This is a genomic window from Anaerocolumna sp. AGMB13025, assembly GCF_029689925.1.
Taxonomy (GTDB): domain Bacteria; phylum Bacillota; class Clostridia; order Lachnospirales; family Lachnospiraceae; genus Anaerocolumna.
In genome coordinates this window covers 4637300-4867985 of the sequence record NZ_CP121445.1, presented here as the reverse complement: position 1 = coordinate 4867985, position 230686 = coordinate 4637300, and the positions used below count along the sequence as shown (strand labels likewise).

The window sequence follows — 230686 nt, the reverse complement described above, 5'->3', positions numbered from 1 at the left end:
GGTTCCTTAAAGGATTCTATTATTGCGCTGAACGGGGAAGCGGGATACTCACCGGATTTGCTCCGTGGAGGTATACATTTTAAATCAGTTTTAATGTATAAAATCCATAAGTATCCCTTAATCACAATTCCTCAAGGTCAGATCGCCTATATATTTGCCAGAGACGGTAAGCCTTTGTCACCGGTTCAGACCCTTGGTAAAGTAGTTTTAGAAGCTAATAATTTTCAGGATGTCCGTGGATTTTTGCAAAATGGAGGACAGAGAGGTCCACAAAGAGGAATTCTTAGAGAAGGTACTTATGCTATCAATTTAGCACAGTTTATTGTTATAACACCAAGCGATATTAAGGCAATCAGCTCTGGTAACAAACAGGAACGGACCGAGTTAGTCAGCATGCAGCAGACCCTTGCAGCCAGAGGAGCATTTTCTCCCATTGTAATTATGGGTAACGGCAACGAATCCAGTGATATGATGGGAATTGTAACGGTTCATGACGGTCTTCCGCTGGAACAGGGTGAAATTATTGCAGAAGATGTGGGAGCTTTTCATTCCAACTTCCAGGATCCGGAGAAATTCCTGGAGCTTGGGGGCAGAAGGGGTAAACAGATTCAAGTATTAACCGATGGTACATACTATATAAACCGATTATTTGCGACGGTGGAATTCAGACCCAAGACAGTTGTACCAATTGGATTTGTCGGAGTTGTCGTATCCTTCTTTGGTAAGGAGGGAGTAGATACAACCGGAGCTGATTATAAACACGGGGAACTGGTAGGAGAAGGCTGTAAAGGTGTGCTTGAAAAGCCATTAATGCCCGGTAAATACGCATTCAATACCGATGCTGGTAAAGTGGTATTGGTTCCGACCACTAATATTATATTAAAATGGAATAAAACCGAAACCGGTGACCATAAATACGATGAAAACCTGACGGAAGTGGATATTATAACCAAGGATGCCTTTGAACCCTCCCTGCCGTTATCCGTTGTTATGCATATCGATTATAAACAGGCACCATGGGTAATCCAGAGGTTCGGGGATATTAATATGCTGGTAAACCAATCCTTAGATCCGTTAGTTAGCGCATACTTTAAAGATGTAGCCCAGACTAAGACCTTGATTGAATTGATTCAGGAACGTAGTGGGATTCGAGAAAAAGCAGTTATGGAAATGAAAGAAAAATTCCAGAAATATAACCTGCAGTTAGAGGAAGTCCTTATTGGTACACCAAAGACCACAGTCAATGATCTGCAAATCGAAAATATCCTGACCCAGTTACGGGAAAGACAGATTGCAGAAGAAAAGAAGATTACTTACCAGAAACAGCAGTCAGCAGCAGAAAGTGAGAAATCCTTGCGGGAGGCTCAGGCTATTGCCGAACAGCAAAGCTTCTTAACCAAGTCTAAGATCCAAATTGAAATAGAAGGAAACAGCGGTGCCGCTTTGGCAAGTAAAGCAGAGCAGGAGGCAAATCAGATTGTAGCCCTGGCGAAAGCAAATTCATCCAGAATCCGTCTGGAAGGTGAAGCGGAAGCCTCCAAAGAAACCAATGTTGGTCTTGCTAGAGCCCAGGCCATTGATGCTCAGGTTAAAGCTTATGGCGGCGCCCAGTACAGGGTTATTCAGGAAGTTGTTGATAAACTTGCAGATGCTATAAAGAATTCTCAGGTGGATATTGTGCCTAAGACCGTTGTTAATATGGGAAATGGTAGCAGCGGACAGGGAGATAACGGCAGCAGTACGGTGATGGATACTCTATTAAAATTCATAACCTTGGATAAATTGGGTGTTTCCCTGGAACCTACAAAAGGACCGGCGGTTACAGCTCAGTCAATAGGAGAAGTGGACAATAGCAACAAAGATGAGGATACAAAACTGGTTGAGGCAGCAGGAACAGATTCGAAAGAGTTTTCCTCGGGTGAAGCAAAATAATATTCGTACAAAACCGGCATAACTGATATAGTTTCAGTATGCCGGTTTTTTGAAACGGAATTACTTTGTTTTTGGTATAAGACATCATACAACAGGGTTGAATAAAAACATCATATATAGTAAGATGATATTATATAACAGAAGGGAATCGATACTATGCCAAAATCAAAGATGCTCTCAGAGCGAATTGCCGATGATATTCTATCCATGATTACAATAGAAAAGCGTTTTCTTCCCGGGGCTAAACTGCCCAATGAAAATGAATTATCGGCTGAATTAAAAATCAGCAGAACAACTCTCAGGGAAGCAATCCGGATTCTGGTTACCCATGAGATATTGGAGATTCAGCGGGGAAAAGGCACTTATGTGACAGATACAAGTAAAATAAGGGAAAATTCTGTCCTGGAGGAGTTTGCTACTGTTAAAGTAAATGCAAAGGATATCTATGAAATAAGACTTATATTCGAGCCGGAGGCAGCATATTATGCGACGGAACGTGCCACGGATAATGAATTAAAACGGATATTAAAATATGGCAGGAAAGTGGAAGAAAAAATAATTAACGGGGAAGACAGAAGAGAAGAGGAGCAGGCTTTTCATAAGTCCATAGCAAAAGCTACCCATAATGAGTTTATGAATAAATTAATGCCTATAATATATCAGGGAATCAACAAAGGGGTAACCCTTTCCATTAAAAATGAGCAGGCAGTTAAGGATACCTTAAATGACCACCGTATGATTATGGAGTTTCTGGAACAGAGAAATGCAGAAGGGGCAAAAACAGCTATGAAACTTCATATACTGCATGCCATGAAGGAACTTGATATCTAACAGTGTAGTAGAATAATAGTATTTTAAATAAACTTCACACTTACTTTTATCTAATGTTCTTTTCTTTTCAGACTGCAAAGTTTGGGTATATAAGTTTAATAGACGTATAGGAATTAAAGATGTAAAAAGTTTATGTTATGATTGTAAATAGATATATTATATGTAATCCCAGAGATTATTTCTGGGATTTATTTATTTCTGGGATTTGTTTTTTTCTGTGGTTTACTTATTTCTAGGATTTATTTAATTCTGGGATTTACTTATTTCTAGGATTAATTTAATTCTGTGGTTTACTTATTTCTAGGATTTATTTATTTCTGTGATTAACTTATTTCTAGGATTTATTTATTCTGGGATTTATTTATTCTGGGATTTATTTATTCTGGGATTTATTTATTCTGGGATTTATTTATTTCTAGGATTTATTTGGTTCTAGAATTTATATCCAGGGTGATTTTTTTGATAATTTCATGTTTGTAATAAATAGATAAATCATCCTAAAGAGTATTTGATGTATGATAATGTTATTGACATAAGACAACGTACAACGTATAATAAAAAATACAACACAAGACACAAAACACGTAGCAGACTTACGTAACAGACTTAATTGAAACAGACTTACATAGCAGACGATATAAAAGACGATATATGAGATAACGCAACAGATAATGCAAGGAACAATATCTTAAATAATTATAAAAATGCAATATTAAAGCACAGAAGATATCTTATTATCAATCGGAAAGGCGGTTATTTATGAGTAGTGAGAAGATAACAAAAGGTGTTACAGCGGCACCCCAGAGGGCTTTACTTAATGCTCTGGGACTAACAGAGGAAGAAATTAGCAGACCTTTAGTGGGGATCGTCAGTTCTTATAATGAGATAGTTCCCGGACATATGAATCTGGATAAGATTGTAGCAGCTGTGAAACAAGGGGTGGCTATGGCAGGAGGTACGCCTATTGTATTTCCAGCTATTGCAGTTTGCGATGGTATTGCAATGGGACATCAGGGGATGAAATATTCTCTGGTTACCAGAGAATTGATTGCAGATTCGACTGAGGCTATGGCAATTGCCCACGCTTTTGACGCTCTGGTCATGGTACCCAATTGCGATAAGAATGTACCCGGTCTTTTAATGGCAGCAGCAAGAGTTAATATTCCAACGGTATTTGTAAGCGGAGGTCCTATGCTTGCCGGTACTGTAAATGGGAAGAAGATTAGTTATTCTACTGTTTCAGAGGCAGTCAGCCGCTTTGGGGCGGGAGAAATTGATGAAACGGTTTTAAGTGAGTATGAGAGTAAAGCCTGTCCTACCTGTGGTTCCTGTTCGGGTATGTTTACTGCAAACAGCATGAACTGTTTAACGGAAGTACTTGGCATGGGGTTAAAAGGAAACGGAACAATACCAGCAGTATATTCAGAGCGGCTAAGACTGGCGAAACAGGCTGGCATGAAAGTAATGGAGCTGATTAAGAGAAATCTTTGTCCCAGGGATATTATGACCGAAGAAGCTTTTTATAATGCGCTTACCATTGATATGGCCTTGGGCTGCAGCACCAATAGCATGCTGCATCTTCCAGCTATAGCCCATGAATGCAATATTGAGCTTAATCTTGAGAAAGCCAACGAAATTTCTTCTAAAACCCCTACCTTGTGCCACCTTACACCGGCGGGAGAGCATTTTATTGAGGAATTAAATGAAGCAGGCGGCGTTTATGCAGTTATGAACGAAATCAATAAACTAGGTTTGTTACATACGAATTTGATTACCTGTACCGGAAAGACGGTAGAAGAAAACATTAAGGACTGTCCGGTTAAAAACTCAGAGATTATTAAATCCGTAGAAGCACCCTATAGTAAAACTGGCGGAATTGCTGTTTTAAAAGGAAATATAGCTCCCGATGGATGTGTTGTTAAGCGTTCTGCTGTAGCGGAAGAAATGTTAAGGCACACAGGGACCGCCAGAGTGTTTGATTGTGAAGAAGATGCTCTAACTGCAATAGGTAACGGAAGTATCGTTGCCGGAGATGTAGTAGTAATCCGTTATGAAGGTCCCAAAGGCGGTCCAGGAATGCGGGAAATGTTAAACCCTACTTCAGCTATTATGGGAAGAGGACTGGGAAGTTCGGTAGCGCTGATTACAGATGGAAGGTTCAGCGGAGCGACCAGAGGTGCCGCAATCGGGCATGTATCACCGGAAGCAGCGGACGGCGGTAATATAGCACTGCTTTTAGAGGGTGATTTGATAGAAATTAACATACCGGATAATACCATCAATGCTTTAATCAGTGAGGAAGAATTAGAAAAACGCAAACAGTTATGGCAGCCAGTACAGCCAAGAATTACTACCGGGTATTTAAAAAGATATGCGAAAAGCGTTACTTCCGGCTGTAAAGGTGCGGTATTAATCTAGAGCATATCAGCCATTTTTAAACTTTTGAGAATGCGAGACTTTGTCGGACAATCAAGCCTAAACATATAACGTTTCTATGCAAGGGGCAAACCATTTTTCTTTAACGGATTTATCCTTGGCCAGCCCATTTTAAACAAAGATTTTAGGGGAAGCAAATCAACTATTAATACGGAATACTGTTTACAAACAATTAACAGAAAATCCCTTGGGTTTTTTAACTACTACTTAAAAACCCAAGGGATTTTCTGTCCAGGAGATATACCATAACCAAAATCAAAACTTGTCTTAACTGCTTATAATAGGAGGAAAAGAGTATACTTTATCACTTAGAAAGTTGCTCTTTTCCTCCTGGTTACAATTCACCATGAATTAGTGCCACGAATAGACTTAGCAATTTAAATAATTTACAGTCCTACGAGGAGACTCCTTAGTTTTTGGATTAATCTTCCTTATGAGTTTGGGATATCAAATTACTCTTTACATATTGAAACATATGTTTGTATATGTTACTATTAATGATAACTAAGATAGTTCAAGAAATAGTTATGCTTAAAACGGCAATTGCGTTGCGGGAGGTATCAAAGTGGCAGATTCTATTATTAACGGATTAAATGAAGAACAAATACAAGCAGTAACATCCACAGAAGGATATATCAGGGTCATAGCTGGTGCAGGTTCCGGTAAAACCAGGGCACTGACCCACCGGTTCTCCTATCTTGTGAATGAATTAGGTATAGCGGCAGCCAATATTTTATGCGTTACCTTTACCAATAAGGCAGCCAATGAAATGAAACGAAGAATCCGCACTATGATAGGCGATGATGATACCGGTTATATCTGTACTTTCCATGGTTTTTGTGTACAGGTGTTAAAGGAGGATATCCACATACTTCATTATCCAAAGAATTTTCTTATCCTTGATACGGAGGATGTGACTTCCATACTTCATAAGATTTTTGAAGATATGGGGCTTAATTCTAAGAATTATACCTTTAGTACCATTACGGATATGATTGCGGCAAGGAAAGAAAGAGAACCTTATCTTTTTGATATATTAAATACGGATAATAATGATTTAAAAGATAAATTTAATGATGCAAACAGCAAAGAAGATGCTATCTTTTACCGCTATCTGTATGAACAGAAGAAGTGTTTTGCCCTGGATTTTGATGATTTGATTAACTATGTGCTTTACATATTTGAACACCATGAAGACATTAAGCTAAAATGGCAGAAAAAGTTAGAATATGTTATGGTAGATGAATTTCAGGATGTTAGCCCAAAGCAGTACAGCCTTTCAAAGATACTAAGTGGATATCACCACAATCTGTTTATTGTAGGTGACCCGGATCAGACCATTTACTCCTGGCGCGGGGCTAATGTGGAGTTTATTCTGAATTTTGATAAGACCTTTCCGGCGGTTAAAACCATTATCATGAATAAAAATTATCGCTCCACCCCTAATATTATCAATGCATCTAATTCTTTAATTGAGAAGAATAAGCGACGGATTGATAAAAGCCTGGTACCCGTAAAGCAGATTGATATACCGGTTATTTATAACCACATGAAAACCACGGAAATGGAAGCGGAGTGGATAGCTGCCCAGATTAAGCTGATTGCAGAGAGCGGTCGAAAACTTCGGGATATTGCTATATTATACCGGTCACATTTTGTATCCAGAAGTTTTGAAGAAGTTTTTATTAAGGAAGAGATTCAATATACCATTTATAGTGGGATTGAGTTTTATAAACGGAAGGAAATTAAGGATGTATTGTGTTATCTGAGAATGATAAGTTATTCCGATGACATTTCCTTTCACCGGATTGTCAATGTACCAAAGCGCAATATCGGGGAAAAACGCATGGCGTTTCTAAAGGAATACGCAGAACGTAAGGAGTGTTCTCTTTATCAGGCGTTATTTGACAATCAGGAGGATAGTCTGTTTAAGAAGACTGGAGCCGGGGATTTTATCTTTCTGGTGGAAAAATATAAACTGTTGTATGAAGATATGAAAATCTCAGAACTGCTGTCAGATATCCTAAACGACAGCGGTTACGAAGCACTCCTTCGGACGGACGGAGAACAGGAAAGGCTTGATAATCTGGCGGAACTAAAGCAGTCTATCTTTGAGTATGAAAATTCGGCGGGAGAGGAATGTTCCCTGGCAGATTATCTAGAGAAAATTTCTCTTTTCACTAATCTGGACCAGAAAGAAAATTCAGATTCTGTACAGCTGATGACAATCCATACGGCAAAAGGGCTGGAATTTCCTTATGTGTTCGTATGCGGCTTAAATGAAGGGATATTTCCCAGTAAGCACATTGATACGGCGGATAAGATGGAGGAAGAAAGACGCCTTGCTTATGTAGCCTTTACCAGAGCGGAGAATGCATTGTTTTTAAGTGATGCGGAGGGCGTTAATTATGATGGCTCTTACCGGTATCCCTCCCGATTTATTTTTAATGTGGAGAAGACCTATGTAAATTATATGGTGGAGTTAGAGGGCAGACTGGCAAGTGATGCGAGAAGTTATATTGAACTGAATGAGAAGAAGCTGGAGCTAAACGGCAAAAGTTTAACCATAAATGACCTGGTTATGCATCATGTTTTTGGTAAAGGAAAAATAGTTGAGGTTAATCGGGAAAATTCCTCTTATATCATAAAGTTTGATGCTATGGAAACTACCAGAAATATCAGTTTTAAAATTATATTGGAACATATCGGTCATGAAGAATGAGAGGTAGGCATGTATTATTTTAAAGAGGAGATAAACGGACAAAATTCCTGGGCAAAGGTTTTTCAGAGTACGAAAGCCTTTCAGGATTTGGCTCAGGCTATATTTAAAAAAGAAGGAATTACCTTAAGGGAGGAGATACAGAATCTGACTCCCGGAACCAACGCGGTTTTTAAAGCAGACCACTATGTAATCAAAATCTTCGCACCGGAGGAATCCGGTTTTGGTACTAAGTTTGATTATAATACCGAACTATCTGTTATGGAACACATAAAGGGGAAAGGAATAGCAGCCCCGGATCTGATAACTTATGGAACTATGAAGGATAAATACCTGTTCCATTATATCATAATGGAGTATATAGACGCAAAAGAGGCGGGAGATTGTCTCACGTCCTTTCACAGGGAGCAAAAAATCCGAATTGTAAAACAGTTACAAACTATATTGAAAGATCTAAATCAGACAGCGGACCACCTGTTAATAAAAAAAGATTTACAAAAGCAGGCAATTGACAATCCTCACTTAAAGGGATTGGCGGATACCTTAAAACTTGATTTGGCGGATTGTGTCAGAAATCAGGAGATGGATTTCTGCTGTCTGGTTCATGGGGACATTACCGGTGAGAATGTATTGATTACTACGGAAGGCAGAATCATTCTGATTGATTTTGCTGATTGCACCCTTGCACCTGCTTATTATGAACTTGGACCTATTGTATTTGAACTTTTTCGGGGAGACAGAGAATACATATCTGAATTTATGGGGGATATAAAGAAAGAAGAATTTCTGGAGCAGCTGATGAAAGGACTGGCTTTACATGAGTATTGCGGCAATTTGATTATAGATTATCTAACCAGACTTCGTATACCTTATGAAAATGTAAAGAGTTTAGAAGAATTAAAATGTATTATCAGTCAGAATATATTTTAGTGGTTAATTAAAACAAAACCATGGGCGAATGACTGCAAGAAAAGAAAGCAGCCATACGCCCTTTTACGGTGCAATTATTCCGGTTTTTTCAGAGCCTTCTTTTTAAAATGATCAATCGTGCTTAAACATATAATTGCAAAGACCAGCATAGCAAAAAATTCTATTATTCTGATGGCTTTTACGTCTGGTGTAAAATGTACAAGACCTAAAGCTAACAGGAAGAAAATTATTAAAAAAATAAATTTCATAACTAAAAACTTAACAAATATTTTTTCCATGTTCATTCTTTCATGCAGTTTAAAATCGGTATTTAATTGGTTTGCAGCTGCATTTATGTCCTTTCTTTATTCTATCTCAATTTAAACCCGGGAAAGTTCTTAAAATAAAAATAAGAATGCTACAAGTATAATAAGCTCTACCTGATTTCTATGTATTATATCATAACTCGATTTCAAAGACAAATGAGCAATCCATAAAGCTTCTGCCATATCATATAATTATATTCTAGTTCCTGATCTATTACAATGTCATAGCGCATTTTGTTACATGAATGGACCCTAAGACATCATAAAAGAGCTTAAGACATCATAAAAGAGCTTAAGACATCATAAAAGAGCTTAAGACATCATAAAGAGCGTAAGACCTCATAGAAGAGCTTAAGACCTCATAAAAGAACCTAAGGCCTCATAGAAGAACTTTAGATCTCATAGAAGAACCTAAGAACTCATAAAATATTATTCTATGACAAACAGCATATCGTATGTCACAACCAGAAAATATAATTAGACCCCTGTGTATTAGAAATTTAACCTTATGTGTTTAAACGTTAATAAATGACTTTTAAATGGTAGTAACTAGTAATTATACCATCAAATCATTGTAATAGGAAAATATAAATCACACTCACAGTATTGCTTATTACATTTTGAAAAATCAATATATTCAAACCGGAAATCTTCCTTTAAATCAAACCTAAGGGTAGGTTTCCAGGTATTAACGACATAGTTCCAGATATGTTTCAGTGTTTTTGAAGAAATTTCCTCCGGCCGGTGAAGACCCATGTAGGTAAAAACCCCGTATTTGTGAGGTTTAATATGTTTTATCTTCATGCCAGGAGGTATGATACTATTCCCATCAACCTGAATGGAGGGTTGATAAAGGGTATATGGGCAGGACTGTGAGAAAATCGATGTATATCCGATATAAATATCTTTATTCACCGGATTCGCAATGCGGTTACTGTGTTTCGTATAAAAGTCAACACCATGCAGATTGGAGGTCTGATTATTCAGATTATCTTCTATATTTACTTCATATTCCAACCCGGCAATGGTAAAAGCCGGTAATACAGTGATGCTGCGGAAGAATATCAATGCTTCTCCCGACTGATTCATAAAATCGGCATTAAAGTGGTCTAAAATCTGTAGGGGAGTAGGGTTTTTGCGCCATTTTGCAGGAGAGGTCTTAAATTCCTCTTTAAATACCCTGTTATAGGTGCGTTCGCAGCCAAAAGAGTATTTTGAGGAAATAAAGTTAATCGTATTCTGTTCTCTGATTAAATCACTTAAGGAAAGAGCAATTCTTCTTCTGCGTACATATTCCATCAGACCGGTTAAGGTTGCCCCTTTCCAGATCCGGAGCAGATGAAACTTTGTTATATTAACATTCTCAGAGATATTATCCAGATTCAGTTCTTCTAACAAATTAGCTTCAATGTATTCTGTTGTTTTCTTTATGATTTCCAACAAATAATTATCCATGATTTACCTGACCTCAGCAATTTTTGTCCGCTTTTTGTAAAATAGTATAGTATAATTATAGCACATGAACCGATAAAAGAACAAGTGTTTTGTTTTTTGGACGTTAAATTTGTAACAGTAAATGAAAAAGACTGGTTATGATACAAATATAGAATGGTCCCTGTATGGTCTTTAAGTCGCTGGCAGGTGAGACCAAAGTGAGAGTTAATGATAGGCTGAAAGGAATGAAGGACATGGATGAACTACAGCAAACCAAACTTAAGAAACGTTATATGGCTGCGGTTGACAGCTTTATTGAAAAAATTAAGATTGACCCTAATGTCATAGCCGTCATTGTGTGCGGCAGCCTTGCCTACGATGTGGTCTGGGAGCGCAGCGATATTGATATGAACGTAGTCGTCAGAGATCAGGTATTAAAAAATGATTCTTACTGTATCCTTGAAGATGACATTCTAATCAATGTAAGCCTTTCAACAAGAAGTGATTTTAAGCGGAGTATGGAAAAGATGAAAGGAGGTTCCTTTGGACAATCCTATTTTTCAAAAGGAATCATGCTGTATTCCGCCGATGACAGCCTGCTGGATTATTTTGAAGAAATGAAACAGATGGGTGCAGACGATATTGCAGATACCGTCTTTAACTTAGCATGTGAGCTGGTTCATACCATCGATAAAATTAAAAAGTGGCTGTATGTAAAAAAGGATACGGTCTACGCTCAGTACTACCTGCTAAGATCAGCCCAGGTCGCAGCCAGTATGGAAGTCTGTCTTCATCATGAACCTCCTACCAGGGAGGCGATACAAAGAGCCTTGACATTAAACCCAAAGTTGATAACTCCTTTATATCAGGACGCGATGTCACATATCCTGGATGAGTACGAAATAGAAAAAGATTTAAGCTTGTTAGAAGAGTTTTTAAAGAATCATCTGGAACTGCTGATGGAACCGGTGCTTGCATTTATGTCAGATCAGCAGATAAAAACAGTAACACTGATAACAAAGCATTTTCATCTGGAAAGCCATTATATCGTCGGTATCTTTGATTATCTGGCAGAGATGGGTCTGCTTGAGAAGGTATCACAAACCATAAGAATAACCCCAAAAAGCAGACTGGCAGTGGAAGAGCTGGGGTATTTATATATTCCGTAAGGTGCCTTAGAAAGGAGTTTCGCTATGTCTGTACGAACAAGTATTGAAATATCCGGAGCAAAGCAGAATAATTTAAAGAATATCTCGGTTGAGATTCCAAGGGATAAGATGACCGTAATTACCGGTGTATCCGGCTCCGGCAAATCCTCCCTGGCCTTTGATGTCATATATGGAGAAGGGCAGAGGCGCTTTTTAGATTCCATATCAACCTTTGCAAAAAGCCGTATCAGTCAGCTAAAGAAAGCCAATGTAGATTATGTAAGAGGATTGTCCCCTGTCATTGCCATTGAACAGAAAAAAGTGAATAACAACCCCCGGTCGACGGTAGGAACAGTAACGGATATCAGTGATTATTTAAGACTGTTATTCTCAACTGCCGGTAAAGGTAGCTGTCCTGAATGCGGCAAACCTTTAAAACAGTTATCCGCAGCTCAGATGGCGGAACATATATCAACTCTTCCTGTCGGAACGGTAGTAGAGCTTCGGGCACCGGTTTATAAAATCTATGGGGAAGATTATAGTTACACCTTTGAACAGTTAAGGAATAAAGGATATAAAAACCTTTTGGTAGACGGGGAACCGTTTTCCCTGGCTGAAAAAAAAGAACTGGATGAGACGAAAACCTATACTATGGAACTAGTCATCGACCGCTTTACCCTTAAGAATGATAACTATATCCAGATAGCGAAATCTATAGAAGCCGCCATGTTATCCCTTGAAGAAGATATTATGATTAAGATTGAGGTCATCGGTGGGATAGAAGAATCCTTTTATGAAGGGTTTGGCTGTACGGGGCATCACTTTTTCCTCTGCGAGATGCAGCCCTTTCACTTTTCCTTTAATTCACCAGCCAGTGCCTGTCATACCTGTCTGGGAGTGGGACTGTCTTATGTGGTAGAACCCCGGTTTTTAATTGTGGCACCGGAAAAAAGTATCAATAAAGGTGCCCTTAAGAATACGGTATATAATACGAATGGGAAAGACAGTTACCGTACGGTTATGATGTACAGCCTTTCCCAAAAGTATGATTTTAGTTTGGATACTCCTTTTCATGAGTTATCAAAAGATATCTACGATATGTTATTTTATGGGACAAAGGGAGAACCGGTAACTATGGTACAGCCTCCATTTTCCCAGAAGAGGAACTGGATAACCGGAAGAGAAAGACCTTTCTGGGGATTTGTCCATGAATTGGAAAGCTGGTATAAGCACTATATACGCAAAACCTCCACCACCGAAGCCTTTGAGCCAAGTTTTATCAAAGACTGTATGATTGAGAAAATCTGTCCGGAATGTAACGGGGCCAGATTAAAAAAGCAGAGGCTTAAGATAACAGTAGGCGGAAAGAATATTGATGAATTAAGCAGAATGCAGCTGCCGGAACTATTACAGTTTTTAAATTCCCTGACCTTTGAAGAAGATATTAGGGATATTGCTGGTTCCATTATAAGAGAAATCTCTGTGAGAGTGAAGCTCTTAATTGAAATCGGTCTTCATTATATAGCTTTAAGCAGACGCAGCGATACCATCTCCGGCGGAGAAATGCAGCGGATTAAAATGTCTACTCAGATTAGCAGTGAACTGATGGGAATGTTATATGTAATGGATGAACCCAGTATCGGACTGCACCCAAGAGATTCCCACAAAGTCATTGATACCATGAAGAAACTGAGGGATATCGGCAATACCATTATTGTGGTAGAACATGATCTGGATACGATAAAAAGTGCGGACCATATTATTGAAATCGGACCAGGACCGGGAATTCATGGCGGTAATGTCGTTGCACAAGGAAACCTTAAGGACATCAAGAAAGAGAAGGGGTCTATAACCGGTCAGTACTTATCCGGCAGGGCATCCATAGCGGTACCCTCAAAACGCAGGAATTTAGGGGATGATTTTTTATCCATTCAAGGAGCAAGAGAGAATAATTTAAAGAATGTGGATTTAGACATTCCTCTGGGTGTCTTCGTGTGCATAACTGGTGTGTCCGGTTCCGGAAAAAGTACTTTAATCAATGAAATACTGTATAAACAGCTAAAAATAGATAAAACCAGTGCCAGAATAGTAGCCGGTGAACATGACTTCCTATTCGGTGCCAGTCTGATTAATAATGTAATTAATATTGACCAGTCCGCCATTGGCAGGAATTCCAAATCAAACCCGGCCACCTATATTGGGATATATGATAAAATAAGAGATTTGTTTGCTGCCCAGCCGGAGGCTAAGACAAAGGGGTATAAGGCCATTGATTTTAGTCTTACCCATGCAAATGGTACCAGGTGTGAACATTGTTCCGGTGATGGGATTATAGTTACCAACTTACAGTTTATGGCGGATATAGAAACCATCTGTCCAATGTGTAAAGGAATGCGTTTTTCCGAAGAAGGGCTGGAGATTAAGTATCATGGAAAGAGTATTGCCGATGTCCTGAATATGACGGTGGAAGAAGCCCTGGAGTTTTTTAAGGATAACACTTATTTAAAGCACAAATTAGGTATTATGAATGAATTGGGCTTAGGATATATGTGTCTTGGGCAGAGCTCCACGACCCTCTCCGGCGGAGAAGCCCAAAGAGTGAAGTTAGCCTATGAGTTAGCAAAAATCAAAAAAGGCGCTCACAATCTGTATATTTTAGATGAACCTACGACAGGGCTTCACCTCTTTGATATACAAAAGCTGTTAGACAGTTTAAATAAACTGGTAGACCAGGGGCATTCTGTTATTGTGATTGAGCATCATCTGGATGTGATAAAGTCAGCTGACTATATCATAGATATGGGCCCGGAGGGCGGTAATGAAGGCGGTTACGTTGTTGCCGAGGGTACGCCGGAGCAGATTACAAAGATAAAGGCTTCCCATACCGGAAGGTTTCTGTCCGAAGTCTTAACTGCTGTATAAGAATAAGAAGGCGTTACAAATTAGTATGGTTTTATAAAACTACATGCGTATGAACAGGGGTGGGAGTAGGCATGCAAGTGTTATAAATATAAAATGGCTGCTGCAAAATCTAAGTAGGAATTACTTAAGGGCAGGAGGCTGTTGCAATGAAAGTGTAAATCACTTGGAAGAGAATGGGTAATATCCATTTAGCCCCGAGTATGAAAATTTATCATTGCTGCAGCTATCCTCCCTTAAGTGCAAATTTTTACCCTACGATTTTGCAGCAGCCTTTAAAAATACGATATTCCAGCCGCGGGTGTACCTGTAATAATCCTGTATTGTTATAATCATGTTAACTCCCATCTGTGTGCGAAAGCACACATTCAAATCAAGATGTTGAAAAATCGCTTTTGTTTTTTCAACCTAACTCCCATCTGTGTGCGAAAGCACACATTCAAATCAAGATGTTGAAAAATCGCTTTTGTTTTTTCAACCTAACTCCCATCTGTGTGCGAAAGCACACATTCAAATCAAGATGTTGAAAAATCGCTCTTGTTTTTTCAACCTAACTCCCATCTGTGTGCGAAAGCACACATGCAAATCAGGATGAACCGAATCACCTCAATATAGTATATGATAAAATCAGCCGATTCTATACAAAACATAAGCTGTAATATGGAAAAGAAATAAATCCATAGAGTAATTACGCTATAACTGATTTTAAGCCGATGTGCGAACAATAACCTGTAATAGTTTCAGAAAATCATTGGTATAATTAAGTAAAAAGGAAAGGAAACCCTATCCTATGAACTTTCTGAATGAGTTAACTATATTAGAGCTTGCAATCCTGTTAAGAAATAAAGAAATATCCGCAAAGGAACTAGTACAACATTACATAAACCGTATTAACCAACTAGATAAAGGGGAACGGGGGTTAAACAGTGTAGCAGAGATTAATCCCGATGCTTTAAGCATAGCAGAGGAAATGGACAAAAGGGGTTTTGGGGGTTTTGGTTTGTTAGCCGGTATCCCAATTTTGATTAAAGATAACATTAACACTGCTGACTGCATGCATACCTCTGCTGGCGCTTATGCCCTGTCAGAAGCTTATGCCCCTTATGACGCGGATATCGTTAAGCTGTTACGGGCAAAAGGAGCAATCCTGTTGGGAAAAACCAATATGACCGAGTTTGCGGATTATATGACAAAGGATATGCCAAGGGGCTACAGCTCCAAAGGAGGTCAGGTAAAATCCCCTTATCAACGGACAGAGAACCCCTCGGAGTTTAGTTCTGGTTCGGCAGCAGCCGTGTCTGCTAATCTGTGCACCGCGTCAATTGGAACCGATACCTGCAATTCTATAGTAGCACAGGGGTTAAGAAACGGATTGGTAGGCTTTCGACCAAGTATGGGTTCCCTTAGCAGCCGTGGTATTTTACCAATTAGTTTCACTCTTGATACACCAGGTACTATGACCAGAACGGTAACCGATGCCGCTATCCTTTACTCAGAACTAACCAATAACCAGCTAAAGCTTAGTAATGTTATAGATTTAAATGATGTAACGGTTGGAATTAATGAATGGCGTAAAGCTGATCTGACAGAGGAAGAAGTACGAAAGACTGAAAAAATAATAAAAGAACTGGAGTACGCAGGTGCCAATCTCAAGCGGTGCCAATTAGCGGCGTCAGAGAATGTCGGACTGTTAATGAAATATGAGTTTAAATATGGGCTGAACCGCTATTTATCCGAGCTTCCGGAAGAGTTTCCACTGCGCACGTTAAAGGATATTATCAATTTTAATAAGGAACACAAGGAAATCGCTCTTCGATATGGTCAGAACTATTTAATTGATGCCGAGGAAAATACCTCGGGAACTTTAGAGGAATGTGCTTATCAGGATATACTCTCAGACAGGGCGGCTGCATGTAAGGAAGTACGCAGCCAGCTTATGAATATTGACGTCTGTATCATGTTAGTGAGAAATAATATACCTCATTATACCGGACTTCCCAGTATCACAATACCCTGTGGGTTATATGAGAACGGCATGCCTTTTGGAATTGTGCTGACCGCAAAAACAGATGCACAACTTTTAGGATATGCGTATGCCATTGAGATGATAGCGGGTCAGAGGGTGGATCCCCTCCCAGGTGAAGAATAGGAAACTTTAGATATACAGTATATGCTAGTACAAATTAATAAATTCATAGAAGGTAAAAATGTATGGTAAAAGTTAAACTTCTATTTAAAAGAATATAAATGAAAGTTTAACAAAAGTATTCATAAGTTTTTACAAAAACCGTATTGACAACCAGATAATCGAATCATATAATAAAGTAAACTTATAGTTTACTTATATACACTCATGTGCAAGAAAGGGATGACAATGGGAGCGGAAGAACGCAAGGAAAAAGAAAAAATCATAAGAAGAAATGATATTATAGAAGCAGCGGAACGGGTTATTTTTACTAAGGGATATAACCAGGCTACCATGGATGATGTAGCAAAAGAAGCTGAATTCAGTAAAAGAACCATATACGTGTACTTTAACAGCAAGGAACAGATCTATTTTGAAATCATGATAAAAGGTTACAGGTTGTTACTCAACCGGCTGATAAAAGATTTGCAGCAAAAGGATTGTAAGAATGCCCTGGATAAGATAAAACAGATTGCGGATACCTTATACCGGTTTTATCTGGATTATCCCAAATATTTTAGTGCTATTATGGAATATGAGAATACGGACATAGATTTTCAGGATACCATACCGGACAAATCCAGAGAAGAGTGTTATGCCATAGGAGAAGAGATTCTTAAATTCTTTACCGATGCCTTACGGGAGGGAATAAAGGACGGTTCGTTAAAACAGGATTTGGACGTAATAAAAACTGCCCTGGTGCTGTGGTCTTATATGCTTGGTGTATTTGGCACTATAAAGAAGAAGGAGAAGTATATACTGAATTTTCACAAAATAACCTCAGAAGAATTGGTATCAGAGGCTTTTAAGCTAATTCTGCTAACCATATCGGCAGATTAGGAAATGGAGGGAAACCTATGAAGGGAAAAAGCAAATTATATAAAAAACTACTATATTTTTGTTCCGGTTTCGTGATTTTAATTGTTGCAGCTTTTGCTGCTTTGTTAGTAATAGGCGGAATATTTGTAAAACCTGCCTATTTAAAGCCTTGGGATAAGGAATATACGAAACGCTTTGAAGATCCCAGAATAACTTTATGTTCTTATGGGCTTTTAGCTGCTAACGGTCATAATATGCAGCCCTGGAAGATTTTACTGGATAAGGCGGATAAGAACGTATTTTATCTTTACGCAGACAGTGACCGGTTAACAAAAGAGGTAGACCCTTATTCCAGGCAAATGATGGTGACCCAGGGAACCTTTTTAGAATATGTGGCAATAGGCGGTGAGAAGGAAGGATATGATACGAAGATAGACTTATTTCCTGAGGGGGATTACGAGGAGGAAAATCTTTCAGACAGCTTAAAGAAACTTCCCGTAGCTAAAATTACTTTGACAAAATCGAATCCATCCAATAATCCACTTTTTGATACGATGTTTCTAGCCGACACAAATCGTTCGGCTTATGAGAAAACCTCTTTAACAGAAGAGGAAGTTAGTCAACTGAATGGAATTAATACAGACCCTTCTCTGTCTTTGCAGATCTATAAAGATGAAGAGAATCTGAATAATTTAGGCAGAATAGCAATGGAAGGACTTACTGTAGAAGCAGGTGTAGACAGGGTTATGGAAGAATCGAATGTGATCTTTCGTGCCAATGAAAAAGAAAAGAATAAATACCGGTATGGATTTTCTGTGGAAGGGCAGGGTACTGAGGGAATTATGAAATATTTGATGCAGGGCTTGGTGACTTTGTTCCCGTCCTTTAATCAGGGTAGTGCTGCCTCAGATTTATATATCAAGTCTGGTAAGACTTCTGTTGATAATACCCCTGCCTATATTATAATTAAATCTAAGGACAACAGCCGCAGCAGTCAGGTGAAAAGCGGTATGCTTTACAGCCGGCTGATTGCTAAAGCCCATACTCTGGGATTGGTTACGCAGCCTCTGAGCCAGGCATTGGAAGAATATCCAGAGATGTCGGAAGTTTATAAAGAAATTCATAAAGACTATGGAACAAACGGAGCAACCATACAGATGCTAGTCAGAATAGGTAAGCCCACAAAGGATTCTCCTTTAAGCATGAGACAGGATATAATGGATTTAATAATAAAAGAGTAAGTTATTTCTGAAATAACCGTTAAAAAAGCCGTTTAATCCCAGCATTTCAATAAATTTACTTTAACGATAGAAAAACTGGAGGAAAGGATTGCTATTATAGGCATACCTTTCTTCCAGTTTTTGATTATACAGAAACGATTTACTGACAGAGAGTATCTAAACATAATAAGTCATAATAATTTTCTTTGTAACTTACCTCCTATATTTTGGCAGGAAACCGAAAGTCTCTTGAAATATTAAATTCATATAGTAAGATATAATTATAACCAGATCAGGCATTATAACACTTCAAGGTAAGAAAACCATAGTACTTAAGATGGGGAAGGGCAGCATGGTTGATAGTTATTGCTCACAGCCTGTAACGATTGATATCAGGGAAGGGGAAAGTCTTGAAGATTCAGATAGAAAAATCCGTAGATGTAAGGGAACCAGAAATAATAATAAAATGTAAAGAGGTCAATGAAGATATTGAAAGACTAATATCAGGTATTCAACTTCACTGTCATACCATTACCGGGAAGGTAGATGGTAAAACTCATTTTTTAAAGACCGAAGATATTTTATATTTTGATACCGTAGATGAAAAAGTATTTATTTATTCCAGTGACAAAATCTATGAGACTAGTTTAAGACTTTATGAAATCGAAGAAAAGTTTACAGATACCAGTATTATCCGCGTCAGTAAATCAGCTATTTTAAATCTGCTGAAGGTGGAACAGGTAATCCCTTTGCTAAATGGCAGAATTAAAGCAGAGCTTTCCAACGGGGAAGCAATTATAATATCAAGGCAATATATCCGCAATTTTAAAAGAAAGTTAGGAATTTAAACAGGTCAACGATAGGCAGAAAGGAGCCGTAATGAAAAACAGGATATTGATTAATTTTTTTGCAGGTCTGGTTATTTCCTATACCATTGAAGTATTGGTTATATGCATTGCAGTTATTTTGGATGGTAAGCAAGTTATGCCTGTGGCTATACTACTTGAGGCATTTGGACTGGCAGCCTGCTGTTCCCTGATCGGAGCAGTCTTCTCTTCTGAAAAACTAAGTTTCCTGGTGCAGGTAAGTGTAAGCTATTTATTTGCCTTTCTTGTAATTGTTATTTTTCTCTTGGGTTTTAAATGGTATGACTTAGGGGAGGGTTTATTAAAGGGTAAGTCCATGTTTGCTCTTGTTATTGGTTTATTTACCTTTTTTTATCTGATCATAGTGTTGCTTCGATTGTACTTTCAAAAGAAAAAAATGAAACTCTTGAATGAAAAGCTAACGGAATATAAAGAAAATATTAACAGGGGAGAGGGGTAAACTATGGGTTCTATATTAGAAGTTGAGAAGCTGGTGAAAAGTTATGCCGGCAAAGAGGTGCTTCACGGCGTAACCTTTCAGGTGGAACCAGGTGAGATATTTGCTCTCCTTGGTACGAACGGAGCAGGGAAAACTACCACCTTAGAGTGTATAGAAGGTCTGAAACGTTATGATAAAGGAATGGTAAGCTTTCATAATCAAAGGGCTGTGGCAGGGGCAAAACTTCATGCTTATATCGGAATTCAATTGCAGTCCACTGCACTGCCTGGTAATATTACGGTTATAGAAGCCTTTCGGTTGTTCTGTCTGGCCAATAAAGTGAAGGCAGATAAGAATTTATTGAACCAGTTTGGCTTAAAAGAGCTGGTTCACAAGCAATACAGCTTTTTATCCACCGGCCAGAAGAGAAGACTGCACTTAGCCCTTGCCCTGGTGCATAATCCGGATATCATATTTCTGGATGAGCCTACTGCAGGACTTGATGTGGAGGGTCAGGCAGCACTTCACGAAGAAATATTCCGGTTAAAAGCCTTAGGTAAAACCATACTTATTGCCTCCCATGATATGGCAGAGGTTGAAAAATTATGTGACCGTATTGCAATTATAAAAGAAGGCAGGATAGGATTTATCGGAAGACCGGAAGAACTAATACCCTCTTTTACGGACACAAAAGAAATTGCCCTAAAGACGGATAATCCCTGTCAATCTACAGAATTTACCTTCAGTAAATTTATAAAACGAAATAATGGATATGATTATTTTGAAACAGAAACTCTTTCTGAGGCTTTACTGGAACTGTTAAAAAGTTATAAAGAGAAGGATAATCACATTTTGGATATAAAAATCAACCACACCACATTGGAAGAAAAATTTCTGGAATTTTCAAGGGAGGAGCTTGTCTGATGGAGGTTTTTGCATATTCGGTGCTTTTACAATGGAAGATGAATTTAAGAAATAAAAGCATTTTGCTGGTTTATTACATGATACCCCTTGGCTTCTGGGCTTTTATGGGAGCTATATTTTCTTCGATTAACCCTATGATAAAAAGTGAGCTGACTCAGGTATTAACGGTAATTGCCGTATCAACCGGCGGGCTCCTTGGTGTACCGGTAGCTTTAAGTGAAGCCTATACCGTTGATATTAAAAAAGCCTATATAGCAGGCAATATTAAGCTGTGGTTTGGTGTGGTCAGTAATTTTATATCGGCGTTTCTTCATCTTAGCGTGGTGTGCGCTATTATTTACCTGTTAACGCCAATGGTTTTCCGGTCAGGAAAAATATCTGACCGTGCGGTTTATATTCTGTCACTGGCACTTTTTATGCTTACGTCTATAGCAGTGGGCAGTGTCATAGGTCTTTATGTAAAAGACCAGGGAAAATTAACGATTTATTCCCAGATTGTATATATGCCTTCCCTTATGCTCTCAGGCGTTATGTTTGACCCGGGTTTGCTGCCAAAAGCCTTTGAACTAGTACGTAAAATACTGCCCGCTACCTGGGGATTTCAGGCTATGAAAAGCGGGGAGCTGACCGTGCAGGAGATTCTGCCATTAATATTTATTTTGGGGATTTCATTGACTTTGATTGTTATTCGGCTGTTTCGTATAATAAAAGAATAAGAGAAGAAGTCTAACATATTTATTCATGTTAATTATATGAAAACGGTCAGGTAATAGGGGGAAATAAAAGCCAATGGATTTAAGTAAAATCAAATTATATATGAAATGACAGAAAATATAGGAATTAAATAATTGAATAATATTCCATAAGCCACAGAATATAAAGCAGTAAGTAGGTTCAGCATTATATTCTGTGGCTTATTTTGGTACTTTAAATCTGGTTTACAAAGTACTTCCTTTATAATTGGTATACGAAAAAGAGAAACAGTATCCTTTAGCCCTCCTAACTTTAAGCTCTTACAACCTTACATAAATAATCTGTCTTAACAAAATCTTTATACCTCGATGTTTTTTCTGAACACTATATTTATACTTAATTTGATATAGTATCGCTATAAGAAATACAAGCGAGAAAAAAGTCATTTTGTATCAGTAAGCAGAAACAGAAACCAGATAAAAAGAACCCTTAAGTAAAAACAGGAGCCTGAGAAAGGAAGAGTTCTTTTGCAAGAAACAGGAGTCTGAGAAAGGAAGAACCCTTAAGTAAGAAACAGAAACCTGAGAAAGGAAGACCCTTAAGGAAGAAATAGAAATCTGAGAAAGGAAGAGCCCTTAAGTAAGAAACAGAAACCTGAGAAAGGAAGATCCCTTTTGTAAGAAACAGGAATCTGAGAAAGCAAAGTCCCTTAAGTTAGATACGGGGTCAGATATAATAAGAATGTTTAGACATGAACAGGAGGTTTTGCAATTGGGAATCGTATTAGCCATTACGGCATTCATTGGTTTCGCATTACTAATTTATCTATTTTACGTCTTATTCAGAGGTGAGAAATTATGAATTACATTATACTGCTAGATGTGTTTTACTTAATTTTACTAATAGGTTTATCTGTGCCTTTAGGCAATTACATCTACAAGGTTATGGCAGGGGAGAGAGTATTCTTAAGCCCGGTTCTATCCCCTTTAGAAAAAAGAATTTATAAATTTCTGGGAATACGTGGCGAGGAGGAAATGAATGCAAAGAAATATACCTTCAGCGTAATCGGGTTTAGTGTAATCGGGTTTATTTTTCTATGGATCTTGTTGATGTTACAGGGAATTCTCCCCTTAAATCCCGAAGGTTTTAAGGGTGTGAAATGGGATTTGGCCTTTAATACAGCTGCGAGCTTTGTGACCAATACTAACTGGCAGGCCTATTCCGGTGAAACAACCTTGTCCTACCTATCCCAGATGCTAGGGCTGACCGTCCAGAACTTCGTATCGGCGGCAGTGGGTATTGCAGTACTCTTTGCTTTCATCCGCGGGTTTATATTAAGAGATAATAAAACAATCGGTAACTTCTGGGTGGATTTAACCAGGGTAATCCTTTATGTTTTAATTCCGTTATCACTGGTACTGTCAATACTGATTGTCTCTCAGGGAGTAGTACAGACCTTCTCCCCATATAAGGAGGTAACTGGTCTTAACGGAGCAGCTCAGGTCGTGCCCTTAGGACCGGCGGCAAGTCAGATTGCAATAAAACAACTGGGTACCAACGGAGGAGGTTTTTTTGGAGCGAATTCCGCTTTTCCACTGGAGAATCCCACTGCCTTTTCAGATTTTATACAATTGTTATCCATACTTCTGATTCCGGCATCTCTTTGTGTTACCTTTGGCAAGGCAGTAAAGGACAGAAAGCAGGGCATCTCAATCTATGCCGTAATGATTGCATTATTTGCAGTTTCCCTTACGTTTGTAACCTTAAGCGAACAATATCTTGGTCCTGATTTTGCAGGTGTAACCGTTTCTGGAAGTATGGAAGGCAAAGAAGTCATCCACGGTGTCGGAGCGTCAGCCCTATGGGGAACTGCGACAACGGCGGCTTCCAATGGTTCCGTTAACGCCATGCATGATAGTTTTACACCGGTAGGCGGATTTGTTCTGATGTTTTTGATGCAGTTAGGTGAAATTATATTCGGAGGGGTAGGAAGCGGACTATATGGTATGCTGGCCTTTGTACTCCTAACCGTATTTATTGCAGGCTTGATGGTGGGACGGACACCGGAATACTTAGGGAAAAAGATTGAACCCTTTGATATGAAGATGGTATGTCTTATTGTCCTTACTCCCCCTTTATTGACTTTGCTTGGAACGGCAGCAGCGGTGCTACTACCGTCTGCCAGAGAATGGCTTACTAATACCGGGGCTCATGGTTTTTCGGAAATTCTGTACGCTTTCTCTTCTATGGGTAATAACAACGGCAGTGCTTTCGGTGGTTTTACAGCAAATACGGTATTTACCAATGTTACAGGTGGATTTATTATGTTGCTGGTTCGATTCCTTCCAATGGCCGCTGTCATTTTCCTTGGAGGGAATCTGTCTAAGAAAAAAGCGGTAGCCGTTAGCGAGGGAACCTTATCAACAAGTAATTTTACGTTTGTCGGATTAGTGATAGCAATTATTCTAATCATTGGGGCACTCAGTTTCCTGCCTGCACTGGCCCTTGGTCCGATTGCGGATTACTTTACAACACGTTAGTTGAGGTGAGTTGTTATGAAAGAAAGTGGATATAATAAAAATATTTTGATTGATGCAATTCGCCAGTCCTTTAAGAAACTGGCTCCTAAAATCCAGGTGAAAAATCCGGTTATGCTGGTAGTATATATTGGCGCGGTCTTAACAACTGGATTATATATTCTTTCCTTAGCCGGAATCAAAGATGAAAGTGCAGGATATACCCTGGTCATAGCACTTATTTTATGGTTTACCGTTTTATTCGCCAATTTTGCAGAAGCCATAGCAGAAGGCAGAGGACGTGCCCAGGCGGATAGTCTGAAAAGTGCAAGAAAAGATGTGAAGGCAAGAAAATTAAAAACAGTTTCGAATCCAGAGGATTACACCGAAGTAGTATCAAATACCCTGAAAAAAGGAGATATTGTCTATGTAAAAGCCGGAGAGCAGATCCCTATGGACGGAGAGGTAATTGATGGTGCAGCATCCGTGGATGAAAGTGCCATTACCGGTGAATCTGCACCGGTAATCAGAGAATCCGGAGGTGACCGCAGTGCTGTTACCGGAGGAACCAGTGTCTTATCCGACTGGCTGATTATTAAAATAACAGCAGAAGCCGGAGAAAGTTTTTTAGATAAAATGATAGCCATGGTAGAAGGGGCTGCCAGAAAAAAGACCCCGAATGAAATTGCACTGCAAATATTACTGGTAACCTTGACAATTATATTCCTTGTCGTAACAGGGACTCTTCTGCCTTTTTCAGCCTTTGTAAGCCGTCAGGCTGGGTCAGGCTCAGCGATTTCTATAACCAATGTAATAGCACTTCTAGTCTGCCTGGCGCCTACTACCATCGGTGCTCTGCTATCCTCCATCGGAATAGCCGGTATGAGCCGCTTGAATCAGGCCAATGTCCTTGCCATGAGCGGCCGTGCCATTGAAGCGGCCGGAGATGTGGATGTATTATTGCTTGATAAAACAGGTACAATTACCCTGGGAAACAGACAGGCAAGTGAATTTTTTCCGGTAAAAGGTATCTCAGAGGAAGAATTAGCAGATGCGGCACAGCTTTCCTCACTGGCAGACGAAACAGCAGAAGGCAGGAGTATCGTAGTATTGGCCAAGGAAAAATTTAATATAAGAAGCCGTGATATATCAAAATTAAAAGCAAACTTTATAGCCTTTACTGCAAAAACCAGAATGAGCGGAATCGATTATCAGGGAAATGAAATCAGAAAAGGTGCCGCAGAAGCTGTTAAAGCCTATGTTCTGGAAAAAGGCGGGGAGTATCCGAAGCAATGCGAAGAAATCGTTAAAAAAGTAGCCGTAGACGGAGGTACTCCTTTAGTAGTTGCTAAAAACGGCAGGGTAATGGGAGTGGTTTACTTAAAAGATATTGTAAAAAATGGGGTTAAGGAGCGGTTTGAAGATCTTCGGAAGATGGGTATTAAAACCATTATGATTACCGGGGATAACCCCATGACAGCGGCAGCTATTGCAGCAGAAGCCGGTGTGGATGATTTTCTGGCGGAAGCAACACCGGAAGCGAAGTTATCACTGATACGTGATTATCAGTCCAAAGGACATTTAGTAGCCATGACCGGTGACGGTACCAATGATGCACCGGCTTTAGCCCAGGCTGATGTTGCGGTAGCCATGAATACCGGTACCCAGGCTGCCAAAGAGGCAGGCAACATGGTGGATTTGGATTCCAGTCCTACTAAGCTGATTGATATCGTAAGAATCGGAAAACAGCTTTTAATGACCCGTGGTGCCCTTACTACCTTTAGTGTGGCAAATGATGTGGCCAAATATTTTGCCATCATTCCAGTGTTGTTCTTTGGAATTTTTCCACAACTTACCGCACTTAATATCATGGGTTTCACCAATTCTAAAAGTGCTATCCTTTCGGCAATTATCTATAACGCCCTGATTATTATAGCTCTGATTCCCTTGTCCTTAAAGGGGGTAAAATACAGGGAACTGCCGGCGGGTAAACTTTTGAAACGGAATATAATGATTTATGGCTTGGGTGGAATTATTGCTCCTTTTATCTTTATTAAGCTAATTGATATCCTTTTAACTGCCTTAAACCTGGTTTAATCGTTAGTGCAGGATTGCTTTGATTAGCTGAATATTGTAAAAACTAAAATTTTTAATTAAAATTCTGATCCGAAATATGTTTTACAAATACAAGACAGTGTTAATGTTTTATTTCATGTAAACAGACAGAAAGGAGCTAAAAATGTATAGTATAATGAAAATTTTAAAACCTGCACTATTGTCATTTATCATAATGACACTTTTATGCGGTGTGTTGTATACCGGAGTGGTAACGGGAATTGCACAGCTTATATTTCCCCATCAGGCCAACGGCAGCATCCTGAGTGTTACCTTAAAGGACGGGTCGAAGAAAAGCTATGGTTCTGAATTACTGGCGCAGGAATTTTCAACGAAGGAATATTTGATTGGAAGACCTATGGGAACCACCAACCTGTCTCCGGTAAGTGAGGAACAAAGACAGGTGGTACAGGAAAGAATTGATTGGTGGCATACGCTGGACCCAGATAATAAGTCAGATATCCCTATGGATTTAGTAACAGCCTCAGGAAGCGGAGTGGATCCTAATATTTCGCCGGAAGCAGCAGAATATCAGGTGGCACGTATTGCGAAAGAGAGAAAGACTACGGAGGACCAGGTAAGAAAGATAATTGAAAAATATACGACAAAGCGTTTTCTTGGCTTTATTGGCAATTCCGGAGTGAATGTGCTTAAAGTTAATTTGGCACTTGACGGATTATTATAAATAAATTATCGTTGGATTAGGGTGGTGATGTAAATGATGGATATGGAGAATCGTCCGGATCCGGACAGTATTTTAGAAGTAATAAAGGCAGTCAGACCTTCTCAGACCGGAAGACTGAAAATATTTTTCGGTTATGCGGCAGGAGTTGGCAAAACCTATGCTATGTTAGATGATGCACACCAACAGCAGAAATTTGGTGTGGACGTAGTAGTCGGATATGTGGAGCCCCATACCCGTCCGGATACGACAGCACTTCTAAACGGCTTACCGGTACTTCCTCCATTAAGCGTAAAGTATAAAAATATAGAACTGAAAGAATTCGATCTGGATGAAGCGTTAAAGCGAAAGCCCGAGCTAATCCTGGTGGATGAACTGGCCCATACCAATTCTGACGGTGTACGGAATAAAAAGAGATACCAGGATATCGAAGAGTTGTTAAATGCCGGTATTGATGTATACACTACGGTCAATGTCCAGCATATAGAAAGCCTGAAGGATGTAGTGGAGGATATTACTAAAATCACGGTAAGAGAAACAGTTCCTGATTATATCTTTGATTTGGCCAATAAGGTGGTATTAATCGATATTGACCCAGAGGAACTGCTAAAACGGTTAAAGGATGGAAAGATATACCGGACGGACCGGGCTCAGACTGCCCTGGAGAATTTTTTTTCCAGGGAAAACTTAAGGATCCTTCGTGAAATTGCCATGAGAAAAACGGCAGACCGCATCAGCTATGAGAATCGCAATGAACGGAGCCTGTCCGAGAAGATGGCTAATGCAAAGTTTTTAGTTTGCTTTGGTCCTTCGCCCTCCTCCGCAAAATGCATCCGGTGGACTGTCAGGGCAGCCGAAGCGTTCCATGCACCTTGGACAGCACTTTATGTGGAAAATCCCGAGGAGGACTTATCCGCTGACCAGCAGAAAACGATGAAAGCCAATATGGAGTTGATTGCAAAATTAGGCGGTGAAATCGTAACCTTTCAAGGTTATGATATTCCTCAGATGGTATCAGAGTACGCTAAAATCTCCGGAATCACTAATATTGTTATTGGAAAGAGCAGAAATAAAAAGACCATTAAAAGCTTATTTGAAATGGATTTTGAAGACCGGCTTATATCCTTGCTGCCCACAGTAGAAATCCATATTATTCCCGGAAGTATAAGTCATAGACCGTACTTAAGATTAAAAAAAACCTGGGGAAAGAACCTGTATTTATCCTGGGCGGATACATTTAAGACCCTTGGGATGTTAACAGCAGCTACTTTACTATCACTTGGACTAAGAAAGTTTGATATTGAAGATCAGAATGAAATAATGGTATATATCCTGTCGGTGCTAATTGTTTCCCGTATAACCAGAGGATTTATTTACGGAGTGGTTGCCTCCATTTTAAGCGTTCTGACCTTTAACTTCTTTTTCACAGTACCCTACTATACCTTATATACGATTCAGCCGGGTTATTATATTACATTTGTTATTATGCTGTTAGTTGCTCTTATCACCAGTACGCTGACGGTCAGAATCAAGACCGAAGTAATTCTCGCAGCAGCCAGGGAGCGGCGGACCCAAGTGCTGTATGAAATGAACAAAAAGCTTTTAGTAACCAGAGGACTTGAGAATATTATAGACTTGACCAATGAACACATTGTAAACTTGTACAATAAATCCGTGATATTTTATACAGAAGACCCAGCCTCTGGCGCTGCCGGAACCCTTTTACAAGCTGATAAAGATGAGGATGCTTCTTATATGCTGCTGGAGGATGAAAAAGCAGTGGTACACTGGGTTTTCACCAACAAAAAACGTGCCGGGTCAGGTACAGATACTTTAATGGGAGCCGGTGGGTTTTATATGCCTGTAACATCACAGGGCAGGGTCCTTGGAGTCCTTGGCATATCTTGTATGAAAGGTCAGTTAAACCATGGAAACCGGCAGTTTTTAAGAATGATAGCCTCTCAGGTTGCCATGGCTTTAGAACGGCAAAAATTATCAGATGAACAGCGAAGTATTCTGGTAGAATCTGAAAAAGAAAAGATGAGAAGTAATCTGTTACGGGCTATTTCCCATGACCTTCGTACCCCCCTAACCGGAATACTAGGAGCCAGCTCTGTTCTCCAAGAAAGCGGAGAGGAGTTAGACCTTAATACCCGCAATAAGCTGATAGCTAATATAAAGGAAGATTCCCAGTGGTTGATACGTATGGTAGAAAATCTTTTATCCATCACCAGAATTAATGAAGGCACGATGAATGTGGTTAAGTCTCCGGAAGCAGCGGAGGAAATCGTGGCGGAAGCCATCAGCCGTATCCGTAAAAGATTTCCGGGTAGAAATATATCGGTAAAAGTCCCGGAGGAATTGCTTATCGTACCAATGGATGGCACTTTAATCTCCCAGGTTCTTATTAATCTGTTGGAAAATGCGCTAAAACACACGAGGGCAGAGGCAGAAGTTTTTGTGACGGTAAAAAAGGAAGGCAGTGAAGCGGTTTTTGAAGTAGCCGATAATGGGGAAGGGATTCCCCCGGAGGAATTTCCTTATCTGTTTGAAAGTTATGTGCCAAATGGGAAACGCAGTGCTGATTCCTCAAGGGGTATGGGAATCGGTTTGTCCATCTGTATGTCAATTATAAAAGCCCATCAGGGGAAAATGGAAGCGAAAAATAAAACAACAGGGGGAGCAGTATTTTGGTTTACACTACCCCTTGAGATAAGTGAAGAAATAGGAATTGGGGGTAATCATGAATAGTAAAGTCCTGATTTTAATTGTAGAAGATGATGAATATATCAGCAATTTTATATCAGCCATATTAATAGCCAATAACTATGGAGTAATAAAAGCAGTGAACGGTACGGAAGCCATTACAATGACGGCTTCCCATGTACCGGATTTAATCCTTTTGGATTTAGGGCTTCCGGATATAGACGGCACGGAAGTCTTAAAAAGCCTGCGTACCTGGAATGGGATACCGGTCATTGTGGTTTCAGCCAGAGGTAATGAACGGGAGAAAGTGGAAGCTTTGGATTTGGGGGCAGATGATTACGTTACAAAGCCCTTTGGTCCATCGGAACTATTGGCCAGAATCCGTACGGCATTACGCCACAGCCAGAAGACAGTAAAGTCTCTGGATACAGAGAATCAAAAATTTACCCTTTCAGAACTGGCCATTGATTATTCCAAACGAATGATTACCCTGGCAGGTAAAGAGGTGCACTTAACCCCCATCGAATATAAAATTATTGTGCTGATGTCCAAACACGTAGGCAAGGTATTAACACATGATTTTATCATTAAGGAGATATGGGGACCCTATACCAATGAAAACCAGACTCTTCGGGTTAACATGGCTAACATCCGCAGAAAAATAGAAAAAAACCCGGCAGAACCCAGATATATTATCACGGAAGTTGGGGTTGGATACCGTATGGTGGAAGAAATTGATTCATAATATGTTATTGGACTATGATTCATAATATGTTATTGGACTATTGACAATAGTTTGATATAAAACTATAATAAGGATTATGAATCCAAACGATATTATATCACTCATTTCAAAAATAAGAGAAAAAGTCAACCGGAGAATCATATCCGAAATGGAAGCCCATGGGATTGAATATATTGTAACTTCCCATGGAGATATTATTCATGCCCTTTTTGGAAAATCCAAGATGACTATGGCTGAAATTGCCTCTAAGATTGGCAGGGATAAGTCTACGGTTACGGCATTGGTTGACAAATTAGTAAAACTGGGGTATGTGGTTAAAGAAAGAGATACTGCTGATACCAGGATTATTTATGTTACCTTAACGGATAAAGGATATGAATTAAAGCCGGTATTCGAGAAGATATCAAAAGAGGTACTGGCAGTTTTTTATGAGGGTATTTCTGAAAAAGAGAAGGAGGAACTGTTTGATTTGTTAAATCGGATTTATAGAAATTTTTAAGTGGTAAAAATTTTACCTAAATAGTTTGATATCAAACTATGTTGAAAAGAGATGGACTAATTTCAGTCGGTATTTTTTGTGAATTCATTAGTTATTATTAGGAGGATACAATATGAAGGACTATACGAAGATGTTACCAAAACACATGGAACGGTTTATTGGTAATAATGATCTTTTTCTGGAGATATACGAAGGAAAGAAAGATAAAAGTAAAGAACGCCCCCCGCTGCTATTTGTACATGGCGCTTATACCGGAAGCTGGATGTGGAGTAAATACATACCGCATTTTGAAGATGATGGCTGGAACTGTTATGTCATGAACCTGAGAAGTCACTATAGAAGCAGGGTTATGGATATGACCCGTATTACTTTTGAGGATTATTTAGAGGATATAAAAGAAGTAATAGCTGTGTGCAATGAACCACCGGTCTTAATCGGTTTTAGCATGGGTGGAATCTTGTGCCAGAAAATAGCTGAAACCCAAAAACTATCAGGTTTGATACTAATTGATTCCAGCATCAGTAAACAGGTGTATGAAAAAGTTCCTTATAAAGATTTGGAAATCCCTACTTGCGGTAATGTAGCACAGGCGCCGGAACGGGAAGAAATCAGCAGCATAGATGAATCACCGGAGGATATTGCATTTCAAAGAAAATATCTGTCCATGGAATCTTCACTCACTCTCTTAAAAAGTTCCATACCTTTTGGGGCAAAAGAGGGGATATCTATTAACAGCAGCCTTTTTACCTTCCCTTGCCTGGTTATTAAAGCTATAGGCTGTGAGGAGGATGAAGTCAGGGGTATGGCAGAAGCAGGGCACTTACATGCAGAATATATGGGATTCGAAAAGACTACTCATACGGGGCTTTTGATAGGACAGAGATATAATGAAGTTATTAAGCGGATAATAGGATGGCTGTCAAGATTTTAATAATTTGCTGATAAAACTAAGGACATTACTAGCCTCAAAAGCCAAGCAAGCCTCAAAAGCCAGGCTAGCCTTAAAGCAATGTATGCTTCTAAAGCTATGCAAGTCTCAAAAGCCTAGCAAGTCTCTAAAGCAATGTAAGCCACTAAAGTATCACCCCCTCTCCCCGGAGGAGATTTTCAATGTAGATAATGGTATTTTGTCGGACTTGTTTTTTTAGTAAAATACTTTTATGTTGACATTACACAATGCGTAATGTTATAATTTGTGTAATGATAATGAATCAAAGAAAGTCGAGACTAAAATTATGGAAAGAGTGAAACTTACCACCAAAAAAGAACTGGAAATCTACATGAATCCGGTGAGGCAGCAGTTAATAAGAGAGCTGGAATTATCAAAGATTCCCATGACACCTAAAATGCTGGCAGATAAACTTAATATCTCTGCTTCCGGAACCCAGCATCATATAAAGAAGCTGTTATCACTAGGAGTGATTGAACTGGATCACACAGAACTTATTAATGGGATTACTGCAAGTTTTTATAAACCGACCTATGTAGTTGTCCAGATTGGAATGGAACTGAATGATGATTCCATTTACTTAAGGGAAGCTTTAATGCAGGAGAAAATCTTCCAGATATTTAAAGGGTTTGTAGCGAAAAAAGAACGATTGCTTCAGAATGAGACATTAAAAGATATGGAAGCAGAGGATACGGATTTAACTAAGCTGCAAAAATGGGGAGATACCTTAACCGGTGTCCTCCATCTGACCGATGAGGAATCTGTAGAGCTTATGAAAATAATCATGGAATATATACAGAGTCATTCCAAACCATCGAAAGAACGCACGCCATATGAATATGCATTGATACTATACAATGCCAAGGAGGAAATAGATGGCTAAGATTTCCCAGATTATTATTCTGATGAACAATTTTTCTTTAGGAATAATCTTGCCTGTATTAAACCTGATTTTACTAGAGCGGGGAGCGAGCCTAAAGACACTTCCCATATTAATCGCTTTGTATGCGATAACGGTATTGTGCGTTGAACTGCCCAGCGGAATATGTGCAGATTTGTTCGGACGGAAAAATGTGTTCCTGATTTCCTGTATCTTTCAATTTTTGTCCATGGTACTGCTGTTATTGTCTAATAATATGATATGGCTGATATTTGTCATTATCTGCAACGGTTTGAGCCGTTCCTTTGCTTCCGGTAGTTTGGACGCATTAATCATAGACCAGGCACTGGTAAGTAAGGGAGAAGATTTCCTGTCAAAAGTAACTTCCCGCTTAGCAATACTGGAAGGAATTGGTCTGGCAGTTGGAGGAATTGCAGGTGGGGTAATCTCTTATCTGAGCGGCAATTATACGATGAATATCATACTTCGGGCAGGTTTAACAATTGTCGTGCTGGTACTTTGCGTTCTCTTTATAAAAGAGATACAAAAGGAAAAAGAAACAGAGCGGATACCACTTACGGAACATATAAGGCTGGGAAAAGAGATTGTATTTTCTACTCCCAATTTTAAACTAATATTTGCTGGTGTTTTCTTTTTAGGTTTCTTTTTAATCACCATAGAAACTTACTGGCAGCCTGCATTTACCCAGATAGCAGGTCTTACTGGCAGTGTCTGGCTCCTTGGGATAATTACCTTCTTCGGTTTCGTAGCCTCTGTTTCCGGCAATACGGCTGCCCATAAGTTATTACAGCAGTTTAATAATCATAAGTGGAAGGTCTATAATATAAACCGGATTGTATTAGGTATCTGTATTGTGATTTTTGCTCTTCAAAGCAGCAGTGCCGGCTATATCCTTGGATATGCAGTTATTTATTTTGTACTTGGCGTCGGTAATGTGGCAGAGAATACGTTGATTAACCAGTATACCCCGAGTAGTATGAGGGCAAGTGTGCTTTCACTAAGCTCCCTGATTACCCAGATTGGTGTTATGGTGTCTTCTCTGTTCAGCAGCATAATGATAAGTTATCTTCAGATAAAAGGAATATGGATTGTTACCGGTCTGCTTTTAGCCGGGTATGCGCTTTTTGTTACCGTAATTACTTATAAGAAAAGTGCCTTAGAGGCAGAAAGTTAAAAAGTGGAATAAGATTAGTGTTTTCTATTGATTCTTATTGATGAAGGGGAACTTTTGTATTATTATATAATAATGCATAAGATCCCTTTCTTTTTTCATTACTGGGATTTGTGGGAGAATGAAACGGAATAATGAGGTATTTTATTAAAGGAACGGTTTTAGTGTTATTCGAGGACTTAGAAGAAATCAACATGGAGAAATCAATTTGAAGAATTTAGAGAAATAAACTTGACAAAATAAGCTTGAAGAAATAGCTTTAAGAAATTAGCTTAGAGAAATCAGCTTGAAAAAATTAGCTCGAAGAAATCAGCCTGAAGAAATCAGCTTGAAGAAATCAGTTTGGAGAAATCAGCTTGAAAAAATTAGCTCGAAAAAATCAGCTTGGAAAACTCATTTTGATGAACTCATTTTGAAGAAAACATCTTTAGAAAATTATTCTGAGAAGAATTAAACAGAAAACATCAGTACGAAAGAAATGTTTAAAGATATTAGGAGAAAACCCATGAGTATAGTAGTAGCAGTAGCCAATATGTCAAGAGTAGTGGTAAAAAGTGACGGATTGGTAATCAATCGGGACATAGAATCAAAGACTAGCCAGGACCACGAACAGATGATAATTCTGAATGCCCAATGTATAGTTGGTTTTTACGGTAATATAGAGTATTGTGAATTAATAGTAAAGGAATATCTAAGATTAGCAAGTACAGCCCAGGTGGATGTTAATGCGCTGCGACCGACAACTGTCATCTATGATTTGTGTGAGGTTGCCAAAGCGATGAATGAGGATAAGAAAATGGTATCCTTCCTGGCAGCAGGAATTGAAAATGGAAGAATTATGCTATTGGGTTTTACAGACCAGGATAATTACGAAATCAGCAATTTTTCTCCTGAGGAGGAGGGACGTGTTACATTTATAATACTTGGCAGTGAAGCTATAAAAAGCGGACTTCCTTATTCGAAATTTCATACCGCAGATAAAAACATAGAGTCCTCCATGAATAAATACATCAGATATACCGCTACCCTTGATTCAGGCATAAATGACCATACCTTTACCAGAAAATTGAAGGTGTAAAGGGAGTAGACTAAAAATATTTTATCCTATCTATTGTAATATAATTATCCGGTGAAAATAGGTTAAAGTAAGAAATAGATTGTATCAATTTGTAAATTAAGATATATTTAAAATAACGAAAGATATAGTAATGAAAGATATAGTAACGTAAGGATTTTATAACTATAAAAAGCTTGGAGAATATTAGGGGGAATTACAATGGAGCTAATACCAATCAATGGCGAAAACAGACAGCAGGTAAATGATTTAATCAGATCCCTGTGGTATTCGACTGATATAATAGTACGGGGAGAAGTAGTGGATACCTCGGTATTGGAGGGATTTACGGCAATGGAACAAGAGGAAATAACCGGTTTCATAACCTACCGGATACAAGACGGTGAATGCGAAATCATGTCATTGGCAAGCATAAAGGAAAATCAGGGAACCGGAACCAGTCTGATTAATCTGGTAAAGGAGAATGCAAAACAGCAAAACTGTACTAAGTTGAAACTAATTACTACCAATGACAACATGAATGCCCTCAAGTTTTATCAAAAGAGAGGCTTTGACATGATCCGAGTATATCCAAATGCCATGGATATCTCAAGGAGCATTAAGCCTGCAATACCTTTAATCGGGGAGTATGGAATACCTTTAAAACATGAAATCGAATTTGAAATGATATTATAAAAAAGTAAATTAAAAAAATTTTACTATCAAAATACGTTTGCATTAAGATACTCGGTGTTAAAATACTGATGTATCGAAATTTGTTTGCATCAAAATAGTATGGCGCAAAATAGAGTTACTACCCAAAATAAGTATTAAAATAGATTAAGGAAAGAATAAGATGAATAAAAATATACTGGAAGACTGCACACTATGTCCAAGAGAGTGCCATGCCAACCGGACTCTGGGTCAAATAGGAATGTGCAGAGAGGCAGCAAAGGTCGTAGTAGCACGGGCGGCCTTACATATGTGGGAAGAACCCTGCATCTCAGGTGAGAAGGGCTCTGGAACGGTGTTCTTTTCCGGTTGTTCCTTGGGCTGTGTCTATTGCCAGAACCAAAAGATTGCAAAAGGTCTGGCAGGCAGGAAGATTACCACAGAGCGTCTGTCTGATATCTTTCTGGAACTTCAAGAAAAGGGTGCCAATAACATTAATCTGGTTACTCCAAGCCACTATGTGCCCCAGATTATTGAAGCGTTAATTACTGCTAAAAGAAAAGGCTTGTATCTGCCAATCGTATATAACACCAGTGGATATGAAAAAGTTGAGACCATAAAGCTGTTAAGCGGCTACGTAGATGTTTATCTGCCTGATTTAAAATATAAGTCAGGAGAAATCAGTAAACGTTATTCCAATGCACCTGACTATTTTAACTATGCCTCAGAAGCAATCCTTGAAATGGTGAATCAGGTAGGAGAACCTGACTTTAATGAAGAAGGAATCATGACTAAAGGGGTAATTGTAAGACACTTAACTCTACCCGGATATCTAATGGATTCAAAAGATATCCTGGAGTATTTATATGATACCTTTGGCGATAAAATATATATTAGTATCATGAACCAATATACCCCCCTCTCGCAGGTGAAAGCTTATACGGAGATAAATCGTAAAGTAACGCCCCAAGAATATGAGGAGCTGGTAGATTACGCACTGTACTTAGGCGTAGAAAATGGTTTTATCCAAGAGGGAGAAACAGCAGCAGAAAGTTTTATCCCGGAATTTAACGAAGAAGGAGTTTAACATGCCAGTAAATAGAAAGATAAATGGGGATAAGAAGATGCCGAAAGAAAGAAAAGCAGGTAGTAGGATAATGGGAAGTAAAAACGGATCAGATAATATTGAACGACTGGTTAATTATTCTGAAAATAGCAACAGAAATGAAAGCAAAAATAGATCGGAAATCAAAAATAGATCAGAAAACAAAAATAGACCAGATAGCAAAAATAGATCAGAAAACAAAAATAGACCAGATAGCAAAAATAGATCAGATAGTAAAAATAGACTAGATAGTAAATATAGATTAGAGAGTAAAAGTAGACCTGAGAGTAAAAACAGGTCAGACAGTAGGAACATAGCAGAAAGTAGTAGTAGAGTCGAAAGTAAAAATAAATCGGAAATGAATAACAAATATGAAGAAAACAACAGGCAGCAGGGTAAAAATAGAGCCGAGAAGTATAATAAATCGAATCAAAGAGGAAAAATCTCTGGGAAAAACAATGATATGAATAATAATGATACGAAGAACAATAAAAAATCCCTATGCCCTGTCCTGTATAAATGCGGAGGTTGTCAAATCCTTGATTTAAGTTATGAACAACAGCTTAAAACCAAACAGAAACAAGTAGAAGGTCTTCTTGGAAAATTTGCCAAAGTAGAGACTATTATTGGCATGGAGAATCCGTATCATTACAGGAATAAAGTACACGCAGTCTTTGACCATGACAAAAAAGGAAATCCCATATCAGGAGTCTATGAAGCCGGAACCCACAGAGTAGTGCCGGTAGAAAGCTGTATGATCGAAGACCAGCAGGCAGATGCCATAATCGGAACAATCAGAGGTATGCTTAAATCTTTTAAAATCAAGACTTATGATGAAGACACAGATTTTGGACTGCTTCGTCATGTCCTAATCCGTAAAGGCTTTCACAGCGGACAGATCATGGTAGTATTAGTACTTTCCTCACCAATACTTCCCTCCAAAAGCAATTTCATTAAAGCTCTGTTAAAGAAGCATCCTGAGATTACAACAATTGTTCTAAATGTGAATGATAAGCGAACCAGCATGGTTCTAGGTGAGAAAGAGCAGGTTATCTATGGAAAAGGCTATATCGAAGATACCTTATGCGGCAAAGTATTCCGTATCTCCCCTAAATCCTTCTACCAGGTAAATACGATCCAGACTGAAATCCTGTATGGAAAAGCAATCGAACTGGCAGACCTTACCGGTAAGGAGACTATTGTAGATGCTTACTGCGGGATTGGTACGATTGGTTTAATTGCAAGCGAGCATGTCAAAAAAGTAATTGGAGTTGAATTAAATTCCGATGCTGTCCGTGATGCCAAAACCAATGCAGGCAGAAATAAAATAACCAATGTGGATTTTTATAATAAAGATGCCGGTGAATTTATGAGCCAGATGGCAGCTCAGGATCAATCCGTTGAGGTAGTATTCATGGATCCCCCCAGAGCCGGAAGTGATGAGAAATTTCTTAATTCTTTGTGTACCCTGGCTCCTGGGAAAATTGTTTATATATCCTGTAATCCTGAAACTTTAGAAAGGGATATGGGGTATTTGGTTAAGAATAGATATAAGGTTGAAAGAATTATACCTGTGGATATGTTTCCTGGGACTTCACATGTGGAGACCGTGGTACTACTACACAAGAAAGATATGTAAAAATACTTGATTTTAGGCACTTTGAGAAGCATTTTGGGTTTTCTAGAAAAGGTCAAATTTCAAGAAAAAAGTCTATTTCGGACGGTGTAAATGTGTCGGTAGTTCTTGATATGGATTCTGGAAACAGACCGAAGTAGAGTTCATAATTTAGATTTATTAGACGTTATTTTTATCATTCAACAGAATATTTAAAAGTCGTAAAGACCGCTTATTTTCAAGCTTTTTGAAGATGGGCGGTCTTTTTCTGTGCTACATCAAACTGATGGAAAAGGTAACGAGGAAAGGATGTTAAGAAAAATGAGTAAAAATGAAGAAGGGTATTCTTTTTTGGCAAGGTGCTTACGGTGTACCTAGTGAAAAGGTCAAAAATGTGCAGGAAATTAAGGAAATTTCAGTCACAAAGGTTCTGTTTCAGATGAATATTGTCAAACTTTTTTATGGATTTTTTGCAAAAAATAGGGCCACGGTTGATTTGCAGTGACCCTATGGAGATATGAAATTCTTGTTGCTATGGCAAAACCGTTATCCAATCACCTTTTTTACGAAGTCATTAACAGCAGCAAGCTGTTTGTTGGTCAATTCGATAAAACCTTTATGGATAAAATAACCATGATTGCGCACACCGAGTTTCATAGGCAGGGTTTCGCCATGCACAGGTATCCCTTTCTCCTTAACAATAGAAGCTATTTTTATTGCTCCATCCATAGCTCCGGCAGTGGAAAAAGCAGCCACGACTTTGACTGTTGTCGCATCTAAATTTTCCAAAAAACTTTTTAGGGAATCGTCTAAACCATGCGCATATACGCCGCCACCGATAAATAAAAAGTCAACCGGCACATTAAGCGGAACAGTAATCGGCTCTGCTTTAACACCGACTTTATTGGCGATAGCTTCCGCTACTGATTTTGTATTGCCTCCTATGGACTGATACCTGACGGCTATTTTCATATTTATCCTCCTCACATCTTGACTATAAGACAACGTGTTGTATAATGAATTATACGACTTTGTTTCAAATTCATCAACCAACAGAATTATTTGGTTTGTTGGATGATATTTTGCTTGCGAAAGGGGCAAGAAATGAAAAAACAGCCTGAAATAACGAAAAAAACAAGACAATCATTTATCGGCGTTTTTTGTGAACTTTATTGCCAAAAACCGATTGAGAAAATCACAGTACAGGAAATTACAAACAAGTCTGGATATAACCGAAGTACCTTTTATCAGTATTTTACCGATGTTTACGATTTGCTTAGCTTCGTGGAAAACGATATATTGGATTATATCCGGGAGAAGATGAAAAACAAAGAGCAAGCTGATACACGGGATATACTCCTACTTTTCGAGGAAAAAGGAGCATGCCTAAATGCTTTATTAGGTGATTATGGTAATATCCGCTTTAGTGAAAAGTTGAAAGGTGAATTTTTTTCTGATGCACAGAAATATTGTTTCCCTAAAGATAATTCAGTAACACCATATTTATTAGAGTTTCAAGTCTCAACTGCATTTTCACTGCTTCGTCTCTGGCAACGCAGGCAAAAAGATTTGCCCCCAGATGAATTATATAACTTGATAGATATGCTATTTACTTCGGGAATATCGTCTGTTATATAAAACTGTATATAATGATGTTTCAATATGAAAATGGGGATGTGGTAACTTAAAAATGAAAGGTTTTTGATTGATCTTTAAGAAAAAGAGCCTTCCGCCAAGGAACCACCAGGTTCTGATGACATCATTATTGTCGCTTCAAGGCATGTGGAGACAGTTTGCTTGCTTAATAAAACAAAAATTTGATTCTGTGATATAATGTGCTAATCAAATGTTAGTATAAATTGTTAAATTCACCTATGGAGGTGATGACTATGGAAAATATTCTAATTATAGAAGATGATAAAGCCATTTCAGATTTAATTCTTTGGAATCTTGAATTGGCAGGATATAAAGGTCAGCAGGCGTATTCCGGTAAAGAAGCACAGGAAGTGCTTACTGGATTCAATCCTCAACTTGTGCTTCTGGATATATCGCTGCCAGATATGGAAGGTTTTGAACTTATGGAACTGCTGATGGAGAATGCACTGCCGGTAATTTTCCTTACAGCTAGAAACAGTCTATCAGATAAGTTGAAGGGATTGAAAATGGGTGCTGATGATTATATTGTCAAACCCTTTGAAGCACTGGAGTTGCTGGCAAGAATTGAAGTCGTACTTCGCCGAAATACCAGAGCCCCGGAGGTAACTCGTTTTGAGAATTTGGAAATTAATATGGAAGAACGTTCAGTACGAAAAGATGGCACACTTGTTGAGCTGACTATGAAGGAATATGAGCTAATGCTCCTTTTGATAAAGCACCGTAACAAAGCGCTCTCCAGAGAAAAAATTCTTGAATTAGTCTGGAGCTATGATTATGTAGGTGAAACACGTACGGTGGATATTCACATTCAGAAAATCCGCAAGAAACTGGGTTGGGAAGAACAGATTAAAACCGTTTACAAATATGGGTATCGCCTGGAGGACAAAGCATGAAGCTCTGGCAAAAAGTCTTCCTTGGCACTTTTTTTTTATTTGAAGCTTTATTTAACACTTCTTCTTTTTATCTGATTGAACATAATTTCAATAGCAATTTAAGTGCGGTAATAGAACGTGGACTATCCGAACAGATGATTATCCAATCGCAGATTCGGACTGATTGGACTTATCTCAGTTCATTGAACGGACAAATTCAATTAACCTCTAATGCTCAAGATTTTTTAGAAAATAACGCAGACAAATATACGCGCTTTTTTAATAGTAATGAGGTTTTCCTGGAAATAGCAGACAGTCAAGACAAGAAGGTCTTCACCAGTTTCCCAGGTAAGAATGGCAAGGATCGGCAAGAACTTAACCTGTCAGAAAGTGATGACAGAAAGTATATCATCTGTGACGTGGAAGAAAGAACATATTTATTTATAAGTGGTAATCTGTCGCTGGGTGCAAAGGCTTTCAAACTCACATACATTCGTGATATCTCCAAGACTTACCAAGATAAAAGCTCACAAATCAACCTATTCTTTAAAATAAATATTGCCATAACCATTATACTTGCCGGCGGTTTGTATTTATTAATTTGGTATCTGACAAGATCAATAAGATCACTTAATGAATCGGCAAGGGCAATTGCTGGAGGGGGTTATTCGCAGCGGGTCCCAATTTCTTCAAGTGACGAGATTGGCATCCTCGCAGATAATTTCAATCAGATGGCTGAAGCAGTAGAGAGCAAAGTGGTTGAATTGGAGGAAACAATAAAAAGCCGTCAGCTGTTTATCAACTATTTAACCCATGAACTCAAAACTCCCCTCACTTCAATTATTGGTTATGCCGACTTACTTCGGACAGCTAAATACAATGAAGAGGTATTTTTCAAGGCGCTGACTTATATCTATTCTGAAGGAAAGAGATTGGAGAGCCTTTCCTTTAAATTGATGGATTTGATTCTGATTGGAAATAAAAAGCCAGAGATGGAATATATGGATATTGCTGTTATATGCGGTGAAATAGAGGCTGCATTGAAACCACAGTTGGAAAATAAACAAATAACATTGTCGGTGAAAGTAGAATCCTATACAATGTTGATGGAGAGAGATTTGTTTCAACTGCTTTGTTCCAATTTGTTGGACAACGCAATGAAAGCCTCGGGTGTTGGTGGTCAAATTGCCTTAAGAGGAACTGTTATAAAAGATATAGGATATATATTGGATATCCAAGACCATGGAGTCGGGATTTCTGCGGAAAATATCCCAAGGATCTTTGAACCATTTTTTGTAGTAGACAGTGTTCAATCCAAGGCTAATCATGGATTTGGGCTGGGTCTTGCAATCTGTGCGGAAATCGTTCGTTTGCATGAGGGGCAGATTGAGGTTGAAAGTAAGCTTTGTGAAGGCACCACAGTTAAAATCAGATTTTTTAAATAATACAACTATTTTACAACAATGCGATACTTTTGAAATAACGATTTTTTATTATGTATTTGTAAGGTTGCTTTGGACAACATACAATAAAAAATGGAGGTTATTTTATATGATTGGAAAGAATGGAAACAAAGTGAAAATGGCAGGAATTACTATGGCTGTGACTCTAGTCATCGGCGGATTGGGAATGACAGCGGTATATGCATCAACTTTAAATGATGTTGTATCGAAAGGCAGCGTAGTCACGGTACCCAACACACAGGCGATGTCAGATACGAAGGCAATAACACAAGGTACGATCCAGTACAGTAAAGGGGTCTACACAAGGGCGGATGGTAGCCAGAACGTGACATATGAGCGTTGGTATAACCCTGAAACTAAGGAGAATAGATCTGATTTTCATGAATACTCATCAGATGGTCAACTTATAAAATTTCAGAGCACATATTTGACCAATGGCGGTAATGACCTGGTTATCATCAAACGGGATAACAATGGAGATCCATTAAGCGGTACAGTTATGAAGAAAGCTGATCAGCCAGCTGTATTTGAAAAATTAGAAATGAACCTCGACAATTTTGCTTCTGATAAGGAATATTTGAATAGTGATGCCTGGACTTCAATCGGTACTGAAACAACTTCAGAGGGAAAGACATTGAATAAGCTTCTAAATAGCTATCAGTCTTATATCAACGACACAACTCAGGCTGATATGCAGCTGATTGAATTTATTGATCCGGATACTGGTCTCTCAGCTAAGAGCGAACTCTATGAAAATTCGACTGGTGAAAATAAACTTTTTAGCTCAGAAACCGACGAGTATGGTTATGTTACGGATGACGGAGATCTTTTCAAAACTGATATTGTTACGCTGACACCGGCTCAGGGACCAAAAGAGACACTTGGTAAATAATAATCAAAAAAATCATAAGTTTTTAAAAAACAGGAATGGTAATTATTAGCCATTCCTGTTTTATTTATTTGTTAGCCGATATGATATTCTTTTCCTTAATTACATTAACCCCAAGATTAATTACAACAGCAGGTACTCCAGCCTGTCTCCCTTTCAAAACAGCATTTACTACAGTGTTGTCTCGAAATGCAGTGCAAAACAGCGATATAACTGAAATAATAATAAGCGGCGGCAATACTGTGCCTATAATTGTGATTAATGCTCCCAATATACCTGCGACTCTATACCCTAAAAGTATAGATGCATTGACAGCAACAGCTCCCGGAGAGGATTGTGCAATTGCTGCTAAATGCAGCATTTCATCTTCTTCAATCCAATGCAGATCGTCCACAAACTTTTTTTTCATTAGAGGAATTATAACAAAGTATTATGTTAATAATTGTAACAATTATTGGCTCGTTCTTTATTGATAATTTTTTCTGCAAATATATCTGCTTACAAGGCGCTGTCGCCGGAGTTGCAGGTCGGTTTAGCCCCAGTGGTATCGTCCGATGCGAATATAAGTGCATCAATTGCACGTTATGTACAAATTTATTTTCAAAACTTTGACTACTCAAAAAAGTCTGAGGATTGAATCTGATATACTGTATGTTATAAATATCGTTTAAAAGTACTCAGTTTCAGTGAAGGGATGAGCAATAGGAAAATGCTTGCATATTTTGCGGTATATTGTTATAATACAACCGAAAACTAATTTACACATTGCATTATTATGTTATGGGGGTATTTATGAAATCTATGAAGAAAATATTGATGGGGATAGCAATTATTTTGTTCGGGATAGCAATCAGTTTAGGACCAGATTCGTTTCTCTTTATAGGTTGGATAGTTTCATTAGTTGGATTAATTATGTCATTCATTGGATACTACTTTAAAGAAGATGAATAGTCATGTCGGTAATGCAGCGTATGTTGTATTACAACAAAGTTAAACAATTTCTTAAGTCGAAGTAAGAAAAATTCCTGCTAGTTATTACAGATGATAAACCATTGCTGATGACGACAGCATTTTGCCAGTGGAAAAGTGCTGATTTTTATGTAATAGGAAATTCCACCTTACGAAGGAACAAGAAATAACAGCCCGCTGGAAGCAGGCATGAAAAGCGGACAATAGATAGTAATGGTCTATGTAAAATACCTCTTTAAATTCACCATCTTCAAGATATAGTTATGCCATCCCATCCATTCTCTGTTTTTGCCTAAAATATGGTATAGTATATTATTATTCTTTGATTGTGGGAGAGCATCTTCAATATGTTGGTCATCTAGACTCAAATCAATTTTTCGGTAGTGTTTGGTTGACCACAGTAATGGTAATATTTATTTAACAGGAATAACAGGAGGTTTTACATGAGTGAATTTTTGAAGTTAGATGATTTCATTGAGCTTTCAGATATAGGTTATGAAGAAGCTATTGTTCAATTTTTACAAGATAACGGGATAACGATTGACGAATTTGAGTATGTTGGGAAATGTGATTCTGAATGTCCGCAATGTGATGCGGAAAGCTTTAGTGTCTGGAGAAAGGATATAGGATTCATTAAAGATGGAAAAATTTTTACTTACGATTTAGAAGCAGCTGATGAAACATTAGACTTCGCTATATACTTGTGTAATCAATGTGGTAAGTGGACTACATATATTGAGTAACACATGGAAAGTAACTGATATCATTGATCAGAATTCGATGTGATTTTACATCCTGCTATGTTTACCGCAGTTTTTTCGTTATAAGTTGACAGAAATCATAATATGGTCAATAATTAGAGAGTATGTAACATTAATGTTGCACGCCAGATTGTGGTCAAATTTAGACGCATTGATCTGAAATATAAATTGAAATTTATGAAAAAGTAAAAACACTTACACAGCTCTGGCAGTAGCCGGGCTGTGGTTTTTTAATTTTAGTAATTTTACTAACAAAATACATGTAGTAAATCATCTTATTAATGTAAAGCAAAGTTGGAGGATCTACCGATGACCATTAGGAGGTGAGTTGAATAAGAATATGAAAAGGAGGTTAGGACATAACTTTAATACATATATGGATTCTAGATGCTGAAAATCGAATTGTAGTCGAAATGGACAAATATAGCGGTGAACAGATCTTTGTCACAGTCTTTTAAACAGGCAGCACAACAGCTGTCGGAGAAAAGCGTTACATTGCGCAGCCATCTATTAGCCTTGCAATTTCTGAGCTTGAAGTTTATTATGGAATCAGGTTGTTTGACCGTATTGTAAAAAGTCTTTATATAACAGAAGGCGGTAAGCATTTTCTTCAGTATGCAACACACATAGTTATACTTTTTGAGGATATGGGAAACGAAGTAAAAAATCTTGATGACAGAGCAATATGGTTTGCTGAGGAGTATGATAAAATAGTTCAGTTAATTTACTAATAGGCTATCTGAATTCACATTTTTATAACTTGTTTTAAATTGTTAGAAGGCAGTTACGAGGAGGAGGACGATGCATAAAGAAAAGCAGACAGTGAAACACAGAATTTTTATTTCTAATACCAGAATGGTGCTTGTAACTTTAAGTCTATTTCTTTTCGTTAATATATTCGTAATAAATTTATATGAGAACACATATAAAAACAGCATGATTGGTTCGTCTGAGTTAGCAGATAATACCGAACAAATAAGAAATATCCTGGCAGATTGGAATACATCTCCAAAAGAAGAGGCAATAAACAATCTTGCAGCAAAACTGAATAGGTATGGATATTCTATTTGTGTTGAAATGGATGGTGAAGTGATTTACTCAAATACTGATTTTTCTGTGAGTGAGCTTATAAATTATCTTGGAGATTATTTGGAAACAGATGGAAAGATGCATGTTTATGTACAAGACTATATGACAGTGATAACACAATATGATATGAATGAGAAAATGAAAGTGTATGCAATCGCAGGAGAATATCATGAATTCTGGCCTCAAAAAAATAGTATGACTACTGTACTTATACTATTACTGATTGATGGTATATTTTGCATTGGTGCCTTACTCATTATTAGTCAGATTTTTACTAAGAGACTTATAGAACATATCACGAATCCTTTAGCTGTATTGTCAGAAGGAGCAAAAAGAATGAAAGAAGGAAATTATTCTGAACCTGTTAAATATAAGGGAGATATTGAATTTGAATATGTCTGTGAGGCATTTAATGAAATGCAGGAACATATAACGGAAGCTAATGCAAAAAAGGAGTCTTATGAAAAGATGAGAGTTGAAATGGTGGCGGGAATTTCTCATGACTTAAGGACTCCATTAACGGCAATCAGAGGAACAATAAAAGGTCTCAAGGATGGGGTTGCGACCACACCTGAATTAAGAGAAAAATTTCTTGATACAGCTTATAAACGAACGATAGAAATGGACCTGCTTTTGGAAAGGTTGTTTTATTTCTCAAAACTTGAAACAGGTAATATGCCACTGTTTTTTGAAAAGACAGAGTGGAGTGAGTATCTGGAAGCCTATGTGAAAAGATACGAATTATCGATAGAGAATGAATCTTTAAAAATTAATTTAAAAGATGTAAAAACAGGTTTGTTTTCAAAGATTGACCGAGAACAAATGGAACGAATACTTGATAATATACTGGAAAACAGTAAAAAATATGCAGAAACAGATAAGCTTGAAATTACCATTAATATTTTTGATGAACATGCCTATGTCGTACTTGAGATCTCTGATAATGGCGGTGGAGTTTCAGAAGATAAGATCCCCCATATTTTTGAACAGTTTTTTCGAGGTGATGAATCGAGGAATATAAAAGAAGGGAATGGTCTAGGTCTTTATATTGTAAAATATCTGGTAAATGCTATGGGAGGCTTAGTAGATGCAGAAAACAGCAACGGTCTTACCATTCGAATAAGACTACCAATTTTGGATGTAGGAGGTGATTTAGATGAATGCAAAATATAGAATACTAATTGTCGAAGACGATGATGATATCAGTATGATAGAACAGGCTTATCTGGAAGCTAGTGGGTTTGAAACATTCATTCTAAGTGATGGAGATAAAGTACTTCCACTTCTGCATGTGGAAAATTTTGATTTAATAATACTGGATATTATGCTTCCCGGAAAGAATGGTTATGAGATATGCAAAGAGATAAGAGATAAACTTAATATTCCAATTCTCATGGTAACGGCAAGGACGGAATCTGTTGATAAAATTCGTGGTCTGGGACTTGGTGCAGATGATTATATTGTTAAACCGTTTGATCCCGCTGAGCTTGTAGCAAGAGTAAATGCAAATATAAGGCAGTATAGCCGATTAACAGAAGCCAATCAGAATGAGCTGGATGAGAAGGGCGATGAGATACGAATCGGTAATATTCGAGTTCTTCTGCATGGCTGGAAGGTCTATAAGGGTGAGGAAGAAATTCGTTTTCCTAATAGAGAATTTGAATTATTAAAATTTATGGCTGAAAATCCTAATATTGTTTTCTCGAAGGAACAATTGTTTGAAAAAATATGGGGATATGATTATGCTGGGGATAGCGCGACGGTTATGGTGCATATTAATCGTATTCGTGAAAAAATTGAGGATGACCGTAAAACCCCAAAAATCTTAGAGACAGTATGGGGTGCGGGATACCGGTTGAATAGATAAGATAAAATCATATGATTATCAGGTTATTCGATGGAAGATAGAGACCTTTATAAGTATCCTCTAGAAAAAAATAAGGAAGATAGCAGTAAAAGTTCGAAAGGTTTGTTAGAGTAGCAGACTATAGTTACTGATTAAATGGAAAAAGAAAGAGTTTAGGATTTGTTTAATTTTATACCTCCTGTTTGTTTAATGTGATTTGATATGATTATCGCATAAACAAACAGGAGGTATTTTTGTGAAGATTATAATTCGGTAGATGTAAACCAAACCAAATATACGGAGGTCATGTAATGAATATTAATACTAAGAAATTAGCAAAAACGAGTATTCCTTTTTTTCTAATAATATTCCCGCTTGTTTTTAGTTCCCTGATTGAGGAGACTTTTGAGAATGCAGTTCAACATAGCATCATAGCAGCTCCAATAATATTTATTTTGTTTGCCATTATCTTTAAAAGAAGCTTTTGTGGTTTTTTGTGTCTGGTGGGAGCGCTGCAAAGGGGTGTTGGATATATAGGATTCAAGCTTATAAAAAAAAGGGTCACAGTTCCTGCAACACTCGATAAATATCTTAGAGCAGTGAAATACATCTTACTTACAGGTTTTGCAGCATTATCCATTGCAGGCGGCAAGTTTCTGCTACAAGTCAGTGTTGATGATGTATTTGAGCAGTATAACATAATATTGCCTGGATTAGCCTGGATAAGTATTGTATTGATTTTTGTAACAATTATTGGGTCATTTTTTATTGATAATTTCTTCTGCAAATATATCTGCATACAGGGTGCTATCGCCGGAGTTGCAGGTCGGTTTAGCCCCAGTGGTATCGTCCGATGCGAAGATAAGTGCATCAATTGCACGTTATGTACAAAGAAATGTCCCTCAAATCTAGAGGTACATAAAATGAAGAAGGTAATATCGGCTGAATGTTTTAACTGCCAAAACTGCATTGCTGTATGCCCAAAGAAAGGGGCATTAACTAATAGTTTTGCAGGCATAAAAATCCCGTTGGTTTTGTTTGTAGCTATGGCAGGAATGTTTTACATATTGTTAACCTTCTTAATACCGCTATTTTTATAGATGGTACTATGAGTTTTTTTCGTTATAAGTTGACAGAAATCATAATATGGTCAATAATTAGAGAGTATGTAACATTAATAACTCATTATAAAATACGGAAATGGTGATCCTATGTCAAATAGATACGAAGAAGATTTATTAAAACAGCAAGTACTTGAAATCATGAATGCCGAAAAAGCAGAGAAAATTACAACGGAACCAGAAAAAAGGAAAGGGCAAGCTCCGCAGACAAAGAAGTCTCCTTCCCGAAAAAAGAAAAAACCCCATAAGGCATTAAAAATAGCAGGCAGTATTGCTTTATTTCTACTGATTCTAATTGTCTTAATCATTGGAACAAAGCCGGGACGCAGCATTATCTATAAATCAGTAAGCACTTTTGCCTTTCAGAATATGAACAATGAAGATATTATCAAGGAATACGATGCAAAAGGTGGTGCAAAGCATGCTGATGGAGCAAGGCACGAAGACTATGTAACCAATTATCTAATCTTTGGTATCGAAGAATTCGGGGGAGCCAGAAATACCGATTCCATGATGATTGCCTCCATTAATACCAAAGATGATACCTTAAAGCTTACCTCGCTGCTTCGTGACAGCTATGTTGATATAAAAGGTTATAAAGCAAATAAATTAAATTCTGCTTATGCCAGGGGCGGAGCGAGATTATTGGTTGATACGATAGAAAAGAATTATAAGGTTCAAATCGACGGTTATGTATCCGTTGATTTTAAATCTTTTGAAAAAATAGTTGATCTATTAGGTGGCGTAACAATTGAGCTGGGGAAAGAAGAAGCACAATACCTTAACAAAACCAATTATATATCGCAAAAGAAAAATCGAAATGTAAAAAAAGGTGTTAATCATCTTAATGGCAATCAGGTTATGGGATATGTCCGTGTACGAAAAGTAAAAACCCTGGGTGGAGTTAATAATGATTATGGACGTATTGTCCGACAGCAAAGAGCCTTAAAAGCGATGTTTGAGAGCTATAAATCTCCGAAAAACCTGTTCAAAATAATATCCGTTACAAAAGAAAGTCTGGGTTATGTGACAACGAATTTAACACAGGATCAGATAGAAAAAGCAATGGAAGATGTGGTTGAGAATAAAATAACAACCTTGGATACCTTCCGAGTTCCGGTTGACGGAGCCTTTGATGCACCTAAAAAATACAATGGAATCACTTATCCAATTGTCTTAGATTGGGATAAGAATAGAGTTGAATTATATAAGTTTATATTTGATGATACAGAGAAAGAAGCGGTTGCCGCATTGAAGTAATCAGTTAAGATTGTAATGTAAAAAATATATATTTCTTAATACCTGCTCGAAGGAGCAGGTATTTTTAAAATCATTATTTGCCATGGAATAGAATCGTATTAAGTATCTGTGGCGGATAAAGCTTTAATTCCCCTCTGGGTAGGCTTGGGACTGGATGAGCTCAGCATGTCTCCCAGTTCCATACTCCGGATAAAAGGACAAAAATAGCATAAGAAGTAGAAGAAATCCACGTTAAGAACTGCAGACGTAGTTATAGAGGGTTATGGTGTCATTGCCCGGAAATTAGATTGTATCATTTTACTATTTCCGTCCATTTTCATGAGATATTTACTATTTGATAAATAAAAAAATAAATGGAAAAAATTTAAAATAATTGTTGAAAATAAACAGGAATTATTTTACAATGTAGTTATCTATTGAAAAAATTTAAGGAGGTATCGTTTAATGAATGCGATCTATTTTGTTATTATTGGGTCATTGTCAGCACTGGTTTTTGCTTTTCTTATGTACTTGCGTATTAAAAAGCAACCTCAAGGCTCCTCTGAAATGATCCGCATTTCTGATGCCATAAGAAAAGGTGCTAATGCTTATCTGAAACGTCAGTATTCAGGGGTGGCACTATTCTTTGGTATTATTTTTTGTATTTTATTAATTATGGCATCTGGTGGATACTTAAGCTTTTTTACACCATTTGCATTTTTAACGGGTGGTTTTTTCTCCGGTCTGTCAGGATTTATAGGTATGCGTACAGCGACAATGGCTAACAACAGAACGGCGGAAGGAGCCTCAAAAAGTTTAAATAAGGGACTTAGAGTGGCATTCTCAGCCGGTTCTGTTATGGGTTTTACAGTCGTAGGTCTTGGTCTTTTAGATCTCTCTATCTGGTATTTGATATTGAATGCGGCTTTTCATAATCTGCCAGAAAGTCAGCGTATTACTGAGGTAACATCGAATATGCTGACCTTTGGTATGGGTGCATCCAGTATGGCACTTTTCGCCAGAGTTGGTGGAGGTATTTTCACGAAGGCAGCTGACGTGGGTGCTGATCTTGTTGGTAAGGTTGAAGTCGGTATTCCGGAAGATGATCCTCGTAATCCGGCAGTTATTGCAGATAATGTGGGTGATAATGTAGGTGATGTAGCCGGTATGGGTGCCGATCTTTATGAATCTTATGTGGGTTCTATCGTGGCAACGGCAGCACTGGCAGTTGCTGCGGGATATGGATTAAAGGGAGTTTCTGTCCCATTGCTATTAGCAGCACTGGGGGTTATAGCATCAATTATTGGTACTTTTTTTGTAAAGACAAAGGAAGGTGCCTCTCAGAAGAATCTTCTTAAGGCACTTAGAACAGGCACCTATATCAGTGCCGGAATCATAGTTGTTGCATCATATTTTATTATTAAGTTACTGCTTCCGGAACAAATGGGTCTTTATATAGCAGTTTTGTCAGGATTGGTTGCCGGAGTTTTAATTGGAGCCATTACAGAGTATTTCACATCGGATACTTATAAGCCGACCAAAAGACTGGCTGATTCCAGTGAAACAGGACCGGCTACCATAATAATCAGCGGCTTATCCCTTGGAATGCTTTCAACGGTTGCACCTGTAGTAATTGTAGGAATTTCTATTCTAGTAAGTTTCTTCAGTACCGGAGGTGCTGATAACTTTAATGTTGGGCTTTATGGTATCGGCTTATCTGCGGTAGGAATGTTAGCCACTTTGGGTATTACCTTAGCTACGGATGCCTATGGACCGATTGCTGATAATGCCGGTGGTATTGCAGAGATGACACATATGGATTCTTCCGTAAGAGAAAGAACCGATGCACTGGATTCCCTTGGAAATACGACTGCGGCTACAGGAAAAGGATTTGCTATCGGTTCTGCCGCTTTGACCGCGCTTGCCTTAATTGCTTCTTATGTTGATAAAATACATCAGATCAATCCGGATCTGAAGCTGGATTTAACACTAACCAACCCTAAAGTTTTAGTAGGACTCTTAATTGGAGGAATGTTACCATTCTTATTTGCTGCGCTAACCATGGATGCAGTTGGCAGAGCGGCACAGTCAATTGTATTAGAAGTTAGGCGTCAGTTTAAGAATATTGTTGGAATTATGGAAGGAAAGGCGGAACCGGATTATGCTGCCTGTGTTGACATGTGCACAAGGTCAGCGCAAAAGCTGATGATTGCACCGGCATTAATTGCCGTAATTGTACCAATAGTCATTGGATTACTAATGGGTCCCGAAGGTGTTTCTGGTCTGCTTGCAGGAACTACGATAACTGGTTTTGTTCTTGCTGTTATGATGGCAAACGCAGGTGGAGCATGGGATAATGCTAAAAAGTATATCGAGCAGGGCGCACATAGCGGAAAAGGAAGCAGCCAACATAAAGCAGCAGTGGTAGGTGATACAGTAGGAGACCCCTTTAAAGATACCTCAGGACCATCTATTAACATTCTAATTAAGCTAACCTCAATGGTTTCCATTGTTTTTGCATCACTTGTTTTGGCTTATCATTTGTTGTAATAATGAGCATGGGACATGACTCCCTTTTTCATCAGTGATAGTTATCGCAACTAGTTAAGTGCCAAATATCAATGAACTTTTTGGATCTCTGGGGACAATTACATAATGAAGAATTTGAAGGGGTCGAATTCGACCCCTTTAAAAGTTAAATTGTATAAATGCGTTTACACAAGTTTATATTTGATGATACAGAAAAAGAAGCGGATGCCAAATTAGTATAGCAGACCGATCGCCTACTTATTCTCTATCCTGATCAGGGAATGCAGATGAACATGTAGCGCTCTTACCTAATAATAAAAGCCAGCATTTGATAGAAGGTTAATTAGAATCTCCAAGAAGAAGACCTTGTGGATAGGGAAAACAGAGATGTTCTTCATTGTTATTGAGAGTATAGGGAGGTGCACTTTATCCTTATGCTGATTTTTATGAGACATGTGATAGACTTGGATTGGTACTTTACCACGATTTTATGTTCGCATGCTATGCTTACCCAGTGCGCACGAAGAGTTTAATAAGAGTATTCTCCTATTCATATTACCTCCGGTTTTTTATAGTTGGCATTTATATTAGCTTTTTATTTTGTTAATCGAAGACAGCATTAATGATAAATAAATAAAAAGTACAGTCTGACCATCTTCATAATCAATATTGAACAATTCTTTAATCCTTTGTATACGGTAGTTCACAGTATTCTTATGCAGAAACATTTTTTTGCAGGTTTTTTGAATACTCCTTCCGCACTCCAGGTAGGTCAAAAGAGTATTAAAAAAATCAGTCTTATGCTCAACATCATAAAGCTCCAAGTCCGCAGTGACAGGATGGTAATATTTTTTACATTCTAGTGAATCGGCGCAATTAACCATAAAATCATAAAAACGATAATCGGAATACTTAAAAATAATATCGCTGTTATCTCCAAACTGACCGCCAAATAGAATTGCTTTTTTAGCCTGTTCATAATATAACTTAATATCGATTAGTGAATTGAAGGTATCACTTAAGCCGGATATCAAACTGTATTGCGTAATGTAGTCATAAATCTTTTTCAGATCGTCATTTACAAATAAAAATTTTTCAAGCAAAATGACTTCATATTCATCAAAGGTAATATGCTTAATTTTTCGTGAAATAGTATCTATCCCGTTTTTTACATATTGAACGTTTTTTTCGCCCTTCCCATGCAGATCAATCAGAAGTATCTGACAATATTCAGATTTTTTCCAGATTCGTGTCATCATACGGAAGGTCAGATCCTGTTCCGTTTTGATAATACCGGATAATAAATCATTTAATACATCTCTGTAGTCGCCTTTTCCTGAAATATCATTTATGCTTTGCAGCTTCAATGCCACAAGATCTGCTGCTGTGCTTATAATAGTAAGATCGTCCGGGGTCATAAGCTGTCTTGTAGTAATCAATGTAAAAAAGCCATACAAAGCTGTATCATTCTTGATGGTCCAGACATAGTAATCATATCCATATTCTTTCGTATGGAATGGTGGTTGGCTCCTAATAACGATGTCTACATAATGCTGAAAGGTGTCTTCTATCATATTAGGGTCATAATACCCATATTTTAATGTATTGTCCCATAAATCGATTCCCATGCTTTCGTGTTGTCTGTGTGAAATAACGTGATGTGAATAATCGACATAGGTTATGGGGTTTTGAAACTGCTCAAAAAGATAATCCATTAGATGTTCCATAAAGTTATCCGAAAGTAAAATCTGGTTTAAACGGGCCAGTCTATAGTGTGTTTCTGCTTTTTGGGCAATATATATATTGAGTTCTTTACATAGAATATGTTTATCAATGTGTTCGTTGATTGTTATATAATTGGAACCAGATATTTTATTGGTGATACCAGTACCAATGATAATATAGTTTCCATTTTCAGGAAGACCCTTTGCTGGAATATCGTCACAATACATTACATAAATTGCCTTTTGCAGCTCGCTTTGTTCACAGAATATATTCTCTGTGCAAATAACCTGTATGACAAAACATTCTGCATGAAAAAAGAATGTAATATCGTATTTTTCTTTTAGCCATGATCCTATTTCTGTTATATTCATGATAGCCCCCCAAATATTTTTTTTATTATATCATATATGTGATGATATCACAAATCAATTCTGATATCTTTGGGTTATTGACCTATTTATCTCCTGATAAATCTTGTATATACTATTAGGAATAGATTCGAAAACAATCTATTACACATACAAAAGGACAGGTATATTAATGAAAGAAGGTGCTAAAAAATAATGAACCCGAAGTATAAAAAATTGTTTGAAAAAAGTTACATTGGTAAAATGTCATTAAGCAACAAATTCATCATGTGTCCAATGTCGACTCATGCCTGGGATACCGGAAGCTTACTCTCGGATGACCAGATAGACTATTATGCTGAACGGGCTCGCGGTGGAGTTGGTATGGTTATTCTGGAAGGACAATTTATTTCCACCAAAGTTGATAAGGCATTCACCTCAATGCCAGCAGCTGGGACCGTGGATCAAGCCATAAGATGGGCTATGCTAGTCGATCGGTTCCGTGGTTATAATACGAGGTTGTGCAACCAGCTTGTTATCGGTGCAGGACGAAATACCTCGAAACAGCTTGATAATTTTCTTCCTGGACCTTCCGAGGTACCCCTTATTTCTAATCCAGATAAGAAGACCTATGCAATGACCAAAGAACAAATTCAAGTTATGATTGAGGAATTTGTAAAAGCTGCAGTTACTTCAAAAGCAGCAGGATTTGATTGTATTGAGATTCATGCACATTCAGGATACCTACTCGATACTTTTATGATGAAGTTATGGAACCGTCGTACGGACGAATATGGCGGAAGCAATGAGAATATGGCCAGGGTTCCGGCTGAAATTGTAAAAGCCATAAGAACTGCCGTAGGACCGGATTACCCTATTCTGTTCAGAATGGCCTCCAGACATCATTTTGAAGGTGGACGTACTTTAGAAGAAAGCTTGGAAATCATCAAGATATTGGACGAGGCAGGAGTTGATGCTTTTGATATCGACACTGGGAGCTATGAAACTCCAGATTGGATGGTTCCACCTGCCTATTATGGTGACGCGCCTTCCATGGAGGACGCAGCTGTGATTAAGAAAGTGACTAATAAACAAGTCCTTATAACCAATAGTATCACCCTGGACACTGCAGCAGAAGCTTTGGCAGAAGGCAAATCAGATTTTTTTATGGTTGGCAGACCTTTAATTGCCGATCCGCATCTGATACGCAAGGTCTTTGAAGGTAAAGAGGAAGATATTCGTCCATGTATCCGATGCAACGAATATTGCCTTGGCGGAATTACAAGGGGGCGTCGTGCTTCTTGCGCTGTGAATGCTCAAGCTTTACAGGAGCGAGTATTCAAATTTGAAATAGCCGATATCGCTAGAAAAGTTGTAGTAATCGGCGGAGGTCCCGGGGGTCTAGAAGCGGCAAGGGTAGCTGCTATAAAAGGACATGACGTAACACTATATGAAAAAACAGGCACACTGGGGGGACAGATTACGGCAGCTGCAACACCGGCCTTTAAGGGACAGCTTGCAAAATATCTTCAATATCTCATTCGCCAGAACAAAAAGCTGGGAGTAAAAATCCATATTAATACTGAGATTACTGAAAGTTCTCCCGAACTGGCCAATGCTGATAAAATCATTGTAGCTCTCGGTGCAAAATCATTTTTACCACCGATTAAAGGAATTAACGGGGATCATGTGATTGAGGTCATGGAAGCACACCTTCACCGCCATTTTGAAATCGGCAATAAAGTAGTAGTCGCAGGTGGCGGTTTATCCGGCTGTGATAGTGCTCTGGAATTGGCGATGGAAGGAAAAGACGTCACCATCGTCGAAATGCTTGACGAAGTTGCTGTTAATGCATTTATAAATAACCGTATAGCATTGCTCAAAAAACTGGCCGAATTCAAAGTAAAACTTTTAACCGGCAAAAAAATACTGGAATTTACAAAGGAAGGTGTAGTAATAGAAAGTAAGGATGGCAGCAATCAGGAGGTTAAAGCCGATACCATAATAGCATCTTTTGGTACCAGACCACGTAACACTCTCGCTGAAGCAATCTGCGATCAATATCCGACAGCAAAAGCAATTGGTGACTGTGTCTCCATTGGACAAGTCGGCGAAGCAGTCCGTTCCGGTTTCTTTACAGCTTGGGCAATTGATTAATTTTAATTTATTAAATTACTTTTCATAAAGCAAGTGTATCTGCAAATAAATATTATGACAATATTGTCAGCAAGGAGGGAATTTTATGATAGATATTAAAGGACGTACCGCATTCATTACTGGAGGGGCTAATGGTATTGGATTGGGCATTGCCAGAAGCTTAGCTCGCGAAGGAGCAAAATTGGCTTTGATAGATATTGACTCTGGTGCTCTTGCAACTGCGAAGGCAGAACTGCAGAGTATGACTCAAGTAGAGACATATGTACTAGATATCTGTGACCGTGAGGCTTTTGCTGCTACTGCTGATGAAGTGGAACGCGTATTGGGACCGGTAACACTTCTGTTCAATAATGCTGGTGTAGCTGCTGCTTCATCTATAGGGGGACTTACTTATGAACTTTGGGACTGGGCTCTTAGTATCAATCTTATCGGTGTTATCAACGGTATTCAGACTTTTCTGCCTAGAATGATTAAAAACGGTCAGGGCGGACATATCGTCAATACCTCCTCAGGTGCGGGTCTTGTAGCATTTGGAAACGGAGTTTTATATACTACAACCAAATTCGCGGTTGTCGGTCTGTCAGAGGAGTTGAAAGTCAGCCCGGAATTGAAAGCTGCTGGAATCGATGTAAGCGTACTTTGTCCTGCTCGCGTAGCAACTGATATTGTTAAGAGAACAGTGGAATCAACTCCAAAGGGTAATGCTTTAATTCCGGAGGAATTACAAAAGAAGATGGCTGAGAATGTAGAAAAAGCAGGAAAGGCGCTTCATCAGTATGGACTCAGCATTGATGTTGTTGGTGATATGGTTCTCAAGGGAATTCAGGAAAATGCTACATTCATTCTGACTGACCGCCAAATGGAGGGACCTTTAAAAGCTAGAGCAGAAGAACTTCTCAAATCACTGCCTCAATAGGTAGTTATAACGATTTCATCCCAGTTAAACCAATAAAAAAAGAGAAGTATATAAACCTCTGAGTTTAGTTAAAACTGATATGCTCCCCTTGTTGTAAACAGTTAAAAAATAATAACTGATTATTACAAGGAGGAGCAACAAGCTTTTATCATCACCGGACCTACATCCGGCATCGGCTATCGGGCTGCCCTCGAACTTGGATTATATACTATTTTCAAATGTACTAGTTACATAACTTTTTCTTGAAGATTTTATATCTTTATAGGGTGGCTGTCCAAAAAGCCTCTTATATTCCCTGGTAAATTGAGACGAGCTTTCATAACCAACTTCCATAGCTGCAGTGGTAACATCCATACACTCACTCAACATAAGCCTTCTTGCTTCGCGAAGGCGAAGTTCTTTCTGATATTGTAATGGTCCCATTGAAGTTACTAATTTAAACTTATGATGAAGCCCTGAGACACTCATATTGGATAACTTCGCCAGTTCTTCAACCATAAACGGTCTTCTAAAATTTTTTTTGATCCATTCTATCGCTTTACCAACTCCGTCTGACTCCTGGTTTACGAGAACCTGTTGAATAAACAAGTACCCATACTCTCCGGTCAGCAGATGATAAATCATTTCACGTTTAATAAGCTTCGCTAAATAATAGGCATCTTTAGGTCTATCAGTCAACATTAGAAGTTTGATAAATAAATTCAATAACTCCTCGTCCGTTTTCCCAACAAATACTCCTAAATAAAGTTTCTTATTATCTGTATTAAATTCAAGCTTAGCATCCATTACAACGGAAGCTATTTCACTTGCGGTGAAGTCAATCCTCAGACTTATAGCGGGTAACTCATTTGAGGCATCTTTTACTTGTACAGAAATAGGCATATCAATGATGGAAGCTGCGAAATCACCAGGATTAAAGTGAATCGTTTCTTTTCCTGCATGAAACATCTTTGTACCTTGTAGAATAATACTAAATGCAGGATTTATTATACCAGGACTTATTGGAATCTCACTACTATGTCTGGTAATAAATAAAAATGGAATTATAGTTTGAGTGTTTCCCTCAGATTTAGTAATTCTCTCTGACAATTCAATTATTGTATGCAATGCATGCTGCTTGATAGAATCATCACTTTCTTTTTGTTCTGACATTTATTCTTTACCTAACCTTTATATGCAGTTCTTAGTTAATAGGTCTCTGAAAGTCTTATTATAGCTTAAAAATTTAGTACTGGTAGTTATTAAAATTATAGTATGCATTGTGCCAAAAATCAATGTATTTTATTTTATATTGAAAAGAGTTTTGCAGGATTAGGCAAGTTTTATACATGATCATTATATATTGTTATCAATTTTTATGTAATAATATAGACATTTCAGTTTAAAGTCTAAACTTACTAAATATATAGAAAGAGGTATAATGAAATGAAAGAAAAAACTTGGTTTATAACAGGTATTAGCAGCGGATTTGGAAGACACATGGCTGAACAACTCCTTGAAAGAGGAGATAGAGTTGCTGGTACTGTACGCGATATGAATTCGGTAGATGATCTAAAGAAAAAATATGCAGATCGTCTATGGCTGGCTCGTCTTGATGTTACTGATATCCAATCTGTTTATGAAGTTGTTGACCTGGCCTTCAAACAGCTTGATAAGATCGATGTTATTGTTAGCAATGCTGGTTATGGTCTTATTGGTGCCGCTGAAGAATTAACGATTGATCAGATTACTCATCAAGTCAGCACTAATCTTCTTGGATCGATCCATTTGATTCGGGCCACATTGCCTCATCTACGAAGCCAGGGAGAGGGACGAATCATACAGATATCATCCTCAGGCGGTCAATCTGCATACCCTGGAGGATCACTATACCATGCAACTAAGTGGGGAATCGAAGGGTTTTGCGATGCTGTAGGACAAGAAGTTGCTCCTTTTAATATCGGTCTTACAATAGTAGAACCTGGTGGAGCACGTACGAATTTTAGACATCATGGTACAAAATTAGGTCCAAAGATAGAGGCTTATGCGATTTCTCCGGCTCATAAGGTAAGAGGCGGTTTTGAAGATAGCTCAAGTATTTCAATAGGTGATCCTGAGAAAATGGTCAAAATCATGATTGATAGTGTAGATCAGCAACCGGCGCCGAAAAGATTAGCTCTTGGAAGTGATGCCTATTATACAATCCATCAATCACTTTCAGACAGGCTTTCAGAACTTGAGTTGCAAAAAGAGCTTGCATTTTCCACGGACTTTTCCGTTAATGGATAATGATAGTCCGCCGCTGTTTCTTCGAGTAGGTCAAGCACACGGTAAAGAATTGGTATGAGGTTGCGGCAGCGCCTATTTAAAGATGATATAATAGAAAAAAGAAATGTAAAAATGTTAAGTAATAATAATCAAGGACAGTCTTCGAAACTTTGTAGTTTCTTAGACTGCTCCATTTTTTTAAACAATGTCATAAATACGTTTTTCTTTAAGGTGGTTCACCATTTTCTCATCGGCATCCCTCATAACCTTTTCTATGTGACAAGCGCGATTTTCGTCCATTTCACAAGTGAAAACGCTCCGCTGCCTTCAAGGGCTTGAATGACGATAAAAGCTTATTTCAATCTTAGGTTTCCTGAGACTATAACCTCCATTTACTCCAGGTGTAGACTGAATAAGGTCAGCCTTGATTAATTGAGTTAGTATCTTGGACAGGTAGGTAGTTGATATATTCATGTGTCCAGCTAAAGACTGAAAAATTGTCTTTCCCTTCTTGCTTAACGAAATAGGCCATTATATGCAAAGCATAGTTAAGTGTGATTTAGTTATCTGATTAATTGTAGGCTTAACAAATATTCTTTTTCATGGAATTATGCCTTTGCTTTCCAGCAATCTTATAGACATGAAAATCCGGCTTTTTTCGTCGCCATTATCTAGCATGATTCCCGTTATCTCTTTTATTTTTCCTATCCGGTAGAACAAGGTGTTTCGGTGGATATTCAGTGCTTTTGCGGCTTCAGCCGGTGCTGAAGTGTAATATATATATTGTTTCAATGTGTCAAGAAGAGAAGAGCAATTTTCGTTGTCATAATTTATTAGGGAAATAACAGCCGGATGGCAGATATCCATGGGATCATACCTGTCGGAAATCATATCGGAAATAATATACAAGGTACAATCGTCGAAAGAAGAACAATGAGAGTTCCTCTTCTGGTCTATTAAAAGAGCGTCAAGAGCATACTGATATTGCTTCTTTGCTTCCGTCAGAGCGGAAAATTTCTGGCTTATCCCTGCATATAAATTATTTTCTTCTAAAAATTTGTGAAAAGTGCTGCTTTGGGAATCAAATAACGCTGCATAGAGAATTTCGTCAACAAACGCAACAATAGCGGAGTGATAGATGATGCGCTGCTCGACTGGAATATAAGACTTTAAAGTTCGGAAAACAATGGATACTTTATTGTCGAATGCTTCCTCAATACTGTTGCAGATTACTATAATATATATGGAATTCGACCTGATCCAATTTGGGTTTGATTTCATACCATGGAGAACGGTGTTATCGTCCGTTCTGCCTTCAATAAGGTCGGAAAGAATATAAGCCGGGTGATGGTTGTTATCAAGGTTTAAGAGAATATTCCGTTGAAGCTGGGCAGCTAATAGAGGGCGAAGTTTTTCAAGCAGCATATAATCTGTTTCCTGAAATGCCATACCCCCTTCAAGGACAATAAAACGGGCCACCTCAATGATGTCTATTTTTATAGAAGCAATAAGCATTCCCTGGAACAAGGACTTATCCTTCGGGCTAAAGTACAAAATCGGTTTTTTATCTTCCGGTGAATGGTTTGAGAAAATGAAATCGTCTGAAGCTTTGCTGAGGTATTGAGTACTGTTTTCGTTATATTCAAACTGAAATACGCTGCTTGCATCAAATGATGCGGCAAGAACCTTGTAGCTTGAATCATACAGCATCAACGGGCGGTCTAGTATCTTTCTTGCTTTATCAATCAGCGTCTGCAAACTCTTATTTGCAAAAAATGCATCGGAGAGTTCTTGCATATCCAACGCAACTTTTATTTCAGGATTACGTATTTCCCTTGAATCATATTTGTTAAATTCCATAAAGACCTCCTAAACTGTGCAATAGTACAATCACATATGCACCTTATTCAAATATTTTAAATCTGTGTACATTGCAGTATCACCTATAGTGTAATATTATAGTTATTATCAGTCAAGCAATATATTTAGCTGAGACTGTACAGTTGCACAATCGAGCAAACAATTTAAGGAGGTATTATTATGGCATCAACTGCAATCATGAATGTAAATATTTTCAATGGAACAAATATTTTAAAAACCGGTACGGTAGTTTTTGAAGACGGCTTGATCACCAACAAAACAAATGGTGAAATTACCATTGACGGTACCGGCTGTACACTTCTCCCGGGCCTTATCGACTCCCACGTTCATCTTGACTCACTGCATGATTTAGAGGCAGCAGCGCATTGCGGAGTGACGACAATGCTTGATATGGCGACCAGGTCTGCAGCTGCTTTCGATGCATTAAGAAACCATCCCGGTTTACCAAGTATTAAGAGCTGCTATCTGCCGGCATTTCCACCAAACAGTGATGTCCGCACTAAGATGGGATATCCGGATAATGCAGAAATAAAGAGTAAACAAGAAGCCATTTGGTTTGTTAATGAACAGATTTCCTCAGGCGCAGCTTATATAAAGATCCTCTTAGAGGAGCAGGGAGTAAGCGGCGGTGCTGAATTTCCGCTCGAACTTATCACTGCCATTGTTGAAGAAGCCCACCGTCAGCATAAACATGTGATCGCTCATGCCGTTTCTCCAATATCCTATAAAGTCGCCATAGAGGCTGGCGTGGATGTTTTGACGCACATTCCTTTTGCAGTACTCTTGCCGCAACCAATTATAGATGCGATGTCCGCAAAGGGGTGCGTATCAGTGCCGACAATGGGTATGATGAAAGGCATTGTCGAATCGGTTAAAAGGCAGAATCCCCAGGTACCGTTTAACTACGAATTTGTACGGCAGTCGGTTGCGGCGATTCACAAATCGGGCATAAATATCATGGCCGGCACTGATTCCAACAATGACCAGACAGCTCCGTGCGCTATACCATACGGTTTTGGTCTGCAGGCTGAGCTTTCATACATGGTTGACGCTGGTCTGACGCCAGTTGAAGCACTGCAAAGTGCCACAAGCAAACCTGCGGATTATTTTGGACTTAAGGACAGAGGTGTTATTGCTGCCGGACGCAGAGCTGACTTACTGCTTGTGGAAGGTGATCCCACGACGGACATTCAGGCAATTAAGAATGTCAAAGGGGTCTGGATTAGTGGAAAAGCAGTGATATAAAAAATTAGAAAGTTGGTGTCATTATGCTATTTAGCAAACCGGAAACGAATACAGTCGAAGTCATTCTTGATAAGTTCGCTGTAAAGGAACTTATAGAATTTGAGCCGAAAGGACTTGTGGGTATGATTCTTAACCGTCCATTTATTTATGGTATCACTGCACAGAATGGCAGCTTGTTGCCTTAAGACTCTATTCCGGTCGATGTGTTTATGCAGCAGCTGCCATGTAAGCATTTATATTGGAGCAAAAAAGCCAGGTAAATGGGTATAATATAAAAATATAGTGGATTATATTGACAAATATTGATACAAATGTTACCATTTTTAAACTAATACTAGGGGGAAAAAAATGAAAACACATAAAAGACAATATTTTTCAATGATTTGTTTGATATTCGTACTAACATTGTTCAGTAAAATCACTAACGTTTTGGCGGAATCAAACAGTGATTACAAGTATACGGTTAAAAACGGTGAAGTCATAATCACGAAATATATAGGAACGTCGGTTTATGTAAATGTACCAACTTCTATAAAAGGCAAGCCTGTAACTAAAATCGATAAATTAGCATTTGCGTACACGGATATAAAAACTATTCGGATTCCCAATAGTGTAAAGAAGTTATCGGAAGATGTACTAGCCGGTTGCGATAATTTAACAGGTGTAATAATCGGTGATGGCTTAACAACATTGCCAGCAGGCACCTTTGAAGATTGTTCAAAACTAAAGTATGTTGTATTGGGTAAAAAGGTTACGAAAATTGATGATTCATTTGATATATTGACGGACTATTATGATTTAAAATATATAGCAATTCCAAATAAAAAATGCGAATTCGGCATGTGGCTTGAATCTAGTTATTATGAGCTGCTATGTGCACCGGATTCTGTTGAAGGGAAAAAGGCGCAGAAACGTGAGGAAGAATATCAAAAGTTGTATGAAAAAGAAAAGGATGACTATGAAGAACTATATTCCAATATGTATGACAATTATGATGCATATTTCAATGGAATGTTTGGAGATGAATTTGAAGAAAATTTCGATGTAGAAACAGAGGATTTTCAAAATATAACTTTTTATAATGCAGATAAAAAGTTGTGTACGATTCCAATGGTGCCAGACGATACCGTACTTAAAGACTTGTATTATTTGGGTAATACATCGGACAAAACATTCATAGGTTGGTATTCCAGCCCATCGTTTAAAGAAAAAGTTAATAAAATAGATGGAACTATAACAACTTTGTATGCAAGATTTGAAAATAACCCAGCTGGTCTGAGTGTTAAAGTAAGCAAAAAATCCGATACGCAGTACAAGATTTCCTGGAAAAAGAAAGCTGGTTATTATTATCAGGTAGAAATGAAAAATGCAGATTATATAGGTAGTAAGTATAAGATATTGCAATCTTATAAGAAAGACATGAGCTCCTATACGGCAAAAGTAAATAAAAACTATGATAAAATTTTCAGAGTTAGATATTATAAAATAATTGATGGTATTAAGGTCTTTAGTGATTACTCCAAAAGCTCTTATTCGTCTGAACCATCTTATCCAACCGTTTATCTACAGACTTATTCCTTAGGAATGGATTACTTTGGCGGAATAAACAATTATATTATTTACTATAACAATTCAAGCAAAAAAATAAAATATATTGTTTTTACTGCTCAAGCTTATAACCAGGTTAACGACCGGATTAAGAGTGAAATTGGAGGATATTCATCTTTTAGAATGAAAGATGTTGGTCCAATCGCCAAGGGTGAATACGGAGGCGGTGAATGGGATGGGGTATGGTATAATACCACTACCGCCTATGCAAAAATTACAAAAATCGAAATAGAGTATATGGATGGCTCGAAGAAGACTCTGAATGTAAACATAAAAAGTAAATAGTATTTTATGGTGTCTGGAAGCTCTTTAAATAAGAAAGTATTTAAGATTTTTAGACTTAAAAAGTGTATATGTTAGAGCGTATTATACTGAAAAAAACAGGCAAAACAATATATAGGTTATACAAAATAAAAACTAGCAAGAGTTTATGGGGGGCCTTATGTTTGATCAAATTAGTCATTTAAATGAAGAACTTGCAGGGCTCGTTGACCGCCATACGGATCGGGATGGTCCGCAGTCTACGGAGATTCCAGCGCTTAGCTTTTCTCGTTATACGGCCCCTCATCCTTACACTGGAACAGGTGCACCTTATAGAATAAACAAACCTTCAATCTATTTTGTCGTTCAAGGATTAAAGGATGTTGTATTTGGGGAAGAGCGATTTAGATATGGACCGTCAAATTGGAAAAGTAGCAGCAGAACGTGGAGTAAGCCGTGCACAAATCTCACTTGCCTGGCTGTATCGCAATCCAGTTGTTGCTGCGCCTATCATTGGAACGCTTAAAACCAGCCATATCGACGATGCGGTTGCAGCTCTTTCAATTAAGCTGACCAAAGAAGAAGCTGAGCAATTAGAGGCTGCCTACACTCCTCGTGTGGACGTGAATGTAAAAAACTCTGATCCGAAGGCCATAGCCCAAATGGCGGCAACCGTTGGTATCAAAATCGCTGTTCCGGCTACGTCCAAATAGGTTAATCATTGCAAAGCCCGCAGGGCAGTGTACGAAGTGTGGCTTATCGACTAGTATAACTAAAAATCGAAATCAGTCCATTTACTCGAATAATGATAGCAATATCCCATAACAAAACAGGACCTCCTGACGTAATTACAACTTTACGATAGGAGGTCTTTTCATCATTGTCTATTTTCGTAGATTGGTTCCTTATTTTGTTATCAGGCTTTCTACATCGTAAAGCCGTGGTGTCTTTATTCCGTACTTTCTGGCATCTGCAATAACTTCCTGCACTGCATAGCCAACTTTATAGTGGTTATGCGCCAAAAGTGCATAGGACATGCTATTCGGCGAAAAAACAATATGGCTCATAAGAAATCCAACAACTCTAGGGGGCAGGCCGCCCAACACTTTTGTCATGACATCAAGTTTTGAGCCCTTTGCTTTTAATACAGGGATCATTTCTTTTAAGTTCTGTCCTAATCCATCGAGGGCTTCCCGTGAGGTAGCTACCTCCTTAAAACTGCCGCTTTTTAATACTTCGGTTTCCATTGCAGCGTTGACTGCTAAGTGATTCCAAAGCCAACTTTTTACATCCTTTTGAACCATGATCTTAAAGCCGGTCTGAGTAAAAAGCTTACGGACCTCTAAATCCCTTTTGGTAGGCTCTGCTTCAAATGTTCCAAACTGAACCGTTTTGTATAGCCCGCCGTAAAGTGTGTTTCCTTCAAACCCGCCGCCAGCACCTGGGAAGCCATAAACAATTTGACTGGGCGGAATCGGCTGAACAGCCAATCTTGGGTCTTGCCAGATATTGCTGAAAAAAAGGACGGTTGCATTGTTAACGCGGGGTGCCAGGTACTTAACCGCACTTGATATCTGCTCGGGGTTGACGCTCATAAAAATGAGGTCATAGTCGTGATTTTCTTTTATCTCTTCGTGGATAACAATAGGCCATTTTTCTTTGATTATCCGGTCTTTTTTGCTTTGTCTTGCATCCCATAATTCCAAGTTTACATAGGAGCCATATTGTGCCTTCCTGCCTTCGCGAACATAGAATTCGACGGTGTGACCTGCATTTTCAAACGCCCAGGCATATTGCGTTCCAATGACACCACGCCCAAAGAAAAGTATTTTCATAAAGATTCCTCCATAATGAATGCGTGTTGACTTTTCAACACTTGTTTGATATTCTGAGTATACTGATTTGTAATGAGAATTTCAATGGTTACAATAGTTCCAACTGTTGATAACTCAACACATTGCTCTGATTTGTTGATTTCTGGAGGAGAACGCTGTGGATAGAAGAATAAAAAAAACAAGACAATTGATTATGGATACCTTCATCGACCTGTTGGACGAAAAAGGCTTTGAGAAAATAACCATCAATGACATAGCCGAACGGGCTGACATAAACCGTGGGACTGTTTATCTGCATTATGTGGATAAATTCGACTTACTTGACAAGTGTATAGAAAAACATATTGAACTGCTGCTAAATCACTGTGCCAATAGTACGGATACCACGCTAAACGCTAATGCATTTCAGAGTATCTTTGAATATCTGGAGGAAAATATCAAAATGTATCAGTTACTGCTTAACAATGAAAGATTTGGATTTTTCCGTAGCCGCTTATATTCCGTTATTGAGCAAACAGTAACTGAGGTTATCGGGGTAAAGTCAGAAAACAGCGCATTTTCCAATGGCGTTGCGACTCATTTTCTGACTTCTGGGTTTATTGGAGTATTGGAATGGTGGATTAATAATTCTATGCCTTGCAATGTTGAGGAAATTACGAAGCAGCTTATGTTTATGCTGGAACCATACACCAGGCATCTTGTATCACACTAACCTGATTTGCAGCAGGGTTATTATCTGTCAGAACAGAAAGGAACTGATTAATCATAAGTAATTAACATCAAAAACTCCATAGTATAGAGTATTGTGGAAAGCAGGAAGCCGTAGCTTTATATTAAATGCAGTGGTTCCAATATAAAGCAGTGTCCAAGATAAAACTTCTGACTTAATTTAAAACAACGAAACAATCGTTTGTTTAACTTCTGCTTTCCACAAATTTTTTTGTAAAATGATTGTGTTCCAGATTTTGATTCCCAATTCTTATACATTTGATTATTCTTTACGAAAGCTTTATACAGATTATTTTATTTGCTTAAGTACCTCTTTATTCTTCTCTAAATCAACCTCAAGAACACTCATACCCTCTACTACGGCTGCGGCATAAGAATCCTCTGCGGGAATTGTGAGGGATTCAGTTTTTATTTCTCCCTGCAAAACGATATTGAGATAGGTAAGGAATTGTCCTTGATTCAGATCGGTATCTATTCCAGGAATAATCTGGAGCAGAACGTTGGTCAGCTCCTCAATATTTTTTTTGCTGCATTCTTCCATAATACTGGATATCAGTCCTCTTAACCGTGCAGTCCTTCCTAAATCCCCTTTTTCACCTTTAAGTGTTGGAACCATACGTACTCTCAAATAGCCAAGTGCCTGATTTCCGTTCAGTTTCTGTTTTCCGGCAATTACATTGCGGTATTTCTTATTGCTGATAAAGTTTGTACTGTTCAAGTAGTCTGCTTCTTGCTCTGACAGCTCAATATCGACGCCGCCGATGGAATTGATTGTATTTTCAAAAGCATCCATATTGACCGTAACGACATGGTCTATGGTAAAGTTAAAGTTAGTTTCAAGTGTATCCTTGATAAGGTTAGAACCACCAAGCTTATAAACTGAACTTAACTTGTCTTTTCCGTGATTGGGTACATCTAAATACATGTCACGCAGGAAGGAAACTAAATCTATTTTTTTCATATCCGGCTTCATACTTACCACTAATATGCTATCCGCCCGCAAATAATCGGCATCCTTGTTACCATCAACTCCTACTACCAGTATATTATTTGTTTTATCAAGCTTTTCTTTGGTATTGCTTTTTGCAGTCTCAGTTTGGGTATTTTTTAAATCAGCTTGATTATCCGTTACCTTGCTCTCAATCGTTTTTGCAGGTACCAGCCATGGAGTCAGGCTTCCTGCTGCTATCATTAGACAAGCTAACCCTATAATAATATAAGTACCTTTTTTTGTGGGTTTTGCATTCATGATTTGATAAAACCGGTCCTTTAACTGCTTCTTTTTTGCTCCAAACCCAGTTGAAAGCAGGATATTGTTATTATTACTGCCACCTGTCAGCATATGAATTAAAAGATAGCTGTAATTTTCTCTATAGTTGAGTGTTTTGTTAGCTATTAAACTCTCATCACAGTATAATTCAATATCATTATTAGCCAGGTAAACCATATAATGAACAAAAGGATTAAACCAGTGCACGGCTGCTGCAAGGAGCAAGAGAAACTTATATACTAAATCATGATGCTTGTAATGGATGAGTTCATGCTTTAGTAAAAAGTGGTATTGTTCTGCTGTAAAATCCTTTGAAGGCAGTACAATACAAGGGTTAATAAATCCAATCAGCATGGGTGAAACTACCTGCTTGCAGGAAATGATACCGATTTTACATTTTAAGCCCAATTCACTGCAAAGGCGTTGTAACTGCTCAGTCATATTCTGATCTTTAACTGTTATACTCCATCTTGAGATTTTAGCTCGAAAGCTGTAGTAAGTGATTATGTGATATCCAAGATACAGTAACAGTCCTGCTAACCATATCATTGGCAGGAGAGTAAGACTGGTGTTGGAGATGTCTATATGTATTTGTGAGCCGATAACTCCTTTTACAGCTGATAAAAAGGGGGCTTTTGAGTTAAATGAAATCCTGCTGTTATTCTTTTCGTTTTCGTTTTGTAATTTATTATCCGCTAATACATTCCCTTCAGGTTGTGTATTTCCATTTTGCTGATTTTTAATGACTTGTTGTTCAGTATCTGCCGGTTGTTTGTTTTTAACTGATGAATTATAGGAGGATTTATCATACGTATCAACTGATTCCTTACTGGGTGAAGTAACAAATTCAATGGTGGTCCTGCCCGAATTAGTAATACTTGATACAGGTAGCAAGCTGATATTAACAGGTAGGATAAGACGAATTGCAATTACTGCCCAAACAATGTAAATCCATCGTCTTGAATAACTTTTACGTAATAATTTGTTCAGTATTATGACACATAGTATGACAAAAGCCCCTAAAGCAGATAAGCTTACAACCGTGAGAAATAGATTGAATATACTATTCATTCTTACCACCTTCTTTCGCCACTTTAATAATATCTATTATGTCTTCAATATCATTTTCTGTAATAGTCTGATCTTGAACCAGGGAGGCTATTAATTTTTTATAGGAACTGCTATAAAACTGTTCCAAAAAAGTTTTTGTTTCTTTTTTTAAATAGTCTTCTTCTAAAATTAAGGGAGCATAGTATTTTAATCTGCCCTGTTTCTTCGTTTCAATAAAACCCCGTTCTTCAAGACGCGTTAGTAACACCTGAACCGTAGACCGGGACCAGTTCTTTTGCTCACACACCTGCTTGACAACGTTACCCGTACCGATTGAGTCACCGGATTGCCAGATTATCTGCATAATAAGCAGCTCAGAATCAGGCAGTCTCTCATAATTATCTTTACTTTTCATGTGTTTTTTCCCTTTCTTAGTTATTAAATATGGAATTAAAAAAAATAGTTCTATGCATCGATACATGATTTACCATATATTCACTATAGCTCTTTCGTTGACAAATGTCAATACAATTTAATGACATTTGTCAACGAAGTTTTATATGAAGTATTTTTAGGGTAATTTAGATAAATTAGTAGGACATACGGATTCTTTACTACTTGACCGGGGGATATGCAATGCCGTATGCAGATATCATTACCGGTAACCCGGTATATTCCAGCGAGTATGACATGGAGATGCTTTAACCCCCTTTTATCAAAGTATTAAGTCAGGGTGTACAACATTGTACAGGGTAAATATGCAGGGAATACCCAATATTCCTATCTATATTCTGTTGGTTTTAATGCTTGGAAAGAGGAAAGGATAGCTATTGACATAACGATTTTCTAAGGATATTTTTTTTGACGATTCTAAGAAGAATATTGATACAGCATTGAAACTGGGATATGATGCTGTACATGTAAAAGATTTTTATGATAAGGATGAAAAAACAGACAAGATTTTTTCTGTAAAAGTTATATAAGGACAAACGAAGTTAGTATGCAGTGGTGGTTTGTCTTCTTCAACCTTCGTTGCAATTTTGGTATAAGTGTAAGTAAAGCCAGAAATGAGGTAAGACTAATTTTCTGGCTCTACTATACCTTAAGGAATGACTAGCTAATAGGACCATTTATAACACAAATAGTCACACAGGCAGCAAGCCCTTACGGTTTGCTTAATGAAATACTCAACTATTTTGTTGGCAATACTTCCTTTCCTTTGAAAAACTTTTTATTCAAACTATAAATTCCGAACCAGCCGAGCAATAATAACACTTCTGCCAGGACAACCAGCCATAATATCTGCGTGTATCCACCAATGATGCAAAATATAGTATTAGCCAGAGGAAAACCCAGGAAAGTAAACATGACTGGAAAATCTTTTTTGTAATTCAAAGAGCTGACAAACCGACGATCCCAGAATTTAACGAAGGCTAACACTAAAACTCCCACTGTGATTATAGAAAGTGCAATCAACATTACCCATTGCATATTAGAAGTTCTGGGGAAAAATGGTGCCATAAAATTAAAGAAATTGGATAAAGGTGAAACCAAACAAATTACAGAAAGAATGGAAGCCAATATCGGATATAAATAACCAACTAGAGTACTATAGCCTTTCTTTTTATGCCACCATTCACCGATTAAAATAAAGGCGGTCCAGTATCCGGCTATATAAATCCATCCTGTAAAATTCATAACAGGTTCCCCATATATTAAAGGTTCCCCTGGAATCGGGTAAAAACTCCACCTGCCAATGGTTCCTTCCGATGTTTCAAAAATCTGTTTTACTGCAACTGGATCAAGTGAAAAGTCAAAAACCATAGCACTAAGTCCAGTAATGAATGGTTTCGTCCATGCCGGTATATTTACCGTCTTCAAAACACGTAACGTTGAGTAAACGATAAGAAACTCGATAATTGGAACAGTTAATGGTGTATTGAATACCATTAGGATACTGTGCCCATATGCGTAAAAACCTTCATTCCCCATAAGTCCCATAGATACCGCAACATTTTCAAAGGCTGCGGCGTAGAAAAAGACAAAACTTATGAATTGCATTAATACAATCTTTGGTCGTTCTTCGTAATTAATTATATAAAAAACCATTAAAGTAGCGACTACTAAAACTAAAATATCTTGAATAAGCCATACAGGAACTATTGTTATATTTCCCATTGTTTGTACCTCCAGTTAAAATTAATGTTTGTGTCGAACGTTCAAATGTATTATACTAATATAGTGTTACTTAATCAACAGGCAGTTCGATAACAGTACGTTCGATATCTTACAAAACAGATGATTGTTGTTCGTTTGTAGGATTATTTATTAAGGAGGATATTATGGCATATGAAAAAGCAGACCATCGGGTGAGATATACAAAAATGGTTATAAAAGATAGTTTACTGGAACTTATGAAAGATCGTTCGATCAGTAAAATTACAGTAACAGACATATGTAAGAAAGCAAATATTAATCGGAATACTTTTTATTCCCATTATATCAATCAGTTTGAACTTTTATCAAATATTGAAGATGAGTTATATGAAGAAATCAGACAGGTTGTGGGACATGCAATGGACCTTGAAGCCTCCGGAAAACTATCATATGAACTTTGCAAGTATATAAAAGCAAACAGCAATATATGTGAAGTATTATTTTCAGAGAATGGGGATAAAGAATTATTAGAACGTATTCTTTATATCAGCCACGATTTCAATATTGAAAAATGGAAGAAGGAAGTAAAACATATTGATCAAAAGTTATTTGATAATTGGTATACTTTTACTGCATATGGCAGTATAGCCATAATAAAAAAGTGGGTCAATAGTGGTATGAAGGAGAGCCCTAGTAAAGTTGCTGCTTTTATTGATAAGGCGACAGAAGCAATATCGAAAGATTTTTATGATTGATCGTATAGAGCAAAATTGAGTTATTGAGGTTAGTATTGATTTTTAGAATTAGTAGATAGAAATTATTTTCAGATTTTTATTATTACCCTATTGACAACTAGATAAAATAAATATATAGTATACATAGTTAGTGCAAGAGGAGGTAATTATAATGGCATATTCTACAGAGTTCTCCCGAGCAATTACAATTTGTCTCTTGATAAATCAAAAAATGGACGAATATGGATTTGAGTTTGTATCAGCAAATACAATTTCTGAATTTCTTAAAATACCTGCGCCGACAGTAGTTAGAATTTTGAGAAGTCTGAATGCGGCAGGTCTTACAGCAACAAAAGAAGGGGCAAAGGGTGGAGTACTTTTGGCTAAACCAATCGAAGAAATAACTTTATTGGATATATTCTTATCGGTTGAACATGGTTCTTTATTTAAAACAGATATTGATTTTCTAATTGAAGATTCAAGAATAGATAAATTAAAATCTCTTATATCAGGTTATATGGAGAATGCGGAAAACGCAATGAAAAAATCTCTTAAAGTAACAACCTTAGCTGATATAGCTAAATCTCTATAAAAGCTTGTATTATCTTTCATAATAACTGACAGTTGTGCTGTCAGTTAAAATTATACATTAAACTATATAAAAAAGATATATAGTTTATATATATAATAATATTATATTAGTTGGAGGTAGACTTAATTGAGAAGTGTAGTTTATTATTTTACAGGAACAGGAAATAACTTACAGGTAGCGAAGCAAATTGCTGAGGCCTTACCAAATTGCGAGCTAATATCAATGGGGAAAGGAAGACATGACAGTACTAAGGTATATGATTATATAGGTTTTGTTTATCCGACCTATGCCTTTAATTTGCCTCGGAGAGTTACACAATTTATAAACGAAATGTCGACTGAAAAAAGTAAAAATGCATATTTTTTTGCTGTGACTGGCTGTGGTAATATTAGTGGTGTTGCGTTAACTGTCCCTGCCAAAATTTTAGCAAAAAAAGGTGTGACACTTAATTTTGCAGAAGAAATTATTATGGTTGGAAATTACGTAGCGATGTATAAAATGAATGAGAGAAACACAGAAAAATATCAGGCTGCTACTAACCAAATACCTGCTTTGGTACGAAAGATAGTTTCAAAAACACAGCAACCAGCAGGTAAAGTAAATGAAGCTCTGAATTTATCAACGGCTTTCGGACAAAAAGTAATATATGCCAGAAAAGACAAAGGCTTTCGTGTATCCGCTGATTGTATTGGATGCGGAATTTGTGAGAAAGTTTGTCCGGTTAGTAATATTAAAATGCAAAATAATAAACCAAGTTTTCATCACAATTGCGAACAATGTATGGCATGTGTGCAGTGGTGTCCAAAGGAGGCTATTAATTTTAAGAATAAGACACAAAACAGAGGGCGATATACGAATCCTAGTATTAGTGTGAAAGAATTAATAGAAGGCAATAAGAACAGTCGTCAGTAAAGAAAATTTATGGATTAAAGCCTAATTGTTAACATTTCTATAGTTCAGGCACATTTTATAACATTTTAGAGTTTTTTATTGTATAAAAACATTGATGGGGCTGTTGCAAATCAAAGACTGAATTGTCTGGGAGAGAATAGGAATTATATTTTTCAAATATTTAATTCCTATTCTATGACCAGGTTTGACATACTATATAATTTGCAACAGCAGGTTTTTAAATTTTTATTACTTAATAAGCATTTAATAAAAACCTCAACACATTATGCAAAAGTGACTTGACAAAAGCGTATAGCAACCATATACTGTTGTTATGGAAAAGATTAAAAACAAAAAACATGAAATTGCATATGAATCTTTAGATTTGGCTTTTGCTTTAATGGAACTAGATAAAAAGACGCGATACTACGGAACAGATGTACCAATTTTTCACTCTGAAATTCATGTAATAAACGCGATAGCCGAACATCCCTGCATCCATGTGGGTGGTCTAGCCGATATACTAGGAGTAACCAAGGGGGCCGTTTCCGAAATTCTCAAAAAGCTGGAGAGAAAGGCTCTGGTTAAAAAGGAAGTTGATGAACTGAATTTATCTAGATATTTACTGAGTCTAACGGAAAAAGGGGAAAAAGCCAATAAAAATCATATGCATTACCATGCTATTATAAACAGCATGGTGGAAAATGAGCTGCAAAATGCTACCGAGGTGGAATTAAACTTTTTGTCAGACTTTTTATCAGCCTTAATAAGCAGGATTCAAAATTTTGATGAAAACATTATATAATAAAAATTTTGCACAAGTGTATGGCTACCATACACATTTTTCAAATAATAGAGTTAGGAGGTGCTAACCGTGAAAAAGAAAATGAGTAACCATCAAACTTTTGATAATAGTGAGGCTAAAGAACGATGGTATCAACAAAAATTCAAAATTGACCAAAGAATACTTCAATCATTTTTAAATTCTTTTTCTCAATGCTTCTGTGTTCCATTTTATCTATATGACTATTCCGTATTTCTGCAAAATGATTCGTATATTAATGAGCCTGAGGATAACGAGAATAAAAGTGTTTAAATATCGAAAAGTAATTATATCAATGTGTATGGCAACTATACACATTGTAATATAGTTGCTATACACATTCAAGTATAGTGAAAATGCAGGACTAGCAGTGAATCATAATATACATCATCATTTGGAGAAAAAACTAGTCTGTTGCCAGAATCTTCAAGAGAGTAATAGTTAAAGACCACATATAGGTTTTCTTTAAGAATTCACATCGTTCATACTCCTTGTAAATAGTAACATCTCCAGGGTCTATATGGACAACGATAGACCCTAAAGATGTGTATTAGTCACTTATATTCTATCATCTTTACATAAAAGATTGGTTTAAACCTATTGCTGTTCAGCAAACCTCCAACATGCGACTGTTCCAGCAAACCCAATAATTCCCGTTATTGCAAGTATGGCGATGCTAGTCATACTAAGAGGAACCTTAGAAATAAATAATGCCGGAATTGTCCAAGGGAAATAAGCAGCAAGACCAGCCTGGGCAACGACATTGGAAATAACCACAATCAGGAACGCAAGACCAATGGGAGCTAAATAACCCCTACTGACATTTGCCAATAGGGCACTTATCGTACTGACAACCATAGTGAGCAGGGATGCTGCCATAAAAGAAAGAAAACTATTCATGATAAGCAACCATGTCCCGCCAGTCAGACCAATCAAATTACCCATAAGGAATACGACAACAAACATGAAAAAGGCTAACAAAACATCCCAAAGAAAAATTACGATGAACTTTGAAAGAACCACATAAAGTTTAGATACTGGTTTCACCAGCAATTCACTGATTGTTTTATCTGCGTATTCCCGTCCGAAGACCCAGCATGCGGTGAATGAGAATCCAATCACCAAAAGAGCAGTGCTGGTACCGAGCAAATCAGTTAAATAAGGTTCCCAGCCGGCATCTGGGGCATTAATATAGGTGACTAAACCAAGCATAATCGGCATCGTGGCAAACGCGACAACAACAATCCAAAAAACACTTGAACGCAATACTTTAAGGGCTTCGCAATATATAAATGATATGATTTTCATTCTTGTATCCTCCTTGCACTCTGAATAACACGTAAAAAATAACCTTCCAAATCCTCGGTAACGATGTTTAGCTGTGTTGGGGGCTGTCCAAAACGAACCAGCAATTCAGCTAATCTTTCAGGTTGTTCCGTTGCAGAAACCTCGAAAAGCAATAAGCGTCCATCTGTGTTTTCCTTAAAACGATATCCATGCTCTGTGAGTATATGTTTCATGGCATTGTTATCGCGGCTATTAAGAACCAGGTGTTTTTGTAAAGACTGCTCTAAATGTGTCATTTTGATTTCCTGAATTAACCGCCCTTCATGGACGATGCCAATCCGATCCACCAGCTTCGAAAGTTCTTCCAGTTGATGACTGGATATAAAAACAGTAACTCCAAAATTCTTTGATAAATCCAAAAGCATTTGTCGGATTTCTACAACACCGGCGGGATCAAGACCATTAATTGGTTCATCCAAAATTAATATTTTCGGATTGTGAATCATTGCTTTCGCTAACCCCAGCCTTTGTTTGTTTCCCAGAGAAAGATTTTTTGCTTTCTTATTCTTATGTGGTTCTAAACCTAGCTTTTGTATCACTTTGGTAATGGATTGGCGGTCAGAAATCATTTGCAGCCTTCGGGCAAGGTCTAAATTTTCTATTACGGTAAGTCCTGGATAATAAGTAGCATCCTCCAAATATCCAACTTGCTCCCACAGCTTGTGAGTTCCGGAATCAACTTTATTCCCCAGCATATAGATACTGCCGGACGAGGGTTTTAACAATGACAACATCATTTTAATTGTGGTTGATTTGCCAGCTCCATTCAAACCAAGAAACCCGAATATTTCACCACCATTTACTTCAAGTGATAGATCGCTGACCGCACGATAATCACCAAAATTTTTTGTGAGACCATCCAACTGTATTGCAGCAGAGCCGTCACTACGTAATTTTTCCATTTTAACCTCTATTCTTGCGCACGCTCTTTGCACATACCAAGTTTGTGGTGCGCAAGCACAAACTTGCGGTTGAATAATTTATTTTCAACCTATACACTCCTTTGTGAAGTTCTTTAAGCGTCGGTTACTTAAGTTAACGCTATATTGTACTTTAATTATAAAACATCAACTGAACCTCAATTTTCACTTAAAATTTCGTTGATGTTCAGTTTACTTTATAAGTGATATAATATATTTAGTAATTGCGAAACTTTTTAGTTTTCTGAATATACCATACAATTAATACGAATTTCATAGCTTCAGTTGCCCTCTGGGCAAGATTCAGCTCTGAAATTGTATTAATTGCATGGTACATAGATACAATAGTAGAGTTTCGCAATTACCAAATATATTAAATGTAACTGAGGTGACCTGTAGTGTTTGATATTTTAATTGTTGAAGATGATAGAAATACCCAGAAACTAATGTGCGCTGTTCTAAAGCGCGGCGGATATAACACATATATTGCAAAAGATGGTCTGGAAGCACTTGAGAGGATGGAAACACAGCGATTTGATTTGATTGTTTTGGATTTGATGATGCCTCGCATGGATGGAAATGAATTTTGCCAGCAACTGCGGGAGGTGGGAGAGAATATTCCAATACTGATGGTAACCGCCAATCAGGAGATGAAAGACAAGCATAAGGGTTTTCTCGCCGGAACGGATGATTATATGACAAAACCTTTTGATGAACAAGAAATGCTATTGCGGGTAAAGGCCCTTTTACGCCGGGCACAAATTGCCAGTGAACACAGAATTGTCATGGGTGAAACCACAGCGGATTACAATACACTTTCTGTTTCCTGGAAAAGGGAACAACATACTTTACCAAAGAAAGAATTCCAGCTTTTATTTAAGCTTATGAGTTATCCTAATATGATTTTCACCCGCAATCAACTAATGGATGAATTTTGGGGATTGGAGACTGAAACAGACGAGCATACTTTGAATGTTCATATAAATAGATTACGGGATAAATTTAGAGATAACCCCGATTTTGAGATAGTGACTGTGCGCGGTCTGGGGTATAAAATCAGGAGGCGCTTATGAAGCAAAGTAAAAAGGGGCATCCAAGGATTAGTCTTGCGGTTTCCCTGGTGGCCTTGGTTTTTCTCGTTATGCTCTTGTCCATTTTATCAGCTGGCTTGATTGCTTATTTGCTAATCAAACTAGGCATTCTGGATTTAGAAGGTACCGCAAGTCCAATCCGGGCAATCTCCATAATGGTATATATCAGTATTTTTTGTGGTGTAGTAATAGCAACCTTATTAAGCCGGCGCTCGGTTAAGCCAATACGGAACATGATGAAAGCCACGGAAAAGGTATCTCAGGGTAATTTCTCGGTTATGGTAAACGGCAGTTTTGTCTTTGAATTGGATGCCCTTGCAGGAAGTTTCAATAAGATGGTTCAGGAGTTAAAAGGTATCGAAACCCTGCGAAACGACTTTGTAAGAAACTTTTCTCACGAGTTCAAAACTCCCATTACTTCCATTAGTGGATTTGCCAAACTATTGCAGGCGGGTGATATCAGTGATGAGGAAAAGCAGGAGTACTTAAATATAATTGTCCAGGAATCCGAGCGGCTGGTTCATCTATCCACGAACGTTCTTAATCTTTCCAAAATAGAAAGCACGGAGATCGTTCGTGAAAAAACAATCTACTGTTTAGATGAACAAATCAGACTGGCGATTGTTATGTTAGAACCAAAGTGGAGTGATAAAAATCTTCACATTGACGTTAGTCTTGAAGATGGAATTGAAATACTTGGTGAAAAAAATCTAATCCAGCAGATTTGGATTAATCTTCTTGATAATTCCATTAAGTTTACGAAAGCAGGTGGAGTAATAAAAGTAGACTTATGGCAAAGCGGACATATGGCAATCTTTCGGCTTGAAGATAACGGATGCGGAATGAATGATGAAACCATACGTCATATATTTGACAAATTCTTTCAGGGAGACACCTCCCACTCAGTAGCCGGAAATGGATTGGGTTTGACTTTAGTTAAGAAAATTACTGAATTATGTGAAGGAACCATTGAAGTACAAAGCGAGCTTGGGAATGGTAGTGTTTTTATTGTGAAATTGCCTTTAGGTCTGGCTCCTAAAACCGATAATTATCGGTAATAAAAGACAATTTCACTGATATAAGACCATTTGTCTATTGAAAGCTTGGTTTTATGAGGTTACTCAGTATTGTTTGCAATATGAACTTGTTTTTTAGCAGAAGAATAAGCAATCGGCGATAACGCTGGTTGCTTTTCTTTGTTTATATTGACTAAATATAGTAATAGTTTAAAGAGTTAATGCAGAGAAAAAGGATTTATGTATTATAATTGTAAAACAAGTTAAATTATGGTAGCTTTATAAAGCAAATGTTATTATAATGATTATAAGTCACACAGGAGTATATAAGATTAGTGGCAATAATGAGAAAATATTTAGTAAATAGTAAAGTAACCTTTGAAAAAATATAAAAGAAGTATTGTTTTACAACCCTGCATTTTTAGGCATGGTTTGCAGGGCATATAATAAGTATCCTCTATATAATAATTTGTGAAAGGGAGAGGTATATGGATTGGCTTAGCAGATTTAATCTGGCAATAGATTATATTGAGGATAACCTTGATGGTAAAATTGAATATTCCGTAGTTGCACGGACAGCCTACTGTTCCGAGTTTCATTTTTCCAGGATGTTTTCCTCTTTAACAGGAATCTCATTGTCAGAGTACATTCGTCGCAGACGCCTTACAAAAGCAGCTTTTGATATTCAGACAAGTAATACCAAAATCATTGATATCGCCTTGAAATATGGTTATGACTCGTCTGATGCTTTTACAAGGGCATTTAAGAAATTACATGGTATCACACCGAATGCAGCCAGAGAGAATAGTGTACAGTTAAAGGCCTTCTCGCGTATCTCCCTTCAAATTAAAATAAAAGGAGATATTGAAATGGAGTATCGTATTGAAAAAATTGATTTTGTTCTACGTTTTGTTGGAGTTCGGCAGTGTGTAAAAACTTCTCGTGCCTTCAAAGAGATACCCGCATTGTGGAGCAAATCAAAAAAGGATGGTTACAAACAAGCACTGATTGACATGTCTTGGGTAAATCCAAAATGCAAGCTGGAAAGCCTTGTGGGTATTTGCGGTAAAGAAGCGGCTATTATGGAGGATGAATTTGATTACTTCATGGGAGTGCGATATGACAATGAGGTACCGGCTGGGATGGAAGAGCTAATCATACAACCTAGCTTATATGCTGTATTCCCTAATATTGTTGATGCCTGGAAAAGGCTATATTCTGAATGGCTTCCAGCATCAGGTTATGAACTGGCTAATCAGCCTTGTATTGAACACTTTCTAGGACCAGGTCATAAAATCAAACATGAGCTGTGGGTACCAATTATAGAAAAATAGATCAATGTGTATCGTAGACAAGACATGAGCTATGAGTGAAAAACAGACCTTTGAAGTATATTCTTAGGTCTGGATTTTTTTAAAAATTCTGGTATTTAGGAGGATTACGAAATGATAGAGGTGGTAGAAAGATTTTTAACTGGGTTAAAAGGAGCATTACGACCTGGTGAGAGACTGGAATTAGAAGTAGCGACAGGTGCTGCGATAGAGGATATTAACGAGTTGAAATTAAAATATCCCAAAATCCCTCAAGCACTGATTGACCTGCTTATAAATATTGACGGCACCTATTGGAGACAATATGGAGAGAAGAAAATTGCAGTTTGTATCTTAGGCTCGGATGTGGATGAAGGTAGATATCCTTATTATTTGATGTCGGCACAGCAGATACTGGAAAGTTCACAAGAAGATGAGGATGTTTCTTATGTTTTGTATGAAGATGAAGATGCGGTAGATCTAAAGATTATGCCTGAGGGGCTTCTTAAGGGAAACTATATCCATTTTGCTGACTGTATGAACAATGGTGGGTCATCAAGATTATATATCGATTTTAACCCATCGGAGGAAGGGGTTTGCGGTCAAATTATCCGATTTTTGCATGATCCGGATGAATTTAAAGTAATCGCGGATAGCTTTGATGAATATTTAAAGGATTTAATCGATCATGGATATGCTTATTTGTCGGATATGGATTGAAGATTGAGCTTGGCGATTCCAATCTGCATTCTGGCGATTTTGCTCTGCCATCAGTATTCTTGTGGTGTTGTGTATTGATATCGATAGGGAATTTTTAATAATTTGGAGGTAGAATTAGATGAGTACAAAATTTGATCCCAATAACAATGTTATAAAACTCTGTGTAATAGGAATGAGTTTAGAAGATAGTGGGAACGCAGAAGAAGCAGGTACGATGTTTCAGAAAGCCTGGAATGAAGCAACAGATGACTATGAAAAATTTATTGCAGCTTATCATTTAGCTCGTCAAGAAACGAATATTACAGACAAATTAAAATGGATGGAAACATCTTTACAATGCGCGCTGAATATAAATGATGATAATGTAAAGAGTGCGTACTCAACCTTATATGTAAACATTTCAAAGTGTTATGAGGAGTTGGGTGACTCCGATCATGCAAAAAGAAATTATGAATTATCGGAATCCTACAAAGGGGCACCTACTGATAAAGGACCGTTTTATCATGGGACTAAGGCAGATTTAAAAGTTGGTGATTTACTGACAGCGGGAGGAATTTCAAATTATAAACCGGAGCTCCAAATGAATCACATTTATTTCACAGCCAATACCAATGGTGCAGGACTTGCTGCTGCGTTAGCGAAGGGAGAAGGCAGAGAACGCGTTTATATAATAGAGCCAACAGGTGAATTTGAAAACGACCCTAATGTAACCGATAAAAAATTTCCAGGCAACTTAACACGTTCTTATCGCTCAAAAGAACCTTTAAGAATTGTTGGTGAGGAAACCGAGTGGGCGAAGCTGACAACTGCACAACGAAGCAAGTGGCGTGAAGATCTGGCAAAAAGCAAGGGTGAAATTATCAACTGAATCTGTTTCAATTAAGGAAGATTGAGTATGGCTATTATTAGCAAAAGAGGTTTCAATCAACTACTTAGGATATGGGAAGTTCAAGGAAAATGCTAAGTCCAGAGAAAGGATTGTTTTCAGCCCATATTCTGCCTTCATGAGATTCAATAATTTCTTTGCATATAGATAGACCTAAGCCTGCTACGTTCCGGCTATCATCAGAGGTGAAAAAGGGTTCAAAAATATAACTTAGAATATCTTTTGGAACGCCCATACCGTTATCCGAAATCTGAAACAGAACTTTCTTATTTATTTGCGAACATTTCACAGAAATTGCAGGATTTTCAGTGCCTCCAAAATGTTTCATACTGTTGCCGATGATATTACTGAAAACCCTGCGGATTTTTGAAAGATCCGCTAAGATATTTACCGGTCCGCACTCATTTATTATAAGAAAGTGTATTCCCGTACTTTCCATATCATCCTTATAATCCTCTCGAATCAATTGAATTAGTTTGTCCACGGACAATTTCTGCTTACTGAAAGAAGGCTGGAGATTGAAACTCAGATAATCATCAAACTCGCCTATCAGAGTTTTTATAACCTCTGCTTTTTCATATATTGTATCAATGTAGCTCATTTTACGGTCTTCAGACAGCTTTCCGCTCTTGAGTCGTTCGGTATAACCCATTACTGAGGTAAGGGGAGTTTTAATGTCGTGAGAAATAGAAGCGATGATACGGCTTTGTTTTTGCTTTTCCTCACTTAAATTGTTAGCTAATTGCACAAAACTATGCTGCAGCTTTCCAATTTCATCCACTCTTTTGATAGGCTCGGGTACGTTTCCCGTAGTATACTCTTTTATGGATTTCTGTAATTTTTCAATTGGTTTAACATACTGGAGATACAGTACAATCGTTACCGTCAATAGGATGCAAAATAGAATTACTATTTCTGCTTCTAATAGTATACGGATAAGAGGTATATCATATCCATTCTGAATAGACAAAGATTTAGTGACCCTCAGCAGGTAGATCTCTCCGGATAAATGAACGATTACCGTTGATCTGATAAAAAGCGAAGCGTCCTGAGAATTCTTTGTTTCAAAAACTACGTTATCATCTAAGGACTGTAGCTTGATGTCGTAGCCCTTTTTTTTAGAGAGCTGAGTTAAATAGTCCTGATAATCCCCAGAGGTACTTACTTCCTTTGATATTTTCTGCATATCTTGATCTAGTGCTGCTTGTCTTTCATCAAAATGAGTAGAAACCCTAGTTGAAATGAAAAGATTATAATACAGCATCAGTCCGAGTATATTGACGAGTAATGCAATCAGTACTGTGAAGGCCAATTTATAACGCATACTCATAAGCTCTGCCTCTGGGGCATTACCAATTTGTATCCGACCCCCCATACCGTTTTTAAATATTCATTATTTGGATCGAGCTTGGAACGTAAGTTTTTAATATTTACCGCGACGGTACCGATATCGCCGTAATCAGGACCCCATACTTCGTTAAAAATCTGCTCCTTGGAAAGAACCTGTCCAGAATTTTCAATAAAATAACATAGAATTTGAAACTCCCGGTGCGTAAGCTCAACAGGCTGCCGGTTTTTATATACTTCGTAACGTTCCTTATTAATCGTAATAGTATCAAATTCCAGGGTAGTTCCTTTTGCTTTTTCTGTTTCACGATGTTCTCGCCGGATATGAGCTTTCACTCGTGCAACCAGTTCTTCTACTTTAAATGGCTTTGAAATATAGTCATCAGCACCCATTTCTAATCCTATTAGTGTATCAACCATTCTGCTTTTAGCGGTCAAAAAGAGGAGTGGGCAGGAAACCTTATCGCGGATTTTTCGGCAGAGTGTTAGTCCATCCATCTTTGGCATCATAATATCTAAAATAATTAACTCAAACTCGGTATCGTTAATTAGTTTTAAAGCAGATTCGCCATTATATAAGAGGGTGGCATGAAAACCCTCATCCTCTAAAGCATCTGCTATCAGACGAGCAATAGCGGTGTCATCATCTACAATTAGTATATTCTTCATATTTGATACCTCACTTTAATTCTTTTCATGCAATTATAACACAGATAAATTATAGAGTAATACAAAATAAATTAAGAATTATTAAGATGCCTTTTCTTAATAATTCTTAATTTTAATCCCCTTACCACTTAATTTTTGAGTAATAGTATAGAATGCAACAAATAATAAAATTGGTAAAGGAGATAATACGATGAAGCAAAGAAATATTTTAAAGACGATTGGTTTTGCACTATTATTAGTGCTTTTGTTCGGTGTTATTCTAGTGCTGATGATCAGCAGCAGGGAGCGATGGTTTGCTTATCTGATTCTGGCGGTCTGTATTGGCTGGCTCATTTTCATAAGAAGTACGAAATTCTGGCGTGGCTTTAGAGTCCCCCTCTGTTGGTTATTAGCGCTAGCTGTTGCCTGGACCGGTCTCTTTGCCGGTCAGCCTTCAATGAATATTCAGCCTTATATCCCGCAGAAATTGGAACAGCCCAGCGCTTCCTATCAGCTCTTGCTGAATAACTTAACGATAGTGGATACGAGAACGGGTAATCTTACTTCTAATATGAGCATTCTGTGCGAAAATGGAAAAATCAAGGACATTGCAGCTGCTGGTACAATCAAAGCGGACAAAGATGCAAAAATCATTGACGCAACCGGAACGTATGTCGTTCCAGGGTATCTGAACATGCATATGCATGTGGTTGGGGAGGAGTATACGAAGGAATCGATGGCTCTTCTGCTTGCCAATGGTGTAACCGGATTCAGACAGATGAGCGGTTCCGTCGAACTTTTAAAGGAATGGAGATCCGGTGCCTTTACCAGCTCTTTGGAAGAACCGGCACTGCTTACCATGCCTGGCGATATCATGACACCCATGAATGCATTAACGCCGGAGATTGCTGCGGAATTAGTCCGCCAGCAGCAGGCTGCTGGGGCTGCTTTTATAAAAGTTGGTGGTGTTTCACCAGATGTGTTTCAGGCCATTCAGGCAGAGGCGAACAAACTCGGTATTCCGGTTGAGGGGCATGTGCTTCCCGATATGGACTTAAAAGAGGTTTCAAAAAATGGCTTTCACAGTGTAGAACACTTTGGCATCAACTTCGGCGCTCTGATATCCTGCTCAACAGATGAGAAAGCCTTAAGAGCCCAGACAACAGGGGTTCCTGCCAAATTATTTGAAAATCCAATCTTCGTACAGTTTATGAAGATCAGGGGGCTTCAGCATTTTGTGAACGAGCAATTCATAAAGTGGGGTACTAAGACTTCAGGAGGAGAAAAAGATGAAACACAGCTAAAGCATATCATTAACACTTATAGTGAAGAAAAGGCAAAAGAGCTTGCCGATGTCTATGTCCAATATAATACATGGCAATGCCCGACTATGGTGCGTATGTATACCGGTCTGTTTGGCGGGAGCAGCGAGGCCACAGCACAGCAGCTCTATGATTTATATTTAAGTCTTGTCAGGACCTACGATCTGGAAGGTGTTAAAATGATGGCTGGGACCGATGGAAGCGAAGGTGATGCTATTCACAAGGAATTTGACGAGCTTGAGAAGGCAGGCATCTCACCGCTTCATGTTCTTCAGATGACTACCCTTAATGGAGCTGAGTTTCTGGGGCGTCTTCAGGATATGGGTACGGTAGAAACTGGCAAGGCTGCTGATTTAGTACTACTGGATGCAAATCCCATCGAGAGTGTTGGGAATCTTCACAAGATTAATGCTGTTATCCGAGCAGGTTCCTATCACAGCAAGGAAGAACTAGACTCTATAAAAGAAAAATATTCAATTGAAAAATAGAGAAGTTAATGGGTAATACCACTCTACTAAATAGGTATATCGGTATAAAGAAAGGCTATTCTTCATGCGAAACTATAATTTCATAAAGAGATAGTGAGGATATTAAATAAATAATAGCATCAAGTTAGGACCCTTTTTAAATTCAAGGTAACACATAAGTGAAATACTTGACTATATGATGAGGATTGAGTATATTAAAACAAGGAGTAATATATGAAAATCTGAGATCTTTACCCAATATATAGCTTTTAAGCTGTGGGTTTCTAATTGAAAACCACAAATGAATTTTATTTGAAATAGGGCAGAGGCATGAAAGGTGGTTTAATAATGAAAATTCTTATAGTCGGTTATTTTACCCAGGTTTCTAAATCTAATATTACTAATCATTTCCCAAAAGACTGGGATATAGTAATTGTTCCTCCAGGAGAAGAAATGCGAAAGCATATTGAAGATTGCCAGGTAATCATTCCGGAACATATTAAAGTGGATGACAACCTGCTGTCAAAAGCAAAAAATTTAAGACTGGTACAGACAGGTGCAGGATATGATAATGTAGATATTAAGGCCTGCACGCAACAAGACATATGGGTGGCTAATGCGTCAGGAGTGAATGCACAGGCAGTAGCCGAGCACGTAATGGCATTGATCTTATCTTATTATAAAAACATACCCTTTCTTGATGCTTTCATGAAAAACCGGATAGATGAAAGTAAACTAGATTATATAGGAAGTGAGTTAGCAGGTAAAACAATTGGAATTGTAGGCTTTGGCGCTATCGGTAAAAAAGTAGCTGAGTTTTGCAGGGTTTTTGATATGAATGTGCTGGCTTATGCCAGAAAAGCTGTTGCACAATCTGACGGTTTTGTGAAAATGACGGATTTTGATAATCTTGTAAGTGAGTCAGACATAGTAACAGTACATGCATCCTTAAATCCACAAACCAAACAACTGATTGACAAAGAGGTATTCAAGAAAATGAAGAATACCGCACTTTTTATTAATACAGCCCGGGGTGGAATTGTCAATGAAAAAGACTTAATAGATGCTTTAAAAAATGGAGATATTTCAGGAGCATGCCTGGATGTGTTTGAATCTGAACCACTTTCAACCGACAGTGAACTTCGGAATCTGCGTAATGTGATACTTACTCCCCATACGGCAGGTATGCCTGACGGTCTAAAATTTCATAAAAAAAGATATGATTTCTTTGTAAATAATATAAGACGTGTAGAGAATGGCCAAGAGCCTGAAAACAAGCTCAATCAGGTAGTATAGTTATTAATTAAGCGGCTGCAAACTTAGGGGGGTACCTTTTTTGACCATTTTAATATTATTATTACCGGGCTGGTTTACAGGTGGTGGTATAGCCTGCTACATAAGAAATAAGATAAAATGTAATCTTACTATTTATAATTAGTATGGTATAATGGATCATAAAGTAAGTAAAAATTTGTTAGCAAACTACTACAACGCGAAATGAGGTGAAATCTTGGACTTTAACAGAATATTAGAAAAACAAAAAGTATATCAAAATGGAAAGAATACACTTCATGAAGTGACTGTTGAATCTTATAATGATGCGTTTGAAGTGGAATTTACACATAATTCTACTGCAATCGAAGGAAATACCCTTACACTCATGGAAACGAAAGTAGTATTGGAAGATGGCATTTCCATTGGTGGAAAAGCGATTAGAGAAATATATGAAGTTGTAAATCATAAAAAAGCCTTCCGATATGTGAAGCAATGCAGCAAAGAAGGACTTCTATTGAATGAACAAATAGTAAAAGATATTCATGCGATTGTCATGGAGAATATCATAGTCGGTGGGATATATCGAAATGAAGAAGTTGTTATTAGCGGTGCTAGTCATATACCACCTGCTAAAAATGAAATGTATGTTCAGATAAAGAACTTCTTCGCAGATTTAGTTTATAAAAAAGATATGAATCCAATTGAGTTGGCAGCCTGGACCCATGCGGAATTTGTTCGAATTCATCCCTTTCAAGATGGCAACGGCAGGACATCCAGACTGATTATGAATTATCAACTGCTAAGCTGTGGTTTCTTACCAATTTCTATAGCAAAAGAAAACAGACTGGATTATTACAATGCATTAGATAAATATGCAGCGGAGGGTATCTTGGAAGATTTTACTAATATGCTGATGGAATTAGAAGAGATACAGCTTGATAAATATATTTCTATTATATCAGAACAAAGTAAAGCGCAGCAAATCCAGCAAAAGTAAGTCAGACCTTACGGACGTACCTACAGGCGGAACAGGGCTTGGTCTTGACTTTGTGGTAAATAAATGGAAAGTCTTAATTTAAACTTGATGGAGAAGAGTATTTATTTGGACTTGTGCACCAGCCCCCATGATAAAAGCTGTTAATAGGTGTCGAAGGAAGCGAGAGAATATAGAATTATGTAACATAATGTTGACAGACGAATAATATATCAAGTACCATTTTATTTTTGAGTAAATCGAGAAGGTGACAATATGATATCTTATGACAGTCTTACCGGAACCCTGGTGACACCATGCAATCCTGCTTATAAAGAAGCAAGGCTGATGTGGAACAGGGCAATAGAAAAATTTCCGGGAGCCATAGTATTTTGTGGAACCATAGATGATATAATAAATGCAATTAAGTGGGCACGCCATAACTGTGTTCCATTTCGTGTACGCAATGGCAGGCATAATTATGAGGGGTATTCTACAGGCAACGGTGTGCTTGTAATTGATGTGAGCAAGCTGGTGGGTTTAGATATGGACAGTAGCAGTGTAGCTGCACAAGGTGGAGTGAACAACAGCATGATATATGATTTGGTATCGCCTCAGGGGTATCCTTTTCCAGGAGGCTCTTGCCCAACGGTAGGAGTAGCCGGCTATGCAATGGGAGGAGGTTCCGGACCGATGAGCCGTTTATTGGGTCTTGGGTGCGACAGTCTTGAAGCTGTTGAGCTGGTAAATGCGGACGGACAGTTAATTACGGCAAGCAGGGAAAAAAATCCTAAGTTATATTGGGCGCTGAAAGGTGCAGGAGATGGCAATTTTGGAGTAGCTGTGAGAACCATATTCCGATTGCCGAAAAAAGTTGAATGTGTAACGCTGGCAGCTCTGTACTATCCAAATACTGATGCATCAGCACAGATACGCTTCATCCGTACATGGCAGAGATGGCTCAGTCGTTCGGACGAACGTATCACTTTACAGGCACCTGTCTATCATGATCAGGCAGAAGGATATGCCATATTTGCCCGCGGCATTTATTTTGGTTCTAAACTTCAGGCGGAGCAAGCGTTGGAATTACTGACCAATTTACCTGGATGTGAAGCTAGCTTTAAAGAGATGACTATTTACGAGGCTATTAAAGCAATTGAAGATACGATTCCGGCTTCGGAGAAATTCAAGTCCTCAGGGCGGTTTATTGGAAGACCACTGAGAGTAGAGGAAATAGAGAGAATGGTAAATATGATGCGGAACTATCCGGAAGGATCCATATTTACCGGCTTAACCTTGTATGCATTAGGCGGTCAAGTGTCGAAAATTGCTCCCCAAGAGTCGGCGTTCTTCTATCGGTATTCCCCTTTTGTGGTGGGCTTGCAGTCAATCTGGGCAGAGGATAAGTATGCAAAGTTAAATACAGAATGGGTGCAGAGCCGTCTTAACTATATTAATAGAGTTACAGTTGGTTCCTATGTGAATTTTCCCAGTAGTGACCTGGTAGATTACGAACGGGCATATTGGGGGGATAATGCAGCAAAGCTGCGTAGTGTGAAACAGATGTATGACCCTTACAATATATTTAGATTTCCACAAAGCATACGTTAAATAAGGAAATTTTCTTAAGGTTCTATGGCAGTTACAATGTCTTTAATAATAGATACAAACCCATAGTAACTGTCATAATGAATCATTTCACTGATGTTTTTAGCAACACTTATATAGCATTTTTACGTTGAGAAAGTAGGAGCATTATATACCGGGAGGTGCCGCAGCGCCTCCTCAAAAAATGGTGGCTTGGTCTTGAATGCTATCCCTTCAATTATCTTTTAGAGGAATAAAGAGATTATGGTTTGTCAAATATTCCTTTGGACTACATGAGCAAATCTGATGGAACACCTTTGAAAAATAGGATAAACTGTTGTACCCCAGCATTTCTGAAATCTCTGAAATTGAATAATCGGTATCCCGAAGCAGATTTTTTGCCTCACTTATTTTTTTATCTCTGATATAATGAGACAGTGAAACACCGGTCTCTGTCTTAAATAATGCAGACAGATAGTTAGGATGTACCTTAAGAGCAAGTGAAACATCCTTAAGACTACAGGCTTCATAAATATGCTGGTTTATAAAGTTGATGGCTCTGCGAATAGTCAGGGAATATTTTCCTTCTCTTCCAAGACCGACCAGTTTTATATAATGATTTATTATCTCTGAAAATACCTCATTCCAATTATTTTTATCAACCCGGGTTTCAATCTCATTAATATAGTAATCACTGAGAGCATAGCAACGCTCATCATCTGCACCTAGATCAGCAGCATAACGGCATATAACAGCAACTAAGCAGATTAAACTATTCTTTATTCCCCGAAGGGGCTGTACTGCAAGGGGAAAGTCGTTCATGGCATCCACAGAAAATTGCAGGTCTTTCATTAGAACGTCGGTCGGCTGTATCTGGGATCCTTGCAAAAAGGCTGTAATCACCTTATGTTCATCTGCCCGGGAATAGTGGCCATAACCGGATATCAGCATGTGTTTGACTGCTTCTTCAGCCTGTTTCCTGCTCATAAAATCACCTCACAATAGTTATAAAAACCTTAAAATATTACAACTATAATAACACTAATTTGATACAATAACAATACAAGTAGTTTCACTACTAGCTGTAACTTATTGCTAAATTCATACAAATTAGAGAAGGAGATGGTATAGTGGGTGTATTTAAAAAAGATTTTATGTGGGGTGGTTCTGTATCCAGTATGCAGACAGAGGGTGCGTGGAATGAGGGAGGAAAAGGCCTTACCACTTATGATGCACAAGGTATAACAAAATACGGTTCAGATTGGAAGACAGCGATTGATTTTTATCATCGCTACAAGGAAGATATTGCGCTGTTTGCAGGGATGGGTTTTTCCGCGTATCGTTTCTCTCTTAGCTGGGCACGGATACTACCAGATGGAGAAGGTGAGGTTAATGAAGAAGGTCTGCTTTTTTATGAAAAGGTTATCGATGAGCTTTTAAAGTATAAGATCGAACCGGTGGTATGTCTTCATCATTTTGATTTGCCATTGGCTTTGTTTAATAAATACGGCGGCTGGAACGGCCGTCAGACCCTGGAAGGTTATAAAAAGTATGTAGAAACAGTTATAAAGCGCTTTGGAACAAAGGTAAAATACTATATCCCCTTTAACGAACAAAATGCTGCTTCTCTTGTAGCCTTGTTCCAACTTCCTCCTAATACTCCTGAGAAAGAAAAGAGATTGGTTCAGGCAGCTAGTATTCACCATATGTTTTTGGCATCCGCTTCTGTATATCACCTTGCACGTCAATATGCGCCACATGCGAAAGTAGGTGGAATGGTTAATTTTATGCCTATTTATCCGGCCACCTGCAGGCCAGAGGATATCTTGGCAGCACAGAAGGCCTGCCGCAGCTACAACTACCAGACGCTGGATGTGTTTGCGAACGGAGAATATCCAAGCGATTTACTGAATGAATGGGAAAGTGAAGGCATTACTCCGCAATTTTTAGAGGGAGACCTGGATTATCTTAAGGCAGCCAAGATGGATTTTCTGGCCCATAGCTACTATATGTCGTTAACGATAAAAGCAGAAGAAGATAGTAATGGCACATCAGTTTTAATGAGAGCTTTTCAGAATCCACCGAAAAACGAATATTTGGAACAGACCGAGTGGGGATGGACCATTGATCCGATTGGACTTAGACTGACTGTAAAGGAAATATATGAACGTTATCATCTGCCGGTATTCACAATTGAGTGCGGAATCGGAGTAGATGAAAAACTGAATGAAAATAATACGGTGGAAGACGATTATCGTATTAACTATTTCAAAGAGCATATCAATCAGTTAAAACTTGCTGTCACTGAGGATGGAGTTGATCTCATGGGCTTTTTAACCTGGGGACCAATTGATATACTTAGTTCACAGGGAGAAATGAAAAAACGCTATGGTTTTATCTATGTGAACCGCACAGACACGGATTTAAAAGATATGGCTAGATATAAAAAGAAAAGTTATGACTGGTTTAAAAAGGTAATCACAAGCAATGGTGGGGTATTGTAAGTAATCTGAGGAGGTAGCAAAATGGATAAGCTGATTTTTGATATTGGGGCTACAAATACAAAATTTGCATTAATGAGTGTGGAAGGAAAGATTATAGCAAAGGAAGTGATTCCGACAAATTATAGTTCTGTAGATACTTTCTTTGACAATATGGTAAAGCTTGTTGAAAAGTACCGTGCCCATGGAGATGAGATTGCTGTCAGCACCAATGGACGAATGTGCCCGGATGGTAACACTTATCGGGCTTATACGGTTAAAATAATGCAAGGGGTGAACTTAAAAGAAGAACTGGAAGCACGGACAGGTTTGCCGGTCACTGTTATAAACGATGGCTTTTCTGCCGCACTTGGTGAATGGTGGAAAGGGGCCGGTCAGAGTAGGAATAACCTGATGGTCATCGTCTTAGGAAGCGGTATGGGTGGTGGATTAATACTAAATGGAAAGTTATATCAGGGGACCAGGCTAAATGCAGCCATGCTTTTTGGTATGATGAGTACCTATGGTAGTGGAAGGTATGAAGTTTCCGGAGTTACAACCACCTTTGCCCTCCTTTTATATCAGTTGTCTGCAATAAAGCATATTCCTATGGATGAGATGACGGGTCAGCATTTCTTTGACTTGGTGGAACTAGGTGATCCCGTTGCGCTGGGAATGCTTGATACATATTGTGAGAGCATCGCAGGAATTATCTACAATTCAGCATTATTATTGGATCTTGATTGTACCATAGTAACAGGGGGGTTATCGGAACAGCCAATACTGATAAAAACCATTGACCTTAAATTAAAGGAAATACCGGAAAAAATGCTTCAGGGTCAAACAGCGAGTATTTTAGAAATGGCAGCCTTTGACAGAAAAGACTTCCAGGTTACATTAACAAAAGGCAGTCTCGCTCTTGATGCAAACATATATGGAGCATTGTATTATATGTTAAACAAAGAATAAAATAAGAAGCAAAAGCAGACAAACTACAAAGAACAGCCCAGCCATTAACGCTAAGATGTATGCTGAAAAAACGTAACTTATCTGTTCAGGCAAACGGATTAAAGGAAATTGAATGTCAGGTGCATCAAGATGAATAGTCTTGATGCATTTTTTTTACAGGATAGTTCTCTGAACTATTCTGTAAAATAGAAAGCACTCCGAGCTCAAAACCCCAACAGTAGTAAAAGGGACATATTAAAATCTATCTAGGCTCATTGGGAAAAGAAACAATATATAAAATCTTCATTCAATCTTCATATTAGTATACTATGATAGGAATCATCAACAGAATTAAATCATAGGAGGTAATAGAATGAATTTTATCAAAGATAGAAAAAAACATAACAATACAGGACATAGCCCCATGAAGCATATGCTTCATATGGTCCTTTGCTGCGGACTGCCAATTCTTATCGTGTTTTCATTACCGTTTGTAGCCAGATTCAGTCCGGCAGCAGCAGGTTTATTAGGGGTTATAGCTCCATTTATTTGTCCGATTATGATGGGCGGAATGATGTTTATGATGGCCAGGAGTGGTAAACGCAGCTGCTGTGAGGAATCAAAAACGGAGTCAAATCATAACTTACCCCAAAACAATGAATAGATTAGCTAACCCTGAAAAACTTCTGCCTTATATAGGCGGGAGTTTTTTTAGTTTGCCTTGTAAAAGTAATAATAATCAGACTTGACAAATGGGAGATTTGACAATATAATTTTCATATACCCCACGGGGGTGGGGAGATAACAGATTAAAGATGAATAAAGGAGGAAAACATGGAAAATAAGTCCATTCAAATACAGGGGATGACTTGTGCTTCCTGCGCGATGACCGTTGAAAAGGCAACAAAGAAGCTGGAAGGTGTCTTTGAAGCTAATGTTAATTTCGCAACTGAAAAATTGAATATCAGTTATGATGAAGCAAAGATATCTGTAGGAGATATTCAGTCTGCCGTTGAAAAAGCCGGATATAGGGCAGTGTCTGATTCTATAAGGAAAACGTTTAAGCTTCAGGGAATGACCTGTGCTTCCTGTGCTAAAACAATAGAAAGAGTAACCGGGAAGATAGAGGGGGTAGCAGAAGCGAATGTAAATTTTGCAACTGAAAAATTAAACATAAGCTATGATCCTGCTAAAGTGAAAATCTCCGATATTAAAAGTGCCATAGCGAAAGCTGGATATCAGGCAATCGATGATGAAGCTGTCGTTGATGCTGACAAGGAGAGAAAAGAAAGAGAAAGAAAAGTATTATGGAGAAGATTTGTTATCTCGGGCATATTTACTTTACCGCTTTTATATATGGCGATGGGTCATATGCTTATGTTTCCTCTTCCTGGCATTGTGCATCCGGAAATGAATCCTCTGAATTTTGCTATCGCACAGCTGATTTTAGTAATTCCTTCGATAATTGCCGGTTATAAATTCTATACAGTCGGCTTTTCTTCATTATTTAGAAGAAGCCCCAATATGGATTCCCTGATTGCAATCGGTACGTCGGCAGCATTTTTGTATGGAATATATGCAATCCTGCAGATTAGCGGCGGTAATAAAGAGTATGTTGATGATTTGTATTTTGAAGCAGCAGGTGTAATCATAACCCTTATAATGCTGGGAAAATATCTGGAAACAGTTACAAAAGGCAAAACCTCGGAAGCGATTAAAAAACTGATGGGTCTTGCACCTAAAACAGCAATTGTAATCAGGGACGGTAAAGAGGAAGAGATTCCTATCGAGGAAGTAGAAGCAGGAGATATTATAGTAGTAAAACCCGGAGAAAAAATGCCGGTAGACGGAGTAGTCGTTGAGGGAACCACATCTGTTGATGAATCCATGCTGACCGGCGAAAGTATCCCAGTAGAAAAAAATCCCGGTAATACTATCATTGGTGCAAGTATGAATAAAAACGGAAGTATAAAATACAGAGCTACCAAAGTTGGCAAAGATACAGCCCTGGCCCAAATTATTAAATTAGTTGAGGATGCCCAGGGTTCAAAAGCTCCCATAGCTAAGATGGCAGATATTATATCCGGTTATTTTGTACCGATTGTTATCTTACTCTCATTGATTTCATCCTTATCCTGGTATTTCTTTGGAGGAGAATCCGTAGTATTTGCTGTTACAATTTTTATTTCGGTTCTAGTAATTGCCTGCCCTTGTGCTCTGGGGCTTGCTACTCCTACGGCAATCATGGTTGGAACAGGAAAGGGTGCGGAACATGGTGTTTTGATTAAGAGTGGTGTTGCACTGGAGACTACCCATAAAATACAAACCATAGTTTTTGATAAGACTGGTACTATTACGGAGGGTAAACCTAAAGTAACAGATATTATTACTAATGACATTTCACAAGACGAATTACTGCAGTTGGCAGCTTCTGCGGAAAAGGGCTCAGAACATCCTCTGGGAGAAGCTATTGTAAAAGGAGCGGAGGAAAGAGATTTATCTTTTATAAAACCGGATTCTTTTAAGGCAATCCCTGGTCATGGTATAGAAGTAATGATTAATAATAAGAATGTATTGGCGGGAAACCAGAAACTTATGAAAGAACGTAATATTTCCTTAGAAAAACTGGAAGATACTTCAGATTTATTAGCCAGTGAAGGTAAAACGCCAATGTATATAGCAATTGATAATAAGATTGCCGGTATCATAGCGGTAGCGGATACTGTTAAAACGAATAGTAAAAAAGCCATTGACCGCTTGCATCGTATGGGTATTGAAGTCGCCATGATAACCGGTGATAATAAAAGGACTGCAGAAGCAATTGCAAGACAGGTAGGTATTGATCGTATATTGGCAGATGTTTTGCCTCAGGACAAAGCAAATGAAGTAAAAAAACTACAGGCGGAAGGTAAAAAAGTAGCTATGGTAGGCGACGGTATCAATGATGCACCGGCATTAGCACAGGCTGATATTGGTATCGCAATTGGTTCGGGAACTGATGTTGCCATGGAATCAGCAGATATTGTATTAATGAGAAGCGATTTAATGGATGTTCCGACAGCAATACAACTTTCTAAGAGTACCATTCGTAATATTAAGCAGAATTTATTCTGGGCTTTCGGCTATAATACGTTAGGAATACCGGTGGCCATGGGTCTTCTGCATTTATTTGGAGGACCACTGCTAAATCCCATGATTGCCGCTGCGGCAATGAGTCTTAGTTCCGTATCCGTTCTGATGAATGCTTTAAGGTTGAAAGGCTTTAAGCCAATTCAATAACTTTTCAGACCATGATAAAAGTTCAATTTGGGCACCAGCGCGCGGTTGGCTAGAAAATAGTTCAATCAAAGATAAGAATATTAAAGGCAGAAATTGCTATTTATTTTTAATAATGCGAATCAAGATTACAAGGTAATAAAAAATAATCCATATTCATTGTTCTATCAAGCCTTAAACGCAGGATATTGGTATTCCTAAGATTAAATAAGGGATTTTCTTGACATTTCCATAATCTGTCTTATAATACTAGGGTGAGCAAGAACTAAGGAATAATGACTTTGCCCATAAATATAAACTTAGGAGGTCATTATGAAACGCAACCCCTTTCCAGGAAAATCCCTTTATCTTTTACTATTATTCGTATTTTTGTTTACTCTAAATGCCTGCGGACAAAACAGCACCAGCACTGAGGCAACAGCAGATACCTCACCTGCACCAAGTGAGTCAGTTACTGAGAATTCTGTCAAACCAACGGAGCCTGTTTCGCCCCAGACATCGGAGGAATTGTCTTCTGCTAGTAACGATGAAGCTACTGCTGACAATGATGAATCAGCAGCATATAATGAGGCAATTGCAGCATACGATGATTTCTTAGCAGGTAGTGCAGATGCACAAGATCCCAAACAGGAGATAAGTGATGGAGTTGTTACCCTAAAGGATATCTCTTTGGAACCAGATTTTAAGACCTACTATGCCTTATTTGATATGAACGGGGATGGAATACCGGAACTTCATCTGCGTCCGATTGCAGGCGGCAGTTATGCTATTTTTACATATCAGGATGGTAAAATAGTATTATGGCACAATGGACCGGATTATGAATCACCGCTGAATAACGGAGCAATCTTGTACGAACGTGATGGTGCAGCACCGACTCACATAAATTATTATTATCTGGTTTTAGACTCCGAGGGTAATGAAGTCTCAAGAGTAAATTTCTCAAAATATCACAGTGTTGATGAAAGTGGTATGACGGAAAGTACGGATTATGATGTATTTATGCTTGAAGATAAAGAAGTATCCGAAGATGAATGGAATTCAGCGACCAAAGAATATCTATCGAATTCATCTGACTTAATTGAGTGGAAAGAATTATAAGGAAAAAACTAATGTTTACACAAAGACTAAATTACCTTGGAACTATAAGAATTATTTATTCTTCCCAGGTAATTTAGTCTTTGATTTGCATTAGTCCTTTTTTACCATACGAGAGCGAATGATGCTTCTCCTTTTCTCCTATTGCTTCTCAATTTTATTCTTTCTTATATAACTAATTATTTTACTCATATCTTCTGGTGCGAGCTTTTTCAAATTTTTCCCCTGTTGGTAAAAATAAAACCGCCCGCCATCCTGATATAGAAAAACACGTTCATCCAATGTCTGCTTTGGCAATGCATTATCATCAGTAGTCAATTCAGAGTAAGTACCATTGGATAGCGGAAAGTTTATAATATAGTATTGATTATATTTTCCCTCGTCAAAAGGCACCAATCATTGTTTGAAACCTCCTCAGTTTCATAACTAGTCTTTACTGGAATTAATATTTTTGTGGGGATACAGACCCTTGGTCTTTGAACATTTCTGTGTTATGATTAATAGCAGATCTTTAATACACAGGTGACAGGAATTTATTCTTAATTCATCTGCACATGAAACTACATTATATTGATGTAGGTGGAGGTTTTAAATCCTCAGAATTTGCCCTGTAAAGATAAAGAAACAGACTAAAAGGAGTTAACATGAAATCATTAGTAATTGCTGAAAAGCCCTCTGTGGGCAGAGATATAGCAAGAGTTCTAAAATGTAATAAAAACTTAAACGGTGCCTTAGAGGGGGATAAGTACATTGTTACCTGGGGGCTTGGACATCTGGTTACCTTAGCGGATCCGGAGATGTACGATGAAAAATATAAAGAATGGAAAATGGAACATCTTCCTATGCTGCCCCAGAAATTTGAATTGGTGGTAATAAAGCAGACCGGCAAGCAGTATCAGGTGGTAAAAACACAGCTTCATCGCAAGGATGTAGCTGATATTATCATAGCTACGGATGCCGGCCGTGAAGGCGAGCTGGTAGCAAGATGGATACTGGAAAAATCCAATAACAAAAAGCCGGTTAAGAGATTATGGATTTCTTCTGTTACCGATAAAGCAATTAGAGAAGGCTTTGCCCACTTAAAAGAAGGAAAAGAATATGAGAATCTATACCAGGCGGCAGTTGCCAGAGCAGAAGCAGACTGGATTGTGGGTATGAATGCCACCAGAGCTCTTACCTGCAAATACAATGCCAGCCTTTCCTGTGGACGTGTACAGACTCCTACCCTTGCAATGATAGCAAAAAGAGAAGAAGATATCAGAAAATTTAAGCCAGTTCCTTATTACGGATTAATTGGGAAAGTGAATGGGATGACCCTGACCTGGAAAGACCAAAAATCCCAGAATAGTACTATTTATGATAAATTAAAAGCAGAAGAACTGTTAAAAACTTTAAAAGGGAAGAAGGGACTGGTAACAGATTTTAGTTCTGCTATGAAAAAATCCTATTCACCTGGATTATATGATTTAACGGAGCTTCAAAGAGATGCCAATGTACGGTTTGATTTTTCGGCAAAAGAAACGCTGAATATCATGCAGCGTTTGTATGAAAACCATAAAGTCTTAACCTATCCCAGAACAGATTCCAGATACCTGACTACGGATATTGTAAGCACCTTAAAAGAGAGGGTGGAAGCAATCAGTACGGGCCCCTATAAAAAACTGGCTGGTATGTTATTAAGAAAACCAATTGTTACAAACTCATCCTTTGTAGATAATCAGAAGGTAAGTGACCATCACGCAATTATACCCACAGAACAATATGTATGCCTTGAGAATATGAGTACGGATGAGAGGAAAATTTATGATTTGGTGGTTAGAAGATTCCTTGCAGTTCTTTATCCGCCTTATGAATATGAGGAAGCTACAATAAAAGTACAGGTAGAAAAAGAAGAATTTGTTGTAAAGGGTAAAATCACAAAGGTCTTAGGATATAAGGAAGTATACGACAATTCCGGGGACGAAGAAAAAGAAATCGAAAGATTACCAAAAGTAAATAAAAATGAAGTCCTAAGTAATATTGAGTTTATCCTTACAGAAGGAAAAACAAAACCACCGGCTCCTTTTAACGAAGCAAGCCTTTTATCTGCCATGGAAAACCCAGTTAGCTTTCTGGAACAAAAAGATAAAGAAATGGTTAAAACCCTGGGAGAGACAGGCGGTTTGGGAACAGTTGCAACCAGGGCTGATATTATAGAGAAGCTTTTTAACTCTTTTCTTATGGAAAAGAGGGGAAAAGATATCTTTATCACCTCTAAGGGGAAGCAGTTACTGGAATTAGTACCGGAAGACCTTAAAAAACCTGAATTAACAGCATCCTTAGAGATGAAATTGGCCAAAATAGCCAAAGGAAATCTAAAGAAACAGGATCTGATGAATGAGATGATATCTTATACAAAAGAGATTGTAGCTGTAATTAAAGATAATGATGGCAAATTCAGGCATGATAATCTGACGAATAAGAAATGTCCGGTTTGTGGTAAAAATATGCTGGCAGTTAACGGTAAAAACAGTAAAATGTTAGTGTGCCAGGACCGTGAATGCGGACACCGGGAGACCATAGCCAGAACCAGTAATGCCAGATGTCCGGTATGCCATAAGAAGATGGAGTTAACCGGTCAGGGGGAGAATCAGGTGTTTTCCTGCTCCTGCGGACATAAGGAAAAGCTGGCAGCTTTCCAGGAAAGACGCAAAAAGGAAGGTGCCGGTGTCAGCAAAAAGGATGTTGCAAAGTATATGAGTCAGGTTAAGAATGAAGAAAAGGAACCCATTAATACTGCATTTGCAGATGCTTTTGCCAAGATAAAGCTGTAACCTAAAGTATAGGTAGAGCGATCTTTTGACACTTGACTCTAGATTAGTAATATAAATATATATAAGAGTACAATTGTCAAAATAATATTATGAATTTAAAGGGGAAATAATTTGAAAGAAATTATAACAGAGCGTTTAGTAATACGTAGGTTTTTAGAAAATGACGGCGAGGATTTATATGAGTACTTGTCCATTCCCAAAGTACTGGAATTTGAACCATATAAGCCATTCTCAAAAGAAGAATCTTATGAAGAAGCAAAAAGAAGGGTAAGTGACGAGAGATTTCTGGCTGTATGCTTAAAAGACGGAAAAGTCATAGGCAACTTTTATTTTGCATCGGGAAAATTTGAAACCTGGGAGGTTGGTTATGTTTTCAATGAGAAGTACTGGGGAAACGGGTATGCCTCCGAGGGTTTGCTTGCGCTTATAAAATATGGGTTTGATGAACTTGGTATCAGAAGGATTATTGCTAGGTGCGACCCTAAAAACCCTAATTCGTGGAAATTGCTTGAGCGAGTTGGAATGAGAAGGGAAGGAACATTACTTCAAAATGTATATTTCTTCACTGATGAGGAAGGGAATCCTATTTGGAAAGATACATATCAATATGCTATTCTGAAATCCGAGTTTATGAAACGTTACTAGTAAATAGGATATCTGGATAAAATAAGGATACCAGATACCCAAGTATTGCAAGTAATCTTAGCGCTGCTAATGCAGATTTTACGTATAGACAATATATGTGATACAGTGGTTCCATTCATATAAATGTCAGAATTTAATAAAGCTTTAACGGTCCAGACTGACTGGCAAACACGGACAAGCCTTAGAAACTAATAATTTCTAGGGCTTTTTTATTTTTCAGCAAAATTCTTTAACATCTAATAAAATAAAAAAAGAACCTGTAGGATGCGTATGCAAGAGTCTGGCGAGCCTCTTTGTTCTTGCCTAAATCCCTTAGAAGATTAAAGTAATAATAAATTTGATGCATCAACAATGTACGTTTTGGTTTCGTTACATTTGTCATATCGGAAAATGACGTTCTTCACTTACCATGAAAAGGAAAATGAAATACACTGTGAAAGAAATCATTGTTAGCCGTAGTTTTATAGGGAGGAGTTTATAGGGCTGATAAGTAAGAGGACAATTACTGTAACAATAACAAAAAGGAGAGATAGTAAAAGAATGGCAAATATTATTTTAAAGACCAATAAACTAAACAAAAGTTTTAAATCAGGGACCCAGGAACAGCAGGTATTAAAAAATCTGGATATTGAATTCTATGAAAGAGATTTTACAGTTATTATGGGTTCCTCCGGTGCGGGTAAATCCACCTTACTTTACGCTTTATCCGGTATGGACAGACCGACCAGCGGTGCTATACGCTTTTTTGACGCTGAAATAGCGAATCTGAATAATGACAAGCTAGCGGTATTTCGCAGGCAAAACTGCGGTTTTGTCTTTCAGCAAATGTTTTTGCTTGATAACATGAGCATTTTAGATAATATTTTAGCAAGCGGTCTTTTAGTAAGCGGGGATAAAAAGGCTATTGCTGCAAATGCGAAAGAATTACTGAAAAAGGTTGGTTTAACAGAAATGATCTGGAGAAAATTCCCCACTCAGCTCTCCGGTGGTGAAAATCAGCGTGCCGCTATTGTCCGTGCCTTAATCAACAAACCAAGGGTGGTTTTTGCTGATGAACCAACCGGAGCCTTAAATTCTGCTTCGGGAAATGCGGTACTGGATGTTTTGACGGATATCAATAGCGCTGGTCAAAGTATTATCATGGTTACCCATGATCTTCGTTCAGCCAGACGGGGTAACCGGATTATATATATAAAAGACGGTGTAATTGGTGGAGAATGTAACTTGGGTAACTATGTGAGCGGTGATAAAGTACGGCATGAAAAACTCCAGTCCTTCCTTACAGAAATGGGGTGGTAATGTGAATAAATTATGGATGCATGCAATTGCAAATATTCGAAAAACAAAATCAGCCTCCGCAACCTTGGTCATCATGTTTGTCATAGCAGCACTTTTACTAAATGCAGGTCTTTTAGTCGTTATTAACTACGGCAGCTTTTTTGAGAATCTGAAAAAAGAACTCAATCCCTCTAATGTGTATTTTGCCTTACCGGATAAAATATATAACGATGAAGTGAAAACTTATATGGATAATAATACTCATATAAAGGAAACCCAAACAAATGAAGGACTATTACTTAATTCCAATATTTTATCCAAAGGCAAAGAAAGATCCTATCAGATTATGTTTGGCAATATGGATGAAAAAAGAGAACTAAGTAAATGGAAATTTGTTGGTGAACATTTACCCGCTGACGACATGTCTGTTTATCTTCCTGATATTTTTAAGGCTGTAAGCGGCTATCAGTTAAATGATAAAATTGAACTTAAGTACACAGATGAAGTAACAAAAGAAGTAAAGTCCCTTCTCTTTACTGTAAAAGGGTATACCGAGGACATCTATTTTAGTTCCACCGACACGGGCTATATTAGCTTTTATCTGCCGGAAGACACCTACCAAAAGGTGAAAGCCATACTAAATAAACCGGAAAATCTAATTCATGTGGTATTTGCAAATGTTGATGATGTGAAAAATGTATCTGCAATAGAAAGCGGTATCCGTGAAATACTAAATCTAAATTCTGCTTCTTTAATGGCGGCAGACCCATCCACCATGATGGTGGTCATTGACCTTGAACTAATCCAATTATCAAGGTGCCTTATGGCAACCATGGTTTCTGCCATGATGGTTATGTTTGCTTTAATTATCGTGATTGTATGCTTATTGGTTGTTCGGTTTAGAATTGTTAACAGCATTGAAGAAGATATTATGAAGATTGGTTCCTTAAAGTCAATTGGTTATACCAGCAGGCAGATTATCCTATCAGTTATATTACAGTTTTCCTTGATAGCAGGCATTGGCAGCATAATAGGAATAGCTCTTTCTTACCCGACACTGCCGGCAGTCTCTGCGGTCTTTGAACAACAATCTGGTTTGAAGTGGGAACAAGGCTTTGATGCCAGCGTCAGTGGAGCAGCATTCTGCATATTGCTGTTGATTGTCATATTGATTGCATTTTTGGCTGCGCATCGTATCGGTAAGTTAAATCCGATTTATGCCTTACGTGGTGAAACCACTGTCCGCAAATATAAAAGAAACCATATGCAGCTTGAAAAAGCAGGCAGTAATCTACCCCTTGCCCTGGCATTTAAGTCTGTGTTACAAAGCATGAAGCAAAATGTGATGATTATTGTGATTCTTACCGCAGTAACCTTTAGCGGAGTATTCGGTGTGATAATGTATTATAATACAACGGTTGATACCAAAGCATTTGCAGAGGTTCCAGGTATGGAAATCTGTAACGCCATTGCTGTGTTAAATCCTGAAAAGGATCAAAGAGAAGCGGTAAAAACCATCGAGGGCATGGAACATGTTTGGAAAGTACAGTATTTAGATGAAGTGAAAGTAAATGTCGAGGGTATGGAAGTTATTACGTATGTAATGGACAATTATGATAAAAAAGAGACTAAGTTAGTCTACGAAGGGCGGTATCCTGAAAATAAAAATGAAATCTCTCTCGCCGGAATATTAGCCGAAAGACTGGATAAAACAATAGGCGATACCGTCACAGTACGTTTTGGCGAAAAGGAAGAACCCTTTAAAGTGGTGGGATTATCAAATGGTTCACAGATGGGAGGTCTTAACACCTCCATTCTAGCAAAAGATTATGAACGGCTTAATTCTAGTTATAAGCATCAGTCTTTATATATTTATTTAGAAAAAGGAACAGATGCCGAAAAATTTGTAAAAATGTTAGAGAGTAAATTTGATAAAAGTATGTTACTGACTGCTGTTAATTTTGATAAGGGAATGGCAGAGGGGATGGCATCATATCAAGGAATCGTTGCTGCTATGGGGATTGCAATGCTTGTCGTTACCTTATTTGTAGTATCCTTGGTCTTATATTTTGTCATCAGTTCCTCTGTAATTCGTAAAAAGAAGGAGCTTGGCATCCAAAAAGCGATTGGTTTTACTACGTATCAATTGATGAATCAGCTTTCCATCAGCTTTACAATTCCAATCATAATCGGAGTGGTAATCGGAACACTTCTAGGTGCATTTTATACAAATCCCATGATGTCTATTTCCATGAAAAGCGCAGGTATTATGAAGGCTGGATTCCTTGTGGATCAGTATTGGGTCATTGCTTTTGGCATTGGGGTTATTATATTCTCCTATCTTTTGTCCCTGCTGATTACCTGGAGAATCCGTAAAATTTCAGCTTATGCATTAGTTACAGAATAAAAATGATAAGCTTCTTCTGCTCACCTAAATAAAAGGGAACAAATGAAATTAAGTAACCGATTATTTTTGTGAGCAGCAGATTAATATCATTTTTCCATATTAAATCTTTTCCAGGGTTTCAACCGTTCTTTCATTTCTTACATTTCCGGTATTTAATGTTGATTTTGCTTCTATTAACATGACATGTACTTCCTCCCTGGCAACCGGCATATGTTCAACTCCTTTTGGAATTACAATAAATTCACCATCATTTATAATAGTTTCATGATCCCTGAATTTAATAATCAATTGTCCGTTAATAACAAAAAACATCTCATCTTCCTGTTCGTGCAGGTGCCATAGAAATTCACCTTTTAATTTTGCAACCTTTATGTAGGATTCATTTACTTCACCTAATATTTTAGGACTCCAATATTCATTAATAAGATTTAATTTCTCTTCTAAATTAACTTTATCCATCTTAAATTTCTCCTTTTAAATTTTCCTCACTTGTAAATATGCTTTTAATATATATCATCTTGCTGACTCTATCAAGTGTTTCATTTAAACCATGTTTTCGAAGGTGTGTTCCGAAGACATAGGAGTATGATAGATGGTAAGGCAGATATCCGTCATTTCATCAATTGTTTCGGTCATTTCAGACTGAATCCATTTTGAAAAAACATTATATAAAGCTCCGGCATTAAAATATATCCGGTAAATATTTTCATTGGACTTATCCTGTAGACGGGAGAGCATACTTTGATTTAAACGGTCTAAAATAATGTGATTAAAGTGTGCTTCATATAAGGTTTTATAGATATCCTTCCGTTGATAAAACACGTTTAGCATTACTTTTATAAATTCCCTCGGGTATTTTGCTTTCCCATTACTTTCGTCTGTGTAAGGCAACAGCTTTTCATTGATTTCAAGAATAAGGGAATCCACCAGGTCGTATAGAATTTCTTGTTTGGAGGAATAGTTACTATAGTATGCCGTACGGGATACCCCGGCACGTTTCACTAAATCAGTAATGCTGATTTTATCAAAGACCTGGTTCTTCATAAGCAGTACAAGTGCTGTACATATGGCTTCTCTTGTTAAGCGGTTGGTTTCTTTGTTGGAATGGCGTTTCGCTGTAGCTGACATTACATATCCTCCTGATTTGTACGTTACCAGTCTATATGTCGGTAGAACAGATTGCTTTGATGCATATTTTCTATTATACTACATAATAATGAGATTACAAATGTAATGTCAAATTTGTTTGTTAAAATCATCTGTATGTCAAATCCCAAAGCAGTATGTTATCCACAGCAAATAGCAGCAGATTAATAAGTTTTGTAATAAGAAAATAGCAATATGGAGGTTATTAAGGTGAAGATAGAAAAGAATAAATTGGTTTCTGAAGAAATCATACAAAAAGAAATAGAAATCATGAATTCCTTTGGCGAGCGTACAACTGGTTCAAAGGGACATCAGGAATTTATTGCATGGCTTAAAAATAAGTTAAATGATATGGGGCTTCAAGTCTATTCGGATTCCTACACGTTTAACCGCTGGGAGGAAAAGAATCGTGCTTTATTGATAGGAAAGGAAGAAATTCATGTATCCTCAGCCTATCCCTATTCGGGAGAGACAGATAAAAATGGTGTAACCGGTGAGCTGATGTATACGAAAAACGATAACTATAGCAGAGCAAAAGGAAAAATTGCCTTAATAGAAATAAAAACCATTAAAAAACTTCCCATCGGACTTATTATGAATAAGCGTGATTCTTTCCCGGATCACATAGAGCTTACAGCTGGAGAGGGTGAACTTGTGCTGACTTCAGTACTAAAAAAACCTGATTTAAAGAAAGCAAGAGAAAAGGGAGTGAAGGCAGTTATATTAGTCTGGAATGGAGTAAGCGATGAAAAAGTGGAAAATCAGTATTTACCATTTACAGATGAATATCTTGGAATTCCAGCTATATGGGTGAATGAGACCGAAGGGAAAAAAGTGATTGCCGCAGCAAAAAGACAGGAACAAGGGACTGTAATTTTAGAAGCCAAAAAGCAGAAAAATTCACTTACGGAAAGCTTTTATGTGACTTTAGAAGGAAAGCAGAAAGACGAAACTATCCTTATCAATACCCATACGGACGGAATGAATGCCATTGAAGAAAACGGGGCGATTGGAATATTATCTATGATTCGATATTTACAAAGCTGTCAGCGTGAACGTACCCTGGTATTTGCATTTATCACAGGACATTTCCGCCTGCCGGTATTTAAAGGGACTTCACAGGCAACTTCAACCTGGTTAACGAAGCATGGGGAAGTTTGGGATGGAAGGGCTGGAAACAGAAAGGCAGTTGCAGGAATTACAGTAGAGCATTTAGGCAGTATGGAGTGGAAAGAGTATCCCAAAGGACAATATAAGGCAACAGGTAAGATTCAAACGGAATATACTTATATCGGAAATAAAAAGATGGGTGAAATTTGGAAGAAAGCAATAAAGGGAAGATCACTAACCCGCACGGTTACTTTAAGGGGACACAACCGGTTTGAATTTGGAGAAAGTCAACCGCTGTTTGAAGCAGGAATACCTGTGATAGGATTGATTCAGATGCCGGACTACTTAATGGTAAACAGTAAGAACCGGGAGATGGACAAGCTTAATATAAGTTTAATGAAGGAACAGATAGAATCTCTTATAAAAGCAACGCTCATAGTGGATAAGACTCCGGGAAGGCTGCTTGGAAAATCGGATGGGTATTCTTATCTTTTGGGCAGAACTAAGTAATAATTTTCAAATATGAGTAGAAAAAGCAGATAATGAATTATTGATTAGACAGAATTATTGATTAAGCAGATTATTGAAATTATTGATTAAGCAGATTATTGATAATTGACAACTTAGCGTCAATGTGATATGCTACAAAAAGTTTATGTTTTTTAATTGGAGGCTATTATGGTAAACCGTGTTATTATAGATGAAATGAAAAGAAGAATCTGCTCTGTACAATTGATGCCGATGAAGCATTGTGCGGAGCATAAACTAAAAGCGTGAAGCTTTCCTTTATCGGTGAATAGGTTATGATAGCGTATTTTGTTACGCTTAATTATTGAACCTATTTTCCGAGAAGGTTTTAAGTGGTTTATTGGGTCGTAGGCAATGTTTTGTCTGCGGCCTTTTGTTTGCTCAGGATTAATCTGAGCGCTAGTGACGTTTGCAATCGTACATTTAGAAAACAGAAGGTCTGTGCTTATGCATAAGGCCTTCTTTTATTTTATCAGAAATGAGGATTTATTATGAGTTTATTAGAAATTACAAATTTGAGCCATACTTATGGAGAGAAAATATTATATCAAAACGAAGCCCTTGAGTTATTTAAGGGGGAACACATGGGTATTGTCGGACAGAATGGTGCGGGTAAAAGCACCTTAATTAAAATATTATCCGGAGAAATTATTCCGGATGGTGGCCATGTTGTTTGGCAGTCAAATATAAAACTCGGACATCTTGACCAGCATGGGGTTATTACAGGGGATTGTAGTATTACGGAGTATTTGAAAAGAGCGTTTTGTGAGTTATATACTCTTGAAGAAAAAATGAATGGACTCTACGAACAATATGCTAGTACCGGTGACGAAAAAGCTTTATTGCAAGCGGCAAAGTATCAAATCACCTTGGAAGCCAGAGAGTTCTATCATATCGAGTCCCATATAGAAAAGGTAATGAATGGACTTGGGTTATCCGTTATTGGCGGTAATAGGCTGATATCCGAGTTAAGCGGAGGGCAGCGGGCTAAAGTAATTCTTGCAATGCTGCTGTTAGAAGAACCGGAGGTTTTACTCCTTGATGAACCAACGAATTTTTTAGATAAGGAGCATGTACTGTGGCTTTCAGAATATTTATCGGCCTTCCCCAATGCCTTTATTGTAGTTTCTCATGATTATGATTTTCTTGAAAAGATTTCTGGCTGCATCTGTGATATAGATGCGGGAAAACTCAGAAAATATACGGGAAAATACTCTGATTTCCTAAAACAAAAACAGCACTTAAGTGAGGAACATATTCACAGATACCTTGCCCAACAGCAGCAAATTAAAAAGACCGAAGAATTTATCCGCAAGAATATAGCAGGCAATAACAGCAGAAACGCCAGGGGAAGACGCAAACAGCTTGAACGTATGGCTCGTATTGCGCCGCCTTCGGCCTCTGTCTCAAAGCCTGATTTCAGCTTTTTGGAAACTACGGGTTCATCCCAGGAAATGCTAAACGTAAAAAATCTAGAGATCGGCTATAATTATCCGTTGCTTTCTCTCCAAAACCTTACGATTAACAGAGGTCAGAAAATCGTGATTACCGGTTTTAATGGAATTGGTAAGTCAACTTTGCTGAAAACCTTAACCGGACAAATTAAAAAAATGTCAGGAGATTTTATATTTGCCGACACGGTGCGGCTTGGTTATTATGAACAGGATATAATATGGGAAAGTCCATGCCAGTCACCTCTTGAGATAATTACTGCCTACTACCCTTCCATGAGTACCAAGGAGGTACGCCGTCAGCTTTCAAGGTGCGGCATAAAAAGTGAACATGTAATGCAGGCAGTGTCAACATTAAGCGGCGGCGAACAGGCAAAAGTGAAGTTCTGCAAATTGCTGTTATCTCCTTGTAACTTTTTAATTCTTGATGAACCGACAAACCATCTGGATGCCCTTGCGAAAGAAGCCCTTCAGGATGCATTAAAAAGTTTTGGCGGTACAGTACTGTTAGTGTCTCACGAGGAAGCATTTTATCGTTCGTGGGCAAGCCAGGTAATCAGTATAGAAAAAATATAGGTGCTGCTACAGGGCATACGGCTTTTAGTAAATTGCATCTTCCTGTCCAATATCAAAGATAACCTGACATGAAGTTGTCAGATTATCTTTGATATTATGATACGGTAAAGTAATTTCATATAGAATGAATAAAGGAGGACTATTTATGGAAAATTTTAACCATATAACAATTGATCCTATGGAGCTTGCAGGAAAGCGTGTGTTAGTAACTGGTGGTACGAAGGGCGGAATGGGGGAGGCAATTGTAAAGCGCCTTACCAAAGCTGGGGCTACAGTCATTACAACAGCGCGAACCACTCCGGAGGAATTAAAAGAAACTGAATTATTTATACAGGCAGATATCAGCACTCCTGAGGGCACTGCAAAGATTGTGGAATATATATTGGAACGCTTTGGAGGAGTGGATATTCTTGTCAATAATGTCGGCGGATCATCAACACCCACAGGGGGTGTCCTAAAGCAGACAGATGAGGACTGGCAGCGTACCTTTGATACCAATTTATTTGCAGCGGTTCGGTTAGACCGCGGATTACTGCCTCCGATGCTAAAACAAAGCTATGGGGTTATCCTTCATATCACATCAATACAGCGGAGGTTTCCAGGTGAAAATACGATGGCATACTCGGCAGCGAAAGCGGCACTTGGAAATTACAGCAAAGCCCTTGCAACAGAACTTGCTCCAAAGGGAATTCGTGTTAACAGCATTGCGCCCGGGTTTACGGAAACGAAGGCAGCAGAACGGTTAATTGAGCGGATGGCGAACGAACGTGGCTGTGGTTATAACGATGCAAGGCAGTCATTAATGGATTCCTTAGGAGGTATCCCAATAGGACGTACTGCCCGTCCGGAGGAAGTAGCAGAACTTGCAGCTTTTCTTGTGTCAAATCGAGCGTCTTATATTGTCGGTGCGGAACATACAATTGATGGCGGAATTGTCCGTACTATATAAAACCTTTTGACACTCGAATTCATTAAGTGATTCTACGGCTTTAAGTGGTTACTCAAAAGAATACAGGGCAGAACTCCTTAAAAAAGTTTTAAAAGTCCTTGACTTCGTGTTACTCGAAGGGAGTATTTTAGACATATCATATGATACTAATTATGTGATAAGTTTAAATATATTTGTAAAGGAGAATCATGTATGAATACGAAAGTAGCAATTATAACAGGCGCAAGCAGCGGAATGGGGGCAGCTACGGCTAAGCTCCTTGCCCAACACGGAATCAAAGTCATGCTGGCGGCAAGAAGGGAAGAGCGGCTGCGGGAATTGTGTAAAGAAATTATGAAGGAAGGGGGCGAAGCCAGCTTCAAAGTTACCGATGTTACTTCATATGCAGATATGGAAGCCCTGGCTGATGCGACCCTAAAAACTTACGGGCAAATTGATATTATGATTAACAATGCCGGAGTTATGCCCCTTTCCTTCTTCAAAAGCTTAAAGGTCAACGAGTGGGAACAGATGATTGATGTGAATATAAAAGGTGTTCTTTATGGGATGGCGGTTGTGTATAAGCATATGGAAGAACGCAATGAGGGGCATATCATTAATTTCGGTTCAATTGCATCTCATGTCATTTTTCCATCCAGTTCCGTTTACAGTGCTACCAAATCTGCAGTACGGGTACTGACAGAGGGAATGAGAGCAGAAATTGGGTCAACTCAAAAAATCAGGACTACCCTCATCTGTCCCGGATCAGTGGCAACCGAATTAAGCAACACGATTACGGATACCTCTATATTTCCTGCTTTAGAGAAATTAGGTAATAAAGAATGGACTCCTTTGGAAGCCAACGATATAGCAAATACCATATTATTTGCAATCCAGCAGCCAGCTAATGTAGATATCAATGAAATGATAGTCCGTCCGACAGCTCAAAGTTTATAAAAGACTTTATATAATAAAGCCTGTAATAATTCGTATCAAATTTTTACCCCCAGCCATAAGCATCAGCAATTTCATATCAGCGTATAAAATAAAACAGATAGTCTTCGTTTCGTATAAAAGTACGTAGACTATCTGTTTTCTCAATATAGCATGAAGGAGTTACATTTTAATCTTTTATCGACATCGATTTTTCTCCCAATTTTCCGGATTTGTATCATCAGGAATCCCCTGCTGTATAATATCTGAATAGTGCTTTAATTTTCGTTCCATATATTTGGCTCGCTGTTTTGCTTCTTCTAATTGTGAAAAAGCATGTTTGCTCTGTTCTAATATAATCTCATACCGGTCAGGAACCGTTGAGTCGCCCTGCTGGCAAAGGTCAATATAGTTTTTGATGCTGTCTATGGACATGCCGCACTCCTTTAGACATTTGACGCATTCCAGCCAATCAACTGCGCTGTCATCAAACAGACGAATATTATTCTTATCACGCTGTAAACCTGGTACCAAACCCCTATCTGTATAAAAACGAATGGTATGTTCAGTAAAGTTTAATTTTTCAGCTACTTCTTTTACTGTATACATGTTTTCCTCCTGGTAAAAAAAATTTGGCTTCGTTTTGTACGGTCTTATTTAGCATGTCCTAATGCTTATAATACATTTTATCAAAACATAGTTTGTGTACTTAAATATTTATATGTTACTTAATATAATTTAGTAAGTCAAGAGTTAATTCGTCTAACAGAGTTGATTCGTCTAACAGAGTTAATTCGTCTAAATAAGAATTTTCACAGACGGATATGGATGGATTTTTGAGGATATTATTAATAAAATAGTTTACGTTTCATGCAGGTTGAGACTATCATTTTATTGGTATATAATAAGGACATATGCGGTATAGCTATAATTGCAGCTTGTTGGAATATGAACTCACAATGATAGAAAAAGGTGGTATATATGAAAAAGAAAATATGGAAAAGGATATGGATAGTACTTTTTATTGTTATAATGTCCATTTTATTTATAAGTGCTATACTATTTATTTTTATCATCAAACGACCAACTCAGATTGGTAATTTCAGTAAAACTGAATTAAACAAATGGAATAAAATTACGCTGGGCAGTTTGGTAAAATCAGGGGATGGTTCGGAATATTACTTGCTGACAAAAAGAGGTACCAGCAACAAATGGATTATATTCTTTTCGGGCGGCGGGATGAATTGGGATGAAGCATCTACTGCTGCACCTATAACCATTACGGGAATGTTAAAAGGAGATGCGCCTACCTATTTTGCAAATATTCCATTTTATAAGCTAAGTACAATGGGTGGAATATTAGAAGCCGACAATAATAGGAATCCATTCAATGACTGGAATTTTGTCTATATTCCTTATAGTACGGGTGATTTCCATATAGGGAATAATACGATAACCTACGAAAAAAATAATATAACCCACGTCTCGTATCATAACGGTAAAACCAATGTCCAGGCATGTTTGGACTGGTTTTTTAATAATGCAGCACAGCCGGAGAAAATACTCATATGCGGTGAAAGTGCGGGTGGCTTTGGCGCAGCATTCTGGACGCCATATATTGCCAGGCAGGAAGCGAATACTCAGATTTTTGAATATTGCGACAGCTCCTATATTCAGACCAAACGATGGGCTGATATTATTGATTCCTACTGGAAGGCTGATTTTAGAAACACCTTTGGCTATGCACCAGAATCAGATCTGATTACTGCGGCATTGTCTTATGATGCTGCCGTTTATCCTAATATAATATTTTTACAGTCCAATACTCTTTATGACAACCTGCTTATAAATTTTCAAAAGAGATTGAATGGCGTATTAACAGAAGATTCGGAATATAAGTATATTTGGTCGGAGCAAATGATTAATTCTGCCAAAGCACTAGCGTCAAGTCATAAGAATTATTATTATTTTATAACCGACTACGCTCTTGATGCTAAGAAAGGTACAACTCCACATACTTTAAGCGTTTCAGATAGCTTTTATGCTGCAAAAGAAGATATCAGTCTTTGTAATTGGTTATATCAATCTGTAGAACGTGGGTTGAGAAAGAGTAAAGGGACGGGCTTTATCCAATAAATGTAAGCAAACCTGTTGCTCAAAGTAATAATTATCCAGAAGCCTTTTGTTAGTAATGCTATTCTGTAGTTCTTTCTTCCCATCTTAATAGGTATATAGTCTGAACGTTATAATATTTATCTTAAGAATGACCGAAATGAATTAAAATATCAATAACCTAACAATAACCTAACAAGAGAGGAATAAGGATTATATGAGTGAACAGACAATCAATGACTTGCTTAACGTATTAAGTAATGTTGATTCTAGAATTGATAAAAGTACAGAAAATACAGAAGAGCTTCAATATTTAGTGTATCAAAAAATAAAAATATTACAGCTTATTGATGATTTCAATCAAAGAAAAGGATATTTTGTTAATCAATAATCCGAACACTTTAGGGATGGGGCAGACTAAAAGGAGATATTATTAGCTGTATGGATGTTAATTATATAAATGCGATTATGGAAGCTTTTACAGTAACATTAGGTCAATTTGGCGTTGCAAATATTAAAAGGAGTAATATTCAAAAGAAAAACAAGATGTACTTGAATTTAGATTTATCGACAATAGTATGTTTCCAAGGTGGAATTGAGGGAGATATTGCTCTTTCTATGCCTATTGATACTGCAAAAAAATTAGCTTCAATCATGATGATGGGGATGACTATTACTGCTTTTGATGATATGGCAAAAAGTGCAGTGGGAGAATTAACCAGTATGATGGCAGGTTCCTGTGCAACAAAATTTTCATCCTTTGGAGTATCAGTGAAGATTAATCCTCCCAGAGTTATTTTAGAAAGTGCGGAGATTAATAATTTCGAGACTTTAGCAATTGATTTTGATACTGATTTGGGGAAAATAGAACTTAATGTTGGAATCAACCTATAAGTTGCCATATTAAAGTGCAAAGATTTGCAGTAGTAACTGGATAATGGATTTTTAACAGGATATAAAAATAGAACCCAAAAACAAAATAACCAAGAGGCTGTTGCATAGTAAAGGCTAAATTACCTGGGAAGAATTCAATACCCTGGCTGGTAGTCAATATTTTGCAGCAGCCTTTTTTGATTTTATTTATAAGGTAATAACTGCATACCTGTTTTTAAGCCGTCCTTCTGGCAGGCTTTTTGTACGTATTCTATCAGCAGGGAGGATACTGTGACGGTTACCAGGGAATAGGCAATCCGCCTAATAGGAATATAGGATAAGGATATAAGCAATATGGTAAGATCGGTAGCAAGATACACCCGGGAAATACGGCAATGGGTAAGCTTTGAGAGAATTAAGGCAAGGGCATCGTCTCCTCCGCTGGAGGCACCTTGTCCGATAATAAGTCCAACTCCGGTACCTACAAAGAGACCTCCTCCTATGGCAGCTATCAGGGGATAAGCCGTAAGGTTTGGCAGAACCGGTGGAAACATCTCCCAAAGTTTAAAAAAGCCAGCCAGGCTTAAAGTTGAGATAAGTGATATCTTAATAAAATCCTTTCCCAAATACCGAAAGGCGAAGGCATAACAGATGAGATCCAGTAAAGGTGTTAAAATAGCGGGAGAAAGCCCGGTCCAATTGTTTAATAGGAGTATAAGACCTAATACACCGCCTTCCGTGATATTTGTCTGTCTGTGGATATTATATATACCAAAGGAAGAAATTCCGGTTCCAAGGATAATAAACAGGAGTCTTTTCGCATTTATGGATATTTTTTTGTCGTTTGAGTAAATCATAATTTACACCCATTGCATATCCCAGGCTGGCCTGGGATATTGCCACAATTAGAATGTGTGAAAGATGCTCAGTGTGGCAACCTTTCTCATATAAATTTCTTTCACACTTCTTATCTTTCTTGTTCTACCATTTTAGTTTAAACTCTGGTATAATACCAATGTCAAGTACTTAATTTTTTCCAAAAACAGGAGTATACTATAAGCAGGAAAGTAAATATAAAACTATATGCGGACTTGAGAGGTACGACGGTGTATCTAAAAGGAGGCTCAATCTATGAAGGATTATTACAAAATTAATGAGATCTCAAAGCTTTACGGTATCGGCGTGGATTCACTGCGCTACTATGAAAAGCTGGGGATTCTAAAACCGAAGCGGGATATTAATGATTATAGACTCTATAGTCTGAAAGATATTTATAAACTTAATATCATTTCGGATTTACGTAAATTGGATTTCTCCATGAAACAGATCAAAGATTATCTGGAACGCCAGAGCATAGATAATACACTTGCGCTGCTGAAGGAGGAAGAAGAGTATATCACCGAACAGTTAAAAGGCTTAAAACTGCGGAAACAACTGATTAAAGAACGAATGAATGCACTAAAGGAAGCGGATACAATAGCAGTAGATCTTTACAGGGTAAAGAATTTGGGAGTAAGACCCTGTGTCCGTTTAAATGAATATATAATCCGGGATGAGGAGATGGATTTTGCGGTAAAGAAGCTCCATAGAAAGCACGAAGGGAAGATTCGAGATTTTGGCAACCAGGCAATTGGAGCTACTGTGGATATAGAGGATATTGAACAGGGTATGGAAGGCGGCTACCACAATGTATTCTTTATACTGGAATCCAATGCAAAACAATATGACTTTCTCATTCCCCAGGGGTCTTATCTTTCCTGCTATTACCGGGGGGACTATCGTAAGAGCAGGGAGTGTATCAGGAATCTGCTCTGCTATGCCGGGGAAAAAGGGTATGAGATAGCTGGTAATCCTTTTGAACTCTACATTATTGATAACCGGGAATCGATGAAGACAGAAGAATTCCTAACAGAAATCCAGGTAAGGATCACTGGAGGATAAAGTGTGAATATCCCGGGTCAGCCTGGGATATGCAATGGGTGTAAAATATGAAAATCATCATAACATAAAAATCATCATAACATAAAAATTTATCTCGAATAATATAAACGAATAATAGGAATGAAGAGATATGATTTAGACTATATTGCTGGATAATGAGATTAACAGGACAATGAGTACGTGCTGGGCACGAAGATGGGAGTTTCGTATGAGCAGAAGAAAGCAATTAAAAATGAAGAAAGTAGGACTCGAGCACCTGGAGCAGTATAATCAACTGCTGCGGTATGTATTTCAGGTAACCGACAGAGAACTGCATCAAAGCGGTTGGGAGGAGGATGAAATTATCCGGGCAAAATCGCCGGTGCTGGAACAGGCAGATGTCCTTGGATGGTTTGATGGTGATAAATTAATCTCTCAGGTAGCAGTGTATCCTTTTAAGGTGCGTATCTTTGACCGGACCTTTGAGATGGGGGGATTGACAGGGGTTGGAACTTATCCGGAATATTCCGCGCAGGGATTAATGCATAAACTTTTATGCAAAACCCTTGAAAATATGAGGAAGCGAAAGCAGTCCATCTCATTTCTTTTCCCTTATTCCATTCCTTACTACCGCAGAAAGGGCTGGGAGATCATATCGGATGTAATAACCTTTGAGATTAACGACTACCAGCTGCCTAAGAATAAGCGGGTAACCGGTGAGATTGAGCGTGTTACAGTGGACAGTGACCAGGTAAAAGCAGCCTACGAACGTTTTGCCATGCAGACACACGGCGCTATGCTTCGTAATGAGCTTGCCTGGAATGAGTATTGGCTTTGGGATACGGATGATATCATGGCGGCTATTTATTACAACGAAGAGGGTCAGCCGGATGGATACGTGCTTTACTGGATATCGGATGAAGTTTTTCATATTAAGGATATGATATTTATTAATGAAGAAGCCCGCAGCGGACTCTGGAATTTTATCAGTGCTCACTTTTCCATGATTTCAAAGGTAGTAGGTAATATCCATACGGATGAACCACTGGCCTTTCTTCTTGAGGATGCGGATATTAAAGAAACGATATCTCCGTATTTTATGGCACGTATTGTGGATTTGGAAATGTTTGTTGCAGAGTATCCTTTTAAGCCGGATACCGCCGACAGGGAGTGGACCTTTACTTTGGAGGACCCGATGTTATCCTGGAACCAGGGAACTTTCACCCTGCGGATTACGGCTGCCGGAAAAGGAGAAGTTGTCCGTACTACTGAGAAAAGTGCAGATAAAATCGATATCCAGAGTATGACAACTATGCTGCTTGGATATAAGAGACCGGACTATCTTCAAAAGATCGGAAGGATATCCTGTAGTGCAGAAACAGTAGATATGTTAGAGGACGCCATCGAACAGCAGACCCCGTATTTCTCGGATTATTTTTAGAATACAGGGTCTCACAGCTTAAGTTTATTATGACATTTAACATATTAGGTGCTTTTAGGTGCTTTAAAATGAGGTAAGCAAATGCAGAATATATTAGTCGTAGAAGATGATGAACCAATCAATAATATGATAACAGAAGCTCTTGGTAAAAATGGTTTCTCATGTAAACAGGCATTTTCAGGTACGGAAGCAGGTCTTTGCGTTAAAAACGGCCAGTATGATTTAATTCTCTTGGATTTAATGCTGCCGGGTCTTACAGGCGAGAGTTTTCTGAAAGAATTCAGAGCCTTTTCTAAGGTTCCCGTAATAGTAATATCAGCCAAGGACGAACTTGACTCTAAGGTGGATCTGCTGACCCTTGGTGCTGACGATTATATCACAAAGCCTTTTGAACTTAGGGAATTGGTAGCCCGGGTAATGGTTCAGCTAAGGAGAAGGGAAGGTAATCAGACCGTTAACGTACTTACCTGTAAGGATTTAAAACTTGACCGGAATACGTTTGAGGTCAGTATCCGGGATAAGATAGTTAATATTACAAAGCAGGAATTCCTGATACTTGAGTTATTTCTAACCTACCCGAACAGGGTATTCAGTAAGCAGGACATCTATGATTATGCCTGGAAGGAATACTTTATCGGAGAAGACAAAACGGTTAATGTACATATCAGCAATATCAGGAATAAATTTAAAAAATTCTCTGAGGAAGAATACATAGAAACCGTTTGGGGAATCGGCTTTAAGCTAAACTCCCAATGACGGAACAAAGGGTATTTTAAACACCTTGTTTCATCAATCAAAGCTCCGCTTTCGATTGATGAATGGAGGAGTTAAGATACCCTTTTTGTTATTTTATGTACCCATATCTTCCTATACAGCCATTGCATATTGCAAGTTCCTGGCTGATAACCAAGGAATAGAATGTGAAACCAGCTTCACCGGTTTATGAAATCTAATATTAGTTTATCTTATTATTTCATCTTTAACAAATCTTAAACTTTTCTTAGCGATTTATTACAGAGTTGCTGTTAAACTTTACACATAGAAATCGATAAGGAGGTAACACAAAATCAATGGATAAGTTTCAAAAAAATATAACAGGTCTGGAGGTGGGAAAATGCTTAATGTTATAAGAATGGAGCTGTATCGGCTTTATAAAAATAAAAGCTGTTATATCATTTTATTTATGATAGCAATTATGGCCTTGGTTAATGTTTTTTACATAAGTAAAGGTTTAAATTCCAGCGACGGGCGGGGAAGGCTGGTAATTGAACCGAGACAAACATGGGATTTGCTTGATTTACCCAACTTACCCTTAGGGATAAATTATGATTCACGCTTATTGGTAAATGGAACCAATACGGTGACTGCCTTTGATGAGGCATCGGTTTTATTATCCAGTTCCTTGGTCCTTTTATCTACCGGAGTATTTGCTATTATATTTGTAATAGGTGGTACAACCTCCGGGTTTATGAAAAATATAGCGAGCTGCATAAAGAAAAGGCGTTATATTATTCTTTCAGATATAGTTGCCCTATCCGTATTCATATTAATGGAATTTGCCGTGCTGCTGCTTGTAACAGAACTTGCATCGCTGATTTTTATAAAGCAATTATTCCATGGGATATCCATAGAGCAATTAAGGTATATGGGCTTGCAGTTTCTACTATATATTGCCTATTCAGAGCTTGTTCTGTTTGTGGTGACTGCATTGAAAAATGCGCCGATCAGTATTATCCTGCATATCTTCTTCTGCTGGAATTTTGGTACTTTACTTAATTATTTTATCTTTCACTATTGCGCTTTATTCATAAATAGCAGCGTCCCCCTGAACTTACTGAATTATTACCTGATACCTAACATTGTACTTCTGTCTGGTAATGCACCTTACGGAATCGGTATCCGGGCTTTTGGGGTATCAATTGCAGCAATTTTATTATATGGCATGTTTGGCATTGCAGTAATAGAGAAAAGGGATATATAAAATGCTATAAAACTGATAAACATTTGGAGGTTAATAATGGGTGATTATTTACTTAGGACAATAAATCTGACAAAGCAATATAAAAAGCAAAAAGCAGTTGATAACATCAGCATACATATTGAGAGGGGAGCTATCTATGGATTAATCGGAAGAAATGGAGCAGGCAAGACTACCTTCATGAAGATGATTTCCAGATTGGCGGCACCAACGGACGGCACGATAGAATTATTTGGTTATCAGGGAAAGGCAATCGATACGATATATGACAGGATTGGAATGCTCATAGAGGAACCAGGTCTGTATCCTAATTATAACGCCTTTGATAATTTAAAGCTGAAAGCAATCTGTATGGGAGTATATAAAAAGGAAAATATCAATGACATTTTAAATATAGTGGGACTTAATAATACGGGGAATAAAAAGGTTAAAAACTTTTCCCTTGGTATGAAGCAAAGATTGGGTATTGGTATGGCATTAGTCGGAGAACCGGATTTACTGGTCCTGGATGAGCCCATTAACGGCCTTGACCCCCAGGGAATAGCCGAGGTAAGAGATATCATACATAAACTGAATCAGGAAAGGAATATAACGGTACTTATATCAAGCCATATATTAGAAGAACTTTCAAAACTTGCCACTCATTATGGAGTCATTCATCAGGGAAAGCTCCTTCAGGAGTTTTCAAAAGAGGAAATCATGCAAAAATGCCATGAAAGGATTGAAATTATAGTGGAGGAACCGGACCGGGCATGTACTATTCTTGACGGATTAGATATTCATGATTATAAAGTCGTTGATGAAAAAACAATTTATATTTATGAAAGGCTGGAAGAAATGGGGAATATCAACATGGAACTATCTGTAAATGGTATTAAGGTTAATTCTATTAATGTGATAAAGGAAAGTCTTGAAAAATATTTTATGGAACTTACCGGAGGGGATGAAAATGCTTAATATCATCAAAATGGAACTGTTCCGTTTATTAAAAAGTAAGAGTTTTTACTTTATAATAATAACTTTGGCTATAACGGGATTTTTCAGTGCCTATTTACTAAACGAGAGAATGCAGGAGGTAATGGAGAAAGGGGGTAAAATACAATTAAACAGGGTGGTTGTTTCCGTGCCTGAAGGCGGAAGATACTTTATAGGATTGAATTATAATGCGAATTATTTGATTAAGGAGAAGATAACGGTGTTCGAGGAGATGTCGGTTATGCTCTCTGGTGCAGTTGTCATGATTCTTACAGGAATTTTTACCGTTCTGTTTATTACTGTCCAGAAAAGCTGTGGATTTACAAGAAATATAATGAGCTGCATAAAGAAGAAGCGGCACCTCCTTTACGCCCAATTTATTACTATTTCAATTTTTGTATTAGTAGAATTTTTTGTATTGTTTCTATCCACGGAGCTTGGTTCTATTCTATTCCTCGATAATTTTTCCTACGGGATGCCTTTACCAGGATTACAGTGTGTTGGTCTGAAGTTTCTACTATATATAGCCTTTTCTATGTTACTGATATTGGTATCCGCTGTCTTTAAGAATAATATAATGCCGGTAATAATCAGCATCTTTCTAAGCTTAGGCATTATTACTGCATTCATAGGCTGCTTAGGTGATATCATCGCTAAAAAATCCGGATATAATGTATTTCATTATTTGGATCAATATCTGGTGGTGCGGAATATTCATGTATTAGCCATTCATTCTTTCGATGAAATCCATCTGACGGTACTGGTTACTGCTGTTGCAGCAATACTGGTTTATAGCAGCGTTGCTTCTGTGTTTATAGAAAAAAGAGATGTAAAATAATAAAAGGTTTGTTATACCAGTTGATAAACTTCAAAATGGAGACTTTTTATTGACGCTGCTAGTTGAAGAGAAAAGTGCAGTAATTTTTATTCGTTTGAGATTAAAAATGAAACAGACAGGAGAAATATTATGAGTAGGATTAGAAAAGTAGTAATTGTATTATCGGTTCTGTTATGTATCGTAACTGTCAATGCCTGTTCCGAGAAAGGAAGGGAGAATACGAAGCAGTCTGTAGACAGTCAGACAATAAACAGTCAGCCGGTAAATGACCAGCCGGTGCAGACAAAGCAGCTGACAATAGAAAGGCATCCTGCCGCCGCCGATTTTTCTTCCCTATATGGGTTTGGGAAACGTGAGGAACTTCCGGATTTATTTCATGATACTTATGATATACGAAGTACAGATCTGACCGCCTGTGATCTGACCAAGGAATACAGTAAACTGCTTAAGGCAAGCTTTGACAGTAAAACAGTATGGCCGGATAAGTTACCTGAAAACTTTGACCCGGATAAAATAATGGAATTATATAAGAACCCGGGCTTACATATCCGAAGTCTTCATGAACAGGGTATCACCGGGAAGGGAGTAGGAATTGCAATTATTGACCAGCCATTACTAGTGGACCATATAGAATACCGTGACCGGTTAAAATATTATTCCGAGCGCATTACAGTGAAGGATCAGGATGCTTCCATGCATGGAGCGGCTGTAGCCTCCATAGCAGTTGGAAATAGTGTGGGAGTAGCCCCGGAGGCCGAGCTTTATTATATCGCGGAGGACTTTGAATTAGTACTGGATGATTACGGACTTCTAGCAGAAGCCATCAATAAACTGCTGGATTTAAATGAAACACTTCCGGTAAAAAGAAGAATACGAGTGATATCAATATCCTGGGGAGTAGATTATAAGAAAGGCATTGGTTCAAAGCCCTTGAACGAAGCTTATCAAAGGGCAAAGGAGGAGGGGGTTTTAATAATAACTACATCCATATTCAAGCGTGAGAATATGGCCTTCTTTGGTCTTGATAAATACCCCTTATCTGATCCGGATGATTTTAATTCCTATACTAAAATTCCAAATCCAGTACAACCGGATATGATGAAAAAGATGAAAAGGGACTATAATATCAGTGTCCCGATGAATTACCGCTGTACCGCCTCGCCGACTGGTACAGAGGATTATGTGGTATACCGGGAGGGAGGACTTAGCTGGGCAGCACCCTATGTTGCCGGAGTTTATGCTCTGGCATGTCAGGTAAAGCCGGAGATTACCTACGAGGAATTCTGGAAGCTGGCAGCTTTAACGGCAAGAACCAGTCATGGCAGCTATGAAGGAGAGGAGTATGAAGCACCTTATATTATTGATCCGGCAGCAATAATAAAAGAACTTAAGAAGGAATAGGGTTCCAAATTATTCTTCCCAAATTATCATAAATCGTATAAGATAATAATATGTTCAGTATTTTATAGCTTTCTTGCTTTTATACAATGAATAAGAGAGAACAAACATAGTTGGATTTTATGGAGAAAATATGTGGATTATTATTATATCAGTAATGATTACGGTAATTAGCCTTGGAAATTTAATTCTATATAGGCGGCAGATTAAATCCTTCTGCCGCCAGCTTAAGTTTATTCAAAATAATGTAACCAATAAGAGGATTTCTCAGGATATAAACTATAAAGAAATTACAGAACTTTCCGATTGTCTTAATGATATCTTAAAAAAGCAGCACCAGTCAGAGCTTGAATATAAGAAAAAGGATAAGCAAATAAAAGAAACCATAATGAACCTGTCCCATGATATCAGGACTCCGATTACCTCTTTAAAGGGATATTTTGAGTTATTGCTGGAAGCAGAAGGGGAGAGTGAACAGGAACGGTATCATAAAATAATTAATTCCCGTATAAACAGCCTGAATGACATTCTCGAACAATTATTTACATATACGAAGCTGCAAAACGATACCTATCAATTCGTTTTCGAAGAATGCAATATGAATAAAATCTTATATGAAGCAGTTTTTTCCTTTTATGAGGATTTTAAAAGCAGGCGGCTTGAACCTGTGGTGTCAATTCCGGAGGATAACTGTATGGTATGGGCGAATAGCGCTGCAATGAAGAGGGCTATTCAAAATATTATTAAAAATGCGCTGGATCATGGAAAAGAACAAATTGTCATAGAAATGTTTATTGCTGATCAGGTAGAGATTATTGTGAAAAATAAATGCCATAACAGTGATTCTATTGACGCAGACAAAGTTTTCAACCGCTTTTATAAAGCAGATACTTTGGGAGACCATCAGTCGACGGGCTTAGGACTTTCCATCGCTTATGAATTAATTAAAGTTATGAATGGAACAATTGCGGCTTATATTGAGGAAACTTACTTTGTTATAAAGATTGAGCTTCCCATAATCAATGGATCCCGTTTCCTATAAACTTTTTTATCACACCATCACACATGAGTCTGTACAGAAGCTGAACCAAGTTTTCGATATCAAACGGAAGGATTAATAAATGAGGAACACTAGCATGGTTTGGTTGATAAAGCAGCCGTTTACTGATATACTGTCAGCAGAATGAGGTTTCAAACTACAATAGTATAGAAATATGAGGAGATGCATAAATGATAGAAATTTTATTTGGGGACAGTGAAGCAGCCTCAATGAAGGTTGCTAAGAGTAGTAATACCAAAATTATTGGTGGAAAGAATAATTCGGCTTTTGGTGTAGAGAATTTACATTTAGACGGAAAAAAGATGGAGTGGATTACAGGTAATTCCAGCGAAGTAATTTGCCTTGATTTTATGCTGGATATCGGCGATATTGATATACCTATTGTTAGTCAATACCGGCAGGATTTGATCATATCGATGCATAGTCAAAATGGGTGGGATAGTAACCCAGAGGTAATGGAAGAGCTAAGAATGACTGGGAAAAAATATATTAATGAATTAAATAGACTGGAAGGGTTTATAAAGAAGGGTGAACCCCTACGAATCTGGTATAGCAGGAGTCCATATTCTTTATGCGGACTTTACTATGTATGTAATTTATTAAGAAATTATTCAAATGATACCTTTGTTGTTAAGCTGCCTGAATACGTACAGACTGCGAAAGACACAATAACAGAATATAGTAATTGGGGTGAAGTATCAGAAGAAGAATTCAGTCAATTTCTTATATATGAGAAAAAATTGTCGGTGTCCGATATAAGATTGTATGGTGATAAATGGGTAGAATTAGTGAAAGATAATAGTCCTCTAAGAGCTGAAATTAATGGAAAACTAGTAAGCGTACCGGAAGATTTTTATGATTTTTTGATTAGAAAACGCCTTTCGGTAAAGCCTGTCAAGGAAGCTAGGATTATTGGCGATATCTTAGGGTTTTATCCGATAGGTATCGGTGATTGGTGGTATGCTTCCAGAATAGAACAGATGATAAAAGCTGGAAGTGTCAGGGTAGTAGAAGATTCAGAAAGAAAATATGCGCGAACAATCTGCCAGGGTTAACACCTGCGTATTGTAAGTAAAAAGCCAGTTGGAATAATCCCGATTGGCTTTTTATTTGCGCAATTTTTGATGCAAAGTAAGCAAAAAATGATAAGTCATATAAGGAAAAATATGGTAAATTATTTTTACAATATAGTTTTAATAAACGAAACAATCCAAACAGTCAATCGAGAAAATGGTGACATATATAATAAAAAAGATAGAAGATTTGCTGAACGGTCATTAAGTTAAAAAGGAGGAATTTGGCTGGATATTTAAGCCATGACTGAATTGTTAAGTCATGACTTGAAGTTTTAAGTCATATAACCGCAAATGGGAGAATACATCAATGATATAGCTATATTTGATGATATGAAAAAAAGTTATAATAATGATGATATCTATTGCAACTGCTATTTTATGTCATTGTTAAATATAGCAAAGACATTTGGCAAAAATGAGAACGAAATCATCCTGAATGCAGATTTAATCTATGATTTTTTTGAGAATAACGATAGTGGATATCCCGGCTTTCGGTTAAAAGTGGATACCTTTGATGAATTGTCTGAACTGCTTAAATCTATGGGTATTGGCTGCGCCTGGGATAAAATAAAAGCCTCAGATGTAATCGACTATGTGAAGGAGTACGTAAGACAAGGTAATCTAATACTATTATCAATTGATTTATATTACCAACGAGATAAGGTTTATTATTATCAGACGAAACATGGTGAACATGCTATATTGGTTTATGGCTATAATGACGAAAAGCAATGTTTGTATATCATAGACAATATAAATAAAGGATATCAAGAATATACCATAACCTACGAAGAAGCAGACGATTATATAAAGGGGTTATGCAATTACTGCGGTTATGATGAGTACTCTTACTATTATACACGTTTTTATATAGACGGAGAGAATAAAAAACATTCTGACTCGGTCATAACAGAAAAATTTCTTTCAAATATAACAAAGAATAAAGAGAATTATATAAAATCCTTAAATAGTATCCTGGAATATAAGACAAGACTAAGAGAAATCTGTACCTACCCTAATTTTGAAGAGAATCTTTTATCAGTAAAATATCGAAAAGCATCATTATGTTATAGAAACAAGCTGGTCTTAGATCAGAGATTTCGACATAGCGGCAAATATGAATCGCTGTTAGAAAACCAGAATGAAGTATACAGGTTATGGTCACAATTCAGAACCTATTACCTTTACATGAGAAGGAAGGAAATCGCAGAAGAAACTATTTGTACGAACTTATCTGAACTATTAGTAAAAATCCATCAAAAAGAGACTACCTTTTATGAAGATTTTTTGAGGCTGGCAGAGGGAGCAAAGAAGGAACCAGTTGATTTCTTAGAAAAGGAATTCATAGTATGATTGAGAAACAAGAAGCGCTTTTATTCAAAAAGAAGGGGTATTTTCCACAGCCCCATATTTTGCAGATTGAGATAACCAACCGGTGTTCTCTTTCCTGTCCTCAGTGCTACAAAGATAAAGTGAATGAAGGGGATATGGAGTTAACCCTCTTTCGGAAACTATTAGCAGAGGCAGAAAATCTGAAGGTTGGAACCCTTATGCTTAACGGCGGTGAGCCTTTTGAACATCATGATATTCTTGCATTACTTACTGAATTGGAGATATACCCTTTTCAAGTACATTGCATTTCCAGCGGACAAGGTTTGACCGATTCTATTTTACATTTCTTATCAGCAACAAACATCGACTTAAAACTATCCATATCACTTAATGGTTCTACGAAAGAAATCCATAGTTTATCACGAGACGGTTATGATATCTCCATGAATGCTATCAAAAAGCTTGTAAAGGCAGGAATACCCACCGGAATAAATTGGGTGTGCCGGCAGGATAATTTATATGATTTTCCAAGATTAGTGGACGTTGCAAAAGAAAACGGAGTAAAGTGGATAAGCATCGCAGCCAATAAGGTATCAGGTCTTAGTCTGATAAATTCCCCTCTGGACACAAAGGATTATGTGTTTTTACTTAATTATCTAGAACAGCAAGAGGCGATAGACCCAAGATACATACGAATTCAATATTGTTATAATTTACTGAACGGATTGCGTAAAAACGGAGTAAATCACCATCTGAACAGGTGTGGAGCCGGAATTTTCATGTGTAATGTTGATATTAGGGGGGACTTTAGACCCTGTACCCACCTATACACTACGGAACATTTTGATTCTATCATGGAATATTGGAATCAGTCAGAGGCACTTAAGGAATTGAGGAAAAGCAGTGAGGTAAAGAATAAGTGCAATTCCTGTTTAAAACCGTCTCCCTGTTATTTTTGCAAAGCAATGTTTGAAAATACGGTCAGGGATTTTTATCAGGAACCGGATTCCTGTCCCATTAAAGAGCTTTACCAGACTTAAGTTTAGGTCTGGATTTATAATATTATTTAGGAGGAAGGGTATAAATGAACACAGTTTACAAAGCTTCTCGTTATAATCTATTAAGTGATGACTTTAATGGTGACTTTTTAATAGCAAACTTACTTAAGACCAGGTTTTTAAAGGGGAGTAAAAAACAGGGTGAAGAAATCAGACAGCTTCTTAACAAAGAGGAGATTGCCGAAGAAGAAGCCAGGGAATATCCACAGCTTTTAGAAGCTGGAATGCTGGTACCCAAAACAAGAAATGAATATGAAATTGCTAATTTAAGATTTAATGACCTCGCTTTTTCAAAAGATATGCTGGATATTACGATTATCCCTACGGATGCCTGTAACTTCGACTGTGTTTACTGTTATCAGGAAAAGCGGCATAACCAGTTTATCACTAAAGAAAGCGAAGAAAAGATTCTCAAGTTTTTAGAAAGGAATGTAAAGAATTATAAAAAGGTGCAAATAGGCTGGTTTGGCGGGGAACCCTTGCTGCTAAAAGATAGAATGTGCCGCTTTCTGGAAAAGGCAAAGGAAATCTGTAATAAATATCATGTACCATTAATCGGTAAAGTTACCAGCAACGGTTATCTGTTGGATTTAGAGACTTTTCAGAAATTACTGCAATACAATGTAGTACATTATCAGATTACCATTGATGGAAACAGGGAGACTCATAACCAGCAGAGACCCCATAAAACGAATTCAGATTCCTTTGATCGGATTTTACAGAATTTGAAAAATATAGCCGAAAATGAAAAAAGGTATTACCGGATTGCCCTTCGTGTTAATATAACGAAAAACATTTTGAATAATATAAACGATTACCTTGATGAACTGGCTTTTTTTGCAGAGAACGATCATTTTCAGATTCATTGGCAATATGTGAAGGATTACGGCGGCGAGCAGGTCCATTCCATGACAGAAGAAAGGATATTTGAATCCAATGATTTTGTTGATTTTATTAATCTGGCAACAAAACGTGGCATAGGCAGCCTGTCCTATATGTTTTTTGGAGTAGGGAACGGACTGTGTGAGGCACCGAGAAAATACTCTTATTTTATAGATCACGAGGCAAAGCTTCATAAATGTACCATTGCTTTATATCAGGACGATTCCAGGGAGCTTAATAACATAGGTTATATCAATGATCAGGGAGTGGCGGTAATTGATGAGGAGAAAGAAGCAGTCTGGCTTGTACGCAACACCGTGGATGAAGAATGTGAGGAATGTGTTTATTTTCCCTTGTGTATGGCCCAGACCTGTCCTCATGAACGAAAAATAAGAAATCACAAAGTATGTATCAATGAAAAAGATGAATTAATTCATTATATGAGGTATCTGGCCAAAACGCCCATTTTTGAAGAATATAAGAAAACGGGGGAGGAAAATTATGCTTGTGTATAATAGAGAAGTTTTATATGAAGTATTGAATAATAATGGTATTTTTTTTGATGAAGGCAGCCTGGACCAGCCACTGGAAATGGATTCGCTGACCTTTGTAACTTTAATCGTAGATATCGAAAATACATTTGGTATTATTTATCCTCAGGAGTATATGGTTTATGACAAAGCTTTAACATTGCTTCGGTTAGAAGAGGTTATTTCGTCTCTTTTAATACAGGGTAGTGCTGTATAACAGGATAGGATATAGAATTACGGCACATCCATAAATTCGCCGGTGGTCAGGAACAGCAAAAGGAGGTGGAAGTATGAAGAAATTAAGTAAAAAAAGGGTTGATCAATTCAAAGTTGTTCTTTACGGTGAAACCGGAAACTGTGTATTTTGCTAATATTGTATCTGAAATATGATAATTTGCAGTCTGATACATGTAATAAGGCTGTTACTGTTTTAACAGATATATAAATTATAGTTATTGAATCACATATAACCAATCACTGGCGAATTTAGTAAAGAGGTAGGAATGATGATTGACATTGTTTTAATTGATAGCGGGGTCAACAGAGGACATCCTGCATTAAAAAACGAAGAAATAACCGGACTTAATCTGCTGGATCCGGAGAATCCAAAGGATATCGATGATAAAGTGGGACACGGAACAGCAATTTATTATCTTTTGCGAAGATATGCCCCTAAGGCACATATCTTTCCCATTAAAATATTTGATGACAGTTTTTCCACCACCTATGAATATTTAATTCAGGCCCTGGAGTTTGTATATGAACATTTGGAGTGTAAGGTGATCCATTTAAGTAATGGTGTAACCTATTGTGATGATATAGAGTACTTTCATTCTTTATGTATGAAGATAAAAGAAAAAGGAATTATCTTAATTTCTGCGTTTGATAATGGCGGCACAATCTCATATCCGGCAGCGTTTAAAGAAGTGATTGGTGTTGACTGGAGTCCTGATTGTAAACGCTTTAGTGATTATGAATATCTGGAAAACAGTCCGGTTAATATACGGGGAATTGGAACGGAAATACGGGTTCCCTGGCTTATGGACCAATATATCTTAGCAGGGGGTTCCAGTTTTGTGGCTCCTTACATAACTGGTCAGGTTTACGGTTTGATCGAAAAGGAAGTAACAACTCTAGAAGATATATGCAGCCAATTAAAGCAGAGGGCAAAAAAGCAATATCAATTTGAAGAAATCCAGGACATAAAAAAGAATTTTCCAATCAAACGTGCAGTTATATTCCCTTATAATAAGGAGATACACAGTCTCTTGCGTTATAGTGATATGCTAAGCTTTCAGATCCATAAGATTTATGATGTCAGATACCTTGGTAATACTGGAAAACGGATTGAGGAGTTAACAGACCAATCCATCCGCTGTGATTTAGTGATTCAGGATATGGATAAGCTAGACTGGGCAAGTGAAGAATTTGATTGTTTCATATTAGGACATTCCAAAATGCTTGGACAGACCCTGGACAGAGATTTTATATCAGAAATTATTGAAAAATGTCTTGAATATGGCAAAAACCTATATTGCTTTGATGATTTGAGTTCTTACGAAAGGGAATGCGCTAAATTTCTTGAAGCTGGGCTTAGTGTCTATTACCCGGCTGTAACAGAGAAAAACATTCCGAAAAGCCATTGCGGTAAATTGCGTCATATTGGTAAACCGGTAATTGGTATATTTGGTACCAGCTCAAGGCAGGGGAAATACACACTGCAGCTGGCTTTGCGACGACACCTGCTCCGTGATGGTTACCAGTTGGGTCAGCTGGGAACAGAACCTACTGCACCATTATTTGGGTTTGATGCCTGTTATCCGGTAGGGTATGCCTCCACAGTTAAGATTAGTGGTCTGGAGGGGATTAGTACCATAAATTATTTGATGGGTCAGATAGAGGATCGTAATCCTGATATCATTATGGTAGGAGGTCAATCACAAACCATATCCCCCACCACCGGCAATATAGGGTTATATACTCTTTATAATCAGGAACTGCTCCTTGGCAGCGAACCGGATCTTTGTATATTGTGTGTTAATATCTTTGATGAAATAGAATATATGAAACGGACCATCCGTTTCCTGGAAAGCTTCATTGAAACGAAAGTAATCGCTCTGGTATTATATCCTGTTGAACGTAATCTGCGCTGGTCGGTATTTGGCAATACCAGTAACAGCATATCAGAGGACAGATTGCTGTTAAAGCAAGAGGAACTAAAAGAAATGACAGGTTTACCGGTTTATCTATTAAACTCTGAAACAGATATGGAAGACTTGTATCATAAATGTATTGATTTTTTTGCAGAAGAGAACTAAGAGGAGAAAAAGCCTGTGAAGCTAAAAAAGCCCGTGAAGCTAAATAAGTCTGTGAAGCTAAAAAAGTCCATGAAGCTAAAAAAGTCCGAGAAGCAAAAATGGGGAGTATCTCATAAGTTAAAAAATGTCTTATACCTGTATCAGCTTGCCTGGCAGTATGATAAGAAATATTTATTTTATTTGTTCTTACAATTTCTGCTTTCCACGATAGAACCTTTTGTTATAATAATCTTTCCAAAGCTAATTCTTGATAAGATTTTAGGAGGCGAAGCTTTCTTTCGTGTAATCGTGTTAGTGGCTGTGGTAGTCGTTTCATTACTCTTAACCAGAAACGGTCTTACGGTATCAAAATCAAAAGGTGAGCTGGAAGGGGAATTTCTTATGATCCAGCTCCGGTTGTTATGCAATAAAATCAATATGACCACAGCTTATGAAGATATCGAAAATCCTGCCTACCTGGATATGCGGGACAGGGCCTGCCAGATTATCTGGAATAGCTCCTACTTTAATACCTTTGCCTTCTCATTCGCAAACCTGCTATCCGGTCTGTTACAGTTAGCGGGTATTTTGGCTGTTATTACCATCCTCGATGGAAGAATCATTGTTATCTTATTTATATTATTTGCAGGGAATATGGCTTACCAAATTACAGTTCAGAAGAAAAATCATGATATTGATAAAGATACTGCACAAATTAGAAGAAAGTGGGATTATTTAGACAGAGTAGCTACGGATTTCCAATACGGAAAAATGATACGACTGGAAGCTTTGTCTGGATGGTTAGGGGATAAAGCCAGACAAAACAGGGAGGATTTTTACGAGAAGCAAAAATCCATAATTAACAACAATAGGAAGGTAACAATTCTGGGGTCTGTTTTTTCCTGTCTTCAGGAATTTGGAATTTACATATATCTGATTTATAAAGTAATATATGATAACCTGACCATAGGTAGTTTTACCATGTATCTTGCAGCGGTGAACCGGTTTTCCGCCTCTTTAAGTTCCATACTTGATAATATCATACAATTAGATAAATATAATTTGTTTATGGAGGATTTTCGGAACTTTCTATCAACTCATCCGGTGTATGAACCAAGCAATGAATCAAGCAATAATACAAGTAATGAATCAAGCAATAATACAAGCAATAAATCAAGCTATAAAACAAGCAATAATAAAAGCCATAAATCAAACACAAACCATAAACCAAGCCATGAACGCAATCATGATTCAAGCTATATACCAAGCCATGAATCAAGCCATGAAAATAATATGAAATCAGTCTCTGCTGACAAACTGACAATCGAATTCAGGCATGTATCTTTCCGATACCCCAGAACCGACAAATGGGTTTTAAAAGATATTAATCTCATGATTTATCCTGGTGAAAAAATCTCTTTAGTGGGGGACAATGGGGCAGGAAAAACGACACTGATTAAATTAATGACCGGACTCTATACTCCAACGGAGGGCAGTATTTTACTAAATGGCAAAGACAGCCGTGAATATGAGTTTGGAAGTTATCAAAAATTTTTTGGAGCTGTTTTTCAGGATTATAAAATTTTTGCATTTACCATATGTGAAAATATTACTCTGGGAGAAAAAATTGAGGAAGAAAAAATTGAGAAGGCCCTGTCACAAAGCGGTCTGAAAGAGAAAGTGGAGGAGCTTTCGGACAAGGTCGATACCTATATGAGTAAAAAATTTGAGGAACAGGGAGTGGAGTTATCAGGGGGCGAACAGCAGAAACTATCGTTAGCAAGAGCGCTCTATCTGGATACACCGGTGCTTATATTAGATGAACCTACTGCCAATCTTTCCCCCCTTGCAGAATATGATATCTACAAGCAATATTATCAGATGACAGAGAAGAAAACGGCGGTTTTTGTGTCCCACAGGCTCTCAAGCTCATTGTTTTGCGATCGGGTAATACTTCTTAAGAACGGAACAATCACAGAGTGCGGCAGCCATGACAGCCTGATGGAACAGAAGGGGACTTATTATGATATGTTTCAACTGCAGGCTGGATATTATAATGACTGAAAGAAGGAAATCAGTATGAAGGAAAAGCAAAAGAGTATAGAGGATGTTTTTAGCCGTATTTTTTATTTGCTTGGGTTTATATGGTCTATTGATAAGAAATATATTTTACTCATTCCGGTTACCAGCCTTAGTAAATCGCTGTTATCCTTTGCGGTTATCCTATTCCCCAAATTTATTATAGATGAAATCACAGGTCAAAAACGAATGTCTGTCGCATTGCTCCTGACCGCAGGCATGGCTGTGGTTCTTATTGTGTTAAGAGTATTGGGTAACCAGATTGATGCCTTCAATAACAAAAGAATTGTACAAATTAAAAGCAGGATACAATTAGAACTACAAGAAAAGGTAACAAAATTGCCTTTCTGGAGACTTGAGTCACCGGAAGCGTTAGACAGATACCAAAAAGCAGCTGGAATTGTAAATGTATGGCAGGCGGATATACAGCGTCTGATTGGTGCAATCAATGGCATGATAACAGCATTTTTGACTCTTTTAGGAATTTCTTCGATCCTGTTTTCCCTAAACCTGCTTGTTTTTTTAATTATAATTTTTGTGGTGGTCTTTAATACCGTATTGAATAGTTCTGCTGTTAAAAAGCAGTTGGCCTTTTATAAATCCTGTGCGCCTCATGTGCGTAAAATCAATTACTTAATGAATGAACTGCAAGAAAATGAATATGCAAAGGAGATACGTGGTTACCAGATTCAGGAATGGATTACAACCAAAGCCTCCGTGTTATTAAACAGAGTCTACAAAAGCACAAGAGAAAACATGAATTATCAAACAATCACACAATGTGCAGGTGTGACCGCAGGGGTCTTGCAGGATGGAGCTTCTTACCTGTATGTTGGCTGGCTGCTGATGAGAGGTTTTATTACTATTGGTGATTTTTCTATGTATATCAGTGCAATTAATACCTTCTCCCTGTCACTGAAAGATATATTCGGTAATTTTTTAATCATCCAGGAAGCCGGCATGTATGTGGAGGAATTCCGATTATTTATGAAATTAGAGGAAACCGGTGATTATGCAGAAAAAGAAGAGGCGAAAGTTCTTTTGGAACCAGATGGCAGTTATGTGATCGAGGCGGTTGCTCTCTGGTTTAAGTACCCTGGCAGTGATGTCTATACCTTAAAAAACATTAACTTAAAGATAGAGTGGAACGAAATTATATCTATCGTTGGGGACAACGGTGCAGGCAAAACCACCTTTATAAAACTACTGATGCGTCTGTATGAGCCCACCAAAGGGGAAATAAGGTTAAATGGTAAGAATATTAAAGAGTATGAGTTCAGTGAATATGTGAAAAAGCTGGGAGTTGTATTTCAGGACTATAAGATACTTGCATTTAGAATGAATGAAAATATCGCACTCACTGACGTTAAGAATATATCAAAGGAGCGGTTGCAGATTGCCTTAAAAAAGGCAGGCTTGTCAGAAAAGGCACGATCCCTGCCAGATGGTGATAATACCTATATTACCCGCAAATTTGAAGAAGGAGGAGTGGAGCTTTCCGGTGGTGAACAGCAAAAACTGGCAATCTGTCATGCTATATACAAAGATAGTCCGATTATGATTTTAGATGAACCAACGGCTAATCTTTCACCTATGGCTGAATATGAAGTCTTTCTTAATTTCAAGGAAATCATGAAAGGAAAGACTGGGATTTATATTTCCCACCGGATGAGCAGCTGCCGGTTAAGTAACCGTATTTTGGTCTTTAAGAATGGAGAAATAATAGAGGACGGCAGTCACGAGGTTTTATTAAACGATGGCAGGGAATATGCAAAAATGTATGGTCTTCAGGCAGAATTCTATAGAAATAAGGAAACTTTCGGCTAATGGGTAGGAAGTGAAACTGGTATACGAATCTCTGTAAAAAATTAATATATATATTTATTCTTTGTCAGGGCTATGTTTTTTATGAATTAATAGAAAACATAGCTCTTTTTTATCTATTGGAGATTCCTTAATTGTATAAAATAGTGTATAATAGTAAGTATTGTCAGTAGTTTTATCTGTTAGGGGGAAACCTTAGCCTTTATGATTCTGTTAGGTTTACAAGGCATGTTTTCTTAGGTTAAAAGAAATTTGACCTGAGAAATTGAATGAACAGTTATAAATAAAGAAAAATCGTAGAATGGAGAAACCAGTGAACACAGTTAAGAAAATAAAAACGCTGCGAAAGCACCCATTAATTGAATTATTAGTACATAATAAGGGAAATCCAAGAACTTTAATTATGATGGAGCCACTTTGGGGGATTCCGTATAATCTAATCGCACCATATGCCACCCTGTACATGTATACCCAAGGCATAACCGATGTCCAAATCGGATTAATTCTGTCAATAGCTATGTTTGTTCAAGTATTTTTTTCTTTCTTTGGTGGAATAATCACCGATAAGCTGGGTCGTAAATTCACAACGATGATGGGTGATTTTTTTGGTTGGAGCATTGCCTGTTTGATATGGGCGATATCAGGGAATTTTTGGTTGTTTTTAATTGCGGTTTTGTTTAACAGTTTTGAGCAGATTAATCAGACTGCATGGTATTGTTTATTAATTGAAGATGCAGATTCCAAGGATTTGTTAGGAATCTATACCTGGGTGAATATTGGCGGTCTGGTTGCAATCTTCTTTGCTCCTATCTCAGGACTGCTTATTAGTTCCTTTACTGTAATTCCTGTAGTACGGGTTCTCTACTTGGTTTTTGCCGTGAATATGCTGATTAAGGTCATTATAACCTATCGGCATTGTGACGAAACCAGACAGGGAAAAATCCGTATGGCAGAAACGAAAGATACTACAGTTATTCAGATGTTATATGAGTACAAGGATCTGATACCAAAAGTGTTAAAGAATAAAGAGATTGTGAAAGTGCTTAGTGTCTCGGTAGTTTTGTATATAGCCAATCTTGTCAGTACTAATTTTTTCAGTTTGTACGTAACCCAGAGGCTGGGTATAGCTGACCGTTATCTGGCTTTTTTCCCAATTTTGAATGCTGCTGTTATGTTAATATTCATGATTGGGATACAGCACCGCTTAGAAGCTGTGAAATTTAGGATACCTATGTGGATTGGGCTTGTATTGTATGCCTCTTGTTCGCTATTACTGATATTAGCGCCAATTGGCAGTATACCGTTCATTATTATATATGTCTTTGCCACCGCAGTAGCCAGTGCGCTTGTAGTACCCCGTAAAGACGCCTTACTGCAGCTAAACATTAATCCGAAGGAAAGAGCACGCATTAATGCTTTGATTATGTCGTTTACTATTGCGTTTGCTTCCCCCTTTGGATATTTTGCCGGATGGTTATCAAGTATTGACCGTCGTTTACCATTTGTATTTACATTTACTATATTCTTTACAGCAATTATTATTGTAGGACGTATCCGTGATCCTGAATTTACGAGTACAAATCTGGAAGGCGGGGATACCTCGGAGACGGTTTCTGATTAAATAAAATCTTAGAGATGGATGAATAAAACCGATGAAAAATAAAACCGATAAAAAATAAAACCGATGAAAAATAAAACCGATAAAAAATAAAACCGATGAAGAATAAAACCGATGAAGAATAAAACTGATGAAGAATAAAACTGATGAAGAATAAAACTGATGAAGAATAAAACTGATGAAGAATAATAGGTATGAAGTCTGATGATACGAAGGTGACTGCGGGGATAATAGGTAAAATTTATAATTGTAAAACAACCTGCAGCCAATTTGAGTAAAAAAAATGACGTACAGGCAATTATATATATAATTGAGATAAATTAAGGAGTAATCAAGATGGGAATAAATTCAGGTGATAAATTTTTAGACGCATTACAAGTAGTAACGTCTACAATTAATAATTGTGAAAAAATACAGCCTAAATTTGCAGAAGGGACTTCTCAAGCAACCCTTCTTAAGAATAGAATAAAAGCAATGTATATCTCAAGAGCTCTAATTACGGAGGACAGTGAGATAAAACGATATTCAAAAGAAGAATTGTTGAGTGCACTTAAACCAGTGGAATCTGTGATCAGAAAATGCGAAACGGGGCAAAAAAAGCATGAAATGAATGCACCGCAATACAAGCGTTTTCAAAAGATAATTGACGCAATGAACCTTTCAAAATTATTGATATTAAGTGAAATTGATAAAAGAGGCTCAATTTGAGATTCTGAGGAGTAAGAGGTATGTGTTATTCTGTCGTTTAATCCCCTTACGAAAACCAGGAGGTCTAAGAACACAAAGAATAAGCAGGCCAAAACCCGAATATATTAATATGGAGGTGCTTATTCTATGTTGAAAAAAGTAAATTGGTTTCAATTATTTGCCATTGTACTTATTACTGAGCTGGCAGGGATTCTTAGCAGCTTATCGTCCGGTAACGTCGGGCAAATCTACACATCGTTAAACAAACCGCCATTGTCACCGCCCGGATGGCTTTTTGGTGTCATTTGGCCTATACTTTATCTGCTGATGGGAATTGCGGCATATATTATTTACCAAGCACCCCAGTCGCCTAAACGTGAAAAAGCGATTAATTTATACTGGGTACAGCTATTAATAAATTTTTTGTGGCCAATCGTATTTTTCCGTTTTGAATGGTTCTGGATTTCAGTTTTCGTAATTCTTTTATTAGATGTTTTGGTTTTCCTAACTACACTTTTATTTTATAGGATTAATAAAATAGCAGGTTATCTAATGATTCCATATCTTTTATGGATTTTATTCGCTACTTATTTAAATATTGGAATTGCAGTATTAAACTAAAGCTGTCTATTGCCAATTATAAATTGCTGTCAAGCGCTGCTGCATAGAAGTAAACCTTGGTCAGCAGTTTTAAAAATATGGCTTAATAGCATGGCTCGAAAGGTTCATAATCCCTTTTGACCGGTAATAAGGATATATCATCTACAAAGACATTGGAGGTACCCGCTTGTGGCACGGTTCCTATAAATACGATAGCCTGTACCGTACCCGGCGGAGCAGGCTCTGTCGTTGTACATATTTTAGTCCAAGCCTTATAACAGATATTTGACAGGGAATCATCCAGCATAATCATGGTGAGTCCTTGCCCAAGGTATACGAAGTTCCCGTTATAGAATGCAATGCTTATAGAGATACCAGGACTTGGGCAGGGATTACCTTTTGAAAGTGAGAGGAAGAACTCATATCGACGTCTGGGAACCACAGGTATTACCTGCATGATATTGGAGTTTGATTGTCCGCCTTCTAGTTCCGCGGCGAAGCTGCCGCTGTGGGAATGCAGTGAGGTAATGGTTGCTGCGTAAGGGGTCCAGGGAGGGAATGTCGATGTCTCAAAGCCTCCATTTACGATTGAATTTAGGGACATTATAACCATCCTTTCATATAGTCCTTCACCATCTGGAAAATTATCGTATTTCGTTCATGGTCCATCTTAATAGTATATTCGGTTTACCCATAAAACGTTCTTGGGTAAACAGTTGAGTTATTAAAATAAAACACCGAAGGACCTGAGTAATTCTAGGAGCAATTTTACAGGAGCAATTTTATTTCTTATTGACCTGTCTATCACTTCATAGTTTATTATTTTACCGAAAGGATTTAATAATAAATAGGAGGTCAATATGAAAATTATGAAAATCAATAAAAATCTTTATCTTTTATTATGCGGACAGTTCATATCACAAATTGGCGATAAATTCTATGCGCTTGCCCTTGCATACTGGGTGCTGCAGACTACCCACTCACCTTCAAGGATGGGTCTTGTACTGTTTTCCTCCATGGCTCCCGCAATCGTGGCAGGTTTTCTTTCGGGTGGGATTATTGATTTATTCAGTAGAAAAACATTAATGGTCTGCACCGATATTATCAGGGGGTTTGTTGTGACAGTAGTAGCAGCCGCCTATTATACAGGAGTATTGAATCTGTACATAATCATAGCAGCAGAAGTAGTACTATCACTATGTTCTGCATTTTTTGATCCTACCGTGCAGGCAGTAATCCCACAGATTGTAGAAGAGGAAGAGCTGACCAAAGCTAATGCAAAAAGCCAGTTTTTAGGCGGCATTGCTCTTATTGCTGGACCGTTACTGGGGGGGATTTGTGCAGCCTGGCTGGGGTATGGTTTTGTCTTCTCATTTAATGCCTTATCTTTTTTTGCAGCTTCCTTCCTCGCATCTATGCTGGTTATTAAACCTGCATTGTCAGAAACTTCTTCTAAGAAAAAAATAAAAGAAAATATTTATGATAGTTTCAAATATGTGTTCAGCAAAAGGAGTATAATTTCAATTGTGTCAGTAGTTGCAATTTTGCATTTTTTTGTGGGTTCAGTACAGGTGATAATGCCGGTATTTGCCGTAACGTTAAAGGGGAATGGTGCCAAGAACCTGGGATATATTGAATCCTTTTATGGGATGGGGGTTATTTTAACAGGTTTTTTACTAAGTTTGATAAGCATAAGAGGCAGGGAAAAGAAAGTCATGTATGGCGGCATCTGCTTTATCGGTTTGATCTATGGGGCTTTTGGTCTTCTCAGCTATTCGGATGTCCATGATATTTTTCCATACTTTTTTATATTCTTTTTCATCAGCGTAGGGGTTGTTGGCATCAGCACCTGCTATCACGCAATCCTGCAGATAAATGTTGAGAATGAAATGGCAGGAAGGGTTTTTGGGATAATAGGCTCGGTGGGTAATTTCACATATCCGGTTGCTATGCTTATATTCGGGGCATTGTTAGATTGGTTTCAATATGGACAATTGTTGATCATCTGCGGGATTATAATTATAGTTCTGGGGCTTGTTTTATTAAAGCTTAATAGCCAGGGTACTGTTGGATCAACATAATTATCAGAGGAACCGGCTGTTAATCGGCCAAAAGTTACAGACATATACGGAAAGAAAACAGGAGGCGTTCATGGAATTATCGGTAAGCAAAATGGCAGCTAACTTCGGCATTTCCAGAAGTACATTATTATATTATGACTCAATAAACCTTCTTAAGCCATCAAAAAGAACGAATGCAGGGTATCGGTTATATAATGATGCAGATATGGAACGGCTAAATAAAATTATGCTTTTCAGGGACGCCGGAGTACCCCTGGCCGAAATTTCAAATCTTTTAATTGCAGCAAATCTGGAGGTTACCGCGCAGCTTTTAAAGAGACTTGGAGAATTGAATAAAGAAATAGAAGCTGCAAAAAAGCGGCAAAATATAATAGTTAAATTATTAGAAACTAGTATTCTGTATAAAAACCTAAAGAATATGGATGAGAGCACATGGCTGGCAATCTTGGATTCGGCAGGCATAAAAAGAGAAACGACAGAGGAATGGCATTCCCAATTTGAAAAACATTCGCCTATGCAGCATCAGAATCTTTTAGAGTTACTCGGGTTTGATGCTGATGAAATACAAGATCAAAGAGAACATTACCGAAACCTGGACAAAAAGTAGGGTTGTTAGGAGTATCACTTAAAAGGCCGCAAAATTTCAGATTATCGAATACGGGCCTCCCTGTCCCTTTATAGATGGTATACAAACGGGTACTACGTCACTTATAAGTGCGTACTTGTTAAAATGGTTATTAAATTCTATTATAGCATTAAAGATAGTTTTAAACCAGAAACCAAAATAAATGGAGGGTAATCAAAATGGAGTTAATTAAAGTTCAGGAACCGTTATGTGTAAAATGTGGAATCTGTATTGATATATGTCCGCCGAAAATTCTATCCATGGGGACAACTGGCCCTGTGACAAGTAATCCGAACCAATGTATAGCTTGCGGACATTGCGTTGCCGCCTGTCCCCAAGGTGCAATCGATAATTTTAGGGCACCTCTGTCCGCACAGAATAGTCTGGAAAAGTTTCCTGTTATTAATGCAGAAGAGGCGGAACAATTTCTTAGGTCACGGAGGTCAATCCGCTGTTACAAAAATGAGAGAGTGCCACAAGAACTTTTGTTAAAGTTGGTGGATATTGGCCGGTTTGCTCAAACTGCCAGCAATAGGCAAGGGATTTCCTATATTGTTATAGAAGATAAAGAAACACGAAAGAAAATAACAGAAGTGACTGTCCAATGGATGGAGGAAAATGCCTCCAATTGGTGGAGCTTTCCTTTGCACATTAGGGCTTATCGAGATCAAGGAGTAGACGGAATCCTCCATGATGCGCCAAATCTCATTATAGCCACTGCACAAAAAGACTTTAAAAACGGCAGAGAAAATACCATTTTGTCACTTTCCTATATAGAACTGTTTGCAAATACTATAAAATTAGGCACTGCATGGGCTGGACTCATTGAAATGTGTGCGTTTTCAAATTATAGACCATTGCTTAACTTATTACAAATACCAAAGGAAAAAGTGTTTACAGGTGCGGTTATGGTGGGTTATCCGAAATATAGTTTTAAGAGGCTGGTAGACAGAAATCCAATTGAAGTTACTTTTATATGAATTTCAACATAACACATGGAAACATAACACATCCTATTTTCTTTAGGTTCAGAAAAAAATCTATAATTTTATACCATTTAGTACCAATGTATGGTAAAATATTGAAAGCTATAGTGTCCTTATAATTTCACTGTACTTATTTGTACTAATTATGTTTTGCTTACAGCAGTGAAGGACGCCATAGTATACCTAAGATAAGAGAAGGGAAATGGATACAATGGAAAAAACACAAAAACCTAGTGTACCTGATTATGTGTCACAATCACAGACAATACAGTCGTTATACCTATGTGAGAACCTCCACCCGTTAATTGGGATAAGGTATGTCTTAGGAATCCTTATGATGGCAGGAAGCTTAATATCGATACCAATTCTAGCAGAACAGATACCGGAAGAATTCACTTTGACCTATGTTTTGACTGCAACGGTTTTATTTTGGCTCGGAGTATTTATTTTAGTTGCCGCCAGAAATAAAAGCAGGCTGCAAAAGACAACGGGTTTTATTACCACAACGGAAGGTTATATGTATTATCTTAGTATAGAACCCAGTGTATATCAACAAGAGCGGACACCAATTACAAAGCTTGGAAAAATCATCTATTATAATCAGCAGATTCAAAAGCAAAGTAACGCTGAGAGTGCACAGGAGGAATTTTTAAATAGTAAAGAGGCAATAGAGGAAATTGAAAAATGCCTGAATGGAAAACAAACAAAACCTTTATTTTGTATAACCCGTATGGATGCCCCTCATATATCACGAAAGAATATAAGTAATTTTCAGATAAAATATTGGAACCAAAGAATCAGGAACATTGAGAAAATAACCTTATTCACGAATACCAAAGGATTTGAACAGATTTTAGACGCCATAAAGGATTTAGACCAGAAGATAGACTATAGAAAACTGAAACAGAGTATACGCCATTAAGAAATAAACTCAATAATAAAAATGGGCTGTCGCAAATACAGGATACCAACCTGTGGTAATTTAGTTTTTGATTTTGCGACAGCCCATTTTTATTTTGATACGGATGAATAACAGCAGCATCTGATTTTTCCAGAAATCGGTTAACCTCGAAATTCAATACGTTCGTCGTCCGGACCTTTAAAAACTACCCTTTTCCACCCTTTTTCCCGCGGGGTTCTGGGGCTTGGAATATGTGGTTTTGTTACTACCGGCACACCCAAACTTATGAGTCTGTCGTAATCGGCATCAAAATCATCACTGATTAGGCAGAAGTGGTATCCGGAATTTGCTTTTTCCTTAGTCCAGTGTTCAAGTTCCAGTATAGTCTCACCTAATTGAAGATAGACTACTTTTTCGATTCCGGGTACGTCCGGAACATCATGCTCAAAATATTGTTTAAAACCAAAGTTGTTTTCATAGAATGCAATCGATTTATCCCTGTCTTTTACCGAGATTGCGACGTGATCAATGTGTGTAAACATAATGAATACCTCCTTGTTTTTGGACTTGAATTTAGTCCTCTTTTGATAAAGTCATTTTAATTTGCAGTACTACCCAATTGGTGGAAGCTGTATTTTGGAATCCATGTGTTTCGCCATGAGGAGAAAAGATGATATCTTTTTCTTTTATAAGCATTGGTTCCTTGTTAATTGTAATTGTGCCTTGGCCAGAAATTATATAAAAGATTTCATCAATATCCGAATGTTTATGATCTGGTGTTACTTGTCCCGGGGCATAAAGTAATAGCCCTATATCTAAGAGTCCTTCTTTGAACAGTTCTTTTCTGCTGCTTTTTTCAACTGCAAAATCTATTATATTTTCAATATTAATTTTTTGCATACAAATTCTCCTTTATTAAGCTTTATTATATGCAGTAATTATGCATAATAAAATACAAGCGCTTGAATTTTAAAATGAATTACTGTAAAATCATCATAGTATAGTTACTTTAATTTCGCAAGAAGGCACTTTTTAGTTCAGTACGAACCAAATAGTAAGTATTGAATGAATATATTGGAGGAAGAATCATGCCGTGTGATAAATCATGTCCGATTGAACATACTGTAAATCTGATAGGACATAAATGGAAAGTCTTAATAATAAGAAATCTGCATAATAATGGAACCCAAAGATTCTCTGAGCTGAATAAAGGAATTAATGGAATTAGTCAGAAGATGTTAACACAGCAATTAAGACAGTTGGAGACTGACGGAATAATTGAAAGAAAAGTCTATCCGGAAGTTCCGCCAAGGGTAGAATATTCATTAACTGATCTTGGGTATTCATTGAAACCAATTTTGGAGGCTATGAACACATGGGGCATTGAGCATATTAAGCAAAATAAGAACCCAAAATAGTGTGATTACCGATGGCTGAATCATAACCAAAGTAGTATTATGTTCAGAACATTGATTCTATTTTAAGCCTAAAAATAGTACATCAAGAAAGAATTGAAAATACCAAGTTTCTTGACGTACCATTTTATCATAAATATAATAATGTTAAGCCTTTATTGCCCAACGTAATTTTGCACATTTCGCACGGCTATTGGAGATACATTCCTCCTTGGAGGGACGAATGGCTTCCGGTGCTATTTCTCTATAGATTCCATCGCGGTAAAAGCGCTGGAAGGATTTTTTAACAAGACGGTCTTCTCCGGAATGAAACGTAAGGATAGCCACCCGTCCGCTCTCAGCCATAGCGGCAGGGAGTTTTTCCAAGAATTCATATAACACTTCCAATTCATTATTGACATCAATCCGCAACGCTTGAAAGCATCTTTGACAGGATTTTTTAACTGCTTCGCTACGTTCTTTTTCTGGAATAAAGTTCAGTGCATCGTTGATAATTTGCTTTAATTCTCTTGTTGTTGTAATTGTTGTTCCTTTTTTTATAGCATAAATTATGGCACGGGATATTTCCGCAGAATAAGGCTCGTCCGCATTTTCTAATAACATACCGTTTAATTCATCCTGTGATATCGTTTTAAGACGCTCCGCCGCTGAGATGCCTTTGGATGGATTAAGACGTAAGTCTAAGGGTCCATCTGTCTTAAAAGAAAATCCTCTTTCCGGATTGTCTATCTGCATGGAAGAAACCCCTAAGTCTGCCAGTATAAAATCCAAAGGTCCAGATTCTAAGGCAATCTGGTCAATATTAGAAAAGTTTGTCTGTCTTATTGTTAAAATTTCAGGACCATACCCGAAACGTTCTAGCCGCTCTTTGGTTCGGGGTAATTCGACGGAATCTACATCTGTAGCATAAAGGTGACCCTTTGAATTTAAACACTTCAGCATCTCTAAGGTATGTCCGCCATACCCTAAGGTTGCATCTAAACCAGTTTGTCCAGGCTTGATTTGCAAAATGTCAAGAATTTCTTTGACGCAGATGGAACGATGCATTCCCGCAGGAGTATTTCCTTTTTGAATTACCTTTGCCACTGCATCGGCATATAACTCTGGCTGCAGTTCCTTATATTTCTCATTAAAAGCTTTTGGATGGGTACCTTTATATCTAATGCGGCGCTGGTGTTTTTGCTCTTGATTATCCATGTTAACTCCTCTTTTATATCCATGTAATAGACGTAAAAAATCGCTGTTGTAGCGGTCTGATTATTATTTTTCTATAAATTATATGATAACAAATGCAGGTCATAATAGCAAACCTATATTATAAGATTCTTAAAAATAAGGTTATATCAGGATACTGCTGAGCACTTACGGATGATTATTCATACTTTAGCCTTGATCTCAAAAACCGTTTTTATTGCAATGTAAGGTAGCTTCCTGTACAATAAGTTAGACTTAACCGAAAAAAATGATTAAGATTTATCTGATAGATACGGCGGTATTTATTGTTTAGGGTCATTTTAAAATAGAGGGTCATTTTAAATTGAAAGAGAGACTTAGCTATGGAGAATAGAAGTTTTCAGGAATTTGTAATTAGTGAGGATATCATAAAGGCACTGAAGGGGCTTAGTTTTGATATACCTACCGAAGTTCAGGCCAGAGTCATTCCCTCCGCCTTAGAAAAAAACGACCTTATCGTCCAAGCACAGACGGGCAGCGGCAAAACTGCCGCATATGCAATTCCAATCTGTGAAATGATTGATTGGCTTGAAAATAAGCCCCAAGCTCTTATTCTGACTCCAACAAGGGAGCTTGCAGTTCAGGTAAAAGAGGATTTTATCAATATAGGCAGATTTAAAAGAATAAAAGCAGCTGCAATCTATGGAGGTCATCCGTTTTCCAGCGAAAAAGCAGAGTTGAAGCAGAAAACACATATCGTTGCCGGGACACCGGGGCGTGTTATGGACCATATAAAGAAAGGCACCTTAGTTTTAAGTAATATTAACTATTTAGTAATAGATGAAGCCGATCGGATGTTTGATATGGGGTTTACCAGTCAGGTAGAAGCAATTATAAATGAACTGCCCGGGGAACGGATGACCATGTTGTTTTCTGCTACCATGTCCGAAGAAGTAAAACGTATCTCAGCAAAGTATATGAGAGATTTGGTAAATATAGATGTCAGTGTGAATAGTGTCGTGACTGCAGATATTCATCATTTTCTTTATAAGACCTATGAAGAAGATAAGTTTGAACTGCTTACCGGTATTATGATTATTGAAAACCCCGATAGCTGTATTATCTTTTGCAGTACCAAAGACAGGGTGGACCAGGTATATGAACGTCTGAAGTATTCCGGTTATGCCTGTAATAAAATACATGGCGGCATGGAACAGGAACACCGGTTATCTGCAATGAAACGATTTAAAAGAGGAGAGTACCGCTATTTAATCGCCACAGATGTTGCGGCAAGAGGTATCGATATAGAAAATGTCTCCCTGGTTATTAACTATGATATACCTTTGGATGAGGAAAATTATGTCCATCGGACCGGAAGAACAGGGCGTGCCGGACAAATAGGGAAAGCCATTACCTTTGTGGTTCCGGCACAAACCAGATATTTGCAGGACATCGAGAAGCTGGTTGGGTTTTCCATTCAGGAATTAACCAAACCTGGGAAAGAGGAAATATCCCTTCATAAACCTTCCTTTGAGGAAAAAATGGATATGGCACCGCAGCTTAAAAAAATGAAAAGTGACCGGTTAAATGCGGAGATAATGAAATTACGTTTCAATGGCGGTAAGAAAAAGAAGCTCAGAGCCACTAATTTTGTCGGAGTCATATCCAATCTGGAGGGTGTTATGGCAGAGGATATTGGAATAATAACCATACAGGATACTCTTACCTATGTTGAAATCCTAAACGGAAAAGGTTCCTTGGTACTGGAAGCAATGAAAGATACCAAAATCGGGGGCAGGTTGTTAAAGGTAACGAAGGTTGTGGAGTGAAAATAGTGGCAGAGCATGGGATAAAGCCGGCTTTCATTTAAAGCCAGCCTGATCCCATAGCACCTAACTGAAGACGACAGCCTGATGCAGCAATAAATAGACCCTGTAGGAAAGAACTCCTTTACCAGATCAACTGTGGTAATGTTATTTCTCAGATTTCTTGTTCGTTAAGAACAAAGTTGGAATAAGCATTACAAGGCTAAGGAATAAGGCTAACAGGAAACCATCGTGATAAGCCGTTGTCATAAGAGGTATTGTCGGTTCGTTACCGTGGATTGAAAGGCTGACAACCGTTGCAAGCACTGCTGAGCCAAAAGCACCGCCAATATTTTGGACGAGCCGGGTTCCGACGCTGGCTTGGGCTATTTCCTGTTTGACCATACCAGTGTATGCATCCGTCATCATTGGAACCGTGATACCACCAATACCGATACCGCGGATAAACAACACAGCACACATAACAGGAAGCGAAGACGCCTCATTGAAGAAGATAAATGGAATTGTGCCCAGGATGGCTAAAAGTAAACTTACCAAGACTACATTACGGGCTCCTGATTTATCTGTTAACTTACCAATCAATGGTCTGGCCAATAATATACCAAGACCTTGTGGAATCAGGATTAATCCCGCACTCAAAACGGAGAAGCCCTTAATATTTTGGAAAAACAAAGGCAATAATAACATTGGCCCATTGGTAGCAATTCCTGCAAGGAACAGGCCAATTAGGACAGCACTGAAATTTTTCAGCTTAAACAAGTGTAATGGGAGAATTGCGTGTTCCTTTCTAAGGGCAGCATAAATCACATAAATGACTAAAAATATAATCCCGGCAGTAACAGAACTAATAGTCGTAAGATTATTAAAGGCCGCATTCTTTGCCGCTTTCGTAATCCCATAAATCAAAGCCGCTGAACTGGTACCCAATAAAAGAATACCGATAAAGTCAAATTTTGCTTTTATATTTGAGGGCGTGAAGTCAGGCAGCATCACAATCATCAGTATGATTGCTAGAATACCAAGCGGAATATTCACAAAGAAAATATATCGCCAGGATAGGAATTGGACAATCACAGCTCCGATCACCGGACCAAGAATTGGACACAGGACCGTTGGAATACCAATCGTCGACATCATACGTCCCATTCGGTCCCTTCCCGCAATTTCAACACACAAAGTAGTCACCAGGGTCACGATAAACCCGGCACCAAAACCTTGGACAATACGGAAAATAATAAGGGAATTGATACTATGGCTGAGCCCCGAAGCTATGGAAGCAGCTAAGAATACTATATTTGCGCCAATCATTAACCATTTACCATTGAAACGCTGAACCAGCCAGCCAACAAGCGGTACGGAAATTGCCATGGATAATACATAACCTGTAATTACCCATTGAATTAAATCAAGTCCCACACGAAAATCCTTACTAAGGTGCTTGATTGCAATATTGACCATTGTTGAATCAAGCATAGGCATAACGGCTCCAAGTACTAGAATCCAGGCAATATTCATAATGTTCCTTGGAATCGGTTCTAAGTCCGGTGTTTTTTTATTGTTCTTCATCATACATAAATCCTCCTGCTATAATATATTTATGGTTATAGGACCTAACAACCGGTCGGGTCTTTATCCAGCCGGTCATACGGCATTTTAGTTACTGCTTACAGTCTGACTGCGCGATGTGATTTACGTGCAAATCGTGTTGGACGCTTATTTACTTTACAAAGTGCCGTTCTTTGTCTAAAATAGAATATAATCTATCACGTTACGTTCGAGTCAAGCGGGTTTCAATAAAAATAAAATAAAATTACGAAAAATTACTAATAAAATTTTTCAGGAGGAAATGGTAATGAAAAGCGTAAATGAAGTGAGTAAGCTTTCCGGTGTAAGCCGACGCACCCTGCAATATTATGATGAAATTGGATTACTGCCGCCAAGTGCGGTGAAGCCTTCCGGCTACCGCCAATATGATGATGAGAGCCTGCGCCGTTTATGGTGCATACTATTTTATAAAGAGCTTGGTATTTCCCTTGATGAAATCCGTTTGTTGCTGGAATATCCTAAAGAGATGAAAAAAGAGTTAATGCGGCAGCATAAACAAATACTTTTAGAAAAGCAGGATCGACTGCAAAAATTGTTACTGTCAGTTGACTGCATATTAAACGATAAATTTAATATTACAATGCTTAGGGATTTTGACAAAAATAAAATTGAACTAATGAGGAAAACATATGCAAATGAAATCCGAACCCTAATGGAAAGCGGTTTTTTTCTTCCAATAATAAAAAGCGGCATAGTACCTAGAGGTGTGTCCATAGAAAATGCCTCAAAATTTATGAATATGGATTTGGGTAAACTCATTGTTTTTGGAGAAGAAGTATTTGAAAAATTTTGTAATGCCATGAAAGATGGTCCTGACAGTTTAGCGGCCAAAGAGTCTGTTTCTGCTTTTAAAACTTTTATTAGTGAATTCATTTCATGGGAGGATACCTTTTATATTAAAATCGCACAGGCATATTTGGATGAGAAAGAAACCTTAGACAAAAAGACACCTGGTCTTGCAGAGTTTGTATATAAAGCAATTATACATGTGTATGAAACAAGGAAAGGGGGTATCTGTCAATGAAATTAACCTCCAGAAGTAAAAAAATAATCCTTCTGCTGTTGGAAGAAGAAAACTATACGGCAATCCATACAATAGCTGAAAGAGTAAACGTCAGTTCCAGGACAGTACTCCGGGAATTAAACAGTATAGAGAATTGGATGAATGACAATGGAATTTTGCTGGAGAAAAAGAAAGGAACCGGAATCCGGATCAATATACCAAAAAATAGGAGAGAAGGACTGAAAAACACAATACTTAGAGAAAAAGCAGATTTAACCTATTCTCCGGAACAACGGCTGGCTTTGCTGAAAGCAGAATTGTTAAAAAATACGGAAATAACCAAATTATTTACCTTAACTAAGTTGTTTGATGTTACAGAAGGTACAATCAGTGCGGATTTAGACAAGCTTGTTCCCTGGATGGAGAAATATAAATTAAGGATTATCAAAAAACCGGGGCTTGGAGTCTATGTAGAGGGAAATGAGATAGCTTTTCGGAGTGCTATGATTTCTTTGATTTATGAACAATTCCATGAAGCAGAAATAATTAACATTATTTTTAACAGGGAAAAAGAAGAACTGGACATTGAGGAGATAAAGAACCGAATAAGTTTGGAAATTCTGGATATTACAGACATAATCAATTTAGAACGTATCCAAAAGTTCCTTCACCTGGTTGAACGTCGGCTGAACCTCCAGTTTGCAGATAATTCCTTTATTGCGCTGGTAATCAGAATCAGCATAACTATTCAAAGGTGCTTAAAAGGAAAACTGATAAGTGGATTTGACAATATAAAAATGGATGTACCAAAGGATGACTTATTTTATCTGGTTAAGGAATGGTTTTTATCACCGGAAAATTCTTTTCCGGGGGTAATTACGCAAGAAGAAATAAAATATATGGTAATTCATATAAAAGGAGCTGAAATACAAGAAAGACACGGTAGTTTAAAGGATACGGATGAAATAAAAATATACGACCTGACGAAAGAAGTTATCTATATAGCGGAACGGGAAACCGGTATCTATCTGGAGGATAACGAGAGATTGTTAAGGGGGCTGGCGGGGCATCTTAAGATGGCAGTCTACCGGATCAGAATGCAGTTAGATATTATGAATCCTTTACTGGAAGATATTAAGGAAATGTATCCCGAACTATATAAAACCGCTGTAAAATGTGCAAAATTTATTGAAGAAAAAGAAAATATCATTCTTCCCGAGGATGAAATAGCATATCTGGCAACCCATATCGGCGCAGCAGTAAAAGAAGAAAAAAACAATGCCCTTTTCATATACCGGGCAGTGCTTGTCTGTACCAATGATATCGGAGTAGCTCAGCTGCTGGTATCAGAGATAGAACGGGTATTTACCAATATCAGGATTTCCTCCATCATTTCAGTTATGGATATGGATATTGTAAGGCTGGCACAAAAGCATATCGATTTTATTATTACTACCGTTGAACTTTTGGTTACGGAGCTGCCCACAATTCTGGTAAATCCTATCCTGAATGAAGCTGATATAAAACATATACAGTACGTTCTTGAGAACTTTCTGCCGGAAAACAAGAATTACAGCAGAGTCATTGCAGCACAATTAGAAGACAAAGTAACCAGGCTCAAGCTATACAGTGATTATGTGTTGCAACTCATTCATAATTATCTGTTTATTGAACAGGTTGCCGCCGATAGTATAATGGAATTAAATCATTTTATCAGCCGTTCTCTTGCTAAAGCAGGTGAAGACAGAAAGCAGATCGAAAAGGACTTAAATAACAAGCAGGAGAAAGGTTCCGCCATCCTGAAATATAAAGGAGTGGTTTTATATCATCTGCATTCAAAGGCAGTCAGGGAACTTGGCATGACAGTTATTAAATTAAAAGAACCGATGGACCGGTTTGATACTTTTATTTTTCTGTCAATGCCATTAAATCCAGACCGTTATGCTGCAGAATTAATAAACGAAGTTACCAGAAAAATTATTAGCAGTGACTTTGCCATGGAATTCAAACAAAGCAGCCAGGAAGAAATCATGTTTGAAATAAACCAGATTTTAGACAGTTTTATCCAGAATAAAGTAATGGAAACTACAATTAAATAAATCCTGTCACATTCAAATCGGACAGCACTGTTTTTCTTTTCCTTTACAGATTCTTTATTTCTTTTTATACTCTTCTTACAACTTATGGATGTAATTATTTATCGGTAATGCGAAACTATTACTACCTCGCACAAGTTTAAGCAAGGCAGTACTGGAAAGTTTTTAGAATATACGAATTTTATGGCTTCATGCCCTCTGGGTAAGATTTGCTCTGAAGTTCTGTTAATTGCATGGCATATGGATATAATACTTAAGTTTCGCAAATACCTAATGTAATTACCAATAAATAAAAGGAGTAAATTATCATGGAAAAAATTACAGTAACAGTGACCAATCCCGTAGGCTTACATGCGAGACCCGCAAGCCTGCTTACAAAACTTGTAAAAGGTTATGCATGTGATATTCAATTTTTTAAAAATGGTGATGAAACGAAGAAACATCAGCCTAAAAGTATTTTATCCGTAATGGCTTTAGGAGCGGTTAAAGGTGATAAACTGACTTTTGAGGCAAATGGAGCAGATGAAAAAGAAGCAATAAAAGCGATTGAAGAATTTGTTAATAGTGGTTGTGGAGAATAGGAGATTTTGGAATGAAGACCTTAAAAGGAACCCCAATATCATCAGGAATCGCAATTGGCAGCGTTTTTGTTAAGAAAATAGATACGAAAGCAATTGAATTTACGAAAGCAGATAATACGATAGAAGAGAAGCAACGATTTCATAATTCAAGAAATCTGGCTATAGAACAGGTAGAAGGAATTTATAAAGAAATGCTTCAAACAAAAGGTAAAGAGGAAGCAGCCATATTTGAAGCCCATATAGAAATGTTAAATGATGTGGAATTTATAAGCAGTGTTGAAAGCACCATAGAAACTTCTGCCTGTAATGCAGAATGGGCAATTAAAACGGTTAGGGATAGTTTTGTCGAATTGTTTGAAGCCTTAGACGATGAATATATGCGTGAAAGGGCAATGGACATTAAGGACATTAGTAACCGGATCCTAAAGATTCTAAGTGGTAATGACAGCAAGGACTCTTTCCGATTTAAGCAACCCGTGATTGTTGTGGCAGATGATCTTGCGCCTTCGGATACCGCACAGATGGACCCGGAGTTTGTATTAGGAATTATTAATGAGACCGGTGGTCCGACTTCTCATGCAGCTATTATAGCAAGAATGCTAGGTATACCCTTTGTTGTATGCCCGGATATTACTTCCAGGGTACAAATGGGTCAGATGCTTGCTTTTGACGGTGAAACGGGGAACATAGAATTAGAGGTAACTGAGCAGGTTCACAAAGAATATGAAGCCAGGCAGGACGCCTTCCGCTTTAAAAAAGGTCAGCTTGAGCAGCTAAGAGGTACAAAAGCCATTACTGTCGATGGGTATGAGGTAGCACTTGCCGGCAATATCGGAGCTCCCCAGGATGCGGATAAAGTATTGCAGCAGGATGGCAGCAGCATAGGACTCTTCCGTACGGAATTTTTATATATGAACCGGGATACTGCACCGGATGAAGAAGAACAGTTTAAGGCCTATAAAGAGGTAGCACTTAAAATGGAGGGAAATCCAGTCATCATCCGTACTTTGGATATCGGAGGGGATAAAGAAGTGAATTATCTGGAGATTAAAAAAGAAGATAATCCATTCCTAGGATACCGAGCCATCCGTCTCTGCCTGGACCGGATATCTTTTTGGAAAGTCCAGTTAAGAGCTCTTCTTCGTGCAAGTAAATTTGGGAATATCCATATTATGTATCCTATGATAGTATCTATGGAAGAATTGTATCAGGCAAAAAGGATATTAGAAGAGGTAAAGACAGAACTAAGAAATGAAGGGATAGAGTTTAAGGAAGCGATACCTGTTGGTATGATGATGGAAACCCCTGCGGCAGCCCTGATGGCAGATGTCTTTGCCCAGGAGGTGGACTTCTTTAGTATCGGTACCAATGACCTTATTCAGTATACAATGGCAGTTGACCGTATGAATGGGAAAGTTGCCCACCTGTATTCCCAATATGATCCGGCTGTTCTGCGGTTTGTTAAAAAGATAGTAGAAAGTGCTCATCAAAACGGCATCCCGGCAGGAATCTGCGGCGAAGCGGCAGCTGATGAGAAACTGCTGCCGGTTTGGGTCGGTTTAGGAGTGGATGAACTAAGTATGTCACCGGTTTCCATATTGAATACACGCGGAAGAATCCAGGGACTAATTAAGTCTGACTGTGAGGAGTTAGTAACAAAAATTTTAGCTTTAAAAACGTCAGCAGAAGTAGAAGAATATCTGAAAAGGGTATAGATTTTATAAAGTAATTGAAAAGTAAAATTGAATAAAAAAGTATCGAAAAACAGAAGAAAATACTATGACTGAGATATTAATTAAGATATCCATAATATTCCATTAGTCAAAATAGCCAAAAAAGATCATTGAAATTTGGTTAAAATAATCATTAGTTATAGGTTGACATATTGGCTGATTTAAGATATCATCATGACATAGGTTTGTTACTCCCTGGAGGCTTTCCCTAAAACATTTATTTGTTATGGGAAAGGTCCAGGGATTTTTTATTTAAGGAGGAATTTTATGTTTAAATTTTTAGGAAATAAGAGTGATATGAGAATATATTCCCCAGTGGTAGGGAAGATGGTTAAAATCGAAGAGGTTCCCGATAAAACCTTTGCAGATAAGTTATTAGGCGATGGAGTTGCATTCTATGCAGATACAGATACAATCAGCTCACCCTGTTCCGGCAAAGTAACCATGATAGCAAACACCAAGCATGCAATAGGGATTCTTTCGGATAATGGAGTTGAGTTACTGATTCACATTGGTCTTGAAACCGTGAATCTTCAGGGAGAAGGATTCGAAGTTTTAGTCCGGTCAAATGAGAAAGTAAAAGCTGGTACACCGCTTATCAAAGTCGATAGAAAATTAATGGAATCAAAAAACATTAATCTTGTAATACCAATGGTTATTACCAATGACATGGAAGTAACCAAAAACCTTCTAGAGACAGTTGATACAAGCAGTGTAGTTATGCAAGTACAATAGTAAGCATGATCGTTGTAAAGAATATTAATAATAATGTCTCCCTATGTTTAGACAGCAAAAATAATGAAGTGATTGTATTTGGAAAAGGTGTTGGTTTTATTAAGCCGCCTTATGAAATACCCTTAGAGAAGATAGAAAAAACGTTCTATAATGTGAAAGAAGAACAAATTAGTCTTATTAACCTTGTGCCGGTTGAGATTTTGGAAGTTTCATTCAATATTGTAGATTATGCCAATCAAAAGCTAGGTAATCAGTTTGAATCCAATGTGGTATTTACCTTGGCAGATCATATAAGTTTTGCAATCAAACGGCATGAACAGAACATTAAAATAAAAATGCCGTTACTGCAAGAAATCGAACAGACCTATGAGGAAGAATGTTATGTTGGTAAAAAAGCATTAAAAATGATTGAGAATAAGTTAGCTGTTAAACTTCCAAAGTCAGAAGCTGCATCCATTGCGATGCATTTGGTAAATTATGAAGCACTTCAAAAAAATACGGAAGATACGGATTATGGCAATATAGTAAACAACTGTATATCCAGTTTGGAAAAGATTTTAAATATTACGGTAAACAAAGATAGTTTCAGTTATTACCGTTTTGTAACACACCTTTATTATCTGATTAAAAGAATACGGAATAATCAGATGATAGAAAGCCAGAATGCCCAGTTATTCCATGCACTGAAAGAGGAATTCCCTGAAGTCTTAAAAAGTGCATTGGACATAAAAAAGATAATAAAAGAACAACTAGGCAGAGAACTCAGTGATGAGGAATTAATCTATCTGATGCTTCATATAAACAGATTATGCAGCAGAGAGGATTATGATTAAAGAGATAGGATTTGTTTGAGGAGAGTAACCAAAGGGGTTAAAGACGCTTTGGCAGCCACAGAAAATAAGCGCGCATTTTCTGTTTGCATATAATTATTTATACAAAAGGAGGATGTTTTTTCATGGCGAAAGAAAATAAATATGAAGCACTGGCCACGAATATACTAAGGCTTGTGGGGGAAAAAGACAATATTAGTTCATTTACACATTGTATGACACGATTAAGATTTAATGTTAAAGATAAAGGTCTGGTTAATGTACCAGAAATTGAAAAAATTTCAGGCGTTGTAGGAACCCAATGGGCAAATGATCAATTACAGATTATTATTGGACAGGCAGTAGGTGATGCCTATAATTTAATATGCGAAAAAGGTGGACTTAAAAAAGAAAGTACGATAGAAGAAAACCTTGATAAAGATAAGAAAAAGTTCAGTGTTTTAACAGTTTTTGAAGGAATCACAGGTTGTATCGTACCTTTGATACCAGTATTTCTTGCAAGTGGTTTACTTAAGGTTCTTATAGTATTGGCTAATTTAGCGGGAATCCTTCCGGCAGATTCATCGACCTATCAGGTATTAACCTATGCAAGTGATGCACCTCTTTACTTTATGCCTATTTTGGTTGGATATACTGCCGCTAAGAAGTTTGGAGCAGAGATCAGCCTTTCTATGGGACTGACAGCGTTGCTGGTATTTCCTAACTTAATGACTGCATTAGGCGGTGATAAGGCAGTAACACTGTTTGGACTTCCTGTTTATTCCGCAACTTATACGAATATGATTTTCCCTTCCATCATGGTTGTATTTGTTCTTAGATATGTGGAACGTTTCTTCAAAAAGATCATGCCGGAGATTATTCGTGTTATGATGGTTCCCTTATGTACGATGCTGGTTATGCTTCCGCTTACCCTTTGTCTGATTGCACCGGCAGGTATTGTTCTTGGTAATGGAATTACATGGGTAGTAGAAGCTGTTTATAATCACGCAGGCTTCCTTGGAGTTGGTTTACTATCTGCGCTTTATCCTTTATTAATTATTACAGGTATGCATTCAACGCTTGCACCTGTATGTATTGCATTTTTTACAAAGCTTGGATTTGATCCTCTGATTATCCCGGCATGCTATATTGCCAATTTCAATCAGGCAGCAGCGGCTTTTGGTGTGGCAATAAAAACAAAAGATAAAAATGCAAAAGGTATTGCAAGTTCCGCTGCCATTACAGCTTTTTTAGCAGGGGTTACAGAACCGGCATTATTCGGGGTTACCTTCCGTTATAAAACTCCACTGATTGCCTCTATAATAGGCGGTTTTGCAGGTGGCTGTTATGTTGGTATTATGGGTTCAAAACTTGTTGCTATGAGTGGTCTTGGTGTATTTGCACTGGCTGGTTTCTTAAGCAGTGATATTATGAATTTTGTACATTATATTATTGGTACTGTACTTGGTATGATTGTTACCTTTGTAATCACATTAGTTACGTTTAAAGAAGTAAAGAACAACTAGTAGAGGAAATATAGAGTTGTACTGTCTGTAATGCAACTTTTTGTCAAGAAATTTGTATCCATTGTAAGGTGCATTAGTTTACAATATCGGTTCGTTGGTTATCTATGCAATAAAAAATAAGAAAGGAAAGTATGTTATTTGATTATTTAAATAGCATGCAAGGAATAATTATGAGCTTTTCAAAAGGATTTCTATGGGGAGGTGCTACCGCCGCCAATCAATTTGAAGGAGGCTGGAACGAAGACGGACGTGGTCCAAGTGTAGCCGATATGATGAGTAACGGTTCTAAAACAGAACCCAGACGTATTACCAGAACCTTTGACGATAATTTATATTATCCCAATCATAAGGCAAGTGACTTTTATCATCATTACAAAGAAGATATTGCTTTGATGAAAGAAATGGGATTTAAAGTATTCCGTATGAGTATCTCCTGGAGCCGTATTTTTCCCACTGGAACGGAAGAAAGCCCCAATGAAGCTGGCCTTGCATTCTATGACAAAGTGTTTGATGAATTAAACAAAGCTGGTATTGAGCCACTGGTTACGATTTCCCATTATGAGTCGCCTTTTTATCTGACGGAAAAATATAATGGCTGGGCAGACCGTAAGCTGATTGAATTCTATCTTCGTTTTTGTGAGACTATATTTAATCGTTATAAAGATAAGGTAAAATATTGGCTTACTTTTAATGAAATTAATGCTGGTGTATATTCCTTCGGTGGATTTTCCGGTCTTGGCATTTTAAACGAGGGAACGACTAATATGAATGACCAGGTTGATATTCCCCAGCTTCGTTTTCAAGGGCTGCATCATCAGTTTGTAGCCAGTGCAAAAGCAGTTGCCCTCGGTCACAGCATTAACCCGGATTTCCAAATAGGCTGCATGGTGGCAATTACGGTAAATTATGCATATTCCAGCAATCCGGAAGATCAGCTGGCTAATCAGAGGTCCTGGGATTACTGTAATTATTATTGCGGTGACGTTCATGTAAGAGGTGAATACCCCTATTTTGCGAAACGAATCTGGGAGGAATATAATGTAAGTATTAAAATGGAGCCGGAAGATGAGGAAATCCTAAAGAAGGGAACTGTTGATTTCTTTGCTTTCTCCTATTACATGAGCAACTGCATCTCTACAGATAAAGAACTTGCTAAAACCCAGGGAAATCTTTTTGGCGGTGTAAAAAATCCTTACCTGACTGCCAATGACTGGGGCTGGCAAATCGATCCGGCCGGTTTACGTTATGCGTTGAATGAGCTTTACGGACGTTATCAGATTCCTTTGATGGTGGTAGAGAATGGAATAGGAGCCCTTGATACCCTGGAAGAGAATAATACTGTACACGATCCGTATCGTATCGAATACTTAAAAGAGCACATAAAATGCATGAAAGCTGCAATGGAAGAAGGCGTAGATCTGATGGGCTATACCCCTTGGGGATGCATTGATCTTATCAGCGTAGGTTCAGGAGAAATGAAAAAAAGGTACGGCTTTGTCTACGTTGATGCAGATGATCTCGGCAATGGTTCCTATAACAGATACCCAAAAGATTCTTTCTATTGGTATCAAAAAGTAATTGCCACTAATGGGGAAGAATTAGAATAAAGATTCCTTTAAAGTTTACTATATTTTTATTATAAAGCACTCTGTCGCTTAAAAGGCACAGAGTGCTTTACTTAGTGAAAGAAGTCCGTGGGCAAATCTTTGGTCTGACGAACAGAAATCTCATATAAGGCATACTTTTGTGGGTAAGGCTGCTAATCAAGTCAAAGCCCTATAACTACTCGAAAACAGAAGGTGTAAAGGTGGTCGGTAGTACTATTAATAAACAGTATTATCTACTTTATCGTAGACCGAAACAAGAATTGTGCTGATAGTTCCGGATTCTTTGGAGACTTTAAGTGATATACTTACATGATGTTGCCGGTACAAAATGCTGCTGGTTTCCTTATCAGAAACTTCTTCCTGTCTGGTAAACCCCTTTTCAAGGAGAATTGGTGTTACATCCTTAAGGGTTTGTCCTATGGTAATGCCATATACATGGTAGGGCTTTTCTTCTATGCTGATTTTTGCAAGCCGATTTTCAAGACTGCCATAAGGATAGGGAAAGAAAATCCCTTCAACGCCTTCTTTAGTGCCTTCGGCAAATTCAGGAAGAATATCAGAAGCCCCTTGGGATGGTTGGTCTTCTGCTGTTTTATCTGAATATTTTAACAGCTCTAATCCACCAAAGTCACTGTTTTGATTGATATCTTTTACAAGTTCCAAGGTGGTATTGTATTCTTTGATTTCCTTATCTTTCAGTTTCGCTTTATTATTCTCGGTGATAAGAATGCCGCCGGTCAGCCCTGCTATAACAACGGCTGCTATGATTACGGCTCTTAATAAGTGTGGTTTCATCCTATCTTCTCCTTTGTTAGTTGGTTGGATGCCTCATTAATTGGATAATAATAGAAATGGCATAGAGTTATTATAATATAATAGAATGACTTTATCAATGTTGTTTTGGGTTGTACCTGCAACATTGAATACAAAGTCAAACTGGTATGATATTTTTTAAAAGCATTTATACTTTTTTAAGCTTTAGGAATAAGAAATTAAATAGGATTGCGGCGGATACTGCGGCTACTACGTGACTGATTAAAATAGCCAGCCATATGCCGCTTAGTGCGAAAGAGGTATGGGATAAAAGATAGGCTAGAGGCATCCTGATAATAATATAGTAAAATATCATTAAGTACATCCCAACGCCTGGCTTTCCCAGTCCGTTGATCGCACCCATATAGCAGCTGGTAATGGTGTATAGAATGTAACCGATACTGACAATCAGAAAATAAGTCCCGACAATTGCAGCAATATCATTACTATTTAAAAATAGGTGAGAAAGCTTCCCTGCAAACGCGACTACAAGGGCGGAAAGCACAAGGAGTAGCCCGCATCCCCATAATAAGGCTGTTTTTAAATAGCTTCTTATAAGGTCCGGTCTTTTTGCTCCGATACACTGTCCCACAATTGTAGTAAGTGCCATATTAAGAGCCATAGCCGGATAAAATAATATTATTTCAAGTTTTCCTGTAACTCCATAGGCTGCAATTGAAGACACCCCAAAACTGCTGACAAGGGATGTTAAAACACTGGTGCTAAGGGGAGGAATACTTTGCTGTATGATGGAGGGGAAGGATTTACACAACAAGATTCTTAATTCCGCCCAGTCAAACAGCAGGAAGCTAAAATGGAACAGCTTTTTTTTCAAGATATAACCAGCCATGAAAAGCAAAGCAATGGACTGTGAGAGTATGGTTGCAATTGCTGCTCCGCTAAAACCTAAAATATGGATGAAAATAGGTTCTAGTATTATATTTAATACAGTACTGAAAAGAATAGCAAGGATTTGGAATAACGTGTTTCCATAGCTGCGAAGGACAGCCGTAAAGTATAAATATAGAAAAACCGGCAGGAAACCTAACAAGTACACGGCTAAATATTCTTTTGCCATTGAAAATATCTCAGAGGGTGTATGTAGAAGCGTCAATATCCAATTGATAGAACTTTCACAGATTAAAATAAGTACAATACATAAAATAACGGTGCCAATTAACGAGGTAGATAAGATACGCTTCGTTTTTGCATGGTCTTTCGCGCCGACAGCCTGTGACAGCAGAATAGCTACGCCACCACTTGCGCCCATGCCGATAGAAGTTAAAATTAATATAATAGGAGTAGAACTGGTAAGTGCCGCCATTGCATTTTCACCTAGTAAATTGCCAATCCATAAGCTATCTACCAAGTTATAAGACATATTAAGAATCATAGCAATAATGAGAGGGATGGTAATTTTAAACAATCCGTTTTTTGGTTTCTCGTTTACAAAATTAATTTGTGTTTTCATAAGTTAGTTCCTTTCGTGAATGAATATCATTCAATAAAATTGTATTTTTTATCCCTGACCTAAAAAGGACAGGGATTTTATTAAACTAACAGTTGCAAAAGAAAGGTCCGTATTCGGTTGAGTCTCTCTTCTCCAGACAGGTCATCACGTTGCAATATGCCTAACTGACCATATATACAGAAGCTGGCGGCAGTATCTGCGTCAGTCAAATGAAGCTCGCCTGAATCTATTTCATGCTGAATCTGTTCTTTTATTATGGGTACTAATTTGCGGCATATTTTCATAGATAACTGATCGTGGATTTTTTTGCTGTCTGTATCATGGAATACCTTATAATAAAAACTGTTATGCTGTTCAATATCCATAAAGGTTGGTGTTTCATAAAGCTTTTGTTTTAAGGTTTTACTGCGATCACATAGTACCGGCTGCATTTGACTTACCTGTTGTTCGGCATAATAGTCTAAAGCAGTATCGAACAATTCCTCCTTAGATTTAAAATATCGGTAGCATAGACCTTGTGCAATTCCGATTTTTTCAGCAATATCACTGATGGAAGTCTTATCATAACCCTTTTGATAAAACAATTCCATTGCAGTATCCAGGATTTCCTGTTTGCGGACTTCAGGTTCTTTTGTTACGCGGGTCATATTTTACCTCCTTGTGGTGAAACTATTTGTATTCTAGCATAAAGGTTATCAATTGTCAATGAATAATATTCATTCACGAATATTCTTCCCTTTTATGACCAATACATAAGTGATAACACGATGTAACAAGATTGTAAGATGTAGCAATTTTATATTATTTTCATATTATAGATATAAAAAATATTGGAGTTAGTTTTGAATTACTCAAATTATTATTTTCCTATAGCAGATCCATATATACAACCTTATATTAGACCTTTGGATATGGAAATCTCAGATGAAAAGGCTAATGTTTTTGTCTATCCCAATAACCTCGATAATGCTCTTGAGCTAATACAAAAAGCCGTTGCCGGTGAAAATGAAGATAAAATTTTTTATACCTATTTAATTGAAAATGCTCCCGATGATGAAGATAAACAGATAATAACCGGTATACGAAACAATGAGATGGACCATTATAATATGTTCCGTCAGATTTATTACGATATTACAGGTGCGGTTCTCCCAAAAGAAAGTGAAGAATCCTTTAAAACCCCGGACTCATATTGCGATGGCATCAAAAAAGCTTTGCTTGGTGAGCAAAATGCCGTACAGAGATACCGCCAGATTTTATATGCGATGCAGCCCAGAGTTCATATTAACATGTTAACTGAAATAATCACCGATGAAATCAGACATGGAATACTTTATAATTATATATATTCCAAGAATAATTGTAATGCATGACTTAATTATACCAAGAGGCTGTTGCAAAATTGCAGGATATAGAACCTGGGCATAGAATCCTTATTCTCACTCAGGTGACTTAGTCTTTGAATATTACAACAGCCTATTTATTGTGTAAGAGAGGGACAAACTGCCCTTTGCTGCGATTAGTTTTATAACTCTGTTTGAAAAGTTGGGCAAAGTTAGGATTGAAATAACAGCTTCAGTATGTTATAGTTTTGTTTGACTAGGAACAGAGGACAAGATATGAAGCAGAGGACAAGTTATTGCCGTAATTTTGCGGTTTTATTATGCATAGCAGCTTTGTGGGTAGGAATGTACACTCCATATGAGGGTGTAGATTCTTTCTTTGTGTTTTCTGATTCCATATATACTCTTCCTAATGCATTCCCTGGCTTTCAAAACCTGGATGCTGCAGAGAATATAATTGGTGAAATTTCAGAGGAGGACACAGCGGGTTTTTCAGCTGGGTCAAGTGTTACATCTTCATATTGGATTTTCCCCTTGACATTTTCACTATCAACGGCGGTTCTGCCATTAATTCCACTTTTATTTTGGGTCGTTTTAAAGATATTATTACAGAGCGAATTTTGTGTAAGAATGTATACCATTTTGTACATACATAATTCGGATGGCGGGAAAGGAGATTTATACAGGGTTTAATTTAATTCAAATGGTCCTGTTACCGGCAATAATTGCGCTTATTTCTTGCAGAAGTTAGCTGTGGTACTTTGCTGCCAAAATTGAAATGGCAGTATTGTATCCAAATATGTCCTTCCTCTACTATTTGAAATGCTGCTTTTACGGCAATCAGGCGTGGAGGCTGAAAGCAAATATAAGAAATGAAAGGTATGCAACTATACGATTTCTTCAAGTTGAAAAGCAAAAGTAAGAAATGATAGGGATGCCACTATACGATTCTTTCAAGTTGAAAGCAAATATAAAAAATGAAAGGATGTCACAGTATGATATACATCAACTGGGAAACTTGTTTCACATATTATTCTGTGGCAGTATCGCAAAGAAATTTGCGATATACAATGGGTATAATATGATTTTATTAATATTGATAATTATTTTGGCGTTAAGCTATGATTTTATTAATGGTTTTCACGATACTGCCAATGCAATAGCAACAGCAGTATCCACTAAGGCTTTAACCTTAAAAAGAGCGATAATTATGGCTGCTTGTATGAATTTTTTGGGAGCGATTGTATCTACCGGTGTTGCTGAAACTATCGCAAAAGATATTGTAGATTTAGATAAGATATCCAATGGCTCCATCGTTATGATAGTAGCCTTAATAGCTGCAATTTTATGGAATCTGATGACCTGGTACTTTGGAATTCCAAGCAGTTCGTCCCATGCACTCATTGGTTCTTTGGCGGGGGCAGCTTTTTCGGATGTAGGAATTCATGCTATAAAATATAAGGGGTTCGTAAAAGTGGTTTCTTCTCTTATTATATCACCCATTCTGGCCTTATCCGTAGGTTTCATCATGTTTACTTTAATCAAAGTTATTTTTAAGAAAGCCAATGCCGTAAAAGCAAATAGGGGGTTTCGAAGAGTTCAGGTTTTAACGGCTGCCTTACAGGCATTTTCTCATGGTACCAATGATGCACAGAAATCCATGGGTATTATTACAATGGCATTGGTAAGTTATGGCTATCAGACCCATGCGACAATTCCCCATTGGGTACAGTTACTCTGTGCTTTAGCCATGGCACTTGGAACCTCCATAGGCGGATCACGGATTATTAAAACAGTTGGTACTCAGATTATGAAATTAAAACCCGTTAATGCAGTAGCAGCGGACCTTTCTTCCGTTCTGATAATCCAAATTGCCACCAAATTTGGTCTTCCGGTAAGTACAACACATGTTGTTTCCTGTTCAATCATGGGTGTTGGTGCTTCCCAGCGTGTGAAAGGAGTCAATTGGAGTACCGCCCAGAAGATGGTATCGGCTTGGTTTACAACGATTCCGATTACATTTTTATTATCAGCGGCTATATGTGCGTTGTTTAAGCTCTTTTTATAGACTGCTAAGATATGCAGGATATCAAACTGGGCATGGAATAAGGATTATATTTTATTGAATTTTGTACTAAGTTACCACGAAGAAGCGGATATTTACAGCCATTCGCGCATACTTTCCAAGAAATTTTATGAAATATAATCCTTATTGTCTCACAGGTAATTTAGTCTTTGATTAGCAAAACAGACACATTCTATCCCAGGCAAGTAAGTCGCAGACACATTCTATCTCAGGTAAGTAAGTCTATGATTTGTTACAGCCTTATTTTCTCCCAGGTGATTTAGTCTTTGATTTCTAGTAACCTATTTAATCTCATTATTTAGTTTTAAAATTTGTATTAGCTCTCTGCTCTGACAGTAGAAAAATTTAGTTATATCGCTTGATTGACTGGGTCTAAACTTTCTTTGAAGTTTTGATAACTTCGATAATTCTTGCCATAGAATCCTCTTCTTCGGTCCTAAACTTCACAGTAACACAAGGACTGTCTTGATATAATTCCTTAGGAATCAGATAGGATCTCTCCGTTATATCACGCCAGGATTTACCTTCCATACTCTCATGGGAAAGCTCTGTGTTATTAATCTCTACATAGAATCCTTTTTTACAGTCACCGGGCATATAGCCAAATTGCAGATAAGTATCCTCAGAATCACAGACCTGCAAATCATAACCAAACCAACCGCCTGCTTTCGCTGTCCGGTAATGAAAGCCGTCCCGGTCGCCGGATTCTGTGTCCTTACCTTGTATATTATGAGAAAGTTCATACTGGTCGTTACCGATTTGTATACTATCGATTTCCGCTGCTTTTACAAGCTCTAAATGCCGCTTTTGTTTGATATAGTTGTTAAGGGTATCGGAATTTTCCTCTACCAGTATCCAGTAGATTCCATATCTTTCTTTATGCTGTTGATAGTGGGGTGTGAATATTAGCCGGTCATCTTCATCGGTGCTTTTTAAACGGAATTCCATTTTGCCTTCTGTTTTCACCAGATGTTCTGATAAATGTTCTTTAAAGCTTTTGATATCCGACTGTCTGATTACGATATAATCTTTGACAGCCATAGGTTTCTTCGGTATTTTAACCTGAACACCGGTAGTAGATTCTTCCAGTTCCTCTGTTCCAAGACCAGCACTTAAGACTACAGGACCATAAGTAAAGGCAACGGCATTTTTGTTATCCGGCAACTCGTGGTAACGAATTACTGTTTTAAAGGTCATATCGATTACATCGTTATCGTTCCAAGTCCTGGTGATACAGGCATAGCCATCTTTTAGCGTATAGGAGGCAGGTACATCATTAATCTGGATACTGGTTCCTTCTGACCAAGCCGGTATTCTAAGGCACAGGGTAAAAGAAGATTCCGCTTCTGTATTGATGCGAAAGACTGCTTTATCCATATTGAGGAGATTGGTATCCTGTGAAAGGCGTATCTTTTTTTCCTCCCAATTGACGGAGGAGGAAAAATACATATTTACATAAAGCTTGTCTTCCTCGTGAAAATAAAAGCTGTCATTTAATTTAGAGAAATTTTCCATGCCGGTGCCGGTACAACACCAGAAGTGTTCAAAGGGTTTACTGTATACTTTAAAATAACCCGTTGCCATAGGCTGGAAGTAGGTTGTCATTCCGGTCTGGGGATTTTGGGAGGATAAAATGGCGTTAATAAAAGTAGTCTCATAAAAATCAGAGTATTTTGAATCTCCTGTAATCTGAAATAATGTTCTGGTCATCTTTAACATGTTATAGGTGTTGCAGGTTTCACAATTGGCTTCGGTCCTCTCGGCATCCAAAATATCAGGTTCTCCAAAATGTTCCCATTCGCTGTTGCCGCCGGTGATATAACTGTGATTTTTCGTCACAATATCCCAGAACTGCTTGCAGACAGTCAAATAGTAAGCTTCCTTTTCACCATATACCACATAACGGTTAAGTGCCCCTAAGAATTTAGGAATAGTAGTATTCGCATGTCGGTTGTTCAGAATATCCTTACCATCATGGATCGGTTCAAATAACTTAATTTCATCAAAACGGTGGGCAGCAACGGCATGGTTTTCATTCTGGGTTATTTTATAAACCTCATACATGCAGTCATTCATACCGCCATATTCAACGGACAATACCCGGTCGTGGATTTGAGGTGTCCATTTGTCACTTCTGTTATAAACCCAGTCACCAATCCCTGATAGGATAGCCAGGGCAGAATCCAGTTTTGCATGGTTATAAACGTTAACCAGTCCGGATATAATTTTATGCATGGTGTACCAGGGTACCCATACCGGCTTACCGGTTTCCACCCGGTCAAAGAATTCCTCCGGGAATGCGGAAAGATAACCGCTTTGAAACTGGCAGAGGGATAACTCCTCCATTAGGTATTGTAGTCTTTTATAAATTGTATTATTATAATCAGTAGTAGTATATGCCTGGGCTAAAGCCGTCAGATAGTGCCCCAGGGAGTGTCCCCGTATTTCGGTATCTTCCCAGCCTTCATAGCATTTTGCCTTAGGGGTAAGGCCTCTGGTCAAACGGAAATTAGATAATAGCCGGTCACAGTCAAAGGACATTAAATAGTCAAGTTCTTTCTGAAAGGCATTATTTAAGTAAGGTTCCTTTAGTTTTACCTGAGATAATGAAAATGATTGAATCATTAGTAATACTCCTTTCCTTGTAATGAATTTAGTATAATAAACCCAGGAAGCCAAAGAAATAGTCTAAATACAGAATAGGTGGTAAAAAGTCATATGATATATTATGAACTGGTTCTTGACAAACCGCTAAAATACAATCTGACCGGTAAATTTCAGGCACCTTCTCCGGAATGGATGCATTTTGCAAGGTATATGCAGGATTATGAACTGATTGTAGTCACAGAAGGTACGGCCTACCTTATGGTGAATGAGAATAAGTTTGCTGTAGAAAAGGGAGAATATCTGCTTATTTCACCCACGGCCAGACAGGCTGGGTACAAAAAAAGCAATTGTGCCTTTTATTGGCTTCATTTTACCTATGAATATCCGGTAAACAGACGAAAGACTGAGGTAGACCCGAGTGAGGTTAAAGAAAATAGTATCGTTATACCTGAATATGGAAAGTTGTTGAAACCGGAAAAACTAATTGTAATGATGAAGCAGCTCCAGGACAATGTAAGAACCTATCAAAACCGCCTTCATAATGACTATGTCTGTACCACAATTATAAGTGAAATTTTCAGTCAGTTTTATGCAAAGGATACACAGAATACCACAGATATAAAAAAGAAACAGCTTTATAATGATATACAGGATTATATAAATTGGAATAAAAATAATGAAATCAAGGTATCTGAAATTGCAGATCATTTTGGTTATAACAAAAAGTATATTTCCAGTTTATTCAGTACGATTGCAGGGGTAACCCTAAAGCAGTATATTATCCGGGAAAAAATAGAACTTGCAAAATATCTGTTATGTGATACGAATTTAGATATCAATGAAGTGTCTTATCAAAGCGGCTTTTCTGACAGCCATAATTTTATGAAGACCTTTAAGCGGACTGCGGGACTTACTCCCACCCAGTACCGTAACGCTTATTCTTCCAGGCTGCTTTATTATAAATGAGATGCATCAAAATCAAAAGGAAAAATTCTGACGAAGGAGTTTTTTGCAGATTAAAAAAAACATAGTATTTTTATTTGTATGAGTCTGCAATAATCGGAGCCATATAGGAGGTAATTGGATATGAAACATGTTGATACAATTGTTTTAGTAGAAGATATAAAAGTTTCAAAGGAATTCTATGCCAATATAATGGGGCTTGAGATTTTATCTGATTGGGGTAATATGGTCATATTTAAAGAACGCTTTTCCATACATCAGGCGGATAAATTAATGCCGGAGCAGGAAATACAAAAACTCCTTCATAATGGAAAGCAAGGTTACAACAATGTAGATATTTATTTTGAAACAGAGAATATCGAAGAGGAATACCATAGGCTTATTCAAAAAGAAGTGAAGATAATTCACGGGATAATTGAATTACCCTGGCAGAAAATATTCCGGATTTATGATCCTGATAATCATATTATTGAAATCGGAGGTCCGCATAACTAACAGAAATCTATGCTTAAACCTTGAAAGTTTTCCTGATTCTTATTTCATAAAGGGATAATAGTAACTGATAGAAAGATTTCAGATTGCCTCGGGAACACATTTGATTTATAATGATATGGTTGCGTGAATCAATACGGATAAAGAGGTAGAGAATGATAAAGAATTGGTTTAAACTGGATAAAAAGGCTGACAAAGAAATAATCTCCCTGGCGTGGCCTTCAATTACAGAGCAGATACTAGAGATGATGGTGGGAATGGTATCTACGATATTTATGGGGAGAATAGGTACCTATGCAGTTGCTGGGGTAGGTATGGTAAATATGCTTATGGGATTTTTGCAGACAGTCTTTTCGGGTTTATCAATCGGTACCACAGTGATTATCGCAAGGGTTACCGGTGAAGGTAACCATAAAGATGCAAAAAGGGCATTAATACAATCCGGATATATGGCAATTGTGGTCGGCGTCCTTTTGTCAGTCATCGGAAGAGCCTTTTCGCTACCTTTAATGAGCTTGTTTTTTGGAAAAGCAGAACCGGAGGTTTTTAAAACCGGAATCAGTTACTTTAATATTGTACTTATTAACCTGCCCTTTCTTGTGTTGGATATCATAGTTTCAGGAGCTATGAGGGGAGCTGGAGATACGAAGACTCCTATGGTAATTACCGGCGGGGTGAATATATTAAATATCATATTAAATACGGTACTCATCTTTGGTGTCCCGTTCTTACATATACCTGCTTTAGGAGTTGTGGGTTCTGCAATAGCCGTCACGATTTCTAGAATAGTAGGAGTAACGGTCCGGGTAATGGTTCTATATAACTATAAAGGACTTAAGCTTAATCTAAGCCTAAAAGATGATTACAGCATCTGGCCGGAAATGATTAAACGAATCATTAATATAGGGATTCCAGGATTTATTGAGCAGGCGGTTATGCAGGGCGGCTTCCTGGTATTGCAGATAATCATTGTACCCCTTGGAACTGTTGCTATGGCGGCCTATCAGATTGGATTAAATATCAACGCACTGGCCTTTTTCCCCATTTTTGGTTTCGCCATTGCGAATACCACATTAGTCGGTCAAAGTCTTGGTGAGGGGAATCATCAAAAGGCGGAAACCTATTCGAAAGAAGGCATGAAGATTACAATGATAGTGGGCTTTATTATCGGCATATTTATGATTATTTTTTCAAAATACCTTGCCGCTTTGTATACCAGTGATTCACTGGTAATGAAACAGGCAATCGGTATAGTCTGTACCTTTGGATTGATTGAGCCATTACTGGCAATACTCAATTTGTGCTCCGCAACCTTAAAGGCAGCAGGAGATATCAAGTATGTAATGATTACGTCTTTTGTAGGACTATGGGCCTTTCGGGTTATCTTATCCTTTGTACTTATCCATATGTTTTCAATTGGCTTAACAGCGGTTATGATTGGCATATTCTTTGACTTCTGCTCAAGATCCATTATGTATCTTACCAGAGTAAACAATGGGAAATGGAAGTACATAACCGTGTAGCCAGGACTACAAAATAGCTCGAATGGAGTGGCAATGTAATATCTCCTGACTTTTTCACAGGGAATTCTGCTGAATTCCCTGTGTGAAAAAAATCTTCTGAATTCCCTGTGTGAAAGATGCTCAGTGTGGCAACCTTTCTTATAATAAATTTCTTTTACACTTAGAACTCCTGTTTTTTTGCAGTAATAATATAGAGGGACTCGCCAGGAATGAACTTTTGTTCAATTGAAAATCCAGCTGCAATAAGTTCTTGTTCCAGGCTTACCGAAGAAATACGGATATGCATAGGTGGCCCCTGAATACTGCTTTCTTCCTTTTCATATTCCAGACAAAGAACAGAACCACCATCCTTAAGTACACGGAATAACTCTGCAAGGACAGGGGATAACGGTCCTACTTCATGCAAAATTAAGGAAGCTATAGCAAAATCAACCGAGTTGTCTGAAATCGGAATATTGTTGATATTACCCTGTAAAAGATCAATATTTGTTATATTATCTGCGTTAGCTTTTATAGTAATGACCTCCAGCATCCGTACATCCATATCCAACGCATACACGGTTCCCGTAGTGCATTTCGCGGCAGGAATAGTCAGGTAACCAGAACCTGCCCCTGCGTCTAATATATTGCTGCCTTCCTGTATAGGGAGCAGTTTTAATAATTCCTCCGGAGGGAGCATTTTTTTTCTCATAACACTATCCAGAAAGTTTATCTTATTCATGAAATTCTGATCACCCGTAAAGGTGTGACTATGTGTGTGGGGATTCATATTAGACATGTGTTTTCTCCTTTCAATTGTTTATCCGGAGTGGATAAACTGGTAATTATAATAGTAATGGTTACAATACATATAATAAAGACTGTAAATATCTATAATTAGGATAAAAATTATATTCTCCAAGGAAAATAGATTAATTACCGGTATTACCGACGGAAGGACTTTGAACAGCTTCCAATATTGTTTTTTTCTGTAAATAGGATTCCATTTTATTCTCTGCTTCCGCCATGATCTTTTGAAAACAGCATTCTTCATCACCCATTTCACAAGTAAATAAAGCGCTGCTACCCTCAATGGCCCGTATTACATCAAGAAAAGAGATATCCTCTTTCTTCTTGCGGAGGCTGTATCCGCCATTAGCCCCGGGAGTGGATTGAATCAAATCCGCTTTGACAAGCTGGGTCAGTATCTTGGAAAGATAGGTAGGGGATATGTCCATGCGGCTTGCCAAGGGTTGTAAGCTAAGATTCTCTTTACCCTCATATCTTACCAGGTAACCCATAATGTGTAAGGCATAATTGGTTGCTTTTGTATACTTCAAAGGTAATTCCTCCTGACTACAGATATTACAGACTGTTTTTATCTATAATATAACACCTTTCATGATCTGTCAACAGAAAGTTAAAATTTGATTTGGGATTAACCGGTGAATCTTTTGCTGTTACCCAATATGCTAAATAGAATGCAAGTTGCTGAAAATTTAAAGACAGAGATGTAGTGCTTCCTATTTCACTGCTTTTAATTCGTCAGTAAAATGTATGATTCCCAGCTGAAATAACAGGTGATTATTGAGCTTTTTAATAGATTAGCGTATAATAGGAAAAAATTATATAAAGGAAAAGGTTAATTATGATTGATGAAATACTGCAATATAATCAGGCATTTGTTGAAAATAAAGGTTATGAAAAGTATATAACCAGCAAGTATCCAAATAAGAAAGTTGCTATCGTAACCTGTATGGATACCAGATTAACAGAACTGTTACCGGCAGCCCTGGGCTTAAAAAATGGTGATGCAAAAATTATTAAAAATGCTGGTGGCATTATATCACATCCCTTTGGAAGTGCAATGAGAAGTCTTTTAATCGGAATCTATGAACTGGATGTTAAGGAAATTCTGGTAATCGGACATACCGACTGCGGTGCTATGTATACCGACAGCAAAAAAATGATAGAAAAAATGAAAGCCCAAGGGATAACCGAACAGAGTATAGATATGATAAAGTATTATGGTATTAACTTTGATGCGTGGCTGTCCGGTTTTATGGATTTGGATGTATCTGTGAATAAGACCGTAGATATGATAAAGAAACATCCCTTAGTGCCGGAAGAAATAAAGGTATATGGGCTGATAATCGATTCTGTAACTGGTGAATTAACAAAAATTGCTTAACCATATTTAAAACCTGCCCGGATCTTGACTCAATATTTTCAATTGAATGTCTGCTTGAAATAATCTTTATCATGGGATATAATAGTTGATAATATCAACGATATATGAATATCAACGAATTTGGAGGCCAACATGAATAAAGAAGAAATAGTTAGAAAAGAGATAAGATTAATTGTGAGGGAATTAGGTCTATTAAATCACAATTGTTTTCATTCAGACTTGACACTTGCCCAGGCGCATATATTAAATTATCTAAAGCAAAACGGAAAGACTCCTTTTAACGAATTATTAATAAACCTGGGCATTGATAAGGCTTCACTCAGCAGAATAATCAGTAATCTGGAAGCAAAAAACTATCTGGAACTGAGTAAATCTGAAGGTGACAAGAGAATGAAAGATATAAGCCTTCTGCCGTCCGGTTTGTCTGCAATCCGCGAAGGGGATCAAAAAGCCAACACATTCTTTCATGAAATATTAGATCTTGGTGATCCTGAACATATCAATAATATTGTCAGGACACTTAGAGAGTTTCATATTCTTGCTTTAAAAAATAATCTTAAAAAGAATGATGCAAGGATTCGGATTGAACCTATTTACGAGAATTATATGGAGGATGCAATAAGGCTTGCAACGGAAGTATTTACTGATGAGCAGGGTATCCCGGCTGAACTGATTCCGGTAAATGATAAGTTAAATCCAATCTGGTGGTGTGCAAGAGTAGGCGAAGATATCATTGGTGCTGCAGCAGCCTGGAAAGAAAATGATAAATGGCATTGGGGAAGATTTGCCGTTGATAAGGGTTTACGGGGGATTGGGATTGGGCAGAAGCTGGCGCTATATTCTTTGAATGAAATCTTTAACCGATATACTGACGAGTTATATATAGAAGCCAGGGATGTAACTGTAACTATGTTAAAAAAATTTGGATGCAAGGTTATAGGTGAAGCAGAAGAGTTTTATGATGATATTGTTACACCCATAATATTAAACAAAAGTTCTTTTAAAAACCATTTGAATTCATTAGGAAGCAATTAGGGGTTGTAGTTCAGCTGCTTTTTTCAACCGCAAGTTTGTGCTTGTGCACCACAAACTTGTTATACGCAAAGAGCGTGCACAAGAATAGAGGTTAAAATGATTCATAGTATGGAACAAATAGCAGAATATCTTTTAGAGTATGCAACGGATCCTGTTCCAAGATTTATATTGTTAAAAGAATTATACAAAGAACCGGCTGCAAGTTCCGACTATATCAATAGTTATGCCAGAATCACAGAATCCAAATGGTATCATCAGCTTGCCGCAGAACAAATGGAAAATGGCTCATGGGGCAGGTTTCATACGCAGGATACAAAAGAGAAAACCAAGCGAACCTTCGTTACCACAGAGCAGGCTCTTCGGCGCGCAAGGGAACTTAGCCTTGAAAGGGATGATGATTTAATATCAAAATCTATCATGTTGATGGAAAGGTATCTTCGTGATGATGAAAATTGGACAGACATAATAGAAAAACATTATGGGTTTGAAATCGCTTTTAAAGCTATGATAGCCGCAAATTTATCTCTTTTTGACCCGAATAATCCTCTCATTCAACCAAAACGGAAAATATGTGCAAAAAATATCACAAAAGCAGTAATAAACGGTTATTTGCAAGAAGAAATATGGGAGCAGGAGAATTTAAAAGACAACGAAATACTTCTAAGAGCATATATGGTATATCCGTTATGGCTGTTACAAAATACATATTGTATCAGCGATACAATTCAAAGACAATACTTAAATTACATCTGGTATAGAGAAAAAGGCATCTACTATGTTTCAAACTTTCCCCCTTCCAGAATACAATGCCTTGAATCAAAAGGTTTTACCATGTGGCTTTCCGGCCTGGAAAACTTAAGTGGATTTTCTCTGTTTCCTGAATTTATGCATAGCCAGATAGTACCCCATTTATATGGCGAAATAAACAGACTGATATATGAACATGTCGCTTTGCCTCCAGCCCCTTCAATTTCCGGCCATTATTCAGAAAGCTGGAACAATAAAAATGCACGTAAGAACGATATGATACTACGGATCGCACGGCTTCTGCCAAAGTGCTGATTGGAAAGTTATCACTGCGGCTTGTTGATAATGATAGAAACAGCTGCAGCTGCAGGACTAAAAATTGCAGCAGGTGCTACTTAATAATTCAAATGTAAAGAGACATACCCCGGTGACTGATATGCTGCGCCCATATAGGAATTGTGGGATATTCCAGTGGACAGACTTAAGGAAATACTAAAACAACAGGGAGCCTATCTTTAATCCGGTTTATATGAAACCGCATCCAAATACAGCCATAAATGGTCAGCAGATAGAAAATTATATGAAAGGATACAAATATCATAATAATATATATAAAAATATCAATAAAGTATAGTATTTACACGAAATGAAACTTGACTGTAATATATAATATATTATTCTAAAACTAGGATATTTAACCATTTGACCAATATGACCAGGGGGGTTACCATGGCGGGAGGAAGGTTCCATCGGAAGTGGAAAAGGATAATAGTTACTGCCGGAATTGTTTCAGGTTTTGCAATTGCAGTTTCCGCAGTATTATGTGGTGTGTTAAAGAATCGTGCTGTCCGGGATGACTATGTAGCAAGGTATAATGGAGAAGAAATTGACAGAGGGGAATTCATGCTGCAGCTGCAGTTAGAACGAACAAATACCTTTGACTATTTCTTTCAGAAATACGGTGCGGTATATTCAGATGATTTCTGGAATAGGGACTATAACGGAGAGGTACCTGTTAGATATGCAAGGGAGAAGGCCATGCAAAACTGTGTTTATATGAAAGCTGTCAAAATTCTTGCAAAAGAACAGGGCTTAATTGAGGACATCAGTTATAAAACCTTTGTCCGGTCCCTGACAGCAGAAAATAAGCGGCGGAAAAAAGCGACTGAGAAAAAACAGCCGGTATACGGACCAATCCAATATGATGAGAGCAGTTATTATACACAGATCAACACCAATCTGATAATAAAATCAAAAGAGAAGCTTTTAGAGGGAGAATATAATCCTTCCGATGCAGAGCTGAGAGCCTATTATGAGAGAGTGAAAGATAAGTATTATAAACAGGAGGATTTTGTTCAGATAAAGAAGCTATCCATAAGTTATGGACAAAGCTTGGGGGCATTTACAGAGGAGGATCGAAAGGTCGCTGTAGAAAAAATGCAAGCTCTAAAGAATCGTCTTGAGCTTGGAGAAAGTTTTGAGAATATAGCGGAATCAGAAGCAGATATGGTTCGGATTTCTGACATAACCTTCGATGCAGAGACAGCAGGTACCTATTCCAAATCCGAGCCCCTGCTTTATGAAACAGTTAAATTACTGGATATAGGACAAACCAGCGGCGTAATTGATGAAGTCCAGCAGAAACAGGCAGAAATAATCCTGCTGCTCGACAGGGAGAGTAACGGGTATAAAGATTATGAGGAGTATAAAGATTCGGTAGTATCAAACTATATTGATGAAAAATATAACGAACTGATCGAACAGAATATAAAGGCAGGAGACTTAGATATAAATAAAGCTGTATATGAAAAGGCATACCCCGATTGACAGATGAAAGCTCCAATGTGCGCACATTGAGTAATATATATAAAGGAGATTAGGTATGAAATCAAAAATTCTTAGCTTACTTATGACCTGTGTCATGCTGGTAAGCCTAGGTTCATTTGCGGGGACAATGGACGTTTATGCTGCGGGTGTTACCTATTATGTTGATTCAGTCGGAGGTAATGACAGCAATGATGGTCTAAGCCTGGCAGCACCCTGGAAAAGCCTTGAGAAGGTAAACAGCAGGGTGTTTGAGCCAGGTGATAGGATTTGCCTGAAAGCCGGCTGTACCTGGGTTGGAACTCTATATCCGAAGGGTTCTGGTACCCCAGGCAATCCCATTACCATTGATAAGTATGGTTCCGGCAGCAAACCGGTAATCAATGGGAATGGAAAGGCGTATAGCAGTACAGATCCGGTGGATGCAGCAGTCTACCTTAATAATCAGCAGTATTTTACCATCAGCAATTTGGAAATTACAAATAATTCTTCTAACCCTGGGGACAGACATGGAATTCATGTAGATGCGTCCGGCAGTCAAGCATCCTATAGCGGTATAACCATACAAAACTGCACGGTACATGACATCGCAAGTAATGGCAACAGCGGTGAGCACGCGCGGATGGCGGCAATTTGTGTCTGGTCAAGAGGATGGAATCAGTCTTTTTCCAATGTGGTAATACAGAATAATTCAGTGTATACCACAGGAAGCACCGGCATCTATGTGAATGCGGAAAAATGGGCAGGAGCAGCGACAGGGGTTTATATCGCGAATAATAATCTCTATGATATTGGCGGAGATGGCATATTAACGGCAGGTGCAATGGCACCGTTAGTAGAATATAATGTCGTAAATACTTCTCATGTCCGCTCCTCAAACGCCTGTGTTGCCATTTGGCCCTTTGAATGTGAGAACGCAGTCTTTCAGTACAACGAAGCCTTTAATACCAAGACCACGGTAGACGGTCAGGGCATCGATTGTGATTTTATGTCCAGGGGTACGGTGTTCCAGTATAACTATATTCATGATAATGAAGGTGGTTTTCTCCTTGTCTGCAATGAACCTGTCTATCAGAATAATACGAATACGTTTAATGACGGCTCCATTGTAAGATACAATATTGCCCAGAACAATAAAAGCAGACAAATACAATTAACCAACAAGATTACAAATACCTATATTTATAACAATATCATCTATGTGAAAGCCGGAATCAGTGCTAACATGATAAGCACCTATTCCAGGGATGGGATTTCCTATCCTGAGAATATACATTTCTGGAATAATATATTCTACAATGAAGGCAGCAACGGTAATTATGACCTGGGAAAATCCACCGGTGTGGACTTTGATTATAATGTATTTTATGGTCTTCATCCATCTACGGAGCCAGCAGATCCCCATAAAATAACGGCTGATCCAAAGCTTGGATATCCCGGACAGGCTAGAAATGGATTAGATTCCTGCAGTGTATACCAGTTATTGGAAGGTTCCCCCTGTCTTAAAGCCGGAAAAGTGGTGTCAGACAACGGAGGACTGGATTTCTGGGGTAATGCAGTATCAGGGACAGATGCGCCAAACATTGGGGCGTACAATGGTCTGGGACTCTCTGCCGTACCAACGCCAAAACCGACTCCGGTACCAGTTAACCTGGTTCAAAATCCGGGATTTGAAACCGGCAGCCTTTCTCCCTGGACTTCCTGGGGAGGAACAATGATTACGGTTACCGCCCAAAATCCGAATTCAGGAAGCGCTTCCTTACGTATTACAGGCAGTGGTGGAGCCGCGGAACAGGTTATTAGTAATCTGTATCCGGGTACACAGTATCAGCTGAAAGGATATGTAAAAGCAGACAGCGGTCAGTCCGTATTACTTGGGGTTAAGGAGTATGGAGGAAGTGAATCAAGTGTGGCACTGTCCGGCAGTACCTATACCTTAGGAACTCTAAATTTTACCACAGGACCTGCAAGCAGCAGTGCAAAGATATTTTTATATAAGCCAAACGGATCAGGGACGGTTTATTGTGATGACATAGAACTGCTGCAGTTAGGAGATACGCCGGAGGTAACCCCTACCCCTGCACTGCCATTGGTTATAGGTGAGAATGATGAATTTGACAATGCAGAGCTAAATTCCCAGTGGCTTTGGAGACGGGAAGACTCATCGAAATGGAGTTTAACAGCGAACCCGGGTTATATGAGGATTACAGCACAAAAGGGGGATATCTGTGAGAGCGGAACAGATGCGAAAAATCTGTTGCTTACCGGAGCTCCTGCAGGTGACTGGAGCATTGATACTAAAATGCAGGGTAAACCAACCTCTAACTGGTCCCAGGGTGGGTTGATTATCTGGCAGGATGATGATAATTTCTTCCGGATAACCAGACTTTATGATGGAAAAGGAGTGCTCCAGTTCACCAAGGAGACAGGGGGTCTGCGCAGTTATGTTAATGTGGATGACCCAGTGCAGGGACAGGACATCTATTTAAAAATGACTAAGATTGGTGACAGTTACAGAGCTTATTATTCAGAAGATGGTATTGTGTATAGGGAAGTCTGGTCGGCTCAGACAGGCAGCCTTCAAAATATCCGTATAGGGCTGCTTTGTATTAATGGAACCGGTCTGACTGCTGATTTTGACTATTTTCATATTGGTGATTCCACAGAGTCGTTTCCTACGGTCACACCCACACCAACACCGGAGTCAACGCCCACACCAACATCAGTGCCGACGCCAACTCCGACGCCTGACTTGACGCCAACGCCAACCCCTGACTTGACGCCAACGCCAACACCGCAGCCAACTGTTACCCCTAATCCAAGTGCAACGCCGACTCCAATAGCCGATAATCTTGTGAATAATGGAGACTTTGAAGCCGGTAATACTTCGGGCTGGTCGAGTTCCTGGGGAGCCGTAGCGGCAGACAGCAGTAATGCCTATGAAGGAAATTATTGTGGGGTGAATAAAGGCACTGCCTTAAGCGGTGCCGGTCTGGAACAGACTATAACCGGTATACGGCCTAATACAAGCTATAGTTTGACTGCATATGTGAAATCTCCCAATGGAGAAAGCTGTTATTTTGGAGTCTCAGGAGTTGATCAGTATGGTGGGAACAGGCAGGTTGAATGTAAAAGTAACGGCTATACCCTATATACTGTTAATTTCACCACGGATTCAACAGCATCCAGTATTAATGTCTACTTAAAGAAATGGGCCGGTACGGGTAAGGCTTATATTGATAATGTTGTATTATTTAAAAAATAGCTTGCGTAAAATTTTACAACAGACTGTAAGATTATTTTAGAATTTTATTATGAAGCTCCATTATCTGCTGTTATGCAGGAGATTACCGATAGATATAGAAAGTTGTTAGGGCTATTGCAAAACTCAAATATAAATTACCTGGCAGAGAATACGAATTTGTTTTAAGGTTTTTGTAGAAAGTATGCGGGAATGGCTGCAAGAAAGAGAATGCAGCCATTCTCTTGCAATCTTTAGGCAAAATTTCTTAAAAAAATAATTCGTATTCTAAGTCGGGTCCAATAACTTAATAATTTTGCATCAGCCCCAAGGGCTTCTGTAATAGCATGAGAAGTATAAGAATCTTAATATACTCTTACTTCAAAAATCCTCGCGTGCTTATCACCATGGGTCGCTCTTATTTTCACAACAATTTTATCACACTCTACAGACTCTTTAAGCTTATGTATCCGGAACCGGAGATAGTTGTCTGTAATTTCCTCTGAGAAGATTTTCTTATCTTTTCTGTAATACACAAGCTGATAATCCTTCACGAGTTTAAGAGGCAGTCCAGGTGACTGCTTATTCTGAACCCACTGGGACATGGACAGCATAATCTCTCGGCTTAAATCGGAATCAAAGGTTACATGGAGTTCAGATACAGAGACCGGGGAAGAAAAACTTAGGCTCAGCCATTCTCCTTCTGGTGCCATTTCTTCTGAAATCCAACAGTTGGTATCCTCACCGGTACTTCTGGCAATCCCGTTGACCACATTGCGGCAGCTTCCATTATCCGCGGCAGAAGAGCAGCTGATACCTGCAGTTCTGGCTAAATCTTTTTCATCCTCATTTTGAAAGCCCGGTATATAACAGTCATCCATTAATAGCTGCTGCTGTAATTCCCTGATATATAAGGACAACTCAGAGAGTGGAATTTCCTTAGTAACAGCCAGTGCTCCAGCGGTACCAGCAGCCTGGCCGATGACTCCGCAGGTGCCCATGACCCGGACGGAACCAAAAGCCATATGGGAAGTACTGATTGCTCTGCCGGCAAGCAGCAGGTTTTTTATATTTTTTGCACAAAGGCTCTGAAAAGGGATTGTATATACCTTCTTAAGATGAATATAATCCGTGGGCTGTCGTTTTGTGTTTAAGCCTCCTGCCACATGCAGATCCATGGGCCAGCCTCCGTAAGCAACTGCATCTTCAAAAATTCTGCCCTCGATAAGGTCCTGCTCCTTTAGGACATAATTGCCCATAATCCTTCGGCTTTCGCGTTTGCCAGGCAGAAAGCCCACCCAGTCAAGGACATAATTATCTGCCTTGTGGTCACCCTGGTTTTTGATATGATCCCAGATTCCGTACAGTGCTTTTAACAATTCATCCCGGATAGCCTCACCGTCAGCCACGGTACTTAAGGAATCCCCACCCAGTTCAATCCACCAGTAGCCATAAGAGATTTCACCATGATCACGGTAAGACAGCTCTTCCTCACGGTAGCTGTTTGCCCAAAAAGGCTTCTGAAACGGTACGGGCTTTCCAGTATCTACCGCTTTAAACAAAAGGGTGTTTCCCATAGTTACCGTGTCGGATTCTTCCGGTGCATGTTCCTCACCGAATACAGAGTTACCTTCACGGCCATACATATAATCCGCACCTGCCAGACAGGCTAAAGTACCGTCTCCGGTAGCATCTATAAAAATTCCGGCTGTCAGTTCAAACTGTTTCTCTGTTGTAAGCTGCTCTGCAACTATGCTTTTGATTTCGCCATTTTCTACAGCTACCGACGACATGTGGGTATTCAGATAAAGCTCTAAGTTATCCTGAAAGCGGCATTTCTCCCACAATATAGTATCCAAGATGGAAAAAGAGCACTGGGGATTACGCAGTTTATTCTCTAAGAGTATTTCCTCTAGGATGCCGGTTTCCCGTGCATCCGGTCTTGAGCCATGACAATCTGCTCCGCATATGTGCATCCGTATCTCTGAACTGGCATTTCCTCCTAATACCGGACGGTTCTGAATCAGTGCTGCTGCGGCACCATGTCTGGCAGCAGCAATAGCGGCGCATACACCGGATATACCGCCTCCGACTATAATGATGTCATATTGTTTACGAATTACTTCCTTATTCATGATTTGCCTCCATTCCTGGTCTGTCCGGGGGATTATAAATATTGCTTATGGAATCCAGACCAGTTTTTAAACCAGTTGTTGAAAGATATACTGGTATTTATCTGCAATTATAGCGAAACGATTAGAAGAATGCCTTGAATATACGGTAAGGATTCTTAAAAATTCTGCAAGGTTATTGCCTGGTAATAAGAAATCGATTAAAATAAAGGAAGCAAGGGAGAGAAAAAATATGCCGAAACAATCTTATATGGTATTAGCGCAGTATCTGCAGCAAATATCTGCAGATTATGGATTACATATCTGTATCAATGATTTTTCCGGATTTGTCTTTATGGATAAGGAATTAACAGAGCTTCTTCAACCATATATGATACACAGCAACCCTTATTGTATGATGGTTAAATCGGATAAGCGGCTTTGGGACAAGTGCCAGTCCATGAAGAAACCCATTGCAGAAAAATGCAGAGTGAATCAGAGCATTTACTATGGAATGTGTCATGGCGGAGTCGAAGAATATATTCTGCCCATATTCTATAACGGGCAGTTAATCGGAACGGTCCATGCAGGAGTCTTCCGTTCCCATAATAAAGCTGGTGAGTGGTGTGTAAAGAAGCTTGCACACACCTCTTTCCTTAAAGAAAGCACCCTTCTTAAGCTGTACCGGAGTTCCTTAAGGGAGGAGGTCCCGGAGGCAGATAAGATAAAGGGACTATTAGGTATAGGAGCAGATTATCTTGGCAGGATATACGAGGAATTTACGGTAGCCTATCCCAGTCTTTTAAATCAGATCCGATTTAATACCAATGAAGATAATATCTTATCACATACGCTGGAATATATTAAGAGGAATTACAGTGAAACAATATCAGTAAAAGACATTGCGGATTTTTGTCATTGCAGTATATCTTACATAAACCATAGCTTTAAAAAAAGGATGAAGGTTAATATCAGAGAGTATATTAATATTCTTCGGGTTGATGCAGCCAAGACCTACCTAAACAGCACAGACCTGCCCGTAAAAGAGGTTGCCTTAAAGGTAGGTTATTTGGATTCCAACTATTTTTGTAAGGTGTTTTCAGGAATTTGTGGGATATCACCTACGGGATTCAGAAAAGAGAAGGGAAGGAGTGCAATATGATAGATACTATAAAGGCTGTATCAGATTATATCAGTTTGCTTCCAGGTATAAAGTATGCCTGACCAAGATAATAAGATTATGGAAAAGAAAAAGGATCAGATTCACCTGAAATTGTATATTACGATGATATTTTGTGTGGTAGTGGCTATATTTTTAACCTCCACGATACTATATGTTAATTTCCAATCCATACTTATGAAACATGAGTATAAGGCCAGACTTTCGAATATGGAAACGGAAAAGGCAAGAATTACAAAACTGTCTAATATGGCACTAAGCACGGTATATCAGATATACAATGACATATCGGTAATGAAGCTTCTTTCTTATGATAATATCAATGCGGTGGATGAAAGTGCTGCCTTCCTCCAATTACGTTATTATCTAACAGCTGTGCCGGATATCGATTCCATTTATGTTTATAATGCAGGTAATAACAGAATCTATAGTGTTCTTAATGAACCGGATTTAGACAAACCCTGGAATCCGGATTATGATAAAAAAGATAATAAGTTCTATGATCGGTCGGCAGTTGCTATTCTTAATAAGACCTCTGAGTATCTGCCCTATATACCGGTGCCCAGATTTTATCCGCTGAATGGAAGTAAAACCAAATGTGTCTACAGCTATATTATGTATAAAACCTCAGTGGAGAATAAGCATCGGGATGCGGTTATGCTGAACCTGGATTCCGAATATCTTTTCCAGGGCTATGACAATGACTTAGACAGCATGAAACTGGTCATTGATCAGCATAACCAAGTGGTATATTCAAGCTCCGATCAATTTTCTGTAACCAGTCAGCTTCCCCTAAGCTTTGACCCGGAGGGAATCATCAGAGAGAAAGACTCTGGCTATTATATCACGGATATAGAAGGGGTTCCCACTGTAATTATGTTCACCGGACCTGATAAGCATAACTTTAGATATATCAGTATGATTAATTACAATAACCTGCTGTCTCAGGTAAACCGGATGCAGACCATCAGTATTCTTATAACCCTGTTGTTAGCAGGAGCCGGAATGGCGGTTGCTTATAGTTTTTCCAGAAAATTAAGCATACCCATACAAAGTATGTCCAAAGATGTAAAGAATCTAAGAAGAGAAAACAGACAGTTACAAAGGCAGGATAGAAATAGAAAGGCGGCAGAACTGCTGGAAAATGGCGGATTGGATGGGAAAGGGGAGCAAAAAACAGGACAGGAATTTCTATCCCTCCTTGGATTAACACCCAGGGAGGAAAATAAGCTTTTTTTAGTCTGCTTCTATCTGGATAATTATAAATCCTTTCAGGAAACCCTTGGAACGGAGGAAATACAGGCGTATCATTTTGCTGCCTCTAATATTTTAAGTGATTTGCTGGGAGAGGGGATAAAAACCTATCATCTGGAGATGGGAATGGATAAAAGCCTTCTTTTCCTCCAATGTGGGAAGGAGGTTTCCCAAGCTGAGCTAAAAGAGCAGATAAAAGAGATGTTAGCTTATCTGGAAAGGCATTTTGGAATTACGTTCTCTGTTATTGTAAGCCAGGCAACAGAAGATAAGGACTGTTTATATGAGCAGTACGAAAGTATAATGGAAGCCCTGACCAGAACTATTTTCTATGGGTCTGGTTATCTGATATTTCTTTCTGAATCAGAGCTTAAAGATGATGTTCAATATGAATATCCCGAACAAAGGGAGAAACAGCTGACGGAAAGCCTCATGCTTGGAAAAGCTCAGGAGGCAAGAATGATTTTTGAGGAAATAATCTCAGAAACCAATCAATATCCGATTATTATTTATAATATGGTTATCAGCCGTCTGGTATTTGCAATCGGGAGAGTGGTGACTATCCTTAAAAAGAATGGACTGGATATTTTCCCAGCCGGTTTTTTTGCCCTGTCCAATCTGATACAGGAGTCAGACAGCCTTTCTGTAAGAAATGAAAGATTTTTTGCATTATTTGAACGCATCCAGGGTGAGCTGGAGAGAAGAAAAAGCGATAAACAGGAACAGATTATTGAAAAGATAAATGCAATTATAGAGAAAGAGTATCAAGAGGCGGCTTTTTCCCTTGACTATCTGGCAGATTCCATTGGTATGTCCAATGCATATATGAGCAGGCTTTATAAACAGTATACCGGCATCACAATTATGGAAAGGCTTGGGGCAGTACGGATGAACAGAGCTAGAGAACTGCTGCTTGGTACCCAGCTGCCGGTAAATGAAATTGCAGAACGTGTAGGGTATTCAGGTTCGACTTATTTTTACCGTGTGTTTAAAAAAGAAAACGGCGTAACACCAAATGAATACCGAAGAAAATAATAATAAGTTATAATCTGCGAATCTCTGACAAAAAAGAATACCGGAATGAACTACCAACCTATTAGTAAGATGTTAGATCTGACTTAGGAAGGCAGTTCATTCCGGTGTTCTTTTTTTTCTCTCTTCCAGTTTTTGCTATCAATATAAGGCAGATTAGCCAATAATAAAGTCCGGATATGATGAAAATTACAAGAATTTATAGTTATATCAAAAAAGTGCATGTGCAAAAGTAATAAAAGGAGATGAAAAACAAGAATTGAAAGTATACAGGATTATGTGATTATACTATGATTGTGCTAACTCAATTGACATGGAGGTTGTTCGTGAAGACAGGAGCAAAGGAAAGTAAAATTTATTTAAAAGTGTCAGTTTCAATTATTTTTTGTGTTGTCATTGCAATTTTAATTACATCATCAATTCTCTATGTTAATTTTCAATCCATATTAATGAAGCATGAGTATGAAATCAATCTGGAAAAAATGGAAAGCGAGGAAGAACAGAGATTACAACTGGCCAATATTGCATTGAATACGTTATATCAGATTTACAATGACATCTCCGTTACAAAGCTCCTTACCTATGAAAAAATCAGTGCAGTTGAGGAAAGCGCTGCCTTCCTTCAGCTGCGGCATTTTCTGGTAACTATGCCTAACGTAGATTCTATCTATGTTTATAATGTGAAAAATGAAAGAATTTACAATGTGACGAATGAAAATGAGCTAATCAGGCCCTGGAATGCAGATTATTATACCAAGTCGAACTTTTATGACACTTCCGCAGCCGCAATGATAGAACATTGTACGGAGTTTACTCCCTTTATTGTTGTACCAAGATATTATCAGGTCAATGCCAAAACCACCAAATGTGTTTATACCTATATCATGTACGATATTTTCAAGAATAACAAGAAAAGAAGTGCTATTATGCTGAATCTGGAATCAGAGTATTTATTTCCGAAAAGCAGGACAGGATATCCTGGTACTGAATCCTTGGTAGTGGACGGCACCGGAAGTGTAATATATTCAAATTCCAGTAATTTTAAGGTACTTGATAATGTGAAAGAGAAATTTGATTACGGCAAAATTCTGAATAAGAAGAAAGCAGGATATTTTCTGGATGAAATTAACGGCATAAAGTCGGTGGTGATCTTTACTGACACGGATAAATACGGCTTTCGGAATGTAAGCCTTATTAATTACAATGATTTATTAGCCCAAGTGAAGAAACTGCAGTCCGTAACCATTGGAATAACACTATTAATTGCAGGAGCCGGCTTGATTGCTGCTTTCATCTGTTCTTACCGGTTATCAAATCCGATCAGAGTGATGTCAAAGGACTTTACGGCCCTGTTAAGGGAAAAACGCCGTACCGAAACCCTGACAAAAAACATCAAACTAAAGGAATTGCTGGAAAATAACGGCTTTGAAAACAGTGGTGAGCGTAAAAGCGGTGCGGATTTGCTGTCACTTTTGGGGATACCTTTTAAACGGGAACAGAAACTGGTTCTGCTATGCATCAAAGTAGATGATTACCAATATCTATTGGAAACCTCCAATTCCCAGCTGATTAGTGCCTATAAATTTGCGGCGGTAAATATTTTAACTGAATTAATGCAGGATAACTGCATTATGTACTGCCTGAATATGAGCCTGGACAAAAATCTGATTTTTGTATCTCTAACGAGTAATGAAGCAAAGGAAATACTGAATGAACATCTGATACAGATGCAGCATTTGGTACAGGAATATTTTAAAATATCCGTATCTGCTGCCCTTAGCGATTTTGAAGAAGATCCGGATAAGCTGTTTTATCAATATGAACAGATAGAAGAAGCTTTGTCCGGAAGTATTTTCTGGAAGGAAAGCAGTATTGTTCATTATTCGGATATTAAGATGAAAGAGGTACAAAACTATGAATATCCGGAAAGCAGGGAAAAACAGCTTCTGGAATGCCTTACTCACGGAAGGGCAAAAGAAGCGGAGGAAGTATATCTGGCAATTGTAACAGAAACCTATGATTATCCGGTGGTAATTTATAACATGGTAATTAGCCGCTTAATTTTTATGATAACAAATGTTGTAAATCTTATTATGAAAAACAGTTCCCTCCATTCTCTTACTAGTTCCCTCCTGCTGACCAACTTATTACAGGAGTGTGATTCATTAGAGGAGAGGAACGAGAAGTTTAAAGAGTTATTCTTACAGATTGCAAAGGATATGGAGAACAAGAAAAAAGATAGGTTGAATCAGGTCATAGCAGACATCAACCTTCTGATAGAGAAAGAATACAAAAATCCACTGTTGTCAATCGAAATGCTGGCAGAGGAGGTAGGGATGTCTGCCGCCTATATCTGCCGTATCTATAAACAATATACGGGCAATACAATTAACGAAACCCTTTTGGAGAAACGGATGGAGCATGCCAGGGTACTGCTGGTGGAAAGTGCCCTGTCGGTAAATGAGATTTCAGAAAAGGTTGGTTTTACCGGCTCCTCCTATTTCTACCGGGTATTTAAGAAGGTCAATGGAGTAACTCCCAATGAATACCGCAGAAAATAAGAGCGGTATTTTGTTGGGAAAGTAAATAGAAAATTTATTACATATACGTCCGTTTTGGTACGTGTGCCGGAGAGCACAGATAGGAGTTAGTGTGAAAAAGGTAAAGAAAGAAAGTAGTGCTGCCCTTACAGGCGGAGGCGGCAGTATTGCAGAACGTGTTTACAGAGGTAAAAAGGCAGGTATATGGATTTCTTATGCAGTCTCACTGATATCAATACTTTTGTTTACCTTGGTAAGGACGATCAAAATAAGGGACGCAGAAAGTCTCCTTCTGGTCCTAAAGCAAGACAGCTTAAAAGACAGCTTAAGTACAGGTTACTCTACACTTAATATACTGTCCTTTGTCTATCGAAGCGGCAATGGAAAACAGGGTGCTTTTGCCATGGCTATATTCGCCGTAACAGTTGTTACTGTTATATTAAATATCGTGTATTTACTGAAATTTAAAAAGTACAGCAATACCGGGAATAATATCAAAATCTATGAAGCCGGACAATATGCCATGGTTTTTAATATCTTACTAAGCCTGTCCATAATTGGGTTTTGCATTTATTCGAATGCAGTACTGGGGCTGGTCAACGTTTTTTATCATTCCTTTCTGCTTTTTGTAATTATAATAATTTCGGTGGCAGGTTTTGTTTTAATCAAACAGCTGGAAGCACCCGAGCGTAATCGGTATAAAGAGCCGGGTTTTTTCCTGGAATTAAAAAGAAACTGGATTCTATTTGTACTGCTGCTGCCGGCAATCCTGTATTTTATTGTAAACAGTTATCTTCCCATGGCAGGTATTTATTTTGCCTTTGAAAAATTTAATTTCCGTGATGGATTATGGACCAGTCCTTTTGTTATGTTTGATAATTTTGAATACATATGGAAAGCAGATCTTTTAAAGCTGGTAAGGAATACAGTGCTTTATAATCTGGTATTTATCATCTTAGGGCATCTATTCAAGATACTGACAGCTATATTAATCAGTCAGATTACCAGCAAATGGTTCAAGAGACTGAATCAGACCCTGATATTCATGCCCCATTTTGTATCTTATGTACTGCTGAATGTAATCGTGTATAACCTGCTGACCTATGAAACCGGTGCAGTCAATACCTTTTTGTCCTCCATTGGCTTGGGACGTATTGATTTTTATAACAATCCGGGTTATTGGCCCTTTATCCTTGTATTCTTTGAATTATGGAAAGGGGTAGGTTATGGGTCAGTGGTTTATCTTGCAGCAATATTAGGTATTGACCGGACCTATTACGAAGCAGCGGAGGTGGATGGGGCCAACGTCTTTCAGCAGATTCGGTATATTACTTTACCGTTACTAAAAACCACCTTCATCATCCTGGTATTGTTTTCTCTGGGTAATATCATGCGTGGACAATTTGATCTATTCTATCAGACAGTTGGGAATAACGGGCTTTTATATAATACAACGGATATTTTTGATACCTATGTATACCGGCTTACCATGACAAATCCACTGAATAACGGTTTGGGTACCGCGGCAGGTCTGTTCCAGTCCATCTTTGGCTTTGTGACGATTGTTCTTACGAATTATATCGTAAAGCGCAAAAATGATGACTATGCATTGTTCTGATTTAATAAAACAGACAGATGGGTGCTGCAGAAGAAAACCATTCTATGGATAGAATTTATAACAGAAAGGAATATACAGTGGGTATGAAATTTAACAGGAGAAATAAAGCAGGAAAAATAAAGAAGTCAGGGTATACCATTACCTTTGACCTGATCGCATACATATTTTTAACGATACTTGCAGTGGTATGTATCTTGCCCTTTCTATTAATCGTATCGGGGTCCCTTACTGAAAACAGTACCATACTCCACGATGGATACAGTTTGCTGCCAAAAAAAGTTTCACTTGATGCCTATAAACTCATTATGGAGAATCCAAGGGATATCCTAAATGCCTATAAGGTAACCGTATTTGTTACAGCAATCGGTACCGGAGTGGGATTACTCGTTACTACTGTTACTGCTTATGTATTATCGAGAAAAGAATTTAAGTATAAGAACAGAATATCCTTTATGATCTATTTTACCACCATATTCGGAGGAGGATTAATACCCTGGTATATTACGATATCAAAGATACTTAATCTCCATGGGACCTTAACGGCCCTGTGGCTCCCGGGAATTCTTTCTTCCTATAACATTATTCTTATGAGGACTTTTATCAAAGGCTCCGTTCCGGAGGAAATGACGGAAGCAGCAAAGATTGACGGAGCGGGACATGTCAGTATCTTTTGGAAAATCGTACTGCCGGTACTTGGTCCGGCTCTTGCTACCATTGGTTTATTCCTGGCCCTTGGCTATTGGAATAACTGGCTGAGTTCCTCCTTATTCATAAACGATGCTTCCAAATACATGCTCCAGTTCTATTTGTATAACCTTTTAAACAGGGCACAGGCAATCAGGGATCTGGCACTTACCTCAGGTATTGTTCTAGAGGTTCCTACCGAGTCTACAAAGCTGGCAATGACAGTAATCGCGACAGGACCAATCATCCTGTTATACCCCTTCCTGCAAAAATACTTTGTATCCGGAATTACCGTAGGGGCGGTAAAGGGTTGATATTTGGCACCATATGTGCTTAATATAAATATATATTATAGGAGGAAATGTAATGAAAAAAATGATCAGTATTCTATTGGTACTATGCATGACCCTTACTTTGGTGGGCTGCAAAGGCAAGGCTTCTACAAGTGTGGAAGGCACCAACACCGCCACAGAAGCAGAAACAAAACAAAGTGAAAGTAATGAGACCGCTAATTCGGACTCAAGTGATCCAAAGGTAAGATATGATCTTTCTCAGCCAGCTAATTTAGTTTTTTACCTGGTGGGTGATCCTGGAAAGGATTATCAGGCAGTAGTAGACGAACTGAACAAATATTTAACGGAAAAAATCAATACCACCATCGAATTCAGATTTACTACCTGGACCGATTGGTCCCAGAAGTATAACCTGGTTTTATCCTCCGGTGAACAATGCGATTTAATGTATGCTGCCGATTGGACCAACTATAGTACCTTGGCTAAAACAGGTGCATTCTATGCACTAGATGATTTGCTAAAGGAGTATGCTCCAGACATAACCGGCTTAATTGACCAAAAAATTCTTGATATGTGTAAGGTTGACGGTGCACTTTATTGTGTCCCGGCAGACCAGAAAACCTATGCAGCCAGCGGTATCCGTTATCGTGAGGATTTAAGAAAGAAATATAACCTTCCGGTTCCAAACACCCTGGAAAATTTTGAAGCCTACATAAGCGGGATTCAGAAAAACGACCCGGACCAGGGACTTCTTTCTCCTATCACGGTATCCAATAATTACAGTGATGCCTTTTATATGAACGCAATTTTCGACTTGAAATATAGTAAGGCTTTATCCAACTATGGTTTACTGGTTTCCTATGATTCCCCTATGCAGGTAATGGATTATTGGAGATCACAGGATTTCATAGATAATATGAAACTGTTAAAAAAATGGGCAGATATGGGATTCTGGTCAAAAAGCTCCCTGTCAAAGACGGAAGAGGACAGCTTTGATGAAGGCTTAATCGTAGCTTCTGTTGGCGGCATGAATCAGGATAAATGGATTGGATCCTATAATATGGCAAAGGATAAGCATCCGGACTGGGAGGTTGGATATGTAACCTATGGTCTTGTTAATGGCAACATCGCACCGGCTTCTCCTCTGCAGAATGCAACTGTTATCCCCCACAACTCTAAAGATCCCCAAAGAGCACTGATCGCACTGGACTTTTTAATGACAGACGAGAAGGCGAATGATCTGGTTCAGTATGGTATACAGGGTAAGCACTGGAACCTTATTGAGGGTAAATATTATGAAGAAATCAAGGATTCCGGTTTTAGCTATGAGAACATGAATACCTGGGACTTAAGAAATCACCTCTTAAAGAAAGAAATGAAACCCACCGGTGACACGGCATATGATGATATGATTGCTTCCTATGATGCAGCTGCAGCAAAAAGTAAATGGGAGGGAAAAAGTCTGACTACCGGTTTTATAGAAGATTATTCATCCTATGAAATTGAAAGAGCCAACTTAAATTCCGTTATTGCCCAGTACCTGACACCGATACAAGCCGGTCTTGTAGAGGATGTAGAGGCTTCCATCAATGAATTCTTAAAAGAAGCGGATGCCGCAGGACTTAAGAAAATCCAGGACAGCTATAAAGAACAGTGGCTTGCACACTGTGTAGAATTCGGCTATAAATAAAGACTGTTCTACCTACAGCTTTATGAGAGGTTTGTAGTTGTATGTAAAAATGGGGGTGTTAACCCCCCATTTTTATATCAGAAAGAAATCCTGAAACTACAGGTAATACGAGGAGATTAAGATATGAATATTTACACATCCAATGCAGAACAGCAGATGGTAAGGACGGAGAAAGAATTTTATACGGATTATGAAGCAGAGAATAAATTAATCAAGGTATATGCAGAGGAAGTAAGACAGGAGATACTGGGTTTTGGAGGAGCACTTACAGAAGCAGCAGCCTATACCTATTACCGGATGAGTAAGGAAAAGCAGGAAAAACTTACAGCGCTGTACTTCGGGGAGCAGGGAAATAATTATAATTTCTGCAGACTGCATATTCAAAGCTGTGATTTTTCTTTGGGTAACAATTCCTACGTAACAGATGAGGCGGATACGGAACTGAACAGTTTTTCTATTTCTCAGGATGAAAAATACGTAATACCTTATGTAAAAGAAGCGTTAAGTAAGAATCCAGAAATACAGTTCTTAGGCAGTCCCTGGAGTCCCCCTGCCTTTATGAAATCCAATGGCGAGATGAATCAGGGAGGCAGGCTTTTAGAAGAATATTATGAACCTTGGGCAAAAGTAATTGTCAGGTATCTGAAAGAATACAAAAAGCAGGGAATTGAAATCACCAGATTAACCGTCCAGAATGAACCCAAAGCGGTTCAAAAATGGGATTCCTGTATCTTTACAGCAGAGGAGGAAAAGAGATTTGCCTGTGATTACCTGAAGAAAGAACTGATTAAACAGGGTCTTTCTGAGGTTAAGATTAATATATGGGATCATAACAAGGAACGGGTATATGACAGGGCCAGGGCTTCTATCTCAGGAGAGGAGGCTTATGCAGCCATTGACGGGGTAGCCTTTCACTGGTATTCAGGGGATCATTTTGAAGCATTACAGCTGGTAAGGGATAGATATCCTGAGAAAGAACTGCTTTTTTCCGAAGGCTGTGCGGAGTATTCCAAGTATAGAAACCCAAGCCAGGTATCAGTGGCAGAACATTATGCACATGATATGATCGGAAATCTGAATTCCGGTATGAATGCTTATATGGACTGGAATGTAATTCTGGATTCGCTTGGCGGACCAAATCATGTGAATAATTTCTGTGATGCACCGGTTATGTGCGATGTGGAAAACGATGAAATTGAAGTGAAGCTTTCTTATTATTACATCGGACATTTCAGCCGTTTTATCAAAAAAGGGGCCAGACGGGTTGTGGTTTCCCGGTATACGGATCAGCTTGAGGTTACAGCGTTCGTGAATCCAGAGGGGGAAAAGGTTGTACTGGTCTTAAACAAAACAGAAACTTCCCGGGAATTTAAGCTCTGGGACAATGACAATATCTGTGATCTTACAATTTGCCCCCACTCTATTATGACAATCGTTTATTGAGTAACGAATCACAGGTCAAGAGAATAGTGATTAAGAAAGTAAAAATAGTAAGGAAAGAAAGTAAGGAAAGAAAGAAGTGAGTAAAATGAATATACCCTTTTCCAGGGAAATACCTCTAAACGATCAATATGATGTCATCGTAGCCGGGGGAGGACCTTCCGGCTGTGGGGCTGCCATTGCAGCCGCCAGGGAAGGAGCCAGTGTATTATTAATAGAAGCAGCGGGAGCCCTGGGAGGAATGGGAACCAATGGTCTGGTACCTGCGTGGTGCCCATTTTCCGACCGAACGAAAATCGTTTATCGCGGTATTGCTCTTGAAGTCTTTGAAAAAGCCAAAGCAGAAATGAAGCACGTTAAGCAGGAGGATTTGGATTGGGTTCCCATTGACCCAGAGGCATTAAAAAGAGTTTATGATGAGCTTGTCACCAATGCCGGTGTAACAGTGCTGTTTTATACCCAAGTGCTTGCCGCCATTTGTGAAGGACAAAAGATTGACTATATAGCTACTGCCAATAAAGCAGGAATTACAGCCTATAAAGCGAAGATTTATATCGATTGCACCGGGGATGCCGATCTTGCTGCCCTGTCTGGTCTGGAGTTTGAGTATGGAGAAGAAGAAAATCATGAAGTCCAGCCTACGACCCATTGCTTTATGATCGCGAATGTAGATGATTATCATTACCGTAATATGCCTTTTCTTCATATGAATAATAAAGACAGCGCGGTTTATGATATTGCCAGATCCGAAAAATATCCTCTGGTAACGGACCCTCACTGCTGTAATTCAGTAATCGGACCAGGAACCGTTGGTTTTAATGCAGGACATATATGGGATGTGGATGCAGCAGATCCTTTTTGTGTATCAAAAGCCATGATGGAAGGACGTAAAATTGCTTACCAATATCATCAGGGCCTTAAGGAATATCTGCCGGAGGTCTTTGGAGGTTCCTTTCTGGCTGCAACAGCACCTGCTATGGGAATCCGGGAATCCAGACGTATTATTGGCGAATATACAATAACTTTAGCAGATTATATGGAGCGGCGCAGCTTCCCGGATGAAATCGGCCGTAACTGTTACTTTTTAGATGTCCACCATTCAATAAGAGAACGGGAGAAACTGCTAAGAGGGGAGAGTAATGGGCAGGAAGGGCATCAAGGGTATTTAGACGGAGAATCCCACGGAATTCCTTATAGAAGCCTAATCCCCAAAAACCTCAAAAATATGCTGGTGGCAGGAAGGAGCATCTCCTGTGAGCATATAGTACAAGGCAGTATAAGGGTCATGCCGGTATGCCTGGTAACAGGTCAGGCTGCCGGAACGGCTGCCAGACTGGCCTGTGATACTCCGGATAATGAGGTTAGAGCAATTGATATTAGCAAATTAAGAGAGATACTAAAACGCAACGGTGCATTTTTGGAATAATTCAGCAGTAAATTGATCGTATAAAAAGTTCTTTCCATTTCGGAGAGAGCTTTTTTTAATTTCTATGAAAGTTCTAACTCATGACCCACTTAAGGAAGATTGTCACTGTCGTGACTGCGTGTCAGCGCTAGAGTCTGGCAAGCCAGATTCTTTGCTCTTTTACAGTAGTTCTCTGAACTATCCTCGTAAAATAGAAAGCACTCTGTTCCGAATGATGATATACATTATCTGTGAAGCAACAACTGTTTTGTATCAAATAGGAGTTTACAACGTAAGGTTGCCGTAACAGGACAGTAATCGTGAAAAATATAACAATTATTTTCGAAGAAAGCATAAAATATGGATAAATTTTCATAAAAAAGTCGTATGGTGTAGAAAAATGTTGAAAAATAAAAAATGCGTAATATAATTAATAGTAGATAGGTAAGTATGCATACAAAGGGTTATAAGGATATCCATGTTTTATTCGTTCGCAAAAATAAAAGGGAAGGAGTTAATAGCTCATAATTTTCTGATGGCTAATAATGCCATAAAATCTTAACAAAACATTCTTATTTCGGAGGTAATTATGAAGATAATTCATTCACTAAGATTTAAATTGATGTCTATTCTGTTATTGGTAGCTATTATCCCCCTGGCGATTCTGGCGATTTTTCAAATTGAAAGATTTACTCAGACCATATCTTCTAACTTAAAAGCAGAGGAAGTGCAACTTGTTAATTCAAATGCCAAGCAAATGGATACCTGGGTAAATGGCAAGGTTAATCAGCTTGTATCACTTTTAGAAGCACATCCTGAGTTTAAAGAGATGAATTTAAATGATATAATGCAAATCCAAAAGGTAATCGGTGAAAGTGATGCTGAAGTAGAAACCTCTGTTGTTTCGGATAAAGACGGAAATTCTATCAATCAAAATGGGGAAAAGATCAGTGTAGCTGAACGAGATCATTTTAAAAAGGCAAAGGAAACGAAAAAGCCTGTAATAAGTGATGTTCTTGTCAGTAAGGCGACCGGGAACCGTATGATATCCGTAGCCGTTCCCATATTAGATAACGCTGGTAACTTTCAGGGTATTATACAAAGTAATATAGTAGTTAAGGCATTTGAGAATACTCTGGGGGATATAAAAATTGGAAAAACAGGCTTTGTTTTTCTGATATCAAAGACAGGTGATTTAATATACCATCCTGATGAGAAGTTAATTGGACAAAACGTATTTGATTTAGGTATTAGTGAATCGACCCGTAAAGTATATAAGGAAATGCTGGAAAAAAATGACGGATTTTTTACCTATACGGATGATAATGGGGTTGAAAAAATAGCTTCTTATAGTGTTGTTCCAAGCACTGACTGGCGGGTAGTGGCTATGGCTCCGTCCAGTGAAGTTTATTCTGAGCTGAACAAGACAACTCAATTATCCGGGATTGTTATTATAATAACAATTATAATTATTATTGTTTTATCGTTTTTTGCTTCAAATTATGTATCCAAGCCAATTAAAACCTCCGCCGATTATCTAAAAGTATTGGCAGGTGCCGATTTTTCAAGGAGCATTTCAGAAAAAGTACTTAAAAGAAAAGATGAAATCGGATTACTTGCAAAGAGTGTTGAAATAATGAGTAAATCGGTGAAATCGGTACTGGAAAATGTAATTGAGGAAGCGAAGGATGTTAAAAACAATGTTGTGAGTTCAAACAGAAATTTATCTGAGCTGGCCACGCAAATTGAGGAGGTTTCTGCTACTACAGAAGAAATATCTGCCGGAATGGAAGAGACAGCCGCAACAGCAGAGGAAATGAATGCAACCTCTGTAGAAATCGAGAGTGCGATAGAAGCAATGGCAGCAAAAGCACAGAATGGTTCCTCCATTGCAGCAGAAATAAGCAAGCGTGCACTAGAATTGAAAAATAATGCATTGGTATCCCAAAAGTCAGCACATGACATCCATCAGACGATTGACAAGGATATGAGATTATCAATCGAAGAGTCAAAAGCAGTTGAACAAATCGATATATTGACCCAATCTATATTGCAGATCACATCTCAGACTAACCTTCTTGCTTTAAATGCAGCGATAGAAGCTGCCAGAGCAGGGGAAGCTGGTAAGGGATTTGCTGTAGTGGCAGATGAAATCAGAAACTTGGCTGAGAATTCTAATAGAACCATAAATGAAATTCAGAATGTAACGAAACGGGTAGTTACCTCTGTCCAAAGTCTGGCAGAAAATTCTGAAAAAGCTTTGGAATTCATTGATTCAACGGTTATTAATGACTACAAAACCATGGTTTTAATCGGAGAACAGTACAATGTGGATGCCGAAGCGGTACAAGAACTGGTTACTGATTTTGGTGCAACAGCAGAGGAGTTGAATGCCTCAATTCAGACAATGGCAAAATCAATCAATGAAGTTTCAATTTCCAACAATGAAGGAGCCCAGGGAACTCAAAACATAGCAGTAAAAGCCTCTGAGGTAATGCAGCGGTCTATGCAGGTGTCAGATACCATGGCAGAACTTGAAGACAGTTCTAAGAGACTTTCCATCAGTGTGGAAAAATTCAAGCTGTAAGGTGTAAACAGAGTTAAATTGCATTGAATTCGAAAAAGCAGGAAGTTTTGGTAAAACAAAACATCCTGCTTTTTCGGTGTGCCCGGCGGACACAGGTTCTTTAATCCCCCACTGCAGCGCAGATACAATAAGAGGGCATTCGAATACCAGAAATTAGGTTATTACAATATAATTAAATAACTGTTTAAAAAAACAGCGCATTTTGTCTTATTTACTAGTTTCATGTTATTTATTTGTAATAGTTCTTTATCAAAATGTAAAACTAATTAAAGCTTACGTAATGGTATTATTTTTATAATAGTGTATAATTCTTTACTGGTAGTAATATTTAATACTATTAAGATCAGATTTAACATAAGGGAGGACACTATAGTGGTCTTTAGTAGTTTAGAGTTTATATTTCGTTTTTTGCCTGTTTTTCTTATTTTGTATTATACCGTACCGATAAAATACAGAAATCTGGTACTTTTTCTTGGAAGTATATGTTTTTATGCATTGGGTGATACGAAATCCCTGATCTTAATTTTTCTGTCCATTATAATCAATCACCTTGCAGTTAAAAACATGGAGCAGGCAAGGCTGGTTCCGAGTAAGAGAAAACTGTGGCTGATAATAGCTTTATTTTACAATTTTGGAATTCTGTTTTTCTTTAAATATATTAATTTTGCCATTGATAATATCAATCATATCCAAAAGATTTTTTCTCCTGGAAACGGGATACCTTCCCTGGATACAGTGCTGCCTCTTGGTATCAGCTTCTATACATTTCAGGCAGTATCTTATGTCATTGATGTTTACAAGGGAGAGGTTAATGAAACCACTTCCCTTTTTAAGTTCGGTACTTATCTGCTTATGTTTCCGAAGCTGGTATCCGGACCGATTGCCACTTATAACGAAATTAGGGAACAGCTTACGGACAGGAGTTATAATCTAATTAAATTTGAAAAAGGATTAAAACTGTTTACCATAGGACTAGGAATTAAGGTGCTGCTGGCAAACCGGCTTGGCATCCTGTGGAATGATATACAGACCATTGGTTTTCAGAGCATATCCACACCCCTTGCCTGGCTGGGAGCAGTGACCTACAGCTTACAGCTGTATTTTGATTTTTCGGGATATTCCCTAATGGCAATAGGAGTAGGAAAAATGCTGGGCTTCACTCTGCCAATTAACTTTACCCATCCATATATGGCTAAATCCGTGTCGGAATTTTGGAGGCGATGGCATATTACGCTGGGGATGTGGTTTAAGAATTATGTGTATATCCCCCTCGGAGGCAATCGAGTAAGCAAAAAGCGGCTGGTTTTTAATTTATTGGCAGTCTGGCTGTTCACTGGCTTATGGCACGGAGCCAGCTGGAACTATGTATTATGGGGATTGGTTCTATTTTTACTGATACTTCTGGAAAAATTATATTTAAAACCTGTACTTGACCGTTCAAAGGTTATCTCAAGAATCTATGTCCTTATTATACTCCCTATGACCTGGATGTTATTTGCCATTAATGACCTAAAGGATATCGCCGTTTATTTTGGTAGAATGTTTGGTATAACAGCAGGGATTAATATAAATACTTATGACGTTTTGAAATACCTGGATCAGTTCAAGTGGCTTCTGATCGCAGGAATCTTCTTTTGCTTCCCCTACGGCTTTCGGTGGTTTGCAAAACACGATAACAGCATACCCTGTACAATAATTTTGATTATCGTATTCTGGTATTCTGTTTACAATTTATCAAACGGTCTGAATAATCCGTTTATGTATTTTAATTTTTGATGGCAGGAGTGAAAGAAAGATATGAAGTATTTCAAAAATCCAAAAAAATATCCTTTGACCATAACCATACTCATAAGTACCTTAGTCTTTTCAGTAATGGGATACCTGGGGAAAAGAAGTATTTATGCGTCCTATCCCATTGACTTTATTAAGACTCCTCAGCTTGCTGCAGTATTTGAAGCTATGAATGATGATATATTCCCCTGGAATCTAAAGGGTTACACGAATATTAAAACGGTTTCTATTTCTACTGATACGGTATATGCTCCATTGGATGACACAGTCAAAACAGCGGAGGAGAATTCCCTTAGTGGGGAGGAAGTTGATGGGAGTAACAAAGCCCAGGAAAATCAGCCCCCGACTGGTATAAAGGAGTCCAATACCCAGGAAGCGTCTGATAACGTAACTAAGGGTACAGCAAAACCAGGTACAGCAAAACCAGGTACAGCAAAACCAGGTACAGCAGAGCCAGGTACAACAAAACCAGGTACAGCAAATCCGGGTGCAGCAGAGCCAGGTACAACAAAGTCTGATGCAGCTTATACTGATGAAACAGACTCGGTTCAGGATAATGAAACCGGCAGCGAGCAGGACACCTACCAGTTTGAAACCGTAAAAGAAAGTTATTTTGACGATGCGCTATTTATCGGTGACTCCAGGACAGTAGGGCTATCGGAGTATTCCGGATGGAAAAATCCTACCTATTTTGCAGATGTAGGTCTTACGATATACGATGTTTTTGATAAGAAAATAGCTGAGGTAAACGGTAAAAAATATACCATTGATAAAGCTCTTGAGAAGAAACAATTTAACAAGATTTATATCATGCTTGGGATAAATGAACTGGGTACTGGCAATACAAAAATATTTATAAAAGAATACAAAGAGGTAATTGAAAAAATACAAAAACTCCAGCCGGAAGCTATTATATTTGTAGAAGGTATCATGAATGTATCTAAGAAAAAATCGGATTCCGATCCGATTTTTAACAATAAGAATATAAAAGATAAAAACGATCATCTTGCCTTACTAGCGGATAATAAGAATATATTTTATATTGATGTAAATGAAGCTATTACAGATAAAACCGGTGGCATACCCCAGGAGTATACCTTTGATAATATTCATCTAAAGGCCGCCTATTATAATATATGGACCAAATTCCTGATGAAACATGGTATTGTAAAAGAAGGATAACGATAAGGAGCTGCGGCAGATTCAAAGACTACCTGGGAAAGAATCAGGATTCTAGTTAAAAAATATTGTGGAAAGTATATGCGAATGGCTGCAAGAAACAGAATGCAGCCATTCGCATATTTTTGTGAGCTTGGAACAAATTTTTACAAACTATACTCCTGATTCTATGCCCAGGCTGGTATCCTTTATTTTACGACAACCCCAGGTTTCATATCTTTATATTTGCAATACTCTCAAAGCTGTGTTTTGGGAAGTTATAACTAATTTTGGGTCTGTCATTTTTGATTAGATGGAGTAAAATAGATATATCAATATAAATATAAAGGAGATCATTATGGCACTTATCCAAGTTAATTTCTTTTCCAAATCACTGATGAGAACAGTCCCTATGAATGTTATTTTGCCGGTGGACAAGCTTACGTTTCCGGGAATGCCGGTAAGAGAGAACAAACCCTATAAAACCTTGTACTTATTACATGGGGTATTTGGAAATTATACGGACTGGGTTAGCGGCACCAACCTGCTTCGGTTAGCAGAAGAAAATGAGCTGGCGGTTGTTATGCCCTCAGGTGATAATATGTTTTATGTAGATCAGCCGGCAGCCCATAATATGTACGGAGAATTTATCGGTGAAGAATTAGTTGAAATAACCAGAAAAATGTTCCCGTTATCGGATAAAAGAGAGGATACCTTTATAGGCGGACTTTCTATGGGAGGGTATGGAGCTATCCGCAATGGTTTAAAATACCATAATACCTTTGGTTATATTGCTGGTCTGTCCTCTGCCCTGATTCTTGAGGATATGGATAAAAGAACAGAGGATTCCTTCTTTTTATCCTCCCGCAGTTATGCAGAAAGCTGTTTCGGTGATTTAACCAAGCTGTTGGAAAGTGATAAGAATCCAAACTGGCTGGTTAATAAACTGGTGGCAGAGAAGTCAGATGTGCCAGAGATCTATCTAGCCTGCGGTCAGCAGGATACACTGCTTCCCAATACCGTACAGTTTTATAACCTATTAAAAGACCTTGGGCTTAAGGTGACCTATGAGGAAGGACCTGGCGGACATGACTGGGATTTCTGGAACCAGTATATTAAAAAGGTATTGGACTGGCTTCCCCTTGAGAAAAAGGGCTTGGGTGTTAACAGTGGTAATGTAGGAATATAGCAATTTATGATATCCGGTAGGCAAATGTTGAAATTTGTGTACCGGATATCCAATTTTGAGCCTACTAATATAACAATCCATCACCTATAATGAATCGTGTAAGACGTTCTGCAGAGCGGCAAAATTCACAGGAGGGAATACAGATATCGATTCAATATCAAAAGGAGAACTGATAATGAGGAAAATGAAAAAAATTATTGCTATAACTTTGTCCTTAGCAGTCTTAGCCGCAAGTGTTACCGCATGCAGTAAAGCTGCTACTGATTCAAAGGAAAGCGCAGGTTATGCATCAACGAAAGAAGAGAATACATCCGGTGATTCACCAGAAAAAGCGGAGGAAGGAATGACACTGCCCCTTTCAAAGGAAAAGATTACATTAACCATGTATGCCGGTGCCATGGATGGGAATTATGCCACAGTTGCGAATGATTATAATGATAATGCTTTTTTTAAAGAGATGGAAAAACGTACCAATGTACATATTGAATTTCAGACCGTACCACAAGGAAGTACCGATGCCTTTAACCTTATGATTGCATCCGGGGAACTGCCGGATCTTATCTATGGTCCGGGTTCTTATCAGGATGGCCTTGATGCTGCAATTGATGATGGTTATTACCTGGATTTAACGGACTATCTTGATACTTACTTACAGGATTATAATAAATTAAGGACAAAGAGTCCAGACCTTGAGAGAAACAGTACCACCGACAGCGGCAGAATAGCTGCAGTAATGCAGATATATCAAACGCCTCAGCCACCCTGGATGGGATTGATGATCAGAAAAGACTGGCTGGATGAGCTGAATTTGCAGGTTCCAAAAACTACCGCGGAATGGGAGACCGTACTAACTGCTTTTAAGGAGAAAAAAGGAGCCTATGCACCGTTATCACTGGGCGGTCCCTTAGGTTTTTATGGTCAGGGGTTTGGAGTGGCTTCCGGAACCGGCGTATTTTCAGATTCCTGGCTTAATGTGGATGGAAAAGTTGTATACAATGATACCACTGACAATATGAAAGAGTTTCTTACCGTATTAGCCGACTGGTATAAAAAAGGATTGATTGATCCTGATTTTATGACCAAACAAAGTGCATTTTTTGCCGATACCGCTATGGTTACCACAGGTCAGACCGGAGTATTTAATGCAGTTTATACCATGAGAGATATGTTTAAAGCGACCAGTAGTGACAAGGATTTTGATGTAATTGCCATAAGAAATCCATTACCGGATTCCGGTGTAGAGGGAAAAGTAGGCTTTGTAACCCCGGTTATCGGAGGAGCCGGAATGGCAGTATCTGCTGACAGCAAGAATAAAGAGATTGCTATGAAATGGCTTAACTATCTCTTTACTGAGGAAGGCTCCCTGTTAGCCAATTACGGGATCGAAAATGATACCTTTACCTACAACGGAGAAGGAAAACCCGTATTTACTGAAAAAATCACAAAAAACCCAGAGGGGTTAGCTATGGCACAAGCAATGGCTTTCTATACCTTACCCCCGTCTTTGCTGCCATGTAACTATGACTGGACCAGAGAACTTGCGGGTGTTTCAGAAAGTTCTGCCGATATGATGTCCGTATGGGGTGAGCAGAAGGTGGATAATAATTATCCCAGTCAGGCAACCATGACAAATGACGAAAACAGAGAATATGCTTCTATATACAGTAATGTACAAACCTACTCTTCCGAGCGGATTACCCAGTTTATTACAGGAGTCCATGATATTAATACAGAATGGGATGACTATGTCGGTACCATTAAGGAACTTGGAATAGATCGTTGTGTGGAGATTAAACAAGCGGCTTTAGATCGTTACTTGCAAAGATAAAAATCTGTTTTGACAGGATAGCCCGGAGATCGTTTATTACCGGGAGGTATCCTTGGACATGAACGTGTCAGTAATCCATACTTAATATGGGAGGCTGTTGCTGAATACAAGCTTATGAACGTTGGGAAATCCCAATTACCCAAGTGCTTTATAATTTGAATTCTCCAACAGCCCCTTGTGAAAAATGAGTATTCCATATCAAAATGTGCGTATTTTTTTTTGCATTTTTTGCGGCTACAATATTGATAAATACCATCAGAAAGGAATATTTGAAGTGATAGCAAAAAAAAGACAGGTAGGAGAGGTTATTCCTGTATATAAAAGATTTACAAAGGAAGCAATTGTTAAGGATTTTAAGAGAAATAAGGCTGCTTATCTGATGGCGGTGCCTGCGATTATTATGCTGGTATTATTCAGCTATCTGCCAATGTTTGGGGTAGTAATGGCCTTTGAAAACTATAAACCTAAATTAGGAATTTTCGGTAGTCCATTTGTTGGACTTAAGAATTTCCTGGATTTTTTTCAGTCGATTTATTTTGTCAGGGTAGTAAAGAATACGCTGATTCTCAGCGGGCTTCAGTTATTAATTGAATTTCCGGCTTCTATTATCTTTGCACTGCTTTTAAATGAAGTCAGGACCAAATGGTTCAAAAGCGTAACACAGACTATAAGCTATATGCCAAATTTTATATCCATGGTTGTCGTTTCAGGTATTATCATTGATTTTTGCTCCTCCAAAGGAGTACTTACCACCTTCCTATCCAATTTTACCGGCTCTAACCAAAACCTGTTAAGTGTTCCAGGTAATTGGCGGGCAATCTACATAATCTCAGATTTGTGGCAGGGACTTGGTATGGGAAGTATTGTATTTTTAGCAGCCTTGGCAGGGATTGATCAGGAATTATACGAAGCCGCAGTGATTGACGGGGCAAACCGCTGGAAGCAGACCATTCATGTTACCCTGTCCGGGATTATGCCTACCATCATTATTATGTTAATTATGCGGGTTGGTATGATGATGTCGGTGGGAAGTGAGAAAACCATACTGCTATACAATTCACAGGTATATGAGACAGCAGATATCATCTCTAGTTACGTATACCGAAAAGGGCTTGTTGAATTTAATTATGGCTATAGTACAGCAGTCAGTTTGTTTAATTCCGTAATTAATTTTACCTTATTGGTAGTAACGAACCATGTCAGCAAAAAAGCATCAGAAACAAGTCTGTTTTAGCGTGCATAGAAGGAGTAAGTGGGAAGAAAAAAATCTTTACATAAAGATGCCGCTTATGCGGTAGTATGGCGGGAAGGTTGAAAGAAAATCTAAGAATTGAAAGGATGCCACAGGAAGATTCTTTCAACCTGTTTCATTGTGGCAGTATCGCAGGTAAACCTGCGATATGCAATGGGGATAAAAATGATTGTAGAAAGAAAAAAATCACCTGCAAGAATTACTTTTAAAGTAGGTAATACTTTATTCTTAAGTTTTATCATATTCGTCTGCATTCTTCCGGTCTGGCATGTTGTATGCGCCTCCTTTAGCGATGCCGGATATGTAATGCAAAACAGCGGAGTCATATGGAGAATAAAAGGCTTTAACATAAATGGGTATAAGTTGGTATTTCAAAATATTTCAATCTGGACCGGATATCTGAATACGTTCCTTTATGTACTGGCAAGTACTTTAATCGGTATGTTTATCACGGTAATGGTTGGATATACGGTTTCCAGAAAAAACACACTATGGGGAAATGCCATAATGTTTTTAATGGCATTTACAATGTTGTTTAATGGTGGTATGATAGCCTCCTATATTATTAATACCCAGTTATTAGGACTTTATAATAATCGACTGGCAATGATACTGCCGACTTCCTTTGGTGTTTTTAATGTTATATTAATCAGAACGGCAATTATGGGTATACCGGACAGTCTTGAGGAGTCGGCTAACATGGATGGAGCAGGGAAAATGACTATTTTATTTAAAATTATTATACCTCTTATTAAGCCTACCATTGCTACCATCGTACTTTTTTCTGTCGTGGCACAGTGGAATTCCTGGTTTAACGCTTCCATCTATCTTAGGAACAGAGACCTGTTTCCCCTGCAGCTTATTTTAAAAGAGATACTGGTAACGAATGATACCAGTGCAACCACCTCCGCTGCCTCCTCAAGTTTTTCAAATGATTCTGTTATGTATAAGCAATTAGTAAAATATTGTGTTATAGTAGTATCAACCGCACCTATATTTGCTTTTTATCCCTTTGTGCAGAAGTATTTTGAAAAAGGTGTAATGGTCGGTGCGATTAAAGGATAAAACCTTGTAACATGGTCAAAAACATAATGAAAATAACGTAACATAATGTATATGCAATACAAAAAAGTTATATAAAGCAATATAAAAAGTGATATAAAAAGTAATATAAAAAGTAATATAAAAAGTAATATGGAAAGTAATAAAGAAAGTAATATAAAAAGTATTATTAAAAAGTAATATAAAGATCTAATATATAACATGCAATTAAAAAAATGGAGGCAAGAATATGATATCTGGAACTACACCGGTTAAGCAGATTAATCGTATCATTGAAGTCAAGGAAGGAAAAATCAAAGGAACCCCTGCAGGAAACCCGGCTTATACCATTTTTCGGGGTGTTCCCTATGCAAGACCCCCAGTGGGCAATCTGCGCTGGCAGGCAGCAGCAGCGCCAACCCCCTGGGAAGGGATAAGAAATTGTGAGGCTTTTCCGGCTATTTCGATTCAGGCAGAACAACAGGAGGGGAGCTTTTATCAGAAAGAATTCTTTCCTGAGGCGGTTGTGATGAGTGAAGACTGTCTGTATCTTAATATATGGACGCCGGATACTACCGGCACCAAGAAATTACCAATCCTGTTATATATTCACGGCGGTGCCTTTATAAGCGGCTACAGCTGGGAAATGGAGTTTGACGGAGAAGCGATGTGCCGCCGGGATTGTATTCTTATCACCATCAGCTACCGTCTTGGAGCCCTTGGATTTTTTGCACATCCGCAACTATCGGAGACCGGAGACAATAAAATCTCAGGAAACTATGCAATCACTGACTGTATTCAGGCACTGAACTGGGTAAGGGAGAATGCAGAAGCCTTCGGAGGGGATAAAGACAATATTACCATATTCGGTCAATCCGCAGGCGGTGCAATGGTGCAGTCCCTGATAACCTGCCCTCCCGCAAAAGGGCTTTTTAAAAGAGCTATTATACAATCCGCAGGAGGCATTAATACGCTGGGAGCCGGTTTTACGCTTGGACAAATGGAGAAACTCGGGGAAGAGATAACAAAAAAACTTGGTAAGTCCTTAAGTGAGTTAAAATCCATGGAAGCCGTAACAGTATCCCAGGAAATATCTAATACAATGAATGAATTAATGGGTTTTGGTTTATTCTTTAACCCCTGTATAGACGGATATTACCAGCCAAAATCCGCCGGAGAGGCCATGGCCTTTGGAGAACATCATGAAATTGATATCATGACCGGTACTGTGGGTGGGGATGGAGAATTATTTGCCGGATGGCCAGTAAAAACGGTAGAGGAATTTAATGCCGTTATTCGAAATCAGTATCAGGAACTTTCAGAGGAATATTTAGAGCTGTATCAGGTAAAAACCACAGAGGACTTAGAAAAAATCCAGGCAGCCAGGAAAAAAGTAATATCCCTGTTAGCACCAAGAAGTTTTGCCTATGCAGAACTTAAGAATAACCGTAAGCCCCTTTATCTGTATTACTTTAACCGCAGGATGCCTGGTGACGAAGCAGGAGCTTATCATTCTGCTGAATTGTGGTATATATTTGGCACCTTAGACCGGTCCTGGCGGTCTATGGCGAAAGAGTTTGAGACCGGAGATTATAAACTGTCCCGTGCAATGACAGACTATTGGTGTAATTTTGCAAAAACCGGAAATCCAAACGGAGCTAGTGTTCCTGTTTGGGAACCTTTTACTGCAGAAGTACCAATGACGTTGGTATTAGATGAAAAGCAGATCAGTAATCAGAATATGAGTGAGGTTTTCATGCTTGATGACCATGTAAGACTACAGCATAAGCAAATTCTCGGAAACTGGTAACTATGCTGCGCGGATTGGTTTATAATAGCAGATAGTTATTAGGAGGATAAACAGTGTTATGATTATGAAAAAGAAAGTACAATTGGGTAAAGCATATGGTTTCCTTATGAAATCTTATATCATCATCATTGCTGTTGCACTTTTTATCTCAGTTTTTGGATATGCCTATTCCTATTGGACCATCAGACAGGATATCAATATGAACTATTCTGCCCTGTTAAACGAAGAAAAACTAACGTTTGATAAAGTATGGAACCGGGTTGAAGCAAATGTAAGTGCAGTTGCCTCGAATAGTATAGTAAAACAATTAGCCCTTTCAGAAAAATGGGAAGTACCGGAGTTATACCGTGTAGTCGATTTAATTTCAGAATTAAAGGCATCCCTTAAGGATGACAAAGGAATAGAGAGTATCGGTGCATACTTTTATAAGAATAAAAGTTTTGTCACCAATAATGACCGGTATGCAAAACCGCTAAATAATCTTTATCTGCTAAAATACGGTATATCTGTGGAACAATTTCTATCAGGCAGCAGAGGGGTGTCGGGATATTTTATTATTCCCAAAGACAGCGAGCGGTATTTAGTGATTTATCATAATATTTTTGACAAAAGGTATAAAGAAGTCATAGCCACTGCCTTTGAGATTCTGCCCTGGAGTTATTTAAACGAATCAGCTAATTCCATGTTTGTTTCAAAGAACAGTGGAAGTTACCTGATTAACTCAAAAGGGATTTTAATCGGAAATACCAACAATACTGTTGCCATAGATACCGGAAAAGATTCTTATCTCGAAACAGACCATGTTTTATATACCAAAAAGATAAAAGGGAAAGAATATATCGTATCCTCAGCTACCTCTGACATTTATAACATTCAATACGTAATTTATGCACCAAAATCAGTATTTTTTAAGAATATAAATTTTCTCAAGTACATTATTATCTTTGAAATAGTCTTGTTCATTTTGGCAGGAAAATATCTTGCTTCCTATTTTTCCAAGAAAAATAGCCTGCCAGTTGAGAAATTATTAACCTTACTCAAAATACAAAAAAGTGAAGAAGAGGTCTCTTCCTTTACGCAGATATATCAAAACCTTGAAAATTCCCTGCAATCACTTATTACTGGTCATGATAACTTGTATCATAGAATGAACAATATCGATTTGGTGGTTGAAAAATATGTATTTACCAATTTAATGCATAACTGGAAGCCTGACAATGGGTGGATGGAGGAATATTTAGACCGTATAAAGGTAAAATACCCCCTGCCGGAATATCGTATCATTTTATTTTCATTTAACAACAGGAATAGTTCCATATTCGTAAAAGAAGAGGAGGACGGAAATCACTCCATTGATTTTCCGCTCATGATCTTTGCAATTGAAAACGTAATCAATGAACTCATATTTTATAACGAAGCGGCTTTTCATTCCTCCGGCAAAGGTGTTATAATAGAGATGGGTGATATGACAGCTTGTATCGTTAATGCAGCAGTTAACCGGGACGAGGCTGTATTGCAGGAAAAAGTCAGGACTTGTATTGAATTCTTACGGACAGCATTTAAAATTGATGGATATGCTTCCATCAGCGGGAGTCATAAAGAATATGAGGAGTTAGACCTTGCTTATGAAGAAGCCTTAATGACGATCACCCATAAGACTTTTTGGGGGAACAGCATAGGTGATGTAGTTTTATTTGATACAGAGAAAGCCGTTTACAGCGATTCAGGTAACGACAGCAAATTATTCTTTCAGGCAAAAAAAATGTCAAACTGCCTGATGATGAAGGATTATGAAAAAGCATCTTTTACTCTGGATGAAACAATAGAGAAGTGTTTTTCAAAAGATATCCATAAGTTGTCTTATAATCAATTCCAGGCAGCTACCTTAATTTTTATTATACTAGGTAACTTAAGTGAGCTTGGCATGAACAGTGAAGCCACCCTTTCCTCTAACGGATTGATGTCTTATGACCGGATACTATCCATGGGTTCTCTTAAGGAAATTAAACGGAATCTCCATATGATTTTGGATGAAATATCGGTAAGATATGAAGAAACCAGTAAAGTCTCTGAAGAACCGGAATGGTTAGTAAAGGTGGAAGCGTATGCAAAAGAGAATTTTGCAAATCCTGAAATCAATATCTCAGCAATATCAAATCAATTCAATATCAGTATAAACCACATAGGTCGTACCTTTAAAAAATACAGGGGAATCAATATGCTGGATTATATTCATCAGCTAAGGATAAAAAAATGCAAGGAACTGCTAGAACAAGGAAGGAGTGTTACCGATTGTGCCCAGGAAGTGGGATATATTGATGCCAAATCCTTAATAAGGGCCTATAAAAGATATGAAGGAATTACACCGGGACAATATAAAAGCATCAAATAACACAACTAGTTAGGAGAACATATGGGAAAATATTCAATTGACATGGAACATTATAAGCGTCTTGCCAGAGAGGTAGCAGCAGAAGGCTGTGTCCTTATAAAAAACGATAAGCAGACGCTGCCGGTAAGAAAGAACGACAAAGTAGCAGTATTTGGACGAATTGCTTTTCATTACTATAAAAGCGGTTTGGGTTCCGGAGGGTTAGTCAATACCAGATACACAGTTGGAATACTGGAGGCCTTTAAAGAACATGCAGATATTACTCTAAATCAGGAGTTATTATCGGTTTATCAAGACTGGATGGAAAAGAATCCGTATGACGAAGGCACCGGATGGGGAAAGGTTCCCTGGTCACAGAAGGAAATGCCGCTTGAGGACAGTGTGGTGGAACGAGCTTCCAAAGAATCAGACCTAGCATTAATCATCATAGGCCGTACGGCAGGTGAAGATCAGGATATGAAAAATGAACCTGGCAGCTATCTCTTAACTGACCTTGAGAAGGAAATGATTAAAAAAGTAACAAAAGCCTTTGACCGGGCTGCGGTTATATTAAATGTAGGAAATATTGTGGATATGAGCTGGGTAGAGGAGTACAAGCCCACAGCGGTTTTGTATGCCTGGCAGGGAGGACAAGAAGGTGGTCATGGTATTCTTGATGTCATAACCGGTAAAGTAAATCCTTGTGGAAAACTTACGGATACCATTGCAAAAGACATTAAGGATTACCCTTCTACAGAGAACTTCGGTGATTTAGTCCGCAATTATTATAAAGAGGATATTTATGTCGGATATCGGTACTTTGAGACATTTGCAAAGGATAGTGTACTGTATCCTTTTGGGTTTGGTTTGTCTTATACTACCTTTGAACATCAGTCCTCGATTCAAAAAGTCGAGAAGGATAAGTTAGTAATCGAAGCAGTGGTAAGAAATACTGGTGCAATAGCCGGTAAAGAGGTTGTTCAGGTATACGCAGAAGCACCTCAGGGCAAACTTGGAAAACCATTAAGAGTTTTAGCTGGTTTTGTAAAAACCGAGGTTATAGAAGCCGGTCAGGAACAGATTGTTACTATAGAAATTCCTAAAACGCAATTCGCTTCCTATGATGATAGCGGAGTCACCGGAAATAAAGCATCCTTTGTATTAGAAGCTGGTACTTATTACTTTTACACAGGAGCAGATGTAAGAAGTGCGAAAGCAACCGGCAGTTATGAAGAGGTTACAACCGTTGTTGTGGAAAAGCTGGAAGAAGCCTGTGCACCAACGGAAAGCTTTGAACGGCTGAAACCGGTCTTAACAGAAACAGGAACCTTAGCAGCGGGTTCAGAACCCGTTCCTTTACGAAGCCTAAGTCCTTATTCACGGATGCAAGAGGAAAACTTAGAGGAATATATCTATACCGGAGATAAGGGGTATAAGCTTGGTGATGTTGTAGATGGCAAGGTAACCCTGAATGAATTTATCGCTCAGCTAAGGGATGAAGATCTTATTCATCTGTTCCGGGGAGAGGGAATGAGCAGCCCCAAGGCAACTCCTGGTACAGCGGGAGCTTTTGGCGGAGTTTCAGAGAATTTAAAAGCCTTTGGTATACCGGTGGCCTGCTGTGCGGACGGACCTTCCGGAATCCGTATGGATTGCGGTACCCATGCTTTTTCTTTACCCAATGGAACCTTGCTTGGCTGTACTTTTAATCTGCCCCTGGTACAAGAACTCTTTGTAATGCTGGGACTTGAACTGCGCAGGAATAAAATAGATACCTTACTGGGACCTGGTCTTAATATACACAGAAATCCCCTGAATGGACGTAACTTTGAATATATCTCAGAAGACCCTCTGGTAACAGGCAAGATGGGTGCGGTACAGGCTGCGGGTATGGGATATGCAGGTGTTACCGGAACAATAAAGCACTTTGCAGCCAATAACCAGGAGAGCGGACGTCATACCTCAGACTCGGTAGTATCAGAAAGAGCCTTAAGGGAGATTTATTTAAAAGGATTTGAAATTACGGTGAAAGAAGGGGGAGCGTATTCGGTAATGACCTCTTACGGCGCTGTGAATGGTATTTGGTCTTCCGGCAACTATGATTTATGTACCACAATCCTTAGAAAACAATGGGGCTATGCTGGAATTGTCATGACAGACTGGTGGGCAAAAGCCAATACAGAAGGTGAAGCACCTGCGAAAGAGAATAAGGCGCCTATGGTTGCAGCACAGAATGATCTTTATATGTGTGTGGCTGATTCTGTTTCAAATCCGGAAAATGATAATGTGATGACAAAATTAGTAGAAGGAGTTATTACAAGAAGTCAGCTTCATCGAAATGCTGCCAATATATTAAAGTTTATTATGAGATCTCCGATTATGCTTCATAAGCTAAACCGCATTCCTCAGGAAGAATTAGAGGAGATGAGATCCACGGATGATAACGAATTTATAGCAGCAGATATGGTGTTCTTTGAACAGGATGGTGATGATATTACCATTGACGGAAGTTATTTAGACGTGAAAAAAGGAAAAACCCAGGTATTTGGTCTTATCTTTCATAAGATGGGCAGATATGACATTTCTATCTTTGCAAAATCAGACCTTGGTTCCCTGGCCCAGCTTCCGGTATCTGTCTATTATGATAATGCTTTATCAACGGTTATTACATTCCAGGGTACAGAAGGTGAGTGGGTTACAGAGAAAAGACCACTTGGATTTGTATTTGGTTTAAATCATTATATGAAATTATACTTCGGTGCTAATGGACTGGAGATTGACTCAATTAAGATTACGTTTATAGAAGAAATAAAAATGCCATTTTGATTTGGTTAAAAATAGAATTTTAGGGGCTGCCTGAAATTGATAACTATCAACCCTGGCATAGTATAAGGATTACATTGATTACGTGAAGCCATGTAATCCTTATCCTTCCAGGTGATAAAACTTCGAATTAGAATAACTCTAATTTTTCGCAGTCATCAGTGGATAAATCTTTAATTGTTTGATAAACATCATCCTTTAGATGATATAATAACTTTTAAAACATTAATCTTTTTGAACATTTATCATTTTATAAATCATCTTAGAACATAAATCATCTTAGAACATAAATCATCTTAGAACATAAATTATCTTAGAACATAAATCTTTTTAGAATATTTATCTTTTAGGACATTATCTCTTTAGATATCATCTTATAAAATTCATCTATAGAATTATCCTGTACATTATCCAGTAAAGCATTATCTGATTACCATTATTCTGTACAATATAATATTGTAAAATATTACTTTAAAACATATTAAGACTATTCATATTCATTTTATATCTGTGATCGTGAACTCGAAACACATTTTTAATTGCATAAATGTCTGGAAAGTAAATTTAAAATCTATTTGGAAAGTAAAATTAAAAATATATTTGACAAAAACATAAGGAGAAGATACACTCTAAGTATAACGTTGTACTTATGCAAGTTGATAACAAGAAAATATAAAATAATACAGGAAAAATAATGCAAGAAATCAAAAAATATCTCAACTAAGTACAGATTTAGTTTTTGATTAAATCATCGGAGGAGGTAAAACATGAGTGATCAATATGATTTAGATGAAATTGCAGACAGAGTTCGGAAACAATATGAAGAAGTTTCCGAACCGGCAGTTTTTGAGGTGGAAGCACCCCAGGAATTAATGCTCTCTATGTCTGACGGGGTGAAACTCCGTACCTGTATTTATCGGCCAGGTATCGGTACGAAATCCCTGCCGGTTATAATTTCGAGATGCTGCTACCCTCATAATGAGATATTCTTAAAAATTCATGGAGAAGAGTTTGCGAAACGAGGGTTTGCTTTCGTTTATCAATTCTGCCGTGGCACAGGAGGCTCGGAAGGGGTTTGGGAGCCGAATGTGAATGAACGAAGTGATGGTTATGACACTTTGAACTGGCTTTGCGGACTGGACTGGGTCGATACGGTGGGATATTGGGGTTCCTCGTATCTGGCGCTGACTGGCTGGTCAATCATAGATATCGTGCCGGATAAGGTTAAAACCATGTATCTTACCCAATATGGAACAGACCGTTTTGTATCCGCATATAAGGATGGTTTGTTCCGGCATGATGTTTTAACTTCCTGGGCAATGGGGAATGCAGGACACCCCGTTACCGCGGACTATTTGGAATCCTGTAATTACCGTCCTCACATTGAGGTGGATGAAAAACTTTGGGGCGGGAAATTAGATTGGTACAGGGACTGGGTAACTGCTGCAGAATCAGGCAGTGAATACTGGAAATCCGGATTTTGGAAACTGCTAAAAACGATACCTGAGAAGATCTCCATGCCCGTATATATTGGTGAGAGCTGGCATGACCACCACTTGGCCAGCGCACTTACTACCTATGACAAGCTGTCTAAAGCCTCCAAGAATAAGAGTACATTAAGAATCGGAGCCTGGAATCATATGTTCCTGCCGTGCCTTTCTGGTCATGAGTGTAAGAACCTTGAGAATAATGACATAGTAACAGCAATGGATTGGTTTCATCAGATACTGGTAGAAAAAGTAACACCCAAAAAGAAGGTCCTTACATATATTATCGGGGAAGACCGTTGGCAGGAATGGGAGGACTTTCCCCTTCAGACAAACAGCAATAAAAAGTTTTACTTTGTGGCAGAACAAAGGGCTCCGCTGCAATATCAACTGTCAAACAGAGTGGGAGAGGATGGGAAATTAAAATATATCTATGACCCTGAGGAGCCTGTAATGACCCTTGGAGGAGATGCATTACTGTATAACATAGAAATGGCTGGAAGTGTGCAGCAGCCGGAATGCGGATATAGAAAAGATGTCCTTAGTTTTGTCAGTGAACCCTTCAAAGAAGGGTTGCTGCTTGCAGGTAAAATGGAGTGCAGGCTTTTTGTATCCAGTGATGCCAGTGATACAGCCTTTACTGTAAAAATCATGGAGGTCTTTTCAGATGGCAGAGCGTTTAACATACGCGGCGGTATTACCACTATGGGATTTAGGAACAAGTCTGTAGAGAGACTAACCTATGAACCGAATACAATAGAAGAAATAACCATAGAAATATTAGATATTACCTGGAAATTAAAAGAGGGTTCCCGTTTAAGAATCGATATAACCTCCTCTAATTTTCCTGAGTATGCCCTTCATAGTAATTATCCTGGAATCTGGTCTTTGCAAGAAAAAACCAAGAAAGCGAATCAAACATTTTATACCGGTAAGAATTATCCCTCTTGTATCTTCTTGCCAATTTTAGAATGAAGCTATATCAGTATATCGTTTCAGAGAATCAGTAAATCTGATTGACAAATCTAAGGATTTTGGCTACAATACTTGTAATACAACGTTGTACTTAAAATAGACTGATGAAAGGATAAAATCTTTAAAATCAGTTTTATGTTAAAAGTACATCGTTTGAGAAAGGAGCATTATATGGACAAAGTAGTTATAGGTGGAGGACAGGGCTTCTGGGGAGACAGTAATGATGCGGCAATACATATGGTTAAGCATAGTAATATTAATTATATGGCATGTGATTACTTAGCTGAACTGACGCTGTCAATTATGAGCAGGCAGAAACTCAAAAACCCGGGTGCTGGATATGCCAGAGATTTTGTGGAATTAATAAAGGAAACTGGTAAAACGGCTTATGAAAAAGATATTAAAATAATCACAAATGCCGGAGGCATGAATATCCGCGGTGCGGTGGAGGCAGTGGGGCAGGTATTAAAGGAGCAGGGAGTCGGAGAGAATTATAAGATTGGTTATGTTGAGGGAGATGATATCACAGACCGGATTCCTAAGATGTATGAAGAGGGTTATGAATTTGCGAATTTAGATGATACCGGTGACTTTAGAGACATAAAGGACAAAATAGTAAATGCCAATGTATATTTTGGTCATGAACCAATTGTTGAGTGCTTAAAGCAGGGAGCGAATACAGTCATAACAGGACGTGCCGCAGATTCTGCACTATTTCTGGCACCAATTCTCCATGAACTGGGTTGGAAAGCAGACGACTGGAACAATGCAGCAAGAGGTATTATGGCAGGACATTTACTAGAGTGCGGCGGACAGGGAGCCGGAGGAAACTATCAATATGACTGGAGAAATGTCCCCAGAATGGATGAATTGGGCTTTCCAATTGTTGAGATCTCAAACGATGATTTTTATATCACAAAAGCACCTGACTGCGGTGGTATCATATGTGAACAATCGGCAAAAGAACAGTTTTTATATGAAGTACATGACCCGGCTAACTATCTTACTCCTGATGTTAATGTGGATATCAGCCAGGCTATTATCACTCAGGCAGGAGAAAATAGAGTCAGGGTGGATAATATTAAAGGCAAACCCCGTCCGAAACAGTTAAAGCTGAATATTGGATATCATGCCGGATATAAGGTAGCAACCTACTTAAGCTTCGCTTGGCCGGATGCCTATGAAAAGGCCCGGTATACTGCAGATATCCTTATGAAAAAATTAAAAAGAAAAGGTCTAAAGGCGGAAGAAATCCATATCAGCTATGTGGGGCTTAACTCACTGCTGTTAGGAACTGCGGATATGAGTCCGGAACTGGTTAACAGTATGAATGAAGTGGTTTTACGTATAGCGGTCCGTACTCTTAGTAAGGAGGAGGCTTATAAGATCATACCTGAAATCGCGCCAATGCAGTTAAATGGACCTCCGGGAGCCAGCTTTTTTGGAGGCCGGGCCAAAGTCCAGGAAGTAATAGGATTGTGGCCGACCTTAATACCACGGGAGGCCCTTCACTTTACAAGCTGTATAAAGGAGGTCAGATGATATGGCAGAAATTTATTTAAAAGATATCGCTCACGGACGTTCAGGAGATAAGGGAGATACCAGTAATATATGTGTATTTGCAAGGGAACCGAAATATTATGGCATTATTGCAGAACAAATAACCGTAGAAAAGGTACATGAATTTTTTGGTGATATGGTAAAAGGTGAAATCATCCGTTACGAAGTACCCTCACTTAATGGGTTTAACTTTGTCATGAAACATGCCCTTGGAGGTGGGGCCACACATTCTCTCAGACTGGACAGTTTGGGAAAATCCATGGGTTCAGCATTTATGAGGATGAAAGTAGAAATTAAGGAATAACGAAGGGCAGTATCGCAAGTAAAACTTGCGATATGCAAGGGGTATAAATATGAATGAAGTTGTAATTACAGGTGCAGTTCGTACACCGATAGGTAAATTTGGAGGTAATTTAGCTAGTACACCAGCAGTTGATTTAGGAGCAGCCGTTATTAAGGAAGCCTTAAATCGGTCAAAGTTAAGCGGTGAGCACTTGGATGAGGTGATACTAGGATGTGTCCTGCAAGGCGGTCTAGGTCAGAACGTTGCCAGACAGTCCGCCATGATGGCAGGTATACCGGACTATGTGCCTGCTATGACCATCAATAATGTATGCGGTTCCTCCCTGAAAGCAGTTAATTTAGCATATAGCATGCTTATGTCAGGAGAGGCACAGATTATTGTTGCCGGCGGAACAGAGAATATGTCTGCATCACCTTATTTATTGCCGGGGGCCAGGTTTGGCTATCGTATGAATGATGGAAGAATAGTTGATTCCCTGATAAAGGATGCCTTATGGGATGCCTTTCATGACTATCATATGGGTATTACTGCGGAAAATGTAGCAGAAAAGTATAATATTACCCGTCAGATGCAGGATGAATTTGCGGCTGACAGTCAGCAAAAATGTGAAAGAGCAAGAAAAAACAAGGTATTTCAAGATGAAATCGTTGGTATAAAGGTGAAAACCAAAAAAGAAACCTTTGTTATGGTGGAAGATGAAGCGCCCAGAGATCAGATAACCGCTGAAGCCTTATCAAAACTAAAACCAGCCTTTTTAGAAAATGGAACGGTAACTGCCGGCAATTCCTCAGGAATTAATGATGGAGCAGCGGCAGTTGTCCTTACCACGAGAGAAAAAGCCAGGGAATTAGGACTTCCTGTTATGGCTGTTATAAGAGGCTGCCAATCGGCCGGTGTTGACCCATCCGTTATGGGAATTGGACCTGTGATTAGTACACAAAAGTTATTGGATAAGCTTTCACTTAACCTGAATGACCTGGATTTAATTGAAGCAAACGAAGCCTTTGCAGCCCAGTCATTAGCAGTGGGGCAGCTGATGCAGTGGAATAAGGATAAGGTGAATGTTAACGGAGGTGCCATTGCCCTGGGTCACCCAGTTGGGGCTTCCGGGTGCAGAATACTGGTTACCCTGTTATATGAATTAAAACGGAGAAATAAACGACTGGGTCTTGCAACTTTATGTGTTGGCGGCGGTATGGGGGTTTCAACGATTGTTGAAAATGTTTAGGAAAACACCGAATGGGAGAAACAGCATGTTAAGTAGGCTGTATTGTCCCATTCGTAGGTTTTTCCCTGCAATAAATTTGAGAATAAATGTAAGAAATTGTAAGATTATTTACTGGTCAAGCGACTGGTATAAACAAAATCGATTATTTTTGATTCAGCTTCATTATAATCTCCATTGCTTTTTTCTATAACCATCCTCATACATTCTTTTCCCATTTCACTGATTGGAATTTTAATAATTGACAGCGGAATAAATAAACTTTCATAGGTATCATTATCATTCGTTCCAATGCTTATTATTTCCTGATTTTCTGGTACTGATACAAGGTTTGTATTCCTTAGATAATCCAAATAACTAATCGCCAGGACATCATAGAGACAGAATACGCAGTCGGCATTGCGAAACATGCTTTCTGTCTGCTTAATGGTATCATAGCCAGAACGCATTGAATTCTGCGGCGCATTGATAACAGTAGTAATTCCTCCGGCTTCACTGAAGGTTTTCATAAATCCTGACATACGTTTTTCACTATAGATATATTGACCATCCTGTGCTGTAAAAATAACAGCATTTTTTTTGTTATGTTCAGCAAACAGCTCCGCTGCTTTTTTACCGATTTCATGATTCTGCACCAAAACATTACTGTACTTTTTAGAAAAGCGGTTATAAAGAACAATTGGAGTAGTGAAATCTGTCATCTCCAGATATTCAAGGTCTTTGTTGGATGCAGTACAGATTACGGCAGAGGAGTACATTGCCAGTGTATCAGGCTGTAAAGCTTTATAGAGTAAATCAGGTGTAAACAATTTTAGTACGATCTCGGTATCCGTCTGGGTATCCTCTATATATTGCTGCATTCCTTTAATAAATTCAAATAATAATGGTGCACGAAAATCATTCGCCCAAAATACAACGATATACTTTTTGGTGTTATTATTTCTTAGTCTGCGGGCAGAAATGTTGGGAGTATAACCCAGTTCCTTTGCTGCTTCCAGAACCTTATTTACGGTTTTCTCTGATATATTCCGGGATACACTTTTACCATTTAGAACGATAGATACGGTACTTGGCGATAAATTCGTGTATTCTGCTATTTTTCGTATAGTAGACAACTTACAGGGCTCCCCTCTAAATATTGTAATTTTAAATAATGAGTAAAACGATTTAGATAAATCGTTTTACTCGAGTGTACCATAGTAAATTAAGTTTAGCAAGAGAAAATAATCCAGTTTGTGTATTAGTATAGTCACTAACTGAATTATTTAACAAAAACAAAAAGAGTATGATTAAAATTTTGTGCAATACTAATAAAACAAAGCACTGGAATTAGACAAAATAACGAATAGATTGGTGATTTATAAAAAGTTATTGACAAAAGTGACAATGGAACCTATAATCAGTTTATAAGACAGTACAACGATATACTAAATGATGATATGAAAGCGGAATAATATCAAAATGAGTTGAACTGCAACGTAATATTAACAAGGTTATAAAAAGTAACATAAGAATGGGGATTTATGACAGGATTTTAGCAATACTAGTTTGGGATGAAGGAGGATTAGCATTGGTGAAAAAGAAAAACAGCAGGGAGGATAAAAAAACTGCAGCAGTGAAAATCAGTAAATATATCGAGGGAGGAGGAATAAGGGCATTACCCCATAATATTTTGACAGATATTAAAAGAAATAAAGTAATTTATCTTATGAGTATACCCATTGTATTATGGTATTTAATATTTTGCTATTGGCCAATGGGCGGTCTTACAATGGCGTTCCAGCGGTTTAATATTGCAAAGGGGATACTGGGAAGTCCCTTTGTGGGCCTTGATAATTTTATACAATTTTTTACCGGACCGTATTTTGGAAGATTGATTCGCAATACCGTGTCCATTGGTTTGCTGGATCTGTTTTTTGGGTTTCCGGCACCTATTATATTTGCCCTGCTTCTTAATGAAGTGAATAAAAGGTTTTTTAAAAAGACAGTACAGACCATTAGTTATATGCCTTATTTCATATCGATGGTAGTTATCTGTGGTATTATTAAAGATTTTACGGAAGGCGGCGGTGCAATATCTAGTATAGTAGCCGCGCTTACCCATGCGAAACCGGCAAATCTGTTGGGTGAGGCGAAATATTTCTGGGGAATTTACACGATCTCAGGAATTTGGCAAGGCTTTGGATATGGAAGTATTATTTATATTGCAGCCCTTAGTTCCATAGACCAGCAGCTTTATGAAGCAGCGGTAATGGATGGAGCGAACCGGTGGAAACAGACCTTACATATAACTCTTCCGGGGCTTGCACCTACAATTACAATTTTACTTATTATGCGTATGGGATCCTTGTTCGCAGTTGGCAGCGATAAAATCCTTTTGCTTTATTCACCAGGAATCTATCAGACTGCGGATGTTATTAATACTTATGTTTACCGGGTTGGTTTAGTTCAGATGAATTATGGGTTCAGTACTGCGGTGGGGCTGTTTAATTCTTTGGTTGGAACTACTTTCCTTCTGGTTACGAATGCGATATGCAAGAAGTATTCAGAAACAAGCTTATTTTAGGAGGCGCCCATTATTATGATGATGAAGAGTAGTTTTTCACGTAAAGTATTTGTGTTTGTTAATACCATAATTATGCTGATTTTATGTGTTATTTGTATCGTACCCATGTGGCATGTTACTATGGCCTCAATCAGTGAACCTGCACTGGTTGATTCAGCAAAGGGATTTATATTGCGACCCTTGGGAAAGCCGTCTTTAAAAGCTTATTCATTAATTATGACTTATAAAGGAATATGGACCGGATATAGAAACACCTTATTTTATGTAGTGGCACAGTGTTTACTTACCAGCATGTTATCTGTATTTGCAGGCTATATCCTATCCAGAAAACGCTTTCGTTACCGAAACGCCTTAATGGGTATCATTGCTTTTACCATGTTGTTTAACGGTGGTATGATTCCGACCTATATGGTTGTGAAAAATCTCCATTTACTTGATTCCTATCTGGCCCTTTTAGTTCCAGGTGCAATGCAGGTGTTTTATATAATAATTATGCGGACAGCCATTGCCGGTATACCAGACAGTCTGGAGGAATCGGCAAGAATGGACGGTGCAGGGGAGCTTACAATCATGTGGAAGGTTATTTTACCTCTTTGTAAGGCAACCTTTGCAGTTATTATCCTGTTTATAGCTGTTGCGAAATGGAATGAGTGGTTCCCGGCATTGTTATATTTACCTACTGCAAAAGATAAGTATCCGCTGCAGATGTTTATGAGGGATATCTTAATACAGTCAACCGATGTAACGAATGCGGCCGATGCTATGAATAATACTGCACTGTATAAGACACTTGCAAAATATGCCTCAATTGTTGTTTCAACCCTGCCAATTCTGTGTATTTATCCATTTGTACAAAAGTACTTTGTATCAGGAATTATGGTAGGTTCCATCAAAGGTTAATATTGTAAAAATATTAATTAATAAAAGGAGGAGCAAAATGAAAAAGAGAGTAATAGCATTACTTATTTGTTTAGTATTTGTGATAAACACATTTGTTGGATGCGGTAAATCAGGAGGGTCCAAGGAATCCTCAACAAAGAATCAGGGAGGAAGTAATACCGCTTCTACAACAGAGACGGCAGCTGGAGGGGATAATTGGTCCTGGCCCCTTAACGAAAAGAAAGAGCTCAATTTCTGGATTGTTTGGAATAACAATTATGTAGAATCCCCAAATGATTTACCGGCAATACAGCAGATTGAGAAGAATACCAATGTTCATATTAACTGGACAGTGGTATCTGATAAAGAAGCAGCAGAAAAATTCTCTGTAATGATAGCCTCCGGCGAATATCCGGATATCATTCGAGGAGCAGAAGGCTATTATACCGGTGGTCTTGTTAAGATGATGAATGACGGAGTATCCATTGATTTGACGGATAAGGTGGATCAATACATGCCCAATTATACGGCTCTGAGAAATAGTGTGGAATCACTGAAAAAAGATACGGTCACTGACGATGGCAAACTTGTAGCACTTTATACCCTTGCATCCGAAAATGGTAATTTAAAAGGGGAAAGAGTATGGGGAGGTCCCTCCATCCGAAAAGACTGGCTGGATGAAGCCAGTTTAAGCGTACCGGTTACTGTAGATGACTGGTATACTGCCCTTACGGCAATTAAGAAAAACCACCCTGACTGTGAAGCACCTCTTATGATTGGACCCAATGGTACAGACTATTATGGTACCTTTCTATCAGCCTTTGGTGTATTGCCTGAATTTTATAACGACAACGGAACTGTAAAATACGGTCCCAAAGAGGCAGGTTATAAGCAATGGGTAGAAACTTTCAGAAAATGGTATGCAGAGGGGCTTATTGATCCGAATTTCGTGAGCAATGCAGCAACAGTTATTTCTCCGGCAGACTTCTTAGGTACTGGTAAAGCGGCTGCTGGACCTAATGTATGGGGATATACGGCAGATGTTTATAAGAGTATGGGTTACAATAAAGATGAGAAGTTTAAGTTAGCAGGTGTTTCGTATCCGGTATTAAAAGCAGGAGATACCCCTCAGGCCGCTGCGCCAATGAGTGAGCTGGTCAAAGAAACACTGGTAGTTTCAAGCTCCTGTAAAGATGTGGAACTTGCTATGAGGTATCTGGATTATTGGTATACAAAAGATTGTATGATGTTAGGTACACTAGGAATTAAGGATGAGTCCTATGTTGAAAACAGCGACGGAACTTATTCGATGTCTGATTCGATTAAAGCAAAAATTACTGACGGAACTTATCCTACTGTGGCAGAGGCACTTTCTACCGTTACGCTGATGTCTTCTGATTTTGGTCTTTACAACTGGAAGATGTGGGATTCAATTTATGAAGGTAATCCGGCACTGAATGCATATGATGCCTGGATTGATACAAAATATGATTTAATGCTTCCGCCATGCATGACCATGACGGATGAGGAATCCCAGGAATATGCTTCTGTTTATACGAATATTCTGACCTTGGTACAGGAAAATACAGTTAAGTTTATCAACGGAACCAAGTCTATGGATGAGTATGACAGCTTTATTGAAGATTTAAGTAAGTATGGAATTGATCGATGTATCGAATTAAAACAAGCTGCTTTAGACCGTTACTTACAGAGAGGAAAGTAAGAGCAGTTTAGTCTTATAAAACCCCCTATTTATAAGTACACTGCGAAACACGGTCTGTTAATAAAGCAAAATACAAGGCTAAGAGTCAATAAATTAAGGACTCTTAGCCTTAGTTCATTATTGCTGCCAGCTGGAAGCTATAGTGTTAAAAGGTTCTATTCCATAAGCCACTATATTTCATAAACCGCTCTATTCCATAAAGTGTTTTAATCCATAAGTGTTTTTTTGATAAGTGGTTAAACTGGTTGAAAAGAATAAAGTAAGAGTATTTCCAGGGAAAAAGGATGCTGCCGCTTTACGATTATGTTATCGGTAAAGTGGCTGCATCCTTTTTCGTGATGGGTATTAATGTAGGATTGTTATTTCTTCGTCTTCACTTTCCTTGGTCTCTGCCATATGTAAGAAAAAGTTTGGTACTACCTCATAATGAAGAGATACAAGTTCATGATCATAGTTGTGTTTTACTGTACACTCACGGTCAAATATCATCACAGCTTCATCCTCTGGCTGGCTGGCAGGCCAATCTGGTAATAAGCTATTGTTTGGATTACCGTTCTTAGCAAAGTTAATCCAGGCCAAACACATCTGTTCCTCCAGCTTATCAGAAACTCCGGGGAGATTACAGATTGGTACTTTGTCCGTATTGTGGAATACAAAAGGTATTTCGGAACAATGCCAGGCTGGTTTTCCATCATCATAAGGGAATTCGAATGCAAATAGGTAGGAATATGTTTTTGACTCTGGATGTAAGGCTTTCTTAAGCACTAAATCTTTGGAAGGTGAACGGAATAGGGAATCGTAAAATAACAAGTCGGTTGTGTGCTTGTCCGGATATGCGGTATGAAATAAAGCGGTTAGTTTTTCAGCATGTTCACCGTATTTTTGAGAGATTAATTCTTTCACTTGTTCTTCGGAAAGTGAATATTTATCTGCAATACCTGGTACAAATGCAAATTCTGCAAGTACGGAGCCTATCATGACAGGGATAGTCTTTGCATGTTCCGTAAAACCAATGACCCTTGGGTCACCTAAGTAAAAGTCATTCACAATAGGAGATTCACCTACATACTCACCAGCTTTTAATAATGCAGGACTGACTTTTTTATAAGCTTCTCCTAAGATTTCATAGGGTATGGTTTCAAGCTGTTCAATATCTTCTTCTTTTAAGTTTAATTCCTTTAATAAAGCGCTTACAATTTTTCTGCCATTTTGTGGTTTTGGATTGACGAATCCATCAATTACACCGCTTTGAATTATTCCTTTGTGGAACAGACCATCAGCACTCGGAGTCTGCATTAAAGTCCAGACCTTCATACCCCCGCCGGATTGCCCGAATAGGGTAACATTTTCTGGATCGCCTCCAAATTGCTCGATATTATCCCTGATCCAGCGAAGGGCTGCAACAATATCTGCATTACCGGCATTACCGGAATTTGCGTATTTTTCACCGAAAGGTGATAAATCCAGATATCCTAAGATATTGAGGCGATGGTTTAAGGATACGATAACAGTATCCCCGAAACGGCACATATTTTCCCCGTCGTAAGCAATCTGTTCAATAGAGGAGCCGGCGGAAAAGCCGCCGCCGTGGAGCCACACCATTACAGGCTTCTTTGCATCCGGATTAAGAGTAGGTGACCAAATATTAAGATACTGGCAATTTTCATCTTTGGGCCAGTAACGATGGGGAACCATTAATTCACCGACAGCGGTTTCTTTTTGAAGCATTGGGCAAACATAACCATAGGACAGTGCATCCCTTACCCCCTCCCAGGAAGCGGGCTCCTCCGGCATTAGAAAACGCTTAGCATCAGCGTATTTTATGCCGTAAAAATTGTAAATTCCATCAAGTGTAAATCCCCGTAATTTTCCTTGTTTTGTTTGAACGATAGGTTCTGTTTTAGAACAAATAAATTGTTTAGCCATAAATCCATCCTTTCTTCGCAGAATAAACTGCGTTTTATATATTTCTATGTCCATGTGGAAGAAGGTGCAGCAATATTCCGCATAAACAGAGAGTTCATATTAATTTAAGAAAGTTAAATCAGAAGAAATAATACTGGTACAAGTTAACCGTGTCACGTGTCAGAAGGCGCGAGATAAAACCATCAGGAATATAGGTGAGTTACTGAAATTAGTATTATCAAAATATATTATATCACAATTTGGTACAACGTTGCAATGATTTTATCAAATCCTTTTAACAACGGATATAATAATTATTATCAAGATTTACTATAGCTTTTTGTACAAATTTGTCCTTGACACGTAACAGTAATATTCATATAATAAATACAACGTTATACTAATATTTGATAATTAACCATAAATAAAGCTTTATTCGTAGAAGACTGAGTAAAGTACAACGTAAAAACTGATGTTTAAAGCGAATTATTTTGATGTTCATGCGGTATCTGGCTGTCAGGCAGTCACGAGACGAAGTGTATAATCTATAGTGAAGCAACAGAAATTGAAAATCGAAATCATTGTTACACAAATATTACTACTAGAAAAGTATAAACGGAGGAGCAGCAATGTTAGAACATATGGCACTGGAAAACATAACTGTATTGGATTTAACAAGAGTATTGGCAGGACCTTATTGCGGTGCAATACTGGCGGATTTTGGGGCAAAGGTAATTAAGATAGAACAGCCGGGTGTGGGAGATGACAGCAGACATTACGGTCCCCATATGAATGGGGAAAGCCTCTATTATGGAAATCTGAACCGGAATAAATACGGGATTACCCTGAACCTGAAATCGGAAGAAGGAAAAAAAATCTTTTTGGAGCTAGTAAAAGAAGCGGATGTTTTGATAGAAAACTACCGTTACGGGGTCATGGAACGACTTGGTCTTGGTTATGAAAAATTAAAGGAAATTAATACAGGTTTAATCTATGGAGCCATCACCGGTTTCGGGGCCAATGGACCATATAGGGACCGCCCTGGTTATGATATCATTTCTCAGGCAATGGGGGGGCTGATGAGTGTAACGGGACAGGAAGGTGATCCGCCGACCCGTGTTGGCAGTGCCATGGGTGATGTATTAGGCGGACTGAATTTAGCGATAGGTGTACTAACTGCTTTAAATGCAAGACATGTGACCGGAAAAGGTCAGTACATAGATGTATCCATAACGGATTCGGTAGCCTTAAGTTTGGAACAGGCCTGGCAGAGATACTTCATATCCGGTGACATACCAAGGCCCCATGGGAATTCTTATGATGCAATTGCCCCATATGACTCTTATGAAGCAAAAGACGGCTGGCTGGTGATAGGCTGTGGTAACCAGAAGCTTTATGAAACTTTGTGCACTAAGATACTCAATCAACCGGATTTAATAAGTGATGAGCGGTTTACTACGGTCCCCTTACGTGTTAAGAACAATAAGGAATTTAAGCTGATTATGGAAGAGTGGTTAAAGGTATATACGGTAAGTGAGGCTGTTGAAATTATACTTAAAACCGGTATTCCTGCCGCTCCTATACTGGATCTTGAACAAATATCCAGAGATGAGCATTTTACAAAAGCCAGAGAATTATTTGTAGATATCGAGCATCCGGTATGCGGAAAGGTTAAGATTAACGGAAGTGCTATAAAGTTAAGTGATACCAAAGCGGAAATCAGAATGCCTGCTCCAATTCTTGGACAGCACAATGCTGAAATCTTACAAAAATATGGTTATGAGCCTTCAGATATTTTAAAATTGCAGTCAGAGGGTGTTATATAGCAGTGGGTTATAGATTCTAACTTCAGCAGGTAAGTAAATGGCTATTAAAGCAAGCGTATCGTTCACAAGGGGTGATACGCTTGCTTTTCCTATTTGTAAAGCTTTTGGATTATTGGGACAGTGATTCAGGTATGGATTGTATTATAAAGAATACGGATGCCTTTTGATATATCGGATAAGGTTAAATGCGAATAACCCATAAGTATTTCCTCTCCTACGTATGTTGATTTAAGGGGAGTGAAAGGGTTTCTGCCAGTAATGCGGCAGTTTTTACAATATATATAATTTAGAGTAAAGACGTAAGGTGCAATACCCCTTTACGTCTTTTTTATTGAATCTGTAATTGACAAAGTAGATAATTGAGTATATTATGAAATGGAATTGATTCGATATCGAATACATTCCATAACAAAATAATTCCGGAGGATTATTAGATTAATATGAATGAAATCAAAGAAGAATATGTTGATCAGCTTGTTTCCCTTGTCCATGAGATAGTAAAGCGTTATAAAGAATATCAGACAGATATGAGCGCTTTATACCCCCAGGGTATTACCAGTACAGAGCTTTCCGTTATCCAGTTTGTTCAATCAAACCCCAATAATGTAATAAAAGAGGTCAGTGAAGCTCTGTCAATACCCGGCAGTACACTTACAAGTGCCATTGACAGGCTGGAACAAAAAGATCTCATAATCCGCACCATAAGTAAAAAAAACAGGCGTTCCTTTGGATTAAAACTTACCGAAGAAGGAGTAAAACTTAATGAGGAACATGAGAAGGTAGAACGGCAGGTATGGTATAGGATTTTATCAAAGCTTGATAATGATAATGACAGAGAACAGATGATAAAACTAATAACTACAATCGTAACGAAGCAGGACTGACATAATAGAATCTCAAATGCAGCCTGCAATAATAAGTCGAGAGTAAAAGGAAGAAAGGATAAGCAGAAAATATGAGTATAAGTATTTACTATTTCACAGGTACAGGGAATTCTCTAAAAATCTCCAAAGAACTGGCCTCCAGATTTGAAGACGTTCAATTAATTCCAATGACTGCAGCAATCAGGAACAGAGTTATATCGGACTCAGATACGATTGTATTAGTCTTTCCTGTTTATATGTTCGGTTTACCGCGTATTGTACGTGAGTTTGTGAAAAAGCTTTCAAAGCAAATGAGAAATAAATATATTGCAGCTGTTGCAGTCAATGGGGGAACCATAGCAGGAACTTTATTATTGCTTGATAAAAAACTAAAAGCGAGAGGACTGCAGCTCTCTGCGGGATTTTCTGTAATAACACCGTCAAATTTTATAGTCGAGTTCACGGTGGAAGAGGAAGAAATAAAGCACATTTTTGAAGCTTCCAAAGAGAAGATTAATGAAATTGCTTCTGTCATTAAATCCAAAGGAACCCCTGAAATTGACAGAGGAACCAGAAAAGACTGTATTTTCAAGACCGGCATCCTGAATAAATTCCTTGCATTCCTGATTCCTATTATGGATACTACATTTAAATCCACCCATTCTTGTACCGGCTGTGGAATTTGTGCCAAGGTTTGTCCGGTTAATAACATAACGATAAAAGATGGCTCCCCCAGATGGCATCACCACTGCCAGCAGTGCTTTGCCTGTATCAACGGCTGTCCAAGAAATTCCATTGAATACATGAAGTTATCCGTGGGCAAAAAAAGATATCATAATCCTTATATAAAACTGGAAGAATTAATGAAAAAGTAAGAGGAAAGAAATTAAATCCAACTGTACCGGATTTTCACAGGAAAGTGGTGTATTTATTATACCGGTATATATGTCAAAAGGGCTTGAGTTTGACGCTGTATTAATCTGTGACGCTGATAGCACAAATTATCACAGTGAAGATGATAAAAAATTATTATACATTGCAAGTACAAGGGCACTTCACAGGCTTAATCTGTTCTGTAAGGGAGAGGCTAGTCTGCTGCTATGAAATTTTAGCAGAGGGAAATTGAATCCGTATGAAGAAAATATTGGTTCTAATGAAAGAAAAACAGGCTTGCATTTTGTGATTTAATAATGAAAATGAATAAGATCTAAGTTTATAAATAATGTTTTGGGATTATATTTATAGTTCCAAAGCATTATTTTTATTTATATGTACAGACAAATAAAATGAATTAGAGTAGAATGTAAATAATATTAAATTAGTTATTATGCTTAGGGGGTTCTTATGTTAATTGATATTCACGCTCATGCGGCAGGCAATTACAGTACAGTAGATTCCATAAAGAATATGGCCGCAAAATATAAACTGGAGAAAATCGTTTTATGTACAAGCCCCAAGAATATCCATAACCTTCAGGAACCACCAAGTATGCCTTTTAAACAGAAACCAGACAGCATTTTTAGGATGAATCGCATGAATCGTATGGCTTATAACCATTTTCTCAAAGATAACGGCGATGGTAATCAATTTGTCTTTGGGCTTAAGAATCAACTCCCCCAACTGATTATCCAGTTTCTCTGGGTAAACCCACTGGATGCAGTGCATATGAATAATCTGGAAAATAGTATCCGTACCTATCAGCCGAAAGGAATTAAACTGCATCAGGCTTGGAATTCATTTCAGATTGACGGCAAAGAATTTAAAAAGCTGGTCGATATTGCTTCTTTCAATAAATTGCCGGTTTTCATTCATTTATATTCTAAAAAGGAAGTTCTGAAGCTATTGCGTTTTATAAAGGACAACCCCAATGCAGTATTTATTATTGGACATTTGACCGGTACAGATCTTATTAAAGATAGCGGAATAGACCTAAAAAATATTTACTTTGATACTTCAAGCTCTAAACGGATTCAGGGCAGAGATGTTCAACAGGCAATTGAAGCTTTCGGGTATGAACATATTGTTTTTGGTACGGATACGCCTTATGCAGGTATTGACGATCAGATTGAAAGAATTGAACAATTGAATTTGTCTGATAACATAAAAGATCATATATACAGACTAAATGCAAGAAACCTTTTAGCTTTAGACCAATGACGAATACATGGGGGATTTTAGTGTGAAATGTTTTATTTCACACTTCTTATTTGGGCAGTATCGCAAGCCAGCTTGCGTTATGCATGGGTGTTAGTGTGTATAGTCCATGGCCTATTGGAAGAATAGCAGAGGCGGCATGCAATGGAAGCTAATATAAATTAAGAAATATTGAATCAGATAGCCTAAGGCAGAAAATGGTCTTAGACTATCTGATTGACAGTATATGAACTTCCATATCTGCAGTTTATAGGTACCAGGGGGTTAGAGTCTTTTCCTGATAACTTTTTTATTCAGTCCGTTTTTCTTAGCGCTTGCATTCCAGAAAAAGTGTGTAGCCGCAAAACGCCAGGCAAAACGCGGAAAGTTTGGACTAAATAAAGCAGAAGGTTCCGTTTGTCTCGCTTGTAGGTTAGCTGCCAGAGCTTTCATTGTATTACCCAGATTTTTAAGCGGGCCGTGGCCAAGAGGAACCTTTTCCATAAACCCTATCATTTCGCCGCCGCCCTGTGCAATTCCCTGCCCGAAGTGAAGGCCGCAGCGCAGGCACCAGTTATTGATAATCTCAA

At 38.1% G+C, this 230686-nt stretch carries 190 protein-coding genes and 1 pseudogene (2 of these 191 cut by a window edge); 154 read left to right on the top strand and 37 right to left on the bottom strand.

What is annotated here, in order from left to right; translation table 11 throughout:
• The 5 genes from QA584_RS20100 to QA584_RS20080 all read left to right on the top strand — a co-directional run.
• On the top strand, positions 1 to 1932 hold the 3' portion of the coding sequence (locus QA584_RS20100) for an SPFH domain-containing protein (protein ID WP_278270894.1). The gene continues 135 nt to the left of window position 1, outside the view; 1932 of the gene's 2067 nt are visible here — the last part of the coding sequence; its start codon lies beyond the left edge, outside the window; it ends in the stop codon at positions 1930 to 1932.
• A gap of 156 nt (positions 1933 to 2088) precedes the next feature.
• Complete coding sequence (locus tag QA584_RS20095; protein WP_278270893.1) at positions 2089 to 2763, top strand: FadR/GntR family transcriptional regulator; 675 nt, start codon at positions 2089 to 2091, stop codon at positions 2761 to 2763.
• A 759-nt stretch (positions 2764 to 3522) separates the two neighbouring features.
• On the top strand, positions 3523 to 5181 hold the full coding sequence (gene ilvD, locus QA584_RS20090) for a dihydroxy-acid dehydratase (protein WP_278270892.1): 1659 nt from the start codon (positions 3523 to 3525) through the stop codon (positions 5179 to 5181).
• Positions 5182 to 5764: 583 nt separating this feature from the next.
• Positions 5765 to 7921: an ATP-dependent helicase gene (locus QA584_RS20085; protein WP_278270891.1), complete on the top strand. Its 2157-nt coding sequence runs from the start codon at positions 5765 to 5767 to the stop codon at positions 7919 to 7921.
• 9 nt (positions 7922 to 7930) lie between these two features.
• Complete coding sequence (locus QA584_RS20080; RefSeq protein WP_278270890.1) at positions 7931 to 8848, top strand: aminoglycoside phosphotransferase family protein; 918 nt, start codon at positions 7931 to 7933, stop codon at positions 8846 to 8848.
• A gap of 74 nt (positions 8849 to 8922) precedes the next feature.
• On the opposite strand, the gene QA584_RS20075 is transcribed toward QA584_RS20080, so the two are convergent.
• On the bottom strand, positions 8923 to 9126 hold the full coding sequence (locus tag QA584_RS20075) for a hypothetical protein (RefSeq protein WP_278270889.1): 204 nt from the start codon (positions 9124 to 9126) through the stop codon (positions 8923 to 8925).
• 591 nt (positions 9127 to 9717) lie between these two features.
• A complete protein-coding gene (locus tag QA584_RS20070) occupies positions 9718 to 10608 on the bottom strand; it encodes a helix-turn-helix domain-containing protein (RefSeq protein ID WP_278270888.1) in 891 nt (296 codons plus the stop codon).
• A gap of 197 nt (positions 10609 to 10805) precedes the next feature.
• Between QA584_RS20070 and QA584_RS20065 the strand changes: the two genes are divergently transcribed.
• From QA584_RS20065 to QA584_RS19950, 24 genes are all read left to right on the top strand, one after another.
• Positions 10806 to 11756, top strand: coding sequence for a nucleotidyltransferase (locus QA584_RS20065; protein WP_278270887.1), 951 nt, complete (start codon positions 10806 to 10808; stop codon positions 11754 to 11756).
• Between the two features lie 24 nt (positions 11757 to 11780).
• On the top strand, positions 11781 to 14657 hold the full coding sequence (gene uvrA / locus QA584_RS20060; protein ID WP_278270886.1) for an excinuclease ABC subunit UvrA: 2877 nt from the start codon (positions 11781 to 11783) through the stop codon (positions 14655 to 14657).
• Positions 14658 to 15444: 787 nt separating this feature from the next.
• Entirely contained in the window at positions 15445 to 16803 is a 1359-nt protein-coding gene (locus tag QA584_RS20055) for an amidase family protein (RefSeq protein ID WP_278270885.1), read from the top strand.
• A 225-nt stretch (positions 16804 to 17028) separates the two neighbouring features.
• Positions 17029 to 17679 carry a TetR/AcrR family transcriptional regulator gene (locus QA584_RS20050; RefSeq protein ID WP_278270884.1) on the top strand — a complete coding sequence of 217 codons (651 nt, stop codon included), beginning with the start codon at positions 17029 to 17031 and terminating at the stop codon, positions 17677 to 17679.
• Positions 17680 to 17696: 17 nt separating this feature from the next.
• Positions 17697 to 18899, top strand: a complete 1203-nt coding sequence (locus tag QA584_RS20045; protein WP_278270883.1) for a hypothetical protein — start codon at positions 17697 to 17699, stop codon at positions 18897 to 18899.
• 389 nt (positions 18900 to 19288) lie between these two features.
• Positions 19289 to 19726 carry a LytTR family DNA-binding domain-containing protein gene (locus QA584_RS20040; RefSeq protein WP_278270882.1) on the top strand — a complete coding sequence of 146 codons (438 nt, stop codon included), beginning with the start codon at positions 19289 to 19291 and terminating at the stop codon, positions 19724 to 19726.
• Positions 19727 to 19757: 31 nt separating this feature from the next.
• A complete protein-coding gene (locus QA584_RS20035) occupies positions 19758 to 20204 on the top strand; it encodes a DUF3021 family protein (RefSeq protein WP_278270881.1) in 447 nt (148 codons plus the stop codon).
• A gap of 3 nt (positions 20205 to 20207) precedes the next feature.
• Positions 20208 to 21107, top strand: a complete 900-nt coding sequence (locus QA584_RS20030; protein WP_278270880.1) for an ABC transporter ATP-binding protein — start codon at positions 20208 to 20210, stop codon at positions 21105 to 21107.
• A complete protein-coding gene (locus QA584_RS20025) occupies positions 21107 to 21823 on the top strand; it encodes an ABC transporter permease (protein WP_278270879.1) in 717 nt (238 codons plus the stop codon). Before QA584_RS20030 ends, QA584_RS20025 begins: the two co-directional genes overlap by 1 nt.
• An 834-nt stretch (positions 21824 to 22657) precedes the next feature.
• Positions 22658 to 24340: a potassium-transporting ATPase subunit KdpA gene (gene kdpA, locus QA584_RS20020; RefSeq protein WP_278270878.1), complete on the top strand. Its 1683-nt coding sequence runs from the start codon at positions 22658 to 22660 to the stop codon at positions 24338 to 24340.
• A 15-nt stretch (positions 24341 to 24355) separates the two neighbouring features.
• Complete coding sequence (kdpB, locus tag QA584_RS20015; RefSeq protein WP_278270877.1) at positions 24356 to 26413, top strand: potassium-transporting ATPase subunit KdpB; 2058 nt, start codon at positions 24356 to 24358, stop codon at positions 26411 to 26413.
• Between the two features lie 142 nt (positions 26414 to 26555).
• The gene (kdpC, locus tag QA584_RS20010) at positions 26556 to 27116 is read left to right on the top strand and encodes a K(+)-transporting ATPase subunit C (protein WP_278270876.1); all 561 of its coding nucleotides are present in this window, start codon (positions 26556 to 26558) and stop codon (positions 27114 to 27116) included.
• Between the two features lie 33 nt (positions 27117 to 27149).
• Complete coding sequence (locus QA584_RS20005) at positions 27150 to 29864, top strand: sensor histidine kinase (protein ID WP_278270875.1); 2715 nt, start codon at positions 27150 to 27152, stop codon at positions 29862 to 29864.
• Complete coding sequence (locus tag QA584_RS20000) at positions 29857 to 30564, top strand: response regulator (RefSeq protein ID WP_278270874.1); 708 nt, start codon at positions 29857 to 29859, stop codon at positions 30562 to 30564. The genes QA584_RS20005 and QA584_RS20000 overlap by 8 nt, the downstream gene beginning before the upstream one ends.
• 76 nt (positions 30565 to 30640) lie before the next feature.
• The gene (locus tag QA584_RS19995) at positions 30641 to 31063 is read left to right on the top strand and encodes a MarR family winged helix-turn-helix transcriptional regulator (protein ID WP_278270873.1); all 423 of its coding nucleotides are present in this window, start codon (positions 30641 to 30643) and stop codon (positions 31061 to 31063) included.
• Between the two features lie 112 nt (positions 31064 to 31175).
• Entirely contained in the window at positions 31176 to 31994 is an 819-nt protein-coding gene (locus QA584_RS19990; RefSeq protein WP_278270872.1) for an alpha/beta hydrolase, read from the top strand.
• Between the two features lie 304 nt (positions 31995 to 32298).
• Positions 32299 to 32895 (top strand): winged helix-turn-helix domain-containing protein, encoded by a 597-nt coding sequence (locus QA584_RS19985; RefSeq protein WP_278270871.1) that lies wholly within the window; start codon positions 32299 to 32301, stop codon positions 32893 to 32895.
• On the top strand, positions 32888 to 34087 hold the full coding sequence (locus QA584_RS19980) for an MFS transporter (protein ID WP_278270870.1): 1200 nt from the start codon (positions 32888 to 32890) through the stop codon (positions 34085 to 34087). The genes QA584_RS19985 and QA584_RS19980 overlap by 8 nt, the downstream gene beginning before the upstream one ends.
• 283 nt (positions 34088 to 34370) lie before the next feature.
• Positions 34371 to 34538, top strand: a complete 168-nt coding sequence (locus tag QA584_RS19975) for a hypothetical protein (RefSeq protein WP_278270869.1) — start codon at positions 34371 to 34373, stop codon at positions 34536 to 34538.
• 51 nt (positions 34539 to 34589) lie between these two features.
• Positions 34590 to 35162 carry a hypothetical protein gene (locus QA584_RS19970; RefSeq protein ID WP_278270868.1) on the top strand — a complete coding sequence of 191 codons (573 nt, stop codon included), beginning with the start codon at positions 34590 to 34592 and terminating at the stop codon, positions 35160 to 35162.
• Between the two features lie 198 nt (positions 35163 to 35360).
• The gene (locus QA584_RS19965; RefSeq protein ID WP_278270867.1) at positions 35361 to 35834 is read left to right on the top strand and encodes a GNAT family N-acetyltransferase; all 474 of its coding nucleotides are present in this window, start codon (positions 35361 to 35363) and stop codon (positions 35832 to 35834) included.
• Between the two features lie 160 nt (positions 35835 to 35994).
• Positions 35995 to 36897, top strand: coding sequence for a radical SAM protein (locus tag QA584_RS19960; protein ID WP_278270866.1), 903 nt, complete (start codon positions 35995 to 35997; stop codon positions 36895 to 36897).
• A gap of 1 nt (position 36898) precedes the next feature.
• On the top strand, positions 36899 to 38554 hold the full coding sequence (gene rlmD, locus QA584_RS19955) for a 23S rRNA (uracil(1939)-C(5))-methyltransferase RlmD (RefSeq protein WP_278270865.1): 1656 nt from the start codon (positions 36899 to 36901) through the stop codon (positions 38552 to 38554).
• A 307-nt stretch (positions 38555 to 38861) separates the two neighbouring features.
• A complete protein-coding gene (locus QA584_RS19950) occupies positions 38862 to 39035 on the top strand; it encodes a hypothetical protein (protein ID WP_278270864.1) in 174 nt (57 codons plus the stop codon).
• 41 nt (positions 39036 to 39076) lie between these two features.
• Here QA584_RS19950 and QA584_RS19945 read toward each other — a convergent pair whose 3' ends face one another.
• The gene (locus QA584_RS19945; protein ID WP_278270863.1) at positions 39077 to 39502 is read right to left on the bottom strand and encodes a flavodoxin family protein; all 426 of its coding nucleotides are present in this window, start codon (positions 39500 to 39502) and stop codon (positions 39077 to 39079) included.
• 132 nt (positions 39503 to 39634) lie between these two features.
• On the opposite strand from QA584_RS19945, the gene QA584_RS19940 reads away from it, so the two are divergent.
• The 4 genes from QA584_RS19940 (at position 39635) to QA584_RS19925 (ending at position 43413) form a co-directional block, all read left to right on the top strand.
• A complete protein-coding gene (locus QA584_RS19940; protein WP_278270862.1) occupies positions 39635 to 40168 on the top strand; it encodes a TetR/AcrR family transcriptional regulator in 534 nt (177 codons plus the stop codon).
• A 251-nt stretch (positions 40169 to 40419) separates the two neighbouring features.
• Complete coding sequence (locus QA584_RS19935) at positions 40420 to 41079, top strand: response regulator transcription factor (RefSeq protein WP_278270861.1); 660 nt, start codon at positions 40420 to 40422, stop codon at positions 41077 to 41079.
• The gene (locus QA584_RS19930; RefSeq protein ID WP_278270860.1) at positions 41076 to 42503 is read left to right on the top strand and encodes a sensor histidine kinase; all 1428 of its coding nucleotides are present in this window, start codon (positions 41076 to 41078) and stop codon (positions 42501 to 42503) included. The genes QA584_RS19935 and QA584_RS19930 overlap by 4 nt, the downstream gene beginning before the upstream one ends.
• Positions 42445 to 43413: a hypothetical protein gene (locus tag QA584_RS19925; protein ID WP_278275250.1), complete on the top strand. Its 969-nt coding sequence runs from the start codon at positions 42445 to 42447 to the stop codon at positions 43411 to 43413. The genes QA584_RS19930 and QA584_RS19925 overlap by 59 nt, the downstream gene beginning before the upstream one ends.
• A gap of 64 nt (positions 43414 to 43477) precedes the next feature.
• Here the strand turns inward: QA584_RS19925 and QA584_RS19920 are convergent, their stop codons facing one another.
• On the bottom strand, positions 43478 to 43819 hold the full coding sequence (locus QA584_RS19920) for a chromate transporter (RefSeq protein WP_334306014.1): 342 nt from the start codon (positions 43817 to 43819) through the stop codon (positions 43478 to 43480).
• 383 nt (positions 43820 to 44202) lie between these two features.
• Between QA584_RS19920 and QA584_RS19915 the strand changes: the two genes are divergently transcribed.
• From QA584_RS19915 to QA584_RS19885, 8 genes are all read left to right on the top strand, one after another.
• The gene (locus tag QA584_RS19915; protein WP_278270859.1) at positions 44203 to 44361 is read left to right on the top strand and encodes a hypothetical protein; all 159 of its coding nucleotides are present in this window, start codon (positions 44203 to 44205) and stop codon (positions 44359 to 44361) included.
• A gap of 461 nt (positions 44362 to 44822) precedes the next feature.
• On the top strand, positions 44823 to 45122 hold the full coding sequence (locus tag QA584_RS19910; protein ID WP_278270858.1) for a hypothetical protein: 300 nt from the start codon (positions 44823 to 44825) through the stop codon (positions 45120 to 45122).
• A gap of 512 nt (positions 45123 to 45634) precedes the next feature.
• The gene (locus QA584_RS28880) at positions 45635 to 45871 is read left to right on the top strand and encodes a hypothetical protein (protein ID WP_442870363.1); all 237 of its coding nucleotides are present in this window, start codon (positions 45635 to 45637) and stop codon (positions 45869 to 45871) included.
• A 70-nt stretch (positions 45872 to 45941) separates the two neighbouring features.
• Positions 45942 to 47402, top strand: coding sequence for a HAMP domain-containing sensor histidine kinase (locus QA584_RS19905; protein ID WP_278270857.1), 1461 nt, complete (start codon positions 45942 to 45944; stop codon positions 47400 to 47402).
• Positions 47386 to 48096 carry a response regulator transcription factor gene (locus tag QA584_RS19900; RefSeq protein ID WP_278270856.1) on the top strand — a complete coding sequence of 237 codons (711 nt, stop codon included), beginning with the start codon at positions 47386 to 47388 and terminating at the stop codon, positions 48094 to 48096. The genes QA584_RS19905 and QA584_RS19900 overlap by 17 nt, the downstream gene beginning before the upstream one ends.
• Positions 48097 to 48386: 290 nt before the next feature.
• Positions 48387 to 49175 (top strand): 4Fe-4S binding protein, encoded by a 789-nt coding sequence (locus QA584_RS19895; protein WP_278270855.1) that lies wholly within the window; start codon positions 48387 to 48389, stop codon positions 49173 to 49175.
• Between the two features lie 111 nt (positions 49176 to 49286).
• Positions 49287 to 50456 (top strand): LCP family protein, encoded by a 1170-nt coding sequence (locus tag QA584_RS19890; RefSeq protein ID WP_278270854.1) that lies wholly within the window; start codon positions 49287 to 49289, stop codon positions 50454 to 50456.
• Between the two features lie 444 nt (positions 50457 to 50900).
• On the top strand, positions 50901 to 52985 hold the full coding sequence (locus tag QA584_RS19885) for a sodium-translocating pyrophosphatase (protein WP_278270853.1): 2085 nt from the start codon (positions 50901 to 50903) through the stop codon (positions 52983 to 52985).
• Between the two features lie 566 nt (positions 52986 to 53551).
• On the opposite strand, the gene QA584_RS19880 is transcribed toward QA584_RS19885, so the two are convergent.
• Positions 53552 to 55060, bottom strand: a complete 1509-nt coding sequence (locus QA584_RS19880; RefSeq protein ID WP_278270852.1) for a PucR family transcriptional regulator — start codon at positions 55058 to 55060, stop codon at positions 53552 to 53554.
• A gap of 192 nt (positions 55061 to 55252) precedes the next feature.
• On the opposite strand from QA584_RS19880, the gene QA584_RS19875 reads away from it, so the two are divergent.
• Entirely contained in the window at positions 55253 to 57193 is a 1941-nt protein-coding gene (locus QA584_RS19875; protein WP_278270851.1) for an NAD(P)/FAD-dependent oxidoreductase, read from the top strand.
• An 85-nt stretch (positions 57194 to 57278) separates the two neighbouring features.
• A complete protein-coding gene (locus tag QA584_RS19870; RefSeq protein WP_278270850.1) occupies positions 57279 to 58109 on the top strand; it encodes an SDR family oxidoreductase in 831 nt (276 codons plus the stop codon).
• 201 nt (positions 58110 to 58310) lie between these two features.
• Here the strand turns inward: QA584_RS19870 and QA584_RS19865 are convergent, their stop codons facing one another.
• A complete protein-coding gene (locus tag QA584_RS19865) occupies positions 58311 to 59261 on the bottom strand; it encodes an AraC family transcriptional regulator (RefSeq protein ID WP_278270849.1) in 951 nt (316 codons plus the stop codon).
• A 273-nt stretch (positions 59262 to 59534) separates the two neighbouring features.
• Between QA584_RS19865 and QA584_RS19860 the strand changes: the two genes are divergently transcribed.
• Positions 59535 to 60377, top strand: a complete 843-nt coding sequence (locus QA584_RS19860; RefSeq protein ID WP_278270848.1) for an SDR family oxidoreductase — start codon at positions 59535 to 59537, stop codon at positions 60375 to 60377.
• 306 nt (positions 60378 to 60683) lie between these two features.
• Here the strand turns inward: QA584_RS19860 and QA584_RS28875 are convergent, their stop codons facing one another.
• On the bottom strand, positions 60684 to 60830 hold the full coding sequence (locus tag QA584_RS28875; RefSeq protein WP_278270847.1) for an Rrf2 family transcriptional regulator: 147 nt from the start codon (positions 60828 to 60830) through the stop codon (positions 60684 to 60686).
• 126 nt (positions 60831 to 60956) lie between these two features.
• Positions 60957 to 62216: a PucR family transcriptional regulator gene (locus tag QA584_RS19850; RefSeq protein WP_278270846.1), complete on the bottom strand. Its 1260-nt coding sequence runs from the start codon at positions 62214 to 62216 to the stop codon at positions 60957 to 60959.
• A gap of 180 nt (positions 62217 to 62396) precedes the next feature.
• Between QA584_RS19850 and QA584_RS19845 the strand changes: the two genes are divergently transcribed.
• The 5 genes and pseudogenes from QA584_RS19845 (at position 62397) to QA584_RS19830 (ending at position 66064) form a co-directional block, all read left to right on the top strand.
• On the top strand, positions 62397 to 63482 hold the full coding sequence (locus QA584_RS19845; RefSeq protein ID WP_278270845.1) for an amidohydrolase family protein: 1086 nt from the start codon (positions 62397 to 62399) through the stop codon (positions 63480 to 63482).
• A gap of 23 nt (positions 63483 to 63505) precedes the next feature.
• Positions 63506 to 63667, top strand: a complete 162-nt coding sequence (locus tag QA584_RS19840; RefSeq protein ID WP_278270844.1) for a hypothetical protein — start codon at positions 63506 to 63508, stop codon at positions 63665 to 63667.
• Positions 63668 to 63830: 163 nt separating this feature from the next.
• Positions 63831 to 65375: a leucine-rich repeat domain-containing protein gene (locus tag QA584_RS19835; RefSeq protein ID WP_278270843.1), complete on the top strand. Its 1545-nt coding sequence runs from the start codon at positions 63831 to 63833 to the stop codon at positions 65373 to 65375.
• 145 nt (positions 65376 to 65520) lie between these two features.
• Positions 65521 to 65715: pseudogene (locus QA584_RS28870) on the top strand (hypothetical protein); the annotation flags it as partial.
• Between the two features lie 25 nt (positions 65716 to 65740).
• Complete coding sequence (locus QA584_RS19830) at positions 65741 to 66064, top strand: aldo/keto reductase (RefSeq protein WP_278270842.1); 324 nt, start codon at positions 65741 to 65743, stop codon at positions 66062 to 66064.
• A gap of 192 nt (positions 66065 to 66256) precedes the next feature.
• On the opposite strand, the gene QA584_RS19825 is transcribed toward QA584_RS19830, so the two are convergent.
• A complete protein-coding gene (locus QA584_RS19825) occupies positions 66257 to 67186 on the bottom strand; it encodes a ketopantoate reductase family protein (RefSeq protein WP_278270841.1) in 930 nt (309 codons plus the stop codon).
• A 157-nt stretch (positions 67187 to 67343) separates the two neighbouring features.
• Here QA584_RS19825 and QA584_RS19820 point away from each other — a divergent pair, with 157 nt between their 5' ends.
• On the top strand, positions 67344 to 67898 hold the full coding sequence (locus tag QA584_RS19820; protein ID WP_278270840.1) for a TetR/AcrR family transcriptional regulator: 555 nt from the start codon (positions 67344 to 67346) through the stop codon (positions 67896 to 67898).
• Positions 67899 to 68204: 306 nt separating this feature from the next.
• Here the strand turns inward: QA584_RS19820 and QA584_RS19815 are convergent, their stop codons facing one another.
• From QA584_RS19815 to QA584_RS19805, 3 genes are all read right to left on the bottom strand, one after another.
• Positions 68205 to 70256 carry a M56 family metallopeptidase gene (locus tag QA584_RS19815; RefSeq protein ID WP_278270839.1) on the bottom strand — a complete coding sequence of 684 codons (2052 nt, stop codon included), beginning with the start codon at positions 70254 to 70256 and terminating at the stop codon, positions 68205 to 68207.
• Entirely contained in the window at positions 70249 to 70650 is a 402-nt protein-coding gene (locus QA584_RS19810) for a BlaI/MecI/CopY family transcriptional regulator (protein ID WP_278270838.1), read from the bottom strand. Before QA584_RS19810 ends, QA584_RS19815 begins: the two co-directional genes overlap by 8 nt.
• Before the next feature lie 776 nt (positions 70651 to 71426).
• Positions 71427 to 72413 carry a carotenoid biosynthesis protein gene (locus QA584_RS19805; protein WP_278270837.1) on the bottom strand — a complete coding sequence of 329 codons (987 nt, stop codon included), beginning with the start codon at positions 72411 to 72413 and terminating at the stop codon, positions 71427 to 71429.
• 164 nt (positions 72414 to 72577) lie between these two features.
• On the opposite strand from QA584_RS19805, the gene QA584_RS19800 reads away from it, so the two are divergent.
• The 5 genes from QA584_RS19800 to QA584_RS19780 all read left to right on the top strand — a co-directional run bounded on the left by QA584_RS19800 (position 72578) and on the right by QA584_RS19780 (position 75705).
• Complete coding sequence (locus QA584_RS19800) at positions 72578 to 73147, top strand: TetR/AcrR family transcriptional regulator (protein ID WP_278270836.1); 570 nt, start codon at positions 72578 to 72580, stop codon at positions 73145 to 73147.
• A gap of 151 nt (positions 73148 to 73298) precedes the next feature.
• Positions 73299 to 73718: an RrF2 family transcriptional regulator gene (locus QA584_RS19795; RefSeq protein ID WP_278270835.1), complete on the top strand. Its 420-nt coding sequence runs from the start codon at positions 73299 to 73301 to the stop codon at positions 73716 to 73718.
• A gap of 126 nt (positions 73719 to 73844) precedes the next feature.
• The gene (locus QA584_RS19790; protein ID WP_278270834.1) at positions 73845 to 74630 is read left to right on the top strand and encodes an EFR1 family ferrodoxin; all 786 of its coding nucleotides are present in this window, start codon (positions 73845 to 73847) and stop codon (positions 74628 to 74630) included.
• Positions 74631 to 74943: 313 nt separating this feature from the next.
• Complete coding sequence (locus tag QA584_RS19785) at positions 74944 to 75414, top strand: MarR family winged helix-turn-helix transcriptional regulator (protein ID WP_278270833.1); 471 nt, start codon at positions 74944 to 74946, stop codon at positions 75412 to 75414.
• Between the two features lie 69 nt (positions 75415 to 75483).
• Positions 75484 to 75705, top strand: a complete 222-nt coding sequence (locus QA584_RS19780) for a hypothetical protein (protein ID WP_278270832.1) — start codon at positions 75484 to 75486, stop codon at positions 75703 to 75705.
• A gap of 324 nt (positions 75706 to 76029) precedes the next feature.
• Here QA584_RS19780 and QA584_RS19775 read toward each other — a convergent pair whose 3' ends face one another.
• Positions 76030 to 76740: an ABC transporter permease gene (locus QA584_RS19775; RefSeq protein ID WP_278270831.1), complete on the bottom strand. Its 711-nt coding sequence runs from the start codon at positions 76738 to 76740 to the stop codon at positions 76030 to 76032.
• A complete protein-coding gene (locus QA584_RS19770; RefSeq protein ID WP_278270830.1) occupies positions 76737 to 77681 on the bottom strand; it encodes an ABC transporter ATP-binding protein in 945 nt (314 codons plus the stop codon). The genes QA584_RS19775 and QA584_RS19770 overlap by 4 nt, the downstream gene beginning before the upstream one ends.
• A 416-nt stretch (positions 77682 to 78097) precedes the next feature.
• Here QA584_RS19770 and QA584_RS19765 point away from each other — a divergent pair, with 416 nt between their 5' ends.
• From QA584_RS19765 to arr, 5 genes are all read left to right on the top strand, one after another.
• The gene (locus QA584_RS19765) at positions 78098 to 78772 is read left to right on the top strand and encodes a response regulator transcription factor (RefSeq protein ID WP_278270829.1); all 675 of its coding nucleotides are present in this window, start codon (positions 78098 to 78100) and stop codon (positions 78770 to 78772) included.
• Positions 78769 to 79848, top strand: a complete 1080-nt coding sequence (locus QA584_RS19760) for a HAMP domain-containing sensor histidine kinase (RefSeq protein WP_278270828.1) — start codon at positions 78769 to 78771, stop codon at positions 79846 to 79848. The genes QA584_RS19765 and QA584_RS19760 overlap by 4 nt, the downstream gene beginning before the upstream one ends.
• 446 nt (positions 79849 to 80294) lie before the next feature.
• Positions 80295 to 81140 (top strand): AraC family transcriptional regulator, encoded by an 846-nt coding sequence (locus QA584_RS19755; protein ID WP_278270827.1) that lies wholly within the window; start codon positions 80295 to 80297, stop codon positions 81138 to 81140.
• 111 nt (positions 81141 to 81251) lie between these two features.
• A complete protein-coding gene (locus QA584_RS19750) occupies positions 81252 to 81836 on the top strand; it encodes an SMI1/KNR4 family protein (RefSeq protein ID WP_278270826.1) in 585 nt (194 codons plus the stop codon).
• A 118-nt stretch (positions 81837 to 81954) separates the two neighbouring features.
• Entirely contained in the window at positions 81955 to 82704 is a 750-nt protein-coding gene (gene arr / locus QA584_RS19745) for an NAD(+)--rifampin ADP-ribosyltransferase (RefSeq protein WP_278270825.1), read from the top strand.
• 64 nt (positions 82705 to 82768) lie between these two features.
• Here arr and QA584_RS19740 read toward each other — a convergent pair whose 3' ends face one another.
• Together QA584_RS19740 and QA584_RS19735 are read right to left on the bottom strand one after the other, a co-directional pair.
• Entirely contained in the window at positions 82769 to 84052 is a 1284-nt protein-coding gene (locus QA584_RS19740; protein WP_278270824.1) for a sensor histidine kinase, read from the bottom strand.
• Positions 84049 to 84738, bottom strand: a complete 690-nt coding sequence (locus QA584_RS19735; protein WP_278270823.1) for a response regulator transcription factor — start codon at positions 84736 to 84738, stop codon at positions 84049 to 84051. The genes QA584_RS19740 and QA584_RS19735 overlap by 4 nt, the downstream gene beginning before the upstream one ends.
• Before the next feature lie 190 nt (positions 84739 to 84928).
• Between QA584_RS19735 and QA584_RS19730 the strand changes: the two genes are divergently transcribed.
• The 4 genes from QA584_RS19730 (at position 84929) to QA584_RS19715 (ending at position 90365) form a co-directional block, all read left to right on the top strand.
• Complete coding sequence (locus tag QA584_RS19730) at positions 84929 to 86527, top strand: amidohydrolase family protein (RefSeq protein ID WP_278270822.1); 1599 nt, start codon at positions 84929 to 84931, stop codon at positions 86525 to 86527.
• Between the two features lie 327 nt (positions 86528 to 86854).
• Entirely contained in the window at positions 86855 to 87802 is a 948-nt protein-coding gene (locus QA584_RS19725; protein ID WP_278270821.1) for an NAD(P)-dependent oxidoreductase, read from the top strand.
• 214 nt (positions 87803 to 88016) lie between these two features.
• Positions 88017 to 88778 (top strand): Fic family protein, encoded by a 762-nt coding sequence (locus QA584_RS19720; RefSeq protein WP_278270820.1) that lies wholly within the window; start codon positions 88017 to 88019, stop codon positions 88776 to 88778.
• Between the two features lie 252 nt (positions 88779 to 89030).
• Positions 89031 to 90365: an FAD-binding oxidoreductase gene (locus QA584_RS19715; protein WP_278270819.1), complete on the top strand. Its 1335-nt coding sequence runs from the start codon at positions 89031 to 89033 to the stop codon at positions 90363 to 90365.
• A gap of 210 nt (positions 90366 to 90575) precedes the next feature.
• Here QA584_RS19715 and QA584_RS19710 read toward each other — a convergent pair whose 3' ends face one another.
• Entirely contained in the window at positions 90576 to 91328 is a 753-nt protein-coding gene (locus QA584_RS19710) for a helix-turn-helix transcriptional regulator (RefSeq protein WP_278270818.1), read from the bottom strand.
• 143 nt (positions 91329 to 91471) lie between these two features.
• Here QA584_RS19710 and QA584_RS19705 point away from each other — a divergent pair, with 143 nt between their 5' ends.
• The 5 genes from QA584_RS19705 (at position 91472) to QA584_RS19685 (ending at position 98146) form a co-directional block, all read left to right on the top strand.
• Positions 91472 to 92845, top strand: coding sequence for a glycoside hydrolase family 1 protein (locus tag QA584_RS19705; protein ID WP_278270817.1), 1374 nt, complete (start codon positions 91472 to 91474; stop codon positions 92843 to 92845).
• A gap of 21 nt (positions 92846 to 92866) precedes the next feature.
• On the top strand, positions 92867 to 93790 hold the full coding sequence (locus tag QA584_RS19700) for an ROK family protein (protein ID WP_278270816.1): 924 nt from the start codon (positions 92867 to 92869) through the stop codon (positions 93788 to 93790).
• 352 nt (positions 93791 to 94142) lie between these two features.
• The gene (locus tag QA584_RS19695) at positions 94143 to 94433 is read left to right on the top strand and encodes a hypothetical protein (RefSeq protein ID WP_278270815.1); all 291 of its coding nucleotides are present in this window, start codon (positions 94143 to 94145) and stop codon (positions 94431 to 94433) included.
• A 170-nt stretch (positions 94434 to 94603) separates the two neighbouring features.
• Positions 94604 to 97048, top strand: coding sequence for a heavy metal translocating P-type ATPase (locus QA584_RS19690; RefSeq protein ID WP_278270814.1), 2445 nt, complete (start codon positions 94604 to 94606; stop codon positions 97046 to 97048).
• Between the two features lie 309 nt (positions 97049 to 97357).
• Entirely contained in the window at positions 97358 to 98146 is a 789-nt protein-coding gene (locus QA584_RS19685) for a hypothetical protein (protein ID WP_278270813.1), read from the top strand.
• A gap of 138 nt (positions 98147 to 98284) precedes the next feature.
• On the opposite strand, the gene QA584_RS19680 is transcribed toward QA584_RS19685, so the two are convergent.
• Entirely contained in the window at positions 98285 to 98539 is a 255-nt protein-coding gene (locus tag QA584_RS19680; RefSeq protein WP_278270812.1) for a hypothetical protein, read from the bottom strand.
• Positions 98540 to 98787: 248 nt separating this feature from the next.
• Here QA584_RS19680 and QA584_RS19675 point away from each other — a divergent pair, with 248 nt between their 5' ends.
• The 4 genes from QA584_RS19675 to QA584_RS19660 all read left to right on the top strand — a co-directional run bounded on the left by QA584_RS19675 (position 98788) and on the right by QA584_RS19660 (position 105286).
• Complete coding sequence (locus QA584_RS19675; RefSeq protein WP_278270811.1) at positions 98788 to 100956, top strand: DNA topoisomerase III; 2169 nt, start codon at positions 98788 to 98790, stop codon at positions 100954 to 100956.
• A 111-nt stretch (positions 100957 to 101067) separates the two neighbouring features.
• The gene (locus tag QA584_RS19670; RefSeq protein ID WP_278270810.1) at positions 101068 to 101601 is read left to right on the top strand and encodes a GNAT family N-acetyltransferase; all 534 of its coding nucleotides are present in this window, start codon (positions 101068 to 101070) and stop codon (positions 101599 to 101601) included.
• A gap of 540 nt (positions 101602 to 102141) precedes the next feature.
• Positions 102142 to 102900 carry an ABC transporter ATP-binding protein gene (locus QA584_RS19665; RefSeq protein ID WP_278270809.1) on the top strand — a complete coding sequence of 253 codons (759 nt, stop codon included), beginning with the start codon at positions 102142 to 102144 and terminating at the stop codon, positions 102898 to 102900.
• 1 nt (position 102901) lies between these two features.
• Positions 102902 to 105286, top strand: coding sequence for an ABC transporter permease (locus QA584_RS19660; protein WP_278270808.1), 2385 nt, complete (start codon positions 102902 to 102904; stop codon positions 105284 to 105286).
• A gap of 99 nt (positions 105287 to 105385) precedes the next feature.
• Here the strand turns inward: QA584_RS19660 and QA584_RS19655 are convergent, their stop codons facing one another.
• Both QA584_RS19655 and QA584_RS19650 read right to left on the bottom strand, forming a co-directional pair.
• Complete coding sequence (locus QA584_RS19655; protein ID WP_278270807.1) at positions 105386 to 105745, bottom strand: cupin domain-containing protein; 360 nt, start codon at positions 105743 to 105745, stop codon at positions 105386 to 105388.
• An 84-nt stretch (positions 105746 to 105829) separates the two neighbouring features.
• A complete protein-coding gene (locus QA584_RS19650) occupies positions 105830 to 106414 on the bottom strand; it encodes a TetR/AcrR family transcriptional regulator (protein WP_278270806.1) in 585 nt (194 codons plus the stop codon).
• 228 nt (positions 106415 to 106642) lie between these two features.
• Here QA584_RS19650 and QA584_RS19645 point away from each other — a divergent pair, with 228 nt between their 5' ends.
• From QA584_RS19645 to QA584_RS19630, 4 genes are all read left to right on the top strand, one after another.
• A complete protein-coding gene (locus tag QA584_RS19645; RefSeq protein WP_278270805.1) occupies positions 106643 to 108052 on the top strand; it encodes a hypothetical protein in 1410 nt (469 codons plus the stop codon).
• A gap of 509 nt (positions 108053 to 108561) precedes the next feature.
• Positions 108562 to 110097: an ABC-F family ATP-binding cassette domain-containing protein gene (locus tag QA584_RS19640; RefSeq protein ID WP_278270804.1), complete on the top strand. Its 1536-nt coding sequence runs from the start codon at positions 108562 to 108564 to the stop codon at positions 110095 to 110097.
• A 145-nt stretch (positions 110098 to 110242) separates the two neighbouring features.
• Complete coding sequence (locus QA584_RS19635; RefSeq protein WP_278270803.1) at positions 110243 to 111046, top strand: SDR family oxidoreductase; 804 nt, start codon at positions 110243 to 110245, stop codon at positions 111044 to 111046.
• Positions 111047 to 111238: 192 nt separating this feature from the next.
• Positions 111239 to 111982 (top strand): SDR family oxidoreductase, encoded by a 744-nt coding sequence (locus QA584_RS19630; protein WP_278270802.1) that lies wholly within the window; start codon positions 111239 to 111241, stop codon positions 111980 to 111982.
• 174 nt (positions 111983 to 112156) lie between these two features.
• Here QA584_RS19630 and QA584_RS19625 read toward each other — a convergent pair whose 3' ends face one another.
• Positions 112157 to 112567: a MerR family transcriptional regulator gene (locus QA584_RS19625; RefSeq protein ID WP_278270801.1), complete on the bottom strand. Its 411-nt coding sequence runs from the start codon at positions 112565 to 112567 to the stop codon at positions 112157 to 112159.
• Between the two features lie 372 nt (positions 112568 to 112939).
• Here QA584_RS19625 and QA584_RS19620 point away from each other — a divergent pair, with 372 nt between their 5' ends.
• The 3 genes from QA584_RS19620 to QA584_RS19610 all read left to right on the top strand — a co-directional run bounded on the left by QA584_RS19620 (position 112940) and on the right by QA584_RS19610 (position 114964).
• The gene (locus QA584_RS19620; protein WP_278270800.1) at positions 112940 to 114094 is read left to right on the top strand and encodes a pectin acetylesterase-family hydrolase; all 1155 of its coding nucleotides are present in this window, start codon (positions 112940 to 112942) and stop codon (positions 114092 to 114094) included.
• A gap of 193 nt (positions 114095 to 114287) precedes the next feature.
• Complete coding sequence (locus QA584_RS19615) at positions 114288 to 114461, top strand: hypothetical protein (RefSeq protein ID WP_278270799.1); 174 nt, start codon at positions 114288 to 114290, stop codon at positions 114459 to 114461.
• Between the two features lie 50 nt (positions 114462 to 114511).
• Positions 114512 to 114964 (top strand): chemotaxis protein CheX, encoded by a 453-nt coding sequence (locus QA584_RS19610; protein WP_278270798.1) that lies wholly within the window; start codon positions 114512 to 114514, stop codon positions 114962 to 114964.
• A 182-nt stretch (positions 114965 to 115146) separates the two neighbouring features.
• On the opposite strand, the gene QA584_RS19605 is transcribed toward QA584_RS19610, so the two are convergent.
• Positions 115147 to 115800 carry a YitT family protein gene (locus QA584_RS19605; RefSeq protein WP_278270797.1) on the bottom strand — a complete coding sequence of 218 codons (654 nt, stop codon included), beginning with the start codon at positions 115798 to 115800 and terminating at the stop codon, positions 115147 to 115149.
• Between the two features lie 274 nt (positions 115801 to 116074).
• Between QA584_RS19605 and QA584_RS19600 the strand changes: the two genes are divergently transcribed.
• The 19 genes from QA584_RS19600 to QA584_RS19510 all read left to right on the top strand — a co-directional run bounded on the left by QA584_RS19600 (position 116075) and on the right by QA584_RS19510 (position 138557).
• Positions 116075 to 116884, top strand: a complete 810-nt coding sequence (locus QA584_RS19600) for a MerR family transcriptional regulator (protein WP_278270796.1) — start codon at positions 116075 to 116077, stop codon at positions 116882 to 116884.
• Between the two features lie 208 nt (positions 116885 to 117092).
• On the top strand, positions 117093 to 118304 hold the full coding sequence (locus QA584_RS19595; protein ID WP_278270795.1) for a GNAT family N-acetyltransferase: 1212 nt from the start codon (positions 117093 to 117095) through the stop codon (positions 118302 to 118304).
• 81 nt (positions 118305 to 118385) lie between these two features.
• Positions 118386 to 119060 (top strand): response regulator transcription factor, encoded by a 675-nt coding sequence (locus tag QA584_RS19590; RefSeq protein WP_278270794.1) that lies wholly within the window; start codon positions 118386 to 118388, stop codon positions 119058 to 119060.
• 358 nt (positions 119061 to 119418) lie between these two features.
• A complete protein-coding gene (locus QA584_RS19585; protein WP_278270793.1) occupies positions 119419 to 120285 on the top strand; it encodes a hypothetical protein in 867 nt (288 codons plus the stop codon).
• 36 nt (positions 120286 to 120321) lie between these two features.
• Positions 120322 to 121239 carry an ATP-binding cassette domain-containing protein gene (locus tag QA584_RS19580; protein ID WP_278270792.1) on the top strand — a complete coding sequence of 306 codons (918 nt, stop codon included), beginning with the start codon at positions 120322 to 120324 and terminating at the stop codon, positions 121237 to 121239.
• The gene (locus QA584_RS19575) at positions 121232 to 122095 is read left to right on the top strand and encodes a hypothetical protein (RefSeq protein ID WP_278270791.1); all 864 of its coding nucleotides are present in this window, start codon (positions 121232 to 121234) and stop codon (positions 122093 to 122095) included. The genes QA584_RS19580 and QA584_RS19575 overlap by 8 nt, the downstream gene beginning before the upstream one ends.
• Positions 122096 to 122224: 129 nt before the next feature.
• On the top strand, positions 122225 to 123496 hold the full coding sequence (locus QA584_RS19570) for a S8 family serine peptidase (RefSeq protein WP_278270790.1): 1272 nt from the start codon (positions 122225 to 122227) through the stop codon (positions 123494 to 123496).
• A gap of 130 nt (positions 123497 to 123626) precedes the next feature.
• Positions 123627 to 124535 (top strand): sensor histidine kinase, encoded by a 909-nt coding sequence (locus tag QA584_RS19565; protein ID WP_278270789.1) that lies wholly within the window; start codon positions 123627 to 123629, stop codon positions 124533 to 124535.
• A 188-nt stretch (positions 124536 to 124723) separates the two neighbouring features.
• Positions 124724 to 125608: a DUF3658 domain-containing protein gene (locus QA584_RS19560; RefSeq protein ID WP_278270788.1), complete on the top strand. Its 885-nt coding sequence runs from the start codon at positions 124724 to 124726 to the stop codon at positions 125606 to 125608.
• A 351-nt stretch (positions 125609 to 125959) separates the two neighbouring features.
• Positions 125960 to 126982 (top strand): BtrH N-terminal domain-containing protein, encoded by a 1023-nt coding sequence (locus QA584_RS19555; RefSeq protein WP_278270787.1) that lies wholly within the window; start codon positions 125960 to 125962, stop codon positions 126980 to 126982.
• Complete coding sequence (locus QA584_RS19550) at positions 126979 to 128001, top strand: radical SAM protein (protein WP_278270786.1); 1023 nt, start codon at positions 126979 to 126981, stop codon at positions 127999 to 128001. Before QA584_RS19555 ends, QA584_RS19550 begins: the two co-directional genes overlap by 4 nt.
• A gap of 44 nt (positions 128002 to 128045) precedes the next feature.
• Complete coding sequence (locus tag QA584_RS19545) at positions 128046 to 129416, top strand: radical SAM protein (protein ID WP_278270785.1); 1371 nt, start codon at positions 128046 to 128048, stop codon at positions 129414 to 129416.
• Entirely contained in the window at positions 129403 to 129648 is a 246-nt protein-coding gene (locus tag QA584_RS19540) for a hypothetical protein (protein ID WP_278270784.1), read from the top strand. The genes QA584_RS19545 and QA584_RS19540 overlap by 14 nt, the downstream gene beginning before the upstream one ends.
• Positions 129649 to 129934: 286 nt before the next feature.
• Positions 129935 to 131749, top strand: coding sequence for a DUF1611 domain-containing protein (locus QA584_RS19535; protein ID WP_278270783.1), 1815 nt, complete (start codon positions 129935 to 129937; stop codon positions 131747 to 131749).
• A 15-nt stretch (positions 131750 to 131764) separates the two neighbouring features.
• The gene (locus tag QA584_RS19530) at positions 131765 to 133792 is read left to right on the top strand and encodes an ABC transporter ATP-binding protein (RefSeq protein WP_278270782.1); all 2028 of its coding nucleotides are present in this window, start codon (positions 131765 to 131767) and stop codon (positions 133790 to 133792) included.
• A 15-nt stretch (positions 133793 to 133807) separates the two neighbouring features.
• A complete protein-coding gene (locus tag QA584_RS19525; RefSeq protein ID WP_278270781.1) occupies positions 133808 to 135634 on the top strand; it encodes an ABC transporter ATP-binding protein in 1827 nt (608 codons plus the stop codon).
• A 310-nt stretch (positions 135635 to 135944) separates the two neighbouring features.
• Positions 135945 to 137252: an MFS transporter gene (locus QA584_RS19520; RefSeq protein ID WP_278270780.1), complete on the top strand. Its 1308-nt coding sequence runs from the start codon at positions 135945 to 135947 to the stop codon at positions 137250 to 137252.
• A 333-nt stretch (positions 137253 to 137585) separates the two neighbouring features.
• A complete protein-coding gene (locus QA584_RS19515) occupies positions 137586 to 137957 on the top strand; it encodes a hypothetical protein (RefSeq protein WP_278270779.1) in 372 nt (123 codons plus the stop codon).
• Between the two features lie 126 nt (positions 137958 to 138083).
• Positions 138084 to 138557 (top strand): TspO/MBR family protein, encoded by a 474-nt coding sequence (locus QA584_RS19510; RefSeq protein WP_278270778.1) that lies wholly within the window; start codon positions 138084 to 138086, stop codon positions 138555 to 138557.
• A gap of 82 nt (positions 138558 to 138639) precedes the next feature.
• Here the strand turns inward: QA584_RS19510 and QA584_RS19505 are convergent, their stop codons facing one another.
• Entirely contained in the window at positions 138640 to 139140 is a 501-nt protein-coding gene (locus QA584_RS19505; protein ID WP_278270777.1) for an NTTRR-F1 domain, read from the bottom strand.
• A 256-nt stretch (positions 139141 to 139396) separates the two neighbouring features.
• Here QA584_RS19505 and QA584_RS19500 point away from each other — a divergent pair, with 256 nt between their 5' ends.
• The 4 genes from QA584_RS19500 to QA584_RS19485 all read left to right on the top strand — a co-directional run bounded on the left by QA584_RS19500 (position 139397) and on the right by QA584_RS19485 (position 143150).
• Positions 139397 to 140617, top strand: coding sequence for an MFS transporter (locus tag QA584_RS19500; RefSeq protein WP_278270776.1), 1221 nt, complete (start codon positions 139397 to 139399; stop codon positions 140615 to 140617).
• Between the two features lie 70 nt (positions 140618 to 140687).
• Positions 140688 to 141224: a MerR family transcriptional regulator gene (locus QA584_RS19495; protein WP_278270775.1), complete on the top strand. Its 537-nt coding sequence runs from the start codon at positions 140688 to 140690 to the stop codon at positions 141222 to 141224.
• Positions 141225 to 141421: 197 nt separating this feature from the next.
• The gene (locus tag QA584_RS19490) at positions 141422 to 142222 is read left to right on the top strand and encodes a nitroreductase family protein (protein ID WP_278270774.1); all 801 of its coding nucleotides are present in this window, start codon (positions 141422 to 141424) and stop codon (positions 142220 to 142222) included.
• A gap of 208 nt (positions 142223 to 142430) precedes the next feature.
• Positions 142431 to 143150: a hypothetical protein gene (locus QA584_RS19485; protein WP_278270773.1), complete on the top strand. Its 720-nt coding sequence runs from the start codon at positions 142431 to 142433 to the stop codon at positions 143148 to 143150.
• Positions 143151 to 143290: 140 nt separating this feature from the next.
• Here QA584_RS19485 and QA584_RS19480 read toward each other — a convergent pair whose 3' ends face one another.
• Together QA584_RS19480 and QA584_RS19475 are read right to left on the bottom strand one after the other, a co-directional pair.
• Positions 143291 to 143671 (bottom strand): VOC family protein, encoded by a 381-nt coding sequence (locus tag QA584_RS19480; RefSeq protein WP_278270772.1) that lies wholly within the window; start codon positions 143669 to 143671, stop codon positions 143291 to 143293.
• Between the two features lie 31 nt (positions 143672 to 143702).
• Positions 143703 to 144029, bottom strand: coding sequence for a cupin domain-containing protein (locus QA584_RS19475; RefSeq protein ID WP_278270771.1), 327 nt, complete (start codon positions 144027 to 144029; stop codon positions 143703 to 143705).
• Between the two features lie 188 nt (positions 144030 to 144217).
• Between QA584_RS19475 and QA584_RS19470 the strand changes: the two genes are divergently transcribed.
• Positions 144218 to 144547: a winged helix-turn-helix transcriptional regulator gene (locus QA584_RS19470; RefSeq protein ID WP_278270770.1), complete on the top strand. Its 330-nt coding sequence runs from the start codon at positions 144218 to 144220 to the stop codon at positions 144545 to 144547.
• A gap of 144 nt (positions 144548 to 144691) precedes the next feature.
• Here the strand turns inward: QA584_RS19470 and rsmH are convergent, their stop codons facing one another.
• Positions 144692 to 145741: a 16S rRNA (cytosine(1402)-N(4))-methyltransferase RsmH gene (rsmH, locus tag QA584_RS19465; protein WP_278270769.1), complete on the bottom strand. Its 1050-nt coding sequence runs from the start codon at positions 145739 to 145741 to the stop codon at positions 144692 to 144694.
• A gap of 359 nt (positions 145742 to 146100) precedes the next feature.
• On the opposite strand from rsmH, the gene QA584_RS19460 reads away from it, so the two are divergent.
• Positions 146101 to 147546 carry a DEAD/DEAH box helicase gene (locus tag QA584_RS19460; RefSeq protein ID WP_278270768.1) on the top strand — a complete coding sequence of 482 codons (1446 nt, stop codon included), beginning with the start codon at positions 146101 to 146103 and terminating at the stop codon, positions 147544 to 147546.
• A 144-nt stretch (positions 147547 to 147690) separates the two neighbouring features.
• On the opposite strand, the gene QA584_RS19455 is transcribed toward QA584_RS19460, so the two are convergent.
• A complete protein-coding gene (locus QA584_RS19455; RefSeq protein ID WP_278270767.1) occupies positions 147691 to 149112 on the bottom strand; it encodes an MDR family MFS transporter in 1422 nt (473 codons plus the stop codon).
• Between the two features lie 283 nt (positions 149113 to 149395).
• Between QA584_RS19455 and QA584_RS19450 the strand changes: the two genes are divergently transcribed.
• From QA584_RS19450 to QA584_RS19415, 8 genes are all read left to right on the top strand, one after another.
• Positions 149396 to 150172, top strand: a complete 777-nt coding sequence (locus QA584_RS19450; RefSeq protein WP_278270766.1) for a MerR family transcriptional regulator — start codon at positions 149396 to 149398, stop codon at positions 150170 to 150172.
• On the top strand, positions 150169 to 152250 hold the full coding sequence (locus QA584_RS19445) for a BglG family transcription antiterminator (protein ID WP_278270765.1): 2082 nt from the start codon (positions 150169 to 150171) through the stop codon (positions 152248 to 152250). Before QA584_RS19450 ends, QA584_RS19445 begins: the two co-directional genes overlap by 4 nt.
• A 305-nt stretch (positions 152251 to 152555) precedes the next feature.
• Positions 152556 to 152828 carry an HPr family phosphocarrier protein gene (locus tag QA584_RS19440; RefSeq protein WP_278270764.1) on the top strand — a complete coding sequence of 91 codons (273 nt, stop codon included), beginning with the start codon at positions 152556 to 152558 and terminating at the stop codon, positions 152826 to 152828.
• 11 nt (positions 152829 to 152839) lie between these two features.
• Positions 152840 to 154543: a phosphoenolpyruvate--protein phosphotransferase gene (gene ptsP, locus QA584_RS19435; RefSeq protein ID WP_278270763.1), complete on the top strand. Its 1704-nt coding sequence runs from the start codon at positions 152840 to 152842 to the stop codon at positions 154541 to 154543.
• Between the two features lie 285 nt (positions 154544 to 154828).
• The gene (locus QA584_RS19430) at positions 154829 to 155296 is read left to right on the top strand and encodes a PTS sugar transporter subunit IIA (RefSeq protein ID WP_278270762.1); all 468 of its coding nucleotides are present in this window, start codon (positions 154829 to 154831) and stop codon (positions 155294 to 155296) included.
• A 5-nt stretch (positions 155297 to 155301) separates the two neighbouring features.
• A complete protein-coding gene (locus QA584_RS19425) occupies positions 155302 to 156129 on the top strand; it encodes a PRD domain-containing protein (protein WP_278270761.1) in 828 nt (275 codons plus the stop codon).
• Positions 156130 to 156251: 122 nt separating this feature from the next.
• Positions 156252 to 157631, top strand: a complete 1380-nt coding sequence (locus QA584_RS19420) for a PTS transporter subunit EIIC (protein ID WP_278270760.1) — start codon at positions 156252 to 156254, stop codon at positions 157629 to 157631.
• Positions 157632 to 157801: 170 nt separating this feature from the next.
• Positions 157802 to 159238 carry a glycoside hydrolase family 1 protein gene (locus tag QA584_RS19415; RefSeq protein ID WP_278270759.1) on the top strand — a complete coding sequence of 479 codons (1437 nt, stop codon included), beginning with the start codon at positions 157802 to 157804 and terminating at the stop codon, positions 159236 to 159238.
• A 216-nt stretch (positions 159239 to 159454) separates the two neighbouring features.
• On the opposite strand, the gene QA584_RS19410 is transcribed toward QA584_RS19415, so the two are convergent.
• The 3 genes from QA584_RS19410 to QA584_RS19400 all read right to left on the bottom strand — a co-directional run bounded on the left by QA584_RS19410 (position 159455) and on the right by QA584_RS19400 (position 162169).
• Positions 159455 to 160033, bottom strand: coding sequence for a hypothetical protein (locus QA584_RS19410; RefSeq protein WP_278270758.1), 579 nt, complete (start codon positions 160031 to 160033; stop codon positions 159455 to 159457).
• A 166-nt stretch (positions 160034 to 160199) separates the two neighbouring features.
• Positions 160200 to 161522, bottom strand: a complete 1323-nt coding sequence (locus QA584_RS19405) for an MATE family efflux transporter (protein WP_278270757.1) — start codon at positions 161520 to 161522, stop codon at positions 160200 to 160202.
• A gap of 80 nt (positions 161523 to 161602) precedes the next feature.
• Positions 161603 to 162169 (bottom strand): TetR/AcrR family transcriptional regulator, encoded by a 567-nt coding sequence (locus QA584_RS19400; protein WP_278270756.1) that lies wholly within the window; start codon positions 162167 to 162169, stop codon positions 161603 to 161605.
• Between the two features lie 195 nt (positions 162170 to 162364).
• Between QA584_RS19400 and QA584_RS19395 the strand changes: the two genes are divergently transcribed.
• The 3 genes from QA584_RS19395 (at position 162365) to QA584_RS19385 (ending at position 164933) form a co-directional block, all read left to right on the top strand.
• A complete protein-coding gene (locus QA584_RS19395) occupies positions 162365 to 162895 on the top strand; it encodes a ferritin-like domain-containing protein (RefSeq protein ID WP_278270755.1) in 531 nt (176 codons plus the stop codon).
• Between the two features lie 246 nt (positions 162896 to 163141).
• Positions 163142 to 163558: a hypothetical protein gene (locus tag QA584_RS19390; RefSeq protein ID WP_278270754.1), complete on the top strand. Its 417-nt coding sequence runs from the start codon at positions 163142 to 163144 to the stop codon at positions 163556 to 163558.
• A gap of 388 nt (positions 163559 to 163946) precedes the next feature.
• Positions 163947 to 164933, top strand: coding sequence for an inorganic phosphate transporter (locus QA584_RS19385; RefSeq protein ID WP_278270753.1), 987 nt, complete (start codon positions 163947 to 163949; stop codon positions 164931 to 164933).
• A 390-nt stretch (positions 164934 to 165323) separates the two neighbouring features.
• Here QA584_RS19385 and QA584_RS19380 read toward each other — a convergent pair whose 3' ends face one another.
• Positions 165324 to 167576, bottom strand: coding sequence for a glycoside hydrolase family 127 protein (locus tag QA584_RS19380; RefSeq protein WP_278270752.1), 2253 nt, complete (start codon positions 167574 to 167576; stop codon positions 165324 to 165326).
• A 93-nt stretch (positions 167577 to 167669) separates the two neighbouring features.
• Here QA584_RS19380 and QA584_RS19375 point away from each other — a divergent pair, with 93 nt between their 5' ends.
• The 3 genes from QA584_RS19375 to QA584_RS19365 all read left to right on the top strand — a co-directional run bounded on the left by QA584_RS19375 (position 167670) and on the right by QA584_RS19365 (position 170536).
• Positions 167670 to 168524 (top strand): AraC family transcriptional regulator, encoded by an 855-nt coding sequence (locus QA584_RS19375; protein WP_278270751.1) that lies wholly within the window; start codon positions 167670 to 167672, stop codon positions 168522 to 168524.
• A gap of 120 nt (positions 168525 to 168644) precedes the next feature.
• Complete coding sequence (locus QA584_RS19370; RefSeq protein WP_278270750.1) at positions 168645 to 169016, top strand: VOC family protein; 372 nt, start codon at positions 168645 to 168647, stop codon at positions 169014 to 169016.
• Positions 169017 to 169168: 152 nt separating this feature from the next.
• Entirely contained in the window at positions 169169 to 170536 is a 1368-nt protein-coding gene (locus QA584_RS19365; protein ID WP_278270749.1) for an MATE family efflux transporter, read from the top strand.
• A 160-nt stretch (positions 170537 to 170696) separates the two neighbouring features.
• On the opposite strand, the gene QA584_RS19360 is transcribed toward QA584_RS19365, so the two are convergent.
• Together QA584_RS19360 and QA584_RS19355 are read right to left on the bottom strand one after the other, a co-directional pair.
• A complete protein-coding gene (locus QA584_RS19360) occupies positions 170697 to 171314 on the bottom strand; it encodes a class I SAM-dependent methyltransferase (protein ID WP_278270748.1) in 618 nt (205 codons plus the stop codon).
• A gap of 133 nt (positions 171315 to 171447) precedes the next feature.
• Positions 171448 to 171855, bottom strand: a complete 408-nt coding sequence (locus tag QA584_RS19355; RefSeq protein ID WP_278270747.1) for an RrF2 family transcriptional regulator — start codon at positions 171853 to 171855, stop codon at positions 171448 to 171450.
• A gap of 308 nt (positions 171856 to 172163) precedes the next feature.
• On the opposite strand from QA584_RS19355, the gene QA584_RS19350 reads away from it, so the two are divergent.
• From QA584_RS19350 to QA584_RS19330, 5 genes are all read left to right on the top strand, one after another.
• Positions 172164 to 172706 (top strand): beta-class carbonic anhydrase, encoded by a 543-nt coding sequence (locus QA584_RS19350; RefSeq protein WP_278270746.1) that lies wholly within the window; start codon positions 172164 to 172166, stop codon positions 172704 to 172706.
• Positions 172707 to 172838: 132 nt separating this feature from the next.
• Positions 172839 to 173741: a bifunctional helix-turn-helix transcriptional regulator/GNAT family N-acetyltransferase gene (locus tag QA584_RS19345; protein WP_278270745.1), complete on the top strand. Its 903-nt coding sequence runs from the start codon at positions 172839 to 172841 to the stop codon at positions 173739 to 173741.
• 96 nt (positions 173742 to 173837) lie between these two features.
• The gene (locus QA584_RS19340) at positions 173838 to 174803 is read left to right on the top strand and encodes a hypothetical protein (RefSeq protein WP_278270744.1); all 966 of its coding nucleotides are present in this window, start codon (positions 173838 to 173840) and stop codon (positions 174801 to 174803) included.
• 414 nt (positions 174804 to 175217) lie between these two features.
• On the top strand, positions 175218 to 176315 hold the full coding sequence (locus QA584_RS19335; RefSeq protein ID WP_278270743.1) for a hypothetical protein: 1098 nt from the start codon (positions 175218 to 175220) through the stop codon (positions 176313 to 176315).
• Between the two features lie 55 nt (positions 176316 to 176370).
• Positions 176371 to 179577, top strand: a complete 3207-nt coding sequence (locus QA584_RS19330; RefSeq protein WP_278270742.1) for a carbohydrate binding domain-containing protein — start codon at positions 176371 to 176373, stop codon at positions 179575 to 179577.
• A 341-nt stretch (positions 179578 to 179918) separates the two neighbouring features.
• Here the strand turns inward: QA584_RS19330 and QA584_RS19325 are convergent, their stop codons facing one another.
• Complete coding sequence (locus QA584_RS19325; RefSeq protein WP_278270741.1) at positions 179919 to 181688, bottom strand: FAD-dependent oxidoreductase; 1770 nt, start codon at positions 181686 to 181688, stop codon at positions 179919 to 179921.
• A gap of 229 nt (positions 181689 to 181917) precedes the next feature.
• Here QA584_RS19325 and QA584_RS19320 point away from each other — a divergent pair, with 229 nt between their 5' ends.
• The 22 genes from QA584_RS19320 (at position 181918) to QA584_RS19215 (ending at position 218204) form a co-directional block, all read left to right on the top strand.
• Positions 181918 to 182826 carry an AraC family transcriptional regulator gene (locus QA584_RS19320; protein ID WP_278270740.1) on the top strand — a complete coding sequence of 303 codons (909 nt, stop codon included), beginning with the start codon at positions 181918 to 181920 and terminating at the stop codon, positions 182824 to 182826.
• A 54-nt stretch (positions 182827 to 182880) separates the two neighbouring features.
• Positions 182881 to 185133 (top strand): helix-turn-helix domain-containing protein, encoded by a 2253-nt coding sequence (locus QA584_RS19315; protein WP_278270739.1) that lies wholly within the window; start codon positions 182881 to 182883, stop codon positions 185131 to 185133.
• A gap of 323 nt (positions 185134 to 185456) precedes the next feature.
• Positions 185457 to 187691 carry a helix-turn-helix domain-containing protein gene (locus QA584_RS19310; protein WP_278270738.1) on the top strand — a complete coding sequence of 745 codons (2235 nt, stop codon included), beginning with the start codon at positions 185457 to 185459 and terminating at the stop codon, positions 187689 to 187691.
• A 91-nt stretch (positions 187692 to 187782) separates the two neighbouring features.
• Positions 187783 to 189288 (top strand): ABC transporter permease, encoded by a 1506-nt coding sequence (locus tag QA584_RS19305; RefSeq protein ID WP_278270737.1) that lies wholly within the window; start codon positions 187783 to 187785, stop codon positions 189286 to 189288.
• A gap of 44 nt (positions 189289 to 189332) precedes the next feature.
• The gene (locus QA584_RS19300) at positions 189333 to 190286 is read left to right on the top strand and encodes a carbohydrate ABC transporter permease (RefSeq protein WP_278270736.1); all 954 of its coding nucleotides are present in this window, start codon (positions 189333 to 189335) and stop codon (positions 190284 to 190286) included.
• A gap of 52 nt (positions 190287 to 190338) precedes the next feature.
• Positions 190339 to 191955, top strand: coding sequence for an extracellular solute-binding protein (locus QA584_RS19295; RefSeq protein WP_278270735.1), 1617 nt, complete (start codon positions 190339 to 190341; stop codon positions 191953 to 191955).
• Between the two features lie 123 nt (positions 191956 to 192078).
• Positions 192079 to 193398 carry a glycoside hydrolase family 30 protein gene (locus QA584_RS19290; RefSeq protein WP_278270734.1) on the top strand — a complete coding sequence of 440 codons (1320 nt, stop codon included), beginning with the start codon at positions 192079 to 192081 and terminating at the stop codon, positions 193396 to 193398.
• 85 nt (positions 193399 to 193483) lie between these two features.
• Entirely contained in the window at positions 193484 to 194821 is a 1338-nt protein-coding gene (locus QA584_RS19285) for an FAD-dependent oxidoreductase (RefSeq protein ID WP_278275208.1), read from the top strand.
• Positions 194822 to 195389: 568 nt separating this feature from the next.
• Complete coding sequence (locus tag QA584_RS19280; RefSeq protein ID WP_278270733.1) at positions 195390 to 197387, top strand: methyl-accepting chemotaxis protein; 1998 nt, start codon at positions 195390 to 195392, stop codon at positions 197385 to 197387.
• Positions 197388 to 197759: 372 nt separating this feature from the next.
• Entirely contained in the window at positions 197760 to 199163 is a 1404-nt protein-coding gene (locus QA584_RS19275; RefSeq protein WP_278270732.1) for an MBOAT family O-acyltransferase, read from the top strand.
• 21 nt (positions 199164 to 199184) lie between these two features.
• On the top strand, positions 199185 to 200360 hold the full coding sequence (locus QA584_RS19270) for a GDSL-type esterase/lipase family protein (protein WP_278270731.1): 1176 nt from the start codon (positions 199185 to 199187) through the stop codon (positions 200358 to 200360).
• Between the two features lie 334 nt (positions 200361 to 200694).
• Positions 200695 to 201525, top strand: coding sequence for an alpha/beta hydrolase (locus QA584_RS19265; protein WP_278270730.1), 831 nt, complete (start codon positions 200695 to 200697; stop codon positions 201523 to 201525).
• 175 nt (positions 201526 to 201700) lie between these two features.
• Complete coding sequence (locus QA584_RS19260) at positions 201701 to 203353, top strand: extracellular solute-binding protein (RefSeq protein ID WP_278270729.1); 1653 nt, start codon at positions 201701 to 201703, stop codon at positions 203351 to 203353.
• 274 nt (positions 203354 to 203627) lie between these two features.
• Entirely contained in the window at positions 203628 to 204587 is a 960-nt protein-coding gene (locus QA584_RS19255) for an ABC transporter permease (RefSeq protein ID WP_278270728.1), read from the top strand.
• Positions 204588 to 204770: 183 nt separating this feature from the next.
• Positions 204771 to 205670: a carbohydrate ABC transporter permease gene (locus QA584_RS19250; RefSeq protein WP_278270727.1), complete on the top strand. Its 900-nt coding sequence runs from the start codon at positions 204771 to 204773 to the stop codon at positions 205668 to 205670.
• A 226-nt stretch (positions 205671 to 205896) separates the two neighbouring features.
• The gene (locus tag QA584_RS19245) at positions 205897 to 207456 is read left to right on the top strand and encodes a carboxylesterase/lipase family protein (protein WP_278270726.1); all 1560 of its coding nucleotides are present in this window, start codon (positions 205897 to 205899) and stop codon (positions 207454 to 207456) included.
• 58 nt (positions 207457 to 207514) lie between these two features.
• On the top strand, positions 207515 to 209848 hold the full coding sequence (locus QA584_RS19240) for a helix-turn-helix domain-containing protein (protein WP_278270725.1): 2334 nt from the start codon (positions 207515 to 207517) through the stop codon (positions 209846 to 209848).
• Positions 209849 to 209869: 21 nt separating this feature from the next.
• Positions 209870 to 212653 carry a glycoside hydrolase family 3 protein gene (locus tag QA584_RS19235; RefSeq protein ID WP_278270724.1) on the top strand — a complete coding sequence of 928 codons (2784 nt, stop codon included), beginning with the start codon at positions 209870 to 209872 and terminating at the stop codon, positions 212651 to 212653.
• Between the two features lie 764 nt (positions 212654 to 213417).
• The gene (locus QA584_RS19230) at positions 213418 to 215112 is read left to right on the top strand and encodes a CocE/NonD family hydrolase (protein ID WP_278270723.1); all 1695 of its coding nucleotides are present in this window, start codon (positions 213418 to 213420) and stop codon (positions 215110 to 215112) included.
• A gap of 171 nt (positions 215113 to 215283) precedes the next feature.
• A complete protein-coding gene (locus QA584_RS19225; protein ID WP_278270722.1) occupies positions 215284 to 216654 on the top strand; it encodes an acyclic terpene utilization AtuA family protein in 1371 nt (456 codons plus the stop codon).
• 1 nt (position 216655) lies between these two features.
• Positions 216656 to 216976, top strand: a complete 321-nt coding sequence (locus QA584_RS19220) for an AtuA-related protein (protein ID WP_278270721.1) — start codon at positions 216656 to 216658, stop codon at positions 216974 to 216976.
• A gap of 49 nt (positions 216977 to 217025) precedes the next feature.
• On the top strand, positions 217026 to 218204 hold the full coding sequence (locus QA584_RS19215) for an acetyl-CoA C-acetyltransferase (RefSeq protein WP_278270720.1): 1179 nt from the start codon (positions 217026 to 217028) through the stop codon (positions 218202 to 218204).
• Between the two features lie 104 nt (positions 218205 to 218308).
• Here the strand turns inward: QA584_RS19215 and QA584_RS19210 are convergent, their stop codons facing one another.
• Entirely contained in the window at positions 218309 to 219316 is a 1008-nt protein-coding gene (locus tag QA584_RS19210) for a LacI family DNA-binding transcriptional regulator (RefSeq protein WP_278270719.1), read from the bottom strand.
• A 458-nt stretch (positions 219317 to 219774) separates the two neighbouring features.
• Between QA584_RS19210 and QA584_RS19205 the strand changes: the two genes are divergently transcribed.
• The 3 genes from QA584_RS19205 to QA584_RS19195 are packed head-to-tail and all read left to right on the top strand — an operon-like array spanning position 219775 to position 223369.
• Positions 219775 to 220767 carry an ABC transporter permease gene (locus tag QA584_RS19205; protein WP_331487949.1) on the top strand — a complete coding sequence of 331 codons (993 nt, stop codon included), beginning with the start codon at positions 219775 to 219777 and terminating at the stop codon, positions 220765 to 220767.
• Between the two features lie 15 nt (positions 220768 to 220782).
• Complete coding sequence (locus tag QA584_RS19200; RefSeq protein ID WP_278270717.1) at positions 220783 to 221667, top strand: carbohydrate ABC transporter permease; 885 nt, start codon at positions 220783 to 220785, stop codon at positions 221665 to 221667.
• Between the two features lie 37 nt (positions 221668 to 221704).
• Entirely contained in the window at positions 221705 to 223369 is a 1665-nt protein-coding gene (locus QA584_RS19195; RefSeq protein WP_278270716.1) for an extracellular solute-binding protein, read from the top strand.
• A 345-nt stretch (positions 223370 to 223714) separates the two neighbouring features.
• On the opposite strand, the gene QA584_RS19190 is transcribed toward QA584_RS19195, so the two are convergent.
• The gene (locus tag QA584_RS19190; protein ID WP_278270715.1) at positions 223715 to 225295 is read right to left on the bottom strand and encodes a carboxylesterase/lipase family protein; all 1581 of its coding nucleotides are present in this window, start codon (positions 225293 to 225295) and stop codon (positions 223715 to 223717) included.
• 608 nt (positions 225296 to 225903) lie between these two features.
• On the opposite strand from QA584_RS19190, the gene QA584_RS19185 reads away from it, so the two are divergent.
• The 5 genes from QA584_RS19185 to QA584_RS19165 all read left to right on the top strand — a co-directional run bounded on the left by QA584_RS19185 (position 225904) and on the right by QA584_RS19165 (position 230120).
• Entirely contained in the window at positions 225904 to 227100 is a 1197-nt protein-coding gene (locus QA584_RS19185; RefSeq protein WP_278270714.1) for a CaiB/BaiF CoA transferase family protein, read from the top strand.
• Between the two features lie 440 nt (positions 227101 to 227540).
• Complete coding sequence (locus QA584_RS19180; protein WP_278270713.1) at positions 227541 to 227984, top strand: MarR family winged helix-turn-helix transcriptional regulator; 444 nt, start codon at positions 227541 to 227543, stop codon at positions 227982 to 227984.
• Between the two features lie 71 nt (positions 227985 to 228055).
• The gene (locus QA584_RS19175) at positions 228056 to 228838 is read left to right on the top strand and encodes an EFR1 family ferrodoxin (protein WP_278270712.1); all 783 of its coding nucleotides are present in this window, start codon (positions 228056 to 228058) and stop codon (positions 228836 to 228838) included.
• Positions 228839 to 228908: 70 nt separating this feature from the next.
• The gene (locus tag QA584_RS28740) at positions 228909 to 229067 is read left to right on the top strand and encodes an ATP-binding domain-containing protein (protein ID WP_334306013.1); all 159 of its coding nucleotides are present in this window, start codon (positions 228909 to 228911) and stop codon (positions 229065 to 229067) included.
• 240 nt (positions 229068 to 229307) lie between these two features.
• Positions 229308 to 230120: an amidohydrolase family protein gene (locus tag QA584_RS19165; RefSeq protein ID WP_278270711.1), complete on the top strand. Its 813-nt coding sequence runs from the start codon at positions 229308 to 229310 to the stop codon at positions 230118 to 230120.
• A 261-nt stretch (positions 230121 to 230381) separates the two neighbouring features.
• Here QA584_RS19165 and QA584_RS19160 read toward each other — a convergent pair whose 3' ends face one another.
• Positions 230382 to 230686, bottom strand: partial view of a hypothetical protein gene (locus QA584_RS19160; protein WP_278270710.1) — the 3' end only. Its footprint extends 334 nt past the window's final position; 305 of the gene's 639 nt are visible here — the last part of the coding sequence; its start codon lies beyond the right edge, outside the window — the gene reads right to left on this strand; its stop codon occupies positions 230382 to 230384.

Excerpts from the sequence above, each read along its gene's own strand:
- QA584_RS20095 (WP_278270893.1), top strand. The coding sequence starts at position 2,089 with ATGCCAAAATCAAAGATGCTCTCAGAGCGAATTGCCGATGATATTCTA.
- ilvD (WP_278270892.1), top strand. The coding sequence starts at position 3,523 with ATGAGTAGTGAGAAGATAACAAAAGGTGTTACAGCGGCACCCCAGAGG.
- QA584_RS20080 (WP_278270890.1), top strand. The coding sequence starts at position 7,931 with ATGTATTATTTTAAAGAGGAGATAAACGGACAAAATTCCTGGGCAAAG.
- QA584_RS20075 (WP_278270889.1), bottom strand. The coding sequence starts at position 9,126 with ATGGAAAAAATATTTGTTAAGTTTTTAGTTATGAAATTTATTTTTTTA.
- QA584_RS20070 (WP_278270888.1), bottom strand. The coding sequence starts at position 10,608 with ATGGATAATTATTTGTTGGAAATCATAAAGAAAACAACAGAATACATT.
- uvrA (WP_278270886.1), top strand. The coding sequence starts at position 11,781 with ATGTCTGTACGAACAAGTATTGAAATATCCGGAGCAAAGCAGAATAAT.
- QA584_RS20055 (WP_278270885.1), top strand. The coding sequence starts at position 15,445 with ATGAACTTTCTGAATGAGTTAACTATATTAGAGCTTGCAATCCTGTTA.
- QA584_RS20050 (WP_278270884.1), top strand. The coding sequence starts at position 17,029 with ATGGGAGCGGAAGAACGCAAGGAAAAAGAAAAAATCATAAGAAGAAAT.
- QA584_RS20045 (WP_278270883.1), top strand. The coding sequence starts at position 17,697 with ATGAAGGGAAAAAGCAAATTATATAAAAAACTACTATATTTTTGTTCC.
- QA584_RS20035 (WP_278270881.1), top strand. The coding sequence starts at position 19,758 with ATGAAAAACAGGATATTGATTAATTTTTTTGCAGGTCTGGTTATTTCC.
- QA584_RS20030 (WP_278270880.1), top strand. The coding sequence starts at position 20,208 with ATGGGTTCTATATTAGAAGTTGAGAAGCTGGTGAAAAGTTATGCCGGC.
- QA584_RS20025 (WP_278270879.1), top strand. The coding sequence starts at position 21,107 with ATGGAGGTTTTTGCATATTCGGTGCTTTTACAATGGAAGATGAATTTA.
- kdpA (WP_278270878.1), top strand. The coding sequence starts at position 22,658 with ATGAATTACATTATACTGCTAGATGTGTTTTACTTAATTTTACTAATA.
- kdpB (WP_278270877.1), top strand. The coding sequence starts at position 24,356 with ATGAAAGAAAGTGGATATAATAAAAATATTTTGATTGATGCAATTCGC.
- kdpC (WP_278270876.1), top strand. The coding sequence starts at position 26,556 with ATGTATAGTATAATGAAAATTTTAAAACCTGCACTATTGTCATTTATC.
- QA584_RS20005 (WP_278270875.1), top strand. The coding sequence starts at position 27,150 with ATGATGGATATGGAGAATCGTCCGGATCCGGACAGTATTTTAGAAGTA.
- QA584_RS20000 (WP_278270874.1), top strand. The coding sequence starts at position 29,857 with ATGAATAGTAAAGTCCTGATTTTAATTGTAGAAGATGATGAATATATC.
- QA584_RS19995 (WP_278270873.1), top strand. The coding sequence starts at position 30,641 with ATGAATCCAAACGATATTATATCACTCATTTCAAAAATAAGAGAAAAA.
- QA584_RS19990 (WP_278270872.1), top strand. The coding sequence starts at position 31,176 with ATGAAGGACTATACGAAGATGTTACCAAAACACATGGAACGGTTTATT.
- QA584_RS19985 (WP_278270871.1), top strand. The coding sequence starts at position 32,299 with ATGGAAAGAGTGAAACTTACCACCAAAAAAGAACTGGAAATCTACATG.
- QA584_RS19980 (WP_278270870.1), top strand. The coding sequence starts at position 32,888 with ATGGCTAAGATTTCCCAGATTATTATTCTGATGAACAATTTTTCTTTA.
- QA584_RS19970 (WP_278270868.1), top strand. The coding sequence starts at position 34,590 with ATGAGTATAGTAGTAGCAGTAGCCAATATGTCAAGAGTAGTGGTAAAA.
- QA584_RS19965 (WP_278270867.1), top strand. The coding sequence starts at position 35,361 with ATGGAGCTAATACCAATCAATGGCGAAAACAGACAGCAGGTAAATGAT.
- QA584_RS19960 (WP_278270866.1), top strand. The coding sequence starts at position 35,995 with ATGAATAAAAATATACTGGAAGACTGCACACTATGTCCAAGAGAGTGC.
- rlmD (WP_278270865.1), top strand. The coding sequence starts at position 36,899 with ATGCCAGTAAATAGAAAGATAAATGGGGATAAGAAGATGCCGAAAGAA.
- QA584_RS19950 (WP_278270864.1), top strand. The coding sequence starts at position 38,862 with ATGAAGAAGGGTATTCTTTTTTGGCAAGGTGCTTACGGTGTACCTAGT.
- QA584_RS19945 (WP_278270863.1), bottom strand. The coding sequence starts at position 39,502 with ATGAAAATAGCCGTCAGGTATCAGTCCATAGGAGGCAATACAAAATCA.
- QA584_RS19940 (WP_278270862.1), top strand. The coding sequence starts at position 39,635 with ATGAAAAAACAGCCTGAAATAACGAAAAAAACAAGACAATCATTTATC.
- QA584_RS19935 (WP_278270861.1), top strand. The coding sequence starts at position 40,420 with ATGGAAAATATTCTAATTATAGAAGATGATAAAGCCATTTCAGATTTA.
- QA584_RS19930 (WP_278270860.1), top strand. The coding sequence starts at position 41,076 with ATGAAGCTCTGGCAAAAAGTCTTCCTTGGCACTTTTTTTTTATTTGAA.
- QA584_RS19920 (WP_334306014.1), bottom strand. The coding sequence starts at position 43,819 with ATGAAAAAAAAGTTTGTGGACGATCTGCATTGGATTGAAGAAGATGAA.
- QA584_RS19915 (WP_278270859.1), top strand. The coding sequence starts at position 44,203 with ATGAAATCTATGAAGAAAATATTGATGGGGATAGCAATTATTTTGTTC.
- QA584_RS19910 (WP_278270858.1), top strand. The coding sequence starts at position 44,823 with ATGAGTGAATTTTTGAAGTTAGATGATTTCATTGAGCTTTCAGATATA.
- QA584_RS19905 (WP_278270857.1), top strand. The coding sequence starts at position 45,942 with ATGCATAAAGAAAAGCAGACAGTGAAACACAGAATTTTTATTTCTAAT.
- QA584_RS19900 (WP_278270856.1), top strand. The coding sequence starts at position 47,386 with ATGAATGCAAAATATAGAATACTAATTGTCGAAGACGATGATGATATC.
- QA584_RS19895 (WP_278270855.1), top strand. The coding sequence starts at position 48,387 with ATGAATATTAATACTAAGAAATTAGCAAAAACGAGTATTCCTTTTTTT.
- QA584_RS19890 (WP_278270854.1), top strand. The coding sequence starts at position 49,287 with ATGTCAAATAGATACGAAGAAGATTTATTAAAACAGCAAGTACTTGAA.
- QA584_RS19885 (WP_278270853.1), top strand. The coding sequence starts at position 50,901 with ATGAATGCGATCTATTTTGTTATTATTGGGTCATTGTCAGCACTGGTT.
- QA584_RS19880 (WP_278270852.1), bottom strand. The coding sequence starts at position 55,060 with ATGAATATAACAGAAATAGGATCATGGCTAAAAGAAAAATACGATATT.
- QA584_RS19875 (WP_278270851.1), top strand. The coding sequence starts at position 55,253 with ATGAACCCGAAGTATAAAAAATTGTTTGAAAAAAGTTACATTGGTAAA.
- QA584_RS19870 (WP_278270850.1), top strand. The coding sequence starts at position 57,279 with ATGATAGATATTAAAGGACGTACCGCATTCATTACTGGAGGGGCTAAT.
- QA584_RS19865 (WP_278270849.1), bottom strand. The coding sequence starts at position 59,261 with ATGTCAGAACAAAAAGAAAGTGATGATTCTATCAAGCAGCATGCATTG.
- QA584_RS19860 (WP_278270848.1), top strand. The coding sequence starts at position 59,535 with ATGAAAGAAAAAACTTGGTTTATAACAGGTATTAGCAGCGGATTTGGA.
- QA584_RS28875 (WP_278270847.1), bottom strand. The coding sequence starts at position 60,830 with ATGAATATATCAACTACCTACCTGTCCAAGATACTAACTCAATTAATC.
- QA584_RS19850 (WP_278270846.1), bottom strand. The coding sequence starts at position 62,216 with ATGGAATTTAACAAATATGATTCAAGGGAAATACGTAATCCTGAAATA.
- QA584_RS19845 (WP_278270845.1), top strand. The coding sequence starts at position 62,397 with ATGGCATCAACTGCAATCATGAATGTAAATATTTTCAATGGAACAAAT.
- QA584_RS19840 (WP_278270844.1), top strand. The coding sequence starts at position 63,506 with ATGCTATTTAGCAAACCGGAAACGAATACAGTCGAAGTCATTCTTGAT.
- QA584_RS19835 (WP_278270843.1), top strand. The coding sequence starts at position 63,831 with ATGAAAACACATAAAAGACAATATTTTTCAATGATTTGTTTGATATTC.
- QA584_RS19825 (WP_278270841.1), bottom strand. The coding sequence starts at position 67,186 with ATGAAAATACTTTTCTTTGGGCGTGGTGTCATTGGAACGCAATATGCC.
- QA584_RS19815 (WP_278270839.1), bottom strand. The coding sequence starts at position 70,256 with ATGAATAGTATATTCAATCTATTTCTCACGGTTGTAAGCTTATCTGCT.
- QA584_RS19810 (WP_278270838.1), bottom strand. The coding sequence starts at position 70,650 with ATGAAAAGTAAAGATAATTATGAGAGACTGCCTGATTCTGAGCTGCTT.
- QA584_RS19805 (WP_278270837.1), bottom strand. The coding sequence starts at position 72,413 with ATGGGAAATATAACAATAGTTCCTGTATGGCTTATTCAAGATATTTTA.
- QA584_RS19800 (WP_278270836.1), top strand. The coding sequence starts at position 72,578 with ATGGCATATGAAAAAGCAGACCATCGGGTGAGATATACAAAAATGGTT.
- QA584_RS19795 (WP_278270835.1), top strand. The coding sequence starts at position 73,299 with ATGGCATATTCTACAGAGTTCTCCCGAGCAATTACAATTTGTCTCTTG.
- QA584_RS19785 (WP_278270833.1), top strand. The coding sequence starts at position 74,944 with ATGGAAAAGATTAAAAACAAAAAACATGAAATTGCATATGAATCTTTA.
- QA584_RS19775 (WP_278270831.1), bottom strand. The coding sequence starts at position 76,740 with ATGAAAATCATATCATTTATATATTGCGAAGCCCTTAAAGTATTGCGT.
- QA584_RS19770 (WP_278270830.1), bottom strand. The coding sequence starts at position 77,681 with ATGGAAAAATTACGTAGTGACGGCTCTGCTGCAATACAGTTGGATGGT.
- QA584_RS19760 (WP_278270828.1), top strand. The coding sequence starts at position 78,769 with ATGAAGCAAAGTAAAAAGGGGCATCCAAGGATTAGTCTTGCGGTTTCC.
- QA584_RS19755 (WP_278270827.1), top strand. The coding sequence starts at position 80,295 with ATGGATTGGCTTAGCAGATTTAATCTGGCAATAGATTATATTGAGGAT.
- QA584_RS19750 (WP_278270826.1), top strand. The coding sequence starts at position 81,252 with ATGATAGAGGTGGTAGAAAGATTTTTAACTGGGTTAAAAGGAGCATTA.
- arr (WP_278270825.1), top strand. The coding sequence starts at position 81,955 with ATGAGTACAAAATTTGATCCCAATAACAATGTTATAAAACTCTGTGTA.
- QA584_RS19740 (WP_278270824.1), bottom strand. The coding sequence starts at position 84,052 with ATGAGTATGCGTTATAAATTGGCCTTCACAGTACTGATTGCATTACTC.
- QA584_RS19735 (WP_278270823.1), bottom strand. The coding sequence starts at position 84,738 with ATGAAGAATATACTAATTGTAGATGATGACACCGCTATTGCTCGTCTG.
- QA584_RS19730 (WP_278270822.1), top strand. The coding sequence starts at position 84,929 with ATGAAGCAAAGAAATATTTTAAAGACGATTGGTTTTGCACTATTATTA.
- QA584_RS19725 (WP_278270821.1), top strand. The coding sequence starts at position 86,855 with ATGAAAATTCTTATAGTCGGTTATTTTACCCAGGTTTCTAAATCTAAT.
- QA584_RS19715 (WP_278270819.1), top strand. The coding sequence starts at position 89,031 with ATGATATCTTATGACAGTCTTACCGGAACCCTGGTGACACCATGCAAT.
- QA584_RS19710 (WP_278270818.1), bottom strand. The coding sequence starts at position 91,328 with ATGAGCAGGAAACAGGCTGAAGAAGCAGTCAAACACATGCTGATATCC.
- QA584_RS19700 (WP_278270816.1), top strand. The coding sequence starts at position 92,867 with ATGGATAAGCTGATTTTTGATATTGGGGCTACAAATACAAAATTTGCA.
- QA584_RS19695 (WP_278270815.1), top strand. The coding sequence starts at position 94,143 with ATGAATTTTATCAAAGATAGAAAAAAACATAACAATACAGGACATAGC.
- QA584_RS19690 (WP_278270814.1), top strand. The coding sequence starts at position 94,604 with ATGGAAAATAAGTCCATTCAAATACAGGGGATGACTTGTGCTTCCTGC.
- QA584_RS19685 (WP_278270813.1), top strand. The coding sequence starts at position 97,358 with ATGAAACGCAACCCCTTTCCAGGAAAATCCCTTTATCTTTTACTATTA.
- QA584_RS19675 (WP_278270811.1), top strand. The coding sequence starts at position 98,788 with ATGAAATCATTAGTAATTGCTGAAAAGCCCTCTGTGGGCAGAGATATA.
- QA584_RS19665 (WP_278270809.1), top strand. The coding sequence starts at position 102,142 with ATGGCAAATATTATTTTAAAGACCAATAAACTAAACAAAAGTTTTAAA.
- QA584_RS19655 (WP_278270807.1), bottom strand. The coding sequence starts at position 105,745 with ATGGATAAAGTTAATTTAGAAGAGAAATTAAATCTTATTAATGAATAT.
- QA584_RS19650 (WP_278270806.1), bottom strand. The coding sequence starts at position 106,414 with ATGTCAGCTACAGCGAAACGCCATTCCAACAAAGAAACCAACCGCTTA.
- QA584_RS19640 (WP_278270804.1), top strand. The coding sequence starts at position 108,562 with ATGAGTTTATTAGAAATTACAAATTTGAGCCATACTTATGGAGAGAAA.
- QA584_RS19635 (WP_278270803.1), top strand. The coding sequence starts at position 110,243 with ATGGAAAATTTTAACCATATAACAATTGATCCTATGGAGCTTGCAGGA.
- QA584_RS19630 (WP_278270802.1), top strand. The coding sequence starts at position 111,239 with ATGAATACGAAAGTAGCAATTATAACAGGCGCAAGCAGCGGAATGGGG.
- QA584_RS19625 (WP_278270801.1), bottom strand. The coding sequence starts at position 112,567 with ATGTATACAGTAAAAGAAGTAGCTGAAAAATTAAACTTTACTGAACAT.
- QA584_RS19620 (WP_278270800.1), top strand. The coding sequence starts at position 112,940 with ATGAAAAAGAAAATATGGAAAAGGATATGGATAGTACTTTTTATTGTT.
- QA584_RS19615 (WP_278270799.1), top strand. The coding sequence starts at position 114,288 with ATGAGTGAACAGACAATCAATGACTTGCTTAACGTATTAAGTAATGTT.
- QA584_RS19610 (WP_278270798.1), top strand. The coding sequence starts at position 114,512 with ATGGATGTTAATTATATAAATGCGATTATGGAAGCTTTTACAGTAACA.
- QA584_RS19605 (WP_278270797.1), bottom strand. The coding sequence starts at position 115,800 with ATGATTTACTCAAACGACAAAAAAATATCCATAAATGCGAAAAGACTC.
- QA584_RS19600 (WP_278270796.1), top strand. The coding sequence starts at position 116,075 with ATGAAGGATTATTACAAAATTAATGAGATCTCAAAGCTTTACGGTATC.
- QA584_RS19595 (WP_278270795.1), top strand. The coding sequence starts at position 117,093 with ATGAGCAGAAGAAAGCAATTAAAAATGAAGAAAGTAGGACTCGAGCAC.
- QA584_RS19590 (WP_278270794.1), top strand. The coding sequence starts at position 118,386 with ATGCAGAATATATTAGTCGTAGAAGATGATGAACCAATCAATAATATG.
- QA584_RS19585 (WP_278270793.1), top strand. The coding sequence starts at position 119,419 with ATGCTTAATGTTATAAGAATGGAGCTGTATCGGCTTTATAAAAATAAA.
- QA584_RS19580 (WP_278270792.1), top strand. The coding sequence starts at position 120,322 with ATGGGTGATTATTTACTTAGGACAATAAATCTGACAAAGCAATATAAA.
- QA584_RS19575 (WP_278270791.1), top strand. The coding sequence starts at position 121,232 with ATGCTTAATATCATCAAAATGGAACTGTTCCGTTTATTAAAAAGTAAG.
- QA584_RS19570 (WP_278270790.1), top strand. The coding sequence starts at position 122,225 with ATGAGTAGGATTAGAAAAGTAGTAATTGTATTATCGGTTCTGTTATGT.
- QA584_RS19565 (WP_278270789.1), top strand. The coding sequence starts at position 123,627 with ATGTGGATTATTATTATATCAGTAATGATTACGGTAATTAGCCTTGGA.
- QA584_RS19560 (WP_278270788.1), top strand. The coding sequence starts at position 124,724 with ATGATAGAAATTTTATTTGGGGACAGTGAAGCAGCCTCAATGAAGGTT.
- QA584_RS19555 (WP_278270787.1), top strand. The coding sequence starts at position 125,960 with ATGAAAAAAAGTTATAATAATGATGATATCTATTGCAACTGCTATTTT.
- QA584_RS19550 (WP_278270786.1), top strand. The coding sequence starts at position 126,979 with ATGATTGAGAAACAAGAAGCGCTTTTATTCAAAAAGAAGGGGTATTTT.
- QA584_RS19545 (WP_278270785.1), top strand. The coding sequence starts at position 128,046 with ATGAACACAGTTTACAAAGCTTCTCGTTATAATCTATTAAGTGATGAC.
- QA584_RS19540 (WP_278270784.1), top strand. The coding sequence starts at position 129,403 with ATGCTTGTGTATAATAGAGAAGTTTTATATGAAGTATTGAATAATAAT.
- QA584_RS19535 (WP_278270783.1), top strand. The coding sequence starts at position 129,935 with ATGATGATTGACATTGTTTTAATTGATAGCGGGGTCAACAGAGGACAT.
- QA584_RS19525 (WP_278270781.1), top strand. The coding sequence starts at position 133,808 with ATGAAGGAAAAGCAAAAGAGTATAGAGGATGTTTTTAGCCGTATTTTT.
- QA584_RS19515 (WP_278270779.1), top strand. The coding sequence starts at position 137,586 with ATGGGAATAAATTCAGGTGATAAATTTTTAGACGCATTACAAGTAGTA.
- QA584_RS19510 (WP_278270778.1), top strand. The coding sequence starts at position 138,084 with ATGTTGAAAAAAGTAAATTGGTTTCAATTATTTGCCATTGTACTTATT.
- QA584_RS19505 (WP_278270777.1), bottom strand. The coding sequence starts at position 139,140 with ATGTCCCTAAATTCAATCGTAAATGGAGGCTTTGAGACATCGACATTC.
- QA584_RS19500 (WP_278270776.1), top strand. The coding sequence starts at position 139,397 with ATGAAAATTATGAAAATCAATAAAAATCTTTATCTTTTATTATGCGGA.
- QA584_RS19495 (WP_278270775.1), top strand. The coding sequence starts at position 140,688 with ATGGAATTATCGGTAAGCAAAATGGCAGCTAACTTCGGCATTTCCAGA.
- QA584_RS19490 (WP_278270774.1), top strand. The coding sequence starts at position 141,422 with ATGGAGTTAATTAAAGTTCAGGAACCGTTATGTGTAAAATGTGGAATC.
- QA584_RS19485 (WP_278270773.1), top strand. The coding sequence starts at position 142,431 with ATGGATACAATGGAAAAAACACAAAAACCTAGTGTACCTGATTATGTG.
- QA584_RS19480 (WP_278270772.1), bottom strand. The coding sequence starts at position 143,671 with ATGTTTACACACATTGATCACGTCGCAATCTCGGTAAAAGACAGGGAT.
- QA584_RS19475 (WP_278270771.1), bottom strand. The coding sequence starts at position 144,029 with ATGCAAAAAATTAATATTGAAAATATAATAGATTTTGCAGTTGAAAAA.
- QA584_RS19470 (WP_278270770.1), top strand. The coding sequence starts at position 144,218 with ATGCCGTGTGATAAATCATGTCCGATTGAACATACTGTAAATCTGATA.
- rsmH (WP_278270769.1), bottom strand. The coding sequence starts at position 145,741 with ATGGATAATCAAGAGCAAAAACACCAGCGCCGCATTAGATATAAAGGT.
- QA584_RS19460 (WP_278270768.1), top strand. The coding sequence starts at position 146,101 with ATGGAGAATAGAAGTTTTCAGGAATTTGTAATTAGTGAGGATATCATA.
- QA584_RS19455 (WP_278270767.1), bottom strand. The coding sequence starts at position 149,112 with ATGATGAAGAACAATAAAAAAACACCGGACTTAGAACCGATTCCAAGG.
- QA584_RS19450 (WP_278270766.1), top strand. The coding sequence starts at position 149,396 with ATGAAAAGCGTAAATGAAGTGAGTAAGCTTTCCGGTGTAAGCCGACGC.
- QA584_RS19445 (WP_278270765.1), top strand. The coding sequence starts at position 150,169 with ATGAAATTAACCTCCAGAAGTAAAAAAATAATCCTTCTGCTGTTGGAA.
- QA584_RS19440 (WP_278270764.1), top strand. The coding sequence starts at position 152,556 with ATGGAAAAAATTACAGTAACAGTGACCAATCCCGTAGGCTTACATGCG.
- ptsP (WP_278270763.1), top strand. The coding sequence starts at position 152,840 with ATGAAGACCTTAAAAGGAACCCCAATATCATCAGGAATCGCAATTGGC.
- QA584_RS19430 (WP_278270762.1), top strand. The coding sequence starts at position 154,829 with ATGTTTAAATTTTTAGGAAATAAGAGTGATATGAGAATATATTCCCCA.
- QA584_RS19425 (WP_278270761.1), top strand. The coding sequence starts at position 155,302 with ATGATCGTTGTAAAGAATATTAATAATAATGTCTCCCTATGTTTAGAC.
- QA584_RS19420 (WP_278270760.1), top strand. The coding sequence starts at position 156,252 with ATGGCGAAAGAAAATAAATATGAAGCACTGGCCACGAATATACTAAGG.
- QA584_RS19415 (WP_278270759.1), top strand. The coding sequence starts at position 157,802 with ATGAGCTTTTCAAAAGGATTTCTATGGGGAGGTGCTACCGCCGCCAAT.
- QA584_RS19410 (WP_278270758.1), bottom strand. The coding sequence starts at position 160,033 with ATGAAACCACACTTATTAAGAGCCGTAATCATAGCAGCCGTTGTTATA.
- QA584_RS19405 (WP_278270757.1), bottom strand. The coding sequence starts at position 161,522 with ATGAAAACACAAATTAATTTTGTAAACGAGAAACCAAAAAACGGATTG.
- QA584_RS19400 (WP_278270756.1), bottom strand. The coding sequence starts at position 162,169 with ATGACCCGCGTAACAAAAGAACCTGAAGTCCGCAAACAGGAAATCCTG.
- QA584_RS19390 (WP_278270754.1), top strand. The coding sequence starts at position 163,142 with ATGAAGCAGAGGACAAGTTATTGCCGTAATTTTGCGGTTTTATTATGC.
- QA584_RS19385 (WP_278270753.1), top strand. The coding sequence starts at position 163,947 with ATGATTTTATTAATATTGATAATTATTTTGGCGTTAAGCTATGATTTT.
- QA584_RS19380 (WP_278270752.1), bottom strand. The coding sequence starts at position 167,576 with ATGATTCAATCATTTTCATTATCTCAGGTAAAACTAAAGGAACCTTAC.
- QA584_RS19375 (WP_278270751.1), top strand. The coding sequence starts at position 167,670 with ATGATATATTATGAACTGGTTCTTGACAAACCGCTAAAATACAATCTG.
- QA584_RS19370 (WP_278270750.1), top strand. The coding sequence starts at position 168,645 with ATGAAACATGTTGATACAATTGTTTTAGTAGAAGATATAAAAGTTTCA.
- QA584_RS19365 (WP_278270749.1), top strand. The coding sequence starts at position 169,169 with ATGATAAAGAATTGGTTTAAACTGGATAAAAAGGCTGACAAAGAAATA.
- QA584_RS19360 (WP_278270748.1), bottom strand. The coding sequence starts at position 171,314 with ATGTCTAATATGAATCCCCACACACATAGTCACACCTTTACGGGTGAT.
- QA584_RS19350 (WP_278270746.1), top strand. The coding sequence starts at position 172,164 with ATGATTGATGAAATACTGCAATATAATCAGGCATTTGTTGAAAATAAA.
- QA584_RS19345 (WP_278270745.1), top strand. The coding sequence starts at position 172,839 with ATGAATAAAGAAGAAATAGTTAGAAAAGAGATAAGATTAATTGTGAGG.
- QA584_RS19340 (WP_278270744.1), top strand. The coding sequence starts at position 173,838 with ATGATTCATAGTATGGAACAAATAGCAGAATATCTTTTAGAGTATGCA.
- QA584_RS19335 (WP_278270743.1), top strand. The coding sequence starts at position 175,218 with ATGGCGGGAGGAAGGTTCCATCGGAAGTGGAAAAGGATAATAGTTACT.
- QA584_RS19330 (WP_278270742.1), top strand. The coding sequence starts at position 176,371 with ATGAAATCAAAAATTCTTAGCTTACTTATGACCTGTGTCATGCTGGTA.
- QA584_RS19325 (WP_278270741.1), bottom strand. The coding sequence starts at position 181,688 with ATGAATAAGGAAGTAATTCGTAAACAATATGACATCATTATAGTCGGA.
- QA584_RS19320 (WP_278270740.1), top strand. The coding sequence starts at position 181,918 with ATGCCGAAACAATCTTATATGGTATTAGCGCAGTATCTGCAGCAAATA.
- QA584_RS19315 (WP_278270739.1), top strand. The coding sequence starts at position 182,881 with ATGCCTGACCAAGATAATAAGATTATGGAAAAGAAAAAGGATCAGATT.
- QA584_RS19300 (WP_278270736.1), top strand. The coding sequence starts at position 189,333 with ATGGATAGAATTTATAACAGAAAGGAATATACAGTGGGTATGAAATTT.
- QA584_RS19295 (WP_278270735.1), top strand. The coding sequence starts at position 190,339 with ATGAAAAAAATGATCAGTATTCTATTGGTACTATGCATGACCCTTACT.
- QA584_RS19290 (WP_278270734.1), top strand. The coding sequence starts at position 192,079 with ATGAATATTTACACATCCAATGCAGAACAGCAGATGGTAAGGACGGAG.
- QA584_RS19285 (WP_278275208.1), top strand. The coding sequence starts at position 193,484 with ATGAATATACCCTTTTCCAGGGAAATACCTCTAAACGATCAATATGAT.
- QA584_RS19280 (WP_278270733.1), top strand. The coding sequence starts at position 195,390 with ATGAAGATAATTCATTCACTAAGATTTAAATTGATGTCTATTCTGTTA.
- QA584_RS19270 (WP_278270731.1), top strand. The coding sequence starts at position 199,185 with ATGAAGTATTTCAAAAATCCAAAAAAATATCCTTTGACCATAACCATA.
- QA584_RS19265 (WP_278270730.1), top strand. The coding sequence starts at position 200,695 with ATGGCACTTATCCAAGTTAATTTCTTTTCCAAATCACTGATGAGAACA.
- QA584_RS19260 (WP_278270729.1), top strand. The coding sequence starts at position 201,701 with ATGAGGAAAATGAAAAAAATTATTGCTATAACTTTGTCCTTAGCAGTC.
- QA584_RS19250 (WP_278270727.1), top strand. The coding sequence starts at position 204,771 with ATGATTGTAGAAAGAAAAAAATCACCTGCAAGAATTACTTTTAAAGTA.
- QA584_RS19245 (WP_278270726.1), top strand. The coding sequence starts at position 205,897 with ATGATATCTGGAACTACACCGGTTAAGCAGATTAATCGTATCATTGAA.
- QA584_RS19240 (WP_278270725.1), top strand. The coding sequence starts at position 207,515 with ATGATTATGAAAAAGAAAGTACAATTGGGTAAAGCATATGGTTTCCTT.
- QA584_RS19235 (WP_278270724.1), top strand. The coding sequence starts at position 209,870 with ATGGGAAAATATTCAATTGACATGGAACATTATAAGCGTCTTGCCAGA.
- QA584_RS19230 (WP_278270723.1), top strand. The coding sequence starts at position 213,418 with ATGAGTGATCAATATGATTTAGATGAAATTGCAGACAGAGTTCGGAAA.
- QA584_RS19225 (WP_278270722.1), top strand. The coding sequence starts at position 215,284 with ATGGACAAAGTAGTTATAGGTGGAGGACAGGGCTTCTGGGGAGACAGT.
- QA584_RS19220 (WP_278270721.1), top strand. The coding sequence starts at position 216,656 with ATGGCAGAAATTTATTTAAAAGATATCGCTCACGGACGTTCAGGAGAT.
- QA584_RS19215 (WP_278270720.1), top strand. The coding sequence starts at position 217,026 with ATGAATGAAGTTGTAATTACAGGTGCAGTTCGTACACCGATAGGTAAA.
- QA584_RS19200 (WP_278270717.1), top strand. The coding sequence starts at position 220,783 with ATGATGATGAAGAGTAGTTTTTCACGTAAAGTATTTGTGTTTGTTAAT.
- QA584_RS19195 (WP_278270716.1), top strand. The coding sequence starts at position 221,705 with ATGAAAAAGAGAGTAATAGCATTACTTATTTGTTTAGTATTTGTGATA.
- QA584_RS19190 (WP_278270715.1), bottom strand. The coding sequence starts at position 225,295 with ATGGCTAAACAATTTATTTGTTCTAAAACAGAACCTATCGTTCAAACA.
- QA584_RS19185 (WP_278270714.1), top strand. The coding sequence starts at position 225,904 with ATGTTAGAACATATGGCACTGGAAAACATAACTGTATTGGATTTAACA.
- QA584_RS19180 (WP_278270713.1), top strand. The coding sequence starts at position 227,541 with ATGAATGAAATCAAAGAAGAATATGTTGATCAGCTTGTTTCCCTTGTC.
- QA584_RS19175 (WP_278270712.1), top strand. The coding sequence starts at position 228,056 with ATGAGTATAAGTATTTACTATTTCACAGGTACAGGGAATTCTCTAAAA.
- QA584_RS28740 (WP_334306013.1), top strand. The coding sequence starts at position 228,909 with ATGTCAAAAGGGCTTGAGTTTGACGCTGTATTAATCTGTGACGCTGAT.
- QA584_RS19165 (WP_278270711.1), top strand. The coding sequence starts at position 229,308 with ATGTTAATTGATATTCACGCTCATGCGGCAGGCAATTACAGTACAGTA.